A 230,686-nucleotide genomic window follows, 5' to 3' on the forward strand; every position below is an offset into this window, starting at 1 on the left:
GTCCTGGGGAGACGCTGATTGAATCGCACGTCCGCGTTGGTGCCCCCTGTTTTCCGAGACAAGGCGCGTCGTGCAGCGGGTAGTGGTTCTACCCGCAAGCGGCGCAACGCAGGATCGGGGAACCTGGGGTGCCAACCCCACAACCTATTGAGAGCAGGGGCTCGGCCGCTTTTGCGCGCGCACGGCGTTGCGGCTCCCTTGTGCAGAATGACTGCACGGCAGTCACCGCGCCTTGTTCGCACGCAAAAGCGACTCGAGCGCGGACGTGCGATTCAATCAGCGTCTCCCTGGCGCCAGCGGGCCACCTCGGCCGGTTCCAGATGCGGCAGACTCTGTTCCAGATCACCAATACGTTTCTCGAAAAGACTCACGGACACACTCCGAATCGTGGGTAGGCCACCAATCCTATCGCGCGGGCTCAAAGGGACGGACGCACCAGCAGCGGCACCACCCGAACCATAAACAGCGTCAGGCCGATCAGCGCCGCCAGCGCACCCGCCGCCGTCAGCATCGCAACCCCCAGGATCCAGCCCAGGCCCATCCCCACCACAGCCAGATGCACCAGGATCTGTGGTGCCCAGGCCCACAGCCAGCCACCGGCGATCGGGTGCCCGGTAAAGCGCGGCAGCATGTGCTCGCCCAGCCCCATGATCAGCAGCAGCAGAAAGCCCAGGGTAAAGCCGTGCAGCGCCGCCGGCCGGGCCGCGCCCTCCAGGAAAAAGCCCCCCAGCGGCAGCGCCGCCCCCGCGATCAGCAGCCAGGCCATCGCCCCCAGCACCGAGGCCCGGCTGGAGGGCGACAGGCCCAGCCCTACATGCCGGGCCGCCTTCTGCGTACGCTCCGGGGCGGCGCCGACCAGTTCGGTGGCGGCCGTGCGATCCAGCAGACCGATGTGCTTGAGCTCGCCATCGACCACCACGGCCGGAATGGACCGGATACGCAGCCGGGTGGCCAGCTCGCGGCCTTCCGGCTGGCCCATGTCGACCACCGCGAAGTCGATCTGTCTGGCCTCGGCCACCTGACGCCAGATGCGCTCGGCATCGTGGCAGGAGGCGCACCATTCGGACACCAGCAGTTCCACCTTCATGAGTCCGTCTCCCCTCAATCCGCGCAGCGCATGCAGTGGATGTCGTAACGGTCGATCCATTGCTTCAGACCGGTGATCGCCTCGGGCCCGGTGTGCAGCCGCTCCAGTGCCTTCTGCGGGTCGTCCGGGCGCATCACCACTACCCAGGCGTCGGTATAGGGCGCAACGTTCACCAACCCCGGGTCGGCCTCCACCGCGGGGTTAATCCGCTCGATGGTGCCGTCGAACGGGGTTGGAATCCCGCCCGCCCACTTGCCGGACTCCAGCCGCGCCACCGGCTTGCCCGCCGCGCGGTGCGAACCCGGCTTGCGAAAACGGAAGTACTGCACACGGCCCGCCATGGTCTGCGCCGGATCGGTGATCCCGAGGGTGAAGGTGCCGTCGTCCTCCGGCCGCACCCAGACGTAGTCCAGGTCGTAGAACAGGTCGTCCGGCAGCTCGCAGCCGTTGTATTCCTCGCGTGCCATGGTTATGCCCCCTTCGGTCCATAGTGGCGCACGGTCAGTGCGATGTTCACGGCGAACAGGATCATCGCCCCCCAGGCCAGCGCGCCTCCCACCGCGACCGTCGCGTTATGGAAGACCAGCCAGCCGGCGACCATCACCCACAGCCCGATGTTGGCCAGCAGGAACTGCGCATGCCCCAGGCGTTCGGAGAACAGGGAGCGCCCGGAGAAGCGCGGCAGCACATGCAGCCCCACGCCATAGATCATCATGGTCACGAAGCCCAGCAGCATCAGGTGGCCGTGGATGCGCGGCACATTGCCCGGGATCAGGCCAGGATGCACCAGCCAGAGGATGCCGAGCAGCCCGCCCAGCAGGGCATAGACCAGGGCCGCGAGGATGAACATTCGGTTTCGAGGGTGCATGCAGGGCTCCTTGGCGGCTTTCACTCAGCATACTTTAAGATATATTTCCTATGCATTGATTGAGATCAACACCCGGCCCCGTCCGTTCGGTAACAGTCTCCTTAAGGAATAACCACCAAGGCCGCAACCGCGATGCACCTACAACTCCATGAGACCGTCCCCGGATTCCAGCAGCCTGTCGAGCTGCTGCGCGCCTGTCACCGGCGCATCCTCAACTCTCTGGACATCCTCGATCGTCTGCCCGCGCACCTCGCCGAAAAGGGCGCCGACGAAGAGGCACGCACCGCGGCAGCCCGGGTCCTGAAATACTTTCACGAGGCCGCCCCCAATCATCACGCCGACGAAGACGAGGACCTGTTCCCCCTCCTCCGTCGGCATTGCGGCCATCCCGACAGCCACCCCCAACTGTGCGACTGGCTGGAGCGCCTGACCGCGGAACATGCCGATATCGAGGCCGGCTGGGACCGGCTGGAACCGACCCTGCAACGGATTGCCGACGGCACCATCGCCGAACTGACCGACGCGGAGGACTGGATCCGGCAATACCGCGTGCATCTCGATCTGGAAGAGCGGGCCGTGCTGCCATTCGCAGAGCACCTTCTGAGCCCGGAGGAGCGCCACACCATCGGTGCCCGCATGGCCGCGCGACGCGGGATCGGGAGCGACAATGGCTGACTTCCGGCTCGATCTGCGCGGCCTGGGCGACCATGCCCATACACGCGCCTATTACACCCTCCGCGAACTGCGACCGGGGCAGATCTTCGAGGTATGGCTGGACCAGGAGCCGAAGCTCCTGATGGACGCGGTCAGCCTGCAGTTGCGTCACGCCATCCACTGGCAGGGTCTCGAAAACGGGCCACCGCTGTGGAAGCTCGCGGTGCAGCGCCGCGAGGACGTCGCCCCGGTGGATCTGGTCGACCTGCTGGAGCGCGACCACCTGCGCATCGACCGCCTGTTCGCCAGCGCTCTGCACAAGGTGAACGCCGGCGATCTCGAGGGGGCCGCACCGGATTTCCACGCCTACGTGGATGGCCTGCGCCGCCACGTGGAGGTGGAAAACGAACTGATCGTGCCACTGCTGGACCTGCCGCGCAGCCCGAACGGCCAGGACCCGACGTCGATCATGCTGCGCGAGCACGACGAGATCCTGGAACAGACCGCGATGCTGGAGCATGAATTCAGCGAAGGGGTCGACGAGGCCTGGACTGTGGCCCCGTTCTTCGCCCTGATCTCCGGCGCGCTGGCCAAGCACGAGGGCCGCGAGGAGCAGAATCTGTTCCCGCACTGGAGCCGCGCCCTGCGCGAACAACCGGACGCCGCTGCCGAACTCCTGGAGCGTGCGCAGACCCGACTCGCAGCCTCCTGATCGCTTCTGCGTCGCAGGCGGCGCGACGCGACCGCTTCAGCGAGCCGTAACGGGGCGAAGCGGCGGCGACAGGCGGGCCAGCGCCCAGAGACCCGGCAACGGGCCGGGCAGCAAGAGCCACAGGACCCACAACCGGCTGGTCAGCCTGACCCCCGGCGCGGATGCCGGCGGATTCACGGCGAGATCACCGGGCGCAACCGCAAAACGGCAGCGCAGTCGCCTTCATCGTCAGCGGCTGGCGCCGCGGATCCAGCGCTTCAACAGCGCAACCAGCGCACCCCCGGAGACAAGCCCCAGCAGATAGATCCCGACGATCAGTAGCGCGAGCGGGAGCGTCACGTGCAGGGTGAGAAAGTTGACCGTCACCAACCGCAGATTCTGAATCGCAAAGATCGCGACCACCGCGACGAACACGATGATCAGAAGGGAGTAGACATAACGCATGCGACCTCCTGTGTCAGTCGGATCGAGGGAAACACATGATTCATGTACACCCTCGCGTTCAAGTTCGGATGCTCCTGAGTCAGCGTCAACCGGCACGACCTCGCGGGTTCGCCGCGGCGTCGGGATGACTGCAGTGCCCGCGCACCGGGCAGCCTTCGCATCGCGGTCGCGGGCGGCAGCGCTCCTTGCCATGCTCCACGATCAGCGCATGCAGGTCGTTCAGGGCGGCCACATCCGGGCCCAGCTCGGCCTCGACGTGGCCACGTAGCTGATCATAGGGGGCCTGCGCCTGCGGGACCTCCAGGCGCTCGAACAGACGCCGGGTGTAGGCATCCACCACGAAGACCGGGCGGTCGAAGGCATACAACACGATATCGTCGGCCGTCTCCGGGCCCACGCCCTTGACGCCCAGCAACGCCGAGCGCAACTCGGCCGTTTCCAGCGCGGTCAGCCCTTCGACACCGCCGGATGCCTCGAGGAAGCGCAGCAGATGCCGCAGCCGGTCGGCCTTCACGTTGAAGTAGCCACTGGGACGGATCCGCTCGGCCAGTTCTTCCGGATCAAGCGCCATCAGTCCTTCGGGCGAGAGGGCATCGATGGCGCGCAGGTTATCCAGGGCCTTCTCGACGTTGGTCCAGCTGGTGTTCTGGGTCAGCACGGCACCGACCATCACCTCGAAGGCGGTATCCGCCGGCCACCATTGCAGGTCGCCGTACTCCGCGCGCAGGGCCTCCAGAAGGTCGGGAATCCGCACGTGGCGTTACCGCTGGCGACGCCCGCCCGATTTGCCACCGCCCGCCGGGCGCCCGCCGGAACGACCGCCCGAGGGCTTCGCGCCCCGGCTACCACTGCGACCACCAGGGGATGTCGGCTTGCCCGACTTCTTCGGCGGCGACGAACTCCAGCCGTCCTCGCGCGCCGCCCGACTGTTGCGCGACTTGCCGGCCGCCGCCGGCTTGCCGGACCGCTGCTTGCTCCGGGGATCGCGGCGCGGTCCGCCCCGCCCGCGCGGACGTGCCGACTCGGGGATCGGCAGGTCCACCGCCGCGTACAGCGCGGCCACCTCGCGGCTCTCCAGGTCGCGCACCGCGCCGGTCTTCAGGCCCCGACCGAGGACCACCGGTCCGTAGCGCACCCGGATCAGGCGGCTGACCGTGACCCCGACGGCATCCCACAACCGACGCACCAGGCGGTTACGGCCCTCGCTGACGATCACGTGATACCAGTGATTGGCGCCGTCCCCGCCCTGCTCCTCCAGGCTATCAAAACGCGCCGGGCCGTCCTCCAGCTCCACGCCCTCGCGCAGCATGTCCAGCGTAGCCGGCGGCACCTCGCCGAGTACGCGCACGGCATACTCGCGTTCCAGCGCCATGCTCGGGTGCATCAGGCGGTTGGCCAGCTCGCCGTCGGTGGTAAACAGCAGCAGGCCGGAGGTGTTCAGGTCCAGCCGGCCCACCGCCACCCAGCGCTGGCCCTTCAGGCGCGGCAGGCTGGCAAACACCGGCCGTCGCCCCTCCGGATCGGAGCGGCTGCAAATCTCGCCGACCGGCTTGTGATACACGATCCAGCGGTGCGGGTGCTCCGGACGCCGCACGATGCGCCCGCGCACGCGAATCACGTCGTGCTCGTCGACCTGATCCCCCAGCCGCGCGGTACGGTTGTTCACCTGTACCTCGCCGCGCTCGATCCAGCCCTCGATCTCGCGCCGCGAACCCAACCCGCGCGCGGCCAGGACCTTCTGTACCCGCTCCGACATTCCCGGAACTCCAGCAACTCATTAAGATGGGCGCCACGATACACCAACAGGACGTTGCCATGACCGATTCCACGCCGGAAACCACCGCCGTCAGGACGCCGCTGAACATTGCCGTGCTCACCGTCTCCGACAGCCGCGAACTGGCGGAGGACCGCTCCGGCGACGCCCTCGTGGAACGCCTCGAAGGCGCCGGCCACCGACTGGCCGATCGCGGGATCGTGAAGGACGACATCTACGCCATCCGCGCGGAACTCTCGCGCTGGATCGCCGATCCCGAGATCGACGCGGTGATCACCACCGGCGGCACCGGCATCACCGGCCGCGACGGCACCCCGGAGGCCGCTTCGGTGCTGCTGGACAAGACCATCGAGGGCTTCGGCGAGCTGTTCCGCATGCTGTCCTATGAAGAGATCGGCACCTCCAGCCTGCAGTCCCGCGCCCTTTCAGGGGTCGCGAACGGCACCTACCTCTTCGTGCTGCCCGGCTCCACCGGCGCCTGCCGCACCGCCTGGGACCGCATCATCCAGGCCCAGCTCGACGACCGCACCATGCCCTGCAACCTCACCATGCTGATGCCGCGCCTGAAGGAGTCCTGAGGGAAATGCGGATTCCACCACGAAGCCCACGAAGGGGCGAAGAAGGTCAAGGGCGGATCAACCACAGAGGACACGGAGATCACGGAGAAAGTCGTTGGTTGGCTAACGGCACAAGGATGCGACGAGCGTAGCGGGCTGCATTGGGGTACCCCCTACCAATGGGCGATTCCCGGGCCTTACAGTCCCTGGTAGCGCACAGCCGCATCCCTCCCGGCCATGACGCTCGGGCCCTTCACCCGAACTGCCTTGGGTCGCCTCCGTGCACTCCGTGTCCTCTGTGGTTAATCCGCTTTTGACCTTGCCCTTCTTCGTGCCTTTGCGGGCTCCGTGGTCACAGCCCCTCTTTAATCACGCATCCACGTGGGTCTGCAGCCAGTATTCGAGCAGGGCCGCGTGCCAGAGCTTGGAGCCCTGGATGCGGGTGAAGTACTGGTCCGGGGCGTCCAGCAGCTTGTCGATGTAGGCCGGCTGGTACAGCCCGCGATCACGCGAGGCGCGTGAAGTGAGAATGTCGCGCATGAACTCGAGGAAGTCGCCGCGCACGTATTTCAGCGCCGGCACCGGGAAGTAACCCTTGGGCCGGTCCAGCACGGCGTCCGGCAGGCGCCCGCGGGCGATGCGACGCAGCACGTCCTTGCCGCCGTCGCCGAGCTTCAGGTGCGGCGGCATCGCGGCGGCCGTCTCCACCAGTTCGTGATCCAGGAACGGGACCCGCGCCTCCAGGCCGAAGGCCATGGTCATGTTGTCCACGCGCTTGACCGGGTCGTCCACGATCAGCGTGGTCACATCCAGCGCCAGCACCGCGTCGATAAAGGAGTCGGCACGGTCGGTCTCGAGTTCGGCGAACTGCTCACGCAGCCAGTCGCCGGTGACATCGTTCGCCGGCGGGTGGCGCAGCATCTCGGCCATCTCGGGGTGGTCGCGGTCAAAGTAGTGGCGGCGGAAACGCTCCACCCAGTCGCCGTGGCGGTCCTCGGCCATCTGCGGATACCAGAAATAGCCGCCGAAGACCTCGTCCGCGCCCTGGCCGGACTGCACCACCTTCACATGCTGTGAGACCTGCTCGGACAGCAGGTAGAAGGCGACCGCGTCCTGGCCGAACATCGGCTCGGCCATCGCCCCGACCGCCTCCGGCAGCCGGGCCAGCACCTGGTCGTTGGGGATCAGCGTGGCCTGGTGGTCGGTGGCGTAACGCTCGGCGACCGGATCGGAGTACTCGAACTCCGAGCCCTTCTCCTCCGGCTGGTCCTCGAAGCCGACGGTGAAGGTACGCAGGTCCTGCGCCCCCTCCTCCATCGCCAGCGCGACCAGCAGGGAGGAATCCAGCCCCCCGGAGAGCAACACGCCCACCGGCACGTCGGCCACCTCCAGGCGCCTGCGCACGGCGCTGCGCAGGCTGTGCTCGACACGCTCCTGCCATTCGGCATCAGACACGGCTGCGTCCGGGCGATGGGCATGCAGCGTCCAGTAACGCTGCAGCCGTTCCTGCCCGCGCGCATCGATGCTCAGGTAATGCCCCGGCTCCAGCTTGCGGATGCCACGCAGCACGGTGCGCGGCGCGGGCACCACCGCGTGCAGCGAGAACAGCATGTGCAGGGCCTCGGCATCCAGCTCGGTGTCCACGTCGCCCGCGGCCAGCAAGGCCTGGGTGTTGGAGGCGAAGCGGATGCCGTCGCCGGTGCGCGCCAGGTACAGCGGCTTGATGCCCATGCGGTCGCGCGCCAGCAGCAGACGCTGGGCGTGACCGTCATACAGGGCGAAGGCGAACATGCCGTGCAACCGGGCGACGATGCCCTCGCCCCACTCCGCGTAGCCGCGCAGGATGACCTCGGTATCGCCGGTGGAGAAGAAGCGATGGCCGCGGCCCTCCAGCTCGCTGCGCAGGGCACGGAAGTTGTAGATCGCGCCGTTGAACACCAGCGCGAGCCCGGTCTCCGGGTCGAACATCGGCTGGTGCGCGCGCTGCGACAGGTCGAGGATCGACAGGCGTCGGTGGCCCAGCGCGACCCGCCCCGAGGCCCACAGCCCGTCGGCATCCGGCCCGCGCCGTTCCAGGCAGGGCAGCATGCGCGCCACGGCCTCGCCGCTGGCGCGCCGTTCACCCCAGACGAATTCTCCCGCGATCCCGCACATTGGTTCTTTCCTTGCTGGTTGGGTGGCCTGGATTTGGACCCGGCCGGTCCCTGCCCGACGCGGGCAGGGGCTTCGCCTGCAAGCAGGCTCCTACTGATCGAGGACCTCTGTCGAGGCTGCGCCGAAGGCGGCCTCCAGGGCCTCCATCAGGGCCCGCGCCGCCGCGCCCGCACGGTCACGATCGGCATGAGCGATGTAGAACGGTACGTTGTGCCGCCCGCCGGCCTCGAGTTGCAGTTCGACCAGGTGCCCGGCCGCAACATCCGCTGCAATGCGGTCTTCCGGCATCCAGGCAAAGCCGATGCCCGAACGCAGGATCTCGCAGGCGGTGCCCATATGGGAGACCGTCCAGCGCTGATCCGCCTCGACCCAGCCGCCCTCCCCGGCCGGCTGCTCGCCCGAGTCACGCACCACGATCTGGCGCTGTGCCTGCAGGTCGCGGCGCGTGAGAGGCTTGGCCGACTGCGCCAGCGGATGCCGCGGATGGGCCACACAGACCATGGGCAACTCGCCGAGACAGGTCCCCAGATAGCCCGAAGGCAGCTCCGGCGCCAGCAGGATGTCCGCCGCCGCGCTGCGCAGCATATCCGGTCCGCCGCTCAGCACGACCTCGTACAGCTGGATGCGGGTCCCGGGGTAGGCATGCGAAAAGTCCTCCAGCGCCGCGATCACGGGGGCCCGCGGCAGCAGCTGATCCAGCGCCAGCCGGATCTCGGACTCCACGCCCGCCGCCAGCGCCCCGGCCAGGGTCTCGATCTCCGCGGCCTCCTCCAGCAGGTGCCCGGCGCGGCGCAGCAGCGCCTCGCCAGCCGCGGTGAGCACTGCACGCCGCCCCTGCACCTCGAAGACCTCCACGCCGAGGCGTTCTTCCAGTTTCTGCACCGCGTGGTTGATGCTCGAGGGGCTCTTGTGCACGCGCTCCGCGGCCCGCGCGAAACCTCCCGCCTCCACCACAGCCTGCAGCATGCGCCACTGCTCGAGGGTTACTCGGGGCATCCGCAGCCCGGGTTGTGGGTGCGCGCATGCCACTCCTCGCGCATGCGGGCATAGGCGGTCGTGGTCAGCAGGACCAGGTGCACGGTCGAGGGATAGATGCGGCCGTCCAGACGCAGGGTCTCGGTCAGTTCCGGGTCGCGCCCCTCCGGGATGTAGAAAAAGTCCACGCCTTCGCGCAGCTGGTCCTTGCGGGCCTTGAACAGGCGAAAGGCCGTGCCCTTGGGCACAGCGTTCCATTCGTCGATCTGACGCAGACTGAGGGTCGCGTAACCGGCGTGAACAACGGGCTCGGGAACGGGCCCGGCGGCGTCCTCGCGCCCGTGAAACCGACCCGCGCTTCGAGGGTCTTCAACTGTATCGGTATCCATGCTGGCATTATGCACGCACGGACCACCGGGCTCATCAGGCCCCGAGTGCAGACGCGGGCAATCGGACACGCGCCTGCGCCCGGGTCGGCGACTCCCGGGCTGTCTTTCACCTCTTCAATGGGTTGCCCACGGGACAAGAGCAATGGAATTTATCCAGGAATACGGACTCTTCCTCGCCAAGGCGGCCACCGCCGCGATCGCCGCACTGCTCGTGCTCAGCGTCGCGGCCGGCATGCTCGCGAGGTCGCGCGAGCGGCGCCCGGACCGGCTCCAGGTCAAGCGGCTGAACGATCGCTACGAACGCATGGAGAAGACGGTGCGCCGCGTGGTGGAACGCCGGCGCGGCCGCCTTGAACGTCTGCGCGACTGGGCCACGCGCCGGGCCGCGCGCGGCTCCCGCGCCGACAGCACCGAAGCCGATGCGAACCGGCCGGCCCGCCAGGAGCCCGCGACAAGCGACACCGAGACGGAAGGTCCAACGGCCGGCAAGGACAAGGGCGAACGCCCGCGGGTCTATGTGCTGCGCTTCGTGGGCGACATCCGCGCCTCCAGCGTCGAGAGCCTGCGCGAGGAGATCACCGCCATCCTCACCCTGGCCCGGCCACAGCAGGACCGCGCCGTGGTCTGCCTGGAGAGCCCCGGGGGCCTGGTGCCCTCCTACGGCCTGGCCGCCGCCCAGCTGGCACGCCTGCGCGAGGCCGGGATGGACCTGACCATCGCCGTCGACCGCGTCGCCGCCAGTGGTGGCTACATGATGGCGGCGGTGGGCCATCGCATCGTGGCCGCGCCGTTTGCGGTGCTCGGCTCCATCGGTGTGGTCGCGCAGATCCCCAACTTCCACCGCTGGCTTTCGCGCAACGATATCGACGTCGAGCTGCTGACCGCCGGCGAGTACAAGCGGACCCTGACCATGCTCGGCGAAAATACCGACGAAGGCCGCCGGAAATTCCGCGAACAGCTGGAAGAGGCCCACGAGCTGTTCAAGACCTTCCTGGCCCGCTACCGCCCGCATCTGGACCTGGACCAGGTCGCCACCGGCGAGCACTGGTATGGCGAGCAGGCCCGTGCGCTGGGGCTGGCCGATGAACTGCGCACCAGCGACGACCTGCTGCTGGAACTGACCCGGGACGCGGACGTTTTCGAGCTGACCTATCATCGCCCGCAGACCCTGGGCCGCAGGATCACCTTCGCGATGGAGTCCATGCTGGAACGCGTCCTGCGCAGCCAGTCCCCGGAGACCCGCGTTTAGCAAAACGAGGCCGTCAGGGAAGAGCCCGCCGGCCTCGTGCGTCACACCCGCAAGTCACCCCTGCAACCAGGAGTTTCCCGATGAATCGGACAAACCACCCCCTGACCCGCATTCTGCTGATCCTGCTGGCCAGCGTTGCCCTGCTGGGCGCCCCGGTCGTATCCAGCGCCGACGATCACATGCCCTGGGGCTCGGCGGAGAAGATGGATCGCCAGTACGAACCGCGCAAGGTGGTGTATGACGTGTACACCAGCAACGCCCGCGAGCTGGAGATGGTTCTGGACCGCGTCAGCATGCTGAATAACGTCTACGACGCCGACCCCTTCGAATCGCACATCGTGATGGTGCTGCACGGCGCCGAGGTCCCGCTGTTCACGCGCGAGAAGTTCGAGGAGCACGAGGAACTGATGCGCCGGGCCCGCTCCCTGACGCAGGCGGGCAACATCGAATTCCGCATGTGCGAAGCCTCCGCGCGCCTGCGCGGCATCGAGCTGGCGGATATCCACGGTTTTGTGAACGTGGTGCCAATGGCCGATGCCGAAATCATCGAGCTGCAGCACGAGGGATACCTGCTGATGCAGTAATCGGCCTGCTCCGGGCGCGCCGGCGGCGGTTCCCGAGACGGGAACCATGCCCTGCAAATTCTGCATGATTCGTCTACCTTCCCTCGGCGTGGCCGCCACTCAGCGACCACCCGTCCCGGAACGGCCCCGCCGCGAGGCCCCTCCCGTTCCAGCGGACGTCCACCCACGACACGACACGACAAGGATTCGTCATGAGAAAGACCCTGCTGACTGCCCTGATCCCGCTGGCGCTGGGCAGCACACCCGCGCTCGCTTCCGAAGTCCCCGGCCTGATTACCAAGGCCAGCCCGCACACGGCCGCCGAGACCCTCGACCGGCTGGAAGCGGCGTTGCAGGCCAATGGGGTCGGCATCGCGCTGCGCTGGGACCATGCCGAAAAGGCGGCGGGGGTCGATATCGACCTGGAGCCGACCGAACTGCTCCTGTTCGGTAACCCCGCGCTTGGCAGTCACCTCTTCACCAGCGAACAGACGGCCGGCATTGATCTGCCAATGAAGGCGATTGCCTGGACCGATGCGGAAGGCCAGACCTGGCTTGGCTACAACGATCCACAGTATCTCGTCGAGCGCCACGGCATCGAGGATCGCGAGGATATCGTGCGCAAGATGGGCAATGCCCTGGACAACCTGTCGGCCGCCGCGGTCTCCGAGTAGCCCGCCTTCTGGCCAACGCGCCTCCGGGCGCGGCGGGTCCCGCCCGCTGCGCCTTGCGCCCTTGTCACGGCGGGGGGCGGGTTCGGTATAGTGACAGCCCATCCTGCCGCCGGAGTCAATGTGAGCGCTTCGCCCCCCTCCAGCCCTGCTGCCCTGGCCGCGCCCCGATCCACGACCCTGGGCTGGCGCGAATGGGTGGGACTGCCCGATCTCGGTATCGACGCCGTGAAATGCAAGGTCGACACCGGTGCCCGCAGTTCGGCCCTGCATGCGTTTCATGTCGAGGACTTCACCCGCGAAGGAACCGCCTGGGTGCGTTTCGGGATCCACCCGCACCAGCATGACAGCCAGACCGAGGTCTGGTGCGAGGCCCCGGTGCTCGATGTCCGCAACGTAACCGACTCCGGCGGCCACACCTCGGAACGCTACTTCATCGCCACCCAGGCCCGCATCGGCGACTGGATACTGCCGCTGGAACTGTCCCTGACCAGTCGCGATACCATGCTGTTTCGCATGCTGCTCGGACGGGAGGCCATGCGGGGCCGCTTTCTGGTAGACCCGCAAAAATCGTTTGTGCTCGGCCGTCCGGCCGGCATCCCCGCAACCCCGGAACAGGACCCGGAATGAAACTCGGCATCCTCTCGCGCAACAGCAAGCTCTACTCCACCCGCCGCCTGATCGAGGCCGCCGAACAGCGCGGCCACGAGGTACGGGTGGTGGACCCGCTGCGCTGCTACATGAACATCACCGCGCACAAGCCGCAGATCCACTACAAGGGCGACATCCTCGACCAGTTCAACGCGGTCATCCCGCGCATTGGCGCCTCCATCACCTTCTACGGCACGGCCGTACTGCGCCAGTTCGAGATGATGAATGTCTATCCGCTGAACGAATCGGTGGCGATCTCGCGCTCGCGTGACAAGCTGCGCAGCCTGCAGCTGCTGTCGCGCCGCGGCATCGGGCTGCCGGTCACCGGTTTTGCCCATTCGCCGGACGACATCGACGACCTGCTGGCAACCGTCGGTGGCGCCCCCTGCGTGATCAAGCTGCTGGAAGGCACCCAGGGGCTGGGGGTCGTGCTGGCGGAGACCAAGCAGGCCGCCGAGAGCGTAATCCAGGCCTTCATGGGCCTGAAGCAGCACATCCTGGTGCAGGAATACATCAAGGAGGCCAAGGGCTCCGACATCCGCTGCCTGGTCATCGGCGACAAGGTCGTCGCCTCGATGAAGCGCCAGGCCAAGGAGGGCGAATTCCGCTCCAACCTCCACCGCGGCGGCAGCGCGACGCTGTGCCGCATCACTCCGGAGGAGCGCGCCACTGCGGTGCGCGCGGCCAAGGTGATGGGGCTGAACGTCTGCGGCGTCGACCTGCTGCGCTCCAACCATGGTGCGGTGGTGATGGAGGTGAACTCCTCACCGGGGCTTGAGGGCATCGAGAACGCCTCCGGGAAGGACGTGGCCGGCATGATCATCGAATTCATCGAGAAGAACGCCAAACCGAACCGGACCAAGACCAAGGGTCGCGGCTGACATGGCCACACCCCGCGCCCTGCGCAACGATCCGATCACCATTGGCGACACTACGGTTCAGCCGGGAGAACGGCGCACTGTGGAGCTGCAGCTCAGCGCGCTGTACACCCACACCCCGACCCACATGCCAGTGCAGGTCCTGTGTGGCCGGCGCAAGGGACCGGTCCTGTTCGTCAGTGCCGCCATCCACGGGGACGAGATCAACGGGGTGGAGATCATCCGCCGCCTGCTGAAGATCCCGGCCCTGCGGCGCATGAAGGGCACCCTGCTGGCGGTCCCGGTGGTCAACATGCACGGCTTCATCAACCAGAGCCGCTACCTGCCCGACCGCCGTGACCTGAATCGCTGCTTCCCAGGTTCGCAGAAGGGCTCGCTGGGGGCGCGCGTCGCGCGGCTGTTTATGCGCGAGATTGTGCAGCGCAGCACCCATGGCATCGATCTGCATACCGGGGCCATTCACCGCTCCAACCTGCCGCAGATCCGGGCGAACCTGGACCATCAAAAGACCCGCGAGATGGCACGGGCCTTCGGTGCTCCGGTGGTGCTCAACTCCGCGCTGCGCGACGGCTCCCTGCGCGAAGCCGCGGCGGAACGCGAAATCCCGATCCTGCTCTACGAGGCCGGCGAGGCCCTGCGCTTCGACGAACTCTCCATCCGCGGCGGCGTGCACGGCATTATCGAGGTCATGCGGCACCTGGAGATGCTTCCGGCCGTGCGCCGGCGCCCGCGCAAGGAGCCCATCATGGCCCGCACCAGCGGCTGGGTCCGGGCGCCACAAAGCGGCATCCTGCGCACCTTCGTGCGCCAGGGCGATCGCGTCGTCCGCGACCAGACCCGGCTGGCCATCGTCTCCGACCCCTTCGGCGAGACCGAGACCGAGATCCTGGCGCCGGCCTCCGGCATCATCATTGGCGAGCTCAACCTGCCGCTGATCAACGAAGGCGATGCCCTGTTCCATATCGCCCAGTTCAACCGCACAGACCTGGCCGTGGAGCGCCTGGAGACTTTCCAGGAGAACCTCGAAGCCAGCGATTACCCCTACGCCGACGGGCCCTCGCGGGAGGCGCCACAGGCGTGATCGCACTCGCGCCTGTCCTCGCAACGAAACCAAGGGGGCCAGGCGCTCAGCCTCGGACCACTCGGGAACCAGCGTCGGCATCCCCCACCCGTGACCGGCACGCGAGTGCCCCGCCGCCGGGAGCGTAGTCGTCAGACGTGCGCGCTGAACTGGCCCCGCCGCGGCTGCCCCAGCAGATAGCGGAAATCGGGCTCGCGCAGCCGCACCAGGCATTCATGGTCGCCCGCCTCGAGATAGACGTGGTGCTGCTCGAGCAGGCTCTCGTCCACCAGGGTATCCAGCCCGAAAGCAGGGCCAAGGGCCGGGATGGCACCGCGTTCGCAGTCGGCAAACACACCGGCCACCTCGTCCTCGGTCGCCAGCCCCACGTGCTCGCCGAGCAGGCGGTGCAACCGCCCCAGCTTTACCCGCCGCGTCGCAGGAACAATCGCAAGCCGGTACTGCCCGTCCTCCTCGACCAGCAGCACCGCCTTGGCCACCTCGTCACCGGGGATATGGGCGGCCTCGGCGGAACGACTGGCCGAATCGGAGTGCGGGTGATGCACCAGCTGATACGCCACCGCATGCTCGTCGAGAAAGGTTTCAAGGGTTCTGGAAATGCTCATGGCGGACCTCCCGCACCATCCCGGCCGGGATGGCGTGAATCGCCCGTCCGACCCCTCTTTTGACTATAGACCCCGCACGCATTGCCGGCGCCTGCATCCGGTCCGCACACCCTTACAATGGCCGCGATGACGATCTTCTCCGTTCTTGATCTCGCGCCCATCACCCAGGGTGGGGATGCCTCCTGCGCCTTGCAGCAAAGCTGCGACCTTGCGCGCCATGCCGAGGCCCTTGGCTTCCACCGCTACTGGCTGGCGGAACACCACAACATGCCGGGCATCGCCAGCGCCGCCACTGCCGTGGTCATCGGTCAGGTAGCGGCCGCCACGCGCCAGATCCGGGTCGGTGCCGGGGGCATCATGCTGCCCAACCACGCCCCGCTGGTGGTGGCCGAGCAGTTCGGCACACTGAACGCGCTGTACCCGGGCCGTATCGATCTGGGTCTCGGGCGCGCACCCGGTGCGGACCCGGCCACCGCGCGCGCCCTGCGGCGTGCCCCGGACGTGGATCCCGAGCAGTTCCCGCGGGACCTCGAGGAGGTGCTTGGCTTCCTCGACGAGCCGGGGCCGGATCAGGTGATTCGCGCCATCCCCGGCGCCGGCCAGCGGGTCCCGGTATGGGTGCTCGGCTCCAGCCTGTTCGGGGCCCAGCTGGCGGCACGCATGGGCCTGCCCTACGCATTCGCCTCGCACTTCGCCCCCGGGCACCTGATGGAGGCACTGGCGCTGTACCGCGACCGCTTCCAGCCCTCGCGCTGGCTGGAGCGCCCCTACGCGATGCTCGGCTACAACGTGTATGCCGCCGACAGCGATCAGGAGGCCCGGACCCTGGCCAGCTCCATGGAACAGGCCTTCATCAGCCTGCGCCGCGGGCGCCCGGAACCGATCCAGCCCCCTGTCGAGGGCTACCGCGACCGCCTCGACCGGGCGGAACGCGCGATCGTCGAGAGGACCATGGCCTGCTCCGCCATCGGCGCGGCGGACACGGTGGAACGCGAGATTCACGCGTTTCTCGCGCAAACCGGGGCGGACGAACTAATCATCACCACCACGACATTCGACCATGACGCACGCCGGCGGTCGCTGGAACTTACCGCCATGGTCCGCGACCGCCTCGCCTGAAACCCCGTTTTCGCGGCCACCCTGCGTACCCTATGCTTGGGGACATCATCATCACGGGGGGAGGCGCATGCGTATCAAGGTCCACGGGATCACCATCGAGTGCATCACCGGCGATATCGCGGCCCAGCGCGACATGGATGCGGTGGTCAATGCCGCCAATGCCTGGTTGCGCCCGGGCGGCGGGGTGGCCGGCGCCATCCATCGGGCGGCCGGCCCGGGGCTCGAACGCGAGTGCCAGCCACTGGCCCCGATCGAACCGGGACAGGCCGTCCTGACCGAGGGCCACAACCTGCCCAACCGCTTCGTGATCCACTGCCTGGGCCCGGTCTACGGCCGCGACGAGCCCGCCAGCCGCCTGCTGTCCGCCTGCTACCGCAACGCGCTGACCCGCGCCGAGGAAGCCGGGGTCTACAGCGTCGCCTTCCCCGCGCTATCCACCGGGGCCTTCGGCTACCCGATCGAGGAGGCCGCCCGCATCGCCCTGCAGACCGTGATCGACGCCACCCCGCGGCTGGACGCGGTCAGGCATGTGCGCTTCGTGCTGCACAGCGAGGATGATCGCGAGCTCCACGAGCGCATCCTCACGGAGCTGACCGCGTGAGTGCCGAGCACGGGCCCGACGCCCCGCGCAGGATGCCGGTGCAGCTGATTACGGTAGATGAGGTCGTGCACGCAGCCGACGACCTCGCGCGCCGGATCCTGGCGCATGGCCCGCCACCGGATACGATCGTGGCCATCGCCCGCGGCGGTTTCATGCCGGCGCGCTTTCTGTGCGATTTCCTCGGGGTGCACAGGCTGCTCAGCCTCAAGGTCGAGCACTACACGGCGGGCGCGCGCGCCCGGCAGCGCGCGGCGGTCACCATCCCGCTGGCTGGCGAGATCCGCGATGAACGCGTCCTGCTGGTCGACGACGTCAATGACAGCGGCGACACCCTGAACGCCGCGCGCCCGCATCTGGAGGCCCTGGGCCCGGCCACGCTCCACACCGCGGTGCTGCATGAAAAGGACCGCACCACCTGCCGCGCCGATTTTTGCAGCCAGGCGGTGCATGAATGGCGCTGGATCCTGTATCCCTGGGCCGTGGTCGAGGATGTCGGCCAGTTCATCCGCGAGATGGATCCGCCCCCGGCCAGTCGCGCTGCACTCCACGCCCGCCTGCAGGGGGACTACGGCCTGCGCCTGGCGCCCGAACAGCTCGAACGCGTAATCCGCTACAACGGGCTGGACATCCCGCTCTGACCGGGTTGGCAAGCGCCGCCGGGGACAGGATCATAGGGCCGCGGCCCGCCCGGGCGGGCCGCCCCAACCGCAATGGAACGAGACTGCCCATGTCATATCTCAAGGACTTCCCCAGCCCCGAGGGCTATTTCGGAGAATTCGGTGGCGCCTTCCTGCCCCCGGAACTGGAGCCCCACTTCGAGGAGATCAACCATGCCTACCGCACGCTGGCGCGTTCCGGTGATTTCCTGAACGAACTGCGCTACATCCGCAAGCACTATCAGGGACGCCCTACCCCCGTGTACTACGCGCACAACCTGAGCCGGGCCGTGGGCGCGCACATCTTCCTCAAGCGCGAGGACCTCAACCATTCCGGCGCGCACAAGCTGAACCACTGCATGGGCGAGGCCCTGCTGGCCAAGCACATGGGCAAGAAGAAGCTGATCGCCGAGACCGGTGCCGGTCAGCACGGCGTGGCCCTGGCCACCGCCGCCGCCTATTTCGGCATGGAATGCGAGATCCACATGGGCGAGATCGACATCGCCAAGGAGGCCCCTAACGTGACCCGCATGAAGCTGATGGGCGCACAGGTGGTGCCGGTCTCCTTCGGCGGGCGCTCGCTGAAGGAAGCGGTGGATTCGGCGTTCCAGTCCTACCTGTCACAGGCCGACGAGGCCCTGTTCGCAATCGGTTCGGTCGTGGGCCCGCACCCATTCCCGCAGATGGTGCGCAACTTCCAGTCCGTTGTCGGGATCGAGGCCCGCGAACAGTATCTCGAAATGAGCGGCGGCGAACTGCCCGATCACGTCGTCGCCTGCGTCGGCGGAGGTTCCAACGCGATGGGCATGTTTGCCGGCTTTATCGAGGACGAGGCGGTACAGCTGAACGGGGTCGAGCCGCTGGGGCGCGGCACGAAGCTCGGCGAGCACTCCGCCACCATGACCTACGGCAAACCCGGCATGATCCACGGCTTCAAGTGCATGCTGCTGGCCGACGAGGAAGGCAACCCGGCGCCCGTCCACTCGATTGCCTCGGGCCTGGACTACCCCGGCGTCGGCCCGGAACACTCCTACCTGAAGACCACCGGCCGCGTGGCCTATCACGCCATCAACGACGACGAGACCCTGGATGCGTTCTACCGGCTCTCGCGCACCGAGGGGATCATCCCCGCACTGGAAAGCGCCCATGCCGTGGCCTGGGCCATGAAGCACGGCCGCGAGAACCCGGGCACCACCATCCTGGCCAACCTTTCCGGGCGCGGCGACAAGGACATCGACTACGTCGCCCGCGAGTTCGGGCACGGCTGAGGGAACCTGGCCCCGGGCCTGACCGGTCTCAGGATATCCCGAGGACAGACCCGCAAGCGCCCGGAGGCAGACGCAATGGCAGGTGGATGGGCAAAGGATGGCGCCGAGCAGGAGCAGATCGACCACACGGTCGAGGATGCCCTGCAACGGGTGCGCAGTCAGATCCCGGCTGGCGAAAGCCTGACCGAGTGCGAGGAGTGCGACGCGCCGATCCCCGAGGGTCGGCGCCGGGCCCTGCCGGGGGTTCGCCTGTGCGTGACCTGCCAGGAGGCGCGGGATGCCCGCCAGCAGGCCTCCGGCCCCTACAACCGCCGCGCCTCCAAGGACAGCCAGCTACGCTGACCCACTCGGCGGGCGCCTGCCAGCTGAGTCATCACAGATACTTCAGGCGTGCCCGCAGGGAATCGGGGTCGGAAACCACATCCTGCAGCCGGGCACCGTCGTCCGTGCTGCCAACGACCACCCCCTTTCCCGAGACCGGGATCACGCTGTCGATCTGGAATCGCCCGCTCGTGCCACGCAGGAAGCACTCCTCGTCGAAGTACAGGCAGTCCCCATCCGGTCCGATCACGTCGGACTCGAGCGTGTCAAAGCCGATCAGGTGCGCGATATCCTCGCGCCCTTCCACCTCTACCGATTCGATCGTCTGCTGTTCCGGGTCAATCAACAGGGCCTTCATCCGGGTCTCCTTCAGGCGGTTTATGCACGCGCCATCACAGTAGCGATCCGGACCCGGTCTGGCCACTGTCCCCGCCACGGGTGCCTATACTCGCCAGAGGCGATCGCGCGCGGAGGCTTGCCCGTGACCCATACGGCCTACATCTCGCACCCCGACTGCCTGCTGCATGACCCCGGGCCACACCACCCGGAATGTCCCGAACGCCTGCACGCCATTCGCAGCGCCCTGCTCGATGCGGACCTCCTCGAGAGCCTGCACCTGCTGGAGGCCCCGCTGGCCGATGACAGTCAGCTCCGGCGCGTCCACTCCGCCAGCCACATCGCCCGGGTTCGCGACCATGTCCCGGCGCCCGACCAGTACACCCATCTGGACCCGGACACCCCCATGGGAGAACACTCGCTCCAGGCCGCCCTGCGCGCGGCGGGTGCCGGCATCGAGGGCGTGCGCGCGGTGATGGAGGGAGACGCGGACAACGCCTTCTGCGCCGTGCGCCCGCCCGGACACCACGCGGAGCCCGACCGCGCCATGGGCTTTTGCCTGTTCAACAACATCGCCGTGGCGGCCGCGCACGCGATCGCCCGGTACGGACTGGCGCGCGTGGCTATCGTTGATTTCGACGTCCACCATGGCAACGGCATCGAGGCCGCCTTCGGCGACGATCCTCGGGTGCTGTACTGCTCCTCGTTCCAGTCTCCGTACTACCCGGATACGCCACTGGCCCGGCGCGAGCACCTGGTGCACACACCGCTGCCCGCGGGCACCGACGGCGCCACCTTCCGCGCCGCCATTACGCGCGACTGGCTGCCCGCGCTGGAGGGCTTCCGACCGGAACTGGTGCTGGTCGCCGCCGGATTCGATGCGCACCGGGAAGACCCGCTGGCCGGCCTCAACCTGGTGGAAGACGACTTCGCCTGGGTGACACGCACCCTGGTCGAGATCGCCGCGCGGCACGCCAGCGGGTGTCTGGTCTCGATGCTGGAGGGGGGCTATGCCCTCCCTGCCCTGGGGCGCAGCGTTTGCGCCCACCTGCGCGCCCTGAACCCGGCCCCACCCCGCTGACCCGCCGCATCCCGTCCCCACGACGCCCGCCGTCCACCCACCTCCACGGCCGACGTCGGACGCCGCCTGGCCGCTTTCACCACCCCGCGCCCGCTCCGGCGGCGCCGGGCGGTTCCTCCGACGCGACAGCGGTGACCGCAATCGGGCATCCTGCGACCAATGAAACCGACTGCCGCTCCGTCCCCCGCCGCGCACGCACCGCGATGAACCTGCGCCACGCCATCGCAGGGCATCCTTTGCTGGCCGGGATCGCGTTTCAGGCCGCACTGATTCCATTGGCCCTGGTGCTCGCCGGAGTCGCCGGCATCACCCTGAGCGACCACTTCCACTGGTCCCTCGAGGCGACGGCCATCGGGGCCCTGGCGGTACTGCCGATGCTGGCACTGCTGGCGGCGCTCGCGGCCAGCCAGTGGGAGCCCTACCGCCGACTGGCTCGGCAGGTCCGCGACTTCGTTCACCAGCTGTTCCAGGGCGCCCTGCCCGGTGCGGTACTGCTGCTCTCCATTCTCGCCGGGGTGGGCGAGGAACTGCTGGTGCGCGGCGTGCTGCAGGGCTGGCTCAGCGAGCGCTGGGGCCCGGAGTGGGCGATCCTGGTCGCGGCCCTGGTGTTCGGTCTGGCCCATTCCATCAGCCGCTTCTATTTCGTCTTCGCGACCCTGATCGGCCTGTATCTGGGCGTGCTCTACCACGTGACCGGAAACCTGCTGGTGGTGATCGTCACCCACGCCCTCTATGACTGGATCGTGATCCACCTGTATCTGCGCTCGCGGGGTGCCACCCGCACCCGCGGCGGCCCGGGCGAACCGACCTGATTGCCCGCCGCCGCGCCATCGCCGCATACTCGCCCCATGCAGGCCTTACTCCGACCCCGCCCCGTCCATGCGTGCCGCCCGCGTCGGTGAACTTGGCCTCGCATTACTGATCCTGCTGCCGCTGGCCGCGAGCGGCTACCTGTTGCCCCAGGCCGGCAACACGGCCGCCATCCTCGACTGGCTGACCCGCGCCACCGGCGTACTCGCCCTGACCCTGATCCTGCTGGCCGCAGTCCGGCAGCGGCCAGCGCTGTGGGTAGGTGCCGGCATCGGCATTGCCCCCTTTGTCAGCGCGGTGCGCAGCCTGGCCGCGCGCGGCGAGCCGGCGGCACCCCCTGTCCAGCTGATCTACGCCGTCAATACCCGCGATCAGGCGCCCTACGCCATCGGGATACTGGACGCGGGCGCGGACGCCGACACCGTTGAATGACCACCGCGTTCAGCCCCCGATCGCGGTGCCACCCTGGCACGCCTGCTCCATGAACCGGTCCAGACGGGCCGGGCGACCGAGGTAAAACCCCTGCACCAGATCGCAGCCCAGCGCACGCAGATGCTCCAGGGTGGCGGCATCCTCCACGCCTTCGGCCACCACGGTCAGTCCCAGCTGGTGGCCCAGCCCGATCATCGACTCGACGATGCGCTGGTGCGCAGGACTGGAGACCAGCTCGTGCACGAAGGTCATGTCGATCTTGAGTTCGTCCAGGGGCATGTGCAGCAGGCGTTCCATGGAGGAATACCCGATGCCGAAATCATCCATGGACACGCGCAGCCCAAGGGCCTTCATCTGCTGCAGCGCCGACCGCGCCTCGGCATCATCGCTCTCCATCACCGCGGTCTCGGTCAGCTCGATGGTGACCCGCTCCGGCGGCACACGCCAGACCTCCAGTGACTGCGCGACCAGCTCCACCAGTTCGCGCTCCTGCAGGTCATCGGCCGAGAAGTTCACCGACACCCCCGCATCCAGGCCCGCCAGCCGATATTCGCCGCACTGGCGCAGTGCCGTGTTGAAGACCCAGTGGGTCAGCCGCGGCATCAGGTCCGTCCCCTCGGCGGCGCGCACCATGGTGTCCGGCCGGATTGGTCCGTACTGGGGGTGATCCCAGCGCAGCAGGGCCTCCACCGATTCCACCCGCCCGGACCGCAGCCCGATCTGAGGCTGATACTCGAGATGCAGGGCCCCTTCCTCGATCGCCTCTCCGAGCTGGGACCACAGGTCGATCCCTTCCAGCATCTCCGCGGCCACCTCCGGGGTGTACTGGCGCAGACTCGCGCGCGCCCGACGCGCCTGACGCACCGCCGCGTAGGCCCGGGCCAGCAGCGTCTGCGGCGCCACCGAGAGCTCGGCCAGCGCAAGCCCCGCGCGCGGCCACAGCAGCACCTGACGTTCGCCGCAAGCAAACGGCTCGGTCAGTACCCTGAGCATCTTGTGTGCAGCCAGCTCGGCGAACCCGCCGCCGGCTACTCCAGGCAGCGCACATGCGAGCTGGTGCCGCCCGGTGATCCCGGCGAGGCCATCCGGTATCGCCGCGGCCAGTGCCCGCCCGGCGTGCCGGATCAGCTCATCCGTGGCCGGATAGCCCAAAGCCGCATCGACGTCGCCCAGTCCCTCAAGCTCGAGCACGACCACCGCCATCCGTGTACCGGCATCCAACGGTCGCCGGCCCAGGTCGTCCACGGCCGCGAGAAAATCCGGATATTCCAGCCAGTCAGGCATAGGCAGTCCTGCGGGTATGCGCCCCTGCGACGCTTTACAGATAATAGCGGGCGGGATCAACGCCGTACGCGCCCGGCGGCAAGCTGCGCCGGATCTGGCGGCGGGCACCCTCCGAGGCCGGGTCGCGATCCGCCAGATCCAGCTCTCGCGGATCCGGATACGGACGATGCGAAGGATCGAGGATGCGCATCACCCGGGGCATAAAACGCTGCGCGCGGCGGTGGCTGAGCACAATCGCGACCTCGCCACTGTCCAGCTCCACCAGGCTCCCGACCGGGAACAACCCGACACAGTGACTGAACTGATCCACCAGCGCCGAATTCAGGCCCCAGCGCCCGCCCTCGCGCAGTTCCACCAGGGCCTCGTACGGGGTCTCGACCAGACTGCTCCCGGTCAGGAGCTCCTCGTAGGAATCCACGATCGCGGCCATGCGGGCATAGGCGCTGATCTGATTGGCCACCAGGCCGCGCGGGTAGCCCCGTCCGTCCTCGCGTTCGTGATGCTGGGCCACGATCTCGCGCACCTCCTCGGGAATCGCATGGGACCGCTGCAGGATGACCTCGCCGTACTCGACATGCCGCTGCAGTTCGCGGCGCTGTTCAGGGGACAGACGGGCACCGCGCACCAACAGCGCCGGCGGCAGCTGCATCTTGCCGATATCCATCAGCAGCCCCCCCAGGCCCAGAAGCGACAGCTCCGCGCGGTTGAGACCCAGGTGACGCCCCAGCGCCAGCAGATGAACGGCCACGTTCAGACAACGGCCATACAGGGCATCCCCCGAGTCCTGCAGACGTGCCAGCAGCAACAGGGCATCCGGGTTGCGCTCGACGCTCTCGCGCAACGCCTCGGAGGCCTCGCGCGCCGCCTCGATCCGCACCCCGGGGCTGCGCTCCATCCCGGCACGGATCTGCTCCAGCACCCGCGCTGCAACCGCCCGGGCCTCGCGCGCCGCCGGCAACTCCGCCTCCATCACACACTGATCGCGATACACCGCCATGCCACGAAACTGGGCGGCCTCCCCGGCCACCACCGGGTTCCCGGTCTCGGGACCGCCCCCGGTCTGACGCGGCAGCCGCGCCAAGGCCTCGGGCGCGCTCTTTTCGCGGTCCACCCAGACCCGGCTGCAGTGACGCGCCAGCTCCTCGATATCCGCCTGCGAACGCACCAGTACACCCTCGACCAGATACGGGGTCTCCAGCCAGGGGCGGTCCAGCCGACTGACATACATCCCTACCTGCAGGTCGGAGACCGCAATCTCCTGCTGAATCAGTCCCAAGGGCATCCCCATCGCATCCGGCCGTCGCACCCGGTGGCCACAACAACCGCCACATCCCGTCAATCCCTAACTTAGCGCCCGCGTCGGGATGCGGCCAGCGCATCAGTAGACCCGACGTTAATACACGCGCATTTCCCAGGGCGTCTCCCTGGCGTTAGCGCGCGGTTTTCGCATCACGTGCAAAACCGGGCGTGGTGAGGGACCATAAGTCTTGCCAGATAGATGGTAACGCACCACCCCAGCCCGGAGGTTACGTATGCCACTCGACAGGGCCCCGTCCCTCGGTTCCGCCAGTTCCGGCCTCGTGACCTCCAGCCAGTGGAGCGGCATGGCCGGGTTGTCGATCGTGCAGCGCGAACAGCTGGCGGAGATGGTCGTGCCCCGGGTGCTGGAACACCTCGAGCGCTGCCTGGCCACCACGCGCACGGAATGGGAGGCCGGTCGGTCCTGGGGCACCTCGAGCGAGAACACCCTGCTGTGGTCCAACGACTTCCGCATGTTCGAACAACGCGTGCTGCGGGATTTCCAGGACAACCTGACGGAGGACTTCCGCAGCAGCGAGTACCCGCCGCAGTACGAGTTCTCCGGCGTCGCCTTTGCCGACCAGGATGACGGCCTGGCCATTCTCGATGACTACCAGTCCACCCGGCGCTCGCTGCGGCACAAACTGGAAGCCACGATGCGCGAGAACAATCGCTATTCGCATTTCGTGTTCACCCAGGCCGCCGAGGAAAGGAACCGCTTCGAACACCCCAACTGGGCGCCATGGTCACCGCTGCACTGGTACGAACGGCTGATCGAGATTGGCGAGCTCTATTTCGGCAAGACCGAGATGACGCTGGACCTGATGCGCTCCTACCTAGACTGCATGCAGAAGACTGCGGCCCCCACCCTCGCCTTCGTGGTCGAGGCGATCGAGCACTGCGGGCTGATCACCGGCCCGCGCGCCGATCCCGAATCCGCCGGGGCGCTGCGCCGCAACGCCTCGTGGAAACGCCTGGCCGGCACCCGCGAACAGGACCCGCAGGACGACACGGCCACCGAATCGGAAGACGCGGTCGCGGGCAGACCGGAATGGCAGCCCTCCACCCGCACGGTCGCGGCGCAGGAACCGGCGCGCATGCCGGATATCGGGGCCGACCCGGCGCAGTGGGCTGCCTGGGCCTCGAACATGCGTCAGGCGCCCGTGTTTCGCGCCGGCGGATCCAGTGGCACAGAGGCGGCGGGCAGCGCGCCGATGACCGCCTTTGTGGTCGCGGACGACCAGCCGGACCCGCGCGCCGCACTGATGCCCTTCATCCACGACCTGCTCCAGGGGCTTTTTGACCACATCTTCCGCGAGGTGGGGTTCAATCCCGCCGTGCGCGCCCTAATCGGGGAAATGCAATATCCGCTGGCCACCGCCGTGATCCGCGACCTCGGCTTTTTTCGTGACCGCTCGCATCCATTGCGGCTGTGGATCGGCAGCCTGATCAACGTGGCCATCCGTATCAATCCGGAGACCGGCGCCGACCACGAGGCCGTGGAGCGCTATCTGGGCTGTATCCGGCGCTCGATCGAACACCTGCGCAACCAGGCGGACCGGCTCGACCGCGACGCCGCGGAGGTCCTGATGCACCAGTTCCTCGAAGATGTGGAAACCGAGGACGCGCTCTGGCACGAACGTCAGGTCACCCAGATCGATCTCCCGAATGCCGAGGAATGGGCCGAACAGGCCCGCCGCAACCTGGCGCTGGCGGCGCTGGAAACCGGGGCGGACCTGCCGGAAGCGGCGGCCGAGGAGATCTTTCAGTCCTGGGAGGCGGTCCTGGCGGTGGAGCACGACACGGGCGAGGTCGGCGAGGCCCTGCATCGGTCTCTGCGTCAGGTCGTACGCCACATCTGCAATATGGCCAGCGCCGCCGAGGTGAACCCGCTGGTCGCGGAGACACGGGAACAGGCCCGGGCCGCGGGCCTCCCCGAGGACCGCATCCGCGATCTGGTACAGCACCTGGGCAAGGCCCACCTGTTCCGACTGCGTGCCGCAGACGACGCCCCGCGCTTTGACCCGCGCGCGCGCCTGCAGACGCGGGAATCGGTGCGCTACGAGGACGACGACCCGGCCCTGGAACAGGACCGCGACGATGACCACGTATTCGTGGCCATCGGTCTCGATGTCGGGGACTGGTTCGAATTCACCGACGACGACGGCGAGAACCCGCTGCGCATGGCGCTGCTTTGGCGCGGGGACACCACCCGGCGATTCTTCTTCCTGTCGCTGGATGGCGTCCACGCCCGTCGCCACAGCCTGCAGGGCGTGGCGCAGGAACTGCGCCAGGGCCGCATGCGCGCACTGCCGGAAGACAACCCCCTGGATGCCATTATCGAGGCCCCGGCAGACTGAACCCGAGCGGGTTCAGTCGCGCGTCTGGCGGATCGCCAGCGCCAGCTGGTTGCGCACCGCCTTCAGGGCCCGCAGGACCGGTGCCTCCAGCTTCGTCACACCCGCGCCCAGTTCCAGATACAGCAGCCCGACACAGTGCTGGCGCACGGCAAGCGGCAACAGCAGAAAGCTGCGGGCATCCAGGGCCTGACGGAAGCTGTCCGGGATATACCGGCTGATCGAGGCCTCGTGGCTGTCGGAAATAACCAGGTCCTTCTGCTGGTCCATCGCCAGCGAGAGGATGTCCCCTTTGCCGGACAGCTCCAGGCGCAGGCGTCCGGACAGGGTCTCGGCATCACGCCCGAACGCGGTGTGCGCCACCAGTACCCGGTGTTCGCGATCGGCCAGCATCAGCATCACCCGCTCGAGCTTCAGCGTACGGTAGAGGTTCTCCAGCGTGCCCTGGACCAGGGTGTGCAGGTCGAAGTCGCCGACCATGGTGTCCAGCATGTCGGTCAGGGCATCCATCAGGTCCGCCGCCTGGGCGGCCGGGTTCAGCCCCGGGGTCTCCCCCATGGGACCGGCTGCGGCATCCTCGGTCTCCAGCAGGGCCGCGTCCCGTACGTCTCCGTCGCCTTCCGGCCGCACCCCGAGATTGGCCTTCAGCCGCTGCAGCGGCTCGCGCCCCTCGGGCGGCAGCTTGACCACCGCGAGGAACTGGTCCATTGCCTCGCGGCCGGACTGGATCGCATGCTGCAGGCCGCGGGCATCGACGCCCAGGGCCTGCTGGTAACGCCGGCGCAGTTCCCCCAGCAGGGGCCCCTGCTGCTCGCGCGCCGCATGCGCGAGACACTGCCCCATCTCCGTGGCGAGGGTGACGATGCGATGCAGACGCTGGTCGGCATCGCGTGCCGCCGGCAGCACACCGGCGGGTGCCGGCTCCACCGAAGCCACGATTTCGCGCGGGAAATTCCAGTCCTGCAGCACCGCACGCGCCAGCGCCTCGTAGGAGACCCCCAGCACCTGGCGCGCCGCGCTCCCCTCGGCGGTTCCCTGAGCCACGCGAATGCGAATCTCGTCGGCCTCCTCGGGCAGGTAGTACAGCACCAGCATGCGCCCGATGTCGTGGAACAACGCGCAGACAAACGCCTGTTCGGTCTCCACGCCCCCGACCTGGTCGGCCAGGTCCCGCGCCAGCATCGCGCTGAACAGGGTGGTCACCAGCGCCTCCATCAGACGCCCGGAATGACGCCCGCCCTTGAGATTCTCGAACAGCACCAGCCCCAGCGCGGCCGTGCGCACCTGCTCGAACCCGAGCAGCACGATGGCCCGCGAAACCGTGCGAATGTTGCCGCCAAAGTTACTGTAAAACGGGGAGTTGGCCAGACGCAGGAGCTTCTGGGTCGTCGCGTAGTCCTTCAGCACGGCGTTCGACAGCTCGGCCACCGAACGCTTCATCGTGTCGTCGGAACACTGGGTAATCTCGCGGATGTGGCTGGAGATACCGGGGAAGTCCGGCTTGCGCCGGATCCGCCGCAGGATGAAATCGGACGAGGCGTCACCGGGCTCGCCACCGCCTTCCACCACGGCCAGCAGCGCCTCCCGGAATTCGCGCGCCGAGGCGAAGCGATCCTGCGGGTCCGGACGCGTCGCCCGCAGCACCAGCGCGTCGAAGCGCTCGTCCCCATTGCCCGCACGGCGCGATGGCGGCTCCAGCCCACCCGCGAGCATCGCCCGCCGCAGCGCCCCGGGGCCGGCGCCCGCAAACGCCCGCTCTCCGGTCAGCAACTCGTAAAACAGAACGCCCAGCGAGAACACATCGGCGCGTTCGCTCGCCGGCCCACCCGCAAGCTGCTCCGGTGCCAGGTAGTACGGGGTATCGGGCAGGTGGCTCTCGCCGCTACTGGCGGCATCCGGCAGCGCCATGCCAAGGCCGGTGATCCGCGCGTGGCCGTCCGCGTTCACGGTCACATTGGCCGGCTGCAGGGCACCGTGCAGCACGCCCTGCTCATGGGCGGCCGCCGCGGCATCGAGCAGCTCGCGCATCAGGGCCAGGGCGCGATCGATCACCAGGGGCCCGCGCGCCAGGATACGGTCCAGGGTCTCGCCCTCGACATACTCGAACACGAGATAGACGCCGCCGGCGTAGTCCCCGGCCTCGAAGATCGGCGCAATGTTCGGGTGGCGAAAGCGGCTGAGCCGTCGCGCATCGTCCAGCAGCGCCCGCCGCGTCTCGGCATCCGCCCCGGCATCGGTCAGCGTCCGGATCGCCACCTGGCGGTCCAGCACCGGATCATGCGCCAGGTAGAGCCCGTCACGGGCACTGGTGCCGAGTACACGGGTAATCCGGAAGCGCTCGATTGCGGGCTGCGCATCGCGTTCAGCCATCAGACAGCACCCCCCGGCACGCGCCCGGAGCACCGACGGGGCCTGTTACTCGCCCCGACCTGTTCGGATCCATCCGTCTTCTCCCTGTGATCTCGTCAATCCCGCAGCGGGATCGTCTTGCAGCCCGTTCCGAAGCCCATCGGATCTGGAACTGAATACGCGCTAGCCGGCCGGGTCGCGGGCGTGCTCCTTGAGGATCTCCAGCGGGATCACCGCCAGGGTCTCTTCATGGGTGGCGCGCAGGAAGACCCCCGGCGCCACCCCGGCCTGATAGGCCTCCAGCCAGCGCGCCGCACACAGACACCAGCGATCCCCCGCCGCCAGCCCGGGGAAGCCGAACGCCGGCACCGGGGTCATCAGGTCATTCCCGCGCGCCAGGGAGAAGTCCAGGAACTCGCGCGTAAGCTCCGCGCAGACCGTATGCATGCCCTGGTCATCGTAGCCGGTGGCGCAGTGGCCATCGCGGTAGAACCCGGTCACCGGGTCCCGCCCGCAGGCCTCCAGCGGACCGCCCAGTACATTCACCGATGGAAATGGCTGCATTGCTCCCTCCCGCTGTACGTTGCCTACAGGATAACGGAGCCGCGCGCCGATGCGGCGAGCGTTCACTCCGCCCGCGGGAATTCAGTCGGCGTCGGGCCAGCCCCATTCCTTCAGGTGGCTGCGCAGGTTCTCCGGCCGGTAGTCGTCATCCTGACCGTAGCGCTCGAGCACGCTCGGGTGCAGCTCGGTGGGGAACTCGGGCTGATACAGCGGACGCCGGTAGCGCCGCCGCACCCGGTAGATATGCCGCCGCGACCGGTGCAGCGGCGCCAGGGCATCGGGGCGCAGCGACTCGGGCAGATGCGATTCGATGGCCAGCCCGGCCGCTCGCGCCTGCTCGATCATCCAGGCCAGCGGGAACTCCGAGGCCAGGCGGCCCTGGTCATCCGGAGCATACCCCCCGCCAATGTCGGCATGCACACCACTGAACCATACCTGCTTCAAATCCAGGTTCCGGCGCGGCTCCCACAGCGTGGGCTCGAAATCGGCGCGCGTCTCGTCGATGGCCAGCGCGTGCCGCGCAATCCGCACATTGGGGCCCAGCTTGGTGTCGTAGAACTCGTCGGTGCGGTCCAGCAACCCCAGCAGCGAGAACGGGATGCCGAGCGCGCCGACCGTGTCCCAGGCACCGACAAAGCGGATCTCGCGATCCGGGTGGGCATGCTCCGCGCGAAACGCCCGCGAGGCCTCTCCATCCGGGGCGTGTGCGGCATCGGTCTTCTTGTAGTGGCGAAACGCCTGTTCGATCAGGCGCGCGTCCGGACGCCTGAGGATCCCGCAGTTGTTGATCAGGCCGCACAGGCTGCGCACGGTGTAGGCGCCCCGACTGAACCCGAACAGGAAGATCTCCGCACCCGGCGAGTAATTCTGCACAATGTAGCGGTAGGCATCCTGGATATTCTTGTGGATGCCGCGCCCGGTCACGCCCCCGGTCAGCCGGGCGTAGTAGGCACCCACCCCCCAGTCGTAGAAAACCTGCTGCGCGTCGCCGGCGGCATCCACCGGCGCGATCGCCCGCGCCATCCTCAGGACATTGGTCGGCACATCCGACTCCAGGTCCTCTTCCGGACGGTTCCAGGTACCGTCCGCACAGATCACGATCCTGCGCGTCATGCGCCCTCCAGGTTCATGTTTACCGCCATCGCGTCAGGCTCCGATGGGGATCCGGCGCACTTGTGCGCCGTCCGCCTGCTTGCGTCGAGGGGTATCGATCTTCAGCACCCCGTTGCGAAACCGGGCCTGGATCGCGGCGCTGTCGGCGTCTCCCGGCAGACTGAGGATGCGGCGGAATTGCCCGTAGCGGCGTTCCACTCGGTGGTAGCCGGCGTCCTCGTCTTCGGTCTCCTGACCCTTTTCACCGGAAATGATCAGCTCGTCACCATCGAGCGTCAGGTCGATCGCGCTTTCCTCGATCCCCGGGACCTCGACCGTGATGCGATAGTCCGTGCCGGTCTCGGCGATGTCTACACGCGGCCGCAGCAGCAGCGGCCCGGAATCGGGGCCCCCCGGGCCGGAACCGGTGCCAAAGAAATCCTCGAACATCCGGTCCATCTCGCGGTGCAGGCGCAGTAACGGATCGCTCCCCTCGCGGCGAGCCGGCACCACCTCGGGGCGCTCGTGTTCCTCGCGCTTGAACCAGTTCCAGGGCTTGAGCTTTTGCAGATCCATGATCGTCACCTCCGCAGGCTAAGGAACCTCGCGGGAAACCCGGATCCATCGCGTCCCCCTGATGCCTAGTAGGCAGGGAAACGGCCTTTTTCAAGGGAGCCGAACCACGTGCGATTCAATCAGCGTCTCCCTAGCCCCCGAAGGTCCGCGGGCGCGCCGGCAGCCGGCCCTTCTCCACCAGGCGCTCGATCCGGGAGAACACCTCGCCACGGCCGAACGGCTTCTTCATGAAGTCGTCCGAGCCAATACGATCGAGAAAAAACTGCTCCACCGCGTCCTCATTGCCGCTGATCATGATCACCGGCACATTCTCGGTGACCGGGTCGCGGCGCAGCTGGCGCAGCATGGCGAACCCGGTCATCCCGGGCAGGATGATGTCGAGGAAGATCAGGTCCGGCCGCTCCTCCCGTACCCGTTCCAGCCCCTCCTCGGCGTTCGCGGCACCGAACGCGTCCATCTCGTTCTGCCGCAGCATGTTCACCAGCAGCGCGACCACGGTGCGGGAATCGTCCACCACCAGCACGCGCAGGCCGCGCGCAGCCTCCTGCCGCGACTTCTTGCGCCGCTCGCCGCCCTTGCCGAAGCGCAGCAGGCTCCCCACACGCTGCATGTAACTCATGGCTGCATCCCCCTCCCTGGTGGCATTTCCGGGCGCCGGCGATGCCGCGCCATAGCGATCCGGACAATTCGTCTACAGCGCCATTGTTCCCGCCCCTCCCGGCTGCTGTCCAGCGCACGCGGGCGCGCGTTGCGGCCGGGCGCCCATGCGCGCATCATGCCGGTCTGCGGAGCACTGAAAGGAGTCAGCGGCGCGCCATGGTCCAGCCCACAGCCCACCCGAGCGGCAGCCGCCATCGGGGAACCCGCACATGAAGATCCTGGTCGTCGACCGCTCGCGCGTGTTCCGCGCGCTGTGGAGCCGTATGGTCCTGGCCGCGGGGCACAAGCCGATCATGGCCAGCAGTGGCGCCGAAGGGCTGGCGCGCATCGCGGAAAACGACCTCGAGCTGGTATGCGCCTCCATCACCCTGCCCGACATGAGCGGGACGGAATTCTGCCGCCAGGTCCGCGCTCAGGCCTCCGGCCATGACCTGCCACTGATCCTGCTCACCACGCAGCAGGATCACGAGATCCGGCGCGAGGCCTTCGAGGCCGGGGCCACCGATGTCCACGACAAGACCAATATCCGCGACCTGTTCCACCAGGCCGCACGCTACGGGCGGCCAGTGGAACACGCACACGAGGGGCATGTACTCTATGTGGAGGACAGCCCCACCGTCGCCCGCGTGATGACGCGCATCCTCGAGGGCATGGGGCTGGAGGTCGCACACTTCCGTAGCGCCGCCGATGCCCTTGACGCATTCGATCAAGGCAACTGGGACCTGGTCCTGAGCGATATCCTGGTCGAGGGCGAGATCAGCGGCATGGGGCTGGTCAGCCGCCTGCGCCAGCAATTCCCCGACAAGACGAGCCTGCCGATCGTGGCGATGTCCGGCATGGACGACCAGAACCGTCGCGCCGAGCTGTTCCGCCTGGGCGTGAACGACTTCGTGACCAAGCCGGTCCTGGAAGACGAGGTGCGCGCCCGCATCGGCAACCTGCTCGCCAACAAGCGCCTGTTCGAGGAGGTTCAGAGTCAGCGCAAGAAGCTCTACGACATGGCGATGATCGACCCGCTGACCGGGCTGCGCAATCGCAATGTCCTGGCCGAGTGTGCTGCGCGCTTCTTTACCGAGGCCAACCGGGCGGACATGCCGCTAAGCCTGATCCTGCTCGACATCGACCACTTCAAGAAGATCAACGACACGCATGGCCACCTGCTGGGTGACGAGGTTCTGGTCGGCGTGGGCGAACTGCTGCGCACCACCGGCCGCGAGTCCGATGTGGCCCTGCGCTTCGGCGGCGAGGAGTTCCTGCTGGTGCTGCCGGAGTGCGATCTCTTCGACGCTCATACCCGGGCAGAGGAACTGCGCCAGCAGCTGCGCGAGCTGCGCCCGGCGGGGCTCACGATCACCGCCAGCTTCGGCGTGACCAGCCGCCCGTCCGGCCGTGACGTCAGCATGAACGACCTGTTCCGGGTGGCCGACCAGGCCGTCTATCAGGCGAAAAACGAGGGCCGCGACCGCGTCGTATCCCGCGCCCTCGATGACGCCACCGCCCCGACACCCGCGCAAGACGACACCCCCGCGGAAAACCCGGGCACCAGCGTGCAGCCGGCCGGCTGAGCAGCCGTCCCGGCGCCGCGACCGCGTCAGTTCTGGATGCGCCAGCTGCCGTCCGGCTGCCGGCACGCCGTCCCGTAGACCTGCTCGGTCTGCCCGCCAATCACTGCGTCGATGGTGTATTCCCGACAGGGGCCAGCGGTGCTCTCGTAGGTCCGCGTCGGCACCACCGTGTACTGGTTGCCGGAATCCGGGTTGACCCATTGCGAGGGCACCCCGGTCCGCACGCTCTCCAGGGTCTGGGCCGTCTTCAACCGGTCCACCTCGTCCATCGACTGTCCGACTGACCCGCCGATGGCCGCACCGACAAGGGTCCCGGCGATGATGGCCGCGGTTCTCCCGCGCCCGGACCCCACCTGCGAGCCCAGCGCCCCGCCCAGCACGCCACCAATCACCATGCCGGCCTGTTCCTGCGTACCCTGATGCGTGGCGCAGCCGCTCACGCCCAGAGCCGCAGCCAGAGCTGTCGCCAGAATGACCTTTCGCCACATACCGCCCTCCAGGACCCGCGGGAGTTACCCTCGATAAAACTATAGACCACGGATATCCAGCAGCAGGGAGCGGTACGTCTCACTCCGGCGCCGGTGGCGCCCCTGCCTCGCCCTTTCCAGAGGCCTCCGGCTGCGAGGCATTGATCGCGCGCTGGAACACCCAGCTCTTGATTTCGCGAATCTGCTCCACCATGGTCCGGGACAACGGTACGGTGTTGATCACATTGCGGATCACATCGCGCTGATTGAAGACCCGGTCCTCGCGGTAGGCGTCGATGCGTGCCGATTTCACCGCCTGCTCGATTTCCGCCCCGCTCCAGCCCTCGGTGCTCGCAGCCATGTAGTTCAGGTTGAAGTCCTCGATGCTGCCGCCATGGCGCAGCACATGAATGCGCAGGATCTCCTTGCGCTCGTCCACATTGGGCAGATCGAGGAAGAACAGCTGATCGAAGCGACCCTTGCGCATCAGCTCGGCCGGCAACTGCTGGATACGGTTCGCCGTGGCTGCCACGAACACCCGCGGCGACTTCTCCTGTAGCCAGGTCAGGAAGCTGGAGAAGATGTTGACGTTGCCCGCGCTGCCAGCGGCATGGCTGTCGAAGCCGAATGCATTCTCCAGTTCGTCCACCCACAGCACCATCGGGGCGATCTCTTCGGCGATGCGCGTCGCCCGCGCGAAGGCGTATTCCGGCGTGCCGAAGCTGCCCGACAACACCAGGCTCATGTCCAGCCGTACCAGCGGCAGATTCCAGGCGGTGGCGATGGCCTTGGCCGCCATGCTCTTGCCGCAGCCACTCACGCCCATGAACAGCACCCCGGCCGGCAACGGCACGTTGTCGCGCCAGGCCTTCTCGCTGAACAGGTCGGCCCGGGTGCGCACCCACTCCTTCAGGTTCTCCAGCCCGCCGATCTGATCCAGCGACGGCTGCGGCGGATAGAACTCCAGACAGCTTTCCTTGCGCAGGATCTGGCCCTTCTCCTCCTGGATCTCGGCCAGCATCTCGGCCTCGGGCATCGGCTTGCCCCGGAACAGGCGGGCACTCAGATGCCCGACCTCGTTCAGGGACAGCCCGCGCATCCCCGCCGCGACGCGGAACAACTGCTCGCGCGGCACCGCCTCGGTGCCATGGGTGTGCTCGAGTTGCTCCAGCACCTCGGCCTCCGAGGGCAGATCCACCTCGACCAGGAAGACCTCCTTTTTCAGGATCTCGGGCAGCTTCAGCAGCGGACAGCTGAGGAACACCACGTTGCGACCCTTCTTCAGCTGGTAGTAGAGGTCGCGGACTCCGCGCACCAGCGCCGGGTTGTCATCGAACCAGGTAGGCAGGTCCTTCAGCAGGACCATGCGTGGCGCATCCGTCTCCCCTGCGGCCACCCGGGCCACCGCCGCGACCGGATCGGTGGTCGGCGCGTCCGGGTCATCGTGTTCGCCGAACCCATGGCTCGCGGACCAGACGTCCAGGTGGCCATCCTCGCCGTAGAACGAGCGCGCGACCGAGCGCAGCAGCCGCTCCAGGCGATCCTCGTCCCAACCCAGCAAGTAGAACACCGGATAACGCGACTTGAGTCCGCGCAGGATCTTGTGTGCCGTCCGATTCTCCAGCTTCTTGCCCAATCCGTTGCTCCTTCGAGGTACCCCGCCGGAGTGTACCCATCCCTCGCCGATCATCCACGCCACCCGTGCGCATCGTCTACCCTGAGACCATTGGCCCGCCCCAGCCACGGAGAACCCATGCCGCCAGTCCACCGCCGGATCACACGCGCAAGCCTGGGGCGTGGCGTGCTGGTCCTGCTGATTGCGCTGGGTATCGGTATCGCCCTGTGGTTGGGGGACCCGGCCCGCCTGCTGGCCTGGGGCGAGACCTTCGCGGGCGGCCCCTGGGCCACCGCCGGGCTGGTGCTCCTCATGGCACTGATGCTCGTCTTCGCCCTGCCGGGGACGCTGGTCATATGGCTGATCGCCCCGTTCCATCCGCCGCTGGTCGCGGTCGGCCTGTTGCTGATCGGCAGCACGAGTGGTGCCTGGGGGGCCTACCGGGTCGCCGCCCGCCTGGCGCGCACCGAACACCCGCGCAGCGAGGATAACTGGCTGACGGATTTCCTGCGGCGCCACGGCCATGTCGCCACGCAGATGGCGCTGCGGGTGTTCCCCGGTTTCCCGCATTCAATGGTCAACTACGCCGGCGGGGCCCTCGGCCTGCCGCTGGGCGGCTTCCTGCTGGCGGCCGTGCTCGGCCTGGCCGTCAAGTGGAGCGTCTACGCCACTGCCATCCACGAGGCCACGGAGGCCATCGCCACCGGCGAGGTCCTGCAACCCCGGACCCTCCTGCCGCTGGTCGTGCTGGCGATTTTCCTGTTGCTCGGATCGGTGCTGCGCTACTGGATTCAGCGCCAGCACTCGCGCCGGCGGGCGGGCCGGCCATGACGGCGTACCCATGCGGTCGCCCCCCTCAAACCGAGAACGGTTTCCCGCTACACGCCCGCAACCCTGTCACCGTCCGGCAGGTTCGTTAGACTGTCCTCCCGCATTCCAGCGCACCCTCTACGTGACTCGAGAGCCCTCCCCACAACCCTGTTCGGACATCGGCGACGTCAATCAGCGTTTCTACGATGGCCTGTGGGCAGATACCCGCCTGGTAGCCCCGGAGCGCTTCAATACCTGGGCCCTGGTCTCCCGTCTGGCAGCGTCCCATAAGCGCCGCCTTGAAGTGGGGCCAGGTATGCGCCCGCGCCTGCCCATCGAGGACACCCACTTCGTCGACATCAGCCAGCCGGCCCTGGCCGCACTGGACCATCGGGGCGGTGTCACCCAGACCGCGCCGATCTCCGCCCTGCCCTATGCAGCAGACCGCTTCGATCTGGTGTGTGCACTGGACATCATCGAGCACGTGGAGGACGACGAAGCGGCCCTTGGCGAGCTCTCGCGGGTGGCCGCGCCCGGGGCCCGGGTACTGCTGTCGACCCCGCTGCACCCGGAATACTGGACCCCGTTCGACGACATCGTCGGCCACTACCGGCGCTACGAGCCGGCGCATCTGATCCAGCTACTCGAACGCCACGGGCTGACGATCGAACAAAGCGCGATCTTCGGGATGAAACCGAAATCCTCGCGCCTCACCGATCTCGGGATGTGGTTCCTGCAGCGCCACCGCCCGGTCGCCATGAAGGTCTACAATCGTTTCCTGATGCCCCTGGGCCTGCGCCTGCAGAAGCCACTCGCACTGAGCCCTGGCATGGTGCCTACCGAGGGAGTGCAGGAGGTCTTCCTGGTCTGCCGCCGCAGACCCTGAGATCCTCCGGCCGCGCGGGCGTCCTGCACCGGACGCGCCCCGGGCCCGCTGAAAAACCGGCCTTTCCTCATGCCCGCTTGAAGGAACCACCCGCCCCGGCGTAATGTCTTCCCAAGCAAGACTCCCGAGAGACCATCCGATGCTCGATCTGCTGCGTTCACGTTCCACCTATCGCGATCAGCGCTTCCAGCTGTCCCTGCTGGTGCTGGCCACGGGCTTCGTGCTGACCGTGCAGAACCCCGAGGCACAGGAATCCGCCGCCGAACTGTTCTCCAAGATCGAGTTCCCGAATCTGGCCCAGGTCCAGGACATGCGGCCGCAATTGCCACCACCGTGGATGGAAGGCGACCAGTTCGTCAGCGAGGACAGCGAGTCCACGCCCGTCGTACCCCTGCTGGAACGCACCGACGCGCGCTCGCCCGACGCGCGCGAGCGCCCGACCCGCGCAGCCGGCGACTAGCGACTCTGGCGGGGCGGCTCACAGCTCCGCCGCGCAGACCCGGTTGGCTCGCCTCGCGCTTGGCGCAGCAGAACCGCCGGTCCGCCTCTCCTAGCAGATCCTCCGGGGCGTCAAACGCGCCCCGCTCACCGTGCTTACGCCGAGGCTGACCGTCAACGTGTCGGTCACGTTGTTCGACTGTGCCAATCGCAGCGTCTCCACCTCTCGGCGCACCCGCGCCTTTGTTAGGCTCTCGGTCCCAACCGTACAACAAGCCAGACCGCATGACCGACACCTTCAAGGCTCTGATCCTCGAACACACGCCCGATGGACCGCGGGCGGCAATCCGCCCACTCAAGCTCGATGACCTGCCCGCCGGCGAGGTCCTGCTGCGCGTGCACTACTCCGGGCTGAACTACAAGGACGGCATGATCCTGCAGGGGCAAGGGAACCTGGTCCGTGACTACCCGCACGTCCCGGGCATCGACCTGGCCGGGACAGTCCTCGAGTCCGCGGACCCACGCTACCGCGCGGGCGACCCCGTTGTGCTGACTGGCTACCGGGTGGGCGAAACCCACTGGGGCGGCTACGCCGAGCGCGCCCGGGTGCAAGCGGACTGGCTCGTCCCGCTGCCTGCCGGCTACAACGCACGCCAGGCCATGGCCGCGGGCACCGCCGGATTCACTGCCATGCTGGCGATCCAGGCCCTGGAGGACCACGGCCTGCAGCCAGACGCCGGCGCGATCCTGGTCACGGGTGCCTCCGGCGGCGTGGGCAGCATCGCCGTACGTCTGCTGGCCCACCTGGGCTACACGGTCACCGCCGTCACCGGCCGCGCGGAGAACGCCGACTACCTGCACCGGCTGGGCGCCTCGACAATCCTGCCCCGCGCCGACCTGGCCGAGGTCCCGAACAAGCCCTTGCTGCGCGAGCGCTGGGCCGGCTGCGTGGACACGGTGGGGGGCGACATGCTGACCCATGTACTCGCCGGCATGGGCTATGGAGGCTCGGTGGCGGCCTGCGGCCTGGCCGGGGGGGCACAGCTCAAAACCACGGTCCTGCCGTTCCTGTTGCGCGGCATCAACCTGCTGGGGATCGACTCGGTGATGTGCCCCACCGAACGACGGCTGGCGACCTGGAAACGCCTGGCCGCGCTGCTCCCCGGCCACGATCTGGAGGCCATGACCACCGAGATCGGACTGGATGACCTGCCGCATTACGGCAAGCAGATCCTCGCCGGACGAATCCGCGGGCGCACGGTGGTTTGCGTAGGAAAACAAGTTTCCCCAGAGCCTGGCGACAACGGCACCAACTGACGCCCCCAAACCGGCTATTCTGCGGGCACACCCCTCCGGAGATCCCCATGACCGAACTCGCGTCCCGACTGAAGTCCATCCGCGACCGCCTCGCCGAACTGGAAGCCATGGCCCGGGAGGACCGAGCGGAGGCCGCCCACCGACTCGCCGCCGAACTGACGCGGGAGCTCAATCAGGCGCTGGAGGAAGCCCCCGGCTCCACGGACGGCGGGCCCGCGCCGACATCCGGCGAACCCCGTCCGCCGCGCGACCCGGTAGAGAAATGCCCGCGCTGCACCCTGCGCAGTTTCACCTTTCAGGACGGCACCATCCGCGAGCGCCCGGACGAACCGGGACATTTCGAGGCCCAGTACCAGTGCATGAGCTGCGGCCACGAGGCCTGGCGCCGACTGGGCTAACACGGGACGCCGGCCCGGACCCACGTCTACAGCTGGCCGCGCGTCCAGCGCACGATATCCGCCGCGCCCATGGCCCCCGCCTGGCGGGCCAGCTCGCGACCGCCGCGGAACAGCGCCAGCGTCGGGATGCTGCGAATCCCGAACTGCTGTCCCAGGTCGGGTGCTGCCTCGGTGTTCACCTTGGCCAGCCGCACGGTGGGCTCCAGCTCCCCAGCCGCCTGCCGGAACTGAGGCGCCATCATCTTGCAGGGGCCACACCAGGGCGCCCAGAAATCGACCAGCAGCGGGATATCGTTGCGCTCGACGTGCCGCCGGAAATTCGTGCTCGTCAGTTCCAGCGGTTCGCCAGCGAACAACGGCTGGTGGCACTGACCGCACTTCGGGCCCGCGCCAAGGCGCGGGGCGGGGATTCGATTAACCGCATCGCAATGCGGACACACCACATGCAGGGACTCACTCACAGCAGCACCTCGCCATTACCACCCGACAGACCGCCTCATTCTACTCCGCGCCGCGGCAGCAACCAGCCGAACAGAAGATGGGTCAACCACCAGACCCCGGCACAAAAAGCCATCACCACGCCCAGCCACGCAACCGGATGCATCCACTCCTGGACCTGACCGCCCGGGCCCAGCACCCAGTTCACGTTGTTCTCGGGGTCCGCCAGCGCAAACGTCAGCAGCAGGATGGCCCAGCCCAGCACCAGCATGTAGCGCCAGGCGCGGGGGTCGTAGCCCAGGCGCCAGACCAGCCAGATCAGTACAAACGGAAGCGGCAGGTGGTACAGCGACAGCAGCCGCACGAATAGCGGGATCTCGGGGTTGAACATGTAGTGCACGATCCCCAGCGGCGCCCAGCCCCACACCACCATGCTCAGCAGGAAGTCCAGCACCCAGCCCAGTTCCAGCAGCACCACCGCCACCAGCATCATGCTGGCGATGCGCCGGCTCTCCAGCCAGGTTGCGAGCAGCCCGCCCAGCAGCGCCACATTGGAAAACCACAGGAAATTGAACCAGCCGTGCACCGTCGCATACACCGGCACCAGAGCCAGCACGAACGCCAGATATCCCCACTTGAAGCCCTGCGGGAGCGTGCCCGCGCCTGCCCCTGTACCCTGTTGCTTCAAACGACTTGCTCCTGGCTGTACCCCGTCTCAGGGTAGCAGCATGCCTCCTGCATTCCAGAGAAACACTGATCCATGAGAAACCTGTTCGTCCTTGCCCTGCTCCTGACCCTCGGCGCTGCACCGGCCACCCTGGCGGCGGAGGCGCGCGACCGCGATCCACCCACCATCGGACTGGCACTGGGCTCGGGCGGCGCCGCCGGCCTTGCGCACATCGCCGTGCTGCAGGTCTTCGACGAGCTGGGCACACAGCCTGACCGCATTACCGGCACCAGTATCGGCGCGGTCATCGGCGCCCTGTACGCCGCCGGGCTGAATGCCGACGAGATCCTGGATCTCTTCGACGACTTCGCCGGCTCGGAGCTGGACGCCCTGACCGGTCTGGCGCAATCTAACCTGCGACTGCGCGACCTGATCCCGCTGCGGCTGGGGCACGACGCCCTGCTGGATTCCGGCGAATTCCTGCGCTTTCTGAGCGAACACACCGAGGCCCGCGAGTTCGACGACCTGCGCATCCCTCTTGCCGTGGTGGCCACCGACTTCCGCACCGGCGAGAACGTGGTGATTGACGAAGGCGACCTGTTCGCGGCCGTCGAGGCCAGTATGGCGGTACCCGGGCTGTTCGCCCCCGTGCAGCGCGACGACCAGTACCTGATTGACGGTGGCGCCTCCAACCCGCTGCCCTACGATCTGTTGCAGGGCCAGTACGACTACGTGATCGCAGTCGACGTGTCCGGCACCGGCGAACGCAACGACACCGACGATCTGGGCATCACCGACCTCCTGTTCAAGAGCTTCAGCATCATGCAGGGGTCCATCATTCGCCAGATGAAGCGCTACGATCCACCCGATCTGTACCTGGTACCCGATACCGACGGGATTCGCCTGCTGCATTTCAACCGCATCGGCGAGATCATGGAAAAGGCGCAGCCGGTCGCCGACGAGCTGCGCGAGCAGCTCGCCGCGTGGGGGATCGAGGCCGAGCAGGACAAGCCGTAAACGCCCCGCGACCGCCGCGTCCACTCGCGGCAAACCCGGGGACAACGCGCGCCGACTCATGAATCCGCGTGCCCCTGGCCTATACTCCGGGCATCCGCCGCAACGGACGCGGCGCCACCCCCGGATGCGAGAGCCGTGAACCGCGACGCGCCCCAGCCCCCAGACGCTCCCCCAGCCGCCCCCGAGGACCGCCCGCCGGATACCCCCGGCACGGGCCACACATTGTGGTTCACCCGGCGCGAAGACCGGGTCTGCGGTCCCTATCCCGAAGCGGCGATCGGCCGTTTCCTGATCCTTGGCCGGCTGCGCCCGGATGACTCGGTCAGCCGCGACCAGGAGACTTGGTGGCGGATCGCCCAGTGCCCTCAATTGATCCCGGAGGAACTGCACAACGCGCATAGCCCGGAGGGGCGCGAACGCCTGGATCAGGCCCGGCTGCGCGAGGACGAGCGCCTGCGCGAGCGTCGCCACGGCAACCCGCCGGCAGAGATCCTGGAACGCCGCAAGGGCGACCGCCGCTGCCCCGAATCGCCGGAAGCCCTCAGCCACCGCCAGCAGTGGCGCGAGATCCTGGAACGTCCGCCCGCGCCCTGGAGCGCCTGGCTGCGCGGCCCGCGGCCGTGGCTGGCCGGCGGCATCCTCGTGACCGTGGCGGCCGTACTGCTGATCAGCTTTGCCCTGCGCTTCGAACGCGAACCGGCGCCCGACTGCACCCAGCCCGCGGCCCCGGGAGTCAACTGGAACTACTGCGATCAGGCTGGTGCCGACCTGCGCGGCATCGATCTGAGCGGGGCCTCGCTGCACAGCACCCGCCTGGCCGGCGCACGCCTACGGGGCGCGCGGCTGTCCGGAGCAGACCTGCGCTTTGCCGACCTTACGCTGGCCGGGCTGGAACGGGCCGAACTCGACGGCGCCAACCTGACCGGCGCCGACCTGATCCGGGCAAACCTCGCCGGCGCCCGTCTGGAAGACGCCGATCTCTCCCATGCCAACCTGAGCGGTGCCAACCTGACCGATGCGCGGCTGGACGGCGCCCGGCTGCGCCACAGCATCTGGGTCGATGGTCGGCGCTGCGCACGCGACTCGGTGGGCACCTGCGACTGAACCCCGCATGCCGTGCGCGAATCAGTCACCGCCGCGGTCTTCCGGCTCCAGTTCGATACCCAGCGCCGCGGCCTGCTCGGCCCAGTAAGGCTCCGCCGCGCAGGAACAGCAGTCGCACCAGACCGCGACCCCTGCATGCATGCTGAGGCGGCTGAACGGCGTTGCCACAGGGCCCGCATTCACTGGGCCCGCCTCCACGGATGGCGGGGTCGATGCGCGCCGAACCGCTTCGGACTTCCTGCTCAATCGAAAGCTCATGTGCCTCTCCCCTCCCGTGCCGCGGGCGCCCGGCGCAGATCCCTGACAGGCCCCCATTTTTAAGAATAGACCGAGCCTGCGTCTGTGCAGGCCGACCACGGGCCCCTACAATCCCAGTCTCGCCTCTAGCCCCGGCCACCATGCTCACCCGACGCGACAAGGTCCTGCTATCGGTCTCCGCCGCCGTGCTGATGGGCATCCTCCTGCCCCTGGCCGCCCTCGCGTGGTTCCTGTGGCAGGAATCGGTCGCCGCCGAGGAAGAACGCCTGGCGGAACTGGCGCAGCGCCTGGGCGAACAGACCGAGGGTGCGCTGGTCGACGCCCGCGAACTGCTGGACCGGCTGAACCGACTGGAGCTCGAACCCTGCTCGCCGGAACACCTGGAACACCTGCAGGATGCCGCGATGGCCCGCCCTTATGTGCGCGCCATTGGCTACTGGCGCGCGGCCGAGCGCGAGTGCGGGGCCGGCTTCGTGCAGGGGGAGGCGTTGACCCCACCGCGCGCCAGCCGTATCTACGACACCGGCGTGGTCGCCTGGTGGCCCGGGCCCGACACCGCGGTGGGCGGCGTGGAGCTGTTCCTGATGCGCTTTGGCCAGCACGACGTCGCGATCGACCCGCGCCTGCTGATGTCCCCGGGTATGCTGGAGGATCAGCAAGTAGGCCTTTGGGTGGAGGGGCTGGCCATGAACCGCCACCCGCACGACTCCGAGCTGCCCGACCCCGAGGCCACTCCCCCCGGCCTCAGTGTGGACCGGGCGCAAGCCCGTATTGTTAGCCGATTCTCGCTCGGCACCCTGTTCCCGATCGATGTGATCGCGGTACAGCCCCTGGCCGCCTTCTGGGATCGCTACCTGCCCACCCTGATCCTGGCCGGAGTCTTCGGGCTGCTGCTGGTGGCCCTCTGGCTAGTGCTGGTGCTGCGCTATCTGCGACGCCACCTGAGCCTGACCAGCGAACTCCGCGAAGCCATCGCCCGCGACCGCCTGAGCGTCGAATACCAGCCGATCGTGGACCTTGCCGACGGCCGCTGCCGCGGCGCGGAGGCGCTGGCGCGCTGGCACCGCGAGGACCACGAAACTATTGGCCCGGATGTGTTTGTCCCGCTGGCGGAGGATACTCACCAGGCCACCGATCTCACGCTCGCCATCCTGCGTACCATTTTGCGCGAACAGGGCGCCACCCTGCGCGCACGCCCGGACCTCGCGATCAACCTCAACATCACCGGTCAGGATCTGGTCTCGGACCGTTTCGGCGATGCCCTGCGCACCGCCCTGCGCGAAGCGGGCGTGGACCCGCGATCGATCAGGCTGGAACTGACCGAACGCTCCCTGCTCGACAGCGACGCCGTCCACCGCCGACTGCGGGAATTGCGGCGCCGCGGCCACCGCATCGCGGTCGACGATTTCGGGACCGGGTACTCCAGTCTGTCCTACCTCGAGCGCCTCGAACTGGATACACTGAAACTCGACAAATCCTTCTGCGATGCCATCGCCCACGAGACCACCACCAGTCCGGTCATTGGCCACGTGATCGAGATGGGCCGTGCCCTGGGCCTGCACATCGTCGCTGAGGGCATCGAATCGGAGCACCAGGTCGAATGGCTGCGCCGCCAGGGCGTGGACGGCGGGCAGGGCTATCTCTTCAGCCACCCGCTGACCGCCGCAGCCTTCCGTTCCTGGTGCGAGCACCACTGAGGCAAACATGCAAGCACCCACAACCTGCCGGCGCCGAACCCGCCATCCCGCAGCGGCCCTACTGCTGACCACGATACTTGGCGGTTGCGCCCTGCTGCCCGTGGAGGGCGAGCGTCCGAGCACGGACCCGGCCCCCGAGTCCACGGCCACACAGGCCGATGGTGCGGCGGCGGAAGCAGACGACGCCCAGGCCGGCGATGCGCGTACGCAGGAGCTGCAGATTGCCCACTCGGAAACGGCCGAGCAGGAGCGCATCACCGCGTTGCTTGCGCACGGCCACGAGCCCCTTGAAGCCGACCGCCTCGGCTACTACATGGACGTTCTCGGCGCGCGCCTTCGCCAGGAACTGGCGGGCCTCCCGGTCGCGATCGAGCACCGCGACCGCGGCATCCGCCTCGCCCTGTCCGCGGCCGCCAGCGCGGACGACCAGGGGCAGGCCCTGACCGTGATCGGCCGCCTGCTGGATGAATTCCGCGCCAGTCTCGTCACCGTAACCGCCCTGGGACCGGCTGCCAGCACCACGGCCAGCTCTCAGGCGGACCCGAAGGCGCGCGCCCTGGCCGCCGGCCACGCGCTGGCACAGACCGGCATCGGCGCGGAGCGCCTGGTACTGCGCAGCCGTCCACAACCCGCTGCCGCGGGCACGAGTTCGTCCGAGGCGGCCTCGCAGCTCGAACTCCTGATCCAGCCCCTCGCCACGAGTTGAACCACCACCCGCCGCAACCAGAGGCGCACCCGCTGGCTCACAGCCCGGAACCGGAAGAACCCGACCATGACCCACCCCACAACCCTGCCGCCCACCACCGGCATATCGGACCAGCACACTGGCAACCCCGGCGGGGACGAACCCGACAGCGCGTTCTACCGCACCCTGCTCGAATCGACCCGCGCTATCCCCTGGAAGATCGACTGGGCCACCATGCGCTTTGCCTACATCGGCCCCCAGATCGAGGCCCTGCTGGGCTGGACCCCCGAGAGCTGGGTCAGTATCGACGACTGGGTGGAACGCATGCACCCGGAAGACCGCGAAACGGTGGTCAATTTCTGCGTGAAACAGTCACAGTCGGGCATCGACCACGAAGCCGACTATCGCGCACTGACCCGCGATGGCCACTACGTATGGATCCGCGACGTTGTCCACGTGCTGCGCAAGGACGGCGAAGTCGAGGCCCTGATTGGGTTCATGTTCGACATCAGCGAACGCAAGCTTCAGGAAGAAGAGCTACTGCGCCTGCAACGCGAGCTGGAAGCGCTTTCCTACCATGACGCCCTGACCGGAATTGCCAATCGACGCCAGTTCGACCTGGCGCTGGAACGCGAGTGGGCACATTCCCGCCGTGACCAGCGTTCGCTCGCCCTGATCATGCTCGATATCGACCACTTCAAGGAATACAACGACCGCTACGGCCATCCGGCCGGCGATGCCTGTCTGCAGCAGATCGCGGCCTGTCTGGGAGAGGTCACCCAGCGCGAGCAGGACCTGCTGGCGCGACTGGGGGGCGAGGAATTCGTCCTCCTCCTGCCGGATACCGACCTCGATGCCGCCCATGATCTGGCTGCGGACTGCCTGCGACGCATCCGTGACGCCGCAATCCCGCACGCCAGTTCGCCGCTGGCCACCCATCTCACCGCCAGCGCCGGCGTGGCCAGCGTCGTGCCCGCAATGGACGATGCCCCCGTCCGGCTCATGGAGGTGGCCGACCGCGCGCTGTACCAGGCCAAGCGCAGCGGCCGCGACCGCACGGCCATCGCCCCCACACCACCACCCGCGTAGCCGTACGCCGCTCGCCCACTAAAGCCCCGCCGCAGGGAGAATCCCGCCAGGCAGCCGCGCATGCCGGCGGCCCGCGTTTGCGCCACCCCAGGCACGGTGCGCGACTCGAGGAGCGGGGAACGGACGCCCACAGCAGAACGCTGCTTTGCGAGCGATCTCGATACCAGCGCCGCCGCGATCGCCCGCACCATCCTCAACCTGGCCGACAACCTGGGGCTCAAGTCCGTGGCCAAAGGGGTGGAAACGGAGGCCCAGAAGGCCTTCCTGCAGGACAACGGCTGTCACACCCTGCAGGGGTTCCTGTTTGCCCAACCGCAACCCGCCGACCAGTGCGAGGCCCTGCTGGAACAGGGCATGGACATCCCGTGGGCGCGGCCTGCCGAGCATGCCTGAACCGCACAGGTTCGGAAAATGGTCCGCACACCCGCGCTCCGGCAACACACGCACCGACTGCGCGGACGTCCGGCACGCCCCGACCGCAGGCACTACCATCGGTCTCATGCACCCGGAAAACGCCACTGACTGCACGCCCGCGCGCTCGACTCGCTTCTGCGTGCCGACCCAACCCGACGCCCGCGCGGCCATGATGCCGCGCTCGCGCCCTGCCAGGACGGGCGCGCGTGTGCGCACAGGCATCATCATACTGTCCGGGGCCCTGCTGGCGGCCGGCTGCAGTGCGTTCCCCCTCACGGTCGATGCGCCACGCGAAGTGCCCTACATCTGCGCCTACGGCCCCGAGCTGATCGCGAGCTTCGAGGACGACCGGGTGGAACTCGCCTTCAACGGGGCGCGGGCACGACTGCAGGCCACCGAGGTGGCCTATGGCGAACGCTACGCCAGTCCCGGCGGGGACGTCGCCTTCTGGACCCGCGGCGATGCCGCCATGCTCGAGATGGCCGGCGTGTTCTGGAGCTGCCGCGCCCTGCCCCCGCGCCGATGAGCACCCGCACCACGGACTTTGTCCGGCGGGCCACCGGTGCCCGCCAGGCGGAACCCGAGCAGGTGATCCAGACCCTGTGGAGCAGCTACGGGGAGATCGTCCGCTACCGGCTGCAAGGGGCCGACCGGCCGACAGTCATCCTCAAGCACGTGGTCTTTCCCGACGCGATGGATCATCCGCGGGGCTGGAGCAACGACCGCTCGCATCAGCGCAAGGTTCGCTCCTACCAGGTGGAGATGGCCTGGTATCGCGACTGGGCCAGCCTCTGCAACCCCGTTAGTCGTGTGCCCCACTGCCTGGCCACCAGGACCATCGGCGACGAGCACCTGCTCCTGCTGGAAGACCTCGACGCCGCCGGCTTTGCGCGGCGCAAGGAACACCTGACCCGCGCCGAGGCGCAGCACTGCCTGCACTGGCTGGCCCGCTTCCACGCGCGCTTTTTGGGACAGGCCCCGAAGGGGTTGTGGCCCGAGGGCAGTTACTGGCACCTGGCCACGCGCCCGGACGAATGGGCCGCCATCGAGGACCCGGCGATTCGCGCCGCGGCCCCCGCGCTGGACGCCGCCCTGACCAGTGCCCACCACCGCACCCTCGTCCATGGCGACGCCAAAGTCGCGAACTTCTGCTTCACGCCCGGGGCCGACGCGGTCGCCGCCGTCGATTTCCAGTACGCAGGCGGTGGCTGCGGGATGCGCGACGTGGCCTATTTCCTCGGGAGCTGCCTGGACGAACGGGAACAGGAGGCCTGGGAGGCCGAACTGCTGGATGTCTATTTCGCCGCGCTGGGCGAGGCCCTGCACGCGGAAGGCAAGAGAGACGCGGCCGGGGCCGTCGAGCGCGAGTGGCGCGCGCTATTCCCGGTGGCCCAGGCCGACTTCTACCGCTTCCTGGTCGGCTGGATGCCGGGCCACTGGAAGATCCACGACTACAGCCGGCGCACGGCGCTCGGGGTGATTCACCGCATTCAGGAAGAAGGCGGGTCCGGCACGGGCCCAGAATCCATCCCGGGGTCCATCCCCAGCTCCTCCGCCACTTCCAGCCAGTAGGGTTCCGCCGAGCAGCTTCCCCAGGCCGCGGTCGTGCCTGCCGGTTCCGCGTCCGGGGCGGGCGCTTCACTCGCCGATTCGGTGTTGTTCCGGCTCGTTTTGGTCGTCATCGGTGAGTTATGGCACGCCCGGGCGCCTATCACGGAGCGGGGGAGTCGGCCGCGGCCGCGCCCGCCGCGCCGGAAAATCCGGGACCGCGCACATCGTCGGTTGACCAGCCGCGGTTGCTGTCACGCCCGGTAACCCACCACTCGTGCACGAACAGACGCAGCGGGCCCCGCACCCGCTCCTCGAAGCGGGTCGGCAGGATGAAGCCCTCGACCTTGGCATACTCCAGGAAGGTCGTGTCCACATGGGCGCCCTGGGTCGGACCAAAGCCGTTCAGCGTGATGTGCACGCGATAGATCAGATCCGTCTCCGGATGCATCCACATCACGACCTGGTCCCGGTCGGCCTCGCCAAACCCCGGCTCGAGGGTGGCCAGGACGCGCCGATAGCGCACCCCGCCCTCGCGCCGATCCTCCAGGCGCTCGAACCCCGTTGCCCGATGCTTCACGAAGCTGGGTCCGTAATGAAACAGCTCGCCGGCATCCGTGGTCATCGCGCTGGCACGAATCCGCTCGGGATCCGTGCTGCGCTCGCCGTCGTAGTACACCCGAAATACGTCGCCATGGCGGTACACGCTCTTGGTGCCCTCCGGCCCGGTGTAGTGGAGGGCGTACAGATCATCGGCGGGGCGGAAGCGCTCCTCCCCCACCCCGCGGTAGCCCGCGTCGGCCACCAGTGGCTGGATGCGCTGGATCATGCGCCCCCATTCGCCATCGGTCGCCTGGTTCAGGTCACCGTCGAACGCGCGCAGATCCCCACCGTGCGCCGCGAGCGCGCGCTGGAACAGAACGTCCGCCGTCAGTCCATCCTCGAACGTCGCGCCGGGACCGGGCTGGGGAAAGGTCCCGCCACAGCCGGCCAGCAGCACCGCCAGCCCAAGCCACAGAACCGCCCACGAGCCTCCCAAACGTGTTGAGTGCCCCATGCCATCGCTCCTTGCCATAAATAGCTGTACTTTTCTTGTACACTCCCTGTACAGTATTTTCAATGACGCAGGTCGTTCCCTCACCGTCCGGAGTCCACCATGACATCCATCTTCCCGTCCCGAGCCGCTGCCGCTGCCGACGCGCCCGCCAACCCCGTCGTCGATGCGATTCGCGAGGCGGTCGCCTACATCGAATTCACCCCGCGCGGCCAGGTCCTCGACGCCAACGAGCGTTTCCTCCAGGCCGTGGGCCACAGCCGCGAGGACGTGATCGGGCAGCACCACCGGATGTTCTGCAGCCCGGAGTACGCCCGTTCGCTGGAGTACCGCGACTTCTGGCGCCGCCTGGGGGACGGGGAATCGCGCGCCGGCACCTTCCCCCGGGTGACACGCTCGGGCGATACCCTCTGGCTCGAGGCCACCTATTTTCCCGTGCGCGACGCCCATGGGCGGGTGGAGAAGGTGGCAAAACTGGCCTACGACGTGACCGAACGGCAGGCTCAACTGCGCGACCAGGCTGCGGTGTTTACCGCGCTGGACCGGTCCATGGCCGTAATCGAATTCACCCCGGACGGGGTGATCCTCAAGGCGAACGACAACTTCCTCAGGGCCGTGGGCTATGATCTGGACGCGATCCGCGGCCAGCACCACCGCATGTTCTGTGACGAGGCCTTCTACCGCGATCATCCGGACTTCTGGGAGCGCCTGGCGCACGGGCAGTTGATGAGCGGCAAGTTCCGCCGGCTCACGGCGTCCGGTCAGGAGCTGTGGCTGGAGGCCACCTACAACCCGATCTTTGATGAACACGGACGGGTCGAGAAGGTGATCAAGTTCGCCACGGACATCACCGCCAGCGTGCATACCGCCGAGCGGACCCGCGAAGCGACGGCCGTCGCCCACGAGATGGCGCAGAAGACTGCGGAACATGCCCGCCGCGGCGCGGATTCGCTGCAACAGAACGCCCGCCATACCGAACAGATCCGCAGCGAGGTCAGCGGCACCCAGGAGGCCGTGGAACGCCTGAACGCCGAGGCCCGCAACATCGAATCCATCATCGAGACCATCCGCACGGTGGCCGAAACCACCCGGATGCTGTCGCTGAACGCCGCGATCGAGGCCGCCCGTGCCGGCGAACAGGGGCGCGGCTTTGCCGTGGTCGCCCAGGAGGTGCGCAAGCTTGCCGCCAACACCAGTGAGGCCACCACCCGCATCGCCGAGGTGATCAACGGCAACCTGGAACGCACCCGCGAGATCGGCGAACGCATCGAGACCGTGCGCGAGATCGCCGAACAGGCCGACGCCCAGGTCCAGACCATGCAGGGCATCGTCGACGAGATCCACGACGGCGCCAATCTCGTGGTCGAATCCGTCGCCTCTATCCCCCGCGACGGGCAGTAACGCCCTTCCGGTTGCGCGGGTCGTCTACGCCTGGCGGCTGTCGCGTGCCTACCGCTCTTGCGGCAGACCCGACCAGAGTTCATCGAGATCGGGGAACGGCCATGCCGCGGGGTCTTCGCGCGCAGCAATGGCCTCCTTCTGATGCGGCGCGGCGAGATCCACGATCTTCGGGGGAATCCGGCACCCCGAGCTGGTGGAGTAGAAGATCTTCACGACCGGCTTGAGCAAGGAGCCAGAGGACTGATCGACGACCACTCCGATGCGGCCGGATTCCATGCGTACGAGCGAACCCACGGGGTAGATCCCCAGGCTCTTCACGAAGGCCTGGAACACCCGGGGATCGAAGTGGCCGTCCGCCCACTCGGCCATCTTGCGAATGGATTCGCCCGGATCCCAACCCGCCTTGTACGGTCGGTTCGACGTGATCGCGTCGTAGACATCGCAGACCGCGCCCATCTTCGCGTACAGGGTGATCTGCTCGCCGGTCAGCCCCTCGGGGTATCCCGACCCGTCCATCTTCTCGTGGTGGTGCAGGCAGACATCCAGGGTCACCGGATGGAGCGCTTCCGCGGCCGCCTGAAGGATTCGGTGGCCCTCCGCCGGATGGCGTTTCATCACGGCAAACTCTTCCGCGGTCAGCTTGCCCGGCTTGTTCAGCACCTCCAGCGGCATCGCGGCCTTGCCGATGTCGTGCATCAACCCCGCCTCTCCCGCCGCCAGCAGTTCCGTGTCTTCCAGCCCCAGTTCTCGCCCCAGCGCCACCATCAACGCGCACACCGCGACCGAATGCATGTAGGTGTAGTCGTCCGCGTTCTTCAACCGCGCAAGGCTGACCAGCGCCCGGGAATTGCGGGTTACGGAGTCGGTGATCTCCTCGACCACCTTGCGCGCCAGTTCGGTATCCACTGCGCGGCCCATCCGCGCCTCGCCAAAAATCGACGTCATGGCCTGGCGCGACTTCCGGCAAATGATCGCGGCCCTCTCCAGTTCCTCCTGCGTGGAAACGGGCCCCCTGTCACGCCCGGGATCCGATACCGCCTGCAACGACGCCTGCACCTCAGCATCCCGTTCCGCCGAGGTCATGACAGAATTCGCGACCTCTACATCACAACCCTTGTCGGTATCGATCCAGACCTCGCGGATACTGCTTTCGCGCAGGGCGGTGAGGTCTTTCGGGTTATCCAACAGAAAACGCGTTCGCCAGAACGGATGCTCCATCCACGACCCACACAGTTCACGGATAAACATCCCGCACACGACGTGATCAACCTGGATCTTCTTCAGCATCGGGAGCCCGGGGTCGTAAAGGGTCGCAGAGGAACGCCGGGACGCAACGCCGACGCGCTGATTATTGCGCGGGTCGAACCCTCGTAACAAATCCGCTAGGGAGACGCGGGAGCAACTGGAGATCGGCCGCCAATTGCGATTCGACTGCGTCCAGGGCCACTACTTCGCCCGCCCGCTACTGGCCGGGGAAATCCCGGCGTTGGTGCTCTGCGACGTGCCTCGCACCGGCAGGCTCCACGCGGTTTACTACTGCCCGAAGTATTCCCGCAGCAACTGTGTGGTGCGTGCCGCCGGGTCCTCACGGATACGGCGCTCCTCATCGGCCAGGATGGTGAACAACCCGTCCAGGGCCTGATCCGTGACATGGCGATCCAGGTCCACATCCAGTGCCGACAGGCCCGGAATGCGCGCCGCCGCCTCGCGCAATGGCTGGTACACGCGATCGATCTCGGCGCGCTCCATCTGTTCGCGCACGATCGGCGCATAGCGCTCGCGCAGGGTTGCCTCCGAGGCCCCACGCAGGTACCGCGTGGCGGCATCGTCCGGGCCCCGCAACACCCCGTACACATCATCCGGCCGCATGCCGCGGATCGCGCTGACGAAGACCGGCACCGCCTCGCGCGCGGCCTGTTCGGCGGCCCGGTTCATCCGCCGTTCGAGGTCCTCCACCTGGCGCGCAAAGCCGACCCGCCGCAGGGTATTCCCGACCGACTCCACCTCCTGCGGCAGGCCGATACGGATCAGGGCATTGCCCCAGTAGCCGTCCTCGCGTCCGGTTCGCTCCACCGTGCGCTCGACCCCGATCCGCAAGGCCTCGCGGATCGCCTCCTCCGCGCGATCCTCCTCCCCGCTGCCGCCCAGACCAAGGTCGCGCACGTCGAGCCCGGCACAGGCACTCAGCAGGGCCAGCATCAGCAACAGGGGAACCACCGCCAGACGACGCATCGCAATGCTCCTTGATTGGGCGTACCCGGAACGGGTGTGCGGGCATCATACTCCGGCCACCCGGGGTTCATCGCAAGCCACGCTCGGTCCCCTTGCCGTCGGCATTCACATCACCGAAGGTAATCGCATGAACCACGGCCGATCGTCCCCGCCGCGCCGCCGACGCTGGATGCGCGCGGTACTGCTCCTGGGCCTGCCCCTGCTGGCACTGATCGCCTGGGTGAGCTGGACGGAACAAAGCCCCGAGCAGGAGCGCGAACTGCGCCTTGAGGTGCAGGATCTGCTGCACGAGTGGTTTCCCGAGGGTATGCAGCTCCCGGACGAGCTGCAGGGCTTCGTGCCCCGTTCGGAGGTCTTCCCCGAGAGCGCGCCACCCGAGGTCCTGCTGCTGCACGGCCTGGACGAACCGGGCGACATCTGGGACACGCTGGCGCCGGCGCTGGATGCTGCCGGGATCAACGCCTGGGAGTTTCGCTACCCCAACGACCAGGCCATCGACCACAGCGCCGACCTGCTCGCGAAATACTGGGACAAGCTGCCGGGCGACCAGCCGGTGATCCTGATCGGCCACAGCATGGGCGGGCTGGTGATCCGTGATTTCGTCACCCGCCACCGTCACCCGGTGGATGCCCAGGCCCGGGTTCACGGTCGCGCCGTGGACGGCGTGATCCTGGTCGCCACCCCCAACCAGGGCTCCGACTGGGCCCGCCTGCGGGTCTGGCTGGAGGTGCGCGAATGGCTGGCCGACATCCAGGAACAGCGCTTCTCGCTGTTCGCCGGCCTGCGCGACGGCACCGGCGCGGCCAAGATCGACCTGCGTCCGGACAGTGCCTTCCTCGCCGATCTCAACGCCCGCCCCTGGCCGGAGGGCATCCCGGTCCGCATCCTCGGCGGCCAGCTGCCCGAACCGACCCCGGCGATGCGCGACAGCCTGGCCTTCCTGGACGAACAGATCGACCTTGAGGCCGTCGCCGGACGCATCCGCGAGTGGTGGGACCAGACCGACGACGTGCTGGGCGATGGCGTCGTGCCCGTGGACTCGCTGACGCTGGACGCCCACCCCGAGCCGCTGCTGCTGGAAGCCTCGCACCGCGGCCTGCTGGTACCCGGCCCGCTGACCGACACGCCCCCGGCGATCGAGCCGATCCTCGACATCCTCGACCAGTGGCGCGCCCGCCCCGCCATCGACTGACCCGCCCCAGCCGCCACGCAGCGATCGTCACCGGTTCAAGTTTCCGGCCCGCCCGCCGATAGCGGAACTGACGATTTAAAACCCTCCAGTTCGAAGGTGTAATCTATACCGCGGACTCACCCGCAAGGACTCGCTCCATGAAGACCCAGTTCAGCGTTCGCACCAAACTCCTGATCACCATCGTCCTGCCCCTGTTGGCGCTGATGGTCATCTCCGTCCTGTCGGTACGTTTCATGTCCGAGATCGGCGCCGGGGTGGACCGGATCTACGCCGACCGCGTGGTCCCCCTACGCCAGTTGAAGACCATCGCCGACGACTATGCCGTGGAGGTCATCGACGCGGTCAACAAGGCCCACAACGGGCTGATGTCGGCCGAGCAGGCCCTGGCGGGCGTGCGCGAGGCGCGCGCCGACATCGACGCGCACTGGTCCAGCTATCTGGCGACCGATCTGACCCCGCGCGAGGAACAACTGGCGGACGAGGCGCGCGGCCTGTTTCGCGCGGCCAATGCCGATCTGGATCGCCTGGAAACCGCCCTGGCCGCCCTTTCCGGCAACGTGGAGGGCCAGCTCTCGGACTTCAACGGCCCGCTGTACGACACCATCGACCCGATCAGCGACAAGATCACCGAACTGGTGGATCTGCAGATCGAGGTCGCCGGCCAGGAGGCCGGCGACATTCGCGCCCTGTACGACCGCTCGCTGGTGATCTTTGCCGTGGTCGTGCTGCTCGCCCTCGGGCTGGTTCTGAGTGCCGGCTGGTGGACCTACGCCTCGGTGGCCGTGCCCATCCAGCGCATGCGCGAAACGATGGCCGCGATCGCCGAACACCGCGACCTCTCGAAGCGCGTCGCCACCGCCAACGACGACGAGATCGGCAAGACCGCGGTCGCGCTGAACGCGATGCTGGACCAGTTCGAGACCTCCATCAGCGAACTGCGCGGCATGACCGACCAGATGGCCTCCGCGGCCGAGGAACTCTCCGCGGTCAGCACCCAGACCAACGCCAACCTGGACAGCCAGCGCTCCCAGACCGAGCAGGTCTCCACCGCGATGAACGAGATGACCGCGACCGTGCAGGAGGTGGCCCGCAATGCGAGCGATGTCGCCTCGTCCAGCCAGGAGGCCGATCACGAATCACGCGAGGGCAGCAAGGTCGTCCAGTCCGTGGTCGAGGACATTGGCAAGCTGTCGGGCGAGGTCGGCCAGATTGCCGACACCATTCACACGCTGGACGAACAGGGTCAGCAGATCGGCAGTGTGCTGGACGTGATCCGAGGCATCGCCGAGCAGACCAACCTGCTCGCGCTGAACGCGGCCATCGAGGCCGCCCGCGCCGGCGAACAGGGGCGCGGGTTTGCCGTGGTCGCCGACGAGGTGCGCACCCTGGCCTCGCGCACCCAGGACTCCACCTCCGACATCCAGGCGATGATCGAGGCCCTGCAGGCAGGCACCAAGCAGGCCGTGAGCGCGATGTCCCGCGGTCGCGAGATGGCGGAAAGCACCGCCACCGATGCCGAGCGTGCGGGCCAGGCGCTGGAAACCATCGTCAGTGCGGTCACCCAGATCCGCGACATGACCAGCCAGATCGCCAGCTCGGCCGAAGAACAGAACGCCGTGGCCGAAGAGATCAACCGCAACATCACCACCATCAACGAGATCACCAGCGAGACGGTGTCGGGGGCCAACCAGACCGCCACCGCAAGCCACGAGCTCGCCGACATCTCGAGCCGGGTGCGCGAACTCGCCTCGCGCTACCGCGTGTCCTGACCGAAAGGGAAGGGCGGGCGCATCAGCCCGCCCTTCCCTGCCGCTGCAGATCCATGTGGATCTCGATGGTGCGCAGCAGTTGCTGGCGGTCGATCCAGCCAATCGCACGCCCGGAGGCCTCCATCACCGGGATCTGGTTGAGGTTGCGCTCGCCCATGATGCGCAGGATGTCTTCCGCCTTCGTATCCGGCGCCACCCGGCGCAGCGACTCCACCGGGGTCATGATCTCGTCGACCCGGCGCGCGGCCCACTGCTCGCGCGGCAGCTTGCGGCTGTCGCTCAGGCTCACCAGCCCCTGAACCCGCTCCGGCGTGCCCACCAGAAAGGCCCGGCGCCCGCCCGGCAGCACATCGCGGTGAATCCAGTCGTCGATGGTGGTCTCCGGGCGCACGCAGGGCGGATCCGGGCTGGCCAGGTCCCGTGCGCGCACATCCGCCAGGCGTTCCCGCATGTCGAACATCCGGCCCTGGCCCTCCGCCATGGTCAGCAGGAACCAGGCGATCAGCATCATCCACAACCCGCCGATCAGGTTGCCAATCACCAGGAGGTTCCAGAAGGCGAAGGCGAACAGCAGGAACGCCACCACACGTCCGCCCCAGACGGCCGCCTCGGTGGCGCGGCGCGCATCGCCCGTGAGCTTCCAGATCACCGCGCGGAACACCCGCCCGCCATCCAGCGGAAACCCGGGGATCAGGTTGAAGATCGCCACGATCAGGTTGATCAGCGCGAGCCAGCCCAGCGCCACCGGGATCGGTTCGTACCCGCCCGCGGTGGCCTGCGCGAGCGCGGCGAAACCGAGCGCCAGCGCCACGCTTACCGCCGGCCCGGCGATAGCGATCCAGAATTCGTCCTCGGCCCGCTCCGGGTCCCGCTCCATCTGCGCCACGCCGCCGAAGATGAACAGCGTGATGGACTCCACCGGCACCCCGCGCCGCAGCGCCACGATGCTGTGCCCCAGTTCATGCGCCAGGATGGACGCAAAGAACAGCAGGGCCGTCACCAGCGCTGTGCCGGCCGCCATGGCCAGGCTCCACTCCGGATACCGGTGGTGAAAGCCCGTGCTCATGCTGGCCACCAGCAGGATCAGGATGAACACCCAGCTGATGTGGAGCTGGATACGAATCCCGCGGATATGACCGAGAATCAGGACGGTCTTGAACATGCAGCAACTCCTTGCGGGCCCGTGTGTCCGGCTACCACCAACGGGGCCGGCGTGGACCGTTTTATGGCGCGGCGTCCGGCGCGGTCCGGGCGCACAGGGCTTGCGGAACATCCGCCGCCGGGATCGTTCTCAAGGGCATGGATATCCCCCTGCTTGTCATCGGCACCCTGCTCGTCGCCAGCCTGACCGCATTCTTCTCCGGCATCCTGCCCTATCCGATCGGCTGGATCATCCTGGGGATCGCCTTCATCGCGCGGCTCCTCTATCTGCACGGGCGCTGAGCGAGACGGCGCCACGCGGGCGCGGACCTGTTGTATCGTCGAGGCTCCGCGCACGCCCGGGACTGCACCCGTATGACCACCAACCGACTTATCGGCCTCTACATCGGTCACGTGACCGCGGGCTTCGCCCGGGGCCGCGCCAGCGCCATCAACAAGCAGCCGGTGGCCGGCCCGGTCGCGGCCGGGCCACTGGGCCTGGCCGGTGACGAGCAGGCGGACCCGGAAAACCACGGCGGCCCGGAACGCGCCCTGCTCCACTACAGCCTGGACCGCTACCCGGGCTGGCGCGCGCAGTATCCCGAACACGCCGCCCGCTTCGCGCCGGCCGGCTTCGGCGAGAACCTGGCCAGCCACGGCATGGACGAGCACAACGTCCACATCGGCGATATCTACCGCGTCGGTACCGCCCGGGTGCAGGTCAGCCAGCCCCGTACCCCGTGCTGGAAGCTCGATGCGCGCTTCGACCTTGCGGGGCTCGCGCGCGAGGTCCAGACGTCCGGCCGCTGCGGCTGGTTCTATCGCGTACTGGAGCCCGGCCACCTGGCCGCGGGCGACCCCATCGAGCACCTCGAGCGCCCGCCCGACAGCCCCAGCATCGCGGATGCGATGGCGGCCATCTATCGCCAGCCCCACCGGGGTCATCTGCAGCGGCTCGCCGACTGCGCGACCCTCGCCGAAAACTGGCGGGAAAAGGCCCGGCGCCGCCTGCGCGGCGCGCCCGATGCCGGCGGCGAACAACGCCTGACCGGCGCGCCCCCGACTTAGCCCCAATCTTTCCTCTATTGCACCCGCCCGCTGCGCCCCGCGTGAATCCGGACGCCCCCGCGCGGTAGCATGGGGCCTCGCCGTCTGCCGGAGAGATGCCCGTGCTGTTCTGGCTCACGCTGGTCCCGTTCCTGCTGCTCTTCGCGTGGCTGGTGCCCCTGCGGCGCCCGGCCTACGAGGCCGCTCCCATCGCCTATCTCGCCACGCTGGTGCTGGCCGTGCTGGTCTGGGAGATGTCGGGCGGTGTACTGGTCGCCAGCCTGCTCGATGCCGGCGTGGTGTTCGTGGAGGTGCTGCTGATCATCCTGATGGCACTGCTGGTGCTGAACGTGATGATCGCCACCGGTCACATGAACGCGATCCAGTCGGTGATCGCCAGCGTCTCGCGCGATCACCGCGTGCTGGCAATGCTGCTGGGCTGGGGGCTGGTGGGGTTCGTCGAGGGCATCGCCGGCTTCGGCACCCCCGCCGTGCTGGCCGCGCCGCTGCTGGTGTATTTCGGCATGCGCCCCCTGAAGGCGGTGGCCATCGCCCTGATCGGCAACAGCACCGCCGTCCCCTTCGGCGCCGCCGGCACCCCGGTGATCATCGGCTTCGCCGGTCTTGGGCTGGATGCGGAGACCACCCGCTCGGCGGTCCTGCAGACCGCAGTGATCCACACCCTCCTGGCGCCCTTCATTACCGTGTTCATGGTCTGGGTGGCCACCCTGGGCGAGGCGCCGGGACGCTTCCGTGCGTTCCTGCCGTTCGCCGTCCTGTCCGCGCTGGCCTTCGGCATCCCCTACCTGCTGGTGGCCTGGCTGGTGGGGCCGGAGCTGCCGTCCATTATCGGCGGCGCGGTCGCCATGGCCATCATCGCCCTGGCGGCCCACCGGGGCTTCCTGCTGCCCGGGCATGAGCGCCGCGCGGAGGTCGAACAGGCCCCGCTCGGGCGCGTGCTGCTGGCCTTCGTGCCATTCGCGGTCATGGCCGTAGCACTGATCGCCTCGCGCACCATCATGCCGCTGCGCGAGGCCCTGCAGTCCGTGCGTCTGGCACCGGGCGAGGTCCTCGGCATCGAACTGGGCCAGAGCCTGGCCCCGCTGTACACGCCGTATTTCTACTTCGGGCTGGCCCTGCTGACCGCGCTGGTGCTGTTCCGTGTGAGCCGTGCGGCCCTGGGCCAGGCGATCACCGCCACCTGGAGCAAACTGCGGGTCGCGGCCATCGTGCTGGCCTTCATCATTGCCCTGACCCAGCTGCTGCTCGCCTCCGGCAACAACGCCGCCGGGCTGCCCTCGATGCCGCAGGTGCTGGGTCAGGGCCTGGCGGAGACCCTGGGCGGCAGCTTTGTGATGTTCAGCGCCTTCATCGGCGCGCTGGGTTCGTTCATGACCGGCAGCGCCACCGTCTCCAACCTGCTGTTCGCACAGCTCCAGGCGGATACCGCCGACTTGCTGGGCATGGCCCTGCCGAGCGTGCTGGCCCTGCAGCTGATCGGCGCCGGCGTCGGCAACATGATCTCGCTGCACAACATCGCCATGGCCGCTGCGGCTGCCGGCCTGCAGGCACGGGAGGGGCAGGTGATCCGCGAGACCATCGTCCCGGTCATCGTGGTGTGCGTCGGCGCCGGCCTGCTTGCCCTCGCCTCGTAGGCACCCGCTCGTGCCACACTCCGCCTGTCTGCTTCACCCGCAGCCGACACGATGACGCCGTAACCACGACAGCCCAGGCTTGCCCCCGGCGGTCGTTCTGGCATTCTGGGAACACAGGTGATGGCCAGGAGGTCATGGATGGCGTTCGCAGATCAGAACCAGTTCAACGCGCTGATCGTCGACAACGCCGCGGTCTGGATCAATTCGCTGGATGTGGATGGGCGCGTCACCTTCTGGAACCGCGCCGCCGAGCGCATCAGCGGTTATACCCGCGAAGAAGTCCTGGGGCACACCCGGATCTGGGAATGGCTGTACCCCGACCCCTACTACCGCGAGGCCGTGTTCACCCGTGCCCGCCAGATCATTCAGCAGGGCGACGCACTGCTGGGCTTCGAGACCACCATCCGCACCCGCGCCGGAGACGAGCGCACCATGTCCTGGTACTCCGAGCAGCTGTTCGACCCACTGGGGGAACTGCTCGGTTCCAGCGCCGTCGCCTACGACATCACCGACCGCCGGCGGCTGGAGGATTCCCACGACCGGCAGTATCGCCTGCAAGGCCTGATCGCGGAGATCTCCGCCGCGCTGATCAACATCGCCGCTGAGGATGTCGACCGCGTCGTCGAGGAAAACCTGGAGCGCCTGGGCGTGTTCTTCGGGCTCGGGCGCGCCTACGTATTCCGCTTCGATCTCCCGGCCGATCGGATGAGCCTGGTCGACGAGTGGTGCGCGGACGGCGTGCAGGCCTACCGCGACCACCTCCAGCAGATTCCGCTCAAGACCCATGACTGGGTCACCTCACAGGTCCTGGCGCGGCAGGTGGTGCACGTGCCGGATGTCGACGACCTGCCGCCCGAGGCCCGCGCGGAGCAGGAAGAATTCCGCCGCGAACAGATCCGCTCCCTGCTGCTGATCCCCCTGGTCAGCGACCAGAAGGCCTTCGGCTTCCTGGGATTCGATGCAGTCGAGGCGCCCTACTGCTGGACCCAAGACCAGATCACCGTGCTGCGACTCGTGGCCGACATGATCGCCGGCACCCTGGCGCGCAAGCAGGTCGAACTGGAGCTGGCGCGCCAGGCCCGCGTGGACGGCCTCACCGGCCTGGCCAACCGGCGCGAATTCGACAGCCAGCTGGAGCGCGAGTGCGCCGCCCGACGCGAGCGCTCCCTGTCGCTCCTGATGATCGACCTCGATCATTTCAAGCCCTACAACGACGCCTTCGGCCACCAGGCCGGGGATGACTGCCTGCGCGCGGTGGCCGACGTCATGCGCTCCATCCTTAACCGGCCATCGGACCTGGGCGCGCGCTACGGCGGCGAGGAGTTTGCCTGCATCCTGGCCGATACCGACGCCGAAGGCGGGCTGCAGGTCGCCGAGCACATCCGCGAGGCGGTATACGCCCTCAACCTGGGGCACCCGGAACGCGCCGAGGGTCGCGTGACCATCAGTATCGGCGTGTGCAGCGTGCACACCCGCTGGCCGGTGGAGCCGCGGGCGCTGCTACGCCGCGCGGACGAGGCGCTCTACCGCGCCAAGCGCGCGGGCCGCAACCGGGTGGAATCCCTCACCATGCGCTAGCGCCAACGCCACCCGGGGAACGTCGCGCGCAAGCGCGCCCACTCCCCGTGCGAGCGCTAACGCTGGCAAAAACCCGCATAGGTCGAAAGACCCGGCGGCACCCGCCGCTCCACATCCACTTCCTGGGTGCCGTCGCCCAGATCCCGCCGCTCGGCAATCTGGATCTCCAGCACCCGCAGCTGCAGCGGCTGGCCATCACCCGGATTCCAGAGGCGGACGTCATAGACGGCCCCCTCGACCACCTCGGGGATGTGGATGCGGATCGAGCGCCATTCGCTCCCTAGCGAACGCCGAATGTCGAAACTCAGATCCCGTTCCGCCGCGACCGCCACCTGCTCCGCCGTCTCCCCGCGTCCGGCCGTGGCCATGATGCGCTGGTTTTCGCAGCCGTTTATGGAGCCGATGTGGACCAACATCAGCTCGGAATAGCTCCCTGGGTTCGTCAGGCGCAGGTGAGCCACCGGGCCATCGGAAGGCTCGACGTACGCCGGAATAAACACCCGCGCCAAGCCGGAGGTTGCAAGGCAGCCCTGCAGCCCCGCCGCCAGTAACACTGCAATCAAGACCAAACCCAGCTTCTTGTACATGTTCCTGTCCCCAATGATCCCTGTTGGATAAAGCCGAACCCGAAGCGCTCGAACTGCCCCCCGGTCTTGTGTTTCTGCCGTGCCCGCAGAGCCGCCCGTCCGGGCGAAAAACGCCAGGCAGACAACAACACCTGCGGATACAACCTGTCGCCGGGCGGGCAGAAACTTGCGCGAGCCCATGCGCACCTTTGTGGTCGGCCAGGGTCGGTACCAGCCGCCACCACGGGAATTATTGAAGTATTTTGCCCACCAATGCCACTACAGGCGTGAAGGCTTCGCGACCGCCCCCGAAAGCCCGGGCGGGGAACGCGGCCCCGCGCCCCGATCCGCCCGGTAGACGCGCGCCCGATCTGGGGTATGCTGCAGGCATGCCCCGGCTATCGCCCGCCATCGGCAGCGGCCGGGATTACGGCACCCGCGCGGGCGTCGGGGAGCACCGCGAACCACGCGGCGCCGCAGCCCGATGCCGCGCGCGTTAACCAGGAGCCACACCGTCATGGGCATGGCCTGTTGTGCACCGCACGGCGCGAGTGTCGCCATCAACCCCTGCCACTGTGGCGCGGCCCATACCCAGGCGGCCCTCCGGCGCATCGAGGCCGACCTGAACCGGCGCCAGTTCCTCGGCGGTGCCGCCGCCGTGCTGGGGATGTTCGCGGGCTTCGGCCTCGCCCCGCGCGAGGTCAAGGCCGGTGAACCCGGGCAACCGCTGCTGCTCACCCACCTGCGACTGTTCGACGGCGAAACCCTCGAGCTGCGCGAAGACGTGGACATCCTGATCGAGGACGGCCGCATCGCCGCACTACCCCGACGCGGCGAGGGCCCGACCGCCGCACGCACAATCGACTGCGGCGGGCGCGCGGTCATCCCCGGCCTGATCGACGCCCACTGGCACAGCACGCTGGTCGGCGTTAGCCAGATGACCGCCATGACCGCGGACATCGGCTTCCTGCACCTGATGGCCGGGCGCGAGGCCGGCGCGACCCTGATGCGCGGCTTCACCACCGTGCGCGATCTCGGCGGCCCGGCCTTCGGCCTGAAGATGGCCATTGACCGCGGCGCGGTGGCCGGCCCGCGCATCTTCCCCTGCGGCGCGATGATCTCCCAGACCTCCGGGCACGGCGATTTTCGCCAGCGCCACGAATTGCCACGCATGCCGAGCACCCCGCCGAGTTACATCGAGAGCAGCGGTGTCGCTGCAATCGCCGATGGCGTGGACGAGGTGCTGCGCCGCACCCGGGAACAGTTGATGCAAGGCGCCAGCCAGATCAAGATCATGGCCGGGGGCGGCGTCTCCAGCCTGTACGACCCGCTGGACACCGCCCAGTACCTGGAAGAGGAGATGCGTGCCGCCGTGCGCGCCGCCGCCGACTGGGGCACCTACGTATGCGCCCATGTCTACACGCCGCAGGGCATCCAGCGCGCGATCCGTGCCGGGGTGCGTTCCATCGAGCACGGCCAGCTCGCCGACGAGGAGACGGTGCGCATGATGGCGGATGCCAACGTGTGGTGGAGCATCCAGCCCTTCCTGGACGACGAAGACGCCAACCCCAAGACGGACCCCGTCTCCCGGGCCAAGCAGCTCCAGGTGAGCGCGGGCACCGAGCGCGCCTTCGAACTGGGCCGCCAGTATGGCGTGCCCATGGCCTTCGGGACCGACATCCTGTTCAGCCCCGAGGGCGCCGCCAGCCAGGGCCGCCAGCTGGCCAAGCTGACCCGCTTCATGCCCCCGCTGGAGGCCCTGCACATGGCCACCGGCGCGGCCGGCCAACTGCTCGCCCTGTCCGGCGACCGCGCCCCCTACCCCGGCCGCCTCGGCGTCATCGCCGAAGGAGCCCTGGCCGACCTGCTCGTGGTCGATGCCGACCCGGCGGCCGGCCTGGACTGGCTGGATGCACCCGACGACCACCTGCACCTGATCATGAAGGGCGGCAGCATCGTCCGGAACGAACTGGACCGCACCTGATCCGCATAGGCGTAGATCAGGACACCCACCTTGCTCGGGAGACAGGACGCAACGCTTCGCTCGATTCGCGTTTACTCGGCGCCCCCCTTCAGATGTCCCCGAACACTTCCGACGCGGGCACCGGGTGGCTCAGGTGGTAGCCCTGTCCAAAGGCAACCCGGTAGTCCTGCAGGATGGGAATAATCGCCTCCTGATCAACGAATTCAGCGATCGCCTCCTTGCCAAGGCCAACAGCAAGATCTGCGATCGCCCGGACAATGACCCGACTGTCATGGTCATCCACCAGTTTACGAGTAAAGCTTCCGTCGATCTTGATGTAGTCCACTGGCAGCTGGCCCAGGTAGTGGAAACTGCTGAACCCCACACCAAAGTCATCCAGCGCCGTGCGGCAGCCAAGCTCGCGCATGCCGGTCAACACACCCCGAGCCGTAGAAAAGTCGCTGACGGCCGCGGTCTCGGTCACTTCCAGGATGAGTTGCCGTGGGTTGGCACCACTGGCGCGTAACTCCTCGGCCAGGTAATCAGTAAGGTAATCGTCACGTAATGACTGTCCGGAAAGGTTCACGGCCAGACTGATCTCTTCGTCCTGAATCCTTCCCAACAACTGCAGCGCCGCGCGCAGCACCCAACGATCCAGCTGCACGATCTGACCACTGCGCTCGGCAAAGGGGATAAAACGTCCCGGCATCAGTAACTCGCCTTCATCACCGTGCATGCGCAGCAGCACCTCATAGTGACGCACGCTGCGGTCACTCAGGCGCACAATGGGCTGAACCATCAGCTCAAAGGTGTTGGTCTTCAGGGCCTTGTGCAACTGATCCACCCAGAAGACCCGCTGCTCCAGTTCATCCCTGACGTCTTCCACCGCGTGCAGCAAGTGCCAGCGTTGAGGCCCTCCCTCTTTCGCCTGGTACATCGCCACATCGGCGCTTGCCATCAGCTCGGCAGGCGTAGCGCCGTGCTCCGGGAAACGGGCAATACCGATGCTGGCCGACACTCGATGGCGCTGCTCACCGATAGCGAGGTCCACATCCTCCAGCAGCTTCACCACGTATTGCGCCACGTACATGGCCTGATCGTCGCTCGCGCCCTCCAGCAACAGGGCGAACTCGTCACCGCCCAGGCGCGCGATTACGCCGCGGTACCCCAGATACTCGTACAGGGTATGGCCCACTCGGCGCAGCAACTCGTCCCCGGCGTGGTAGCCCCGTAGCTCGTTCACATCCCGGAACTGATCCAGGTCCATCAACAGGACGGCGCCATGGGCACCCTTGGCAAGGGCCTGATCCAGCGCCTCATGGAAGTAGCGGCGATTGTAGAGTTCGGTGAGCGGATCGCGCTGGGCCAGCCAGGTCAGTCGAGCCTCGGCGGCCTTGCGTTCGCTGATGTCCAGCCCCACGGAGATCCGGCCCGGCTCATCCCCGGGAAGCGGCGCGTGGTACCAAACGACCACCCGTTCCTCACCACCGGGCGTGCGCAACGAACGTTCTTCCTCCCCCTTCTGGGCATCTCCATCCAGGATGGCAGATCCGATGGGCAGGACCTCATCAAACGTCCGGCCGATCAAGTCCTCCTCGGAATGCTCCAGAACGCTCGTCGTGTATTCATTGACCAGGGTGATCCGCCCGTCCGAATCCTGGCTGATGATAAACACCCGTGCCGTATCCAGAAGGCTACCGATGAAATCGCGCTCGCGCGCCAGAGCCTGAATCTGCGCCGCCAGCTGCTGATCCCGGTTCTGCACCGTCCCCTCCAGGGTCTCCAGCTGATCGGCCAGATCCAGGGTCGTGGTCTCCAGTTCATCAATCTCGTCCTGAAACCGCCGGCGCGGTTCCGGAATCACCTCCCGGGTTCGTTCGAAGCCACCGCTGGCCAGCCCGGGCAGCACCTCAGCCAGTCGATGCAGGCGCCGCATCGGTGGCCATACGATCAGCAACACGATCACCTCCGCGATCACCCAACCGGTCATCCCGGCGAGGAACAGGTTACGGGTGTGCTCCCGGATGGCAGCGACCTGAAAGGTGATATCCGAGAGCGACAGCAAGTACCCCTCGACATCGGTATCCGTACCGTCCTCGCCCGCAAGCGGGAGCGCCTGGATCTCCAGAACCCGCGATCCATCCTTAAACGTCACTGGGTCCCGAGACAGCGAGGACCACGCCACCTCCTCGGCCATGGCGCGCAGGGTCGGCAACGTCTGTTCGATCCGGGTGATCGCCAGGAGATGGCCGCCCCATTCCGGCACCTGACGGAGCGGATCCCCTGTCTCGGGCTGCCCTGCGCTGCGCAATAACAGGGCAACCTCACTGCCGGATACGTTACGGACCTGTTGGGTGAGATCGGCCAGGGACCGGGAAACCAGCACAGTCCCCGCCATTTCTCCATCCACCAGCACCGGTACCAGACTGTGAATAAGACAGTCGGCGGCGCAGCGCAGATCGCTGTGAGGCTGCTCCGTGTCGCGGAGCCGATCCAGCCATTCTTCGACGAGCCCAGGCGTCAGGCTCTCGTCGTCACCTCGGCTGGAGAGCAAACGCCCCGATTCGAGATAGATCCGGACCTGCGCCACCCCGGCGTCCAGTTCCAACGTGGGCCATTGGGTCGCCAGCACCTGACCGGCCAGCATCCTGTCTCGCTGCTCGAGCGCCCGCGACAAGCCCGGCGCCGCCGCCACCACGGCTGCCAATTGCTGCAGGCTGTCCTCGGCGCGTTCCAGCGCCAGCCGCATCTCGCGCTGCTCGCGGGCTTGGCTGTCCTCGCGCTCCTGCTGGAACTGGCTTTCCAGGATGTCATGGCCCAGCGTGGTAATCAGCGCTACCAGCCCAACCAGCACCAGACTGGTCAGCACAATAAGGCGCCCCGTGAGTCCCACCCGGATGCGCGAATGCGGCGTGCGTTGCTTCGTCATCACCAGGTGCCCGTTCTATTGCATTCCCGCCGGTTTCAAAAACGCAGGGAGAGCTGCAACATCAGCATATTCCAGCGCTTCCGGGTCTCGGATGGGTCGGGATTGTCACCGGATGGCAACCAGCCCGTGCCTTCGACGTGGTGATACTCCGCCCCCAGCATGACCTGCGGGTGCGGATACCAGCGCAAGCCAACGGTCCAGTCTTCGGCGTAGCGTGCATGTGCCGGCAGGCCAGTGGCGGCCGCAAAACCGCGTCCGGAACGGTCACTGCGATCCGCCACCAGGCTGTCGTAACGAATCAACCACTCCCAGTCGTCATTGAAACGACGCGTGTACTGCAGATACCAACTCTCCCCGGTGATATCGAAATCGGCCCCGAGCTCGCTTAGTCCCTCCATGCTGGAATGACGCAACGCATATTCACCGGTCAGGCTCCACAATGGCTGGTTGTACTGGAGGGAAAGAATCCAGGGCTCGAATTCAAACTGCCCGTCGCCCCCGCCATCGCGCTCAAAGCGTGCCTTGACCTGAGCGGCACTCAGTCCAGCGACCACACGGCCACCGTCATGCTCGTAGAGCAGCTGCGCGATCGTCGAGTTACGCGGCTCGATGGAACCCGGGACGTTATCCAGTCGCAGCGCCCCCTGTAGGTCGTCATCGACCTGAGGCCGTCCGAACCCGACCTCGCCGCGCAGGAGCCCGGCATCGCCTATCCGCTCCTCGAAATAGGCCTTGCCACCGTCCGAGGCCAGCGCCAACGAGCGGGCACGATCGAAATAAATGGATTGAGGCAGGAGGATGCCCGGCCGGGTAAAGGGCATATCGCGGGTTTGGTTGTAGAGGCCGAAAGGATTCTTCACTCGCCCTAGCTGCACACCCACCGTTCGCTCGGGCCCGGATAGCGCCTGGTAGTCGAGCAAACCATGATCCAGTTTCGGCCGGCCACCATCCCCGATCTCCCCGGCACGCCGGCTGAGCACTTGCGCCGATAGCAGCACGTCTTCGCGGGGCCGCAGGGAGGCGTTAGCCCCAAGCTCCGTGAAGTCGAAGCTGCCGCCGCCGTCGCTGCTGGATCCGAAAAAGTTGTTGTAGTCCGTCGTCACCCAGCCCTGACTGAGAAACCCGTGCAGCTGCAAGCTCCCCAGCGCACCCTCGTCGGCCATCGCCGGGCCAGCCGCCGATGACGCAATCAGTAGCAGGGTCCCGCCCAGGGCAGGCCGCACCTTATTCCATCTCGATGACTTGGATACGCTCATCCAGGTACTCCTTTGTGAGGTAGCCAACCGCGCCGGGCGTGGAGCCCACACGCTCATGCATCTCCGACAGAGATCCCACTCGACGGGGTGCCTGGCCGGTGCCGGAAAATACCGCTCGGTCCCACGCGAGGCGTAATTGATGGGGGAACACCCCGAGCTCTTCCTTCGCAAAGCGCACATGCACGGGGTCGTTGTCCCCCAGCACAAACACGCGCGCGATCTCGCCGTCCGGCCAGCTGCGCTGGCGCATACCAAACAAGGCCCGGGTCGTGTCGCGGGTCAGGGTCTGCGTCGCCACGCTTGGATGGGCGACCACGAATACCGCTTCATCATCCGCCTTGGACAGACCTGTGATGCCGAAAGCGGCACCCACCCAGAGCGCGATGAACAGCCGAAGCACGCCGCGTCGAGCAGGGACGCACGCACCAGCGGATCCCGCAGAGGGAAGACTACGGTTAGCAGGACAGATGATGGGCGCTCCCTTTCCTGTCAGGCATCCGGAGGAACCGGACCCATGGCGTGAATCAGCCGCATCTCGCCGGTCCTGACATTCCCGGATACGAAACATCGGTCTCCTTCGCGGGCTTGTCAGGACTACAACACTCAAACTCAGGATTGTACTTGGCTGCTCACCGAAATCTACTCGCCTGCGCGCCGGGTTCCACCTTCGAGCTTCGTATTATCAAGAATTCAAGAACGGGGTCGGACCTCGCTACCTGACTGTTTCAAATTGAATTTTCAGTCAAGAAGCCGTCTATGCATGCCTTATAGGCCATTTTCATGGTCAAAACTGCCCGTCCATAGCATAGCTCGCGGCATCCTCACGAACGCACGCCGTATCCCCCAACTCTTCCACCTCGCGGCCCGGCGAGCGTATCCCCAACGCCTTCTGCACTTCGTCCACATACGGCCGACTACCCACGGCCACGGACGTCGTCCAGCGACCGTCCCGGCTGGCACAATCCGACGCAAGCGCATCGTCTACCCACATTCGATGACATTCCCTCAGCTCAAGGAATGAACCGATCTCCAGCGACTCCAGCAGTGCTTGCTGGTCTGTTACGCGATATCGATCCCGAGGGTCCTGGATCTCTCGATAACCGCTCGCTTCCCACTCACGCGGATGCTGCACCACCCCTGCCCGGACCATGTTCAGGTCGATGTACACCACACAACGCGCCAGATGGGGGCCAGTCTCTACCGCCGTGGCATGGTAGCGGTCCTCCCAGAACGCGCCCTTCCGGCCCTTGCGCCGGTTGTAAGCCTGACCGACTCGCCCCGCGATCAACTGCATGGCCCGCGGGATCTCGCCGCGGCCCTCATCCCGCACCAGCAGGTGCACGTGGTTGGACGTGACGATGTAATTCAACACGCACAGCCCATACCGTCGCCGCGCTTGATACAACCAGTACCGCCACAACCGGCGATCGCACGCGAACTTCAGTAGAAACTCCTGCTTATGGCACCGGTGCGTGATATGCCAGACATGGCCCGGCAAGTGATGGCGATTCGCACGTGGCATGGCTTCCCTCCCTGGAAGGCCGATTTCCCGGCCAAAATGGTCGCGATAAGCTCCAATTACACCCTTTCTAGACCATTTTCCTTCTATCTTTCCGTGGGTTACCGTGGTCCGACCCCGCTATTTCAACCCGCCTCAGACCGTCAAGAAATCATGGGTGTCCTCTTCTTCGGCGTGTGGAAAAGATGGGTGTCCTCTTCTTCTCGCCAGATGGGTGCCGGTCTCTACCGCCGTGGCGTGATAGCGGTCCTCCCAGAACGCCCCCTTCCGGCCCTTTCGTCGGTTGTAAGCCTGGCCGACCCGCCCCGCGATCAACTGCATGGCCCGCGGGATCTCGCTACGGCCCTCATCCCGCACCAGCAGATGCACGTGGTTAGACGTCACGATGTAGTTCAGCACACACAGCCCGTAGCGCCGCCGCGCCTGATACAGCCAGTACCGCCATAACCGGCGGTCGCGCGCAAACTTCAGCAGAAACTCCTGCTTATGGCACCGGTGTGTGATATGCCAGACATGGCCCGGCAAATGATGGCGATTCGCCCGTGGCATGACTTCCCTCCCTGGAAGGCCCATTTCCTAGCCAAAATCGCCGCGATAAGCTCGAATTATACCCTTTCTAGACCATTTTCCTTCGATCTTTCTGAGGCTTACCGTGGTCCGACCCACTGCTGTCCGCGCAGGCGCTCCAGCACCCAGCCGCGCCGGTCCTCGTAGCTCTTGCCCGAATAGGAATCCTCGCCACACAGGAACGCGCGGCGAACACAGCGACAAATACAGTGGTAATACGGCGTCGTCTCGACCGAGACGAGCTCCTTCCTGGCTCGCGTCATCTCCGGACCCTCCCTGGTCCATGCACTCCCCCTGAAACCTAGACAGCCCGCCTCAGACCGTCAAGAAATCATGGGTATCCTCTTCTTTCGCTATTAGTCCGTTACGCATCATGGGTAACCTCCCCTTCGTGATCATGACTCTCGACCTTCTGCCAGTCCTCTACGTGCCTCTTCAACCGATCCAAGTTCCATATCGTAAATGGCACATCTGCCCACGCCTGCATTTCAGCACATAGACTCGGATGTGGGGTACCATTGGTGCTCCAGTCGGACTTCCCATCGTCGGTAACAAGAACACAATGGCTGAAACCCATTTGAAACTCTCTAGCCATATCCAACCCGACGAGAAACTCACTCCAAACAAAAAAATCGCCAAATTCACTATCCTTAAATCCAGGTGGCGTCCGTGTCGTACGTCGTGCCTGCGCAACTTCCATCAAACTTGGCCGGTCCACCTGCGGAAATAATGCACTTGAACACAGCGTCCTAAAAAGCGTCCTCAGTTCCTCAGCAACACGCCCTTGCAGCACATGCCCGTAGCGTTCTTCGAAGTCACGCACAAGGACCTCAGCTCGCTGAGAAAAATCAGAATAGGAGGGGTCAAGCTCTTTAAGCGTATCGCCGAGCGCACTGAAATGTTTCTTAAGCTTACCTCCCAATCCCTCCACCCCACCCATATAGTTATTCCAAAACTCTATAAGAACTTGACTTGGAACGATAACGGGCCCTTGGTGTCTCGAACCTAAGTAGTCAACAATATCCGCACCCGCCCTGCCTTTCCCCATATTGAGGAGAACATTTGCGTCAATTCCGATAGCAAAAGGTTCGTCGACGGTATCCACCTTACCGTCGTCCAGTGCGCAGACGAGATGGGTCGCCAGATCAAGACGCTGACTACCACCAAGAAGGTCCTTCAACCGGGCAAGCCTTTCTATTTCGGATGATTCCATTTAATGCCTCTCCGGAAACCAGATCTTCGCCGCGACCTCGGCCAACGCCATCCCTCGTTCCTCGACCTCCGCCGTACTCCATACGTCGCGGTGCTCAAGGTCCTCAAGGTCGCCACACGTGAGGGCGTATGGAAGCAGATTGTTCTTAAATCCATCCCAAGACGAGGCGCCTGGTGGTCGTCGCTCAACACTCGCCAGAAATGTATTACCCATCGTGGACCCCCAGAACGCGAACTCATCGTCTGGGAAGCCATGCCAGTCCGTTGCCTGCCTGGGTCGAATCAAGTGCGTTGTGCCTTCTGAAGTTGGCGTTATAGTATTCTGTTGGTTGCAACGATGAAGGAAGCCAAGGGTGGCCTTGTTAAATGATCGTTTCCGCAGTTGCTCAACAAATTCCCCAGGTTCGTGATTAAGATCGTCGAGGTCCTCGAGTGGCTTCACCCAATCCCCGGTGCCCGCAACCTCATACGCAGCTTCACTCAATCGGCGCTCGACGTTCCCCGTTCCAAGATTGCCGACGACTATACGGCGCACGACCAGGCGCAAGACGCTCTCCATGCCCTCCTTTGCGTTGATCGATTGTGACAGCGCCATTAGGAGCGGCCTTACCGTGATGACACCAAGGTCTCTGAGCGCTGAGAAGATGGCTAGCCACTCAGGATCGGCAGGCCCTTCAACAGTTGGATCAACCATCTGGAGATACAAGGGAAGCTGGCCTTCCAGAGCATCCATAAGCTCTGGGACACTGGGCGGCTTCCGTTTTGAGCGTAGCTGCTTAGCCCTTCCCCTTGCGAGATAGGAGTACAGATCCTTAGGGGCGACGTGCCCCGCGCGTAGTGTCGCAACGTGCCGTATGAACTGAACGAGGTTTACCGGTCCGTCCTGAGGGGATAAGGGTCTGGCGACACTTTGCCACCGGTTGTAGGCTGAAGTACGTTCACGCGCCGGAGTCTGGCTCAAAATATAATTCTTCAGAAGCTCCGCGGTGGTAAGATCTTTCCCCCTCGTGTTGATAACTTCGAAAACCCGGTAAGCGGACGCCGGGTCTGGGTGGACGAAGGACGCGACGTACACTTGATTTGTGAGGTAGTCTGCCCAAGCCCCCAATCGCCTAAAAGGATCCTGATCAAGATCGGTCGCCAGTTTCTGTCTTATGACCTCAGAAGCAGCGACCAGCCGCGCAGAAACATCTTCGTCTCCAGACTCCCTTTCAACAATTTCGGACGACTCTAGTAATTCTTCGAGCGTACTATTATCGCGTTCATTACTTAGCCTAACTCGCGCGAATTGCTCATCGGTTTCGTAATTGATTGACTTCAAAAAGTCGGCTTGTATCCTATCAGCGAGAGCATTTCGTCCATGCCGCACCGCTTCATGGTAGAGAGCTGCGGCAAGAAGCGTCAGAGTTAGGATCCGCTGCTGACCATCAACGACGTGCTTCCGGCCTTCGTCGTCCGTTAAGACGAATAGGCCTAGAAAGTAAGCTCCTTCATCCATCCCCTGCGAAAGGTCTTCCCAGAACTCTCTGACTTCGTCTACCTCCCATGCGTATTCTCGTTGGAATGGAGGCACACTGAATGTATTACCTGAGAAAAATGCGCCGACGGAAGTAGCACTAGCACTCAAGGGAGTTTCTATCACACTAAGAGCCTCAGATTTTCTGCCATATAGACGGGGGAAGAACGACAGTCTTGTGCGCGACTCTGAGCAAACTGTTCGCAATCACAAGAAAGGCGCCTTATGGCGCCTTTCTTATTGAAAACACAAGCATCCTCTGCTTCCTTCCTGATCGGTGACGTTTCGTCCGCCTCAATCCCAGCTCAACGCCCCGCCCGTCTGATACTCGGTAACCCGCGTCTCAAAGAAGTTCTTCTCCTTCTTCAGATCGAGCACCTCGCTCATCCACGGGAACGGGTTATCAGCCCCCGGGTACAGCTCGGCCAGGCCGATCTGGGCGCAGCGGCGGTTGGCGATGAAGTGCAGGTATTCCTCGAACATCCCGGCATTCATGCCGAGCACGCCGCGGGGCATGGTGTCGCGCGCGTACTGCGCCTCGAGCTCGACCGCGTCGCGGATCAGGGTGCGCATCTCGTTCTTGAAGTCTTCGGTCCACAGGTGCGGGTTTTCGAGCTTGATCTGGTTGATCACGTCGATGCCGAAGTTCATGTGCATGGACTCGTCGCGCAGGATGTACTGGAACTGCTCGGCGACGCCGGTCATCTTGTTGCGCCGGCCCATGGAGAGGATCTGCACAAAGCCGACGTAGAAGAAGATCCCTTCGAACACGACGTAGAAGGCGATCAGCTCGCGCAGCAGCTTCTGGTCCGCCTCCGGGGTGCCGGTGCGGAAGTTCGGGTCCGCCAGGTGCTTGGTGAACGGCAGGGCCCACTCCGCCTTGGTGGCCACGGAGGGCACCTCGCGGTACATGTTGAAGATCTCGCCTTCGTCCAGGCCCAGGCTTTCCACGCAGTACTGGTAGGCGTGGGTGTGCAGCGCCTCCTCGAAGGCCTGGCGCAGCAGGTACTGGCGGCACTCGGGGTTGGTGATATGGCGGTACACGGCCAGCACCAGGTTGTTCGCCACCAGCGAGTCGGCGGTGGAAAAGAAGCCCAGGTTGCGCTTGACGATGGTGCGCTCGTCCTCGGTCAGCCCGTTCGGGTCCTTCCACAGGGCGATGTCCGCGTTCATGTTGATTTCCTGCGGCATCCAGTGGTTGGCGCAGCCGTCCAGGTACTTCTGCCAGGCCCACTTGTACTTGAAGGGCACGAGCTGGTTGAGGTCCGCGTGGCAGTTGATGATCTTCTTGTCATCCACACGGATGCGCTCGGCCCCCATCTCCAGGTCTTCCAGACCGGTGCCGGTCAGGGCGTCTTCGTTGGGCTCGGCCAGCGGCTGGCCGGCGTTTTCCGGCTCCGGCGAGACGCTGGGCGCGGCGCCGGCGGTGCTCATCAGGGCTTCGTTCTCCTGAAAGCCCATGCCGGGGCGGACGGCGGGTTCCTTCTGGCCTTCGCCTTTGATGGCTGCGATCGGATCGTCCCAGGAAAGCATAGTGTCCCCTCTTCTTTCGGTGGCGGCCCGGCGCGGTAGCCGGGCCTTTTGTTCAGTACGTTGTGATCGGTGCTTGGTGCGTATTCGGTGCCCGTGGGCGGGGCCGCCTTACTGGCAGGCCTCGCAGTCCGGGTCGAGGATGGAGCAGGCTTTCGGGGCCTCGGGCTCGGCCGCCTGCTGGCCACCGGAGACGGCGTTCAGCTTGTTGGCGCGCGAGGAGTCGGCCACGGTGCTCTTTTCCACGTGGGTCGCGCCCATGGAGCGCAGGTAGTAGGTCGTCTTCAGCCCGCGCACCCAGGCCAGCTTGTACAGGGCGTCCAGCTTGGGCCCGGAGGGCTCGGCCATGTAGAGGTTCAGGCTCTGCGCCTGGTCGATCCACTTCTGCCGGCGCGAGGCGGCCTCGACCAGCCAGCGGGTGTCCAGCTCGAATGCGGTGGCGTACAGGGCCTTGATGTCCTCCGGCACGCGGTCCAGCGGCTGCACGGAGCCGTCGTAGTACTTGAGGTCGTTGACCATCACCTCGTCCCACAGCTCGCGGTCTTTCAGGTCGCGCACCAGGTACGGGTTGATCACGGTGAACTCGCCGGACAGGTTCGATTTGACGAACAGGTTCTGGTAGGTCGGCTCGATCGACTGGCTGACCCCGCAGATGTTGGAGATGGTCGCGGTCGGCGCGATCGCCATGGTGTTGGAGTTGCGCATGCCGACCTTCTTCACCCGCTTGCGCAGCTTGTCCCACTCCAGGCGCTGGGTGGTGTCCATCTGCAGGTAGTCGCCGCGGGTCTCGGCCAGCCTGTCGATCGAGTCGATCGGCAGGATGCCCTGGCTCCACAGGCTGCCGGGGAAGCTCTCGTAGCGCCCGCGTTCCTCGGCCAGGTCGGTCGAGGCTTTGATGGCGTAGTAGGAGACCGCCTCCATGGAGGTGTCGGCAAACTCCACCGCCGCCTCGGAGGCATACGGCACGCGCAGCTTGTACAGCGCGTCCTGGAAGCCCATGACCCCCAGCCCCACCGGACGGTGGCGCAGGTTGGAGCGCCGCGCCTGCGGCACGGAGTAGTAGTTGTAGTCGATTACGTTGTCGAGCATGCGCATGGCGGTGTTCACGGTCTGCTCGAGCTTGGGCAGGTCCAGCTCGCCGGCAGCGCTGATGTGCTGGGCCAGGTTGATCGAGCCCAGGTTGCACACCGCGATCTCGTCATCCGAGGTGTTCAGGGTGATCTCGGTGCACAGGTTCGAGCTGTGGACCACGCCGGTGTGCTGCTGCGGGCTGCGCAGGTTGCACGGGTCCTTGAAGGTCATCCACGGATGGCCGGTCTCGAACAGCATGCCGAGCATCTTCCGCCACAGGTCCACGGCCTTCATGGTCTTGTGCACGCGCAGCTCGCCGCGCGCGGCCTTCTCTTCGTATTCGCAGTAGCGCTTCTCGAACTCGGCGCCGACCAGGTCGTGCAGATCCGGGGTCTCGTTCGGGGAGAACAGGGTCCAGTCGCCGTCCTCGGCCACGCGCTTCATGAACAGGTCCGGGATCCAGTTGGCGCTGTTCATGTCGTGGGTGCGGCGGCGGTCGTCGCCGGTGTTCTTGCGCAGCTCGATGAACTCCTCGACATCGATATGCCAGGTCTCGAGGTAGGCGCACACGGCACCCTTGCGCTTGCCGCCCTGGTTCACGGCCACGGCGGTGTCGTTGGCGACCTTCAGGAACGGGACGACACCCTGCGACTTGCCGTTGGTGCCCTTGATGTGGGCACCCATGCCGCGCACGCGGGTCCAGTCGTTGCCCAGGCCGCCGGCAAACTTGGACAGCAGCGCGTTGTCGCGGATGGCGCTGTAGATGCCGTCCAGGTCGTCCGGGACGCTGGTCAGGTAGCAGCTCGAGAGCTGCGGGCGCAGGGTGCCGGAGTTGAACAGCGTCGGCGTGGAGCTCATGAAGTCGAACGAGCTCAGCAGGTTGTAGAACTCGATCGCGCGCGCCTCGCGGTCGATCTCGTTGATCGCCAGGCCCATCGCCACGCGCATGAAGAACGCCTGCGGCAGCTCGAAGCGCGTGCCATCCGAGTGGATGAAGTAGCGGTCGTACAGGGTCTGCAGGCCCAGGTAGGTGAACTGCAGGTCGCGCTCGGGCTTGATCGCCGCGCCCAGCTTGTCGAGGTTGTAGCGGGTCAGCTCGCTATCGACCAGCTCCAGGTCCGCGGCGCGCTTGATGTAGGCGCCGAAGTACTCGGCGTAGCGCTCGGCCAGCTGGGCCTGGGTGGCCTCTTCCGGGCGGCCGTGCACGAAGCTCAGGGCCTCGCGGCGCAGGGCATCCATCAGCAGGCGCGCAGTGACCTGCGAGTAGTTCGGCTCCTGCTCGATCATCACGCGGGCGGCCATCACCAGCGCGGTGGAGACATCCTTCTCGGCCACGCCGTCGAACAGGTTGCGGCGTGCCTCGGTCAGAATCTTCTCGCCGTCCACCTGCTCGATACCAGCGCAGGCCTCGGCGACGACCGCCTGCAGGCGCTCTTCGTCCAGCGGGGCCTGGGTGCCGTCGGCGCGGGTCACGTTCAGGGCCGGGGCAATCTCCTGCTCGTCCAGGCCCTGTTCCGCGGCCTCGGCGGCGCGCTTCTGCGCCTGCTGTTCGCGGTAGATCACGTAGGCCCGCGCGACCTTGTGGTGGCCGCCACGCATCAGGGCCAGTTCCACCTGGTCCTGGATGTCCTCGATGTGCACCGTCATGCCCTGGGTGCCGGCGCGGCGGAACAGGCTGTCCACCACCTGGCCGGCGACCTCCTTGGAGATGTCGTGAATGCGACGGCTGGCCGCGGCGCTGCCACCCTCCACCGCGAGGAAGGCCTTGGTAACCGCCACCTCGATCTTCGAGGCGTCGAAGCCGGTGACCTTGCCGTTGCGGCGGATCACCTGGTGCTGCCCCGGGCTGGTGGCCAGGACCTCGGCCGACGGTTCGGCTTGCGGCGGGTACTGGATGCCCTCGTGGGCTTCGGCGGTCTGGGTTTCGCTGTGCATGACGGGCCTCGCGCTGGTGTAGGATCGAACGGCAAGTACTATAGATCGGGGATCAAGGCCTGCATAGCCACTACATATTGTGTATCGTTCGCGAACAACGCCTGTACAAGCGGTGAGCAAGCTGTGGATAAAAATGCCCATTCGCCGTCCTGTCGCCGTTCCCGGCGAGGCCGGCGGGTTATCCACCAAATGACGATGTAGTGACTGCGCGGTGACCCTCCGCGACCCGCGCGATCATGAAAATGTTTTATGGTCCGTCATTACCGAACCTGACTGCGGACACCCGGTCGGCGCGGTTCCCGCAGCATGCGTGACCCGGTTGGACAAAGGCGCCCGGCGTACCAATAATCCGGCCCTTACCGCGCGCCTCCGGCACGGCCCGCCGCCGCGCGGGGCCACCACCCGCAAGCCCGGCCCACCGCAGGCGCCGAATACCGAATACACCGACTGGATCAGGAGCCCCCATGAGCAAGAAGAAGGACAAAAGCAAGCCGGACACCACCCCCGGGGCCAGCCAGGCCACGGCGGCTCCGAGCATGGTTCAGGCCGCCACCGGCGCGGTCCAGCTGGGTGGCGAATCGGCGGCCAAGGAGCAGGGCAAGCCCGGAGCCAAGGATGCCCGCCACTGCCCGCTGCTGATCCTGGGCTCCGGCCCCGCCGGCTGGACCGCGGCCGTCTACGCCGCGCGCGCCAACCTGAACCCGGTCGTGATCACCGGCCTGGAACAGGGCGGCCAGCTGATGACCACCACCGACGTGGACAACTGGCCGGGCGACAACGAGGGTGTGCAGGGCCCCGAACTGATGCAGCGCATGCAGAAGCATGCCGAGCGCTTCGACACCGAGGTGATCTTCGACCACATCCACACGGTGCAGCTGAAGGACAAGCCCTACCGCCTGACCGGGGACTCCGGGGAATACACCTGTGATGCCCTGATCATCTGCACCGGGGCCTCCGCGCAGTATCTGGGGCTGGACTCCGAACAGGCGTTCATGGGCAAGGGTGTGTCCGCCTGCGCGACCTGCGACGGCTTCTTCTACCGCAACCAGAAGGTCGCGGTGATCGGTGGCGGCAACACTGCGGTGGAGGAGGCCCTGTACCTGTCCAACATCGCCGAGCACGTGACCCTGGTGCACCGGCGCGACGCCCTGCGGGCGGAGAAGATCCTGCAGGACAAGCTGTTCGAGAAGGAAAAGAACGGCAACGTCACCATCGAGTGGAACCACACCCTGGACGAGATTCTCGGCGACGCGACCGGCGTGACCGGTGCCCGCCTGAAGCACGCCCAGAGCGGCGAGACGAAGGACATCGACGTGATGGGCGTGTTCATCGCGATCGGCCACAAGCCGAACACCGACATCTTCCAGGGCCAGCTGGACATGGAAGGCGGTTACATCAAGGTGCAAAGCGGCCTGGAAGGCAACGCCACCGCGACCTCCGTACCGGGCGTGTTCGCCGCCGGCGACGTGATGGATCATGTCTACCGCCAGGCGGTCACCTCCGCCGGCACCGGCTGCATGGCCGCACTGGACGCGGAGAAGTACCTCGAAGAGAACGGCTGAGTCGTGAACGCCGAGGGCGACACCCAGGCACCGGACCCATCGGAGCACGAGGTGGGCGAGTCGGCCGAGCGCGTCGAACTGCGCGACGGCCTGGCCGACGTGGACCCGGCCGCCTGGGATGCCCTGACCGGCGGCACCGAGCCGTTCCTGCGCCACGCATTCCTGGAGGGCCTGGAACGCCACGGCTGCCTGGGGCGCCAGTTCGGCTGGTTCCCGCAGCATGTGCTGATCTTCCGCGAGGATCAGCTCGTCGCGGCGGCACCGGCATACGCCAAGACCAACAACTACGGCGAGTTCGTGTTCGACTTCGCCTGGGAAGGCGCGTGGAACCGCCACGGGCTCAACTACTACCCCAAGCTGGTCGTCTCCGTGCCCTACACCCCGGCCACCGGGCCGCGCCTGCTGGTGCACCCGGAGGCCCCGGACTTCGATCACCTGCGCACCCTGCTGGTGCGCGCCCTGGTCACCCGCGGGCGCGAACTGAACGCCTCGGGCGTGAACATCCTGTTCCCCAACGAGGATGATCTGGACGTGACCCGCGAGATGGGGCTGGCCGAGCGCATGGGCTGCCAGTACCACTGGACCAACGCCGGCTACGCAGACTTTGACGACTTCCTGGCCGCGCTCAGCTCGAAAAAGCGCAAGAACATCAAGCGCGAACGTCGCCGCGTCAACGAGGCCGGCATCGAGTTCCGTACGCTGACCGGGTCCACCGGATCGCCCGAGGACTGGGCGCGCTTCCACCGCTTCTACGTCGACACCTTCGAGAAGCACATGGGCATCCCGACGCTGTCGGAGGCCTTTTTTGTGGAGACGGCTGCCGCGCTAGGCGACCAGGTGGTGCTGTTCGAGGCGCAACGAAACCGCGAAACCATCGCCGCGGCCCTGTGCTATCGCAGCCACGACACCCTGTACGGGCGCTTCTGGGGCTGCACCGAGGAACTGGCCGACCTGCACTTCGAGACCTGCTACTACCAGGGCATCGCGTTCTGCATCCGCGAAGGGCTTGCCCGCTTCGAGCCCGGCGCCCAGGGTGAGCACAAGATCCCGCGCGGCTTCCTGCCCACGCCCACCTACTCCGCCCACATGATCCTGACCGAAGGCTTCGACCAGCCCGTGCGCGACTTCTGCGAGCGCGAGGCCCAGATGATGCAGGCCCAGTGCGAACGCCTGCACGAACACTCGCCCTATCGGCAAGCCCAGCCCGACGATGCACCCCGCACCTGACCAACACCCCTCCCCACCCGCCGGCGCCTGCGCGCGGACGAAGACCCATCCGCGCCGCACGCTACCCACCGGCGCACCCCGCCCCCCTGTGGGAGCGGGCTTGCCCGCGAAGCCCCTGCCCGCGCGGGACACCGGCACCGCCCCTTCGCCTGCAAGCAGGCTCCCACAAGGCTTTGCATACCACCTGGGCCCGAGTATTCGTCTTCCATGCCACTGCGCCCCAACCTGTCACCCCGGCCGCAGCGCAGCGACGAGCCGGGATCTCCGGGCCTCGACGACACCCCTGACCTTCACACCGTGGGCACCCGCAAGGCCCCCCGACCACCCCGTGGGAGCGGGCTCGCCCGCGAAGCCCCTGCCCACGCGGGGCTCCGCCACAGGCCATTTGCCTGCAAGCAGACTCCTACAGAACTCGGGCCTCCAACCCCGGGTCTTGCGCGGAAGCGCCCCATGACCTCCGGCCCGCAGATCACCCTGCCCTGGCTGGACCCGGAACACCCGGAGGCCCCCTTCCCGGATCCGGAGCGGGCCCTGCCCGACCCGAACGGCCTGCTCGCGGCCGGGGGCGATCTCTCGGTGCCGCGACTGCTGAACGCCTATCGTTCCGGCGTGTTCCCCTGGTTCGAGGCCGGGCAGCCGATCCTGTGGTGGAGCCCGGACCCGCGCGCGGTGCTGGAACCGGCCCAATTCCGGATGCACCGCAGCCTGAAAAAGGCGATCCGCAATCGCGGCTACACGGTCAGCTTCGATCGCGCCTTCGAGGCCGTCATCCAGGCCTGCGCCGGACCGCGCGACTACGCCGACGGCACCTGGATCACCTCCAGCATGCAGCAGGCCTACATCGCGATGCACCGCACCGGGCACGCGCACTCGGTGGAGGTCTGGGACGGGCCACGTCTGATCGGCGGGCTCTATGGCGTGGCCGTGGGCCGGCTGTTCTGCGGCGAGTCGATGTTCTCGCGCGAGCGCGACGCCTCCAAGATCGCGCTCGCCTGGCTCAGCCGCCACCTGGTCGCCTGGGGCTGGCCTCTGGTGGACGTGCAGATGGAGACCGGGCACCTGTGCAGCCTCGGCGCCATCACCCTGCCCCGGCGCGAGTTCATCGCCCGCATCCGCGAGATCGCGCACGCGCCCGAAGTACCCGAGCCCTGGCGGGTCGATCCTGCCCTGAGCCCACTCGACCCAGACTGGAACACCGCCCCGTAGCACAAGCGGTGGGAGTGCTCCTTGTGGCAGGTGCTTGCTTGTGGGAGCGGGCTTGCCCGCGAATGGAACTTGTCAAAGTCCGACGCGGGCAAGGGCTTCGCGGGCAAGGGCTTCGCGGGCAAGCCCGCTCCCACAGACATCTCCCACAAGCAAGTCCACTCCCACAGACCCTGCCACAGAGCCCCCTCGCCACCCGCCCTTTGCGCCGACCGAGGGTGCTATATACTCCCGGCCACTGGGGAACCGGACGGGAGATTCGGGTGGGCAAGGCAGATCAGGGGGAATGGCGGGCCATGGCGCTCAACGGGCTGCGCACGGGCCTGCTGCTGGCACTGGCCGCGATCACTGCGGGCTGTGCCACGCTGGCGCCATCGCCGCCGTCGGATCAGAGCAATATCTGCGAGATCTTCCGCGAGCAGCCGCGCTGGTACGACTACGCGCGCGACTCCGAACGCGAATGGGGTACGCCGATCGCCACCCAGATGTCGTTCATCCAGCAGGAGTCCTCCTTCCGCAGCCACGTGCGCCCGGACCGCGAGCGGCTGCTGGGCTTCATCCCCTGGAGCCGGCCGTCCTCCGCCTATGGCTACGCCCAGGCGCAGGACCCGGTCTGGGGCGAATACCGCGAGGATGCCGGCAGCCGCTTCGCGCGGCGCACCCACATGAAGCACGCGACCGACTTCATCGGCTGGTACAACGACCGCACCCGGCGCATGACTGGCGTACCGCTGCACAACGCGGAGCACCTCTACCTCGCCTACCACGAGGGCCAGGGCGGCTACAGCCGCGGCAGCTACCAGAACAAGCCGCAGGTACGGGCCGCGGCGCGCCAGGTCGCCCAGCGGGCCGACCGCTACGAATCCCAGTTGGCGAGCTGCGAATCCGAGTTCCGCTGCCGCCGCTTCTATCAGGTCTGGCCCTTCTGCCGACAGTAAACGGAGCCGCGAATGCCCTGCCCGCCCCGGGAGATCCCGGATAACCGCTACGCGGTTTCCGGGATGACATCCCTGTTCGGCACGCTCGGCGCACCCCAACCCCTCTAGGGGCCTTCCCAACCCCCGGTCATCCCAGCCGTAGCGCAGCGAAGAGCCGGGATCTCCTGCCCCTGCCCCGGCCTCCTCGGGGCCACCTCGCCGGCCAGCCGCATCGGCTTCGCCATCGCTCGATGCGAAGGGCGTGCACGACGTGACGACGACACTTGAGGGAACCCGGCCGGACGTGTTCCAGTCTCCGAACTACCCTCTTACGGAATACAAGGACGCACCATGAGTGACAACCCGACCGCTGGCTTTCGCTTCAACCACACCATGCTGCGCGTGAAGGACCCGCAGAAGGCGCTGAACTTCTACCAGCGCGTGTTCGGCATGCAGCTGGTGAAGACGCTGGACTTCCCGGAGTTCGAGTTCACGCTGTACTTCCTGGCCCAGCTCGGCGAGGACGAACCGCAGCCGCCGAAGGACGCCGGCGAAGCCACGCGCTGGATGTTCAGCCAGCGCGGCATCCTCGAGCTGACCTACAACTACGGCACGGAGAAGGACGCCGACTTCCATTACCACGACGGCAACGCGGAGCCGCAGGGCTTCGGCCACATCTGCTTCTCGGTCCCGGACCTGGACGCGGCCGTGCGCTGGTTCGACCAGAACGACGTGGAGTTCGTGAAGCGCCCGGACGAGGGCGGCCTGAAGGACATCGCCTTCGTGAAGGACATGGACGGCTACTGGATCGAAATCCTCGAGCCCAACCGCCTGACCGGGCTGGGGCACTGACACGCAAACCCGGTTGCTGCTGACCACTGGCAGGCGCGTATTGCCGAAACCTGACGCGGGCCGGGGCTTCGCCGGCAAGCCGGCTCCTACCGGTCGGCTGTCATCCCTCGGGCGCACGCCAGCGGCCGAGGCCGCGTGGTTCATGATCGAGGCTTCAGATGCCGGAAATGCCGGGGCCAGACATGCGAAAGGGGCCACTCGGGCCCCTTTGCAGGATTTGGCGGAGAGTACGGATTACGCCCGGCTGCGCCGGGCGCCCTTCGGGCCGCCTTCGCTGCGCTGCGGCGTTCCGGTGTCGCTGCGCGCCACCGGTCGAACCATCATTCTTATATCTCGGGTTCGAATCCCGGAAATGCCGGGGCCAGACGTGCGAAAGGGGCCACTCGGGCCCCTTTGCAGGATTTGGCGGAGAGTGAGTCTGCCGATCACCGACCGGACACTACCCATATCGACGCTGTAAGCCCCTAATACTTCGACCTTTCTGCTTTACCCTTGTAGTCGATAGTAGCGCAGCGTAGGCTATAGTTACAAGCACTATTTGGGGATAGGTAAAGGGAATGCCTCGTAAGGCGGAGGAAATGGGGGCGCTGGCGATCAAGCGCCTTGAGCATCCAGGAGAGTACACCGTTGGGGGCGTGGCGGGCCTGCGCGTCCGCGTCTACGACAACGGGCACAAGTACTGGCTTCTGCGCGCGACGATCGCCGGCCGCGTCCGAGAGATAGGCATTGGGCCCTATCCCGAGGTGACGCTCGCCAAGGCCCGCGAGGCCGCGTCCGACATGCGTATGCAGATCCGCGAAGGTATCGACCCGCTCGCGGAGCGCAGAGCCGCGAAGGACGCTCTGGCTGCTGCGACCGCAAAGGCCCTGACATTCAGCGATTGCACCGACCGCTACCTCGCGAACAAGAGTGCCGGTTTCCGGAACGAAAAGCATCGGCGGCAATGGCGATCCTCGCTGGAGCAATATGCAGACCCGATCATAGGGCGGCTGCCGGTCGACAGGATCGAGCTGGCACACGTCCTGGAGGTGTTGCAGCCCGTATGGCGCACCCGCACAGAAACGGCCAGTCGCGTCAGGGGCCGAATGGAGAAGGTGCTCGACTACGCGACCGTGAGCGGCTATCGCGACGGCTCGAACCCTGCGAGATGGCGCGGCAACCTGGACGCGATTCTGCCGGCCCCTTCCAAGCTCAAGAAGGTTCGGCACCACCGCGCCCTACCCTGGGCTGAGGTGCCGCCATTCATGGCGGCATTGCGCGAGCGCAGCGGGACCGCCGCTCAAGCCCTGCAGTTCCTCGTCCTGACCGCGACCCGATCCGGTGAAGTCCGCGGCGCGACATGGGACGAGATCGACCTCGAATCCAGCACGTGGTCCATACCCGCCGAACGCATGAAAGCGGGCAGAACTCACGTGGTCCCATTGTCGGACGCGGCGCTCGAGATTCTGGAGGCCCGCCCCGATCGAGACGGCCTTGTCTTCCCTGGGCAGCGAGGCGGGATGCTGAGCGATATGTCACTGAGCTCCGTGCTGAAACGCATGCAGGTCGACGCCACGGTCCACGGCTTCCGATCCTCGTTCCGGGACTGGGTGTCTGAAACCACCCGCTACCCGCACGAGGTCGCCGAGATGGCCCTCGCGCACACGATCCCGAACGCCACAGAGCGGGCCTATCGGCGCGGCGACCTACTGGAGAAACGACGCGCCCTGATGGACGAATGGGCCGCGTACATCGTGGAGGCAGAGAAATGACCGGCACTCGACCGACCGACAACTGGGAGGCGGCCGTCGAACGCGTGAAGGCCACCGGGAAGGGCTGGGAAGCGCTGCTGTATCACGCGGCCCGGCTACTGCGGGAAGGCCGCGCCCTGCCGCCGCCGCTGGCGGACTTCATTGCCGGGGGGCTCGACGAGATCCGCGAGACCGAACACAAGGGGGCCGCCAAGCTGTTCGGTTGCCATCATGCGCGGGGCCGCCGGGGGAACGCGTCCAGGGGGCTGAAACGCGCTATCGACGTTGAAATTCTGATGCGGATGACCGGCGTTTCCCAGATCCAGGCGGCTGCTGCGCTGACCCAGGATGACACCCTCAACAACAAGGAGCAGCTCGCACCGTCTACCTGGGTTCGGGCGCACGACGATCACAAGGAGGACGCCTGCGCGATCATCGCATCGGGCAAACCAGAAGGCCCCGAGCCCCGCCCGATTGATTGGCTAACGGAGTCCGAAGAAAAAGCCGCCAGGATCGCAAAGCGTATGAAGAATAGGGGCCCTAATCCCGCATAGATCGCCCCTCCCGCACTCGCCAATCTGTACCCGTCACCACCAAAAACGACGAGGTACGGTAATGGCTGACACGACGAACGAATCGGTGTACTTGTCGGAGCGCGACATTGCCCGCAGGTACAGCATCCACCCCAAGACCGTTTGGCCCTGGATTCATAACCAGGGGTTCCCGCAGCCGATCCGGCTGAGCCCGCGATGCACCCGTTGGCGTCTGGAGGACCTGTTGGCCTGGGAAGCCCGCCGCGCAGGCGGTGCGGCATGAGGCCCGCCAACAGAAAAGCGCTGGCCGAGGGGGCGGCACAGCGCTTTGGGGGCGAGCTACACGGTCACAAGCTCACGTCTGAGCATAGCACAGAAGATCTGTTTCGCATCGCCAATCGGCGGGCTCACGTAATCGGCTGCTACCGAAGGGGCCCCGATCGCACGCGGGCCATACTGCGATGCCTGCGGGCCCTCAAGGCCGCACTGGCCAAGGGGGCGCGGCCATGACTCGGAAAGTGCCGCCGTATGCGAAGCGCCATGCCGAAGCCCTACGCCACCCGCCGCACACCGTCTGGATCGCGGCCGGGCCGAATGCCTGGAAGTGGGCCCGGCAGCGACCGAGCCACGTAGTCCTGGTCGCCCCACCCGAGGAAGATCCCGCCGCTCTGGACTGGCGCATGTGCCGAGGCCATGACCCGGTGCTGGTCGTTCGCACGGGACCAGCCGAAGGCGCGCAGGTACGCGGGCTGATCGCGGCCCTGTTGCGGGATGGTGTCGAGCGCGTGCTGGACGAAGCCGGAACGCTATTCGTGCCGGAGGTGCGCCATGCCTGAAACCGTGGTTATCCCTGTCGAGCGGACGGAGCCGCGGTTCAAGCTGTTACACGTTGCCGAGCTCGAGTTCCGGCCACCGCGTTTTTTAGTGCGGGACTACCTCGAGGCCGAATCTCTGGCGTTGGTATTCGGCGATCCCGGGTGCGGCAAGTCGTTTCTGGCCGTCGATCTGGCCTGCTGTATTGCAACCGGTGCGGACTTCCACGGCAACCCCACCACGCAGGGCCCCGTTGTGTACGTCGCGGGAGAGGGCCACAACGGCCTGAAGCGGCGTTTCGTGGCATGGGAGACCCACACCGGCCAGAGCGCCGCAGACGCGCCCCTGTACGTGTCGAGCGCGGCCGCAGCCCTATGCGATCCCGATTCCGCGCAGGCAGTCGTGACCGCCGTGGATGCGGTGCCGACCGATGGGCCGCCCGCCCTGGTCGTGATCGACACCGTGGCCCGCAACTTCGGCCCGGGAGACGAGAACAGCACCAGCGATATGGGCGTGTTCATCCAGGCGGCCGACCGTATCCGCACCCGGTACGGCTGCACGGTGCTACTCGTCCATCACAGCGGCCACGCGGACAAAGGGCGTGCCCGAGGGGCTACCGCCCTGCGGGGTGCCCTGGACGCTGAATATCGAGCGGACAAGGACGAAGCCGGCACCGTCCGCGTGGAGGCGTCCAAAATGAAGGACGCACCCTTTCCCCAGCCCTTGGCGTTCGAGCTGCGCAGCGTGCCCCTCGGTATCGAGGACCACGACGGTCGCGAGGTCACGTCCGCCGCGCTGGTATCCACGACCTATGAGCCGCCCGCCAAGCCGTCCGGGCGCCAGGGCAAGTGGAAGCAACTCGCCCTGGACGAGCTGGCCCGTTTGTATGAGTCCAGGCGGGCGAACCTTGAGCGCGGTGGGTTCGACCCTGACACCGCCCGGGTTGAGGTCTCCGAGTGGCAACAGCAATGCCGGGATGCCGGGATGCCGAAGCAACGATGGTCCGATGTTCGCCGGGCCTGTCTCGACTCCGAGCTGGTTTCCATTGAGCACGGGTTTGCCTATCCGAGGGTCCGGAAGTCCGGTCCGTCCGGTTCCTGAAGGAAACCGGACCGGACCGGACGCCCTTAACCGGACAAGCGGACCCTAACCGGACCAAAACCGGACCCGTAACCGGACCGAAAATCACGCAGAATCAATAGTCTGCACCTTGACACACCAACCAATCCGATAGACAATACCTATCATGTAGGGGGCTCCAATGGACCAAGACGAATTCGAGCAACGGCTCCGCGAAGACTCCAGCCGGATGTTCTCCAGCGAGGACGCCGGACGGCGGTACTTCATCCGCAAGCCGCCCACCTTCCCCAAGATCGAATCCTTCTCCGAATTCCAGAAGGCGCACGACGCCATCGTCGCGGCTGCCTCCGAGCGCCTGAACGAGATTGTCGGGGCCGGCCTGTCCACCCGGGACGTCGCGCTGGCCAGCCAGATCGAGGGCATCAACATGAACTTGTCCCTGCGCGCGCTAGAGGCCGCCGGTGATCCTCGGTGGACGGTCCTGGATTCGCGGGTCGAGAGCCTGCGCCAAGGGGTCGCGATTGCTATGGAAATCTGGAAGCAAAAGCGAGGGGGTGACGCATGAACATCCCGCTGATACACGCGCAGATGAGTTTCCTCGCCACCTATATGGCCGCGCGCCAATACCGAGCACCGGAGCCCACGCGATGAACCGACCCAAGCCCCGATCGTTCACGCCCGAGCGCGACCCCATGATCCCGTCCGGGCCGGCCAGCCAGTACCTGACGAAGAACCGCGGCCGCCCGAGCGACCAGCCCAAGGCGCAGAACCCCCAGCGCGTGAAGATCCCACGGGCCGCTCGCAAGGTGGCGCGGGCGTCGATTCTGGCCAAGCTCTCGACCGCTCCCCTGGCCTTCACCGGGGAGAGCGGGGAGCAATGGCTGGGGCTGGCAGAGATCGGCCTTGTCCTGGGCCTCGACGTGGCCGAAGTGGCAGACCAGCACGCACGCGGCGAAGGGCCGCCGCTCGAGATGCGCAAGAACGAACAGGGCCACCACGAGCTGATGGGCTCGGTAACGAACCTGACCCTGTACCTGATTACCGAAGCGACGAGGTAGACCCATGGCAGCGAAACCCGATTTCAAGAGCAAGCTGGGTTCTCTGGCCGAAAGCCAGAAAGCCATCCAGGACGAGATGAAGGGCGCGCACGATGGCCTGATGGCAAAGATCCAGGCCAAGCGCGATGAGCTGAAGGAGATCACCAGCGCCGCCCCGAACGTTGGCGAGATCCTTCACCGCGCCCAACTGTCGATCGACGAGATGGCCGGGCGGTATGAGAAGCGCCTTAAGGGCGCGTTTGTGGAGTCGCGGACAGCCGAGGCGATGCTCCAGACGGGGGCAGCGATCCCGGACAACAAGAACTTGTTGGGGCCGCACGGTGCGGTGCTGCGCAGTCGCATGCAAGAAAACTGGCGCAAGCAACTGGTGCTCGACCTGTTTGCGCCCGGACCAGGACCTGCCAACCAGGAGCACCGGGACCACCAGATCGATGGAACGGATACGGCCATGCTGATCGCCTGGCTGTTCCGCGACGAACTGGTCGAGCGCATGCGCACCTTCGCGGAGACCCACGCCCCCGCCGGCGAATCCCGCGCAGCCGATATCGAACGGCTGAAGGCGGAGATCGCAGACCTCGAAGAACAGGCCGCGCAGATCCGCCGGGAAGCCTCCGAGGCCGGTTTGCACCTGGAGGCCGCATGAACACGCGCGTTATCGAGGAAATCGCCGAACTGATCGGGTTCCGCGGCGCGTATGAGCTGAGTCTCCAGCGCGCCGGGACGAGCTTCTACGTTCCTGTCGACCCAGCCCCTCAACACTGGCTGAACGACATCCTAACCCCCGATGAGATTCAGGCTCTGGCCGCTCGGTTCGGCGGGGAAACGATCACCCTCCCCCCCCTTCGCGACAACACCCGGCACCGTATTGAGGTTGCGCTGAAGAACAAGCTCGAGGTTCGGATGGTGGCGATGCTCGCGAATCGCAGTGAGCGGTACGTGGCGCGCGTGAAGGAAGAACTGGCGCAGGCGGGCCGGCTGCCGAGCGATGCGGCGTAGGGGACCCTGTGAGGCCCTAGCAGGCGGGCACGCAGAACACCTCGGATGTCGGCAGTTTTTGAGACGCATTCGCATTTGTTTATTCCCACCAGGAACACGCCATGGCTGACAAGCGCAGCACCGTTGAATTAATCTTTCAGGGGATCGACCGAACGGGCGAAGCCACCCAGGCCGCGCTACGCAACGCACAGTCGTTCAGCGATTCCATCGGCAACGTCACCGCACCGATCGCGGACTTCACCAAGAAGGCCGTGGCGTTCGAGGCCGCCTTGCTCGGGGCCGGCGCTGCCATCACCGCATTCTCGATCAAGGCCGCCGGGGACTTCGATTCGGCGTTCCGTGAAATCTCGACCCTTATCGACCAGCCGGTCGAGGATCTCGGGGAATTCCGCGATGCCATCCTCGAATACTCGCAGACGAGTACGCAGCCCCTGGAGTCGATCACGTCCGCGATCTACAGCGCGATCTCCGCGGGCGTCGATTATGCCGATAGTGTGGAAGCGGTGGCGCAGGCGGAACAGCTCGCTGTAGCGGGCAAAGCCGACCTCAATGACTCCCTGACGGTCCTGGTCTCCAGTCTCAACGCCTACGGCCTTGAGATGGAAGAAGCGGCCCGGTTCAGCGATGCGCTGTTTACGGCGGTCCAGGAGGGCCAGACGACCCTGCCGGAGCTTGGCAACAGCCTCTCGCGTGTCACTGGCCTGGCCGCGACCGGTGGGGTCGAGTTCGAGGAATTGCTGGCGGCGATCTCTGCGCTGACCGCGACCGGCACGCCCACGAACGAGGCCATCACCCGGATTCAACAGGCGCTGTCGAACATCATCAACCCGACGCAGCAAGCGCGGACGATGGCCGCAGAACTCGGGATCGAGTTCAACGCGACCACGCTACGGTCCGAGGGCCTGGCCGGGATGCTGGACATGGTGGCGCAGGCTACCGGGGGCAGCGAGGAACAGATGGGCAAGCTGTTCGGTAGCACGAACGGCTTGCTGGCGGTCCTGGACCTGACGGGCAACGCGGCGGAAGGCTTCGCGGGCTCGCTGGACAGCATGGCGGACAACGCGGGCGCGACTGATCGCGCGTTCGCGGACATGGCCGGGAGCGTCGAACAGCAGAATCAGCGCGTGGCCAACAGCCTGCGCGGGCTCGCGATCGAGATTGGCGGGCCGTTGCTCGAGCAATACGGCGGCGTCACAGACGCGCTGACGGCCGTTTTCCAGGCGGTCGGGGCGAATGTGCGCGATGGCCAGTTGGGCGGCCTGGTGGGCGTCGTGGAGGGCATTCTGGCGGATACCGAGTCAGTGTTCCGCAGCATGGCCGAAAACATGGGCGAGGCGCTGGAAGATGCCGACCTTTCGGGGTTCGAGCGTGGCATTGATGCGCTGCGGGAAGCCGTACAGAACCTGTTCCAGAATCAGGACTTGAGCACCGCCGAAGGGCTCGCCAGTGCCATGACCACCCTGGCCGATGCGTTCGCGGGTCTGTCGCAGTTTACCGCGGGCGTGATCGAGTCGTTCCAGTTCCTGTTCGACCTGATGGTCCGGGCCGGTTCCGCGACGGCAGAGCTGGACGATAGCCTGTTCCGCCTGGCCGGCCGGTTCGGGGGTATCGCCACGCAGATCGACCTGGTGTTGCCGCTGCTGAACGGCCTGCTGGGGCTGATGATCCTCAACCAGGGCAAGAATCTGGTATTCGGGGCCAATGCGTCCGCGGCGGCCCTGGCGAATCTGGCGAAGTGGCTGGGGCCTGCGGGGCTTGCGGGCGCGGCCGGCTGGGGCATCGGATCGTTCCTGAACGACAACATCATCGATCCTCTGGTCAACGCGGTCACGGAGAACGAGAACACGCTCGGGACGTGGATCTACGAGGTGATCCACGGCACCGAGGAATGGGAAAGCGCCACGCGCGATATGAGCACTGCGCAGCGCGATCTTGCAAAGGACCTGGGCAGCACCAACGAAGCCCTGGAGAAGCAAGGCCGGGACTACGACCGCATCGTCAACGAAATGACCGAGGCCGACGATATCGCCCGGGAATCGAAGCGCCGCCTGGCTGCGGAGTTCGAGGCTCAGGGCCTCCAGTGGGACGCCACCACCGGGAAGATTGGCGAGACCAAGACGATCATCGACGGCACCGAGGAAAGCAACCGGCGCTGGGTCGAGACCATGGAAGGCGGCGTCACCACGTTCACGCAGGTGGGCAAGGTGTTCCGTGGCGAGATGGAAGGTGCCAAGACCGCCACGCAGGAAGTGGCCGAACAGTCCGACGAACTCAAGATCGCGCTGGAAGAGCTCGCGAGTAACGAGCGCATCAAGTACATGGAGTTCGAGGCGCAGATGAACGTGGCCGAAGTCCAGGCGCAGGCGCAGGAAGTCGAGGCGGTGTTCGGGTCGATCAACAACACGATGGACAGCACGGCGGATCTTCTCGGCGGCCTGTTCGGGCAGTTGGAAGGCGCGTCACGCTGGGACCAGTTGGATATCCGCAGCCAGATCGAGCGCGAGAACCGAATCCGCGAGGAAGCCCACGAACGGCAGATGCGGATGGCGGATGCCCATATCGACGCGCTCAAGGAGCGCACCAAGGCCATGCGCCGCGGCGACAGCATGATTAAGGTGGACGGCGCCGGCCTCCAGCCGCACCTCGAAGCGTTCATGTGGGAGATCCTGCGCACGATCCAGGTGCGCGTGAACGAGGATGGATTGGACATGCTTCTCGGGACGTCTTAGCCAGCGCCCCCAAGCGGTCCGCCGGGAACCGTGCTCCTGCAATCCCGGTGAACCCCGCAGACGAGACCGCCAGTCCTCTGTCCGCGGGGTTTTTTTGTGCCTACCGCAGGCTGCGGCGTTCCTCAATCGAGAGCGGTTCCCGTTCATCCGTCCAGCGGGCGAGGCGAGCGCCGGACTCGCGGCGATCCTTCAACGCGGCCTGGGCTTGGTCACGGGTGTCGAACGGCCCGGCGACGATATCCCCTAGCAGGCGGCGCCCATCGGGTAGATCGCGGTCCTGGACCACGTAGAAGCGGTCGAACTCGGGCTGGCGGCGGGTGATGCCCTGGGCAAGAGCCAGCCTGTCGAGATAGCGCTGGTAGTCGCTGCGGGCTGCGGGGGTGTCGCTGTAGCCGTAGTGATCGGCCCATTCGTGGAAGCTGTACATGGTCTTTCTCCTGTCGTTGGGTAAACAGGGAAAGCAGCCAGGTAGATCGTTAGGGGATACAGCGGGGGACGGTCGTTGCGACCGTCCATAACCCACTGATTTTATTGAATAGGTGGCGGAGAGTGAGGGATTCGAACCCTCGATGGGCTTTTGACCCATACTCCCTTAGCAGGGGAGCGCCTTCGACCACTCGGCCAACTCTCCGAAACGCGGCACAGGATACGATCTTGAGCCGGCAATTGAAAGGCCCGGAAGGCGGGATGCGCGCCTCCGGGCCTTTCCGTACCGAGCGGAAGGTTCAGTCGTCTCGCGCAGAGGCCGCCGCGCCACCGGCGCCGGCACCCCCACCGGAGTTGCCGCCCCCTTCGCCGCTGCCCGCAACGTTGGATTCCCGCTGAATACGCTGGAAAATCTCCTCGCGGTGGACAGCAACGTCCTGAGGGGCGTTGATCCCGATACGAACCTGATTGCCCTTGACCCCCAAGACGGTGACGGACACGTCCTCGCCGATCATGAGGGTCTCGCCCACACGCCGAGTCAAAATGAGCATGCTCTTCTCCGCAGTGCCTGTGTCGGACGCAGTCGGTCGTCCGGTAACCGTTTTACGGTCTGTCATCCCTAGCCGTCCCCTTGTTGACCGACAGGTTCCTGTTCGAGTTCAAAGGCATCGTGCAATGCACGCACGGCCAGTTCGAGATACTTCTCATCGACGACCACGGAGATCTTGATTTCCGAAGTGGAAATCATCCGGATGTTGATGGTTTCCCGCGACAGGGCCTCGAACATCTTGCTCGCAATTCCCGCGTGCGAGCGCATGCCGACACCCACCACCGAGATCTTCACGATGTGGGTATCCCCGGAAACCTCGCGCGCGCCCAGCTCGCGAGCCGCCGCCTGCAGGATCTCCAGCGCCTTGTCGTAGTCGTTGCGATGGACGGTGAACGTGAAGTCGGTGGAGTTATCCCCGCCGACGTTCTGCACGATCATGTCCACCTCGATATTGGCGTCCGCGATCGGGCCGAGGATGCGATGCGCGACCCCCGGTTGATCGGGGACGCCCTGAACCGTGAGTTGGGCCTCGTTCTGATTGAACGCGATGCCCGCAACCAGCGCCTGTTCCACCTGCGCATCCTCCTCCGTGGTAATCAGGGTTCCCGGGCCTTCCTCGAACGAGGACAGCACCCGCAACGGGACGTTGTACTTTCCGGCAAATTCCACCGCGCGGATCTGCAGCACCTTGGAGCCCAGGCTGGCCATCTCCAGCATCTCCTCGAAGGTGATGCTGTCAAGGCGCCGGGCACTGGGGACCAGCCGCGGATCGGTGGTGTATACACCGTCCACGTCCGTGTAGATCCGGCACTCGTCCGCCTTCAGCGCCGCGGCCAGTGCGACCGCCGTGGTATCCGAACCGCCGCGGCCCAGCGTGGTGATCGCGCCGTGCTCATCCACACCCTGGAACCCGGCCACCACCACGACACGGCCGGCCTCCAGATCGGCGCGCACGCGCACATCGTCGATGCTGCGAATGCGGGCCTTGTTATGCGCGCTGTCGGTCAGGATCGTGACCTGCGCGCCAGTGTAGGACCGGGCCGGGCAGCCATGCGCCGCCAGTGCCATCGACAGCAGGGCGATGGTCACCTGCTCGCCGGTGGACAGCAGCACGTCCAGCTCGCGGCCGTCCGCACGCGGGTTCAGCGCATGGGCAAGCCCCATCAGGCGATCGGTCTCGCCGCTCATTGCGGACACCACGATCACCAGCTGATGGCCTTCCTCGCGCAGCCGCAGCGCGCGTTCCGCCACCGCCTGGATGCGCTCGGGCGACCCGACCGAGGTCCCGCCAAATTTGAGTACCAGCAACGCCATTTGAAGATTCCGTTCTGCGCCCGGCCCTTGCGGCCGTTCGGACGAGGGAGTGCCCTGTCCATTAGCGTTTACTTAAAAGGTGACATTAGACAACAAATAATGCGCCGTTGCGAGGCCCGGCGCGGCCGCAGCGGCCGCTAACCAAAGCCTCAGCGTCCATCAGGCCCCGAGCACCAGGGCTGGGGCCCGGAGACCGGGCCGGCACGTCGCGCCTCGCGTTAACGAGCGGCCCGGTCCCGGGCGCGGTCAGGCGCGCTCGCGCACCCAGTCCGCGACCGAGGCCAGCGCGGCCTCCAGCTTGTCCGGGCTCTGGCCACCGGCCATCGCCATGTCCGGGCGGCCGCCGCCCTTGCCGTCGACCTGCGCGGCGACGTGACCGACCAGATCGCCGGCCTTGAACTGGCCGGTCTCGGCCTTGGTGACGCCGGCCACCAGGCTGACCTTGCCCTCGCCGGTCGCGGTTCCCAGGACCACGACCGCCTTGCCAAGTTTCTGCTTGAGCTGATCGACCATGTCGCGCAGGGCCTTGGGCTCCACGCCCTCGACCTTCGCGGCCAGCACCTGCACGCCGCCGACCTCCTGCGCCTGCGAGGCCAGATCGCTGCCGGCCTGGCTGGCCAGCTTGCCCTTGAGCTGGCTGACCTGCTTCTCCAGTTCGCGGTTGCGTTCCTGCAACTGGCCGACCTTGTCGGCAGCCTCGCCACGCCCGGCACGCAGACGATCGGCGATCGCGTCGAGATGGCTGATCTGCTGGTCGACCCAGTGCAGGGCGACCTCGCCGGCCACCGCCTCTATACGACGAATGCCAGCGGCGACACCGCCCTCGGAGGTGATACGGAACAAGCCGATGTCGCCGGTGCGGTGCACATGCGTGCCGCCGCACAGCTCCACGGAGGTGCCGATCTTCAGCACCCGCACCTGATCGCCGTACTTCTCGCCGAACAGCGCGACCGCACCGGACTCCATCGCCGACTCGATGTCCATTACGCGGGTGTCGGTGGCCTCGTTGGCCAGGATCTCGGCGTTCACCTGGGCCTCGATGGCACGCAGCTGCTCGTCGGTCAGTGGCTCCATGTGGGTGAAGTCGAAACGCAGGCGATCGGGGTCCACCAACGAGCCCTTCTGCTGCACGTGATCGCCCAACTGATCGCGCAGGGCCTTGTGCAGCAGGTGCGTCGCGGAATGGTGACGGCGGATATTCTCGCGGCGCGGGCCTTCGACCGCGGCCTGCAGACTCTGGCCGACCTCCAGCGTGCCGGCACGGACCTGGCCGACATGGATATGCGCCGCGCCCTGCTTGCGGGTGTCGGCGACCTGAAAGCGCACGCCGGAACCACTCAGCGTGCCGACATCGCCCACCTGGCCACCGGACTCACCGTAGAACGGCGTACGATCCAGCACTACCAGGCCCTCGGCGCCGACCTCGAGTCGCTCGACCGGCTCGCCGTTCTGGTACAGCGCGACCACGCGACCCTCGTCGTCGACGGTCTCGTAGCCGGAGAATTCGGTTTCCTGATCGACCTGCGGCAGGCCGCCGTCGTCCATGGAGAAGTGACTCGCGGCGCGGGCACGGGCACGCTGATCCCCCATCGCGGACTCGAAGCCCGCCATGTCCAGTTCCAGGCCGCGCTCGCGGGCGATGTCGCCGGTCAGGTCCACCGGGAAGCCGTAGGTGTCATACAGCAGGAAGATAGTCTCGCCCGGGATCACCTGGCCTTCGAGATCACGCAGGTCGTCCTCGAGGATCTTCATGCCCTTGTCGAGCGTCTCCAGGAACTTGCGCTCTTCCTTCTCCAGCACCTTCTCGACCTGCGCCTGCGCCTCGGCCAGCTCAGGGAAGGCCTCGCCCATCGCGTGCACCAGGTCGCCGACCATCTGATAGAGGAAGGCGTCCTGCGCGCCCACCTTGAAGCCATGGCGCGCGGCGCGACGGATGATGCGGCGCAGCACGTAGCCGCGGCCCTCGTTCGAGGGCAGCACGCCGTCGGTAATCAGGAAGGCGATGGAGCGGATGTGGTCGGCGATCACGCGCAGCGAGGCGGAGTCCTGTTCCTTCGCCCCGGTCACGCGCGCGGCGGCCGCGATCAGGTCCTGGAACAGGTCGATCTCGTAGTTGGAGTGCACACCCTGCAACACCGCGGCCAGGCGCTCCAGGCCCATGCCGGTATCCACCGAGGGGCGCGGCAGCGGGTTCAGCGTGCCGTCCGCGTCGCGGTCGTACTGCATGAACACGAGATTCCAGATCTCGATGTAGCGATCGCCGTCCTCGTCCGGGGAACCGGGCGGGCCGCCCTCGACCTCCGGGCCGTGGTCATAGAAGACCTCGGTGCAGGGACCGCAGGGGCCGGTGTCGCCCATCTGCCAGAAGTTGTCGGAACCGCCATCGGGGTCGTCGCCAATGCGGATGATACGCTCGGCCGGCACCCGGATCTCGTTCGCCCAGACGTTGTAGGCGTCGTCGTCGGTCTCGTAGACCGTGACCCACAGCTTCTCCGGCGGCAGGCCGATGGTCTCGGTCAGGAACTGCCAGGCGTAGTGGATCGCGTCGCGCTTGAAGTAGTCGCCGAAGCTGAAGTTGCCCAGCATCTCGAAGAACGTGTGGTGGCGCGCGGTATAGCCGACGTTCTCGAGGTCGTTGTGCTTGCCGCCCGCGCGCACGCAGCGCTGCGTGGACACCGCTCGGGTGTACGGACGCTTCTCGCGCCCGAGGAACACATCCTTGAACTGCACCATGCCCGCGTTGGTAAACAGCAACGTGGGATCATTGCCCGGTACCAGCGGGCTGGACGGCACGATCGTGTGCCCGTGGCCTTCAAAGAATTCGAGGAAACTCCGGCGAATGTCGGCGCTTTTCATGCGGTTCCGGTGAGCGTTGGGGTCAAACCCGGAATGCTATCACGCAAGCGCCCCAGCCGCGTATTGCCGGGCCCGCCTTCGGGCCATGTTGCCGGTGCTCGGGAAGTGCATTGTGGGAGCTGGCTTGCCCGCGAAAAACGCCAGCATAACCATCGGCGGGAGCATTCGCGGGCAAGCCCGCTCCCACATCAGTCCCTGGATGATACGTCTTTCCAGGCGGCAAGGGCCTGGTGGGCGACACCACCGGGAAAGCCCCTGCCGGCCAGGTGGCGGAGCATGCGGGCCTCGTCCTCGCGGGTCTCGGGGGGGTGGCGGAAGTGGCGTTCGAGCTGGCCGCGGGCCTGGTCGGTCCAGTTGGCCTCCAGGGCGTCGATGGCGGCATTGACGGTGTCGCTGCCGATGCCGTTGTGGGCGAGCTCGGCGCGGATGCGCTGCTCGCCGTAGCCCTGCTCGGTGCGGTGGCGGGCGATGAAGTCCGCGTAGCGGCTGTCGCTCAGGTAGTCGAGCTCGCGCGCACGCTCGAGCGCGGTATCGACCGCATCCCGCTCGAAGCCGCGCTCGGCCAGCTTGCGGGCCAGTTCCAGCGCGGAGTGTTCGCGCCGGACCAGCAACCGCAGGCCCGCCTCCAGCGCGGCCTCGGGATCGGCCGGGTCAGCCTTGCTCCTCGACCGGGGCATCGACCGGCTCGTCCTCCACCGCAGCCTTGTTGCGCTTCGGCAGCAAGCGTTCGCGCAGGGTCTTTTCGACTTCCTCGGCGATGTGCGGGTTGTCCTTCAGGTACTGGCGGGCGTTTTCCTTGCCCTGACCAATCCGCTCGCCGTTGTAGCTGTACCAGGCGCCGGCCTTGTCGATCAGGCCTTCCTTCACGCCCATCTCGATGATCTCGCCCACGCGCGAGATGCCCTCGCCGTAGAGGATCTCGAAGTAGGCCTCGCGGAACGGAGGCGCCATCTTGTTCTTGACGACCTTCACGCGGGTCTCGTTGCCGATCACCTCGTCGCCCTTCTTGATCGCGCCGATACGGCGGATGTCCATGCGCACGGAGGAGTAGAACTTGAGCGCGTTGCCACCGGTGGTGGTCTCGGGGCTGCCGAACATCACGCCGATCTTCATGCGGATCTGGTTGATGAAGATGACCAGGGTGTTGGAGCGCTTGATGTTGGCGGTCAGCTTGCGCAGCGCCTGCGACATCAGGCGCGCCTGCAGGCCAACGTGGGAGTCGCCCATCTCGCCCTCGATCTCCGCCTTGGGCGTCAGCGCGGCCACGGAGTCGACGATCACCACGTCCACCGCGCCGGAGCGCACCAGCATGTCGGCAATCTCCAGCGCCTGCTCGCCAGTATCCGGCTGCGAGACCAGCAGGTCATCGACGTTCACGCCCAGCTTCTCGGCGTAGGTCGGGTCCAGCGCGTGCTCGGCGTCGACGAACGCGGCGGTGCCGCCCAGCTTCTGTGCCTCGGCCACCACCTGCAGGGTCAGGGTCGTCTTGCCCGAGGACTCCGGCCCGTAGATCTCGACCACACGCCCGCGCGGCACGCCGCCAATCCCGAGCGCGATGTCCAGCGCCAGGGAGCCCGTGGACACGGCCGGCACATCCACCGCCTGCTGATCGCCCATGCGCATCACCGCGCCCTTGCCGAATTGGCGTTCGATCTGCCCCAGTGCGGCGGTCAGGGCCTTCTTGCGATTCTCGTCCACGGTATGTCTCCCGATACTTGCAGCGATGGTTTCCGATCCGTTGCGGGGCGGATACGGGGCCGCAGTATCCCACAGGGCGGGAAGCGACCCAACCCGGGTGCACGGCTCGAAGGGGATCACCGGGGTGCCATGCCCCGGGGCATGACTGACGCGTCAGGCCGCCTCGTGCGCTAGCAGTTCACTCAGGGCATGGAGCATCGCCTGCAGCCGCACATCGTGGCGTTCGCCCTCGAAATGGCGGGTCTCGATGCGCGCATCCTGCCCGCGCTCCTGCCAGCCGAAGCAGACCGTGCCGACCGGCTTGTCCGCGCTGCCACCACCGGGCCCGGCGATGCCGGTCACCGAGAGCGCCAGGTCGGCATCGCAGTGGGCAAGCCCGCCCTCGACCATTGCCCGCGCCACGGCCTCGCTGACCGCGCCATGCTGCTCGATCAGCTCGGCGGGGACCCCGACCATCCGCGTCTTGGCCGCATTGGAGTACGCGACCCAGCCGCACTCGAACCACTGCGAACTGCCGGGAACGTCCGTCATGGCCTGAGCGATGCCGCCGCCGGTACAGGACTCGACCGTGCACAGGCGCTCGCCGCGCCCCAGCAGCCGTTCGCCGAGGTCATAGACCAGGGCCGACAGGCCGGTCGTGTCCGCTGCGCGCCGGGCGGGCGCCAGGCTGTTTTCGGGTTCTGTCTTCATGCTGCGCTCACTCCTTCAGTCCCCTGCCTCGAACGCAACGGCGACCCTCCAGCGGCCCCCGCCGTCCGGCCCGAGCGCCTCACAGCGCACCACCCGCCCCTGACGCTCCAGCCCGTCGAGACGACCGTCCGGGCTGGGCACCGAGACATTCACATCCACGCCTTCGTCACACCCGCGCGATGCCACAAAGGCACAGCCCGTGGCCGACAGGTCCTCCAGCTGCACCGAAATGGATTCGCCACTCGAACGCCAGGTCACCCGGGCCTTGCCCGTCACCTGCATGCGCCGGTGGTTGCGCCGGTCCTCTTCCCCGATCATTGCCATCGCCTCCCTGATGCCCGCCGGTTGCGCAGCCCCGAGTGTGGCACAAGTTGCCGGCTCGCCCACACCTGCCGTCGCCGGCCCGGCATCCGTATACTGTGGCGCCCGCCCGGACCCCGAACAGCCCGCGAGCGTAATGCATGAGTACAGTCGAGCCCCTGTCCGCGCACACCCCGATGATGCAGCAGTACCTCGGCATCAAGGCCGAGCACCCGAAAACCCTGCTGCTCTACCGCATGGGGGACTTCTACGAGCTGTTCTACGAAGACGCCGAGCGTGCGGCCGGGCTGCTCGACATCACCCTGACCCGGCGCGGCGAATCGGCCGGCCAGCCGATCCCGATGGCCGGGATTCCCGTGCACACGCTGGAGAGCTACCTGGCCCGCCTGCTGAAGATGGGCGAGAGCGTGGCGATCTGCGAGCAGACCGGCGCGGTGGGTGCGCAGAAGGGCCCGGTCAAGCGCGAGGTCGTGCGCATCGTGACCCCGGGCACGGTTACCGAGGAGGCCCTGCTGGATGCCCGCCAGGTGAACCGCCTGGTCGCGGTCTGCCCGGCCGCCTCCGCCGCCGTAAAGGGCCGCAAGACCGGCTACGGCATCGCCAGCCTGGAGTTCGCCAGCGGCCAGTTCCGCGTGCTGGAGGTCGGCGACGAAACCGAACTCGCCGCGGAACTGGCACGGCTCGACCCGGTGGAGCTGCTGATGCCGGACCAGGCGGGCGCGATCGCGGGCACCGAACCCTTCGACCCCCAGCGCCACGCCGACTGGCATTTCGACGCCGTATCCGCCCATCGCCTGCTGATCACCCATTTCGGCACCCGCGACCTGTCCGGCTTTGGCTGCGAGGGACTGGACCTGGGCATCGCCGCCGCCGGCGCCCTGCTCGCCTACGTGCAGAACCGCCATCGCGGTGACCTCGCCCACATCACCAGCCTGGCGCACGAACAGCGCAGCCAAATGCTGATACTGGACCCGGCCACCCGCCGCAATCTGGAACTCACGCGCACCCTGACGGGCGAACGCCGCGGCTCCCTGCTCGCCCTGCTGGACACGACCCAGTCCGCGATGGGCGCCCGCCGCCTGATGCAGTGGCTGCACCAGCCACTGCGCGAGCGCGCGATCATCCGCGAGCGCCAGACCGCCATCACCGCCCTGCTGGAACGGGAGGCCGTCACCCCGATCCGCGACGCCCTGGCCGGCAGCGCCGACAGCGAGCGCATCCTCTCGCGCATCGTGCTGGGCAGCGCGCGACCGCGCGACCTGACCGCCCTGCTCGCCAGCCTGGAACGCCTGCCGGCCCTGCACGCGGCCCTGGCGCCGCTGGCCGATGCCGCCGAGCGCCTGTCCGCGCTGCATGCCGCGCTGGCGCCGGAGGATGAGCTGACCGCCCGCCTCGGCGCAGCGCTGGTGGAGGAGCCCCCGCTGCGCGTGACCGACGGTGGCATGATCCGCGCCGGCTACGACCCCGAGCTGGATCGCCTGCGCGCGCTGGAAAGCGACGCCGACACCTTCCTGCGCGAGATCGAGGCGCGCGAGCGCGAGGCCACCGGCATCCCCACGCTGAAGGTCGCCTACAACCGCGTGCATGGCTACTACATCGAGGTCTCGCGCAGCCGCTCGGGCGAGCTCCCCGGCCGCTTCATGCGCCGGCAGACGCTGAAGAACGCCGAGCGCTACACCACCGAGGAACTCAAGCGCTTCGAGGACGAGATCCTCTCCGCCCGCGAGCAGGCCATGCTCCGCGAGCGCGCGCTGTTCGACGCCCTGATCGCCGACCTCCAGGCCTGCGCCCCGCGCCTGCGCACGATCGCGGACGCCGTGGCCGAACTGGACGTGCTCGCCTGCCTGGCCGAGCGCGCGGCCCGCCTCGACTGGCACTGCCCAGAACTGGTCGCCGAACCCGGCATCCAGATCGAGCAGGGCCGGCACCCCGTCGTGGAGGCCGGCCTGGACGCGCCCTTCGTCGCCAACGACACCGAACTGGACCCGGAGGCACGCCGCCTGCTGGTGATCACCGGCCCCAATATGGGCGGCAAGTCCACCTACATGCGCCAGACAGCGCTGATCGTGCTGCTCGCCTGCATGGGCAGCTTCGTACCGGCCGCGCGTGCGCAGATCGGCCCCGTGGACCGCATCTTTACCCGCATCGGCGCCTCCGATGACCTGACCTCCGGACGCTCGACCTTCATGGTGGAGATGACCGAGGCCGCGAACATCCTGCACAACGCCGGCCCGGAGAGCCTGGTGCTGATGGACGAGATCGGCCGCGGGACCAGCACCTTCGACGGGCTGGCGCTCGCCCTGGCCTGCGCCGAGCGCCTGACGCGCCACAACCGCGCGCTGACCCTGTTCGCCACGCATTACTTCGAGCTGACCGCGCTGGCCGAGCGCGAAGCAGCCGTGGCCAACGTGCACACGGACGCCATGGAGTACGAACACAGCATCGTATTCCTGCACCAGGTCCGCGAAGGCCCGGCGAACCAGAGTTACGGGTTGCAGGTGGCGCAACTGGCCGGCGTGCCAGCCGACGTGCTGAAGCTCGCCCGCACCCACTTGCGCGAGCTGGAGGACCGCGCCGCCGCGACGGATTCGCCGCAGCTGGGGCTGTTCTCCCCCGCGCCCGCTCCGGCGGTCGCCGCCGCGGCGGAGGCGGAACCGGAACCCGCCCCGGAGGGGCATGCGCTGAAGGCCCTGTTCGACACCCTCGACCCGGACGAGATGTCCCCGCGCGAGGCGCTGGACGCGCTCTACCGCATGAAGGCGGCATTGCGCGGCACGGATTCCTGATCACGGGACTGCGAACGCCGCAAGGACGCCCCTTCGCCAGAGATCCGGCAGACGCCAGCGGCCGCCGGCAAACCAGCGAATGTGGCCAGCGTTCGCCCGGGATTCCCGACCCTAGGCGACGAGGCGTTACAATGCCGCAGGATCGAATGGACGGGCCCGGAGACCGGCCCCGCCAGGCCCGCGACCGGCCGCAGGAAAAAGCGGCTTACCGACTGAATTCAAAGGGAGAAAAGCATGGCTTTCATCGTTCTCGAGAACTGCATCAAGTGCAAGTACACCGATTGCGTCGAGGTCTGCCCGGTCGACTGCTTCCATGAGGGCCCGAACTTCCTGGTGATCGATCCCGACGAGTGCATCGACTGCACCCTGTGCGAGCCGGAATGCCCGGCCGAGGCCATCGTCCCGGAAGACGACGTCCCCGAAGATCAGCTCCAGTTTATCGAGCTCAACGCCGAGCTCTCCCGCACCTGGCCGGTCATCACCGCGCGCAAGGACCCGCTGGCCGATGCGGAAGAATGGGACGGTGTGGAAGGCAAGCTCCAGCACCTGGAACGCTGACCCGGAAATCGTCGGCTGCACGCCCTCGCGCGTGCGGCCGTCCTGGCCACCCGCAACCGCCCACCCGGGCTCAGGCCCGCTCGTCGTCGATCCGGAAGCGCTCCATCCCCGCGCCCAGCTCCTGGCTCAGGCGCTGCAGCTGATCCGCCACCTCGCGGCTGGCGGCCGCATCCTCGGCCACCGCACGGGCCACCTCCGACACGTGCTCCACATTCTCCGCGGTTTCGCCCGTCACACGGGTCTGTTCCTCGGCGGCCAGGGCAATCTGGTCGTTCATCTGCCGGATATGGGTCACGGCGTCAGCGATGGTCTGCAGGGCATGCGTGGCCTGGCGTACTTGATCCACCCCGGCCGCCGCCTGCTCGCCGGCCTCGCGGCTCGCCACCTCCGCGCGCCTCGCGCCTTCCTGCAGGCGTTCGACGATGCCCCGGATCTCCTCGGTGGACTCACCGGTCTGCGAGGCCAGCCGGCGCACCTCGTCGGCCACCACCGCAAAGCCACGACCCTGCTCGCCGGCCCGTGCGGCCTCGATCGCGGCATTCAGGGCCAGCAGGTTGGTCTTCTCGGCGACCGACTGGATAACCTCGAGCACGCCGCCCACCGTCTCCGCCTGGGCCACCAGGTCGCGCACGCCCGCGCCTGAGGTTTCCACCTGCTGCGCCAGGGACTCGATCATGGCGACCGTATCCTTCAGTTCCGCCTGTGCACTACGCCCCTGTTCGTCCGCGCTGCCGGTGGCCGCCGCGGCATCGCGGGCATGGCCCGAGACCTCGCGCGCGCTGGCCTCCATCTCGGTGACCGCCGAGGCGATCTGATCGGTATCCGACTGCTGGCCACGCGCCGCCTGTTCACTGCGGTTGACCGTCGCCCCCAGCCGCGCCGACATCTCATCCAGCGCCGAGGCGGTCGCACGGGTCTCCTGCACCGCACGCCGCACCGCGCCGAGGTAATCGCCCAGTTGCCGGGCGATGGCGCTACGCCCCTGCGCCGCATCCAGGCTCAGGTTCACGACACCATCCCGGACCTGGAGCTGACCGGTGATGGCATGCAGTTCCTCGGCTTCTTGGCCCTCGCGATGCAGCAGCCGGGCCATGTACACCAGCAAGCCGGTCTGGAACACCACGAACGCCGCGTGCAGCATCACCAGCCCCAGCCCGTGTGCGTGGCCCGCGTGCGGCGGGAAGACGTAAACCCCCACCCCGGCCTCCTGCAGGTAATGAAACGACAGGTGATGGACCGCGATCACGGCCGCGGCAAATACCAATACGCGCCAGTCGCGGTAGTAGAGCAGGAAGGCCAGCAGGACGAAGATCGCAAAGTGCATCTCGATCATGCCCTGCCCCTGATGGATCAGCAGCGCCGAGAAGCCCATCAGCAGCCCGCCAATCACCAGACGCGTCAGCAGGCAGCCGGGACAGAACCCGACCAAGAGCGCGGCCGCCAGAAACCCGGGCACCCCAAAGGCCAGTGCGAAAACCAGCGTCCCGTGCCAGCCAGAAATCCCCAGGGAAAGGAGCAGCAGAAAGCCGAGCACGGCCACCATGATGCGGTCCCCCTGACGGTACAGGCGGTCAAGGGTGAATCCTTCAGAGGCCATGCCATTCTCCGGTTGACGGGCTTATGTGACAGAACAGATCCCCAATCCACCGCCCGGGTTCCCCGTTTTCGGGGCAGGCGGCGAACGCACCCATATCGGGCAGTGCGTATATGTCCGTTAACGGCCGGCTGGAGACAGATTCAAGCGCCTTTTTCCGGAAACAGGTGGCGCGGCACCCACCACAGGAACAGGACCATGCCGATCAGCTCCACCAGCGACTGAAACACCACGACCACCACCGCCAGCTCGAAACCCGCCGGCAGGGCCAGCGCCAGCGGGAGCACCACAAAAGAGTTGCGTGAGCCCAGACTGAACGCCAGCACACGCCCCTCCGACGAGTCCAGCCGGAAGAACCGAGCCAGGCCTCGGGCCAGCACCCCGGCTGCGAGCAGGAAGCCCGCGAACACAACCAGCAACACCGGCAGTAGGCCTGCCCCTTCCAGCACGGTGCTTGCCTGCGACAGCGCGACCAGCCACACCACCACCGCCAGCAGCGGCACCGGCAGCCAGGCCAGCCCGTCGATCACGCGCCCCCGGCCACCATCGCCCTCCGCCCAGCGCTGGGTTGCGTAGGCCGCGAGTAACGGGAGCACGATCACCCCGGAAAAGGCCAGCAGCAGGTCACCGCTGCCCAGTGCTCGGGTGAACTCGCCACCGAAGATCAGCCACAGATAGGCCGGCAGCAACAGCATCTGCAGCAGCAGCGACACCGGCGCAAAGGCGATCGCCTTGCGGGTATCGCCACCACCGAGATGGGTAAAGGTGATGAACCAGTCGGTACAGGGGACCAGCAGGACCAGGGCAATCCCGAGCAGCACCACCGGCGGCAGCGGGAGCAGCCAGACCAGCAGCGCCACCAGCAGCGGGATCAGCACGAAATTGCCAACCACGGCCGCCAGCAGCAGCCGCGGCTCGCGCAGCGCCGCACCAAGCTGGTTCAGCGGTGTCTGCGTGAACGTGGCATACAGCAGCACCGCCAGCAGTGGCCACAGGGCCGGCTCCAGTGCCGTCCCGATCTCCGGTGCCGCCCGGCCCACCCAGAGCCCCAGGCCGATCGCCCCCAGGTAAATCAGGACCTGGTGCTGCTCCAGGCGCTCCCGCCTCATGGACCCGATTCCGGCCGCGACGCGGCGCCGAACCCCTGCGGCCGGTCTACCAGAGCCAGGTTTCGGGCTGCTCGATGGCGCGGTCGTCGTTGTTGGCCAGCAGGCCCTTGATGCAGCGCACCAGCAGCCAGACGACCAGGAACAGCAGGATCAGGAAGCCGATCATGATCGGGGCGGTCAGCATCCCGACCACCGCGAACAGCAGCCCGATCCAGAACGTCCGAATCTGGTAGGTGAAGTGGGAATCGCTGACGGCATCGCCCTCGCCCCGCTTGATGTAGGCAATGATCAGGCCGGCGATGGCCGTGATGGCGGTCAGGAAGCTGACCAGATAGAGCACGTACACCACGGTGACCATGGTGCTTTCCTTGCGTGGGCCCGGGCGCGGCTCGCTGACCTCGCTGGGGATGACTTCCGGTCGGGACTGTTCGGACACCTTGCACCTCCTGATTGCGCGGATCGTACCGTCCGATCGAGACTACCAGACTGACTCCCGATCGGCTCGTGCCGCCAGGGTAAACACCGAACCGTACTACCCAAGCACGATCATCACGATACCGGCCAGCGCGAACCCGAAACCCGCGATCTGCACCCGCGACATGCGCTCGGCCTGGAAGATGCGCGCCATGATGGCGGTCGGCGCCGGTGACAGCGCCCCGGCGACCGCGATGATGGACAGCAGCCCCATCCGCACCGCCACCACGAAGGCCAGCGTGGCCGCCGCCTGAAACAGGCCGGCCAGCGCCAGCAGCACAAAGGTGGAACGGTGCATGCCGGTCGCCGGCCGCAGCACCAGCATCACCAGAGCCAGGGTGAGCGCGCCGACGGCGGAGGTCGCCACCACGGGCCAGATCGGGGGGCCTTCGCTGGCCTGATCGAGGAACACGAACACCAGCCCGAAACAGACCCCGGCGATGACCGCATCCAGCAGCCCCTTGACCGGGTGTGCACCGCGCGCCAGCGCGACCAGACCGCGCACCGGCTGATCCAGACGCCGCGGGCTGGCCTTGCGCGCCCCGCCCGAGATCATCCCGATCGCGACCACAATTGCGGCCACGCCGGCCAGGGCCAGCAGGCCCGGGCGCTCGCCCAGGGCAAGCCCCGCGATCAGCGGCACCAGGGCGGAGATCACGCCGGTAATCGCTGCGACCAGGCCCATGGAGCCCTCGGCCAGGCCGCGGTAGTAGGCAAGCAGGCCGAGTGCCAGGCCGAGACCCGAGGCCCCGCCCCAGATCAGGGCCTGCGGGCCCGGCAGACCCGCGAGCGGCAGGGCGATCAGCAGCAGGACGAAGGTGGCCAGGATCTGCGAATAGCAGGCCACCACCAGTGCCGGGATGCGCCGCGAGGCCAGCCCGCCGAGGAAGTCCCCGGCCCCGAAGCCCAGGGCCGTCAGCAGGCCGAGGAAGAAGGCCATGTCAGGCCCCCGCGCGAGTCGCGGGCCGTATCAAGCGCGGCCCCTACTCGGCGGCGTCCGCGAGCAGGTCCTTCAGGGCCTCTTCGCTGCCGGCGTGGCCGACACCCGTCACTACGCCGTTTTCATCCAGCAGCACCACGGTCACCTGTTCGCGCTGGTGCGGCAGGAAGCCGGCATCGGCCTCGCTGGAGGTGATGACGATGGAATAGTCCCGGGCCTGCATGCGCGGCAGGACCACGTTCTGCATCGGCTGCGCCGGCATCTCGTGGATATCGGCAATGTAAATGATGCCCAGCGCGTCACGCTCCTCGGCACTCATCGCGCCGAGCACCGCGTTGGCGACGCCGGACGGTGCGGCCTCGACGGTCTTCAGTATCACGCGCGCGTTGCCCGGCAGCTCCACGGGGTTGCCGTGCTGGTCGTTCAGCGTGCGCTCGGGAAACGGCTGGCCCTCGGCGAATTCGGGCTCGGGACCGCCCCCGGACATGCAGCCGGCGACAAGTCCGGCCGCAAGCAGCATCAGGGCGGGCAGAAAGGATCGGGCGACGAGCGGCATGGCGGTTCTCCTGCAGATCGGGATCGGGAAACGGGCATGCGCATCCATGCGGAGAGCCGGCCTCCCGGGGATGCGCTCGATAGCGGCGCCGATGGTAACGCATCGAAGGCGTCAGTAGACTGCAGCTCCCTTCATCGATAACCGCGTACATGCTGCAATCGCTGATCAAACTGCTGCGACCGCACCAGTACATCAAGAACGGGTTCGTGTTCCTGGGCGTGGTGTTCGCGCACGAATGGGGCGAGGCGGACACGGTGCTGGCCGCAAGCCTCACCTTTCTTGCGTTCAGTGCGATGGCCAGCGCGGTCTACGTACTCAACGACATCGTCGACGTGGAGGCCGACCGCCGCCACCCGACCAAGTGTCGGCGCCCCATCGCCAGTGGCGCGATCGCGGTCCCCACCGCCTGGGTGATCTTCGCGGTCGCGGTGGTGTTGGCACTGGCCCTGGCGGCGCTGGTCAGCACCTGGGTGATCGCGCTGATCACGATCTACCTGGTCCTGAACGTGGCCTACTCCTGGTCGCTCAAGCACATCGTGATCCTCGATGTCTTCAGCATTGCGGCCGGATTCATGCTGCGCATCCTGGCCGGCACCCTGGGGCTCGGCATCGAGCCCTCGCAGTGGCTGCTGCTGTGCGGCCTGATGCTGACCCTGTTCCTCGGGTTCGCCAAGCGCCGCGCGGAACTGGCCGACGTCCGCATCGAGCGCGGCGAGACCGGCGAAGGCGCGCGCCGCGTGCTCGACGACTACAGCGTCAGCCTGCTGGATCAGTTCATCGCCATCAGCGCCGCCTGCACTGTGCTCGCCTACGGCCTGTACACCGTCAGCGCCGAGACCATCGCGCTGCACGGCACGGATGGGCTGATCTACACCCTGCCGTTCGTGATCTACGGCATCTTCCGCTACCTGTTCCTGCTGCACGCCCGCGGCGGCGGCAACGACACCTCGCGCGACCTGGTGACCGACCCTCACCTGCTGGCCACGGTAGCGGTGTGGCTGGGGGTCACCATCGCCGTGCTCGCATGAGCGGCGTCCTGCTGTCGGGCTGGCGCCTGCGCGCGGTCATGGCCTCGGTCGTGGTCGCGGTGGCGCTGTATCTGGGTATCACCCTGTGGGCCGGCGCCGACGAGGTCTGGCGCGCCCTGCAGCTGGTCGGTATCGGCGGGTTGCTGCTCGCCCTGTCACTCTCGCTGGTGAACTACACGCTGCGCTTTACCCGCTGGCAGCTGTACCTGCGCACGCTGCAGCACCGTGTGCCGGCAATGGCCAGTCTGCACATCTACCTGGCCGGCTTCGCCCTGACCACGACACCGGGAAAGGCCGGCGAGGCCCTGCGCGGGGTCCTGCTCAAGCGCCGCGGCCTCCCCTACCCGGACAGCTTCGCCGCGTTCGTCTCTGAGCGCCTGTCCGACCTGATCGCCGTCGTGCTGCTGTCGATGCTGGGGCTGACCCTGGTCACCCAGGGCACCTGGCTGATCGCGGCCGGTGCCGCCAGCGTACTGGCGGCACTGATGGTGCTCTCCTGGCGCCGCCCGCTGGCCTGGCTGCAGGGCATCAGCGACCGTCCGGGGCGACGGCTGTGGCGCAGCCTGCATCACCTGGCCACGGTCCTGCTGCAGGCCCGGCGCTGCCATCGGCCGGGCCTGCTGGCGGGCGCCACCGGCCTCAGCGTGGTGGCCTGGAGTGCCGAGGCCCTGGCCTTCTGGTGGATTCTCAATGCCATGGGATTCGAGGTTGGCTTTGCCTTCGCCGCCTTCGTGTTCGCCCTGGCCATGCTGGCCGGCGCGCTGAGCTTCCTGCCGGGCGGGCTGGGCGGAACCGAGGCGGTAATGGTCGGGCTGCTGCTCCTGCACGACATGCCGGCCGCCGATGCCGTCGCGGCGACCATGCTGATCCGCTTCACCACCCTCTGGTTCGCGGTGATCCTGGGGCTGATCGCCCTATCCACCAACCCCGAGGCGCGCGGCCGCGAACACCCGGAAAAGCGCCATGCCTAGAAGCGCGAAACCAGTACCGTCAGGGCGAGGCCCGGCATGACCGTCAGCTGGAACCGCATCCCGCAGGTGGAGCACGCCGCCGAGACCACGCTGGAGCGGCGCGGCCGGGCCCTGCCCGAGGTTCCGCGGCCGCTGCTCGCCCACGGCCTCGGGCGCAGCTATGGCGATGTCTGCCTGAACCCGGGGGCCTCGCTGCTGCACACCCCGGGGCTGGATCGCTTCGTCGCCTTCGATCCGGCGACCGGCATCCTCCGCGCCGAGGCCGGGCTTTCGCTGGATGCCCTGCTGCGCTTCGCGGTGCCGCGCGGCTGGTTCCCGCCGGTGGTGCCCGGCACCCGCTTCGTCACGCTGGGCGGGGCCGTGGCCAACGACGTGCACGGCAAGAATCATCACCAGGCGGGAAGCTTCGGCGATCACGTGCTCGCGCTGACCCTGCGCCGTTCCGATGGCCAGCTGCTGGAAATCACCCCGCAGGGGCACCCCGAGTGGTTCGCGGCCACCGTCGGCGGCCTGGGCCTGACCGGCCTGATCGAGACCGTGACCCTGCAGCTGGCGCCGGTCCGCAGCGCCTGGATGCGCGCCTGGTCAGAGCGCTTCGACAGTCTCGACGAGTTCTGGGAACTGAACGCCCGCGGCGAGCGCGAGTGGCCGTACACGGTGGCCTGGATCGACTGCCTGAATCCGGGCCGCGACGGCCGCGTGGGGCGCGGCATCTACAGCGCCGCCCGCCACGCCACCACGGCCCCGCGCAAGGCAGCCTGGCGCGAGCCACGCCGCAGCATCCCGCTGGACCCGCCGGTATCTCTGGTCAACCGGTTCACCCTGCGCGCCTTCAACCACCTCTATTACCGCCAGCCGGTGCATGCAACCCCGCGCGCGGTCCATCACCAGCCGTGGCTGTTTCCGCTGGACGCGATTCGGCACTGGAACCGCATCTACGGGCACCAGGGCTTCTACCAGTACCAGTGCGTCCTGCCCCCCCATGCCGCACAGGACGGCGTGCAGGCCCTGCTGGATACGATCGCCGCCAGCGGCCAGGGCTCGTTTCTCGCGGTCCTGAAGACCTTCGGGGCGCGCGCCGCCCCGGGCATGCTGTCGTTTCCCCGCCCCGGGGCCACGCTCGCACTGGACTTCCCGAAGAAGGGCCAGGCCACCGAGCGCCTGTTTGCGCGCCTGGACGCGATCGTGCAGGAGGCCGGTGGCGCCCTGTACCCGGCCAAGGACGCGCGCATGCCCGCCACGATGTTTCGCACGGGGTTTCCCTGCTGGGAGGCGTTCGCCGATTATGTCGACCCCGAATTCTCCTCCGGCTTCTGGCGCAGGGTGACCGCATGACCCCATCAAAAAACCCGATGCAGCGCATCGTCCTCTTTGGTGCCACTTCGGCAATCGCAAGCGCCGTAGCCCGCGAGCTGGCCACGCCCGAGGCACGGCTGTTCTGCGTGGCCCGCGACGGCGACGCCCTGGAGGCCCTGCTGGCCGATCTCCGGGTGCGCGCCGACGACACCGACAGTACCCGCATCCAGGGCACCACCGCCGACCTCGCCGATATCGACGCCCAGGCGGCCGTATGGCAGCAGGCACAACAGGCCCTGGGCCAGGTGGATGGCGTGCTGCTCGCCTGGGGTACCCTGCCGGACCAGGCCGCCTGCGAGGCCTCGGTCGAGGCCACGCTGGACGCCATCCACGTCAACGGCACCAGCGCGATCGCCCTGCTCGCGCGGATCGCCCCGGACTTCGAGCGCCAGGGCCGCGGCGTGATCGCCGCGATCGGCTCGGTTGCGGGGGACCGCGGGCGCCAGAGCAACTACGCCTACGGCACCGCCAAGGGCATGCTCGCGACCTATCTCCAGGGGCTGCGCAACCGCCTGTTCTTCCACGGTGTGGACGTGGTGACCATCAAGCCCGGCTTCGTGCGCACCCCGATGACCGCGGGCTTCAACCGCGCCGGTGCGTTGTGGGCTGAACCCGAAGCCGTGGCCTCCGGCATCGTGAAGGCCATGCGGCGCGGGCGCGAGGTCGCGTACCTGCCATGGATCTGGCGAGTGATCATGACTGTGATCCGGCTGCTCCCCGAATACCTGTTCAAGCGCCTGAAACTCTGATGCACCACTCCGCACCACTGCCTGTCGCGCTGTTCGACTTCGACGGCACCCTGAGCCGTCGCGACAGCCTGTTTCCGTTCCTGCGCTTTGTTCTGGGTACGCCCGCGTTCGCCGCGCGGCTGCCTGGCTGCCTGCCGCCGTTGCTGGGCATGGCGGCCGGGCGACTGTCCCGCCAGGCCGCCAAGGAACAGGTGCTGACCCGCATGCTCGGCCGGCATGCCCTGGCCGACCTGGAGGCGCAGGCGCAGGCCTACGCGGCCGGGCCGCTGGACCGCCTGCTGCGCCCGGCCGGCATGCAGCAGCTGCACTGGCACCAGGCGCGCGGCGACACCTGCGTGCTGGTCTCCGCCTCGCCGGAGCTGTACCTGCGGCCCTGGGCGCGCCGCCACGGCATCGACCACGTGATCGGCTCGCGCCTGGCGGTGGATGCCGAGAGCCTCGTGACGGGTCGGCTCGTCGGCGCGAACTGCCAGGGTGCGGCCAAGCCGCCGGCCATCGCCGCCTGGTGCGAGCAGCTGAGCCCGCAAGTCCGCGTGGAGTACGTCGCCGCCTACGGCGACACCGCCGGCGACCGCCCCATGCTGGCCCTGGCGCGCGAGGGCTACCTGTGGCGCTCCGGCGCCTTCCAGCGGGTGTTCCCCGCCGCGGAGTCCGACGCATGAACAACCATCCCCCATCGCAGCAGGCCCCATCGCAGCAAGCCGCATGGCAGGACGCGCCCTGGCTGGCGCGTCATTACGGCGCGGTGCTGCTGGCCGTCGTGCTGGTCAAGCTGGCAATGGCCTGGACGCTCCCGATCACCGGCGACGAGGCCTATTTCCTGATCTGGGGGCAGCACCCGGATCTGGGCTACTACGACCACCCGCCGATGGTGGGCTGGTGGCTGAGCCTGATCCTGCCGCTGTCCGAACACCCGCTGGCGATCCGCGCGCCGGGCATCCTCGTGTCCATGGCGCCGGCCCTGGCGATCCTGCTGCTGTGGCGGCGCGAAGACCCGGTACGGGCGCGGCTGGCATCACTGATCGCCCTGTTCATGCCGCTGTTCTTCATCGCGGTACTGACCGCCACCGACACCCCGCTGATCCTGTTCAGCCTGCTCGCCACCGGACTGCTCTGGCAGGCCCTGCGTACCGGGGCCGCGCACTGGTTCCTGCTCGGCGGCCTGGCCCTGGGGCTGGCATTCCTGTCCAAGTACTTCGCGGTCCTCCTGGGGATCGCGTTCGGGCTGCATATCCTGCTGTTCGCGCGCCAGCACTGGCGCGGGTTGCTCCTGGTCATCCTCGGCGTACTGCCGGCCGTGGCCGTCAACCTGTACTGGAACTGGGGCAACTGCTGGTACAACGTGATGTTCAACATCGTGAACCGGCATGGCGACGGCGGCTTCGACCCCGGCAACTGGCTGACCTACGCGCTACTGCTGATCTACCTGTTCACACCCTGGCTGCTGTGGTTCTACGCCCGCCAGTGGCGCGCGCTGGGCGCGGGCATCCGCCGCCACCGCCTCGCGGTGTTCCTCTCTGCCGGCCTGATCCCGCTGCTGGTGTTCGCCCTGCTGGCCCCGTTCAAGAGCATCGGGCTGCACTGGCTGGCCGCCTTCGCCCCGTTCCTGCTGCTGCCGGCACTGTTCCTGGGCGTGCGCGCGCTGGCCATCAGCGCCTGGCTCTCCGGCGGGCTGGCGCTCGTGCACGCCACCGTCCTGCTGACCATCGCGCTGATGCCGGTGGAATGGCTGGAGCGCCACGACCGCTACCCGGACGCAGTGTTCTACCTGGCCCCCCAGGCGCTGGCCGAGGTAGTGAACGCGTACGACCCCGACTGGCCGGTCTTCACCCGCAGCTATTCGCGCTCGGCGGTGCTCGCCTACTACGCCGGGCGCGAGGTCGGGGTGTTCGGGCCCGGCTCGCATTACGGCCGCCAGGACGACCTGCTGACCGACTTCCGCGCGCTGGACGGCGCCAACCTGCTGTACGTCCCGGTCCGCGGCGAACTGGATCCGGCCCACGTGGAGCCCTTCTTCGAGGAGGTCCGGGTGCGCACAGTGGAGGTGCGCGGGATCGAGTGGTCGCTCGCGGAGGGCCACGGCTTCGACTACGCCGCCTATCACGAGCAGGTGCTGCAGCCAGTACTTGCACGCTACTACGACTTCCCGGCCTGGCTGCCGGAGGGGCGCTGCGCCTTCACCGACCGCTACGCGAACAGAGAATAAAGCCCTGCATTGACCGGGGAATACACCCCCCGGATACTGTTGGCCGTGAGCCATCGACTTCATCCAGGGAGGGGCGGGCGATGATCGCTGCCGGAGCGGCGATCCCTGCCCGCCAGCGTCCACCGCGCGCATGGGCCCGGTGGCCCAGCGTGCTCGCTATGGCCGTTCTGCTGCTGCCGCTGTTGCTGGCCGGCTGCGGTGGTTCCCAGGAACCCCCGCTGCGGGTCGCCACCATCGAGTGGATCGGCTACCAGCCCCTCCACCTGGCCGCCTCCGAGGGCAGGCTTCCCAGCGACGAGATTCGCCTCGCCCGCTTCGGCTCGAACGTGGAGTCGCTGCGCGCCTTTCGCAACGGCAATGTCGACGCCGCCGCCCTGACCCTCGACGAGGCGCTGCTACTGCGCGCCGACGGCCACGATATCCGCATCATCCTGCTGCTGGACTACTCGCATGGTGGCGACACCATCCTGGCGCAGCCCGGCATCACCCGCATGGCGGATCTCGAGGGCCGCCGCATCGGGGTCGAGAATGACGCCGCCACCGCCTACCTGCTCGCCCGCGGCCTGGAGCACGGCGGCCTCGACCGCGAGAGCGTGGATATTGTTCGCGTGGATGCCGGGCGCCACGAGGAGGCCTTCCGCGGCGGGGAAGTCGACGCCCTGGCGACCTTCGAACCGACCCGCACCCGGCTGCTGAATGCCGGTGCCGAGGAGCTGTTCGACAGCACCCGGATCCCGGGCGAGATTATCGATGTCCTGGTGGTCCAGCGCCAAGCGCTCGACGACCACCCGAGACACCTCCGGCAGCTTGTGGATGCCTGGTTCGGCGCACTCGAGTATCTGGATGCCGAGCCGGAACCCGCCAAGGCCACCATGGCCCGGTACAGCGACCTCAGCGTGGCGGAACTGGAAGGTGCGCTGGCCGGGGTCCGCTTCCCGTCGCGGGCGGAAAACTGCGCAGCCCTGGCCGACGACGGCGCATCCCTGCGCGCCAGCAGCGAGCGCCTGGCCACCCTGATGCAGCAGCAGGGACTGCTGCAACGCGAGGTGGCGCTGGAACGACTCTTCGATGACCGCATCCTGCAGGCGGCGGGCTGCCCGCCATCGGAAGACGGCTGATGTGGCAGGGTCTGTTCCGCTATCCGATCAACACCACGCTGCCGCTTTTCCTGCTGGTGGTAGCGCTCATTCTCGGCACCCTGTATGCCCTGACACTGGTCCATAACCAGCAGCGCAGCATCCTCGAGAACGCCGAACGCGAACTGGCGACCGAGATCAGCCGCATGCAGCGCATCGTCCAGAACCATCTGGAGGACAACGGTACGCAGGCCATCCAGGACGAGATCGCGGCGCTCAATGTCGATATCCGGGTTCGCCTGGCCGGGGTCGTCGATGAACGCGAGCGCTACCTCGCCGCCCTGAACCGCGGCAAGCGCGAACGCCCGCTCGCGGAGACCCTGGACGCCGAACCCATGGCCGCGCTCGCCGACCCGCTGCGCACACTGCTGGCCGACACCCACGACCGCCGCGCCGCCAAGGTACGCCATGTCACGGCCGAGAACACCCTGATCGCAGCAGCACCGCTGCAGTTCACCGGCCCCGTGGTCGACCTGGGGCGCAGCCCCTCGGGCGCAGTCATCCTCGCCTGGGACCTGTCATTACCCTTTCGGCAGGCACGCACTGCGGCTCTGAATTCGGCGCTGCTGCTCGCGCCGGTCCTGATCGCGGCGCTCGCGGCGCTATGGTGGCTGATCTACCAGGCACTGGGGCGGCGCCTGAGCCGCCTGAGCCGGACCGCGGAGCAGATTGCCAGCGGCGAACACCACCAGCGTGCCGGGATCACCGGGCGCGACGAGATTGGCCGCCTGGCACACGCCTTCGACCGCATGGCAGATGGCCTGGTGCGGGAACAGGCGCGCCTACGCGAGAGCGAGCAGCGGCTGTATCTGGCCCAGGCGTTCTCCGGGGTCGGCACCTGGGAATGGGATATCGCCAGCGGCGACGTGGTCTGGACCCGTCCGACCTACCAGCTCTTCGACCTGCCGGAGGACACCACCGAGGTCACCTTCGAGCATTACCTGGAGCGGGTCCATCCCGGCGACCGCGCAAGGGTCCAGGCCGCGGTGGAACAGTCCCTCGAGCAGGGTACCGCCTACAGCATCGAGCACCGCGTGGTCACGCGGGACGGCGACGAACGCTGGCTGCTCGGCAGTGGCGACGTGCTGCGCGACGCGGACGGCCAACCCCGGCGCATGTACGGCATCGTGCAGGACATCACCGCCACCAAGCGCGCCGAGGCGGCCCTGTTCCGCGAGAAGGAATACGCCCAGGTAACCCTGGCCTCCATCGGCGACGGCGTGATCACCACCGATACCCAGGGCCGGGTCACGTTCCTGAACCCGATCGCGGAATACCTGACCGGCTGGACCACCGACAACGCCGCCGGCGAACCACTGACCCGGGTGTTCAACATCCTCAACGAGATTACCCGCAAGCCGGCGGTCAACCCGGTCGAGCGCTGCCTCAAGGAAGGCCGCATCGTCGGGCTGGCCAACCACACCATGCTGCTGCGCCGGGACGGGCAGGAGTTCGCGATCGAGGACTCGGCCGCACCGATCCGCGATCGTGACGGCGAGATCGTGGGTGTGGTGCTGGTGTTCCATGACGTGACCCGGGCGCGCGAGCTGGCCAACCAGCTCAGCTGGCAGGCCACCCACGATGCCCTGACCGGGCTGCCCAACCGCCACGCCTTCGAGCAGCGCCTGGAACAGCTGGCGCGCTACCCCGAAAGCCAGAAGGGGCACGAAAACCATACCCTGCTGTACATCGACCTCGACCAGTTCAAGGTGGTGAACGATGTCGCCGGCCACGTCGCCGGGGATCAGATGATCCGCCAGGTCGGTGAACTGATGCTGGACCAGGTGCGCGAGACCGACCTGCTGGCCCGCCTTGGCGGAGACGAGTTCGGCATCATCCTCACGCACTGCGATATCGCCCACGCCGAACGCATCGCCAACGCCATTCATACGGTCCTCGACGAACTGCGCTTCGCCTGGGAAGACCGCGTGTTCCGCATCAGCGCATCCATCGGCATCCTCGAGTTTCAGCCCGGCGAGCGCAACATGAACCAGCTGCTGGCCGATGCCGACATCGCGGTCTACGCGGCGAAGAACGCCGGCCGCCGGCGCTCGCATATCTTCCGCCCGGAAGATCAGGACCTGCAGCAGCACCGACGCGAGATGGACTGGGCCACGCAGATCTCCGACGCCGTCGAACAGGGCCGTCTGGTGCTGTTTGCCCAGAAAATCCATCCGCTGGCCGAGCCCGACTCCGACGCCCCGCCCGCGGGACTCTCCTTCGAGGTGCTCGTACGCTTGCGCAGCCAGGATGACGAGCTGATCCCCCCCGGGGTCTTCCTGCCGGCCGCCGAACGCTTCGACCTGATTACCATCGTCGACCGCTGGATCATCACCCGGGCCTTCTCCATGGTGGCTGACCATATCCGCGTGCATGGCCCGGCGAGCATCGAGCACTGCGCGGTCAACCTCTCCGGCGCGACCCTGAGTGACGAGACCCTGCTGCCATTTATCCGCAACCAGCTGAGCCTGCACCAGCTACCGGGCGAGATCTTCTGCTTCGAGGTCACCGAGACCGCGGCGATCTCCAACCTGCAGGCGGCAATGCGCTTTATCCGCGAGCTGCGCGGCATGGGCTGCCGTTTCGCGCTGGACGACTTTGGCTCCGGGCTGTCGTCGTTCGCCTATCTGAAGACCCTGCCGGTGGACTACCTGAAGATCGACGGCAGCTTCGTGCGCAACATCGCCACCGACCCGGTCAATGACGCCCTGGTCGGCAACATCAACGATATCGGCCACCTGCTCGACAAGAAGACGATCGCCGAGTTTGCGGAGGACGAATCGACCATCGCCCGCCTGCGCGAGCTGAAGGTGGACTTTGCCCAGGGCTACGGGCTGCACCGCCCGCAGCCCCTGGAGGAGCTGTTCGCATTGCACAACCCACCGCGCTGACATCGAGGGCTGCGAGACGCTTCTTGAGCCCCTGCACGGGGAACATGCATCAGCCAGCACGGTCTCTATTGTCCCCGGCCACGGTTGCCACCGAGGGCCGCCATTGGCCATTCTGTACGGCTGAATACAAGTTCCGGAGCACACCGAATGACGATCCGTCCCCTGCGCGCAGGCCTGATCCCGGCCCTGTTTCTTCTCCTGCCCGGCCTGGCGCCGGCGCAGCAGGCCGACCCGCAGATGCAGCAACAAATGCAGCAGCAGGAGCCGGAGACCACGGTCTACCAGGACTGGGAGGTGGCGTGCATCGCCACGCCACAAGGCGAGCGCTGCCGGATGCAGCAGACGCTGGAGATCCAGGACGAACAGGCACAGGGCCTGTTCCTGCAGGCGACCGTGCGCCGCGAGGGCGACCAGCACATCATCGAGATCCTGGTGCCGCTGGGCGTAGACCTGCGCCCCGGAATCCGCATGCAGGTGGACGATGCGGGCGAAGAGATGGACGCGGGCTATGTGACCTGCGTGCAGCAGGGCTGCGTCGCCGGGCGCGAACTGAACAGCCAGCAGATGAGCGCGCTGCGCGGCGGGCGCGCCCTGACAGTGGCCTTCCGCGCCCTGCACCAGGAACAACCCTTCGTCTTTGACGTGTCCCTGATGGGCTTCACCAACGCCAGCAACCAGCTGCAATAACCGACGACGCCATCAAGAACCCACACGACGATCACGCGATGGCGCGCGCCTCGGTCCCGTCCAATGCCGGCCGCAGATTTGCGGGCCGCGGTCGGTCGCGGGCACGACGGGCACTGGCAACCGCCGCGGCCGCCACACTGCTCTGGTGGATCCTGGCCGGCAGCGCCGCCCTGCTGGAACCCCTGGCCCTGCTTGCAATCGTCCTGGCCGCTGTCGCGAGCCTGCTGCTGCCGGCCGGACGGCCGCTGCCGCTGCGACCCGTCGCGCTTCCGGGCCTGCTGGGGTTCTTCCTGCGCAGCTCGTTCCTCGGTGGGCTGGACGTCGCGCGCCGCGCCCTGGACCCGCACCTGCCGATCCGGCCGGACTTCCTGACCTACCGCACGGAACTGGCCCACGGCCCGCCCCTGACCCTGTTCATGGCGGTCGTCAGTCTGCTGCCCGGCACACTCAGCGTACGCCTGGAGGGGCGCCTGCTGACCCTGCATGTGCTGGACCGGGACGCCGATACACGGGCGGCACTGATCGCCCTGGAACAACGAATCCGCAAGGCATTCCACGACCCGCGTGACCGCCAAGCCAGTGACGACGGAGCCGCTCCATGAGCCTCTTCTACATGGCCGCCGCCCTGTTCCTGCTCGGCACCATACTGCTCGGGCTGGTCCGTGTGCTGCGCGGCCCGGGTTCCGGCGACCGCATGCTGGCCGCACAACTGTTCGGCACCACCGGGGTCACGATCCTCCTGCTGCTGTCGCTGGCACTGGAGGAATCCGCCCTGGTAGACGTGGCACTGGTCTTCGCCCTGCTGGCCGTCGTGGCCGCGGTGGCCTTCGTCCGCCAGCACGGCCTGCCGGAACCACCGGATACCCCGATCCACCGCCAGCCGCCGGACACCCCCGGCCCCGAGAGGCCCCACGATGATCGCTAATGCACTGACCGTGATCCTGATCTTCGCCGGACTGGTGTTCTTCGCGGCCGGCACCGCCGGGCTGCTGCGTTTTCCCGATGTCTATTCGCGCCTGCACGCCCTGACCAAGGCCGACAACGTCGGGCTCGGGCTGGTGATACTCGGACTGATGTTCCAGGCCGGCGGCCCGGCGGATATCCTGAAGCTGCTGCTGATCTGGGTGCTGGTACTGGCGGCGGGGACCACGGCCGCGCACATGGTCGCGCAGCGCACCTGGACCCACGGGGAGTTCGAGTCGGACCGATGAACGTCCTGCTGGTCCTCTTCGATCTGGTCCTGCTGGCCGGCATCGTCGGGGTGGCCTGGCGCTGCCTGGCGAGCACCGACCTGTTCCGGGCCGTGGTGCTGTTCATCACCTTCGGGCTGCTGCTTGCGCTGGCCTGGGTGCGGCTGGAGGCGCCGGACATCGCGCTGGCCGAGGCGGCCATCGGCGCAGGCATCACCGGCGCTCTGCTGCTGGTGACGCTGGAGCGCCTGCGCAGCATCATGGCAGAGCGCCGCAGCGGGCGGCGGCACACGCCACCGCCCGACCCCACCGGGCCCCATGCCCTGCTGCGCGCCCTGCATGACCCGCCGCCCGAACGCCGGACCTTCCTGCCCGCGCTGACCTTTGCCCTGGTGGTCGGCGGCCTGCTGGTAACCGCGCTGTGGCACCAGCCGCAGTCCGTCGGGCTGGAGCCGGTGGTAGACGCGCACATGGACATCTCCGGGGTCGATCATCCGATCACCGCGGTGCTGCTGAACTTCCGCGCGTACGACACTTTCCTGGAGTTGGCGATCGTGCTGATCGCGCTGCTGGGCGCGTGGTCTCTGGGGCGGCACGACCTGATCCCGGCCCGCCCGGCCCCGGGCCCGATCCTGCCCGGTACCCTGCGGCTTCTGGTACCGGTCGCGGTCGTCACCGGGGTGTACGTGCTGTGGGCCGGAAGCCACGCCCCCGGCGGGGCCTTCCAGGCCGGGGCGATCCTCGGGGCGGCCGGCATCCTGCTGGTGCTGGCCCGACCGCGGCAGCTACCCATGGCCCCGGGGACACCGCTGCGCCTGGGGATCACTGCGGGTGTTGTGCTGTTCCTGCTGGTGGGGACCTATGGGCTTGTCGCCGGGCACGGCTTTCTCGGCTACGCCGACGCGTGGGCCTATCCGCTCATCATCCTGATCGAGGTGGCGGCGACGCTGTCCATTGCCCTGACGCTGGTGGCCCTGTTCGTGGCCGGTCGTCCGGCCGGAGACGACACATGAACGGGCTGGCGGAGACGGTCGCGCACACCCTGGCCCCGGGCCTGCTGTATCCCACCGGAGGTGCGATCCTGTTCGCCCTGGGCCTGTACGGGCTGATCCGCCGCCACCACCTGGTACTGCGCATCCTGGCCCTGAACATCATGGGCTCGGGCGTATTCATGGTGCTGCTGGGCGTCGCCGCCCGCGGCGAGGGAGCGCCGGACCCGGTGGCGCAGGCCCTGACGCTGACGGGTATCGTGGTGGCAGTCAGCGCGACCGCCTTCGCCCTGGCCCTGGTGGTGCACCTGACCCGCCTGACCGGCCACGCGGTAATGCTGCCCGGCCCGCCGGACGATGACGCCCCGGTGGAAGATATCTCGCGCGAGGCGCATCACGCCGACGGCGGTCCGGCCGAATCGTCCGCTGGCGAGGACCGGTCGGCGTGATCCCGGCGAATGCCGAATGGCTCCCGGCGGGGAGCGCCGGACTGGTCGCGCTGTCATTGGGGGTGGCCGTACTGGCAACGGCGTGGCCGCGCCAGGCCCACCGGATCGGCCTGCTGGGAGCACTCGCCGTGACGGCCTGGGTGCTCGGACTGAGTGCGCTGTTCCTGCACGCCGGGCCGGACCCGAACACCGCCGCGACGCGCATCGCACTGGGTGGCTGGGAAGCCCCGCTGGGGCTCATGCTGCAGCTGGACGGGCTGTCCATGACCCTGCTGGTGCTCACCGCGGTGGTGGCCCTGGCCACCAGCCTCTACAGCCTCGGCTACGTGCACGACCGCATCGAGCGCCGCCAGTTCTGGCCCCTGTGGCTGTGGCTGTGGGCCGGGCTTAACATGCTGTTTCTCTCCGGCGATGCCTTCAACCTGTACATCACCCTGGAGGTGGTGTCGCTCGCGGCGGTCGCCCTGGTGGCCTTCACCGGTACGGCCGCCGCGGTCTCCGGCGCGGTGCGCTACCTGCTGGTCAACATCCTCGGCTCGCTCAGCTTCCTGATGGGCGTGGTCCTGCTTTTCGGGGAACATGGGGTACTCGACCTGGTGCTGCTGGAGGCCCGTACCGAAGCGGGCCCGACGGAGCGTATGGCGGCGGTGCTGATGACCGCGGGCCTGATGCTCAAGGCCGCCCTGTTCCCGCTGCATGTCTGGCTGGCCCCGGCCCATGGCTCGGCCCCGGCACCGGTCAGCGCGGTCCTCTCCGGGCTGGTGGTCACGGGGTCGTTCTACCTGATCCTGCGGCTGTGGATGGGGGTGTTTGCCCCGCTGACGACCCCGGCCTTCGGCATCCTGGTCGGCCTGCTCGGGGTGGGGGCGCTGATCTGGGGCTCGCTGCAGGCGCTGCGCGCGGGGCGGCTCAAATCCATCGTGGCCTATTCCACGGTGGCCCAGTTCGGCTATCTGCTGGTCGCCTTCCCCTTGATGCTGGTGGACCCGGGCGCCTGGCGGGTCGTGGTGTTCTTCGCGGTGGTCCATGCCCTGGCCAAGGCCTCGGTGTTCCTGGCCGCGGGCACGCTGCAGCACGCTGCCGGGCATGACCGCCTGGCCGAGCTGGGCGCGGTACTGCGGGCCCGGCCACGCACGGTATTCGCCCTGGGCCTGGCCGGGGTCAGCTTGATGGGACTGCCGTTCAGCGGTGGCTTCATCGCCAAGTACCTGCTGCTGGAGGCCGGCCTGGGCACGGTCCTGGCCGGCAGCCTGATCGGCGTGCTGTGGGTGCTCGCGATCGCCGGCGGCGGGCTGCTGGCGGCGGCCTACGTGCTGCGCATGGTGGCCTCGGCGTTTCACCGCGGCCGCCGCGACGTGGGCGAGGCGGTGTCGCCGTGGATGGACTGGGTTCCGCTGGGCCTGGCCACGGTCGCGGCGCTGGCCGGGCTGGCCGGCACCCTCACCCTGAACACGCTGGCCCTGACCCCGGGGGCCCCGTGATGGACGGTGGCTGGCTGCTGCTCGCGATCCTGTTCAGCTCGCTGGGACCGGGCATCGCGATCTTCTTCCTGCCCGAGCATCGCCAGGGACTGCGTACGGCGCTGAACCTGGGCGGCGCCGGCACCAAGCTGGCGCTGGTCGGGGTGCTGCTGGCGGGCGTACTGCGAGGCGACGAATACCGCTTCAGCCTGCCGCTGATGCCCGGCATCGACCTGGTGCTCGCGGCCGATGCGCTGTCGCTCCTGTTCGCCAGCCTTTCGGCCGTGCTGTGGTTCGTGACCACGGTCTACGCCATCGGCTACCTCGAGGGTTCGCCGCGGCGCAGCCGCTTCTTCGGCTTCTTCTCGCTGTGCGTCAGCGCAACGGTGGGGATTGCCCTGTCCGGCAACCTGATCACCTTCCTGATCTTCTACGAGATCCTGACCCTGGCGACCTGGCCCCTGGTGGTCCACCGCGGCACGCCGGCGGCGCTGCGGGCCGGACGCCTCTATCTCGGCTATACCCTGACCAGCGGGCTGGTGCTGTTCACGGCCATCGTCTGGCTCACGCTGCTGGCCGGGGCCGAGGGCTTTACCCCGGGCGGCTACCTTGAAGGCCTCGCGGAGACCCACGCGGTCACGCTGCAAGTCCTGTTCGTGCTGCTGATGGTCGGCTTCGGGGTCAAGGCCGCGCTGGTGCCGCTGCACTCCTGGCTGCCCATCGCCATGGTCGCGCCGGCTCCAGTCAGCGCGCTGCTGCACGCGGTGGCGGTGGTCAAGGCCGGGGCCTTCGGCATCATCCGCGTGGTCAACGATGTCTATGGCGCGGAACTGGCGATCGAGCTGGGCCTGACGGCCGGGCTGCTGGTGATCGCCGCGGTCACTATCATCTATGGCTCCATTCAGGCCCTGCGCACCGACGACCTGAAGCAACGCCTGGCATTCTCCACCGTGAGCCAGGTCTCCTACATCATCCTGGGCGTCGCGCTGGCCGGACCCCTGGGGGTCATCGGCGGGCTGGTGCATCTGGTACACCAGGGCATTACCAAGATCACGCTGTTCTTCTGCGCCGGCAATTTCGCCGAGACCCTGGGCATCCATCGCATCAGCGAGCTCGACGGCGTGGGCCGGCGCATGCCGCTGACCATGCTGGCGTTTACCGCGGGCGCGCTGGGCATGATCGGCCTGCCACCCCTGGCGGGTTTCGTAACCAAGTGGCACCTGGGGCTGGGGGCGCTGGAGGCCGGCATGCCCTGGATACTCGGGGTGCTGGTCCTGTCGAGCCTGCTGAACGCGGCCTACTTCCTGCCCCCGGTGATCCGGGGCTGGCTGGGCGAGCGCCGCGAGCCGTGGCATGAACCCCTGCAGGGCCATGCCGGCCCGACCCGCTTCGAGACCCACTGGATGCTGCTGTTCCCGGTGGTCTTCACCGCCGCGCTGGGGCTGCTGGTCGGGCTGTTTGCCGGGCTGGGGCTGAGCCCGCTGGGCTGGGTCAGCCTGATCGTCCAGCGTGACTATTCGCTGCCGGGGTTCGGGCTGTGAGCGGGGTCCTGTTGCTGGCCGTCCCGCTCGTGCCGCTGATGCTGGCGGTGTTCATCGGCCTGCGTCCGGGGCGGGCGCGACTGAACCGTCTGGTGCCCTGGGCGGCGCTCCCCGGCCTGGCGCTGGCCGCCCTCGCCCCGCCCGGGCTGGAGGCGACCTTCTCCAGCCTGCTGATGGGTACCCACCTGGCAGTCGACCCGACCGGCCGGGCCTTCCTGGGCCTGACCGCGGGCCTGTGGCTGGCCGCCGGGCTGTTCGCACTCTCCGATCGGCGCGACGATCCGCGGCGGCATCGCTTCTATGTGTTCTGGTTGCTGGCCCTGGCCGGCAACCTGGGCCTGATCCTGGCGCAGGACGCGATCGCCTTCTACCTGTTCTTTTCCCTGATGAGCCTTTCGGCCTACGGACTGGTGATCCATTCCGGTAAGCCGGAGGCCTGGCGGGCCGGCCGGATCTACCTGATCCTCGCGGTGATAGGTGAGGTCTTCCTGTTCGCGGGTCTGGTGCTGGCCGCCCATGCGGCGGGGCAGTCCAGCCTGGCGGCGGTGGCCGCGGCGCGCCCCGAGGGCTGGGCACAAGTCCTTCTGGTCCTGGGCCTCGGCATCAAGGCCGGCATGCTGCCACTGCATTTCTGGTTGCCGCTGGCCCACCCGGCCGCGCCGGTACCCGCGAGCGCCGTGCTGTCCGGGGCGATGATCAAGGCCGGCCTGCTCGGCTGGATGCGCCTGCTGCCAATCGACGCCGCCGGTCATGCCGCGCTGGGCGAGGCGCTGGTCCTGCTGGGCCTGGCAGCGGCCTTCCTCGGCGTCGCGGTCGGGGTCCTTCAGGTGCGGCCGAAGACGATCCTTGCCTACTCCAGCATCTCGCAGATGGGGCTGATGACCACGGGTATCGGCCTGGCCCTGCTCCTGCCCGAGGCGCGCGGCTGGCTGCTGGCAGCGGTCACGCTGTACGCCGTTCATCATGGCCTGGCCAAGGGGGCGTTGTTCCTGACCGCCGGCATGCAGCGTCAGTGGCCGGTTGCCCGCCCGGCGCGGGCCGCCTTTGCGCTGTTCACGCTGTTGCCGGCGCTGGCCCTGGCGGGCCTGCCCTTCACCAGTGGCGCGCTGGCCAAGAACGCGCTGAAGGAGCCGCTGGCGGCGGAGGCCCTGTCGGGCTGGCTGGCCCATACCGAGTGGCTGCTGACCCTCGCGGCGGCCGGCACCACGGTGCTGCTACTGCGCTTCCTGTGGCGCTGGCGGGCGGATCTCGAGACCGCGACCGACGGCCTCGACCGACCGCGCTGGTGGGCCTGGGGCGGCCTTTCGCTGATGGCACTCCTGCTCCCGCTCGCAACCTTGCTGGCCGGCCCCACGGCCCTGCCCCTGAGCGTCCATGACCTGTACGGCTCGTCCCTGCTGTGGCCGGTCATGCTGGGGCTGGGCCTCGCCCTTCTGGCCTGGCGCGGGGTCCGCGACCGCGAGACCCCGCGCGTGCCGGAGGGGGATCTGGCCGTACTGGCCGAGGCCGCCTGGGACAGCGTCCGCCGCACTCGACGCCGCCTGGCATTGCCGGGGCCCTGGCCACCCCGGATACCGGCCCGCATGCGTGCGCTGCGCCTGGGCGCGCGCCGTCGCCTGGAGGCCGCCGAGCGCATGTTGACCCGCTGGGAGACCATCGGGCTGCTGTTTTCCGCAGCGATGCTCGGGCTCTACCTGACGCTGCTCGCCGGATAAGGCCGCCCTCGAGCGAGGCACGAAAAAGGCCGGCCCGGGACTGCCCCGGGCCGGCCTTCAGGCGCCGTTCCTATTGCGGGCTGGAGCTCAGTTCTGATCGATGAAGTCCGCGGTGAAGTCGGCCACGTCGTCCGCGAAGAAGTCACGGAAGAAGTGCCCCGCGCCGTCCACGGTCATCAGGGTGATGTCACCGCTGTCCTTCACCGCCTCGACCTTCTCCGGCAGGTCCGGCACCACGTCGTCCTCGGAACCCGTGATCACCAGCGTCGGGATCTGCATCCCGCGGATCACCGTCGGGGTGTCGTTCCGGCGGGTCGGCTCGTAGTAGCCGAGGAAGGCACGCGGGGTCACGTCCAATTCCTGGCAGTGGAGGAAACGCACGTCCTCCATCAGGGTCTCTTCCTGGCCCATGCGCTGGAGTTCGCGGGCGCGATCCAGGAGCACCTGGAGCGGCACACCACTTTGTTCCTCGTACGCGCTTGCAGTCTCGTCCTCGTCAAAGGTGGACGCGGCCACCAGCACCAGGGCGCGGATGCCGTCCGGGTCATGCTCGGTCAGGTAGCGGGCCACCTGGTTGCCACCGCGCGAGTGGCCAAACAGGGTGACCGGACCATAGCCCTCGTCCTGCAGCCATTGATGCCACAGGCTCAACTCCTGCAGATGGTCATCGACGCCGTGACGCACCGGGGCATCGCATTCGAACATCCCCTCGCGCGCGTCGATGCCGTAGCTCAGATTGACGGACAGCGTATTCAGGCCATGGTCCGCCAGCAGATCCTGCACCGCGGCCATCACCTCCATGCGCCCGTGCGCCAGGGTGCCGTGCAGCATCAGGACCACCCCGTCGGAGGGACTCGCCCCCATGCCTTCCTTCATGTGGCCGATCAGGGTTCGGTCATCGTGTTCCAGCGTAACCTTCTCCGTCGCCATCACGTTCGAGGCCGCGACCAATCCGGCCACTGTCAGGGCAGCCGTGGCAATCCAGCGAGACATGGGAACCTCCTGTTGTCGAGTCGTCTGGAAATAGACTCGTTCGTGCTGGGAAAATTCCACTCCGGGTACGGGCCATGGCCTGACAGCGCGGGCGCGCCGGCGCATGATAAGCAGGTCCGGATCCACTGGGTGATAGATCTCCGGGAGACCCATGAGCGATCGCGACCCGTCACGCGACTGGCACGCCCTGAAGACCGATGAAGTGCTGCGGCGTCTGGAGACGGACGAGCACGGGCTTGCCTCGTCCGCAGCGGAACAGCGGCTTCAGGATGTCGGCCCCAACCGCCTGCCGGAGGCCGCACGCACCGGCCCGGTCCGGCGCTTCCTGCTGCAATTCCACAATGTGCTGATCTACGTGCTGATCGCGGCAGCCATCGCTACCGCGTTCCTCGGTCACTGGCTGGATACCGGCGTGATCCTCGGGGTGGTGTTGATCAACGCCATCATTGGCCACATCCAGGAGGGCAAGGCGGAGAAGGCCCTGGACGCGATCCGCCAGATGCTCTCGCCCCGCGCCCAGGCCCTGCGCGATGGCCAGCGGCGCAGCCTGCCGGCGGAGGCACTGGTACCGGGGGATATCGTCTACCTGCAGGCGGGCGACCGGGTACCGGCCGACCTGCGGCTGCTGGCCGCGCACAACATGCGCATCGACGAGGCCGCGCTGACCGGTGAATCGGTCGCCAGCGACAAACAGACCGAGCCGGTTGAGGGCGACTCCGACCTCGGCGATCGCCGCTCGATGGCCTATTCCGGCACGCTGGTGGCCTTTGGCCAGGGCCACGGGGTGGTAGTCGGCACCGGGGCCGATACCGAAATTGGCCGCATCTCCACCCTGATCAGCGAGATCGAGACCCTGACCACGCCGCTGCTGCGCCAGATCGCCCAGTTCGGCCGCTGGCTGTCGGTGGCCATCGGCATCCTGGCGGCGGCGACCTTCGCCTTCGGCTACTGGGTGCGCGACTACGATCTGGTGGAGACCTTCCTCGCCGCGGCCAGCCTGGCGGTGGCAGCGATCCCCGAGGGCCTGCCGGCGATCATGACCATAACCCTGGCGATCGGGGTGCAGCGCATGGCCGCGCGCCACGCGATTATCCGCCGCCTGCCGGCGGTCGAGACCCTGGGCGCGGTCACCACCATCTGTTCGGACAAGACCGGCACCCTCACCCGCAACGAGATGACGGTGAAGAGCATCATCACCCCCGAGGCGGAATACGAACTCAGCGGAGTTGGCTACGAACCGGACGGCGACATTACCCGCGACAACCAGGTGGCAGACCCGGACAACGACCCCCACCTGGCCGAGATCCTGCGCGGCCTCCTGCTGTGCAACGACGCCGAGGTCTATCGCAAGGACGACCAGTGGACCATGGAGGGCGACCCGACCGAGGGCGCCCTGATCGTCGCGGCCATGAAGGGCGGGCTGGAACCGAAGGTGATCCGCGAGCGCTTTGTACGCGCCGACGTGATCCCCTTCGAGTCGTCCTACAAGTTCATGGCCACCCTGCACCACACCCCTGAAGGGCATGCCACCCTCTTCCTGAAGGGCGCACCGGAGCGCGTGCTGGCCCTTTGCAGCCACCAGCGCACCCGGGACGGGGAAGAACCGCTCGACACCGAGCACTGGCAAGAGTGGATGGATGGCGTCGCCGGGCGGGGACAGCGCCTGCTAGCGCTCGCCACCCGGCGCCTGGAGGGTCAGCGCAAAGAACTGCAGTTCTCCGATATCGAGGACGGCGGCCTCACCCTGGTCGCGGTGTGCGGGATCATCGACCCGCCGCGCGAAGAGGCTATCGAAGCAGTAGCCCACTGCCAGGAGGCCGGCATCCGGGTGAAGATGATCACCGGCGATCACGGCATCACCGCAAGGGCCATCGCCGACGAACTGGGCATCAACACCGCAGGCGGTGTCGTGGTCGGCCACGAACTGGACGACACCTCCGACGAAGACCTCAAGAAGCTCGTCCAGCGTGTTGACGTATTCGCCCGCACCACGCCGGAGCACAAGCTGCGGCTGGTGCGGGCGATTCAGAGCCACGGCGACGTGGTCGCGATGACCGGCGACGGTGTCAACGACACCCCCGCACTCAAACGCGCCGATGTCGGCGTGGCCATGGGAATGAAGGGCACCGAGGCCGCGCGCGAGGCCTCCGCAATGATCCTGGCGGACGACAACTTCGTGTCCATCGCCAATGCGGTAGAAGAGGGCCGAACGGTCTATGACAACCTGAAGAAGGCGATCATGTTCCTCCTGCCCAACAACGGAGGACTGGCCTTCACGATCGTCGCCGCGATTCTGCTGGGCCTGACCCTGCCGCTTACACCGGTTCAGGTGCTGTGGGTCAATATGGTCAGTGCCGTCACCCTCGGCCTGGCGCTGGCCTTCGAACCCACCGAACCCGGCACCATGCAACGTCCGCCACGCCCGCCCAACACCCCGATCCTGTCCGGTTTCCTGCTATGGCGGATCGGTTTCGTGTCCACCCTGCTGGTCGCGGGCGCCTTTGGCCATTTCCTGTGGCTGCAGCAGCAGGGGGTCGAGCTCGAATTCGCCCGCACCGTGGCCATCAACACCCTGGTCATGGGGCAGCTGTTCTTCATGCTGGCCAGCCGTTCCCTGCTGGCGCCTGCCCTCAGCCGTGCCAGCCTGGCCGCAAGCCGACCGGCCATAATCGCAATCGGGATCCTGATCGTGCTGCAGGGCCTGTTCACCTACGCCCCACCGCTGCAACTGCTGTTCGGCACCACCGCCATCGGGCCGGAGGAATGGCTGCGCATCCTCGCCTTCGGCCTGATCCTGTTCACACTGGTCGAACTCGAAAAGACACTACTGCGCCAGAGCGGTTTCAACCCCCACCAGTAGGGAGTCCCGGGACTCAGCCTCGTGCCGCGGCGGCGTTCCAGCGCCGCCCCATGCGGCTGCCCAGCCACACCCCCGCGATCCACAGCATCAGAGAGACAGCCACATAAAACCCGGCGCGCCCCGCGGCACCCGACTGCAACAGCAACAGGCTCTCGAGACTGAAGACCGAGAAGGTCGTGAAACCACCGCAGACACCGGCCAGCATGAAATGACGAAACACCGGATCGGCCGGGCGGCAGCCGCCCGGCGCGCTGATCACCGCATACAGCCCGATCAGCCACGATCCGGCCACGTTCACGGCCAGCGTATCCCAGGGAAAGCCGGTGCCGGCCAGGTGCAACCCAGTCCAGGAAATGGCATAGCGCGCCATGCTGCCGAGCGCGGCCCCCAGCGCGACGAACAGCGAGAGACGCAGCGAATACCCGGTCACGCCGCGCCCCCCGCCAGGCGGCCCAGTGCGTGCCCGATGGCCACCAGCGACAGCCCTCCGCCCAGCGTCAGCAGGACATAGACCAGCGCCGGGCGCAGCCCGTCCTGTTCGGCGACCCCGACCACCTGCAGGCTGAACGAGGAGACCGTGGTGAAGCTGCCGAGCACGCCCACCACCAGCAGCAGCCAGAGCCAGGAGGTCCACGCCGGCCCCGAGGCCCAGCCCAGCGCCAGCCCGATCAGCAGCGCACCGGAGGCATTCACCGCCAGCGTCCCCCACGGGAAGCGGCCGCCCCCGGTGCGGTTGTCGATCCACTGCGACAGCCAGAAGCGCGCCAGCCCCCCCAGCGCACCCCCGGCTCCCACCAGCAACAGGCCCTCCCACCACGCGATCATGGCCCCATTGTCAGCGCGCCCGGCGAGCCTTGTCGAGCGCACCGGCCGGCCAGCACGCACGGGCAGCCGCCCAAATCCCGCGCCATTCGGGCCTCCCCCTCGTCGGAATGGTAAAGTGCGGGCGCAGTGCGGGCCGTCAGCGGCCCGCCCCTCATTCAAACCGCTTAGGTCGCAGGAGCATCATGGCGCAGTACATCTTCACGATGAACGGTGTGGGCAAGATCGTCCCGCCGAAGAAGTACATCCTCAAGGACATCAACCTGAACTTCTTCCCGGGCGCCAAGATCGGCGTGCTGGGCTACAACGGTGCGGGTAAATCCACCCTGCTGCGCATCATGGCGGGCGTGGACACCGAGATTGTCGGCGAGGCGCGGCCGCAGCCGGGCATCAACATCGGCTACCTGCCGCAGGAACCGCAGCTCGACGAGAGCAAGGACGTGCGCGGCAATGTCGAGGAGGCCGTGGCCCCGATCAAGGAGGCGCTGGCCGAACTGGATCAGGTGTATGCCGCCTATGCCGAAGCGGATGCGGACTTCGATGCCCTGGCCGCCAAGCAGGGCGAGCTGGAGGCGAAGATCGAGGCGGCCGACGGCCACAACCTCGAGCGCAAGCTGGAGGTCGCCGCGGACGCCCTGCGCCTGCCGCCGTGGGATGCCGACGTGAAGACCCTGTCCGGGGGCGAACGCCGCCGCGTGGCCCTGTGCCGCCTGCTGCTGTCCAGCCCCGACATGCTGATCCTCGACGAGCCGACCAACCACCTGGACGCCGAATCCGTGGCCTGGCTGGAGCGCTTCCTGCAGGAGTTCCAGGGCACCGTCGTCGCGGTCACCCATGACCGCTACTTCCTCGACAACGTGGCCGGCTGGATCCTCGAGCTGGACCGCGGCCAGGGCATCCCGTTCCAGGGCAACTACTCGCAGTGGCTGGAACAGAAGGAAAAACGCCTGAAGCAGGAAGAAAAGGCCGAGGCCGCCCGCGTGAAGGCGATGGAATCCGAGCTCGAGTGGGTGCGCTCCAACCCGAAGGGCCGCGGCGCCAAGAGCAAGGCCCGCCTGAAGCGCTTCGAGGAGATCGCCTCCAGCGACTACCAGAAGCGCTCCGAGACCAAGGAGATCTACATCCCGCCGGGCCCGCGCCTGGGCGACAAGGTGCTGGACGTGGAGAACCTGTCCAAGCACTTTGGCGACCGTGTGCTCTACCAGGGCCTGTCGTTCTCCGTGCCGCGCGGCGCGCTGATCGGCGTGATTGGTCCGAACGGCGTCGGCAAGACCACCCTGTTCCGCATGATCGCCGAACAGGAACAGCCGGACGAGGGTTCGATCGAGCTGGGCGAGACCGTGCAGCTGGCCTACGTGGACCAGAGCCGTGACGCGCTACAGGACGAGAAGACCGTCTGGGAAGAGATCTCCAACGGCCAGGACATCATCCAGGTCGGCAACTACCAGATGCCGTCACGCGCCTACGTCGGCCGCTTCAACTTCAAGGGCACCGACCAGCAGAAACGCATGAAGGAACTGTCCGGCGGGGAACGCAACCGCGTGCACCTCGCCAAGCTGCTGCAAAGCGGCGGCAACTTCCTGCTGCTGGACGAACCGACCAACGATCTGGACGTAGAGACCCTGCGTGCGCTGGAAGAGGCCCTGCTGGACTTCCCCGGCTCCGCGATCGTGATCTCGCATGACCGCTGGTTCCTCGACCGCATCGCCACGCACATCCTCGCGTTCGAGGAGGATGGCAACGTGGTGTTCTTCGACGGCAACTACCAGGAGTACGAAGAAGACCGCCACAAACGCCTGGGTTCGGAGGCCGACCAGCCCCACCGGGTCAAGTACAAGCGACTCGCCTCCTGATCCACCCCTGAAGGCCCGGCTCCCGCCGGGCCTTCGACTTTCTGCGCCCCGAACGAAAAAGGGCCGGGCGGAATCCCGCCCGGCCCTTCCGGGGTTCTCGCTATGCCCCAGCCGGCCTATGCCGTCGGCATCATCGACGAGTGGTGGTGGACGATCTTCCACGCGCCGTCACGGTTTTCGTAGACGAAGGTATAGCGGGCGGGGACCTCCTTGGTCTCGCCGCCGTCGGTCACGCGGAAGGTATAGGTGCCGGCGTCGGTCAGCTTGTTGCAGCCGAGCTTCACGTTGCGGGAGTTGATGGTGCCGAAAGGCTTCTTCTCGAGGAAGTGCTCGAAGTAGTCCTGGATCTCGGCGGGACTGGTGCGCGGCACATTCGAGACCGTCGGCAGCAGTACGGCGTCGTCCGCGTAGAGTGCGGTTACACGGCGCGCATCACCGGTCTGCAGTGCAACATTCCAGGCATCGAACAGTTCCTCGGCCAGGCGCCGGGTAGCCGGGGCACAGACCACGCAGCTCTCGTTGGCCGGGGTGTCGATGGCGCCCAGATGCGGGTCGCCGCCGGTACCGGTGACGGGGTGATGCTGGTCCCGGTGGGAGGCACTCAGGCTCAGGCGCGAACGCGGGGCCTCGTCGGCGTTGATGAACTGGGTGCCACTGATGCGCGGGCGGGTCTGCGTGCTCACTGCGTGTCTCCGACGACGGCCCTTCGGGGCCGGATAGATGCTGAATTGTACGGCCCCGTCCGGGGCCTGTCATGCGGCGCGCGGGCGGGCTCAGGCAGCCTGTGCCTTGAACGCGGCCAGCATGTCCTCGACCTGGGCACGCAGGCGCGCCTCGTCCTGGATTGCGAAATCGAGGAAGGTCTGGGCCACCACCGACAGGACCTTCTTTTTCGGGTAGACGATGTGCCATTGCCGGTGGATCGGAAAGTGCTCGACATCGAGCAGCGTCACCGGGCCGCCGGCACCCTCCGCGCTGAGGGTGTGCAGCGACAGTACGGCAATGCCCAACCCCCCGATCACCGCGTGCTTGATCGCCTCGTTGGAGCCGAGCTCCATGCGCACCGGCGGGTTGATGCCCTGTTCCTCGAACAGCCGCAGGGTGGCCTCGCGGATGCCGGAGCCCGGTTCGCGCATCAGGAAGGTCTCCCCTTCCAGCTCCTTGAGCGGGATGTTCCGGCGCCCGGCCAGGGGGTGGTCGCGATTGGCCATCACCACCAGCGGGTTCGGCGCGAACGGGTGTACTTCGACATCGGTCAGGCGTTCCGGCACGTGACCAATGATGTAGAGATCGTCGTCATTATTGGCCAGGCGCTCCAGCACCCGGTCAAAGTTGCTGACCTCCAGTGACAGCTCGACATCCGGGTAGCGCCGCGCGAACTGGCCCAGGATGCTGGGTGCGAAATACTGTGCCGTGGTGATGACCGCCAGGCGCAACCGACCACGCTTGAGGCCGTGCATCTCCGCCAGCTTCATCTCCAGGTTGGTCAGCGCGCCCAGCATCTCGCGGCAGGTGTCATACAGCAGCAGGCCCACCTCGGTCGGGAAGGCCTTGCGGCCGACGTACTCGAACAGCGGCAGGCCCAGCGCGGTGGTCAGTTTCTTGATCTGGATCGAGACGGTGGGCTGGGTCAGGTGCAGCTCTTCCGCCGCACGGGTAAAGCTGCCCAGACGCACGATCGCCTCGAACACCTGCAGCTGGCGCAGCGTCGCGTGCCGGATCAGATGCGCCGGGAGCTCCGACTTCAGCATCACCTGTGGAAGGCTGCCGTCCTTGCCCGCGCCCTGGCTGCTCACGTTCCGCTCCTGCGCCGGTTACCGGGTCAGTCCGGCATACAGCATCGGCAGCTTTTCCGGTAGCCGCTCGATCTGGTCCAGCACCATGAAGTGCTGTGCGCCGAAGATCCGCTCGACGTACTCGTCCGCATTCGGATCCAGGCTGATACAGAAGGTGTAGACCCCATTGCGCCCCACCTCCTCCACGGCCCGCTTGGCATCCTGGCGCAGGTACTGGGGGTCGCGTACGTCGGTATCCGCCGGTTCGCCATCGGTGATGATCAGCAGCAGCTTCTTCTGCGTGCCCTGCTGCTGCAGCAGGTGACCGGCGTGGCGTACCGCCGTGCCCATGCGCGTGGACAGCTGGCCCTGCATACCGGCCAGGCGCGCCTTGGCATGATCGTCGTACGGGGCATCGAAGTCCTTGAAGCGGTAGTACTCCACGTCATGGCGACCGTCGGAGGCAAAGCCGTGGATCGCGAACGGGTCCCCGATGCGCGAAATCGCACCCCCCAGCAAAGCGGTGGCCTCGCGTGCCAGCTGCACCACGCTGGTCTCGGTTCCACGCACCATCTCGTTGGTGGATTCCGACAGATCGAGCAGCACCAGGACCGAGAGATCGCGCACCTGACGCACGTTGCGTACGTAAATCCGTTCGTCCGGCTGGCGACGCATGCGCAGGTCGATCTGGGCATCGACCAGGGCGTTCACGTCCAGTTCGTCACCTTCGGCCTGCTTGCGCAGGCGCTGCACGCCCTGCGGCTGCATTGCCTCGATCAGGAACTTCAGCCGCGAGATCAGCGGCTTGTGTTTCTCGTTGATCGCCTCGATCTCGGCCACGTCGCCCTTTTTGGGGCGCCGCTCCAGGAGCGTCGTCCAGTGCGGCCGTTCCAGCTGCATCTGGTAGTCCCACTCGTGGTAGTGGTAGGGCAGCGAGAGCGGTTCCTTGCCCTCCTGCTGGTTGATGCTCTCATCCTCGCCGTCGCGGAACCACTCCGTCGCCAGCACCATGATCTGCTGGGCATCGTCACCGGCGAACTCCACGTCCAGCGTATTGATCATCTGCATCGGCGTGACGTAGAAGCGCTCCTGGTTGCTGCCATGCGCCGCCAGTACCTCGAAGTCCTCTTCCTCGCGACCAAATGCCCAGAGGTAACGGTTGTCGTCCCGATACAGGATCTCCGGCGCCACCTGGCGCGGGTTCATGTAGCCCTGCTCCGGAAACTCCGGCCCCAGCCGCGCCGCCAGCTCGCCCGCCAGCCCCGGTGCCTCGAGGTCCTCGACCGCCTCGAATGCCGCCCGGGCACTGCGCACGAAGGCATGGTCGTCGCGATAGTCCGGGTCCAGAAGGGCCCGCGCGGTGCGCGCCAGGACGGCCTGCGGGCCGTCGCCATCGCTCGCACTGGCGGTATGCATCGGGGTCCAGATCTGACGCAGCCCCGGGAACGCGCGCGCCGCGAGGGCCTCCACGCGGGCATCCTCGAACAGCTCCGTCAGGATACCGGTCACCCCGCGCGGCGCCTCCTCCGGCTGCATTTCGCGGGTGTGGACCACATGCGCCGCCGCATGGGCCGCGGCCGCCCGGTACAGGTCCAGCCCGGTCAGGCCCTCCCAGTCGTCGAAGGCATCCGGCAGGAACATCGTGAACCCTTCGATGTAGGGCCGGTATCCCTCGCGCGACTCGAAGTCGCCGCTGGTCGGGCGCATGAAGAAGTCGCGCGCCCACAGGGATCGCAGATAGAGGTTGATGCGCCGCTGCACATCCACGAACAGCGTGCCGCGCCGCTCCTTCTGGAATACCGACTGCGATTCCGGCGACTGCAGCCCGAAGTAGGCGACCTGCGCCTCCAGGTCGGTCCGGTGCGCCTGCGCCCCCCAGGATGCCCAGCGCCGCAGGCCGCCAAGGGTCAGCTGAGAAAGCAGTTCGTCCAGGTGTTCCAGCATCGGCCGCACGCCGCGCGGGGCCTGACCCAGCAGATTGTCGACCAGGCGCAGGTAGCCGCCGAACAGCGTGGCATCCCCCAGTCGCCGCGCCGCGACCGGACTGGTCGAGATCAGCAGGGTGATCACCGCCGCGGAGGTCTTGGAATACATCTTGACCGCGGAGCTCACCAGGTCGGCGACCGCGTCCTCGCCCAGTTCATGGGCGAGGTCCGGCGTCTCCTGAATGAACGCGACCACCATCTCCGTCCCGCGGCCGAGGGCATGCAGACTGCGGGCCCCTTCGAGGTAGTAGCGCTTCAGGCCGGCGGCGCTGAAGGCGCGCGAGGCCTCCTGCCACGACGCCTCAAGCACCTCGGCGGCGTGGTCTCCCAGATCCGCGAGGAGGTCCTGATAGTCCTCCAGATGAACGCTCATGGGTGCGCCGGCGGTACGGTCTAGAAGAAGGTGGTGACGGCGGAATCGAGCGCGTCGCGCATGTCCGGGTCGTCAGTGATCGGGCGCACCAGCGCCATACGGCACGCCGCCAGCGGCGCGACCTGTTTCGCGATCAGCGACGCGGCATACACCAGCATGCGGGTGGAGATGCCCTCGTCCAGGCCATGCCCCTTGAGGTTGCGCGCGCGCTCGGCGACGCTCACCAGCTTGCCCGCCATCTCCTCGGTCACACCGCCCTCGTGGGCCACGATGCGCGCTTCCGTCTCGTGGTCCGGGTAGTTGAAGTCCAGCGCGCCGAAGCGCTGCTTGGTGGATTCCTTCAGGTCCTTCATCAGGCTCTGATAGCCGGGGTTGTAGGAGATCACCACCTGGAAATCCGGATGGGCCTCGACCATCTCCCCCTTCTTTTCCAGCGGCAGCACGCGCCGGTTGTCGGTCAGCGGGTGGATCACCACCGTGGTGTCCTGGCGCGCCTCGACGATCTCGTCCAGATAGCAGATCGCGCCGTGCCGCGCGGCCAGCGTCAGCGGACCGTCCTGCCAGCGGGTGCCATTGGCGTCGAGCAGGTAGCGACCGACCAGGTCGGATGCCGTCATGTCCTCGTTACAGGCCACCGTGATCAGCGGCTTGCCCAGCTTCCATGCCATGTGCTCGACGAAACGCGTCTTGCCGCACCCGGTCGGCCCCTTGAGCATCATCGGCATGCGCACCGAATAGGCCGCCTCGTACAGCTCGACCTCGTCCGCGGTCGGCTGGTAGTACGGCTCCTCGGTGATCATGTGATCGCGCAGTTCGTCCTGCATGATTCGACTCCTCAATCAGAAAGGCCGGGGCAAGCCCCGGCCGTTGGCGCGGACCTCAGTCCGGCCAGACCCGTTCCGGATGCAGGTCGGCCGCCTTGCTCTTGGGCTTGGCCGCCTGCGTCTTGGCCGGCTTTGCCCGCGTGGTGGCGCTAGCGGTCGTCTTCGTAGTGGCCGTCTTCCTGCGTGTAGCCGGGGTGCGCTTGCGCGCCGGCGCCTTTTTCGGGGCCGCGGCCTTCTTGGTTGCAGCCGCCTTGGTTGCAGCCGCCTTGGTGCTGGGGGCCGCACGGCTGGTGCTGCTGGCCGGCTCTTGGCTGCTGTCCTTCTGCGCCTGTGGCGCCGCGGCCGCAGCCGGCTTGTCCTGCGGCTTGTCCTGCTCTTCGCGGGCGCTGCGCACGCCAGCCGCCAGCTTGTCTTGCAGATTGCTCATTGCGACACCTCCTCGATGATGGCTTCGATCTCGGCCGCCGCCGCCTCGCCCGGTTTGCCCAGGTCGTAGACGGAGCAGCCTTCCAGCGCGGAACGCCGATAGATGGCCCGGCGGCGCAGGGACTGCTCCAGTGCCGGGATGTCGATCTCCATCAGTGCGTGCTTCATCGCGCGCGACAGCGCACTGCGGACCTCGAGCTGATTGACCACGATAAACGGCCGCAGATCCGGGTTGCGCATGCGCGCCTCTTCCAGACCGCGCCCCATGCGTACGCTGCCCCACAGGTCCACCGGTGACGGCAGCACCGGGATCAGGACCTCGTCGGAGGCGGCCAGGGCCCCGTTGACCGCGCCGCCCTCCAGGGTGGGGGGGCAATCGACCACGATGTGTTCGTAGTCCTTGCGCAGCGCCTTGAGTTCGCGATCCAGCGGGCCCGCCACCGCGAACACCGAGGCCGCGAACGGGCGATCTTCCGGCGCCATCCGCGCCCACTGCCCGGCCGAACCCTGGGGATCGGCATCCACCACCAGCGTGCGCCCGCGTCGCGCCAGGCCGGCCGCGAGGTTCATCGTCAGGGTGGTCTTGCCGGTACCCCCTTTCTGGTTCACGACCGAGATTACCCTAGAAGCCACGCCACTCCCTCCTGCGGATGGGCGCCCGCATGGCCGCCCTCGGAATCAACAACCCTGCGTCAACCTTGGGTCAACCCGTGGTCGTCTCGGCCAGGCGGTCGACCTCCAGCGCAAAGGCCTTGTCGGCCTCGCCGATCTGCGCGCCGTCGCGGGCATCGATGGTGATATTCACGTAGGTGGTCCCGAAGCTGATGTTCGGGTGATAGCCGTCCTGCTCCGACAGCTCGGCCACACGATCCAGGAACTGTCGCGTAATCCCGTAGCGTTCGAAGGTGAACTGCTTGCTCATGGATGCCGAAGTCCCCTTGCCAGGCTCCCACCCGGACGGGACTACGAGGTCGGTATCCGCCATTGCCTACTCCGTTCGTCTTGCTACGCCGGGCCGTCAGGCCGGCTGACCCTGGGCATCGATCTCGCGCACGTGCTCCAGTTCATCCGCGAGGATGTTCTCGAACAGCGCGGCGTCATCGAGCGCACCGACCCGCCGGCAATAGACCGCAGCCTCGTCGTACAGACGGACCGCCTCCATCTCCAGTTCGCGGTTACGCGCCATCAGCTCGGCCATGGAACGCCCCAGGCGCACCGGTGCCAGCTGCGACCCGTTGGGTGCCACTCCGTAGTGGAACATCCGGGTCATGAAGCGATCCGCATGATCCAGTTCCTCCTGGGCGTCGCGCCGCAGGCAGTCGCTGACATCGGTCATGCCCCACAGCGCGGTCAGCCGCGCCTGGGCCAGGTACTGCTGCACCGCCGACAGCTCATGCGCCACCGCGCGGTTCAGGTACCCCACGATCCGTGGATCGGACATGGATGTCGCCTCAGCTGGCCGAACCGGTCGCGCTCGGGGAGGTCGGCAGAATGCCTTCCACCTCGGAGTGCACGCGCGCAATGATGTGCGCAGCCACCAGGCCGTCACCCACACGCTCGCAGGAATCCGCACCGGCACGCACAGCGGCGTTCACGGCACCGGTTTCGCCACGGACCAGCACGGTCACGTAACCACCACCGACGAACTGACGACCAATCAGGCGCACTTCGGAGGCCTTGGTCATCGCATCGGCGGCTTCAATCGCCGGCACCAGACCACGGGTCTCGATCATGCCAAGGGCCACACCAGAAATTTCGCTAGCCATCTTCTACCTCTTCTTCAAAAAAGCCACCGGGGCCGCAACCGGCCCGGTGGCGTTTCACTACCGCGAGTTACGGCTTTTCCGGGAGGATGTTTTCCACCTCGGAATGGACGCGAGCAATGATGTGCGCGGCCACCAGGCCGTCGCCCACGCGCTCGCAGGAATCCGCACCGGCACGCACAGCGGCGTTCACGGCACCGGTTTCGCCACGGACCAGCACGGTCACGTAACCACCGCCCACGAACTGACGACCAATCAGGCGCACCTCGGAAGCCTTGGTCATCGCGTCGGCGGCTTCAATCGCCGGCACCAGACCACGGGTCTCGATCATGCCGAGGGCCACACCAAAGTTTTCGCTAGCCATTACTCAACTCCTATCAAGCGTTACTGATAAATTACTTTTCAACCTGCTCGGGCAGGATGCTTTCCACTTCGGAATGCACGCGCGCAATGATGTGCGCAGCCACCAGGCCGTCACCCACACGCTCGCAGGAATCCGCACCGGCACGCACAGCGGCGTTCACGGCACCGGTTTCGCCACGGACCAGCACGGTCACGTAACCCCCGCCCACGAACTGACGACCAATCAGGCGCACTTCGGAGGCCTTGGTCATCGCATCGGCGGCTTCAATCGCCGGCACCAGACCACGGGTCTCGATCATGCCCAGCGCCACACCAAAACGTTCAGTTGCCATTGTCTTCTCTCCTGGATTTACAGTTTTTCAAAAAATGACGCTCACGCCGCCTTGCGGGAACCAGCAGAGCGCTGTGCATCGGTCTGGTCTCGTCCTGCCTCGTCCTTCGACCCTTCCGTCTTCTTTCCACCATCGTCCCAGTGGTCGATGATGCCGCCGATCGTGAGATCGGTCTGAATACTGTTGTCGTCGAGCGCGTAGCGCGCGGCCGACCCGCTGATCGTGAACACCCAGTTGCCCGGGTGCGCGCCTACGGTGTCGACCGCGACGTTGAGCGCACCTTTCTGGTCCACCAGCACGCGCAGTGACATGCTCTTCAGCCCGTCTACACGACGGGTGACGACCAGTTCGTCCTGCACCTGCATGATCTCCATGGAGCTACTGCTCCTCCCAGTAGTCGATGATCCCGACGATCGTCGCATCACTGGGGTAGGACTTGTCGCCGGCGGCCTCGCGCGCGGCCGAGCTGCCCACCACGATGACCCAGTCCCCGGGCACGCAGCCGACCGCGTCCACCGCCACCGTGCGCGGCCCGCCGGCCTTCTCCTGAACCACCAGCAACGGCCGGTGCCCCAGATCGCGGATGCGGTTGGTCGAAACCAGCGTCTTTTCAACCCTGCAGATCTTCATTCCCGTTCCCGTGTACTTACGCGGCCAGCGGCTCGAGCCGGCTGCCGCTGCGTTTGTCGCGGATCACCATGTGACAGCCAATCAGGCCTTTCTCCGCGAGGTCGCGATAGCGATCCATGATCGTGTTCCGGATCCGGCGGCAGCGTGCCTCCACCCGCTCCCGCGATCCCGGCACCTTGCGGTCGTAGCGGTAGTGGATCACCACCGGGACCGGCAGGCCGCGTTCGACGTTCAGCTTCCGGAAAATCTTGTTCACGCCGACATCCATGCCTTTGGCGCCTTCTTCCATCGTCTCCAAGTGCGCGAAGTAGGCAAAGTTGCGTACCTGCATCTCCTCGATCTCCTGGCCGACGATGATCACGCGCTCGCGGTGGCCAACATCGGCATAATGCCCACCGTGGTACCGCGCCACGTAGTCCAGCTGCGAAATATTGTTCAGCAGCAGCCGCGAGATCAGTCGCAGCATGCCCTCGTGCGGCGCCCCGTTACCGCGACCCCAACCCTGCTGGTGAATCGCGTCCTGGATCGCCTGGTACACCCGCAGCGAGGCCGCCTGCTCGTCCATCCCCTGGGTTTCGCGATACACCTGCGCACTGTCCACGAAGCGGTACAGGCTCATGCGCGTATCCGCGTCCGGGATGTGGATCTTGACCGAATCCGTATCCGTATCCACGCCAATCAGCAGCGTGTCCACCGAGGCCCCACAACAGTAGGTATTCTCGATCGCCTGGCGGAACGCGCGCAGCTGGTGCAGAGCCCCGTCGGCCGCGTCCCGCTCATTGTTTCCGTGCGCCGCGCAGCCCTGATGCATCGGATCGGCGCCACTGTAGTGGTAGGCCGCGATCTTCAGGTAGCGGCTGGGCACATCCGCCGTGGTCGGCCGACCCTCTCGGAAACGCAGCAACTCACGCTTGGTCCAGTGGCGCACGTCCTCCTCGATATCGAACTGCGCACCGGCATAGCTGCGCACCCGCACCGCGAGGTCAGGCAGGCGCAGGATAAACCGGCGCAGTCCCAGCAGGCGCCCGTCGGAACAGGGCGAGATATCCACCTCGTGGAAATCGCAGTCCAGAAAATACGCAATCGCGCTCTCCGCCTCCGCCACCAGGTCATCCCGGCCCGCCCAGTATTCGTTGACCACCTGGTCGAAGAGCTCGAAGGTCCCGTGCAAGTACAGTTCACGGGTATCGAGGTCGTTTATCCAGGCGTCTTCCAGAGCCTTCTCGGGCAGGCGGTAGCCGAGGCGCTGTTCCACGATCGCCTGCGCCCGCCGCTCGAAGTCCATCTCGTGCTGAAGGGCATGCACCTCCTTCAGCACCGGCACCAGCTCCGCAAAGCGGTCGCGGAACCCTTGCTCGAAGGCGTGCAGCCGCTCGTTCATGGCCACATCCGCCAGCGGATGCCCCGGCAGCAGCTCGCGCGGGTCCCCCGCACTCGTCGTGTCACCTGCGGGAACCGGGCTCACCAAGGCCGTCGGTGCCGTGGAAACCGCGGCCGAATTGCGGGCAGCCACCGCCCGGGTCTTCGCGAACCGCGAACCCAGGGCACTGCTCTTGCGACGACCGCGCACCATGGCGTCCAGGACCCTCTCCCGACCTTAGCCGCGCGCCCCGCCGGACAGCGTCACCAGCGAACCGGCGTCACTGTTCCCGGAGGAACCGGTGATCTTGCTCGGGGGCACATCCTTGCGCTCCAGTTCCCGATTGAGATACGCGCTCCGACCTTCACCGCGCGGATTCCCCTTCTGCGTGGCGTTGCGACGGGTCGAGAAACCCTCGGTCCCGGTCACGCGGTCACCGCGCTGCCAGTCGTCCCCGGTGATGGACACGCCGTTGCTGCTGCCATTCACGGTCACCCGTTCGGCACCCACCTTCGGCTGGTCTTCCACCGGTGCGGCGGCGACCGCCGGCTCCTGGCGGCTGTAGCGGAACTCTTCCGTGCCCGACACCAGGCCCATGGCCTTGTTGATCGAGCCGGTCACGCTGCCGCTGCTGCCGTAGGCGGTACCGGTCACACGCTCGCGGCGTTCGGCCGCGGCCCGTGCCGGGGTGTTCACGCTGAAACCGCCATTCGGCATCGGACGTTCCGCGGCTCGCGGGGCGGACGGAGCCGCCACCTGCATCCCCTCGGGACGCAGCCGCGGATGCAGGCTGCCCGCCGCGCTGGAGCAGGTACGGGCGAACTCGTTGGCACCCACGTACGGGGCACCCGAGACGTCCTGACAGGCGCCACGTTCGGTACCAGTTACGCGCTCGTCATAGCCTGGCTGGCTGCCGGACACCGGGTGGGCCGGGGTCGAGTGGCGATCCGCCACGCGGGTACCCGCCACTTCGGAATCACGCGGCTCGCAGAACTGGTCGTACTGGTCCGGGCCGATGTAGGCGGTGCCGCTGACCGGCTTGCAGGCGCCGTATTCGTCGCCGGTCACGCGGGCCGAACGACCCACTGCGGTGCCAGACACGAGCTGCTGATTCCAGGTGCGGCCGACCGTCACCTTCTCCGGCGCGGCCTGCGGACGGCTGCCGCCACAAAATGCGTCATAGTGCTCGGAGCCGGCGTATTCGGTACCGGTGATCGGCTTGCAACCGCCGTACTCGTCGCCGGTCACGCGGATGGAGCTGTCCACCTGGGTACCGGAAACCTCACGGCCACGCAGGGTGTGCATCACCCCGACCTTGGGCACGCCACCGGCACCGGGGCGCTCGCACAGGTCGCCGAAATCCGACTTGTTGTAATACGGCGTGCCCGTCAGCGTGGCGCAGGAGCCGGGTTCGTCACCCGTAACCTTGGCGCTGCGGCCGACAGCAATGCCGGTCACACTCTGGTCGTCCTGGGTGTGCGACTCCTGCACCTTGGCCGGGGCCGGTTCCGGGCGCGTTCCACAGAAGCCCTGGAACTGTTCCTGCCCGAGGTATTCGGTGCCGGTCACGGGCTTGCAGCTCCCGTATTCGTCACCGGTCACGTGCACGGAGCGCCCGACTTCGGTGCCGGTCAGTTCACGACCGCGAAGGGTGTGCATGACGCCGACCTTGACCGGCGCTCCGCTGGGCTTTCCCGTGCTGCAGGGAACCTCGCTCGCCGCGGTGTTCAGATACTCGGTGCCGGTGATGTCGCGGCAGGAGCCGGATTCATCGCCGGTGACCTTGGGGCTGCGCCCCACGGAGGTGCCCGAGACGCCCTCGCCCTGACGGGTGACCATCACACTGGTGCGCGCCGGGGCGCCCTGCGGACGCGTGCCGCAGAACCCCTCGTATTGCTCGCTACTGAGGTATTCGGTCCCGGTAATAGTCTCGCAGGAGCCACGCTCGTCGCCGGTCACCCGAGTGGAGCGGCCAACTTCGGTGCCGCTCACGGCCTGACCGCGAGTGGTGTGAGAGGTACCGACCTTGGGCGGATTGCCCGCCGGGCGCACCCCGCAGTAGCGCTCGTAGTGCTCGAGACCCAGATATTCGGTACCGGTGATGGCCGAGCAGCTGCCCGCCTCCGTGCCGGTCACGTTCTGGCTGCGCTCGACCTGGGTGCCGCTGACGTGGCTGCCGGCCAGCGTGGTGCCTTCCTCGACCTTGGGCGGGGCGTCGGCATCACCAGGGCGCGGGCGCCCGCACGGACGACCGGGCTCGGACGAGCCACGCCCCAGCTTGCAGAGTTCTTCGCGGCGTTGACGCGCGACTTCGCGGGTCGACATGCCCTTGCGCTTGGCCGCCTTCCAGGCGCCCTCCTGGGGCAGGGCACCGCGGGCCTGGCCACCCTTGAAGCGGCGGCGCAGGGCCTGCTTGCCGTTCTGGGCCATCGCGTCGCGCCGGGCCATGCAGATCGCACGGACCTCGGAGATCATCGGATGCGGGCCGGCGGCTTCGCCCCCGGACTCGACCTTGTCGCACAGCTGGTCAAGACCGGTGTCGACCACCGCCTGTTCAGGAGTCGCCGCGTGGACAGGCTCCTGGCCAGCTTTCTCGCCCTTGCAGCCACAGCCGCAATCCTTGCTCGCTTCAGTGGGCGCGGACTGCACCGGCTCGCGCCCCTTCAGACGGTCTTCCCGGCGCGGCTCCGGCGCCATGGCCTTCTTGCCATCGGTGGCAAGGGCCTGGCGACGCAGACGGCAGATCTCGCGGCCACTCATATGCGAGCAGTCGACTTCCACGTTCTGCGACTGGGCCAGGGCCTCGAGCTGGCGGGAGCGGTCCGCCCCCGCGCGGGCCATGCCGCCGGAGACCCGCGCCCGGGTGTTGGTACGGCCCACGGCCTTCTTGCCCTGGCGCGCCATCTTCTGGCGGCGCTCGAGGGCGGCCTGCCGGCCGTTGGAGGCACCCGCATGCGCGCCCGGCTCGGGGCGGCGCTCGGGAGTGGTGTCGCGGGTCTCGAAGGAGACCGGCGACGACGATTCGCTGATGTGCTGCTCCGGCTCCCGCGCCTGGGGTGCCGGGGCGGGTGCCGCTTTCGCCTGGCGCGCCTGTTGCGCAGCCGCGGCGGAACGGTTGTTCCCCTTGGTTTGGCCGGTCGACTTCACGGCAGCCTTGCCATTACGAGACATGGCCTTGCGCCGTTCCAGGGCACGTTCACGCCCCGAGAGACCTTCAGACGCAGATGTCGGATTACTCATGGCACTTCCTTACAGTTGGCGGCAGCAACGGTAAATAACGCTGTACTGAACTGCCGGACCCGCAGCGCGGGTCCGGCAGGCACCGGGGTCGTCTTAGCGGCCGCGGTCGACCACGAAGGCCATGCCCTGGCTCTGGGCGTAGTTATCGTACGCAATAAAACGAACCATCATGCCCGGGTTGGCACGGCGGCACTGCTCGATCTCGGACAGCACGGCCTCTACGGACTGCTCACCGAAGAACGGCAGCTTCCACATGTACCAGTAGTGGGCCATGGCGTTTTCCTTCTCGCTGTACTCGATCGCCGGGTTCCAGCCCTGGGCGAGGCAGTATTCGATCTGCTTGCGCACCTGGTCGGCGTTCATCTCCGGCAGGTAGGAGAAGGTCTCGTACTTCTGCGACTGCTTGAAGTTCTGGATATCAGACATGTCGGTAATCCTGTGCTCTTGTTCTTTCAGGGCGCGGGTGACCCGTCAGGCCACCCGCACTCGGGCGATCACTTGTGCTGGGTGTCCAGCTTGTCGACGGTGTCGAACTCGAACTTGATCTCTTTCCACGTTTCCATGGCGATCTTCAGCTCGGGGCTGTGCTGAGCGGCCTGGGTCAGGATCTCCTTGCCTTCGCGCTCGAGATCGCGACCTTCGTTGCGCGCCTGGACACAGGCTTCCAGCGCGACACGGTTGGCCGCCGCACCCGGGGCGTTGCCCCACGGATGGCCCAGCGTACCGCCGCCGAACTGCAGCACGGAGTCGTCGCCGAAGATGGTGACCAGGGCCGGCATGTGCCAGACGTGGATACCACCGGAGGCCACGGCGAACACGCCCGGCATGGAACCCCAGTCCTGATCGAAGAAGATGCCGCGCGAGCGGTCTTCCGGCACGAAGGATTCACGCAGCAGGTCGATCCAGCCCAGGGTCGCGGCACGGTCGCCTTCCAGCTTGCCGACCACGGTACCGGTATGCAGGTGGTCACCACCGGACAGACGCAGGATCTTGGCCAGCACACGGAAGTGGATACCGTGCTTCGGATGGCGGTCGAGCACCGCGTGCATGGCACGGTGGATGTGCAGCAGCACGCCGTTGTCACGGCACCAGTTGGCCAGGCCCGTGTTGGCGCAGAAACCGCCGGTGATGTAGTCGTGCATGATGATCGGCGCGCCAATTTCCTTGGCGAACTCGGCACGCTTGTACATCTCTTCCGGGGTCGGCGCGGTGACGTTCAGGTAGTGACCCTTGCGCTCGCCGGTTTCGGCTTCGGCCTTTTCGGTCGCTTCCTGCACGAACTCGAAGCGGTCACGCCAGCGCATGAACGGCTGCGAGTTGATGTTCTCGTCATCCTTGGTGAAGTCGAGGCCGCCACGCAGGCACTCGTACACGGCACGGCCGTAGTTCTTCGCGGACAGACCCAGCTTCGGCTTGATGGTGCAGCCCAGCATCGGACGGCCGTACTTGTTCAGCTTGTCGCGCTCGACCTGGATACCGGACGGCGGACCACCGCAGGTCTTCACGTAGGCGATCGGGAAGCGCACGTCTTCCAGACGCAGGGCACGGATGGCCTTGAAGCCGAACACGTTGCCGACCAGGGAGGTGAACACGTTCACCATCGAACCTTCTTCGAACAGGTCGATCGGGTAGGCGATGAACGCGTAGAAGGACTCGTCGTCACCCGGCACGTCCTCAATGGAGTACGCACGGCCCTTGTAGTAGTCCATGTCGGTCAGGAGGTCGGTCCACACCGTGGTCCAGGTACCGGTGGACGACTCGGCCGCCACAGCGGCTGCCGCTTCTTCGCGGTCAATGCCCGGCTGCGGGGTGATCTTGAAACAGGCCAGGATATCGGTATCCAGCGGCATGTATTCCGGCATCCAGTAGGTTTCGCGGTAATCCTTGACACCCGCGGAGTACTTCTTGGCGGCCATGTGGCTTTCTCCTACGCGTTGGTTAATCGTGACGGTCGCCTAGATTAGGGAGGGCAATCACTAATAACAAATAAATAATCTAGATACGACCAATAGACTATCGTTTATACAAAAGCCGGGCAGCGGGAGGGCCGCTGACCGGCAGGGGTTCGGGTTCGCATGGGCGCCACCGGACAGCAAACGACCTGCCGCGCCAGAATGCGGATGACGATTGTAGTCCAAGACCGTAGCGCTTGCATGCCTTTTCCGTGATCGGCCCGACACGCGGGGCAGCCCGCAGCGCAGACACGGCCCCGTACGCGGTGTCAGGCCGTGCCGGCAGCGGCGTCGGCGCGCGCCGTGGCGCCGTGCTCGCGGGCCAGATACAGGTAGATCGCCGGAACCACGAACAAGGTGAACAGGGTACCAATGGCCATGCCACTGGCGATCACCAGACCCATGGCGAAACGCGAGCCAGCACCGGCGCCGGTCGCCATCAGCAGCGGCACCATGGCCACCACGGTGGCGGTGGTGGTCATCAGGATCGGGCGCAGGCGCAGGCTCGCGGCCTCCTCGATGGCCTCGCGCAGGCCGCGGCCCTGACGCTGCAGCTGGTTGGCGAACTCCACGATCAGGATGCCGTGCTTCGCAATCAGCCCGATCAGGGTCAGCAGGCCCACCTGGGTGTAGATGTTCAGTGACGTCACGCCGAGACTGATGAAGATCAGGGCGCCCGCGATCGACATCGGCACGGTGGTGAGGATGATCAGCGGGTCACGGAAGGATTCGAACTGTGCCGCCAGCACCAGGAAGATCACGATCAGCGCGAAGAAGAAGGTGATCACCAGCTCTCCGCCCTCCGCCTTCAGCTGGCGCGACTGGCCGGCATAGTCGATGGTAACGTCGGGCGGCAGCACCTCGGCCGCGATGCCGTCGATGATGTCCAGCGCCTCGCCGAGGGTCACCCCGGGGCGCGGGACCGCAGACAGCGTCACCGCATTGAGCTGCTGGAACCGCTTCAGTGACCGCGGGGTGACCGTCTCCCCGAGGGTCACGATGCTGGACAGCGGTACCGGCTCGCCGTCGCGGGTGCGGGTGAACAGCTCTTCCAGCTGCTCGGGATTCAGGCGCTCGGTGCGCTGGATCTGGGGGATCACCCGATAGCTGCGGTTCTCCATCGCGAAACGCCCGGCAAAACCGCCGGACAGCAGCGTCGCCAGGTCGGCGTTCAGGGTGGCCATGTCGATGCCCAGCTGCGCGGCGCGCTCGCGGTCGATGTTCAGATCCACCTGCGGCTGGTCGAAGTCGAGATCGCTGTCGATGAAGATGAAGCGCCCGGTCGCGCGCGCCCGCTCCAGGATCTCGTCGGCAAACTGGCCCAGCTCCTCGAACGGCCCGGTGGAGCCCAGCACCACGCTGACCGGCGTGCCGTCACCCGGCGTCGGGAGTTGCGGCGGCTGCACCGCAAAGACCTCCAGCGCCGGGATGCGCTCCAGGCGCGGCTGCAGATCCTGCTCCAGGATCGTCTCGGTATCGCGATCGCGCTGGTCCCAGGGGGCCAGCACGAAACCGCCCAGGGCCTGGTTGCTGGCGCCGGCAAGCCCCGGCCCGCCGCCGAAGCCGTTGACGATGAAGATGTTCTGCAGCTCCGGGATCGCGTCCAGGAAATCGTCGGTCAGCGCGGTGTTGCGTTCCAGCCAGTCCAGCCCCATGTAGGCATCGCCCTCCATGATGGAGAACGCGAACCCCTGGTCTTCCGGCGGCTCCAGCTCGGTCTGCGAGGTCACGAACAGGAAGTAGCAGGACACCAGCACGATGGCACCGAACACCGCAATGGTGAAGCGATCGTTCAGGGCCCCGTGCAGGCGCCGGCGATAGCGCCGCTGCAGGCCATCGAAGCGCGCATCCAGCCAGCTCTCGATGCGTCCGCGACGCTCGCTGGCCCCGTCGCGCAGGATCTTCGAGCACATCATCGGGGACAGGGTGATGGCGACGATCCCGGAGATCACCACGGTCGCCGCCAGGGTGAAGGCAAACTCGACGAACAGGGTCCCGGTCAGCCCGCCGATGAAGCCCAGCGGCAGGAACACCGCGACCAGCGTGGTCGACATCGCCACGATCGGCCAGGCCAGCTCGCGCGCGCCCTGGATCGCTGCATCCATGCGCGACATCCCCTCCTCGATATGGCGCGAGATGTTCTCCAGCATGATGATGGCGTCATCCACCACGATACCGATCGCGAGCACCATCGCCAGCAGGGTCAGCAGGTTCAGCGAAAAGCCCATCAGCAGCATCAGCATGAAGGTGCCGACCAGCGACAACGGGACCGCCACCGCCGGGATGATCACGCTGCGCAGGGAACCGAGGAACAGGTAGATCACCACCAGCACGATGGCCAGGGCCAGGCCGATGGTGATCAGCACCTCGTCGATCGCGCTCTGGATGTAGTCGGTGGAGTCGTAGACGATCTCGCCCTCCAGCCCCGAGGGCAGGCGCGGGAGGATGCGCGTGTCGAACACGTCGCGCACCTCGGCGATCACGTCGAGGGCGTTCGCATCCGGCGCCAGCTCGATCCCGACGAAGGTCGCCGCCTCGCCGTTGAAGCGCACCGAGGTGTCGTAGCTCTCGGAACCCAGCTCGACCTCGGCGACGTCTTCCAGACGCACCAGGTCCCCATCGGCCTCGAACAGGATCAGCTGCTCGAATTCCTCCGGGCGCTGCAGATCGGTATCCGCGGTCAGGTCCAGCCCGACCATCGAGCCACGTGTCTGGCCCACGGCCGAGAGGACGTTGTTGCGTTCCAGGGCCTCGCGGACGTCACGCCCGGTCACGCCATAGGCGGCCATGCGGCTGGCATCCAGCCAGGCGCGCATGGCAAAGCTCTGCGCCCCGAGGATCTCCGCGCGCTGCACGCCGTTGATGGTCGCCAGTTCCGGCTGCACCTCGCGGATCAGATAGTCGGTGGTCTGGTTGTTGGTCAGGCGCTCGGAATAGAAGGACATGTACATCGCGGCCACGTCCTGACCGACCGACAGGTCCACCACCGGGTCCTCGGCCTCGGCTGGCAGATCACTGCGGATCTTGTCCACCTGCGCCGAGATCTGGGTCAGCGCCTGGTTGGGGTCGTAGTCGAGCTCCAGATGGGCCTCGACGATACTGATGCCCGCGCGGCTGGTGGAGACCAGGTAATCGATCCCCTCGGCCTCGGCCACCTCGCGCTCCATCGGGGTGGTGATGAAGCCCTGCACCAGGTCGGCATCCGCCCCGACATACGCAGTGCTGACGGTCACCACCGCGTTCTGCACCTCGGGGAACTGACGCACGTTCAGGTCGAACACCGCGCGCACCCCGAACAACAGGATGAACAGGCTCACCACCGTGGCCAGCACCGGCTTCTGGATAAAAATGTCGGTAAAGCGCATGGTCGCGGGCCTGTTCAGCGGTTGGCCGGGCGCGGATCACGCTCGGCATCCGGCTGCGCATCCTCGGTGATCTCCACCGGGGTATCGTTCTGCAGCTTCAGCAGGCCGCTGGCGGCCACCTGCTCGCCCGGCTCCAGGCCGTCGGTCACCCGCACCAGGTCGCCGCGGCGCTCGCCGGTCTCGATCAGGCGCTGTTCGACCCGCTTCTGGCCCTCGTCGTCCTCGTGGATCACGAACACCGACTGTCCCCACGGCGCGAAGCGCACCGCGGTCTGCGGGATCACGACCGTCTCCTCCGCGGCGCCACGATCCAGCGTCACACGGGCGAACTGACCCGGGCGCAGGCGCCCGTCCTCGTTGTCCAGCCGCGCCTGCACCCGAAACATGCGCGAGGCCGCGCGCACCCGCGGCTCGATCGCCGTGACCTCGCCAATGAACGGCTCGTCGAAGGCGGCGACCTCGACACTGACTTCCTGCCCCAGGGCTACATCGCCCAGACGCCGTTCCGGCAGGGTGAAGTTCACGTACAGCGGCTGCAGCGCCTCGAGCACCACGATCGGCTCGCCCGGGCCGACAAACTGCCCCACGTTCACCTGGCGAATGCCGAGCTCGCCAGCAAAGGGCGCGCGCAGGCTCTTCTGCCGGATTCGGGCCTCTTGGGCCTTGACCGCGGCGACCGCCTGCTCCGCCTCGGCGACCCGCCGCTGGAATTCCGAATCGGAGATGTCGTTGCGTTCGATCAGACCGCGCGCACGTTCCAGCTCGCGCCGCGCCAGCCGCTCGCCGGCGCGCAGGCTCTCCAGCTCGGCTTCGTCCAGCGTGGTATCGAGATCCACCAGCGAGTCGCCGGCCTCGACGCGCGCACCGTTCTCGAAATGGATCTGCCGGACCAGCCCCTGCGCCTCGAAGCTGAGGGTCGCCCCCTGCACCGCCTCGAGATCACCGATGGCGCGCAGTTGCGGGGTCCAGGCATCGGTGCCGACCTCGACTGCGTTGATGGTGGCCACCGGCTCCGGCATCTCGTCAAAGAACTCCGCGATCTGCTGGTCCACGAAGGCCTTGAAACCAAAGATGCCGCCGAGCACGACGGCCACCGCCACCAGCATCAGGATGAAACGCTTCATCAAAATCTCCCGGGCCGGCGGGGCCATCCCCGCCAGCGTAATCAGTGAACAAGGGAAACACCGATCGATGTTTCCCCGGAACGATTCAGTCCGCCGCGGCGCCCTCGCGCTCAACGGGTCGGGTGTCGATCCCGGCCGCCGCGAGAGCGGCCCGCACCCGGGCGGTCTCCGCGCGCACCACCGCGGGCTCGTCCGGATCCAGACGCGGCTCCCAGCGCCAGCCCGTCAGCAGCGCGTGGAAATGGCGAATCAGGTGGTCATAGGGGCGATGGATGTCGTAGGCATCGAGCAGGCCCCGGGCATTGGCGAGGCTCTGCATCCCCACGTTCAGCGCCCACGGCCCCAGCCCCATCTCCTCCTCGCCCATCTCGCGGGCCGGCGGCAGATCGCCATTCGCGCGGGCCTCGGCCACCACCGCCCGCACCGCCTCGCTGATCGGTCGCGCTGCCTCCAGCAGCGCCGTGCGCCGCGCGGCGGAGACGTTCGCCCACACCACTTCGGTCACCAGGTACTGCATCAGCCGGTAGTAGTCCGGGTTGCCGGCCGCGAAATCGATATCCGTCAGCACGATCGCCAGCATGCGCGCCCGCGTACCCAGCTCCAGCCCCGGGATCGCGTGAAAGCGGGCGGCGCGCGCGCGCGTGGAACGCGCCGCCACGGCCGCCAGCAGGTCCTCGCGAGACTCGAAGTGCTGATACAGGGTGCCGGTGGCGTACTCGCAGTCGGCCGCCAGCTTCGACATCTGCAGCCCCAGCAGACCGTCCTCGCGGATGCGCGCATGCGCCCGTTCGATAAACAGCGTCTCGCGCGCCTCGCGCTCGCGCCTCCTGCGATCCTCGGTACTCATGCGACGGAGCATATCGAATCCAAGACAGTTTTTGAACTCGATTCAAAACTGTCCCGAAAAAAGGCCGGGGATACCCCCGGCCGTTCGCCCTCACGCGCTCTCGCGCAGCAGGCGCACGATCGCGTCGGCAACGCTCCGGCTGGACTGCGGGTTTTGCCCCGTCACCAGCTTGCCATCGACCACCACGTGATCGGCCCAGTCCTCCGCGGCATCCACCGTGCCGCCCAGTTCCTGCAGCTTGTCCTGCAGCAGGAACGGCATGGCGCGGTCCAGCTGCACGGCCTTCTCCTCGCTATTGGTGAAGGCCGCGACCTTGCGCCCCTTCACCGCGGAGCTGCCGTCCGCCAGCATCGCCCCGACCAGGCAGGCAGGGCCGTGGCAGACCGCGCCCACCACCTTGTCGTGCTCGAGAAATTCGGCCACCAGGCGCTGCACATGCGGGTTCTCCGGCAGATCGAACATCGTGCCATGCCCGCCGGGGAAGAAGATCGCCGCGTAGGCGTCGTGATGCATGCCGCCATCCAGCGCGATGGTGTCATCTAGGGCCTCCTGGGCCGCGACCGCCGCTGCACCCGGGTGGCTCGCCTCTAGGCTCTTGGGATCCAGCGGCACCGGACCACCCCGGGGGCTCGCAACCTTGATCTCGAAGCCGGCCCTGCGGAAGCGGTCGTAGGGCTCCGCGAATTCGTCGAACCACACCCCGGTGGCCTGTCCCGGGGCGATCTCGCCGTGACTGGTCACGACCATCAGAATCGTCTGGCTCATCCCGATACCTCCTCTGCATCCATGTGTTGCATGGACTCGCAAAGCGCCATCAGGTTCCTCTGGCCGCGATCCCGGCCCACACCCGAAAACACTCGCCCCCGCTCGAAGCGGGGGCGAAAGGACACGCGAAAAGGACGCACTGCCGGGGCCGGACGGCCCGTTGCGGTTAAACGCGGTAGTAGTCGCGGTACCACTCGACGAAGCGGGCGATACCGTCCTCCACCGCCGTGGCCGGGGCATAGCCCACGTCGTCGCGCAGGGCATCGACATCGGCGTAGGTGTCGGGCACGTCGCCCGGCTGCAGCGGCAGCAGGTTCTTCTCGGCCTTGCGCCCGAGACAGTCTTCCAGCACCTCGATGTAGCGCATCAGCTCGACCGGCTCGTGGTTGCCGATGTTGTACAGCCGATAGGGGGCAGCACTGGTTGCGGAGTCGGGCGCGGCACCGTCCCAGTCCGGGTTGCGCGGGGCGACATGGTCCAGGGTACGGATCACGCCCTCAACGATGTCGTCGATATAGGTGAAGTCGCGCCGGTGATGGCCGTAGTTGAAGACGTCGATCGGTTCGCCCGCCAGGATCTTCCGGGTAAACATGAACAGCGCCATATCCGGCCGGCCCCAGGGGCCGTACACGGTGAAGAAGCGCAGCCCGGTGACCGGCAGGTCATAGAGATGGCTGTAGGTATGCGCCATCAGTTCGTTGGCCTTCTTGCTGGCGGCATACAGCGACAACGGGTGGTCCACGTTGTCATGCACCGAGAAGGGCATGCTGGTATTGGCCCCGTACACCGAGCTGGAGCTCGCGTAGACCAGGTGCTCGACCCCGTTGTGGCGACAGCCCTCGAGGATATTGCCAAAGCCGACCAGGTTGGTGTCCACGTAGGCCGCCGGGTTCTCCAGCGAATAGCGCACCCCGGCCTGAGCCGCCAGATTCACCACCCGCTGCGGGCGATGCTCGCGGAACACCCGCTCCATCGCGGCGCGGTCGGCGATATCCTCGCGCAGGTCGGTGTAGTTCGGGTGATCCTGGGTGCGCGCCAGGCGCGCCCGCTTCAGCGAGACGTCGTAGTAGTCGTTCAGATTATCGACGCCGATGACCTCGTCGCCGCGCTCCAGCAGGCGCAGGCTCAACGCACTGCCGATAAAACCGGCCGCGCCGGTCACGAGCACTTTCATCGCGCTATTCCTTGTCGTCCGGCAGGGTGATGTTCAGCTCGAGGACCTCGCAGTCCCCCTCGCGGTCCACGTTCATCTGCACCGCGTCGTCGTCGACCTGCACATACTTGCGGATCACCTGGAGCAGTTCCTGCTGCATCGCCGGGAGGTAGTCGGGCCCGGAACGCGCCGCGCGCTCGCGCGCCACGATGATCTGCAGGCGTTCCTTGGCGACACTCGCGCTCTTCTGCCGCGGCTGGCGGAAGTAATCGAAGATCCCCATGATCACCCCTTGAACAGGCGCCCGAAGAAGCCCTTCTTCGGTACATCGACAAAGCGCAGCGGGCGTTCCTCGCCGAGGAAGCGCGCCACCGCATCCTGGTAGGCCTGTCCGGCATCGGACTCCTCGTCCAGCACCACCGGCTGACCGGCGTTCGAGGCATTCAGCACGGCCTGCGACTCGGGGATCACGCCCAGGAGATCGATGGCCAGGATCTCGCCCACATCCTCGATGCTGAGCATCTCGCCACGCTCCACGCGTTCCGGGGCGTAGCGGGTCAGCAGCAGCCGGCCGGGGATCGGATCACCGCCCTGCTCCACCTTGCGCGTCTTGCTCGCCAGGATGCCGAGGATGCGGTCGGAATCGCGCACCGAGGAGACCTCGGGGTTGGTCACCACGATCGCCTCGTCAGCGAAATAGGCCGCCATCAGCGCGCCGCGTTCGATCCCGGCCGGGCTGTCGCAGACGATGAAGTCAAAGTCCTCGGAGAGTTCGTTCAGCACCCGCTCCACGCCTTCCTGGCTGAGGGCGTCCTTGTCGCGGGTCTGCGAGGCCGGGAGGATGAACAGGTTGTCCACGCGCTTGTCGCGGATCAGGGCCTGCTTCAGGTTCGCATCGCCGTTGATCACATTGACAAAGTCGTACACCACGCGGCGTTCGCAGCCCATGATCAGGTCGAGGTTGCGCAGACCCACGTCAAAATCGATCACGGCGGTCTTGTGGCCGCGCAGGGCCAGCCCGGTGGCAATCGCGGCCGAGGTGGTGGTCTTGCCCACCCCGCCCTTGCCCGAGGTAATCACTACAATTCGTGCCATGTTGGCTGCAGCTCCTTGTCGTCTTGCAGGCGCCCGGCGATCTCGTCGTGGCGTGCGACGGGTTCCAGTCCGTTCGTGACCGCGTGGCGGCCGGTCAGATCTCCGCGATCTTGAGGCTTTCGCCGTCCAGTGTCACCAGCCGGTTCTCGCCGCGCTCGGCTTCCGTGATGTCTTCCGCGATCCGGTAATGCCCGGCGATGGACAGCAACTCGGCATCCAGTCGCCGACAGAAGATACGCGCCGTCACCAGACCGCGCACCCCGGCCAGCGCACGCCCTCTTAACGGGCCCAGCACATGGATGTGGCCATCCGCCAGCAGTTCGGCCCCGGGCGAAACCGCACCGGTCACGATCAGGTCGCCACCGCGGGCATAGATCTGCTGCCCGGAGCGCACCGGCTGATCCACGATCCGGGTGGCCGTGTGGACCGCGGCCACCGCAGTTTCCGGTGGCGCCTCGGGGGCCTTCTCCGGTGCGGGCGATTCGTCCTCCAGCGGGACCTCGCCCACCGGCGCGCCGCTGCGCCCGCCCAGTTGCAGCACCGGCAGGGCATCGGACCGACCGGACGCGTCTTGCAGGCGCTCGGAGGCGGCGCCGGCCTGCAGGCCCACCAGCTTGAAACCCTCGGCGCGCACGCACTCGATGGCCGCCCGCAGCTCCGCCTCCGGGACTGCGGCCACCGCCTCCAGATCGAGCACGATGGGCATCTCGCGCATCAGCTCCGGGGCCTGTTCGCGCCGCGCCGCCAGCGCCGCAGCCAGCGCCTCAGGATCGGTCTGGTACACGCGCAGCACCGACACCAGCATCATGCGCCCTTTCAGTTCAATGGTCTGGACGGAACTCGGGGTCGCGCTCATCGGATCGGCTGGCTCGCTGGCGGTTGGTCGCATCAGAAAAAGGGCCGCGCCCGGTGGCAGGGCCACCCGGCGCGACGTGCGCTTTATAGCGCGGAGCGGGAAAGCGCAGCAAGGGAGCCAGCGGCAGTCGCCACGCCGGAACGGGCGCCTCAGCCGCGGGGCGGTCCCGGGATCAGGGTGTTGGTGCGGCGCACGTAGTCGGCATAACCGGGGCGGGATTCGTGCAGACGCCTTTCCAGCAGCGTGACACCGGACACACGCAACAGCAGGACGATCATCAGGATAGCCGACGGCACGGCCCACCACCCGCCGGCGGCCAGCGCCAGCAGGCCGAAGCCGACCCACACCACGATCTCGCCGAAGTAGTTCGGGTGGCGGCTGTAGCGCCACAGGCCACGATCCATCACCTGGCCGCGGTTCGCGGGGTCGGCCCGGAACCGCGCCATCTGCGCATCCGCCAGCGTCTCGAAACCGAGCCCGACCAGCCACACCAGCACGGCCACCAGCGCCAGCGGCCACCACAGCCCGTCGGACAGCACGACCGCCAGCATCGGCAGGCCGATCACCGCGACCAGCACGCCCTGAAGCCAGAAGATCGTGATCAGGCTGCGCGCGGCAAAGCCCCGCTCCGAGCGCCCGGCGCGCATCTCGGTGTAACGACCGTCCTCGCCATGCCCCCAGTTGCGCCAGGCAATGAAAATGGACAGCCGCAGCCCCCAGAACAGCACCGGCAGTACGATCCACAGCCCGTGCAGGGGCCAGCCGGACAGCCCCCATACCACCGCGGTGAACAGTACGAATCCCAGCCCCCAGTAGCGATCCACCAGGCTGGCATCACGGCGCTGCACGCTGGCCAGCCAGACCGCGGTCATCAGCACCAGGACCGCCGCCAGGCCGATGGCAAAGATCAACCCGCCGGACACCGGCTAGGCCTCCGGACGCCGGAACAGCACGTGCGACACGAACCACTCGTTGCCGCCGCGGTAATCGAACAGCTCCGCGCAGGCCATGTAGAACATGCGCCAGCGCTGGAACCACAGCGCGGCCTCACGCGGGCCATAGGTCTGCTCGAACAGCGGCATCAGTTCGTCGCGTGCGGCATCCTGGCGCGCCAGCCAGGCATTCAGCGTACGTGCGTAATGGCGGCCGTTGACGCGCCACTGACGCTGTACCCGCAGGTCGTCCTGAAAATGTCGGGCCAGGTCATCCGCCGGCATCAGACCGTCGCGGAAGAAGTACTGCCCCATCCAGTCGTGGGCGCCCTCGCTCTCGAAGAAATAGGCGAACTCGCGGTGGGCAAACACGTGCATGAAGAATTGCCCACCGGGGCGCAACCAGCTCGCCACGCGGCGCAGGAGTTCGGGCCAGTTGCGCATGTGCTCGAACATCTCCACGGACATCACCCGGTCGAAGCCCGCCTCGTCGGGGGCAAACGTGTTCATGTCCGCGGTCATGATCGTCAGGTTGTCGAGTCCGCGCGCATCCCGGCGGGCCTCGATCGAGGCCCGCTGAGTGGCCGAATTCGATACCGACACGATGCGCGAGGCGGGATACTGCTCAGCCATCCACAGCGACAGCGATCCCCAGCCGCAGCCCAGTTCCAGTACCCGCTGCCCGTTCTCCAGACCCGCCCGCTCGCAGCTCAGGCGGAGCATGGCCTCCTCCGCCCCGCGCAGGTCTTCCACGCCCTCCGGCCACCAGGCACAGGAATACTTCAGCCAGGGCCCGAGGCAGCGCTCGAAATACTCGGTGGGTACCTCGTAGTGCTGTTCGTTCGCGACATCCGTGGACAGGGCCACCGGCGCCGCCCGCATGGCCTCGATCAACGCGTAGCGCCGCTCCATGGCCTCCTCGGCCGGCGCGCCGCTCTGACGCAGACGCTCCGCCAGCAGGCGGCGTATGCCCGCGCGCACCAGACGGTCCGGAAGCCGTCCCTGTTCCGCCCATTCGATCATCCGTTGCATGGTGCGCGATCCCTTGTTGTCGATGAGTTCCTTGACCCCGGTCCGGCGGCACGGTTCCGCCAGGCGGTCCGGAAACCTTACCGACCGGTGTCATGCAGGGCCTTATGGGTGCTAGATTGATGCATTGGGACTACTCCATCATGGCCATGGCAAAACATCATCGAATCCCAGCCCGGACGCTCCACCGCGTATGGGCGCCCTTCTCCAAAGGCGTGCAGGCTCGGCTGGAAGACTTCCTGAACGAGCTGGACGACCGCCTGATGGAGGCCTCCGAGCGCGCCATCGACTCGCAGCGCGCCGGCCGGCTTCTGACCCTGTCCCGCCAGATTCGCATGGCCAGCGACATGATTCTGCGCCACTTCCGTGACCGCCTGAACCAAGCCATCGCCCCGGAAGACCCCGATGCCGAATCCGCGTTCCTGGACGAGCTGAGTCTTATGGACGACGCCGACACCGAGCGCGAAGTGGCCCTGCGCAAGCTGGTCAAAGGGGCCCATGGCGCGATGGCTGCCGAGATCGACGCGCTGGAGACGGTCACCCGCGACTACCAGCTCGCCCTGACACCGGAGGAGGCCCCCTGGCATCCACACGCCCTCGGCGAGGCCTTCCTGGAGGCCCTGGAGGCGGAACAACTGTCACCGGAAGACAGCCTGATGCTGCTGCACTGGTTCGACCGCGACGTGGTGCGAACCCTGCAGCCAGAGATGCAGGCGCTGCTGCAGGCATTCCGCGACGCCGGCTTCGTGGTGCCCGACACCCCGGCCCCGACCGCGCCTGTCCGCGGCCGGCAGAGCGCCGATACCGCGGCGCCACCGGTCGCGGTCGCCTCCCCCGCCACGCCCCCCGAGTCTGCGGGGCCTGCCGGGGCGGCCGGCAACTGGACCCAGTTCGGGTACCAGGTGCCCGTGGCCGGGCAGGTCGTTGCCACCGCAGGGGCCGGCCACGGCTCGCCGGTGGAGGCGGTCACGACCATACTCAACAGCGCATCACCGAGCACGCTCGAGCCCTTCATCATGGACCTGCTCCAGGGGCTCTTCGACATGATCCTGAAGCGGGACGACCTCAACCCCGCGCTGCGCGAACCGCTCTCCGATCTTCAGCTGCCGCTGGTGCGGATCGCGATGCGCGAAACCGACTTCTTCCGCGACCGTGGCCATCCGGCCCGACAGATGACCGGCCTGCTGCTCAACATCGCGCTGCGGGTCGACCCCGACCTGCCGCTGAACGAGGCCCGGGAACTGCCCCTCAGCCAGCTGGTATTCGAGAATGTCGAGCGGGTGCGCAACGGCGGCCTGGAGGACCGTGGCGCCTTTGACGAGGCGCTGACCCGGCTGCAGGACGACCTGGCCGCGGCCGAAGAACGCATCATCTACCAGGCCGCCGACGTGCAGGCCGAGGCCCAGCAGGAAGAGCGCGCCCTGGAGATCACCTACAGCGTGGAATCCACGGTGGAGCGCACCGTGATCTCCATGGGGCAGGACCTGCCCGACGAGGCGCGCGAGCAGCTGATGGACGCCTGGGTGCCGCTGATGACCGCCCAGAAGACCGCCGAGGCTGAAGCGGAGACCGATGCCGAGTCCGGGAGCGCCACGCCCCCTGACGCCGGTGCCGATGCACCCGCCGACACCGACGGCATGGCCCTGCTGCACGAACTCCTCGAGCTGATGCAGGAGGAACCCGACTTCCAGAAATCCGCCCCGCTGCTGGCCCGCATCCGCGCCTTCCTCGACCGTGCCCCGCTGTCGAAGGAGGAGCGCACCCGGATCAAGCAGGACCTGGTGTCCGCCCACCTGGTCGCGGCGGGCAGGCGGCGCTCCACCCCCGCCGACAGCGGTGCCGAGGCAACGAAGGCCGCGTCCGAAACCCGCACCGAGTCCGCCACAGCGCGCATGGACAAGGCCCGCGAACGGGCCAGCAGCCGTCCGCGCTCCCTGTTTGGCGATTCACCCCGGCATGCCGACGACGACCCGTCGCTGATGCGCGATCATGACGACGAGCATGTCGAGCACGCCGACAATCTGATCTCCGGGACCTGGGTCCAGTTCACCTCGCCGGCCGGCACCAAGGTCACCCGCATGAAGCTGGTTTGGCGTGGCACCCATGCCGGTCGCCTGCTGTTCACGGATGCGGCCGGGCGCGCCCGGCGACAGCACAGCATTCAGGGCCTGGCGCATGAATTCCGCAGCGGCCGCGCTCAGATCATCCCGGACGAATCCCTGTTCGATCACCTGATGGACCAGCGCCTCGGCCAGTCAGCCTGACGTTCCCGCAGACGTTTCCACCTGAATGGCGGCCCGCCACCCCCCGGCGCCCGGCATCTCGCCGGGCGTGCGGACCTTTTCCGCTCCGCCGGGGTCCATCTTGCGTTGCCAACCCAATCCTGGACACACCGATGACACGCACACTGGCGGGCCTCTTTGCAGGCCTGGTACTGGGGGGACTCGTGACCGGATGCAGCGCGCCACAGAAGATGCCGACGGTCGAGCAGGTCGACCTCGAACGCTACATGGGCGACTGGTACGTGATCGCGAATATCCCGACCTTTCTCGAACGCGATGCCTACAACGCCCTGGAGCAGTACGCGCTGAATGACGACGGCACCATCGCCACCACGTTCTCCTTCAACAAGGGGGGCTTCGATGGCCCGCGCCGCGAATACAACCCCACCGGTTTCGTCCGCAGCGAGAGCAATGCCGAATGGGGCATGCGTTTCCTGTGGCCGTTCAAGGCCGAGTTCCTGATCGTCTATCTGGACGAGGACTACAGCCAGACGGTCATTGGCCGCAGCAAGCGCGACTATGTCTGGATCATGGCGCGAGAGCCGCAGATGCCCGAAGACGACTATCAGGCCATCGTCGCCTACCTGGACGAACTCGGCTACGACATCGACGCCATCCAGCGCGTGCCCCAGCGCTGGGACTGACCGCCGCGGCCGGAACCCCGCGCAGCGGACGCGCAGGGATCGCGGGCCGCCTTCACGCCCGGCCGTAGCCGCCGCCACCCGGCGTGTGGATCTCCACCGCATCGCCGGGGGCCACCGGGCGGCGGTCGCAGCCCGCCAGCGCCTCGCGGCGGCCGTCGGCGCGCAGGATGGCATCCTCGCCGGTCGCACCCGGCTCGCCCCCGTCGAGGCCGAACGGCGGCACCCGGCGGCGGTTGGCCAGCAGCACCACCTCCATCGCCTGGTCGAACCCCAGACGCCGGATCACCCCGTCGCCACCGCGCTGCTGCCCGGCCCCGCCGGAGCCCCGGCGGATGCCGAAGTGCTCCACGCGCACCGGGAACCGGCTCTCCAGCACCTCCGGGTCAGTCAGGCGCGAGTTGGTCATGTGGGTCTGCACGGCGCCGGCGCCGACGTAGTCCGGGCCGGCCCCGGCACCCCCGGCGATGGTCTCGTAATACTGGTACTCGGCGTTGCCGAAGGTCAGGTTGTTCATCGTCCCCTGGGCCGCAGCCTGCACCCCCAGCGCCCCGAACAGGGCATCGGTGACCACCTGCGAGGTCTCGACATTGCCGGCCACCACCGCCGCCGGCGGGCGCGGGTTCAGCAGGCAGCCCTCGGGGATCGCCAGCTCCACCGCCTCGAGACAGCCATCGTTCAGCGGGATCGCGTCCTCCAGCAGGGTGCGCAGCACATACAGCACCGCGGCGCGCACGATCGAGGCCGGCGCGTTGAAGTTGTCCGCGCGCACCGGCGAGGTCCCGTCGAAGTCGATATGCAGGCGCGCCCCGACCCGCGTCACCGCGACCCGCACCTCGGCACCATTGTCCAGCGCATAGGCAAACCGCCCGGTCTGCAGTCGCGGGATCAGGCGCTCCACCGCCTCGCGGGCATTGTCCAGCACGTGGCGCATGTAGGCCGTGACCACCGGCTGTCCGTACTCGTCCAGCAGGCGCCCGAGCTCCTCCAGCCCCTTGCGGTTGGCGGCGACCTGCGCCTGCAGATCGGCCAGGTTCTGTTCCGGGTTGCGCGCCGGCCACGCGCCCGCAGCCAGCAGCCCGCGCAGGGCCTCGGCCGCGAACTGCCCGTCACGCAGCAGCCGGGTCGGCGGTATCAGCACGCCCTCCTCGGCCAGGGTCGCGGAGAACGCCGGCATCGAGCCCGGGGTGATGCCGCCGACATCGGCGTGATGCCCGCGCGAGGCGACAAAGAACTCCAGTGCAGCCCCCTGATCAACCGGGTCCTCCGTGACCTGCCCGGCCGCGTCCACGAAGACCGGGGTCACCACGGTGATGTCCGGCAGGTGGGTACCGCCGTTGTAGGGGTCGTTCAGGACATACGCATCGCCCGGGCGCAGGTCGCCGGCGAAGGCCGCCACCACCGCACGCACACTGGCCCCCATCGAACCCAGATGCACCGGCATGTGCGGCGCATTCGCGACCAGCCGGCCGTCGGCGTCGAACAGCGCGCAGGAAAAATCCAGACGTTCCTTGATGTTCACCGAGTGCGCGGTGTTGCGCAGGGTGTACCCCATCTGATCGGCGATCGCCATGAAGCGGTTGTTGAACACCTCCAGCAATACCGGATCACGCGCCGCGCTCGCGGTCCGCCGCTCGGAGGTCGGCGCGGCGGCCTCACGCGCCCGCTCCAGGCGCAACGTGCCGTCGGCCTCGATCTGCCCGCGCCACCCGGGCTCCAGTACCAGGGTCGCGGTGGACTCGATCACCAGCGCGGGGCCGGCCAGCTGCATGCCGGGGCGCAGCTGTTCTCGCCGATACAGGGGGCAATCGCGCAGGGTACCGGCGATGGTCATGGCGACCGTCGCGGCCTCCGGGGCCGGGCCTGCAGGGGCCGGGGCCGTCAGGGTCTGCGGGGTCGCCCCGGTCCCGGCGATCGCCTCGGCCGCGACGATCGCGACCATCAGCTCCCGGTCCGGCGGGGCAAAGCCGTACCGGTCGCGGTACGCCGCGGCAAAGGCCTGCATCACCGTATCCACGGGTCCCGCCGGCACCTCCAGCGCGGTATCCGAGCCGGCCAGACGCAGGTGCAGCCGGCGTTCCAGCCGGATCGCCTCTGGCGCGACCCCCTGCGCCTCCAGCGCCTGCCGGGCCGCCTCGGCCTCTTCTTCCAGAACCCGGTCCAGATCCTGCTCGAGCGCCGCCAGCCGTTCGCTGGCCAGCGGCCACTCCAGGCTGCACTCGCGCAGCGCACGCAGCTCGCCCAGGCCCATGCCGTAGGCCGAGAGCACCCCGCCCAGCGGGTGGAACAGGATGTGCCGCATGCCCAGCCGCTCGGCCACCCGGCAGGCGTGCTGCCCCCCGGCCCCGCCGAAACAGACCAGGGCATAGCGCGAGACATCATGGCCGCGCTGCACCGAGATGGTCTTGATCGCCTGGGCCATGTGCTCCACCGCGATCTGCAACAGGCCCTCGGCCAGCGCCGCGGGCGTCGGGCGGTCGTCCCCGGCCGCGGCCACCGCCTGCGCCAGCTCGGCGAACTGGCGCTGCACCGGCGCCGGGTCCAGCGGACGATCGCGGTTCGGCCCGAACACGGCGGGGAAGTATTCCGGCCGCAGGCGCCCCAGCAGCAGGTTGCAGTCGGTCACCGTCAGCGGCCCGCCCTGGCCGTAGCAGGCCGGCCCCGGCCGCGCCCCGGCGGACTCCGGGCCCACCCGCAGGCGCATCCCGTCGAAGCGGCAGATCGAGCCGCCACCGGCCGCGACGGTGTGGATATCCAGCATCGGCACGCGCAGTCGCGCGCCGGCGACCTCGCTCTCCTGGCTGCGCTCCAGCGCGCCGGCGAGGTGCGCGACATCGGTAGAGGTGCCGCCCATGTCGAAGGTAATCAGGCGCTCGAAACCCAGCGGCCGCGCCGTCTCCAGCGCACCGACGATGCCGCCGGCCGGGCCCGACAGGATCGCATCGCGGCCGCGGAAACGGGCCGCATCCACCAGCCCGCCATGCGACTGCATGAAGCGCAGCGGCACCGCGCCGAGCGCCCCGGCGACCTGCCGCACGTACCGGCCGAGCACCGGCGAGAGGTAGGCATCGACAACGGTGGTCTCGCCGCGTGGCACCAGCTTGATCAGCGGGCTGGCCTCGTGGCTGGCCACCACCTCTTCGAAGCCGAGCTCGCGCGCCAGCGCGGCAACCGCCTGCTCGTGGGCCGGGTAGCGATAGCCATGCAGACAGGCCACCGCCACCGCGCGCAGCCCGTCCGCGCGCGCCGCCGCCAGCCGCGGACGCAGGTCGTCCAGGTCCGGCGGCTGCAGCACCTGGCCGGCGGCATTCACGCGTTCGCGCACCGGCTCCACGCGGGCATAGACCGGAGCGGGGAGCCGGATCGCCCGGGCGAACAGCTCCGGGCGCGCCTGATGGCCGATCCGCAGCGCATCCTCCAGGCCTGCGGTGATCACCAGCAGGGTCGGCTCACCCTTGCGCTCCAGCAGGGCATTGGTGGCGACCGTGGTGCCCATGCGCACCTCGTGGATCGCGCCCGGCGGGATGGCCGCGTCCGGCCCGAGCCCGAGCAGGTCGCGGATGCCCTGGACCGCGGCATCGGCATAGGCCTCGGGATTCTCGGACAGCAGCTTGCGGGTATGCAGCCGGCCCTGCGGGTCGCGTCCGACCAGGTCGGTGAAGGTCCCGCCGCGGTCGACCCAGAAATCCCATCCTGTCAGGCTGTCGCTCCCCATGCGTCTCCACACACGTTACGTCGAACGAACCTGACCGCCTGGCGCCGGTCACAGGCTGGAACGCTCGACATTGAAAAGAAAGGAATTCGGTCCCGTATGGATCCTGTTACCCACGCCAGTCTGGGCGCGGTCGTCGGCGGGCTGGTGCTTGGCTCCCGCCTGGGCCGCAAGGCCGTGGTGCTGGGCGCCGCCGTCGCGCTGCTGCCCGACCTCGATATCCTCATAGCTTACGGTGACGACCTCTCGGATTTCATCTACCACCGCGGCTTCACGCACTCGCTGCTGGTGCATCTGCTGGTTGCCACCGGGGTCGCGGGGCTGCTGGCCCGGCTGCCGCGCACGGCGGAGATCGGCTTCGCCCGCTGGTGGTGGTTCTTCTTCCTGGTGCTGGCCACGCATGCGCTGAACGACCTGCTGACCACCTACGGCACGCAGATCCTCTGGCCCCTGCCGGTGGGCGCGTTGTCCACGGCCTCGATGTTCGTGATCGACCCGTTTTACACCCTGCCCCTGCTGATCGCCGCGATCGGCGCCCTGTTCTGGCGCTTTGCCCCGCGGCTGCTGGTGGCGGGGCTGGTGATCTCCACGGTCTACGCCGGTTCCGGCCTGGTCCTGAAGGCCTGGATCGACCACCGCATCCAGCCCGCCCTGACGGCCATGGAGCTGGACACCCAGCCCCGGCTGGTGCAGCCAACCCCGTTCAATTTGTTCCTGTGGCGGGTGACCGTGGTCCAGGACGACACCTTCCTGGAGGCCTGGGTCGGAATCTTCGATCACCCGATCCGCCCCGACTTCGAGCGCTTCGCGCGTGGCGACCGCGAGCTGCGCCGCGCGGCCCTGGCGCTGGAGGATGGCCAGCGCCTGCAGGGCTTCTCCGGGGATTTCCTGCGTTTTCACCGCACCGCGCGCGACGACGGCCCGGATCGCCTGGTCGTCACCGACATCCGGCTGGGCGCCCCGGGATATTTTCCGTTCGGCTTCGAGCTGGCCGAAAAGGCCAACGGCGAATGGCAGCCGATCCCGCCCCGCCGCATCGCCGAATCCACCCGTGGCGAACGGCTGGGAGCGGTACCGGCGATCCTGCGCCGCATCGTCGACCCGGGCGGCGCGCCCTGCCTGATGGACCTGGCCGAGCCCGATTACGCCATCCAGGATCCACCGCCGCGCTGCCGCATGCCGCCGCTGCCGGAGCACTCGGAACACCCGGGGCCCGCGGTGCCGTGAGTGACCAGGCTCGCGAGACCGGGGCACCACCGTCCGCCTGCGAGCTGTGCGCCCGCCCGATGGAGGCACTGACCCGCCACCACCTGATCCCGCGCAAACAGCATCGGCGCAAGCGGATCCGACGGCGATTCAGCCGCGCCGAGCGCGAGGGGCGCATCCTGCACGTCTGCCCGCCCTGCCACCGGCACATCCACCGCCACTTCGACGAACAGACCCTGGCCGAGCGCCTGAATACCCGCGAGGCCCTGCTGGCCGAGCCGGTGATCCGCGATTTCGTCGCGTGGATCTCGCGCCATCCACCCGGCTTCAAGCCCCGCTACTAAAGAGACGCTATCGGGTTCGCCCCCGAACCTCCGGGACCAGACATGCGAAAGGGGCCACTCGGGCCCCTTTGCTTGAATCTGGCGGAGAGGGAGGGATGACTCGGCGCGCTGCGCCTCGCCCTGCGGGTCGTCGCCTGCAGCGACGTTCGGGTGCCGCTGCGCGTCACCCGTCGAACCCGGCTTTCTCATGTATCGAGGGTTCGAATCCCGACACCTCTGGGGCCAGACATGCGAAAGGGGCCACTCGGGCCCCTTTGCTTGAATCTGGCGGAGAGGGAGGGATTCGAACCCTCGATACGGGGTTACCGTATACACACTTTCCAGGCGTGCGCCTTCGACCGCTCGGCCACCTCTCCTTTGGCTTCGCAACCGACAAGCCGTTGCGAAGCGCGCAAGGGTAAACCAGCCGCCGACCATTCGCAACGCAAGGCACCCGGTCCGGGCAAACACGGATACATGTGTACGGGACCGGATCAGTCCCCGGAGGGCTTGGTCGGACCCCGCCCGGGCAGCACGGGAAAGGCGTGCACGTTACCGGCATCGCCACCGCCGTCCCGGATGCGCGGGGTGCCGACGGCGGCCACCTCGTCGATGCGGATCAGGGCATGCATCGGCACGTGGAACCGCTCCACCCCTTCGAACTCGGTGCGCAGGCGTTCTTCGGAGGGGTCGACCACCACCTGCGAGCGCTCGCCGAACAACAGGCCCTCGACGGTCACGAAACCATAGAGGTCGTCCTGGTAGACCTCGCGAGCGTAGATCTCGTAGACCTTGCCATGATTGAGAAAACTGACGCGATAGCGGGTATTGGACGTGTTCATACCCTTCATCATGGGGCAGCAACCGCAGATTGCAACGGGTTGGCGTTGGTCCCGAGCGACAGAGCCGGTATGATTCCCGCGGTCATCCGCATGGGTTCGGCACGCCAACGATGAATTCCTCCCAGGAGCTGCTCGATCATCTGAGCCGCAACAGCTCGCCGTACCAGGATCCGCTGACGCGGATTCGCTGGGACGCGCTGTCGTGGGAGGATTTCTGGATTCCGGAGGAGGCGATCTCGCTGTTCGGCACGCCGGAGTACACGGCGCTGAACCCCGAACAGAAACGCCGTCTGTCGCAGTACGAGTTTCTCTATTTCATCAGTGGCGCGCTGTGGCTGGAAGGTCTGTTCATGGAGCGTATCTCGCGCATATCCATGCACTCGACCGGGCGCCTGGACCGGCTGAACTATCGCCTGCACGAGCTGCGCGAGGAGGCGGGTCACAGCCTGATGTTCATCGAGTTCATGCGCCGCAGCCAGCTGCCGTTGCCGGAACGCCGCTTCCCGAAGCCGCGTCTGGCCACCCTGGTCGGCCGCTTTGCCCCGTTCGACTCCTCCATCTTCTGGATCGCGGTGATGATCGGCGAGGAAGTCCCGGACCGCATGAACCGCCTGATCCACCAGCGGCGTGACGAGATCAGCCCGACCGTGCACGACATCGTCACCACGCACATGATCGACGAGGCGCGCCACATGGCCCATGCCCGCGACACGCTGGAGGGCTGCCTGGACAGTCTGCCGACCTGGCAGAAGCTGACCTATCGCCCGCTGATGCGGCGGGTGTTCCGCCAGTTCGTGCGCGCCTTCTACTATCCCACCGCGGACATCTACCAGCTGGCCGGGCTGCCCGCGGGACCGGACTACCGGCGCCTGGCGCATGACAATCCGCGCCGAGCGGCGTTCGTGGATACCTGCGTGGACCCGGCGCTGCAGATCCTCCGTGCCCAGGGACTGGTGCTGAACTGGCGCTGACGCAAAGGGCTGTCCGCCCGGCCAGTTGAGTATGATCGGGCCATGACCCCGTTGCCCCGCCTTCGCCCCCCCAGCTCGACCTGGCGCCAGATTGAACTGGGCGTGTTCATCGTACTGCTGACAATGATCGGACTGCGGGTCTGGTTCCAGCCGCCCTCGGCCCTGCAGCAGCTCACCTTCCGCGAGGAACTGCAGGTGGTGCTGGTGGAGAATCCCCTGGGGCGCTCGGAACTGTCCGCGACCAATGGTCACGACCAGCTGGAGCTGGACCTCCTGCACGGCTTCGCCCGGGAACTGGGCACGCGCATCCAGGTGCAACGCGTGGAGACCGCCGCCGAGGCCCACCGGCGTCTGCGCGAACAGCGCGCGGACCTCGCGGCCGGCCTGCTGGTAGACCCGGGTGACCCCGCCATCGAACGCGGGCCGGACATCCTCGGCATCCAGCAGGTGCTGGTCTTCTGGCGCGGCAACGAAGCCAACGCCGCACTGCGCAACCTGACCGACCTGCCCGCCGGCACCCGGCTCGGCTTTACCGCCCAGTCGCCGTTGCCCGAACCGCTGCGCCAGCAGCTGGCCGCCGAGCCGGACGCGACGGGCAGTGTCGGACCGGTCGCACTTCCGGATGCGGTCACGGAGGGCGACGCCGCCCCCGCCGTGGAACTGGTCCCCATGGGGACGGCCGAATCGCTGCACCAGGCACTGGCCTCCGACGCCATCGACTACGCCCTGATGAATTCTCTGGAATTCGGGCGCCTGCGCCGCCTGTACCCCGAGCTGAGCACGGCCTACGAGTTCGAGCGCGAGGCCGCGGTATCCTGGCTGTTTCCCGCCGGCTTTGACCGCAGCCTGATCGATGCCGCGGCCGCTTATCTGCAGCGCCTGCGCGACAACCGCGACCTGGAGCTGATGGTCGACCGCTACATGGGGCACCTCGAGATCCACGATCTGGTGGATGCCCTGACCTTCAATCGGCGCGTGGAGAACCGCCTCGACCGCTTCCGCGAACTGTTCGAGCGCATGGGCGCGCAGTACGGCCTGGACTGGCGATTCATCGCCGCAGTGGCCTACCAGGAATCGCACTGGGACCCGGATGCCATCTCGCCAACCGGCGTGCGCGGCCTGATGATGCTGACCCAGAACACCGCGGCCGGCCTCGGCATCCAGGACCGTACCGACCCCGAGGCCAGTGTGGACGGCGGCACCCGCTACCTGCTGGAACTGCACGAGCGCCTGCCCGAGCGCATTCCGGAACCGGATCGCACCTGGATGACCCTCGCCGCCTACAACGTCGGCCTGGGTCACCTGCACGATGCCCGACGGCTGGCCGCAGCCAATGGCGACGACCCCGACCGCTGGCTCGACGTGATGCAGTGGCTGCCGCGTCTGGCCGAGGCGGAATGGTACGAGCAGACCCGTTTTGGCTATGCCCGCGGCTGGGAGCCGGTGATCTACGTACAGAACATCCGCAGCTATTACGACAAGCTGATCCAGCGGTTCCCCGACAGCAGCGACCATCCGCCGCCGTCGCCTCGCATCTACCATCGCGTGCCGCTGTCGCTCTGAAGCGGACGAACGGCGGCCTGGCCGTGGCGCCGGAATCCCCTATAATCGCTAGCGGATTGCAACCCCCGGATCACGCCCATGACCGCCGCCTCCCGAGCCTCCCTGCGCGCCGCCATCGGCCCCGGACTCCTGATGGCAGGGGCGGCGGTAGGGGTCTCCCATCTGGTGCAGGCCACGCGCGGGGGGGCCGAATACGGGCTGCTGCTGATCCCGATCGTGCTGCTGGCCTGCCTGTTCAAGTACCCGTTCCTGGAATTCGGGCCGCGCTACGCGGCCGCCACCGGGCACAACCTGCTCACCGGCTATCACCGTCTGGGCAACTGGGCGCTGGGGCTCTACATCGCGGTGACCCTCGGCACCCTGTTCATCATCCAGGCCGTAGTCACACTGACCACGGCCGGGCTGCTGGCCCTGGTGTTCGGGCTCGACCTGTCCATGGTCGTGCTTTCGGCAGCGATCCTCGCGGTCTGTATCGCGTTCCTGATGATCGAGGCCTACCGGGGCCTGGATCTGGGCATGAAGATCATCATGGCCGCGCTCAGCGTCTCCACGGTGATCGCGGTCGCCCTCGCCTTTCAGGAGGCGCCGGACTGGCAGGCCCTGTCAGGCGCGCCGGAATGGTCGAACCTCTGGACCCTCGCCGGACTCGCCTTCGTGCTGGCCCTGCTGGGCTGGATGCCCATCCCGCTGGACGTCGCCGCCTGGCATTCGATCTGGACCCAGGAACGCGCGCGCCTGACCGGGCACCACCCCAGTGTGCGCGAGGCCGTGTTCGACTTCCGCCTGGGCTATCTCGGGGCCACGGCGCTGGCGTTGGTCTTCATGCTGCTGGGGGCACTGCTGATGTACGGAACCGGGGTTGGCTTCGCGCCCGGCGCGGCCGCCTTTTCGGCGCAGCTGGTGGACCTCTATGCCCAGAGCCTGGGGGAGTGGAGCCGCTCGCTGATTGCCATCGCCGCGCTGACCACCATGTTCTCGACCACCCTGGCCGTGACCGATGCCTACCCCCGCGTGATCGTCGCGACCATCCGCACCCTGCGTGAAAACCGCCACCGCGCCCGCGACATGGAACCCGACCCGGAGAGCGAGCGCGGCCTGGAGTGGTGGGGCTACCGGATCGCCCTGGTGGTGGTCACCCTGGGCGCGCTGCTGCTGATCTGGATGGCCGGAGAGGGCTTCACCCGTTTCGTCGACATCGCGACCACCCTGTCCTTCCTCTCCGCCCCGATCCTCGCCTGGATCACCTTTCGCGTGGTCACAAGCGCACAGATGCCGGTCGCGGCACGCCCCGGACCGGCACTGCGGGGACTGGCCTGGGCGGGCGTGGTGTTCCTGTCGAGTTTTTCCCTGATCTGGCTCGTCTGGCGCTTCGGGTTCTGAATCGCGTCCCGGCGCTGCGGGGATGCTCAGCGGCCCCCCATGGAGCCGGTATGGGGTAACTTACTCCTTGTCGCCAGCATCACGGGCTCGGACACAGAAGCGGGCGAGAATAGCAACATCGTGACGCGCCTGCCCCGCCTCCAGGGCAGCGTCGACCGCGGCCCGAACTGGCCTTAACCCATCGGTCTCCAGACCCAGATCCCGGCTGAGCCCCCCGAGGATGCCAAGATCCTTGTGATAGAGCCCGACCTGAAAGCCGGGCTCGAAGTCTCCGTCCAGCAGGCGCTGACCGTGGACCTCCAGGATACGGGAGCCGGCAAAGCCACCCAGCAGGGCCTCCCGCACCCGGGCTGGATCCACGCCCGACTGCTCAGCCAGGGCAAAGGCCTCGCCCACCGCCACCAGGGTCTCCCCGACCACCAGTTGGTTGCAGGCCTTGGCGATCTGCCCAGCCCCGCTGGACCCGACATGAGTGAGCGTCGAACCCACGATGTTGAAGATCGGGCGCAGCCGATCCACCGCATCCTCCGGACCACCGACCATCAGGCTGAGCGTCCCACTGCGGGCACCCGGCTCGCCGCCGGAGACCGGCGCATCCACGAACACCACCTCGCGCTCGGCCGCGGCCTGCGCGATCGCGCGCGTGCGGATAGGGTCAATGGTACTGTGATCGACCACTACCAGACCGGGCTGCGCATGGGCCAGGATGCCCCCGTCGCCCAGCATCAGTGCCTCCACGTCCGGCGTATCGGAGACATTCAGCACCAGCACGCGCACCTGGCGCACCAGCTCCTCCAGGCTCGCACAGACCCGTGCGCCGTCGCCCTCGAGGGCGCGGGCCGCGTCCCGGTTGCGCGCCCAGACCCGTAGATCGGCCCCGGCCGCGAGGAGGTTGCGGTTCATCGGGGCCCCCATGATGCCGAGGCCGATGGCGCCGATCGGCTGCAGTTCGGGGGGAATCATCGCTGTCGACATTGGGTGCTCCTGTAGCGGGGACGGGTCGGCAGGCACCTGGCAAGACCCGGCTGGACGGCGACCGGGAAGCAAAAACGCCCATCAATGTACACGATCGAGCCTGGTGTGTAGCGAAACCCCGGCGGCGTGGCCGCGATGACCGCCCATCCCGGGAAGCGCTTCCGAGGCATCAAAAAGCCCATCGTAATATTCTACTTTTATACTTTATTTCAAATACTTATCTTGCATCTGATCGGAATAATCGGGCCGGGTTCCCGTCCTCTTGATAACCGGGGCTACCAGGCAAGGATGCAACCGCCCTGTCCCGGACCGCCCCTCTCCAGGAGCACGACATGCACCCCCGGGGTGCCACCGAAAATCCACGGGAATACCGCGAGGACCCGATCATGAAGAAGAGCTTCATCCTGCCGCTGGCCCTGACCTCCGCTGCCCTGTTCGCCATGCCGGGCGCCGCCCTGGCCGACGACTACTATTCCGAGCAGAAGGTCGTCTACCACGTGAACCATAATGACGAACAGCGTCAGATGGGCGCGATGCGCAACATCCAGAACCACATCAATGCCGTGGGCGCCGACCGCATGAGCATCAAGGTCGTGATGCACGGCCCCGGGCTGAGCCTGCTGCGTCACGCCAACGACAACCAGGATCTGGCGGCCTTCATCGACCAGCTGAAGATGCAGGACGTCGCGTTCCAGATCTGCAACAACACCGTGGTCAACCAGAACATCGACCTCGCCAACGACCTCTACGACGCGGCCGAGGGCGACATCATCCCGAGCGGTGTCGCCCACCTGTCGCACCTGCAGCATCAGGGCTACACCTACGTGCGTCCGTAGCCGACTTTCGCAGTATCCCGGCGGCCGTCATCTCCCGGTCGTCGCTTCGGGCCCGGGCCTTCCCGGGCCCTTTTCTTTTCCGGCGTTCGCCACCCATTCCGGGCCTCATCGAGGACGGAATAGGCGGAAGCCCGCAGCGTCTATTGAATACCTGCCGGCCGCTTCTCCCCGGAGCCCTGGCCGCAGGATGCCAACCCCCTTGGCCCCCCGTGGCGTATCCAACCCGCCCGGGATATCGATTGTTTCAGGAGAACCTGTGCAATGAATGTAACGAAATGGATCCTTACCGGCCTGTTCGCAGCGGTCCTGGCCTTCCCCGGCCTGACCGCCGCAAATGACTTTGACTATGGCACCCACAAGGTCGTCTACCACGTGAACTACAGCGATACCGGCCGCTACATGGCCGCGATGGGCAATATCCAAAACCACATCAACGCCGTGGGCGTCGACAACATGGACGTAAAGGTCGTCATGCACGGCGACGGACTCGGCCTACTGCAAACCGCCATGACCAACGAAAACCTGCGCGGACGCATCGAGAATCTCAAGATGCAGAACGTGGAATTCCAGGTCTGCGCGAACACCCTGCGGGGCCGCAACATCGCACTGGAGGATCTGTACGACGCCAGCGAGGACGACATCATCCCCAGCGGCGTGGCGCATATCTCCTGGCTGCAGCATCAGGGGTACACCTACAGCCGTCCGTAGTCCCTGCAAGGCACTAGCCACATCCGGCCCGGGTCACACGATCCGGGCCTTTTTCATGAGGCGGCGCCCGGCCATTGGGACGGTGGGCGCGAACCGGTATGGTATGCGCAGCCTTCCCGACCCGAGTCCCGCCGTGTCCGCGATCCGCATCCAGCAGCTGCGCAAGACCTACGACGGCGTCCACGTCGTCGATGGCGTGGACCTGGAGATTGCCGCCGGCGAGTTCTTCGGGCTGCTCGGGCCCAACGGCGCAGGCAAGACGACGACCCTGCGCATGCTGCTGGGGATGACCCCGATCGACGGCGGGCAGGTGGAGGTACTGGGCCTGCCGATGCCGGAGGGCGAGCGCGAGGTGCGCAAGCGCCTGGGCATTGTGCCGCAGTTCGACACCCTGGATCCGGACTTCACCGTGATCGAGAACATGCGGACCTATGCCGCGTATTTTGGTCTCTCCGGCGCAACGGTCCAGGCGCGCATTGATCTCCTGCTGGAGCAGGTCAACCTGAACGACAAGCGCGGCGCGCGCATCAATGCCCTGTCCGGCGGCATGAAGCGCCGGCTGACCCTCGCACGCGCCCTGATCAACGAACCCGAGGTCGTCGTCCTGGACGAACCGACCACCGGACTGGACCCGCAGGCGCGCCACCACCTCTGGCGCCAGCTCCGTCAGCTGCGCGCGTCCGGCGTCACGCTGGTGCTGACCACGCATTACATGGAAGAGGCCCAGGAGCTGTGCGATCGCATTGCGATCATCGACCACGGCCGCATCATCGCCTGTGATCGACCCAGCCGCCTGATTGCCGAGCACATCGAACCCTGGGTGGTCACGGTCGGCGGGCCCGAAGCCGGCACCGCGATCGAGCAGGAGATTGGCCCGCGGGATCGCGCCCACCAGGTAGCGGATACCTGGCTGGTCTATACGGCCGAACCGGACCGGCTGCGCGAACGCCTGCGCGCCCGGGGCCTCGAACCGACCCTGCGCGAGGCGGACCTGGAAGACGTGTTCCTGAAACTCACCGGCCACGAGCTGCGCGACTGATGTCCGACCCAACCTCGACCTGGCTCCCCCGGCCCAGCCTGCGCTTCGTCGCGGTCTGGCGCCGCAACCTGCTGGTCTGGCGCAAGCTGCTGCTGCCGTCGATGCTCGGCAACTTCGGCGAACCGATCCTCTACCTGCTGGCCTTCGGCTACGGCTTCGGCCGCCTGGTAGGTGACCTCGACGGCATGAGCTACATGGTGTTCATCGCCTCCGGGATCATCTGCTCCTCGGCGATGTTCACCGCCAGCTTCGAGGGCATGTATTCCGCCTACACGCGCATGGCGGAGCAGAACACCTGGCTCGGGATGCTGGCGACACCGCTGACGCTGGACGACATCGTGTTCGCCGAGGCAATCTGGGCCGCGAGCAAGGGCCTGATCAGCGCCACCACCATCCTCGTCGTCGCCGCCGTCCTGGGACTGGTGAGCGACGCCCGCGCCCTGCTCGCCCTACCGGTGATCTTCCTCGCCGCATTCACCTTCGGCGCGCTCGCCCTGGTCATCACCGCGCTGGCGCGCAGCTACGACTTCTTCCTGTACTACTTCACGCTGGCGGTGACCCCGATGCTCCTGCTCTCCGGGGTGTTCTTCCCGCTGCAGGAGCTGCCCGACTGGGTGCAGACCCTGGCGCTGGCCCTGCCGCTGGCGCACGTGGTCGAGATCGTGCGCCCGCTGATGACCGGCAGCTGGCCGGGCAGCATCTGGCCGCACCTGGCGGTGATCGCGGGCTACGGCGCGGCCGCCATCATCCTGGCGACCGCGCTGATTCGACGCCGCCTGCTGCGCTGACCGCAACGGCGGCTGTGGCAAGATAGGCCCCCGCCCGAGGAAGACACCGCATGGCCACGCCTAACAACGATCCCCGCACCCCGCAGGAATACCGCGCCACCGTCGCCCGCGGGCTCGGCCCCCTGCTGGCCGAGGAACTGGTTACCCTCGGCGCCGCCGACGTGCGCGAGGAGGGCGGCGCGGTGCACTTCTCGGCCGATCTCGAAACGCTGTACCGCGTACTGCTGGGCAGCCGCATCGCCAGCCGTATCCTGCTGCCACTGGCGCGCTTCGAGCAGCCGGACGGGGATGGCTGCTACACCGCCGCCCGCGCGATCGACTGGCCCGCGCTGCTGGACCCCGGTGCGACCTTCGCGGTCGAGGTCGGCGGCAAGAGCCGCCACATCCGCCATACCCACTTCGCCGGGGTACGCATCAAGGACGCGGTGGCCGACGCCTTCCGCGAGGCAACCGGCGCCCGCCCGGACGTGGACCCGAAGCACCCGGACGTCCGCATCCTGCTGCAGCTGCAGGGTGATCACGCCCGTCTCTCCGTGGATATCGGCAACGGCGGCCTGCACCGGCGCGGCTACCGCGGAGCTGGCGGGGCCGCCCCGCTGCGCGAGAACCTCGCCGCGGCCCTGCTCGCCCGTGCCGGCTGGCCCGCACGCGTCGAGGACGACCCGGAACAGGCGCAGCTGCTGGACCCGTTCTGCGGCAGCGGCACCCTGGTGATCGAGGCCACCCTGATCGCCACGCACACCGCTCCCGGGCTGCTGCGCCAGGACTTCCGCCCGCAGGGCTGGGCCGGGCACGACGCCGCCCTGTGGCAGCGCTGTGTGGATACGGCCCAGGCGGCGGTCCGCCCCTGGCAGGGCCCGACGCTGCTGGGGTCGGATCGCGACCCGCGCGCGGTGCAGGCCGCGCGCCAGGCGGCCCGCACAGCCGGGGTCGCCGCCTGCACCCGCTTCGAGGTCGCCGACGTGCTGACCCTCACGCCCCCCGCACCGAACGGGCTGCTGATCAGCAACCCGCCCTACGGCGAACGCATCGGCGACCAGCCCGAACTGATCAAGCTCTACAGCCTGCTGGGCGAGCACCTCAAACAGGCCTTTGGCGGCTGGCAGGTGGCCCTGCTGGTCGCGGACACCACCGACTCCCGCCGCCTCGGGCTGCGCGCCACGCGCAAGTACCGCGTACACAACGGCCCGATCGACTGCCAGCTGCTGGAGTTCGACATCCATGCCCGCGAGGGACAGGCCGAGGCGGCACCCCCGGCACCCGAGTTCGCCAACCGCCTGCGCAAGAACCTGAAGCACCTGGATCGCTGGGCGCGGCGCCAGGGCGTGACCTGCTACCGCATCTACAGCGCGGACCTCGACGAATACCCGCTGCTGATTGACCGCTACCAGGCCACCGACGGCTCCGTGCGCCTGCACCTGCAGGAGTTCGCCGCCCCGGCATCGGTCGAACCCGCGCGCGCCGAGGCGCGCCTGCGCGGGGCGCTGGCCGCGACCCTGGAGGTCACCGGCGTCGAGCCCGCTCATCTACACTACAAGCAGCGGCGCGCCCAGAAAGGCCGCTCGCAGTACCAGCGTGCCGAGACCGCACAACCCGCCCCCTTCTGGGTCGAGGAACACGGCTGCCGGCTGAAGGTGGAGCTGGATGCCTATCTGGACAGCGGGCTGTTCCTGGACCACCGCCCGATGCGCCGCCGCCTGCAGGAAGAATGCCGCGGACTGCGGTTGCTGAACCTGTTCTGCTACACCGCCGCGGTCAGTGCCCATGCCGCCGTGGGGGGCGCCCGCCAGACCGTCTCGGTGGACCTGTCCAATACCTACCTCGACTGGGCCGCCGACAACCTCGCGGCCAACGGCTTCGAGGCCAGCGTGCGCGACGGGCGCAGTCGGCGCCGACCGGATACCCATGCCCTGCTGCGGGCCGACTGCATCACCTGGGTACGGGAGGCCGCGGACGACCCGGCGCTGCGCTTCGAGCGGATCTTCCTCGATCCTCCGACCTTCTCGAACTCGAAACGCACCGAGGCGGACTTCGAGGTCCAACGCGACCATGTCGAACTGATCCGGGATGCCGCGCGCCTGCTGACCGAGGACGGCATCCTGTACTTCTCGACCAACCGCCGCCGCTTCGAACTCGACAGCCAGGCCCTCGCGGGGCTGGAAGCCCGCGAGATCACACGCGAGACGCTGGACGAGGATTTTCGCCGCCCACCCCCGCCACACCGCTGCTGGGCCATCGCCAGGACCGCGTCCTGACCCGCAAACGGCAACGCCTGCGCACGCGCGGGCAGGGCTGCCGAATCCCGGAAAACGCCCGGCAGGCAAGCCATTTTCAGGTCCAAAAAAAGGCGCCCGAATGGGCGCCTGACTGGCAGTCTGCCAATACAACGATGCCGGCTACTCGCCGTACCCGTGGTTGGCTACCAGGTAGTCCACGATCTGTTCGCGCTGCTCGTCCGTAAGCCATGTCAGACCGTAGTCTTCCATGTCGTCCAGGACCCAGTTCCAGTCCGCTCGATTGAGGTTCTGGTTGGTCGCCACGGTCAGAGAATGGCAGGCCGCGCAGTTCTGCTCGAACAGCTGTTTCTTGGCCTGAATCTCGTCGTCGGTATCAGCAAATGCCGGGGCCGCGAACACCCCGAGAGTCATTGCCACAAGAGGCAGAAAAAAAACACGCTTCATGCGCTCACCATCATTTTTGTAAAAACCCGGGGCGCAATGATGCCCCGGGTGTGCACATTTGTCACGCAGCAACGGTGACCGGGATGCGATGCACGACGTTGCCGTCGTACCCACGCGGGTTCCACGGCTGCACCATCGGCTGGGTGTTGCCCTTGTCGTCCACGGCACGCGCCCAGATCTCGTAGTAGCCGCGATTCGGGAAGGACAGTTCCTTCTCGAAGTGCACCCACGCGTACTTGTTGACCGGCGGGCCCTTGAGATCGGCCTTCTCCCAGTTCAGGCCAAAGTCGGTGGAGATCCAGACTTCCGCGACCTCGTCCTCGCCCGCCCAGGCGTGGCCGGTGACCTTGACGGTCTCGCCACGCTCCAGACCAGTGTCCTTCTTCGGACCGGTAATCACGGACTTGATCAGCCACGGACCGCCGACCTTCATGTCCTCTTCCGGCGGACGCTCGCCCGGGGCCACCGGGTACTTCGGCATGCGGTAGGAGTAGCCGGTCATGCCGCGACCGTCGTGTTCCTGATCGCGCAGGGTGATCTTGTTCAGCCACTTGTGCGAGCAGGAGCCATACCAGCCCGGCACGACCAGACGCACCGGGAAGCCGTGGGTTGCCGGGATATCCTCGCCGTTCATGGCGAAGGCCACGATGGTGTGTTCTTCCATCGCCTTTTCCATCGGCACGCCACGCGAGAACGGGGCGCGATCGCCGAGGATCGGCTCGTAGCCGTAGTGTGCGGTGTACACCGCGCTGTCCTTCACACCGGCCCGTTCCAGGATGTCCTTCAGCGGAACGCCGGTCCATTTGGCATTGCCGATGGCACCACGGTCCCAGGGGTTGCCGCGCGGCTGCGGGTCGAAGTTCGCCCGGCCGTTACCGCCACACTCGATCGACAGCACCAGATCCTTGCTGTCCATGCTCTTCAGTTCGTCCAGGGTGATCTCGATCTCGTTGTGCACTTCACCGTCGATGGTCAGGGACCAGCCACTCGGATCCTGGTCGATCGCCTTCTGCGGGATCAGGTCGTTGTTGCGCACGAAGTGCTTGCTGTTCGGGGTGATCTCGTCGGCCATAGCATGCGCATGGGTCTCGGCGTTCAGCGGCCGCGCATTGTGGACGAGGAGGGCATCGGAGTCCTTGCCGGCCTGCTGCCAGGCGGCTCGGGACTGGGCGTCCTCGGCGAGGGCATCGGATTCGTCAGCCCAGGCGGCCGGGATCAGCCCGCGCCCGAACAGACCCCGCATGGCGGCATCGGTACCCGCACCAAAGCCGAACAGGGTCAGCGCCGCACCGCCCACGCCCATGTTGCCCATGAAACGACGCCGGGACACGGCCTCGTCAAAGATCTGCAGTGTTTCCGGGGTGGCCCCGGCATCTTCCGTAACGCCACGCAGCCGGTCAAAGAACTGGCCTTCTTTCTTGGATGTCATACATGCTCCTCCGTTGCACGGGTCCTGCGAATGCGATCCCCTCGACTGCCTCGCGGTCGTAAGGAATCCCAAGGCTTGTTAGACGAAGTTCAGATCCAATTCAACGGATTCTTCAGAGTCAAAACATAAAAAACTGTGCCCTGCAGGAACCCTGTGTCCGAACTCCAATTTACCGTTTATAAGAATGTACTGACGAACCAATAGCGCGCCCAGTACCCTTTCCACCTGTTGCCCTGTCAGGCATCCTGCACAGCCGCTCAAGACGCGCTCGCGCCGGCAGCAGATGGCGCTGGCTGGTTTCAGCCACGAGCATTTCTAGCAGGCGGGGGTAAATCCTGCAACAAAAGATTGGGTTTTTTTACAGGATCCAAAAAACATTACTCGAGGCCCATATTCGGCCTACGACATGTGGCGTAAAATGGTCCCGCGTTGCGCCGCGCAACCTACTGAAAGTCAAGGTTCGTTAACTTTCATTAATATTTTGGGAATCTACATAATGCAAAACCGCATTTCTCTTTTCGTATATACAAAAGCACTTATGCTGACCGTCGTACTCATGGCTATCGGCCTCAGCGCAACGATGACCAGCGCGGCATCGGAGCCTGTCATCGAGATCCGCGACATCGAGGCCGGTGACGGCCCGGAAATCGTGCGCCATGACACGGCGATCCTGCATTACACCGGCTCCCTGGACGCGGACGGATCAGTGTTCGATTCCAGCCGTGAATCCGGGGCCCCGTTCGCGCTGACCATCGGCACCGGCCAGGTCATCCCGGGCTTTGAACAGGGAGTGAAAGGCATGCGCGAGGGTGGCAAGCGCGAGATCATCATCCCGCCGGAACTGGCCTACGGCGAGCGCGGCGCCGGGAACATCATTCCCTCCAACGCCACCCTGCGCTTCGAGGTCGAGATCCTGGAAGTGGAGCGCGCACCCTTCAGCGCCCTGGACAACGAGGGCCTGGCTGAAAAGGTGCGCGAAGGGGCCACCATCGTCGACATCCGCCGCCCGGACGAGTGGGCCGAGACCGGCGTGATCGAGGGCAGCCACCGCATCACGGCCTTCGACGAGAACGGCGACCTGAACCCGGAGTTCGGCCAGAAATTCACCGATCTGGTCCAGCCCGGTGACGAGGTCATCCTGATCTGCCGCGTCGGCAACCGCACCGCGGCCCTGGCCCGGGCGCTGACCGACGGGCTGGGATACGAGAACGTCTACAACGTCACCGACGGGATCATGGCGTGGCTGGACGACGAGCGCGTGGTGCAGCACGACTGCCCGGAGACCGCCGAAACCGCGCAGTGCTAGCACCGACGGTCTGATTCGCGCCCGGGCCGGCCCGGGCACTCGTCGCGAGCGCGGGGGGAAGATCGAGGCGCCTGTTGCGGTCGCCCCCGCGCCGCGCGGGGATAATCAAACGCTCAAGCGCGGGAGCGGAAAAGCGCGCGGCCTGACTCGCAGCCGGCCCGCTGTCAGGCCGTCAGGCCGGCAGGCCCGGCTGGGCCCGCCGACCCATTCGGCTACCGGGAAGGCCGGCTCAGTCCCGTGCGTCCGGTTCGCGGTCGAAGTCGAGGCGATGACTGGTCCCCGGAGCCGGCGCTTCATCGTCAGCGGACGGACCCAGACTGAGCCCGGCATCGGAGGCGACGTCCGCGAGATCGCGGATCTGTTCCAGCGGCGGCAACTCGTCCAGCCGCGCCAGCCCCAGATCATCGAGAAAACCGCGGGTGGTCGCGTACAACGCGGGCCGCCCCGGGACTTCCTTGTGCCCCACCACGCGCACCCACTCGCGCTCCTGCAGGGTGCGCATAATCCCGGAACTCACTGCCACCCCGCGCACTGCCTCGATCTCGGCACGCGTGACGGGCTGGCGATAGGCGATGATGGCAAGCGTCTCCAGCAGGGCCCGCGACAACCGCGCCGGACGCTCCGGCTGGGCCGCCTGTACGGTCGCGGAGAAACGCGCGCGCACACGGAAGCGGTAGCCACCGGCGGAACGCACCAGCTCGATGGCGCGATCGCGGTAGCGCGCTTCCAGCCGGTCCAGCGCCCGCTCCAGCAGGGCCTGATCGACCTCGCCCAGGTCGGCACAGGCCGCCTTCAGGTCGCGTGCGGGTACCGGCTCGGCGGCCGCAAACAGCACCGCTTCCAGCGCCAGTTCGATGGCACCCAGCTGCTCCACACCCGCCTCCACCGTGCGGCCCTCGCTCACGCCGGTGCCTCCCGCTCCGTGGTGTCGGCGCCGCGCCGACGCAGCTGGATGGGGCTGTACGGTTCGCTTTGCCCCCACTCGATCAGCCCCGCCTTGGTCAGCTCCAGGATCGCGAGGAACGAAACGACCACACCCTGACGCCCTTCCGCGCTCAGCAGCAGGGCCACGAAATCGACGAATTGTTCCGGGTGCAGGCGTTCGAGGATGTCCGACATGCGGCTGCGTACCGACAGCTGCTCGGTGGAGACATGATGATGAGCGGTCAGACTGGCCCGATGCATGACCGCCGCCAGCGCCTCCATCAATTCATCCAGGGTCGGTGCCGGAGGCGGCGGCCCCTCCAGGGCCTCCACACTGGCGCCGGCGGCATATACGTCGCGATCCATGCGCGGCAGTGCATCGATGCGCTCGGCGGCAGTCTTGAACTGCTCGTACTCCTGCAGCTGGCGGATCAGCGCCATGCGCGGGTCGGCGTCGTCATCCGACTCCGCCTCACGCGGGCGCGGCAGCAGCATGCGCGACTTGATCTCCGCCAGCAGCGCGGCCATCACCAGATACTCGCCCGCAAGCTCGAGGCGCAGGGCGCGCATCACCTCGATGTAAGCCATGTACTGGCGAGTGATCTCCGCAATCGGGATCGCGAGGATGTCCAGGTTCTGGCGCCGAATCAGGTACAGCAGCAGGTCCAGCGGCCCCTCGAAGGAATCCAGAAAGACCTCCAGGGCATCCGGCGGGATGTAGAGATCAGCCGGGAGCTCCACCACCGGCTCCCCGTGCACGCGGTACAGCACGTCCCCGTCCGCACCGGTCTCCGCGGTCGTGGGCAGCGCCAGATCGCCTTCCGACTCAGCGCGCGGATCCATACCACTGGCTCATCGCAGGTAGTCCAGCCCCATCGCCCGGCGCACTTCCTCAAGCGTCTCGCGCGCCTCTTCGCGAGCCGCTTCGGAACCCTCGACGATGATGGAGCGCACCAGGTTCGGGTCCTCGGCGTATTCCTTCGCGCGCTGCTGGATCGGCTCCAGTTCCGCCTGCACCGCCTCGATCAGCGGGCGCTTGCAGTCGATACAGCCAATCCCGGCCGTGGTGCAGCCGGCATGCAGCTCCGCGCGCTGGCTTTCGCCGGTGTAGACCTTGTGCAAGTCCCACACCGGGCACTTGGCCGGATCGCCGGGGTCGGTGCGCCGCACCCGGGCCGGATCGGTGGGCATGGTGCGGATCAGCTGTTCCACCTCGGCCGGCTCGGTGCGCAGGCTGATGGTGTTGCCATAGCTCTTGGACATCTTGCGCCCGTCCAGGCCGGGCATCTTCGAGGCCGGGGTCAGGCGAGCCTGCGGTTCCGGCAGGATGATCTTGCCGCCCCCCTCGAGGTAGCCGAACAGGCGCTCGCGGTCCCCCAGCGAGATGTTCTGCTGCGACTCGAGCATCGCCCGCGCCACCTCCAGAGCCTCGTCCTCGCCCTGCTCCTGGTAGCGCTTGCGCAGGTCGCGGTAGCGCTTGGCGGCCTTCTTGCCCATCTTGTCAGCAGCCGCCTCGGCCTTCTCGGCAAAGCCCGGCTCGCGCCCGTAGAGGTGGTTGAAGCGCCGCGCGATCTCGCGCGTGACTTCGAGATGCGACACCTGATCCTCGCCCACCGGGACCATGCCGGCGCGATAGGCCAGCACGTCCGCGCTCTGCAGTACCGGATAGCCGAGGAAGCCGTAGGTCGCCAGGTCCTTTTCGCGCAGCTGCTCCTGCTGGTCCTTGTAGGTCGGTACACGCTCCAGCCAGCCCAGCGGGGTAATCATCGACAGCAGCAGGTGCAGCTCGGCATGCTCCGGTACACGCGACTGTACGAACAGCGTCGCCGAGCCCGGGCTCACCCCTGCCGCCAGCCAGTCGATCACCATCTCGGTCACATGCTGCTGCAGGTCACCCGGGTTCTCGTAATGGGTGGTCAACGCGTGCCAGTCGGCCACGAAGAAGAAGCACTCGTAGTTGTGCTGCAGCTCGATCCAGTTTTTCAGCACACCGTGGTAGTGGCCCAGATGCAGGCGCCCGGTGGGGCGCATGCCGGAAATCACGCGCTGGTTGGTACCCTGGTTACTGCTCACGGAATCAATCCCTTCCTGTCAGGAAACGGGCGCAGGCGCGCCCGGTCAGTGATCTCAGAACATACCGCCGGAGAATGCGAACAGCATTGCCAGCAGCATGGCGGTGCGGTCCACGCCGTTGATGTTCACGCGGCCATCCTTCATCTCCACCGCGGCGTGCCAGAAACCGGCCTCGCCATCGCGCCGGACCCAGCCGTCCACGGCCAGCGCATGCAACTGGGCATCGAGGTCGATATCCGGATAGGCCGCGTCGAATTCCTCCACCCATTCCAGCCCGAGCCGCAGCTCGCTGTCCAGCAACAGCGCCTCCAGCGGTCGGGTCGCAAACGCCTGCGCTGTGCCCCGCAGGCCCAACTCGGCCTCCAGTGCCAGCTGACGCACCGGCGTTTCGTTCAGCGAGGCCTTCAGCTCGATCGCCGGATGGTGCTCGATCATGCCCGCCAGTGCGTCGATCATGGCCGCGCCGATCAGGGCATTGCGCTGCTCGCCCTCGATGCCGCGCGTATCGACCGATTCCAGTTCCGCCAGCAGGGCCAGCAGGCTGGGCCGGTCCCAGCGCAGGACGCCCAGCTGCAGGTCCAGTGCCTCAAGGGTCAGGGCATCGCCTTCGCCATCGTCCAGGCGGGCATGATCCACCTGCAGGCGCAGGCGCGAGTCCAGACGGTCATTGCTCGTCTGCTGGAACGCATCCACACGCGGGCGTTCGATCCGCAGGCGGGTGGCCGCGTCCTCCCGCAACTCCACCGCGGAGGCGGCGAGGCCCGCCTCGTAGTCCGGCAAACGCCCGAAGACGCCGTCGGCATCGGCCTCGAACACGGTGGCGTAACGGGCATCGTGGGCCTCCCAGTCAAAGCGACCGTCCGACACCCGCAGTTGCGGCAGGTCGGCACTGACCAGGATCTGCTCGGACGACCAGGCGAAGCGTCCCTGCCCGGCCGCCAGTTCAAGCCACAGCGCCCCACCGACCGTGGCCGCATGATCGGCGACCTCGGGCACGGTCATCAGGTCCATGCGCAGGTCGTCGAACGCAATGCGCGTGGTCACGCCGCCCCCGAGTCCGGACCGCGAATGGGCCCGGAGATCCAGCGAGCGCAGCAGGTGATCCACCAGCGCATCACTCGGCGTGGCCAGCCCGTCCAGGTCCACGCGCGAATCGGCGCGCGCCCCGAGTACCCCGTGGCGCAGTTCGTGTACCAGCGGGATCTCGATGCGCTCGCCGTCCTCCTCCAGCACCAGGCGGCTCCGCCCGCTCGCGCCCAGGTAGCCACGTTCGTACTCGAGCATCTCGTGGCGCAGGAGCAACTCGCCCAGCCGCGCCTCATGGGTCTCGGCCAGCGTCCCCTGCACTTGGGTTCCGATCACCAGCGGCCAGACCGCGGCCAGGGCCAGCAGCACCACCGCAAGAATTATCCATTTACGCACTGCGTCTCCCTGCGGCCCTGCCGCTCTCCAGTACCGGTCGCCTGCGCCCGCGCCGCGACCTATTCATCCAGGAATTCCACGTTGCCCAGACCGTGGCGGACCACCTCCGGCGCCGCGCCGGTCAGATCCAGCACACTGGTCGCCTCCAACGTCCCCGCCCCGCCATCGACCACCAGGTCCACGGCATGGCCCAGACGATCGTCGATCTCCCAGGGCTCGGTCAGCGGGTGCTCGTCCTCCGGCAGCTGCAGGGTCGCGGACATCAGCGGCGAACCCAGCTCCCGCAGCAGGGCCGAGACGATCGGGCTTGCTGGCACGCGCAGGCCGATCGTGCGCCGTTTCGGATGCTGCAGGCGCCGCGGTACCTCGCGCGTGGCCGGCAGGATGAAGGTATAGGGCCCGGGCGTCAGGGTCTTCATCAGACGAAACGCGGTGTTGTCCACCTTCGCGTAGACCCCCAGTTCCGAGAGGTCACGGCACAGCAGGGTCAGGTGGTGGGTATCGTCGACCTGGCGGATGCGCCGGATACGATCCGCCCCGGTCTTGTCCCCCGGGAGGCAGGCCAGCGCATAGCAGGCATCCGTCGGCAGCGCGATCACCGCCCCTTCCTGGAGTCGGTCCAGGACCTGACGGATCAGCCTCGGCTGGGGGTTGTCGGGGTGGATCGAAAGCATGGGCGCGGCGCAAACGGAAACGGGCCGCGCAGTGTAGCGCATCCGCCTGCCGGCCCATAAGAACACGCGGTGACGGTGGCCGCCCCGCTGCGCCGCGCGCATGTAAATTCATCAGTGTTTCCCTACACTGCGCGAAACTCGAGGAGAACGCCGATGCTGTACATGATCCAGGGCCAGGATGTACCGGAATCGCTGGACGCGCGCCTGGCCGCGCGCCCGGAACACCTCGCCCGCCTGCAGAACCTGCGCGACGACGGGCGCCTGATCCTGGCCGGCCCGTGCCCTGCCATCGACAGCGACGACCCCGGACCGGCCGGGTTCACCGGCAGCCTGATCGTTGCCGAATTCCCGTCGCTGGAGGCGGCACGCGCATGGGCGGATGCCGACCCCTACGTGGCTGCCGGGGTCTACGCCCGCGTGGATGTGCGGCCGTTCAAGCAGGTGTTTTGATGCGCGCCGCCATCCACCACCGGGGCCGGCACTGGGGCCTGGCCGCCGTTACCGCCGTGATCCTCCTGAGCGGCTGCGGCAACGGCCTTGATGCACCCGACACCGAGGACAGCATCAGCGCCGACACCCGCGACGTGGACACCGTCGCCACGGTCAACAACGAGCCCATCACCCGGGCCGACCTGTTTACCTACTCCGGCATGGACGAGGATGCCGGCGCTGCCTCCGCAGACGGCACGCTCGAGGAACTCATCAGCCTCGAACTGCTGCGCCAGGAGGCCGAGGCCCGCGGGCTGGATCGCGACGCCGAGACCCGGCGCATCCTGCGCATGGTGGAAACCAACCTGCTGGCCTCGCGGCTGATGGAGGACATCACCGCCGAGCTGGAGATCACCGAGGCCGACCTCGAGGCAGAATACGAACGCCAGATCGAGGCCATGCGCGGCACCGAATACCGCGCCCGCCACATCCTCGTCGACGACGCCGAGCGGGCCCGGGAGCTGCTCGCGGAGCTGGAAGCGGGCGCGGACTTCGCGGAGCTGGCCGCGGCGCATTCCACCGATCCCGGGTCCGCGGCCCGCGGCGGCGACCTCGGCTGGTTCAGCCCGGAACAGATGGTCCCGTCATTCAGCGAGGCCGCCACGCGCCTGGAGGCCGGCGAGACCACCCGCGAACCGGTGGAAAGCCCGTTTGGCTGGCATCTGATCCGCCTGGAAGAGACCCGCGAGATCGAAATGCCCGAGCTGGACGACGTGCGGGTCGAACTGATCGAGATCCTCGAAAGCCGCGCCATTCAGGACTACCTGGAGGCACTGCGCGAGGACGCCGACATCCAGATCCCGACCCGGCCCACCAACCAGTAGACGCCCGACCGGGCACACGGGCCTCAATGCACGTGGTGCCCGCCGGCGCCATCTCGCATGTGATCGCCCGTCGAATCGCCGTGGTGGTCACCATGGCGGTCATGGCCATGGTGACCGTCGGTGGCCCCTTCCCCGCGCTGAACCCGCGCGTGAATCACCATGCTCTCGCCATCATCGAACTCGAGCACCACGGGCACCCACTCGCCCGCGGTCAGCGGTTCCACCAGCCCGATGAACATCAGGTGCAGCCCGCCCGGCTCGAGCACCAGCGTCTCCCCGGCCGGCAGGTCCAGCCCGTCGACCTGGCGCATGCGCATCACGCCATCCACATGCGCATGCTCGTGCAGCTCCACCACCCGCGAAATCGGGGCCTCGGCAGCCACGATGCGGTAGTCCTGTTCGCCCGTGTTGCGGAGCACGAAATAGCCACCGGTCATGTCGCCGGGCATCAGCCGCACCCACGGAACGCCCTCCATCTCCAGGCCGGGACGGCATTCGCAGATCTCCGGGTCGGCCGCCAGTACCGATCCCGAGGTCGTCCCCAGGAGGAGGGCACCGCCCAGCAGGCCGTGCAGAAAGCGCTTGGCTTGTTTCATGTCGTTCGCCTCATTGCTCAGGGAATTGCTACGCCGAATTGCCCCGCCGCCTCGGGCCGCAGCACAGGGCCCGCGGGTGTGTGCACATTAACCAGCATTTGCTTATATTGCCACCAGCACCGGCATGCCGGCCGATACCGTGTACGGGCCGCGGCGAGCGCCACCGGTGATACCATGGGCGGGCTGTGGAACCTCCTCCCGCGGCTTCGCTCCAAGCCCCCGTCCGGCCACCCGGCAGGCCCTGCCCTGACCGGACCGCATGAACCACAATCGAGACATCCATGCCGAGCGCCCTTCGTCGAACCCTGGTCCCTGTCCTCGTGATCGCCGTGGCGGTGGCGGGGTTCGTGCTGCTGCGCGCGACCGGTCCCGAGGCGCCGCCGCCCGATGCCGCCGAGCGCAGCTGGCCGGTGCAGGGCCTGACCGCCGAACCCGGCGCCCATCGCCCCGCCGTAGTGCTGAACGGCCGTGTACAGTCCGCTCGCAGTGCCCGTCTGCGCGCGGCGGTCGAGGGCGAGATCGAGGCGGTGCCGGCCCGCGCCGGGCAGCGGGTCGCCCAGGGGGACGCGCTGGTCCGGATCGACCCCCGCGAGGCCCGGCTGCAACTGGACCAGCGCGAGGCCGAGCGCCGCGAACTCGAGGGCGCGGTCGAAAGCGAGGCGCTGCGCGCCCGCTTCGACCGCGAGGCCCTGCAACGCGAGCGCGACCTGCTGGCCATCGCCGAACGTGGCCTGGAACGCGCCCGTGACCTGCGCGAACGCAACCTGGGTTCCGAATCGGACGTGGATGCCGCCCGCGAGCGCCTGCAACAGGCCAGCATTACCGTGGACAACCGCGAGCAGGCCGTCGCCGACTCCCCGATGCGCCGAGCCCAGGCCGAGGCGCGGCTGGCGCGTGCCCGCGCCGCCGAGGAACAGGCACGCATCGACCTCGAACGCACCACCGTCCGGGCACCCTTCGATGCCCGCATCGTCGCGGTGGAGGTGGCCAGCGGCGAACGCGCCCGCCCCGGCGACCTGCTGCTGAACCTGTTTGCCATCGACGACCTCGAGATCCGCGCCAGCCTACCGGAACAGCGACTGGCGCAGGTCGAGGCCCTGCTGCACGAGGAGGTCCGGCTCCCGGCCACGGCCAAGGTCGGCGGCCAGCGTATCGAGACCGAGCTGGCCCGACTGGAGGGCGAGACCCGGACCGGCGAGGCCGGGGTGCGCGGGGTATTCGAGGTACGCGACGGGGGCCATAGCCTGCCCCTGAACCGTTTTGTCGAACTGCGCCTGCTGCTGCCTGAGGAACCGGACAGCCTGGTCGTGCCGTTTGAATCACTGTTCGGCCGCGACCGGGTGTTCCGCATCGTCGACGGCCGCCTGGAATCCCTGCAGGTCGAGCGCCTGGGCGAGGTCGTGGATGCCGACGGCGACACCCGCGCCCTGATCCGCAGCCGCGACATCGCCGCCGGCGACACCCTGCTCGCGACCCGCCTGCCGAACGCCGTCGACGGCCTGCGCGTCGAGGTCGAAAACCGGGATTCCGGCGAATGAGCGAGACCGGCCCCGCGAACGCGCCCGAGCGCCCGCTGCCCGGGGGCGGCGCGCAGGACAGCGACCGGCCGCCCCGAGGCCCGATCCAGCTGTTCCTGGAACATCGCCTCGCGGCCAACCTGCTGATCGCCCTGATGCTGCTGGCCGGGGCCTTTGCCCTGACCAAGCTGAACACCCAGTTCTTCCCCAGCTTCGAGCTCGACTTCATCACCGTAGAAGTGCCCTGGACCGGGGCCAGCGCGGAGGATGTCGAACGCGCCATCGTCGACCCGCTGGAGCAGGACCTGCGCACGGTGGACGGCCTGCGCAACATGACCTCCACCTCGGCGCTGGGCATCGGCGTGGTGACCATGGAGTTCGAGGCCGGGACCGACATGACCCTGGCGCTGGAACAGGTCAACGACCGCGTGAACCAGCAGCGCAATCTGCCGGAGGCGGCCGAGACCCCGGTGGTCACCCGGGTGATTCGCTATGAACCCGTCGCGCGCCTGCTGCTGACCGGGCCCGACGACCCGCAGCAGCTGCGCGTCCTCGCCCGCCAGTTCGAGCGCGAGCTGCTGGATGCCGGCATTGCGCGCATCGAATTCACCGGCCTGACCGACGACGAGATGGCCATCCAGGTCCCCTCCGCCACACTCTATCGCCTGGACATGACGCTGGCCGACATCGGCGAAGAGATCCGGACCATGGCCCAGGATCTGCCGGCCGGCTCGGTCGGGCGCGACGATACCGCACGCCAGATCCGCAGCCTGGAACAGGCCCGCGACATCGTCAGCTTCGAGCGGCTGGTCCTGCGCGGCGACGGCGAACTGGGGCGCCTGACCCTGGGCGATATCGCCACCCTCGACCTGCGCCACCGCGACGGCCAGGTGCGCGCCCGCGCCAACGGCCAGCGCGCGATCGAGATGCAGCTGCTGCGCTCGGAGACCGGCGACTCGCTGGCGGCCGCCCAGGTCCTGGAGGACTGGCTGGCGCAGACCCGCCCGGCCCTGCCCCCGGGTGTCGAGCTGCAGGTGACCGACGCCTTCTGGGAGCTGCTGTCCGAGCGCATCACCCTGCTGCTGAAGAACGGCTTGGGCGGCCTGCTGCTGGTGCTCGGGATCCTGTTCCTCTTCCTCAATCGTCATATCGCCCTGCGCGTGGCACTGGGCATCCCGATCGCGTTCACCGCCGCGTTCGTGGTGCTGTGGGTGGTGGGTGGCTCCATCAACATGATCTCGCTGTTTGGCTTCATCATGTCGCTGGGGATCATCGTCGACAATGCGATCGTGGTGTCCGAGCACGCCTACAGCCTGCACCAGCGCGGGCTCTCGGCCAGCCGCGCCGCGCGCGACGGCGCCCGCCGCATGGTCGGGCCGGTGATCGCCGCCTCTCTGACCACGGTGGCCGCCTTCCTGCCGCTGATGCTGATCGGCGGCATCATCGGCAACATCCTGTTCGACATCCCGCTGGTGGTGATCTGCGTGATTGTCGCCACGCTCCTGATCGCCTTCCTGATCCTGCCGGCGCACCTGAAGGGTGTGATGCACCGGCTCCAGCCACCCCGCGCCGGCAGCCTGCGCGAGCGCTTCGACAACGGCTTCGAGACCTTCCGCAATGGCGCCTTCCGCCGCGCGGTCACCGTGTCGGTCAACCACTCGGGCACCACCCTGGCGCTGGCGGTCGGCGCGCTGATCCTCGCCATCGGTCTGGCCGCCAGCGGACGCATCGGCTTCACCTTCTTCCCGTCGCCCGAGGGCACCATCGTCAACGCCGGGGTCAACTTTGTCGCCGGCACACCGCCGGAGCGGGTCGAGGCCTTCCTGATCCACGTCGAGGAGGCCCTGGCCGAGACCGAGGAGGCCCTGGGCGGCGACCTGGTGCGCGCCTCCGTCACCCGGCTCGGCCGCGGCATCGATCCCGGCGACGGCAACGCCCCGCGCGGCGACCAGTTCGGCAACATCCAGGTGGAGCTGGTCTCGCCCGAACAGCGCGAAGTGCGTAACCGCGAGTTCATCCAGGCCTGGGAGGACCGCGTGCGCCAGGCCCCGGGCATCGAGAACTTCAGCATCGACGAGCGCCAGACCGGGCCGCCCGGACGCGACCTGGAGGTGCGCCTGACCGGCGATGACCCGCACGCATTGAAGAACGCCGCCCTCGACCTGGCGGAGCTCTTTGATGACTTTGCGGGCACCTTCGCCACCAATGACGACACGCCGTTCGGTCGCGAGCAACTGGTGTTCCAGGTCAAACCGGAGGGCCGCGCCCTGGGCCTGACCACCGAATCGGTCGGCGCCCAGCTGCGCGATGCCTACGATGGCCACCTGGCCCAGCTCTACCAGGACGGGCTGGAAGAGGTCGAGGTGCGCGTGCGCCTGCCGGATGCCGAGCGCCATTCCAGCGAGAGCCTGGAGCGCCTGAACCTGCGCCTGCCCAGCGGCGAATTCGTGCCGCTGGGCAGCGTGGTGGACCTGCGCTCGCGCCAGGGCTTCGAGACCCTGCGCCATGCCGACACCCGTCTGGCGATCCAGGTCTCCACCGAGGTCGACCGCAGCGTGAACAACGCCGCGCGCATCCGTGCGGCACTGGAAGACGGCCCGCTGGACGACCTCGCGGCGCGCCACGGCATCGAATACTCGTTCGAGGGGCGCGCGGCCGACCAGGCCGAGACCTTCGCCGACATGCGCACCGGCCTGGTCCTGGCGCTTGGGCTGATGTACATCACCCTGGCCTGGGTGTTCGGGTCCTGGGGCTGGCCGCTGATCGTGATGGCGATCATCCCGTTCGGCATCCTCGGCGCCCTGCTGGGCCACTGGATCCTCAACGTGGAGCTGACCATCCTGTCGCTGTTCGGGCTGTTCGGCCTGACCGGGATCGTGGTCAACAACTCGATCATCCTGGTCAGCTTCTACCAGGGCCTGCGCGAGGCCGGCCTGGCCCTGCAGGAGGCGATCGTCGAGGCCGCCTGCCAGCGCCTGCGCGCGGTGATCCTGACTTCGGTGACTACCATCGCCGGCCTGACCCCGCTGCTGTTCGAGCGCTCGGTCCAGGCCCAGTTCCTGATCCCGATGGCCATCTCCATCGTGTTCGGCCTGGCCATCGCCACCGTGCTGGTACTATTCGTGATCCCCGCCCTGCTGCGCCTGTACGAAGGCCGCTTCGACCGCGGCGCCACCCTCACCCACCACGCCTCTGACTAACATTTGCATGTGGCCCACCGCTAAGGGGGCCAGATCAAGAGCGATTTACAGGAAAGTTCGAAGATGGGAAGGATGATTTGGGTGTGGACAGCGGGATCTCGCTAGCACCCTGACAGTCCCACACCCCAGCCACACCATCTACGGCCAAACCCAATCCCTCTTCCTGTCTTCACATCTTCCTGTAGACCGCTTTGACCTTCACCCTCAGCGGTGGGAGCGGTCGGCGAGGTGGATGGGGATGGAGGCGAGCAGCGCGGCCAGGAACAGGAACAGGCAGAACAGGATGGCATTGGCCAGCCCCAGCCAGACCTGCAGCAGCCCGATCCCGGCCAGTCCGAAGATCGCGGCCGCGCGCGCCGACAGGGCCCAGAACCCGAACCAGCGCCCGGCCTCGCGCACCGGCACCATCATCCCGACCAGCGCGCGGCCAGCCGACTGTGCCGAACCCAGGCACAGCCCGGCGACGATCCCCACGCCGAGGAACACCATCTGCGCCTCCACCGGCCGACCCAGCAGTGCGCTCAGCCACTGCGCGATGGTCGTGGTGCCGAAGATCGCCACGACCGCCAGCGCCCACAGCGCCAGGGTCAGCCGATAGATCCGCACCGGCCCGGCACGGTCCTGCAGGAAGCCGAAACCGATGGCCCCGATGATCGCGGTGACCTGGGTGATCACGAACATCGCGATGCGCACCGGCTCGTCCCACTGGATCACCTGCGAGCCGTAGATAAAGGTGAAGGAGATGATGATGTAGATCCCGGCCATCATGAAGAAGATGGACACATACAGCGCACGCAACTCGCGGCGCTGCCCCAGCGTGACCAGCGCCGCGCGCACCCGCCGCCAGCCCAGGCCCAGCTGCAGCCGCCGACGCATGCGTCGGCGCGTGCCGCGCTCCTTCAGGAACAGGAAGGTCGGGATTGCCGAGATCAGGAAGAACACCGCGGCGAACGGCCCCACCCAGCGGATACGCTCGAAGTTCTCGGCGCTGACCTCGCCCAGCAGGCCCAGGGCAAAGGCGGTGGCGATCAGCCCGCCGATATAGCCCATACCCCAGCCCAGCCCCGAGATCCAGCCGAGCTTCTCCGGCGGCCCGAGGCTCGGCAGGAAGCTGGCGATGAAGGATTCGCCGATCGCGTAGCCGAAGTTGGAGGCGATGATCAGCGCCATGCCGAACAGCACCAGCCCCGGCTCGACGAAATACAAAAGCCCCGTCGTCACCACCGTCAGGATCCACGAGGCCATAAGGAAGCGCTTGCGCGAGGCCGTTGCATCCATCACCGCCCCGGCGAACGGGGCCGCGATCACCACCATGGCATAGCTGATTGCCAGCGCCAGGCTCCACAGCAGATTGCCCAGGCGATAGTCCGGTGCATCCCCGACGATGATGCGGGTGAACAGATCGCCGAAGATCACCGTGATGATCAGCAGCGTGTAGGCCTGGTTGGCGAAGTCGAACATCGCCCAGCCAAAGATCTCGCGGCGCGCGGCGGGGGCGTCCTCGGGGTGGCGCCGAATCAGCGGCATGCAGGGGTTCCCGGATCCATGACGGCCCACATGCTAACGCACTGGGAGCCTGTCGGGTTTGGCAGGGACCGGCTGCGCGCGGTGGGAACGCAGCGCCTTCGAGCGCTCTCCCGCGTCGAGCGCCCGGACCCGGCAGCGAGCCGGACCGCCGTGGCGTTACCGCTCGCGGATCACGAGTGCATCGCCATCCGCCACGACCTCGAAATGTTCCAGAAAGCTGCGCCCCAGACGCGAGCGCGGCAACGCCGCGTCGGGCAAAACGATCGCAGTCACCCCGGTCTGGCGCAGGCCGCCGACCTGCAGGCGCTCGATGCGCACGCGCTGGCCATGCACATACCCGTGCTCGCGCTGGATACGCACCGACCGCCCCGCACCCGGGTCGATCCCGGCGCGCTCGGCATCGGCCGCGCGCAGCAGTACCGAATCCGCATCCCGGTCCACCACCAGCGTAATGGCCGTGCCATTCACGCCCGCGGTGACCGCATGGTCGCCGCGCGAATCACGGTGCACCCGCAACTCGGCCCCACCCGCGGACGGCGCCGCCGCCCCGGCCGTCGCCGGGCGCACGCGCAGTTCGTGACGCTCGCCGCGGTATTCCACCAGGGCCGCCCCCGGGCTAGTGCGCAGTACCCTCACCCCGCCCGGACCGGTCTCGCCGGGCGCGACCACGCCACGCTCGCCATCCACCGACAGCACCGCCCGATCGCCAAATACCGCGTGCAGGCGCAGGTCCGCCTCCGCCAGCGCCGCCGGCGGCAGCCACAACAGGGCCATAAGCAGCGCTGGCCCGAGGCGGCGCCGCGACCGGACATTGATGTGGCAGGAATAGGATGTGCAGGCCATAGATTCGTTATAGCGGTTCCCGCTGAACAGAACCGGAACACCGCCATAAAACCCGGGTTGGCCCCGGCGCCTGCTACCATCGGGACGTACCCAGTGCCCCGGAGCCAACGTGTCCTCGTCGTCGCCCACCTCTCCGTCCGGTTCGACCCCCACCCGCCATGTCGCACTGCGGCATGCCTTCACCGTAACCCTGCTGGTGATCGGGCTGTGGCTGATGCACATGTACCTGCGCATCCTGCCGGAGGCGGCCGTGATCCTGCTGTGGGTCGGCGTGACCCTGACCATCGCGCTCGGGGGCTTCCGGCGCCATCGCATTCGCCGCGCCGCCTTCCTGCGCGGCTATCTGGAGCCCACCAGCCTCTGGCCCCGGCGCCTGCGCGGCGGACCGCTGATGGCCCTGCGCCACCTGCTTGCCGGCATGCTGCTGGGCGGGCTGATGCTGATCGCGCTGGCCCGGGTCCCGACACCGGAGGCCTGGGCCGCACTGCTCGTCGCCGGCTTCGTGCTGGTGGCCGGCGATGCCCTGTTCATGCGCTGGCTGCGCGGACACGCCCACCCCGACTTCGCCCCGGAGCTGGCCCGCCGCGCAGCCCTGTGGGTCGCCGGGGCACTGCTGATCGTCGCCCTGATGCTACTGGCCCTGCAGGCGCGCTATCCCGACCTGACCGGTGCCAGCCTGGAACAGGCGGTCTGGTTCCTGGTCCAGCACGAAGGCGCGCGCAGCCTCCTGCTGGAGACCGGGCTGCAACTCGCCGCCGCCCAGGATGCCGTGCGCCTGTGGCTGGGCCAGCAGTGGTTCCCGCAGGGTGTGCAGTCACTGCCGGCCCTACTCGGCTGGCTGCTGGTACTGGCCGAACAGGCCTTCCTGGCTGTCGGCTTCCTGCTGCTGGCCAACGGTCTGCTGCCACTGCGCGCGGCGGACGATGCCCTGGGCGACCCGCGCCACGCGCCGGTCATCGAATAGCCCGGGGCGAAGGTACCGGCGACCGTGGCGTTGTCCGCAGCCCCCGCTCCCGCGACCGGCACACTCCGCGCCGGTGTCTGGCTGCTGCTGACCCTGCTGGCCAGCCTGGCGCTGCTGTGGCTCGCCAGCCATTACCCGCCGCACAGCTGGCAGCCCGAACCGCCCCTGACCCTGCAGCTGGGCGAACAGCGCTACCAGCTCGACCGCGAACGCCTCAGCACTCTCGAACGCTACACCCTGGAGTGGCTGCAGGCCGGTGACCGCGCGGCACAGGAACACTGGCAGGCGCAGGTGGATGCGGAACTCGAGAGCCGCTTTGCGGCCCTGCACGCGCGGGTCCCCGCGGTGGCGGAGGCGCACTTCTCCCTGCGCGCGGAATATGCCCGCCTGTGGCTGCGCGGCACGCAGTGGCTGAGCGAGCCCGATCCGGATGCCGAACCCGATCCTCAGGCCCGCATGCTGCGCGAGCATCTGCTGCCCGAGGCACTGTGGGAATCCCCGCTGCAGGAGCTGGCCACCCGCGTGGAATGGGGACTGGACGAGCAGCAGCGTCAGGTCCGGGATCAGTGGCGCCTCGAGCTGGCCGCCCACCTGACGGATGCCCGCATCCCGAACCCGCCCCCCGCAGCGGCGGCGACCACGACCCGGGAGATCGACCTCGGGCACCGCCTGCATGCGGCGCTGGACATAGACATGGAACGCTTCGACCAGCGCACCAGCCTGGCCGCGACGGCCGCCGCCGGCACCGGACTCGCGACCCCGCTGATTGCCCGCGCGCTGCAGGCCCGGCTGGCGGCGCGCGCCACGCAGGCCGGCGTGGCCCGCAGTCTGGGCCGCGCGGGACGCGCCGGGGCCCTGGGCGCCAGCCTGTGTACCTGGAGCGGACCGTTCTCGCTGGGCTGCGGGGTCGCCGCCGCCGGGGTTGCCATCGTGGGGACCGACTGGCTGCTACTGCGCCTGGACGCGGCACGCCATCGCGACGACCTCGAACAGGCCCTGCACGAGGCCCTGGACGCACTGGAGGCCGAGACCCGCGAGGCACTACACCAGGCCATCGCCGCGCGCGTGGAGGCCCGCCACGCGGCCAGCCGCGCCAGCCTGGAACGCACCTTCCAGCCCTGGACCTCGAACCCGGAGCGCTGAGCGCAACGCCCCGCATCGACACCCCGAGGCACGTCCACCACGCCCCCCCGGCCGAAGCCCCCGCTCGTCATCCCGGCCGCAGCGCAGCGAAGAGCCGGGATCTCCACCGCCAGCTCCACCCCGACGCCGGCCCCAACGCCCGGGACACCCGCTCACCAGGGCACGGACCAACCCCGGCACGAAAGCGGCGTCTCGGCAGTCGCGCCGGGCTGCGTTACACTCCGCGCACCGTTTTCCCGCCCCGCGTAGCTCAACATGAACACGACCCCCACCCGCCGCAAGACCGTCCCCGTTCGCATCGGCCACGTCACCGTCGGTGGCGATCACCCGGTGATGGTGCAGTCAATGACCAACACCGACACCGCCGATGCCCTGCGCACCGCCGTGCAGGTGGCGGAACTGGCGCGCGCCGGCTCCGAGGTCGTGCGCATTACGGTGAACTCCGAGGATGCGGCAAAGGCGGTGCCGGAGATCCGCGAGCGGCTGGAGGCCATGGGGCTGGAGGTCCCGCTGGTCGGGGACTTCCACTTCAACGGGCACAAGCTGCTGACCAAGTACCCGGAGTGCGCCGAGGCGCTGGCCAAGCTGCGCATCAATCCCGGGAATGTCGGCCGCGGCTCGAAGCGCGACGCCCAGTACGCCGCGATGATCGAGACCGCGATCCGTTTTGAGAAGCCGGTGCGCATCGGCGTGAACTGGGGCAGCCTGGACCAGGCCCTGCTCGCGCGGATGATGGACGAGAACAGCCAGCGCGCCGAGCCGGCCGCGCCCGAGGCGGTGATGCAGGAGGCGCTGATCACCTCGGCGCTGGAGAGCGCCGCCGAGGCCGAGCGCATCGGTCTGGCCCACGACCGCATCATCCTCTCGGCCAAGGTCAGCGGCGTGCAGCCGCTGATCAGCGTCTACCAGGACCTGGCCGCTCGCTGCGACTACCCGCTGCACCTCGGGCTGACCGAGGCCGGCATGGGCGCGAAGGGCATCGTCGCCTCCACCGCCGCGCTGGCCGTGCTGCTGCAGCAGGGCATCGGCGACACCATCCGCATCTCGCTGACCCCGGAGCCCGGCGGCGACCGTACCAAGGAAGTACTGGTCGCCCAGGAGATCCTGCAGAGCATGGGGCTGCGCAGCTTCCTGCCGTCAGTCGTGGCCTGCCCCGGCTGCGGGCGCACCTCCAGCGAGTACTTTCAGCACCTGGCACAGGACATCCAGTCCTACATCCGCCAGCAGATGCCGAGTTGGAAGCGGCAGTACCCGGGCGTGGAGGAGATGACCGTCGCGGTAATGGGCTGCGTGGTGAACGGGCCCGGCGAGAGCAAGCACGCCAACATCGGCATCTCCCTTCCCGGCACCGGCGAGCAGCCGGTGGCCCCGGTCTACGAGGACGGCGAGAAGACCGTGACGCTCAAGGGCGAACGCATCGCCGAGGAATTCCAGGCCCGCGTCGAGGCCTACATCGAACGCCGCTACGGCCAGACCGCCTGACGCCTGCTCCACGCCTTCGTCACTTTGAGTGGCACCCGAATATTTTCAGCGCCCACGGCGCTGCTTCGACGGCGCCGTATGGCGTTGGCACCCCAGGTGTCCCGCATCCGCATTGCGGCGCGCGTCAGTCAAACGGGTTGACCCGCCCCAACGGGCTGTACCACCCGTCTGGTCTCGGAACACCTGGGGTACCAACACAGCCGTATCTCGTGACCGCATGGCCCCGGGGGCAATTGCCCCTCAGCGATTGCATCGGTGCGCGAGGATCATTTCCACGCCCTGCCGCTTGAACGGCGGGATGGCCTCAAGGATCTCCCGCACACCCGACTGCGGCAGGCGTTCGCAGATCCGCGCCAGCGCGTAGTTACTCAGCCCCCGCGCCAGGCGGCCGACGTCCTCTGCCGGCAGCTGCCGCACTACATGGGCCTGGGCATCCTCCGTGAGCCGCATCAGGCGCAGCCGCGCAGTGCCGGGCTCGCCCCCCTGCAGCGCACGGCTTACGACCTCCAGCGCCGCATCCGGACGCTCATCACGCCAGAGGATGGGGGCCACCGCGCCCGCATCCATCCCGGGAAAATGGTTGTTGTTCAGGTGTTCTGCGTAGATCGGGTTCATCGCGTTTCTCCTCGCCAATGAGCTGGCGTCAAACATGACGCGCAGCAACAACACGGCCGCACTCAACATGCGGAACAGAAACGTGAAGGACGGTGGCGGGAATGAAACGGTTGAACGGTGGCGAGGAATACAGGTACGTACCCACTTGCGTGCCATCGGGGATGTCGCGGCGCGCAAGAGGCAGTGAAGGGCGGGCGGCTAGATGACCCGAGTCCCCGGTGCTTCCTGACGCGACAGGCGACAAAACCGCTTCAGGCCATCACCGGCCTTCACGTGTTTAGATCGACTACTGTCACTTTCCATTGATGCAATGGCCTCTGATGCTTCGGAAGTGCCCCCGGCGCAAACCGAGAACACGCAAAACTATATCTGCGGCTGCCTTTACCTGAAACCCCTCCTGCGTCGGAATTTCAGAAAAACCACACATGCCCGGCGTGCCACGGGAAAACACGGACCAACATTTGCCTGGCAGCCATGCGTCGGCTATACCGAACGATGGCCCGACCAGACGGCTTTACGCCTCTTCCTGGTGCTACAGAAAAGCCGTTTCGTTGAAGGAACGCAGCTTGCGGCTGTGGATCTCCTCGATGGGCATCTCGCGCAGCAACTCCATCGCGCGAATCCCGATCTCCAGGTGGCGGGACACCTGTGTTCGGTAAAAGCTCGACGCCATGCCCGGCAGTTTCAGTTCACCATGGAGCGGCTTGTCGGAGACGCACAGCAGCGTTCCGTAGGGCACACGAAACCTAAAGCCGTTGGCCGCGATGGTGGCGCTTTCCATATCCAGAGCGATGGCGCGGGACTGGCTGAGTCGCCTCACCGGGCCGGACTGCTCCCGCAACTCCCAGTTCCGGTTGTCGATGCTGGCGACCGTGCCGGTGCGCATGATCCGCTTGAGGTCATAGCCTTCGAGTTGCGTGATCTCCGCCACGGCATCCTGCAGCGCAATCTGAATCTCGGCCAGCGCCGGGATCGGGACCCATACGGGCAGATCAGCATCCAGCACGTGGTCCTCGCGCACATAGGCATGGGCGAGTACGAAATCCCCCAGTGCCTGGGAGCTGCGCAGCCCGGCGCAATGGCCGACCATCAGCCAGGCACGCGGACGCAGGACGGCGATGTGGTCGGTGGCGGTCTTCGCATTCGATGGCCCCACGCCGATATTGACCAGCGTGACTCCCGCGCAACCCGGTCGCTGCAGATGGAAGGCCGGCATCTGCGGCGAACGGGTCCGAGCGGGGATCGGCGCGTCGGGGTCGGTGATTACGACGTCCCCCGGCGCCACCAGCGCACTGTAGCCGTTGTCGGGATCGCGCAGCTGTGCGCGGGCGAAGGCCTCGAACTCGTCCATGTAGAACTGGTAATTGGTGAACAGGACGTGGTTCTGGAAATGCTCGGGCGCAGTGCCCGTGTAATGCGCAATCCGCGCCAGCGAGTAATCCACCCGCTGCGCGCTGAACAGGGCCAGCGGCAGGGAGCCATCCTCGCGCGCCACGGCATCGCCGTTGGCCGCTTCGTCATTCATGGTAGTCAGATCCGGCACATCGAAATTGTCGCGCAGCGAGCGCTCCTGCCCGTCATGCTCCGGCGGCTTCACCTCACCCCTCCCGGCCATGGCAAATTGCAGGGGTATCGGCGTGGTGGAGGGACCCACGCTGACCGGGACACCATGGTTCTGCATCAGCAACGTGATCTGCTGATACAGGTAATCTCTGAAAAGATCCGGGCGGGTCACCGTGGTTGTGTAAGTACCCGGTTCCGTCACGTGACCGAAGCTCAGGCGCGCATCGATTAGATCAAAGCGCGCGGTGGAAAAACGGATTTCCGGATAGCAAGCCCTGAAACGGGCAGCCGGCGGCTCACCTCTGGAAACACCTTGAAATGCTTCGACAAGAAATTGTGTTGCGTCCGTGTAGAGCTCTTCGAGACAGGCGACCGCCTGGTCGGCATCCGTAAAAGAGCGAAACTCGGGCACCGCAGGGGTCCGAATTGGAGGCAATCTGTTCGGCGTCATCCGGATTCTCCTTTCTGTTTGGCCAGTGCCTCGGTGCCTGAATCGCATCAGCTCGGTAACAAGCATGCTTACGTGTCCAGCGCCTCGACCTCCGGTTCGTTACGGCAGTAGACATATGCCACGCCGCTCAGACGGCGATTGAGTTGCTGGAAATCGTCGAGGATCTCCCAGACCGGGTACGGCAGACCGATCTGCGTGCGCTTCGCATGGATCAGCCAGCTACTGTTCTCCTGCTTGCGTTCCAGGATCTTTCGCCCCAACTCGGGGCGTTCGCGCATCAGCATCCGGGCGACTGTATTCATCTGCTGCGAGAGTCGCGTCGCGGCCTCGGACAACACCGGGCGTGCGGCCGCTAGCGCATCGGGATGCGCCTGCAACAGCCGCTCGACATCCTCGTGCAGGTTCGTTCCCAGCGTGCGCACGATGACCGGCAGTTCGCGCATAAAGTCGTCTAGGGTCTCCTTCAGGATCTGATCGTTTGTGTCCAGCGCGTCGTCCGGAATCCCGTCCAGAAACTCCACCAGTTCGTCACGAACCTCCAGGATCTGCCAGCGCCGGTGATCCATCTCCGTCTTCAGCCCGGCAGGGAACTGCCCCTCGGCAAGGGCGAGCATGGCCCGTTCGCGAATCAGGTGCAGTTGGTCAAACATCTTCAATGTCTCCCGCAGCACGGCGTTGAGCGCCAGCACCGGATTCTGCAGGAGCAGCGGATCGAGGCTTGTGGGTCCGGAAGGCTCGGTCATCGCCGGCTCGGGGACCAGGATACGAACCCAGCGCCCCAGAACGGCGGCGAACAGGATCGCCGCGCAGGCAACCAGGTTGAACAGCGTATGCCCCCAGGCCGCCTGCTGCGGCAGTGTACCGGGCAGCATTTCCAGCGATGTCAGTGGCACGTGCAGCAACACGGCGGTCAGGACCACCGCCAGCGGGCCCTTAACCAGCAAACCCGCCAGACCGAGCCTGCGTCCCTGACGATCGTTCCAGCCGGCGACCAGCACCGTCAGCACCAGGCCGATATTCGCGCCCAGCACCCACAACAACAGCATGGTCAGATCCACCTGGCCGCTGGCAACCAGGGCGAGCGCGAGCGCGATCGACGCCGTGGCACTCTGCATCATCAGTGTCAGCAGCGCGGCGCCAATCAGAAACAGCAGCGGCAGCTGCCCCAGCGCGGCAAACAGATTCACAACGGCAGGATCACTGCCGAGCGCGCGCGCGGCATCCCCCAGCAGCCCCATCCCCAGCAGCATGAAACCGAAGGCCAGCAGCGCCTGCCCGACACCTCGCGGCCGCGGCGCCTCGACATACAGGAACAGGACCGCACCCAGGGCAATGAACAGCCCGGAAAACGCCTGCAGATCGAAGGACAGCACCTGAATCAGGGCCGTCGTGCCCAGTTGCGCCCCCAGCAGGACCGCCAGGACATTCTCCCAGGCGACATTTCCGCGGCGGGTCATCTGCACCGAGAGCAGCGCTGCAGCTGTGGACGACGGCATCACCACCCCACCAGCGACACCACCGACCCATGCGCGGGGACGGGTGCGGGTAAAGCCCTGCAGCCAGTCGATCAGGTCGCCCCCCATCACCCTTGCAAAGCCTTTTCGCAGAAAGCGCAGGCCAAACAGGATCAGCAGGACGCCTGCCACCAGATTGATCATTTCCATCACGGCACCTGCTCAACGGTTGAGACTCGGTTCGTGCCCTTTCAAGCATCGAAAGTGGTTGCCCGGCGCACCCGACAACAGGCCGATCACCCACGCAAACGGCTGGCGCCCAACCGACCCATGATCGGGCAGCCGGGAACCTGATGCGACCTGACTGCAGGTTATGGAATCGGCGTTGGCGAGCACAGGGCCTGTTCAGATTCAGGCCCGGAAAAAGAAACGGGCCGTGCCCCGGCGCTGAGTTCCGGGAGACGGCCCGCAGGTCAAGGAAACCCGGTTTCCTTGCCGTCCGGTTGGACGACGTCTCAGAAGTTCAGCGTATATCCGGCAACCAGGAGGTCCTGCGCATCACTCTCATCGCGCGATGCGTAGGTCAGGGAGAGCGTACCGAAATCAAACGCATACGCTGCACCCAGTTCCCAGAAGGTCGCGCTGTCGTCGTCGGCCGGATCGTCATAGCCCACTCCGCCAAAGAGCTCGGTACGCGGGGCAACTTCATACTCGGCGCCCAGGAACCACACGCGGCTGCCTTCGGCATCGCGATCGTCGGCGTGCAGCACATAGCTGACTTCGGCGAAGACCGGACCCCACTCGGCCCCGATGAAGATCTCGCCCTCGTCTGCATCATCCAGGCGGGAGAAGTGGAAGTACTCGTACCCGAATTCCATCCCGACCGGCCCGGCGTCGAAGGCATAGCCGATGAACGGGACCACCTCGATGCCGTTTCCGCTCCCCAGCGTGGAGGCCTCCACACCGGTAAACACGCCACTCTCAAGGTCGAACTCGAAGCCGCCCTGCAACACCGGGTCGTTGTCGGACTTGGATTCCCCATTGTCGATGTAATCGGTGAACAAACCGATGTGGAAATCGGCCTCGGCCGCCTGAGCCGCCGGGAAGCCAAGGGCGAACACACCCGCCACGGCGGTGGCCAGGAGGCTGCGCGGGAATTTGCGATCAGTCATGTCAGTTCCTTTTCTATCAAGATTGGTTTACAGCGGTGTTGCCGGGGCCGCCCCCGACAACACGATCAAGATTTTCCGTTCAACCCGCCGTCGGCATGTGCGCGCTCAGCAGCCAGGCGGCCATCCCGAAGTACACGGCCAGGCCGGTGAAATCCTTGATGGTGGTGATGAACGGGTCGGCACCGGGCGCGTGATCCACGCCGATCTTCAGCAACAACCACGGCAGCAGGAAACCAAGGAGGGAGGCCGTGAAGACGGAGAAGAACAGCGCAACACCGACCACGACGCCCAGCTGCGGGATGTCATTCGGCGCACCCTGCCAGAAGTAGGCAATCGTCCCGGCCAGCACGGCCATGATAACCCCCATGGCCAGACCCACACCGGCCTCGCGCACCATGTGGCCGCGGAAGAAGCGGCTCAGGTTGATATGTCCCAGGGCAAGCCCGCGGGCAAAGATCGTGGTCGACTGCGTGCCGACGTTGCCGCCCATGTCCATCACCAGCGGGATGAAGATGGCCAGCGCGACCACCGCCGCCAGGGTGTCCTCGAAGAAGTCGATCACACCACCTACGGCCAAGCCGCCGGCCAGCGTCACCATCAGGAAGGCCATGCGCACCTTGACCGCATAGCCAATCCCGCCGGAGGTCAGCTTTTCGGAGCGAACGACATCCTTGTGATGCAGCAGATCGCCGATCCCCGCCTTCTTGTAGAAATCCTCCGAGGTGTCTTCTTCGAGAACATCCATTGCATCGTCAATGCGCAGCACACCCACCAGCACGCCATCGGCATCCACCACCGGCAGGTACGGCAGGTCCGTGCGCTGCAGCAGCCGGGCCGCCTCCACCTTGTCACCGTCGGGCGTGGTGCAGAAGTCCTCCAGCTCGATCAGCTCGCCGACCGCCTGGTCGGGCTCCGCGCGGAACATGCGGCCCAGGCGCACCAGTCCCTTGTAGTGATGGTCGCGATCGGTAATCAGCAGCGCCGCCCCGACATCATCCGGCATGTTGCGATCCCCGCGCAGGCGAGCGGTGACCTCGCCAACGGTCTCTTCCGGGGTCACCCAGAACACCGGTCGGCGCATCACCCGGGCCACGGTGTCCTCGTCCTGTCGCCACAGCGCACGCACCTTGTCGCGCTTGGCGCCCGGCAGAGCACTCAGCAGATCGGCCGCGAGCGGCTTGCCCACCAGGGTCAGAGCGCGCGCCAGGGTGTAGGCCGGCAGGCCCTGGACCAGCTCGCGTGCCTCCGGCTCGGGCATGTGCTCGAACAGGATCGCCTGCTCTTCGTCATCCATCGCCAGGAAGATAGCGCGACGCTCGTTGCGATCCACGCCCTCGAGGATCACCCAGCGCGAACGCGGGTCCAGCTCGGACAGGCGGTTGGCGGTGATGGCCGGCACCGGGTGGATCATCTCGTCGCGGGCAGCACCCACGTCGCCGGCATGAATCATTTCCAGGATCTTGTCGTTCATTGCAATGCTCCTTGTGCTCAAAAAATAAAAAACGCACGCGGGGCATTACAAAAGACAAAAGAATCCCGTGACCGCTGGTGGCGGTCTTTTACAAAACCCCCATCAGCGAGACGAACACACTTTTACTTTTCTCACTGCCCCGCAGTGAATTTCCGGGCTAGACCCGGGGTCGTCGTCTTCAGGCGCTGGCATGGCGGCCTCCTGCTGGTTATTCATGGGTACAGTCCAATCCGTTACGCGCACGACAACGCGCGCATCGGCCCGGAATCCGGGCAGAGGCGGACATCGTCGAACGGCATGGGGCAGCGCGCTACGCACAAGGGCGGGCACAGTGCGGGATGAGGGGCTGGGGAGGCGCCCGTGAGGGGCGCAGGGGGAAGCGCTCTGTCACCCCCCGGAGTCACGCATATCGCTGACACCGGGGGGCACCACCGCTTTACCGGGTGGCGGGACCCCGCTGGCAACGATATGCACGCTCGTACCGGCCGCCGGCCCGACGTTCATGCATCCATCGACAACAGTCCATTGACAGACCTCTGCTACTAAAGATAGGCGCGATTGTAGTTGCGCATATTCAATAGCGCAACCCTGAAAAGTAAAATTCTAGCCAGCCTTTTGTTCAAACCGCTGAATCAGCGCTTTCAGCTCGGCGGCCTCGGCCTGCATCCGTGCGCTGGCGTCGCGCGCATGGGCCGAAACCGATCCGGTCTCGCTGGCCACATCGCGGATGGAGGTCACATTGCGGTTGATCTCCTCGGAGACCGCGCTTTGTTCCTCGACCGCCGTGGCGATCTGGGTGTTCATCTCGGTGATCTGGGCGACCGCCTCGCGGATGGTACTGAGGGAATCCCCGGCGGCACGCGCCTTTTCCACGCCGTCCGCGGCCTGTTCCTGGCTGCTGCGCATGGCCGTCATCGCCTCGCGGGCACCGCTTTGCAGGCTTTCGATCATGCTGCGGATGGTCACGGTGGATTCGTCGGTGCGTTGCGAAAGCGAGCGCACCTCGTCCGCCACCACTGCGAATCCGCGACCATGCTCGCCCGCACGGGCGGCCTCGATCGCGGCGTTCAGCGCCAGCAGGTTGGTCTGCTCGGCGATCTCGCGGATCACGCTCAGGATCTTGTCGATCTCTTCGGTGCTGGCCTCGAGCTTGCCCAGCTTCTCGGCCGTCGCCTCCACCTCGGCCGCCATGCGGTTGATCACGGCCACGGTGCCATTGACCACCTCGTGGCCGGCGCCGGTCTCCTGCACGGCATGATTGGCGGCCTCGGCCGCATGCGCGGAATTGCTCGCCATCTCCTGGATGGTCGAGGTCATCTCGTTCATGGCCGTGGCGACCTGGTCGATCTCGTTTTGCTGACGCTCGACGCCTGCCGCGGTCTGCTCGACGCTGCTGGCCATCGCCTCGGCATCGGCACTGACCACCTCGGCCTTGTCCTCGATCCGCCCGAGCACCGTGCGCAGGGTCGCCTCGTTGAAGCGCTGGATCAGCTCCAGCGAGGCACTGTCATCGCGGCGCCCGGTGTAGATCGCCTCCATCACCGGGTTGTCGAATACCGCGCGGGCTCGATCCACGGCCTGCCGGATACCCGATGTGAATACCAGAGATGCCGCCCCCCCGGCGGCAAAGATCAGCACCAGCAGCCCCGCCAGGACCAGCGGTGAAGCCACCAGGTTCACCGCCGCCAGCGCGAGCAGCAGGCCCACGATCCAGGTGCCGGCAAGGCGGCAGGTCAGGCCGTGGTACCAGCGCCGGGCAAAAGTCCGGCCCTTCTGGATCGCGGCGTAGACCTTCTCGGCACGCGCCACATGCTCGCGCTCCGGTATCGCCCGGACCGACTCGTAACCGGTCTTGCGGCCTTCGTCGTAGGCGGGGGTGACAAAGGCATCCACCCAGTAGTGGTCGCCGTTCTTGCGCCGGTTCTTGACGATCCCCATCCACGGCTGGTCGGCCTTCAGGGTCTCCCACATGTTGGCGTAGGCGGCCGCCGGCATGTCCGGGTGGCGCACGATGTTGTGGGCGGAACCCTTCAGTTCGCCCCAGTCGAAGCCGCTGACCTCCACGAAATCCGCATTGGCATGCAGGATTCGGCCCTTTTCGTCGGTGGACGAGATCAGGTCGCCATGCCGGTCGATCGAATACTCCGTCTGGGTGACGGGAAGGTTCTTGCGCATGTGGTACTTCCTTTTGCTGGTGTCGCGGGAGCCGACCCCGACGAATCGTCGCGTCTTCGCCCTGGCACTTACGGCAATCGCGCGGACTGCCGTGCCTTATATACGAACTTGTACATGTATCGGCCGCCCCGCCGGAGACTTGAGATCCGTATCGAACCCGCGCGCGAGTCAGCCGACCTTCGGTCGCGAGGCCGCCTCCAGCACCTGACAGAAACCCTCGAAGGCGGCCGGAGTCAGCTCGAGGTCGCGCGTGCGGCGATCTGCATAGACCATGCCCAGCACCTGCTCGCCGTCGCACAGACGGCCCACAAAGCCGGACACGCCGCCGGTGAGCTGGCGCACGTCGGCGGGCAGATCCGCGAGCGGGACATCGCGGCCCCACCACTGCGGCCGGCCATTCTCCAGCGCACCGGCCAGCCTGCCCAGGGCGGCTACCGGGATCACGAAGTGGCTGAACTCGGGTTCGTGCAGCGTTCCGACCAGGTGCTCCGCCCGCAGCGACTCGCCATCGCGCGCAAGCCGCGCAAACACCACGCGGTTGAGCCCGAGTCCGAACTGCATGACCCGCAGCATACGCCGGATCCGGCGCACCCGGTCACCCTCGGCACGCAGTGCGGTCAGCCCTTCATCCAGGATATCCCGCCGCGGCAGCAATCCCAGCGGTGTCTGATGCCGCGGCGCCCCAACCCAGACCCGGCCCGGGATCCCCGGGTCCAGCGGCGAGCGCCGATACACCGTCGCGTCCTGGTTGAAGCGCTCGATCACGGCGCCCAGCCGGTCCACGAGCACCTTCTCGTTCTGCCCGGCCAGGCGCGCGAGCAGCTGCAGGTCCCGATCCCCCCGCACCGTGTCCATACCGCACAGGATCTGCCAGGCCAGCGCACTGGACGCCATCACCTCCAGGGCCCGCGGATGCATCGCATTGACCGCCCGCTGGGTGCCGATCAGAAGCTCCGGGAGCTCCATCTGCTCGGTCATTGCCCGCGAGAGATCATCCGTCGCATACCCCAGCGCCACATAGCTGGCCTCGTCAGGCAGCGCGTTCAGTTCCAGCATCGCCAGCAGGCGGTCGGCCCGCGGTTCGTCCCCGATCAGCAGCGCCAGAAACCCCAACTGATTCAGGAGTGCTGCCAGGGCGACCTCGCCCGGCTCGCTGTCATGCCGCAGGCCGGCGACCTCGGCCGCGATCAGGGCTGCCAGCCGCGACTGCGCCGCCAGGTCGCGATACGCCTGGGCCTTGCGGACGACATCCGCCACCCGTGGCGCCTCCTGCACGATGCGCCGCACACCCTGCAGACCCAGCATGCCGATGGCATCCGCGAGCGCATGCACCTCCTGCCGCAGCCCGCGGCGCGAGCGGTTCGCCTGCTGAATCAGACGCAGGGCCAGCCCGGGGTCCCGTTCGGCGTACTGTGCCAGTTCGCGCAGGGGGCGCGTCGCCAGGGCATCGGGGTCCGCGAAGGTGGTGGCGCTGGCCTCGAGAATCGGCCAGTCCAGCCCACTCAGGATCCGTGCCTGCTCGCTGTAGGGTGCGTCCTCGTCCTGGGACATGCTGTACCTCATGCAGGGGAGCCGTTATCGTAAAGACGATCAACTATAGCAACGCATGCCGGGCGGATGGTCTGCCCGGCATGCCCGCTGCAGCCATGTGGGGTCGCGGTCCGTGAAGTACATACTTGGAATCGTCGTCGTCTTTTCGTCGGTCTTTGGTGGATACTACTTTCATGGCGGCGACCTCGGGGTCATGTGGCAGCCATACGAGTACTGGATCATCGGGGGCGCGGCAATCGGGGCGTTTCTGATCGCCAACCCGATAGGCGTGGTAATGGGCGTCTTCAAGTCCATCCCCAGCCTGCTCAAGGGCAGCAAGTACAAGTCGGAGGACTACCTTGACCTGCTGGCGCTGATGTACAAGCTGTTCACCAAGGCCCGCAAGGAAGGCCTGATGGCGGTCGAAAGTGACATCGACGAGCCGGAGAGCAGCGAGATCTTCCAGGCCCATCAGCGGGTCCTCAAGGATCATCACGCAATGGAGTTCATCACCGACTACATGCGCCTGATCATCTCCGGCAGCATGAACCCGCATGAGCTCGATGCCCTGATGGACCTGGACCTCGAGACCCACCACGAAGAGGCACACCAGCCCGCCCATGCCGTGCACCGCGTCGCCGAGGCCCTGCCCGGCTTCGGGATTATCGCAGCGGTGCTCGGGATCGTGATGACCATGGGTAGACTCGACGGTTCTGTCTCGGAGATCGGATCCAGCGTGGCAGCCGCCCTGGTTGGCTCACTGCTCGGGATTTTGATGGCCTACGGCTTCGCCGGCCCGACCTCGACCGCGCTTGAGTCCCGCGCCCAGGAAGAGGCCAAGTTCCTGCAGTGCATCAAGGCCTGCATCCTGGCCAACGTGCAGGGCTACAGCCCGCAGGTCGCGGTGGAGTTCGGCCGCAAGACCATGGAGGGAGCGCTGCGCCCGACCTTCGCCGAACTCGAGGAGCACGTGAAGGGGGCCTGACGGCACCCGGATCACCACCATGGGCGTCGAGGACAAGACCCAGCCGATCATCGTCAAAAAGAAGGTGGTCCAGGGCGGCCACCACGGGGGCGCGTGGAAGATCGCATTTGCGGACTTCACACTCGCGATGATGGGTTTCTTCCTGGTGATGTGGCTGCTCCTCGCCCTGGACGACGATGACCTTGCCGGCATCTCCCAGTACTTCCAGAACCCATCCGCTTTCGTGGGCGACGCGGTGGCGCCCGGACAGACCCCGGGCGACGGCACCGGCGTCGATCCCTCCATCCTTGATTTCGAGGGCATGCCCGAGATCCTGGTGGACCCGGAAGCGTTGATGGGAATTGATGCCGACACCCTGGACGACCTCGCCGATGCACGTGACCGCGAGGCCCTGGAGGCCCTCCAGGAGGCGCTGGAAGAGGCCCTGGACCAGAGCCAGGCGCTGGAGCCGTTCAAGGACCAGCTGCTGCTGGATATCATGCCCGAGGGCCTGCGCATCCAGATCATCGATCGCGAGAACCGCCCGATGTTCGCCAGTGCCAGCGCACAGCCACTGGATCACGCGGACGCGATCCTGCGCGAGCTGGCCGGCCTGATCAATCAGGTCCCCAACCGCGTCTCGATCACCGGCCACACCGACGCCCGCCCGCTGCTGCGGCCGGACTACACCAACTGGGAGCTCTCGGCCGATCGCGCCAACGCCGCCCGCCGCGCACTGGTCGCCGGCGGCACCGAGCCCGACCAGATCGCCCGCGTCGTGGGGCTGGCCGCCAGCGTACCCTTTAACCGCGAAGACCCGGAAGCCGCGATCAACCGGCGGATCACCCTGATCGTGCTGAATCAGGAGGCGGAAGAGGCGATGTACCGCAGCCTCGAAAGCGAAGGGACCGCCCCGGAAGCGCTCCAAGACGACCCGGAGGCCTCCGGCGACGGAGCCGGCTAGCGTGCAGCGGCACCAGGACATCCCGCTCAACCTGATCACCGGGTTTCTGGGCGTCGGCAAGACCACCGCCATCCGCCACCTGCTCGCGCAGCGCCCGGAGGGCGAGCACTGGGCGGTGCTGGTCAACGAGTTCGGCGAGGTCGGGGTGGACGGCGGCCTGCTGGAGGATACCGGCGTCGCGCTGGAGGAGATCCCCGGCGGCTGCCTGTGCTGCGTCTCCGCGCAGATGTTCACGGTCGGCCTGAACCGGCTGATCCGCAGCCAGCGTCCCGACCGCATCCTGATCGAGCCCACCGGGCTCGGCCACCCGGCCCAGATCATCCGCACCCTGACCGAGCCGCCCTACGCCGGCGTACTGGACCTGCGCGCCACCGTCACCCTGATGGACGCCCGCCACCTGGCCTCGCCCCGGCATCGCGAGCACCCGAACTGGCAGGACCAGATCGCCCTGGCCGACGTGCTGCTGGCCAACAAGGCTGATCTCTACAGCGAGGCCGACCGCGAGGCCCTGCAGGCCTTCGTCGCCGCAATGCCCGCGCCCAGCCCCCTGGTCGTGGAGACCACCCAGGGCCGCATCGAACGCGACTGGCTGGACCGCCCGCGACTGGATCGGGGCGGCGCCCTGTTCCCGGAGGCCCGCGCGTTCCTCGCGAACACGCAGGCAGACCCGGGCCACGACCACGACCACGACCACGACCACGACCACGACCAACGGCATGATGACACGGCCCATGCAGGCGACGAGTGGGTCACCATCGACACCCGCGGTGACGGCTACATCGGCCGCAGCTGGCTGCTGCCCGCGGGACAGCTCATCGACCATGCCGCCCTCGCGGGCCTGGTCGCGGATTTCACCGGCGATCGGCTGAAAGGCCTGGTCGAGACCGACCGCGGCTGGCACCGCCTCAACCGGGTGGACGGCCACGGCGCCCTGGAACCGATGGAGGCCCCGGCCACCCCGCTGCGCCCGCGCATCGAGGCCATCCTGCCGGAGTCCGCGACCACCACCCTGGACGCCCTCGCCCGCGGCCTCGAAACCGCCGTAGCCCCGAGTCGCTGACCGCGCCCCGCAGCAGCGCGCCCCCGGAAATCCCGAGATCCATCAGCGGGCAGTTGCCGACAGGGCGGCGCTCAGACCACCTTGCGGTCGCTGAACTCGGCGCGGTAGAACCACTCGTTGCCCGGCAGCGCGTTGGGGTTGGGAAACACGATGAACCCGGGTTCCGGTGCCCGCACCTCGGTCCCGTCGGCGCGCACGCCGATCAGGTCACCCGCCTCCAGCGGGTCGAAGCTCTTCCATTCGCGGGCAAACCGATCCTCCGGGTGATCCCGGTCGATCACCTCGACCAGGCGCAGTACCTCCGGGTTATCCTGCCCCGGCGTGGCCGACTCCGGCAGCATGCCCAGGTGCGCCAGGGTGTTGATGATCGCGTTGTAGGCGACCACCGGGGCCTGCGGGTCGTCGTGCTGCCCGCACTCCAGGGTCACGCCGTAGCCGCCCTGGCTGCGCATGTATTCGGTGGTTCCGATCCCGTAACTGGGATCGGTGCTCAGGATCTGCGCCCGGTGGCTGGCGTTCGGGTTCTTCATTCGCGCCGCCACGCCCCGGGCATAGGTATCCAGCCAGCCCTCGACCATGCGCCGTGGCCCCAGGCAGGCCGCCAGCGCCTCTTCCTCGCGGGCCTGCGCGAAGCCCTCCAGCGGGCCTGCGTTATTGCGCGGGCCGAGCATGATGAATGGCTGCCCGCCGGTATGGAATGAATGCAGGTCCAGCAGCACGTCGTGCGCCGCCAGCAGCGGGCAGAGCACGTTGGCGATGCGGTCCTCGAAATCCTGCGGATCCTCGGTCACCCGCAGGTTGCGGTTCAGGTTGCGCTCGCCCATGCGCTGGCCGAGCTCGTAGGCCAGCGGATTGGTGCGTGGCACCAGGGTCAGTGTGCCGCACAGCAGGCGGCGCGCGCCGCTCTCCAGCTCCTCGTGCAGGCGCTCGGCGGCCTGGGTACCGCAGGTCTCGTTCCCGTGCACCGCCCCCAGCACGATCAGGCGCGGGCCCGGCTCCAGGCCATGAAAGGTGACGGAACGCAGCGCGGTGGGGTGAGCCGGATCGGGCATCGGGCAACTCCAGGTGGTGAATGGCTGCGCAAAGGCTACCCGAGCGCCGGGGGCGACGCCATGGTCCCCGCGCTGGAGGCGCCAGGCGCGTCAGTCACGCGGGCGCAGCTGCCCGAGCACCCACTCCTCCAGCGCCGCGTATTCCAGCGGCTGGCTGAAATGATACCCCTGCGCCAGCACGCAGCCGCGTTCCAGCAGGAAGGTGGCCTGTTCCGCTGTCTCGACGCCTTCCGCGATGACCTGCATGTTGAGATTGCGCCCCATGGCGATGATGGTCGCCGCGATCTCCCGATCCGCGCTCTCGCTGGCCACCCCGTCGACAAAGCTGCGATCGATCTTGAGCACATCCAGCGGATAGGTCCGCAGGGCGGCGAGCGAGGAATAGCCGGTGCCGAAGTCGTCGATCGCCAACCGAACCCCAAGCGCCTTGAGGCCGGCCAGGCGTTCGATCGCCTGCTCGCCCTGCTGCATGATCGCAGTCTCGGTGATCTCCAGCTCCAGTTGCGCGGCGGGAAAGCCGGTCAGGTCGAGGATCTCCTCGACCCGGCTCACGAAGTCGCTACGCTGCAGCTGTACCGGAGACAGGTTGACCGCGAGGCTGAACGGCCCGGCCCCGTTTTTTTGCAGCCGCAGCGCGGCATCGCAGGCCTCGCGCAGCACCCACTCGCCCAGCGCCACGATCAGCCCCGTGTCCTCGGCGATCGGGATGAAACGATCCGGCGGGATCATCGGTCCGTCCTCCGGCTGCCAGCGCAGCAGCGCCTCCATGCCGAACGGTCTGCCATCCTCCAGGTGGACCTGGGGCTGGTAGTGCAGCCGCAGCTGACCGCTGCCGGTCTCCAGCGCGTGACGCAGCCGGTTCTCCAGCTCTAGTCGCTCGTCGGCGGCATGGGTCAGCGCCTGGGTATAGACACTCCAGGTCTGGCGCCCGGAGGCCTTGGCCTGATACATCGCGGCATCGGCATGCTGGATCAGGGCCGTCACGTTGTCGCCGTGTTCGGGATAGAGGCTGATGCCGATACTGGCGTTCACGTATACCGTGCGTCCGTCCTCCAGGGTCAGTGGCTGCTCCAGGCAGGCCAGCAGATCGCCGGCACAGGCGGCGACGGCGTCCTCGCCCGCCGGGTTCTCCACCACAATCAGGAACTCGTCGCCCCCCAGACGGCCCAGCACATGCGGGGACCCGACCGCGGCGCGCAGGCGTCGCGTCACCTCGACCAGCACCTGATCCCCCACCGGGTGGCCCATGGAGTCGTTCACGTTCTTGAAGCGGTCCAGGTCCAGGTTGAGTACCGCCACGCGATGCCCGTGGGCCCGGGCCCGCTCCAGCGTCTGCTCCAGGATCACCTGCAGCTGGCTGCGATTGGGCAGGCCCGTCAGCGCGTCGTACCGCGCCAGGTGCTGCAGTTCCTCCTCCGAACGCCGCAGCTCGGACATGTCGGTCAGTACACCAGCGTAATGCAGGGCATGACCCTGTTCGTCGTAGACCGTGTTCAGGCTGAGCCACTGCGGTGCCAGCTCGCCGTTGCGGCGGCGGTTCCAGACCTCCCCCTGCCAGTGCCCGTCATGCTGCAGCGCATCCCACATGTTCGCGAAAAACGCCGCATCGTGACGGCCGGACTGCAGAAAGCGCGGATTGCGTCCGATCGCCTCGCTTTCGGAATATCCTGTGATGTCGACGAATGCCGGGTTCACCGCGACGATCCGGGGGGTGAGGTCGGTAATCAGGATGCCGTCGCGCGTGCTTTCGAACACCGCGGCCATGCGCCGCAGCCCCAGCAGCGCCTGACGCCGCTCCAGTGCCGCGCCAAGGCTGGTGGCCACGATGCGCGACAGGCTCTGGTCGGCCTCGGTCCAGCGCTGCGCCCGCTGGACGCGATCCAGGGCAAGAAAGCCCCGGTATTCGCCATCCACATACAGGGGAACGGCCAGTACCGCCTGGCTCTGCGAGGCCTCCAGGACCTCGCGCTCTGACTCCGGCAGATCACGGACCAGCACATCCACCGTGCCACCATCGCGCAGGATCCCGTGCCAGCGCGGCAGCAGGCTCTCCAGACTCAGGTTGCGCAGCGGCGGTGGCCGAATCGCATGGTCCGCATCCGCGCGGACCCAGTAGTAGCGGTGGATGTCCAGGGCCTCGCGCTGGGCATGGTCCAGCTCCGCGACCAGCACGTAGGTCCGGTCGGCGTTCGCCTCCTGCCCCAGTTCGGCCAGCAGGCGGTGGATCACGCGTGCCGGGTTGTCCTCGCGCAGCAGTTCCACGGTCAGCTCGGCCGCGGTTCGCAGGGCGCGTTCGCGCTCGCCCAGGGCCTGCGAGGTGCGCAGCTTCTGCGCGGCCAGTCCGGCGATCTGGGTGAACTCGTCCAGCAGCACGCGCTCGCCGGCATTCGGCCCCCGCGCCTCCTTCAGGTGGACGCTCAGCGTACCCAGCACGCTGCCGTCGGCATCATGGAACGGGAACGACCAGCAGGCGCGGAAACCGGCGCGCGCGGACAGGTCCGCGAACCCCTTCCAGTTCGGGTGCGTGGCGCAGTTCTCCACGATCAGCGGACGGTCACTCCAGGCGGCCTCGCCGCAGCAGCCCATACCCTGCTCGACCCGCAGGCTGCGGGTGGCACTGCGCAGCGGGTCCGGGATGCGCGGCGCGGCCACGGCCTGCAGCTGCTGCCGGTCGGCATCCAGCAGCCGGATCGATCCATGCAGGTCCGGGGCCAGGGACTCGAGGCCGCGCACCACGTCCTCCAGCAGCCGCGGATCGCGCTCGCCGGTGGCCAGGCGCGCCAGCACATCGCCCCGCACCTCCTGCACGCGCTGATCCAGCACGCGTCGGGTCACGTCCACCAGACTGCCCGACATCCCCCCCGTTACACCCGCCAGATCCGGGTTCGCCTGGCCGCGCAGCTCCAGCCAGCACAGCGAACCGTCCGCCGCGCGCAGGCGGATCTCGCCAGCCAGCTGGCCATCGCTGGCCTCGCCGGCCGTCGCCAGCAGGCGCGAAACACGACCCCGATCCTCCAGCGGCACGAAGGACAGGATCTCCTCGCCAATTGCGGATTCCACCGCATAACCGGTAATCGCGGTCCAGGCCGGGTTGAGAAACCGCCAGCAGCCAGCGGCATCCAGTTCAAAGACGATGTCGCCGGCCCTGGCGATCGCCTCGCGGTAGCGGCGCTCGGAAATCGCCAGCGCCGCGCGCTCGCGGCGCAGCACGGCGCGGGCATGGATCTGGTCCAGCAGGATCGGCAGGGTCTTCAGATAGCCATCGCCCTTGGTGACGTAGTCCTCGACCCCCATGCGCAGGGCGCGGGCGGCCAGGTCCTCGGTGCCCTGGCCGGTAATCAGGATCGTGGGCAGGTCCAGCCCGCGCTCCTCGCGCAGCATGCGGGCCAGTTCCAGGCCGTCGATTCCGGGCAGGCGGTAGTCCACCAGCAGAAGATCGTGCGCGAGATCCGCATGATCGTCCGCAGGCAGGGCCGCCAGCGCTTCCTCGGCGGTGCGCACCACGTCGAGCTGCACATGCGGGGCCGCCCGCGCCAGCTCGCGCCGGGTCAGGCCGACATCGAACTCGTTGTGCTCGGCGTACAGCACCCGCAGTGGCTCGCGTGCCTCGCTAACCCCCAGGTCGCGCCGGGCACAGGCATCCACCACCCGCTGCGGCAAGCGCTCCAGATAGTCGTCCGACTTGGTCAGGTAATCGTCGGCGCCGGCCCGGAATGCGGCGACGACTGTCTCCTGTTCACCGTGACCGGTCAGCACCAGCACCGCCTCCTGCCCGCCGGCGGCACGCTGTTCGCCGATCAGCTCGAGGCCGCTCCCGTCCGGCAGACGCAGATCCACTACCAGGCAGTCAAAGGGTTCCGCCTGTGCCAACACCGCGCGGGCCGCGGCCAGCGTGGCACTGTGTTCGACGCGGGCATCCGGGACCCGACGCCCCAGGGCGCGGCGCTCCAGATCCGCGTCGGTCGGGTTGTCTTCTACGAGCAGGATGCGCATGGAGCCCCTACCGAGTCGTGTACGTGATCGCGGCCACGCCGCGCGGCCCTGCCGCTCACCATCGCCTGTATGCACATGGGTTCGGGTTGCATTGCACTTACGGGCAGCCGGGGGCTCAGGACGGTGCCTGGTTAAGCAGGCACCAGTACAACTCCACCTGCTCGGCAACATCCACGAACTTGGCGAAATCGACCGGCTTTACGATGTAGGAGTTGGCCCCGCAGTCGTACGCGGTGGCGATGTCGCGATCCTCGCTGGAGGAGGTCAGCATCACCACCGGGATACGCCGAAAGCGCTCGTGCGCGCGGATGCGGCGCAGGACCTCGAGGCCATCGATCTTGGGCAGCTTGATATCCAGCAGGATCACCGCCGGTGGCGCGCGTTCGCCGCGCTCCCAGCATTCGATCAGCTCCAGGGCCTCCAGGCCGTCGCGCGCCACCTCCAGCGGATTGGTCAGCTTGCGCCGCTCGAAGGCGCGCCGCATCAGGTCGATGTCGACCGGGTTGTCCTCCACCACCAGGATGGCGGGCTGGCGCGTGGCGGTACTCACCGTGGCAGCTCCACCCGGAACACCGCGCCCTCGCCCGGCTTGCCCTCGGCGCGGATGCGGCCACCGAGACGGTTGACCGCACGCCGCACCAGGGCCAGCCCGACGCCGGTCCCGGGATAGACCTCGGCTCGATTCAGACGCTGGAAGATGTCGAAGATCCGGTCCTGAAACGCCATGTCAAAGCCGATCCCGTTGTCACGTACCGTGATCGCGAGTGTAGCGCCGCCGGTTTCCGCCTGCACCGTTATATGCGGATGCTCCCGCTCCGCGCTGAACTTGAGGGCGTTTTCCAGAAGATTGCGCAGGATCAGCGCCACGCCGTCGGGGTCGCTGACCAGACGCAGGTCGGGGTCGATGTCCAGCACGACCTCGGCCCGGCCGAGCAGGTCCGGCGCCATCGATTCCAGCACCTCCTCCACCAGTGCGCGCAGCCGGATCTCGTGCTCCTCCAGCGCGCGCCGCTCCATGCGCGAGTAGGCCAGCAGATCCGAAATCAGCTCGTGCATCTGGGCCACGCCGGTGCGGATGTTGTGGATAAATACCTTGCCCTCGCCCTCCAGCTGCTCCCCATAGTCCGACTCCAGCAACTGGCTGTAGCCCTCGATCCCGCGCAGCGGGGCCTTCAGGTCGTGGGACACCGCGTACGAAAACGATTCCAGTTCCTGGTTCAGCGCCTGCAGTGCGGCCGTGCGTTCGTTCACCCGCTGCTCCAGGGTGGTGTTCAGCTCGCGCAGTGCCTGCTCGTTGCGCTTGAGCTCGCTGACCTCGAGGACCGTGCCCTGCACATAGTGCAGCCCGTCGGGCCGGGCCACCGGGGTCTCCATGGTGAAGCTGAACCAGGCCGCCTCTCGGACCTCCGAGCGGGCCTTCAGCAGCAGCCGTTGCGGCCCGGGGTTGCCCCCGGCGATCAGGGTCTCCATGGCGGCGGCGAAGCGCGGCCCATCCTCGGCCTCGAGGTCGAAGAAATCCCGGGCAAAACGCTCCAGGGTCGGCGTGCCGCGATGGGCATCCCACCCGAGCAGACCATAGAGACGGTCCGACCACCACATCTCGCGCGCCTCCAGCAGGTACTCCCAGCTGCCCAGCCCGGCATGGCGCTCGGCCTGGCTCAGACGGTCAAGCTGGCGCGCCAGTGCCGACTCCGCCTGCTTGCGCGCCTCGATGTTGCGCAGGGTGACCAGGAGCAGGCGCTCGCCGCTGATCTCGGTGGCCTGCAGATTGGCCTCCACCCAGAAGGCATGGCCGTCGCGGTGGCGCGCCCGCCACTCGAACACCAGCTGTTCACCGCGCCGCGCGCGCTCCATCAGGGCCTTCTGGCGCGCGGGGTCGAAACCCGGCTCGTTCGCGCTCAGCTCATCCACGCTGCAGCCGAGCAGCTCGGAACGGTCATAGCCGTACATCTGCTCGGCCGCCGCGTTCGCCCCGACCAGGTGTTCGCTGTCGAGATCCTGCAGCAGGATGGCCTCCTGCACGTTGTCGAAGATCGCGCGAAAACGCGCCTCGGAGTCGCGCAGGTCGCGTTCGGCGCGCAGGCGCTCGGTCACGTCCAGCAGCAGACCGTGGATGCGGGTGACCCGGCCGCCCTCGTCGCGGGTCAGCCAGGTGCGGTCCTCCAGCCAGATCCAGCCACCCTCGCCGCCACGCAGGCGATAGATCTGGGTGTAGCGGTCGGGGCCCTGATCAATGTGCGTGGCCACATCAGTCACGATGCGGTCGATGTCGTCGGGGTGGATCAGGTCGGCATAGCGCACCTCGCCCCCCAGCAGCGCGCGCCGATCCAGGCCCCAGCGCCCGATATTCGGCGACACGAAGGTTACCGGCCAGCCGGGGGTGGTGGCCCACTCGATCGCGACCACCGGAGAACGCTCCATGATGCCGGTCAGGCGGCGCGCCTCGTGGGAGGCCCGGGCGCGCGCGCGCAGGGGGTAGTACACCAGCAGGAACAGACCGGCGGCGGTCACCCCGACGTAGGCCCAGCCCTTGAAGGTCTGCAGCAGCGCCAGCATCGCCACGTCGTCGACCATCTGCAGCAGCGCCCAGTCGGACAGTCCGATCCACAGCAAACCGAATACCAGGTAGACCGCGGCAATGATCGCCGCCGTGCGTCCTGCGCCGGCCTGCCGGCCCGCCTTGTCGCCTCGCGCCATGCCTGTCCCCCAAGCTGCCGGATGCGCAAGCTGCTCCCTGCACCGCGCGCCTCCTCACTCGAGCATCGACCACCCGCGCCTGCGGCGCAAGGGAAACGCGGTTTCCGCTGCCCGCCCGGGCTTCGGGCGCCGGGGCGAAAATGCTATTCTTCGCCGCTCCCGCAAGCGGACCCAGCGATGTTCAAGCAACTCGAAGGCGAACCCCTTGGCGAGCGCCATCCAGCCCCCGAGGTCCTGGCGCGCCTGAAGCTCAATGCCGATGGCCTGATCCCCGCCATTGCCCAGCAGCACGACACGGGCGAGGTCCTGATGCTCGCGTGGATGAACCGCGAGGCCCTGGACGAGACCCTGGCCACCGGCCGCGTCTGCTACTTCTCGCGCTCGCGGCAGTCGCTCTGGCGCAAGGGCGAGCAGTCCGGGCAGGTGCAGCGGCTGCATTCCCTGCACATCGACTGCGACGGCGACACCCTTCTGCTCAAGGTCGACCAGACCGGCCCGGCCTGCCACACCGGACGCCGCAGCTGCTTCTACCTGCAGGTGGAGGGCACCACGGTCACGGTGACCAGCGCCCCGGAGATCGCGCCGGAAACGCTGTACGGCAAGGGAGACGACGCATGAGCGAAGGACGGACCCTGCGTCTGCACAACACCCTGGGCGGGCGCGACGAGCCCTTCGTCCCGCAGGACCCGCACCGGGTCACGCTCTATGTGTGCGGGCCTACGGTGTACAACCGCGTGCACATTGGCAACGGTCGACCAGTGGTGGTGTTCGATGTCCTGTTCCGCGTGCTGCGCGAGCTCTATGGACCGGAGCACGTGATCTACGCCCGCAACATCACCGACGTCGACGACAAGATCAACAAGGCCGCGGCGGAAAACCACGAGCCGATCGCGGACCTGACCGAGCGCTACACCCGCGCCTTCCACGAGGACATCGCCGCCCTGGGCACCCTCGAGCCCACCCTGGAGCCGCGCGCCACCGACCACATCCAGCCGATGATCGAGCTGATCGAGCGCCTGATCGCACGCGGTCACGCCTATGCCGCCGACGGCCACGTGCTGTTCGACGTGACCTCCTACCCCGATTACGGCGCACTCTCCGGGCGCTCGCTCGCGGACATGCAGGCCGGTGCCCGCGTGGAGGTCGCCGCCTACAAGCGCCACCCCGGCGATTTCGTGCTGTGGAAACCGGCCGCCGCCGACGAACCCGGCTGGGACAGCCCCTGGGGCTTCGGACGGCCGGGCTGGCACCTGGAATGCACCGCGATGATCCGCACCCACCTGGGGCCTGCGATCGACATCCACGGCGGCGGTCACGATCTGGTATTCCCGCACCACGAGAACGAGATCGCGCAGGGCTGCGCGGCCGAGGGCTGCACCGAACACGGCACGCACTACGCGCGCTACTGGATGCACAACGGGCACCTGACCATCGACGGCGAGAAGATGTCCAAGTCGCTAGGCAACTTCCGGCTGCTGCACGACCTGCTGCAGCACTATCCGGGGGAGGCCCTGCGCCTGGCCCTGCTGTCGCGCCACTACCGTGCCCCGCTGAACTTCTCGGAAGAGACCCTGAACCAGTCGCGCAACAGCCTGAACAGCCTGTATCGCGTGCTGCGCGATGCCGCCGAGGTCACCCCCGAGGCGGTGGCGGCCGCGGAGACCCCGGTGTTCGCGGCCCTGCTGGACGACCTCAACACCCCGGCGGCGATCACCGCGTTGCACCGCCTGGGGGATGCCCTGGCGACCGCCCCCGCCGACCGGCGCGCCCGCTGCAAGGGTGAACTGCTGGCCGGCGCGGCCCTGCTGGGCCTGCTGCAGCAGGACCCGGCCGCCTGGTTCCAGGGCAGCGAGGGTGACACCGACCTGGCCGCCTGGGTGGAAGACCGCATCGCCGCGCGCCAGGCTGCGCGTCAGGCACGCGATTTCGCCGCCGCCGATGCGATCCGCGACGAACTAACCGCGCGCGGGATCGAACTCGAGGACACCCCGGACGGCACGCGCTGGCAGCGCGCGACCTGACGCCGATGCGCCCCCGCCGCTGGATCGCCCGCCTGAGCCTGCTGGTCGGCCTGCTGCTGCCGGCCAGCCTGCTCGCCCACCCGCATGCCTGGATCGACCTGCGCGTAGGGCTGGTCTTCAACGATCACGGGCAGCTGCTGCGCATGGACCAGTCCTGGCGGATCGACCCGACCTACAGCCACATGCTGCTGGAGGACCTGACCCGCGAACTGGATGGCGACATCGATATCGACACCGCGCTGGAGCATGCCGCCGAACGCATGCTCGACAACCTGGCCGCCTATGACTACTTCACCGAGCTCGGCCTGGATGCGGACAAACTCGACGTCCCGCGCGCGCGCAATGCCCGCCTGACACTGGAAGACCGGCGCCTGCATCTGCGCTTCGAACTGCCGCTGGAGGGCCTCGACATCACCGCCGGGGCACCCTTCACCTACCGGGTGTTCGATCCGGAATACTGGATCGAGATCCTGCACGACCCGGACGACATCGTGTTCGTGGAGAACCAGCCCGGCTGCGCGGTCGAGGTCGCCGCTGCGCGACCGGACCCGCAGCTGATCCGCTATGCCGCCACCCTCGAACGCCAGGACCGCAGCCCGGTCTCCGATCTCGGGCGCCACTTCGCGGAAACGGCCTCGCTGGAATGTGACTGAGAGCCCGGTGAAGCCCGCAATGGCCCTGCAAAGTCGCTGACCGGACACCGCGCGCCACACTCAAGTTGTTATACAGTTTCACCATGCCAAACCGAATCCCACGCCCGCTTCGCTATGCCCTGCCAGGCCTGCTGCTGATGCTCGTGCTGACCACCAGCGGGCTGGCTCAGTCCGAGGGGGGGCATCCGCTGGGCGCACCCACCGCGCCCCCCGCCACAGCCGATGCCGCACCGCCCGCCGACACCCTCGGCGTGACCACCCCGCTGTCCGAGCCCCCCGGCACCCTGGAACGCCTGACCGCATGGATGCTGCAGACCCAGCGTCAGCTGCACCGCGACCTGACCGAGGGCCTGCATGCGCTGCGCGACGGCCCCACGGCGCAGACCGCCGGCGCACTGATCCTGGTCAGCCTGCTGTACGGGGTGTTCCATGCCGCCGGCCCCGGCCACGGCAAGGCCGTGATCAGTGCCTACCTGCTGACCCAGCCGCAGAACCTGCGCCGCGGCATCCTGCTGTCCACGGTGTCCGCACTGGCGCAGGGGGTCACCGCCATCGCCCTGGTCGGCGTGCTGATCGGCCTGTTCGGCTGGCTGGCGCGGGATACCCTGGGCCAGGTCCGCACCCTCGAGATCGCCAGCTTTGCCCTGGTGGCCCTGCTGGGTCTTTGGCTGATGCTGCGCGCGCTGCGCCACGCCTGGCGCCTGTACCACGCCCACCGCGCCGCCGCGCACGCGTCTGATCATCGGCACCCCCCTGGGCATGAGCACACGCATGAGCACGGACATCACGACCACGCCCATGCGCACCCGCAGGGCGCAGACTGCGGGTGCGGCACGCCGCATCACGTCGACCCCAACCACACCGGCACTTGGTGGGGCACGGTACTGGCCGTGGGCATCCGCCCCTGTTCCGGGGCTGTGCTGATCATGGCGGTGTCCACCGCCCTGGGCCTGGCCTGGGCGGGGGTCGCCGCGGTGCTGGCGATGTCGCTGGGCACCGCGGCGACGGTCTCGGTCCTGGCGACCCTGGCGGTCTCCGCCCGCGACTGGACCCGACGCTGGCTGGGCCCCACGCGAATGGGCCGCCTGACCTACATCGGCCCGGCCCTGGGGCTGACCGGTGGCGGCATAATCGCCCTGATCGGGTTCAGCCTGGTGCTGGGCGCGATCGCCTACCAGCCGGCGGCTCACCCCCTGGGCATCCGCTAGCCGGATTCGCACATCGTCCGGCAATACCGCCTTCACCACCCCGGGGCTTGCCCCCGGAGTGGGCGTCCTCTAACGTCCGGGGGAATCCCATTGCGCGCGCGAGGTTTCCATGTCATCGACTGCCATTGACCCCGACCAGGCTCCGACCCTGCCGGCGCTGTTCCGAACCCGCGTATCGCTGACGCCGGATGCCCCGGCGTACCGCCACTTCAGCAGCCAGGACGCGGCCTGGAAACAGACGACCTGGGCCGAGATGGCAAGCATGGTGGATCGCTGGCAGGCCGCGCTGGCGCACGAGGGCTTCAAACCGGGCGAACGGGTTGCACTGATGCTCGGCAACTCGCGCGAGTGGGTCGCCTTCGACCAGGCCGCCACCGAACTCGGCCTGATCACCGTCCCCCTGTACACCGATGACCGCCCGGACAACGTCGCCTACATCATCGGCCAGACCCAGGCCCGCCTGCTCCTGCTGGGCGAGAGCGCGCACAGTCGCCGTCTGTCCAAACACTTCGCGAACATGCCCTCGCTCAAGCGCATCGTCTGCCAGGGCCATACCGATGGCGAACCCGAAGACGAGCGGGTGATGGACCTCGACACCTGGCTGGAGCGCGGCGAACCGGAACATGTCCACCGCCCGGATCTCGACCCGCTGGCCCTGGCCACCATCGTGTTCACCTCCGGCACCACCGGCCGGCCCAAGGGCGTGATGCTGTCGCACCGCAACATCCTCGACAACGCACAAGCATCATCCACTGCCGGGCCGCTGTCGGATGCCGACCGCTTTCTGTCCTTTCTGCCGCTGTCGCACATGCTGGAGCGCACCGGCGGCTACTACATGCCGATGCTGATCGGTGCCGAGGTGGCGTTCGCCCGCTCCATCCAGGGGCTGGGCGAGGACCTGATGGCGGTCCAGCCGACCGTGCTGATCTCCGTCCCGCGCATCTACGAACGCGTGCACGGCCGCATCCAGGCCGGCCTGAAGCAGAAGTCCGCCCTGGGACGCGGACTGTTCAAGGCCACGGTGGCGATCGGCTGGCGCCGCTTCGAGTACCAGCAGGGGCGCGCATCCTGGTCGCCCGGCTTCCTGCTGTGGCCGCTGCTGGAACGCATCGTCGCGCGCAAGGTACTGGATCGCCTCGGCGGCAAGCTGCGCTTCGCCGTCTGCGGCGGGGCACCGCTGCCGCCGCCGATCGCCCGCTTCTTCATCGGCCTGGGCCTGCCGGTACTGCACGGCTACGGCATGACCGAATCCAGCCCGGTGGTCAGCGTGAACACCCCGGACGACAACCTGCCCGCCTCCATCGGCAAGCCGCTGCCCGGGATCGAGGTCAAGATCGGCGAGATGGACGAGCTGCTCACCCGCTCCAGCTGCGTGATGCTCGGCTACTGGAAGAACGCGGAGGCCACCGCCAGCACGATCGACGAGGATCACTGGCTGCACAGCGGCGATCAGGCACGGATCGACGACGATGGGCACATCTTCATCACCGGCCGCCTGAAGGATATCCTTGTGCTGACCAACGGCGAGAAGGTCCCGCCGGCGGATATGGAAATGGCCATCGCCCTGGACGCGCTGTTCGATCAGGTGATGGTCGTGGGGGACGGACACGCCTTCCTGAGCGCCCTGGTGGTGCCGGAACCGGAGGCCTGGGCCACCTTCGCCGAGGATCACGGCCTGTCCGCGGATAGCGGCGGACACCTGCCGCGCTCGGCCGAGCGGGCGCTGCTGCAGCGCATGCAGTACCAGCTGCGCGACTTTCCCGGCTACGCCAAGATTCGGCATGTGCACGTGGTGCACGAGCCATGGTCGGTGGACAACGGCATGCTGACCCCGACCATGAAGCTCAAACGCCCGGTCATCAGCCAGCACTACGCCGACGCCATCGCCAGCATGTACGCCGGCCACGACTAGCTCCCTCCTCCATTCACCACAAGCCGCATGAGGACGGGAAAGGTCAAGGACTTTTCACCACAGAGGACACAGAGTTCACGGAGAAAGGACAAACGTTTCAGGAGGGTCGGATGCGGTTGAGCGCAGTGAAACTGTCCCCTGCTCGCCGCAGCCATTGCCCCAGAAAGAGGCGATCCCAGCGACGTTATCAGCCCAGAATTGCCTTTCTCCGTGAACTCTGTGCCCTCTGTGGTAAACCCGCCCTTGATCTTCTTCGTGCGCTGCGCGGCGGGGAAGGCCCTGCAGAGCAGCGGACGGAACGACGGGCCCCGCCAACGAAAAGGCCCCGCGGCGCGATGCCGCGGGGCCCTGAAGGCGCGTCAGACGCGCGGCCGGTTCAGATGAACAGGCAGATGTCGGATTCGCCCGCGAACTCGAAGAACGCGGCCGCCCCGGCGTACTCCACGCCGTCGATGAATTCGCTGGTGTCCATGTCGAACAGGTCCACCGTCATCTGGCAGGCGATCATGCGCACCTCGGCCTCCTGGCACAGTTCGCGCAGGTCGCCCAGATCGGACACCCCCTTGGCCGCCATCTTCTTCTTCATCATTACGGTCATCATCTTCTGCATGCCCGGCAGGGCCTGCAGCAGGACCGGCATCGGCATCGGCATCGGCATGCCCGGGTTGCCCAGCGAGGTCACCTGCAGGTCCAGCTTCTTGCGCAGCAGCTGCAGACCGTAGAACGTGAAGAATACTTCGCAGTCATAACCCAGCGCGGCCGCCGTCGAGGCCAGAATGAACGGAGGATATCCCCAGTCCAGGCTGCCCTTGGTGGCGATGATGGCCATCTTCTTCTGATCACTCATTTGCTCTCTCCTCCAGTGGTAACAGGAATCGGACCCGCCAGAGCCCCCTCCGCGCGGTCCGTCCCCAGTTGGTTAACAAGGTCGTGCAGCCGGTCCATACCCTAGCCCGATGCCTGACGCCCCCTGCGCCAGTCGCGGATCAGTGCACATCCGGCACAAATACCCAGTGCCGCCATGCTGGCCCAGACCGAAATCGGGACCAGAATCATGGCCAGCGCAAACAAAAGCCACGCCAGTATGGTCATGGTTCTCCTCCTGCACAACGTCTGCGGCCGGAAACCGCACCCGGTTGTGGCGTTGCTGGTTGCTGCGAGCCGCTGCGGGAGGAGGTCTGCGACCTACTACCCCTGGCGCTTCTCCGGCGCCTCCGGCTCGGCGTAGTCACGGGGCGGCTCCATGCCCGGTGTCGTCGGTGCCGCGGTCGGGGTCTCCGACTGCGGCGGGTTGTAGGTGTCCGTGGCCGAGGCGCGGCCGCCCTGGCGCGAGACCGGACTTGCGTCCACGAACTGGTTGTTGAGGCGCTGGATGTAGGCCTCGGCGCGGTCACGCAGCTGGTGCAGACGGCCGATCATGCGCCGCCCCATGCCCAGCGGGGCACGCCCCATCATCGGCCGCCACGGGCGCGTGTTCTTCACGAAGGCGGCACGCCAGTTGCCGGCGGCGGTCTCGGCAGGCAGGGTCCGGGCGATGCGCCGTGCGATCCAGCGCCGGTTGAAGAAGTGGATACCCCCGAGCACGATCGCCAGCACCGCAAGCCCGAAACCGGTCAGCAGCGGTCGTTCGCCCATGGCCTGCCAGACACTGCCGTCCGCCCAGGGCGCGATGCCTCCGGCCGACTGGTAGCCCACCAGCCCCAGGATTACCGCGACCAGCGCGAACATCCCGGCATCGAACTGCACCACCCGCCGCCGCCACTTTTCCAGCGCCTTCTGCAGCGCCGGCAGGGCATCCATCTCGATCGACTCGGCGATGGCCTGCAGCGAACCGAGGATGCGGTAGGAACGCGAGGAGCTGATCTCCTGAATCTTGGCGTGGATCTCCTCGCGATCGCGGCGGGACTTTTCCTCGTAGCGCTCGCGCACCTGCGGATCACCGATCTCCACCGCGGCGCTCTCGTTGTACAGGCAGTAGAAGCGGCCGGTCGCGTTGCCCTGACGCACCACGGCACGCTGCCAGGCGGAGACGACCTCTTCCAGGTTGTCCTCGCGCCAGGTGGTGTCGATCTGGTTGAGTATAAAGACCAGCTTGGTGAAGTCGTTGCGTTCGGCGACACGGTTGACGAGGTGTTCCAGGGTGTCGCGCATCGCGCCCGGCTCCGGGTGGCGGGCATCGAAGAACACCAGCACCAGGTCGGAGAGGTCGATGATGTGATCAGTCAGCTGCAGGATGGTCGCGCGCTGCTCGTCGGCGTCGAATCCCGGCGAGTCGATGATGATGCGTCCGCGCAGGCGCTCGGAATGCGCGGTCTTCATCGCCAGGAAGTGATCCACCGTGCGCCCGCCGCCATCGGTCAGCCGCTCGATCTCGTCGGACACGCGGTAGAACGGGAAGCGCGGATCGCCGTCCAGCGCCAGCCCCGGCAGCTCCTGCACGCGCTCGCTGCCGCCATAGCTGATCACGGTGAACTTGTCGTCCACCGCCTGCGATCCGCTGCGCTGCACGGTCACGCCCACGTACTCGTTGATGAAGGTGGACTTGCCGGCCGAGAAGGTCCCCAGCGTGGCGATCATCGGCCACCACGAAATGGTGAAGGCGTAGGAATCCTCGGTGGGGTCCAGCAGGCCCGCGGCATACCCGACCCGGTCCAGGTCGCGGAAGGGGTCCACCACGCCCTTGAGGACCGGATTCTCTTCGGCTAGACGGTCGCTCAGCAGCTTGAGCTGCTTGCGTACCCGGGGACCAGGTCGATTGAACATGCAGACTCCGTCAGACAGGTCGCGCGATCAGCGCGGGTAGTACGGACCCGGCGAACCCCGGACCGGACCGCCCTGATCGGTAAATGGGTTGAACATGTTCATCATACCCATTGGGCCGCCCACATTGCGATTCAGGCTCCACATGTCCTGCTGCATACCGATAATGGAACCCGCCATTACGCTGGTATCGCGCGTCATCGAGCTGATATTGGCATCCATCGAACGGGTATTGGAGGCGATCACCCCGACTTCGTCGTTCATCTTGCGCATCGTGGCATTGATCTCCGTCATCTGGTGATCCATGGAACTCATATGCGCGGCGATGGTGGACATGTCGCGGTCCACGACCCGGGTCATCTGCGAGATCTCCTCGGTCAGCTGACTGACATCCCGGGTCAGGCTGGTAATCAGCCAGAAGCCGTAGATCGCCAGCACCACGAAGGCCACCAGTGCGGCATAGACGATCAGTTCCAGTCGCCGCGAGCGGGCATCGGCCTCGTCGGCCTCCTTGCGCACGGCGCTGAACTCGTTGCTGTTCGGGTCACTCATCGGACGCCCCCGTAAAATGGTGAAAACGCAGCCGCCCCATCAGAACGCACCCACGGCGGCGCGGTCGATGATCGCCTCCAGCGACTCCTTCACGAACATCGCCTGCTCGCGCAGCTCCTCGGGCAGCGGGCGCCCCCCGTGGATCATCGGGTCCAGGTCCAGTGTCATCAGCCACAGGTTGCCGTTCTCATCCTCCTGCAGCACGATCCGGCAGGGCAGATATGCGGCCATGGCCGGGCTGTGCCGCACCATCTGTGCGGCGATGGTGACATCGCAGAACATGTAGATCTTCAGAAACGGGAAATCCTCACCGGTGACGCTGCGCACCTCCTCGCCCATCGGCAGCTCACCGACATTGCGAATGTTCAGCTCGTTGGCGACCAGGCGCAGGACGTCCTCCACCTCCTCGACGCCCAGCCCGGCCTCCACCTGGCGCTTGTACACCATGGCCTCCGCGGCATCGCCGGTCTCCAGCACCGTGCGCGCCATCTGCGAATAGACCTTGGGCGCCTGGGAATCCAGCGAGCGGGCCGGCCCCAGGTAGGGCTCGAGGGCAAAGATGGCGTAGCCGACCCCCACCAGCGCCAGTAGACCGATCACAGCCAGTGTATTGCGTATGAAGCGCATGGCCTCTCCTCCTTGTCACCCGCATCCCGGTCTGCCCGGCGCGCGGCGTTATTGTTTTTTGCGCCGGCGCCCGAACACGGCGACCGCGAGCGCATCCAGCTCGGCTGCGGCCT

Annotated in this window: 211 protein-coding genes, 2 tRNA genes, 1 other RNA gene and 6 pseudogenes (1 of these 220 cut by a window edge); 105 read left to right on the top strand and 115 right to left on the bottom strand. The window is 67.4% G+C overall.

The features are described from left to right. Positions 1-293: 293 nt before the first annotated feature. From D000_RS14265 to D000_RS0102050, 4 genes and pseudogenes are all read right to left on the bottom strand, one after another. A pseudogene (locus tag D000_RS14265) lies at positions 294-371 on the bottom strand (rhodanese-like domain-containing protein); the annotation flags it as partial. A gap of 47 nt (positions 372-418) precedes the next feature. Continuing rightward, entirely contained in the window at positions 419-1,087 is a 669-nt protein-coding gene (locus tag D000_RS0102040) for a thioredoxin family protein (protein ID WP_018871889.1), read from the bottom strand. A gap of 14 nt (positions 1,088-1,101) precedes the next feature. After that, the gene (locus D000_RS0102045; protein ID WP_018866157.1) at positions 1,102-1,554 is read right to left on the bottom strand and encodes a glycine cleavage system protein H; all 453 of its coding nucleotides are present in this window, start codon (positions 1,552-1,554) and stop codon (positions 1,102-1,104) included. 2 nt (positions 1,555-1,556) lie between these two features. After that, positions 1,557-1,955 (bottom strand): hypothetical protein, encoded by a 399-nt coding sequence (locus D000_RS0102050; RefSeq protein ID WP_026279693.1) that lies wholly within the window; start codon positions 1,953-1,955, stop codon positions 1,557-1,559. Positions 1,956-2,087: 132 nt separating this feature from the next. Between D000_RS0102050 and D000_RS0102055 the strand changes: the two genes are divergently transcribed. Both D000_RS0102055 and D000_RS0102060 read left to right on the top strand, forming a co-directional pair. Beyond that, on the top strand, positions 2,088-2,630 hold the full coding sequence (locus D000_RS0102055) for a hemerythrin domain-containing protein (protein ID WP_018871890.1): 543 nt from the start codon (positions 2,088-2,090) through the stop codon (positions 2,628-2,630). Continuing rightward, entirely contained in the window at positions 2,623-3,321 is a 699-nt protein-coding gene (locus tag D000_RS0102060) for a hemerythrin domain-containing protein (protein ID WP_018871891.1), read from the top strand. Before D000_RS0102055 ends, D000_RS0102060 begins: the two co-directional genes overlap by 8 nt. Positions 3,322-3,357: 36 nt before the next feature. Here the strand turns inward: D000_RS0102060 and D000_RS14455 are convergent. The 4 genes and pseudogenes from D000_RS14455 to rluB form a co-directional block, all read right to left on the bottom strand. Continuing rightward, positions 3,358-3,501 (bottom strand): annotated as a pseudogene (locus D000_RS14455) (MFS transporter); the annotation flags it as partial. A gap of 48 nt (positions 3,502-3,549) precedes the next feature. Then, the gene (locus D000_RS0102065) at positions 3,550-3,765 is read right to left on the bottom strand and encodes a lipopolysaccharide assembly protein LapA domain-containing protein (protein WP_018871892.1); all 216 of its coding nucleotides are present in this window, start codon (positions 3,763-3,765) and stop codon (positions 3,550-3,552) included. A gap of 85 nt (positions 3,766-3,850) precedes the next feature. Beyond that, a complete protein-coding gene (locus tag D000_RS0102070) occupies positions 3,851-4,519 on the bottom strand; it encodes an endonuclease III domain-containing protein (RefSeq protein WP_018871893.1) in 669 nt (222 codons plus the stop codon). Between the two features lie 6 nt (positions 4,520-4,525). Next, positions 4,526-5,521, bottom strand: coding sequence for a 23S rRNA pseudouridine(2605) synthase RluB (gene rluB / locus D000_RS0102075; RefSeq protein WP_018871894.1), 996 nt, complete (start codon positions 5,519-5,521; stop codon positions 4,526-4,528). 59 nt (positions 5,522-5,580) lie between these two features. Here rluB and moaB point away from each other — a divergent pair, with 59 nt between their 5' ends. Next, positions 5,581-6,117, top strand: a complete 537-nt coding sequence (gene moaB / locus D000_RS0102080) for a molybdenum cofactor biosynthesis protein B (RefSeq protein WP_018871895.1) — start codon at positions 5,581-5,583, stop codon at positions 6,115-6,117. 348 nt (positions 6,118-6,465) lie between these two features. On the opposite strand, the gene D000_RS0102085 is transcribed toward moaB, so the two are convergent. The 3 genes from D000_RS0102085 to D000_RS0102095 all read right to left on the bottom strand — a co-directional run bounded on the left by D000_RS0102085 (position 6,466) and on the right by D000_RS0102095 (position 9,614). Beyond that, the gene (locus D000_RS0102085) at positions 6,466-8,250 is read right to left on the bottom strand and encodes an N-acetylglutaminylglutamine amidotransferase (RefSeq protein WP_018871896.1); all 1,785 of its coding nucleotides are present in this window, start codon (positions 8,248-8,250) and stop codon (positions 6,466-6,468) included. A 90-nt stretch (positions 8,251-8,340) separates the two neighbouring features. Then, positions 8,341-9,246, bottom strand: coding sequence for a LysR family transcriptional regulator (locus tag D000_RS0102090; protein WP_255349461.1), 906 nt, complete (start codon positions 9,244-9,246; stop codon positions 8,341-8,343). Next, positions 9,234-9,614 carry a hypothetical protein gene (locus D000_RS0102095; protein WP_026279694.1) on the bottom strand — a complete coding sequence of 127 codons (381 nt, stop codon included), beginning with the start codon at positions 9,612-9,614 and terminating at the stop codon, positions 9,234-9,236. The genes D000_RS0102090 and D000_RS0102095 overlap by 13 nt, the downstream gene beginning before the upstream one ends. Positions 9,615-9,756: 142 nt before the next feature. Between D000_RS0102095 and sohB the strand changes: the two genes are divergently transcribed. The 6 genes from sohB (at position 9,757) to D000_RS0102125 (ending at position 14,707) form a co-directional block, all read left to right on the top strand. Next, complete coding sequence (gene sohB, locus D000_RS0102100; RefSeq protein ID WP_018871899.1) at positions 9,757-10,863, top strand: protease SohB; 1,107 nt, start codon at positions 9,757-9,759, stop codon at positions 10,861-10,863. 80 nt (positions 10,864-10,943) lie between these two features. Then, complete coding sequence (locus D000_RS0102105) at positions 10,944-11,447, top strand: DsrE family protein (protein ID WP_018871900.1); 504 nt, start codon at positions 10,944-10,946, stop codon at positions 11,445-11,447. Positions 11,448-11,638: 191 nt separating this feature from the next. Beyond that, entirely contained in the window at positions 11,639-12,100 is a 462-nt protein-coding gene (locus tag D000_RS0102110) for a DUF302 domain-containing protein (RefSeq protein WP_018871901.1), read from the top strand. Positions 12,101-12,220: 120 nt separating this feature from the next. Continuing rightward, positions 12,221-12,727 carry an ATP-dependent zinc protease gene (locus D000_RS0102115; RefSeq protein ID WP_051074930.1) on the top strand — a complete coding sequence of 169 codons (507 nt, stop codon included), beginning with the start codon at positions 12,221-12,223 and terminating at the stop codon, positions 12,725-12,727. After that, on the top strand, positions 12,724-13,629 hold the full coding sequence (gene rimK, locus D000_RS0102120) for a 30S ribosomal protein S6--L-glutamate ligase (protein ID WP_018871903.1): 906 nt from the start codon (positions 12,724-12,726) through the stop codon (positions 13,627-13,629). The genes D000_RS0102115 and rimK overlap by 4 nt, the downstream gene beginning before the upstream one ends. A 1-nt stretch (position 13,630) precedes the next feature. Continuing rightward, positions 13,631-14,707 (top strand): succinylglutamate desuccinylase/aspartoacylase family protein, encoded by a 1,077-nt coding sequence (locus D000_RS0102125; protein WP_018871904.1) that lies wholly within the window; start codon positions 13,631-13,633, stop codon positions 14,705-14,707. 131 nt (positions 14,708-14,838) lie between these two features. On the opposite strand, the gene D000_RS0102130 is transcribed toward D000_RS0102125, so the two are convergent. Further along, complete coding sequence (locus D000_RS0102130; RefSeq protein WP_018871905.1) at positions 14,839-15,312, bottom strand: aminoacyl-tRNA deacylase; 474 nt, start codon at positions 15,310-15,312, stop codon at positions 14,839-14,841. 126 nt (positions 15,313-15,438) lie between these two features. On the opposite strand from D000_RS0102130, the gene D000_RS0102135 reads away from it, so the two are divergent. The 5 genes from D000_RS0102135 to D000_RS0102155 all read left to right on the top strand — a co-directional run bounded on the left by D000_RS0102135 (position 15,439) and on the right by D000_RS0102155 (position 19,298). Next, entirely contained in the window at positions 15,439-16,431 is a 993-nt protein-coding gene (locus D000_RS0102135) for an LLM class flavin-dependent oxidoreductase (protein ID WP_026279696.1), read from the top strand. 67 nt (positions 16,432-16,498) lie between these two features. Then, the gene (locus tag D000_RS0102140; protein ID WP_018871907.1) at positions 16,499-17,032 is read left to right on the top strand and encodes a macro domain-containing protein; all 534 of its coding nucleotides are present in this window, start codon (positions 16,499-16,501) and stop codon (positions 17,030-17,032) included. A gap of 32 nt (positions 17,033-17,064) precedes the next feature. Further along, positions 17,065-17,670, top strand: coding sequence for a phosphoribosyltransferase (locus tag D000_RS0102145; protein WP_026279697.1), 606 nt, complete (start codon positions 17,065-17,067; stop codon positions 17,668-17,670). A gap of 89 nt (positions 17,671-17,759) precedes the next feature. After that, the gene (gene trpB / locus D000_RS0102150) at positions 17,760-18,956 is read left to right on the top strand and encodes a tryptophan synthase subunit beta (RefSeq protein ID WP_018871909.1); all 1,197 of its coding nucleotides are present in this window, start codon (positions 17,760-17,762) and stop codon (positions 18,954-18,956) included. Positions 18,957-19,031: 75 nt separating this feature from the next. Next, positions 19,032-19,298 carry a DksA/TraR family C4-type zinc finger protein gene (locus D000_RS0102155; RefSeq protein ID WP_018871910.1) on the top strand — a complete coding sequence of 89 codons (267 nt, stop codon included), beginning with the start codon at positions 19,032-19,034 and terminating at the stop codon, positions 19,296-19,298. A 31-nt stretch (positions 19,299-19,329) separates the two neighbouring features. Here the strand turns inward: D000_RS0102155 and D000_RS0102160 are convergent, their stop codons facing one another. Further along, the gene (locus D000_RS0102160; protein WP_018871911.1) at positions 19,330-19,635 is read right to left on the bottom strand and encodes a hypothetical protein; all 306 of its coding nucleotides are present in this window, start codon (positions 19,633-19,635) and stop codon (positions 19,330-19,332) included. Between the two features lie 123 nt (positions 19,636-19,758). Here D000_RS0102160 and D000_RS0102165 point away from each other — a divergent pair, with 123 nt between their 5' ends. The 3 genes from D000_RS0102165 to D000_RS14335 all read left to right on the top strand — a co-directional run bounded on the left by D000_RS0102165 (position 19,759) and on the right by D000_RS14335 (position 21,936). Beyond that, complete coding sequence (locus tag D000_RS0102165) at positions 19,759-20,694, top strand: histone deacetylase family protein (RefSeq protein ID WP_018871912.1); 936 nt, start codon at positions 19,759-19,761, stop codon at positions 20,692-20,694. 203 nt (positions 20,695-20,897) lie between these two features. Continuing rightward, positions 20,898-21,506, top strand: a complete 609-nt coding sequence (locus tag D000_RS0102170; protein WP_018871913.1) for a CPBP family intramembrane glutamic endopeptidase — start codon at positions 20,898-20,900, stop codon at positions 21,504-21,506. A 67-nt stretch (positions 21,507-21,573) separates the two neighbouring features. Beyond that, entirely contained in the window at positions 21,574-21,936 is a 363-nt protein-coding gene (locus tag D000_RS14335) for a hypothetical protein (RefSeq protein WP_018871914.1), read from the top strand. Positions 21,937-21,945: 9 nt separating this feature from the next. Here D000_RS14335 and D000_RS0102180 read toward each other — a convergent pair whose 3' ends face one another. After that, positions 21,946-23,220 (bottom strand): EAL domain-containing protein, encoded by a 1,275-nt coding sequence (locus tag D000_RS0102180; RefSeq protein WP_018871915.1) that lies wholly within the window; start codon positions 23,218-23,220, stop codon positions 21,946-21,948. 34 nt (positions 23,221-23,254) lie between these two features. Beyond that, positions 23,255-24,502: an HD-GYP domain-containing protein gene (locus D000_RS0102185; protein WP_018871916.1), complete on the bottom strand. Its 1,248-nt coding sequence runs from the start codon at positions 24,500-24,502 to the stop codon at positions 23,255-23,257. Positions 24,503-24,752: 250 nt separating this feature from the next. Here D000_RS0102185 and D000_RS0102190 point away from each other — a divergent pair, with 250 nt between their 5' ends. Then, positions 24,753-26,879, top strand: coding sequence for a DUF1631 family protein (locus D000_RS0102190; RefSeq protein WP_018871917.1), 2,127 nt, complete (start codon positions 24,753-24,755; stop codon positions 26,877-26,879). 12 nt (positions 26,880-26,891) lie between these two features. On the opposite strand, the gene D000_RS0102195 is transcribed toward D000_RS0102190, so the two are convergent. The 5 genes from D000_RS0102195 to D000_RS0102215 form a co-directional block, all read right to left on the bottom strand. Further along, entirely contained in the window at positions 26,892-29,246 is a 2,355-nt protein-coding gene (locus D000_RS0102195) for an HDOD domain-containing protein (RefSeq protein WP_018871918.1), read from the bottom strand. A gap of 162 nt (positions 29,247-29,408) precedes the next feature. Next, the gene (locus D000_RS0102200; protein WP_018871919.1) at positions 29,409-29,789 is read right to left on the bottom strand and encodes a DUF2237 family protein; all 381 of its coding nucleotides are present in this window, start codon (positions 29,787-29,789) and stop codon (positions 29,409-29,411) included. Positions 29,790-29,870: 81 nt separating this feature from the next. Then, complete coding sequence (locus D000_RS0102205) at positions 29,871-30,902, bottom strand: DUF2235 domain-containing protein (protein ID WP_018871920.1); 1,032 nt, start codon at positions 30,900-30,902, stop codon at positions 29,871-29,873. 33 nt (positions 30,903-30,935) lie between these two features. Next, positions 30,936-31,457: an Hsp20/alpha crystallin family protein gene (locus D000_RS0102210; protein WP_018871921.1), complete on the bottom strand. Its 522-nt coding sequence runs from the start codon at positions 31,455-31,457 to the stop codon at positions 30,936-30,938. Between the two features lie 130 nt (positions 31,458-31,587). Then, the gene (locus tag D000_RS0102215) at positions 31,588-32,076 is read right to left on the bottom strand and encodes a PleD family two-component system response regulator (RefSeq protein ID WP_018871922.1); all 489 of its coding nucleotides are present in this window, start codon (positions 32,074-32,076) and stop codon (positions 31,588-31,590) included. Positions 32,077-32,326: 250 nt separating this feature from the next. Here D000_RS0102215 and D000_RS0102220 point away from each other — a divergent pair, with 250 nt between their 5' ends. Continuing rightward, positions 32,327-33,682, top strand: coding sequence for a diguanylate cyclase (locus D000_RS0102220; RefSeq protein ID WP_018871923.1), 1,356 nt, complete (start codon positions 32,327-32,329; stop codon positions 33,680-33,682). A 26-nt stretch (positions 33,683-33,708) separates the two neighbouring features. Here the strand turns inward: D000_RS0102220 and D000_RS0102225 are convergent, their stop codons facing one another. Together D000_RS0102225 and D000_RS0102230 are read right to left on the bottom strand one after the other, a co-directional pair. Then, on the bottom strand, positions 33,709-34,170 hold the full coding sequence (locus D000_RS0102225) for an RT0821/Lpp0805 family surface protein (protein ID WP_018871924.1): 462 nt from the start codon (positions 34,168-34,170) through the stop codon (positions 33,709-33,711). Positions 34,171-34,249: 79 nt separating this feature from the next. Then, positions 34,250-35,785 (bottom strand): AAA family ATPase, encoded by a 1,536-nt coding sequence (locus tag D000_RS0102230; RefSeq protein WP_018871925.1) that lies wholly within the window; start codon positions 35,783-35,785, stop codon positions 34,250-34,252. Between the two features lie 117 nt (positions 35,786-35,902). Between D000_RS0102230 and D000_RS0102235 the strand changes: the two genes are divergently transcribed. The 5 genes from D000_RS0102235 (at position 35,903) to D000_RS0102255 (ending at position 39,613) form a co-directional block, all read left to right on the top strand. Next, positions 35,903-36,595: a VTT domain-containing protein gene (locus tag D000_RS0102235; RefSeq protein ID WP_018871926.1), complete on the top strand. Its 693-nt coding sequence runs from the start codon at positions 35,903-35,905 to the stop codon at positions 36,593-36,595. Between the two features lie 121 nt (positions 36,596-36,716). Then, positions 36,717-37,460 carry a bifunctional 2-polyprenyl-6-hydroxyphenol methylase/3-demethylubiquinol 3-O-methyltransferase UbiG gene (locus D000_RS0102240; RefSeq protein WP_026279699.1) on the top strand — a complete coding sequence of 248 codons (744 nt, stop codon included), beginning with the start codon at positions 36,717-36,719 and terminating at the stop codon, positions 37,458-37,460. Positions 37,461-37,599: 139 nt separating this feature from the next. Then, the gene (locus tag D000_RS0102245) at positions 37,600-37,920 is read left to right on the top strand and encodes a hypothetical protein (protein ID WP_018871928.1); all 321 of its coding nucleotides are present in this window, start codon (positions 37,600-37,602) and stop codon (positions 37,918-37,920) included. 263 nt (positions 37,921-38,183) lie between these two features. Beyond that, positions 38,184-39,215 (top strand): MDR family oxidoreductase, encoded by a 1,032-nt coding sequence (locus tag D000_RS0102250; protein ID WP_018871929.1) that lies wholly within the window; start codon positions 38,184-38,186, stop codon positions 39,213-39,215. 47 nt (positions 39,216-39,262) lie between these two features. Further along, positions 39,263-39,613: a hypothetical protein gene (locus D000_RS0102255; protein ID WP_018871930.1), complete on the top strand. Its 351-nt coding sequence runs from the start codon at positions 39,263-39,265 to the stop codon at positions 39,611-39,613. A 26-nt stretch (positions 39,614-39,639) separates the two neighbouring features. Here D000_RS0102255 and trxC read toward each other — a convergent pair whose 3' ends face one another. After that, the gene (trxC, locus tag D000_RS0102260; RefSeq protein WP_026279700.1) at positions 39,640-40,074 is read right to left on the bottom strand and encodes a thioredoxin TrxC; all 435 of its coding nucleotides are present in this window, start codon (positions 40,072-40,074) and stop codon (positions 39,640-39,642) included. 35 nt (positions 40,075-40,109) lie between these two features. Then, positions 40,110-40,667 (bottom strand): hypothetical protein, encoded by a 558-nt coding sequence (locus D000_RS0102265; protein ID WP_026279701.1) that lies wholly within the window; start codon positions 40,665-40,667, stop codon positions 40,110-40,112. Between the two features lie 144 nt (positions 40,668-40,811). Here D000_RS0102265 and D000_RS0102270 point away from each other — a divergent pair, with 144 nt between their 5' ends. The 8 genes and pseudogenes from D000_RS0102270 (at position 40,812) to D000_RS0102310 (ending at position 48,554) form a co-directional block, all read left to right on the top strand. Continuing rightward, positions 40,812-41,735, top strand: coding sequence for a patatin-like phospholipase family protein (locus tag D000_RS0102270; RefSeq protein ID WP_018871933.1), 924 nt, complete (start codon positions 40,812-40,814; stop codon positions 41,733-41,735). A 135-nt stretch (positions 41,736-41,870) separates the two neighbouring features. Further along, positions 41,871-42,839, top strand: coding sequence for a pentapeptide repeat-containing protein (locus D000_RS0102275; protein WP_026279702.1), 969 nt, complete (start codon positions 41,871-41,873; stop codon positions 42,837-42,839). A 398-nt stretch (positions 42,840-43,237) separates the two neighbouring features. Continuing rightward, a complete protein-coding gene (locus D000_RS0102285; protein ID WP_018871936.1) occupies positions 43,238-44,794 on the top strand; it encodes an EAL domain-containing protein in 1,557 nt (518 codons plus the stop codon). A 7-nt stretch (positions 44,795-44,801) separates the two neighbouring features. Beyond that, entirely contained in the window at positions 44,802-45,500 is a 699-nt protein-coding gene (locus D000_RS0102290; RefSeq protein WP_026279703.1) for a hypothetical protein, read from the top strand. 66 nt (positions 45,501-45,566) lie between these two features. Then, complete coding sequence (locus D000_RS0102295; RefSeq protein ID WP_018871938.1) at positions 45,567-46,568, top strand: sensor domain-containing diguanylate cyclase; 1,002 nt, start codon at positions 45,567-45,569, stop codon at positions 46,566-46,568. 135 nt (positions 46,569-46,703) lie between these two features. Further along, positions 46,704-46,961: pseudogene (locus tag D000_RS0102300) on the top strand (EAL domain-containing protein); the annotation flags it as partial. Between the two features lie 262 nt (positions 46,962-47,223). Beyond that, complete coding sequence (locus D000_RS0102305; RefSeq protein WP_026279704.1) at positions 47,224-47,508, top strand: MliC family protein; 285 nt, start codon at positions 47,224-47,226, stop codon at positions 47,506-47,508. Beyond that, a complete protein-coding gene (locus tag D000_RS0102310; protein WP_018871941.1) occupies positions 47,505-48,554 on the top strand; it encodes a phosphotransferase in 1,050 nt (349 codons plus the stop codon). Before D000_RS0102305 ends, D000_RS0102310 begins: the two co-directional genes overlap by 4 nt. A 139-nt stretch (positions 48,555-48,693) precedes the next feature. Here D000_RS0102310 and D000_RS0102315 read toward each other — a convergent pair whose 3' ends face one another. Further along, positions 48,694-49,587 carry a hypothetical protein gene (locus D000_RS0102315; RefSeq protein WP_026279705.1) on the bottom strand — a complete coding sequence of 298 codons (894 nt, stop codon included), beginning with the start codon at positions 49,585-49,587 and terminating at the stop codon, positions 48,694-48,696. A 99-nt stretch (positions 49,588-49,686) separates the two neighbouring features. Here D000_RS0102315 and D000_RS0102320 point away from each other — a divergent pair, with 99 nt between their 5' ends. Beyond that, positions 49,687-50,985: a PAS domain S-box protein gene (locus D000_RS0102320; RefSeq protein WP_018871943.1), complete on the top strand. Its 1,299-nt coding sequence runs from the start codon at positions 49,687-49,689 to the stop codon at positions 50,983-50,985. A gap of 48 nt (positions 50,986-51,033) precedes the next feature. On the opposite strand, the gene D000_RS0102325 is transcribed toward D000_RS0102320, so the two are convergent. Next, the gene (locus D000_RS0102325) at positions 51,034-52,272 is read right to left on the bottom strand and encodes an HD-GYP domain-containing protein (RefSeq protein ID WP_018871944.1); all 1,239 of its coding nucleotides are present in this window, start codon (positions 52,270-52,272) and stop codon (positions 51,034-51,036) included. A gap of 100 nt (positions 52,273-52,372) precedes the next feature. On the opposite strand from D000_RS0102325, the pseudogene D000_RS14340 reads away from it, so the two are divergent. Continuing rightward, positions 52,373-52,522: pseudogene (locus D000_RS14340) on the top strand (EAL domain-containing protein); the annotation flags it as partial. Here the strand turns inward: D000_RS14340 and D000_RS0102330 are convergent. Beyond that, positions 52,519-53,217: a DUF4197 domain-containing protein gene (locus D000_RS0102330; RefSeq protein ID WP_018871945.1), complete on the bottom strand. Its 699-nt coding sequence runs from the start codon at positions 53,215-53,217 to the stop codon at positions 52,519-52,521. The pseudogene D000_RS14340 and the gene D000_RS0102330 sit on opposite strands and share 4 nt — an antisense overlap. 127 nt (positions 53,218-53,344) lie before the next feature. On the opposite strand from D000_RS0102330, the gene D000_RS0102335 reads away from it, so the two are divergent. Together D000_RS0102335 and D000_RS0102340 are read left to right on the top strand one after the other, a co-directional pair. Further along, entirely contained in the window at positions 53,345-54,409 is a 1,065-nt protein-coding gene (locus D000_RS0102335; RefSeq protein WP_018871946.1) for a triacylglycerol lipase, read from the top strand. Positions 54,410-54,546: 137 nt separating this feature from the next. Continuing rightward, a complete protein-coding gene (locus D000_RS0102340; RefSeq protein WP_018871947.1) occupies positions 54,547-56,178 on the top strand; it encodes a methyl-accepting chemotaxis protein in 1,632 nt (543 codons plus the stop codon). 22 nt (positions 56,179-56,200) lie between these two features. Here D000_RS0102340 and D000_RS0102345 read toward each other — a convergent pair whose 3' ends face one another. Next, positions 56,201-57,340: a site-2 protease family protein gene (locus D000_RS0102345; RefSeq protein ID WP_018871948.1), complete on the bottom strand. Its 1,140-nt coding sequence runs from the start codon at positions 57,338-57,340 to the stop codon at positions 56,201-56,203. Positions 57,341-57,477: 137 nt separating this feature from the next. On the opposite strand from D000_RS0102345, the gene D000_RS14270 reads away from it, so the two are divergent. From D000_RS14270 to D000_RS0102365, 4 genes are all read left to right on the top strand, one after another. After that, positions 57,478-57,621, top strand: a complete 144-nt coding sequence (locus D000_RS14270; protein ID WP_018871949.1) for a hypothetical protein — start codon at positions 57,478-57,480, stop codon at positions 57,619-57,621. Between the two features lie 72 nt (positions 57,622-57,693). Then, positions 57,694-58,386: an MOSC domain-containing protein gene (locus D000_RS0102355; protein ID WP_018871950.1), complete on the top strand. Its 693-nt coding sequence runs from the start codon at positions 57,694-57,696 to the stop codon at positions 58,384-58,386. A 95-nt stretch (positions 58,387-58,481) separates the two neighbouring features. Beyond that, positions 58,482-60,020 carry an L-lactate permease gene (locus D000_RS0102360; RefSeq protein WP_018871951.1) on the top strand — a complete coding sequence of 513 codons (1,539 nt, stop codon included), beginning with the start codon at positions 58,482-58,484 and terminating at the stop codon, positions 60,018-60,020. 138 nt (positions 60,021-60,158) lie between these two features. Beyond that, positions 60,159-61,598: a diguanylate cyclase gene (locus D000_RS0102365; RefSeq protein ID WP_018871952.1), complete on the top strand. Its 1,440-nt coding sequence runs from the start codon at positions 60,159-60,161 to the stop codon at positions 61,596-61,598. 56 nt (positions 61,599-61,654) lie between these two features. On the opposite strand, the gene D000_RS0102370 is transcribed toward D000_RS0102365, so the two are convergent. Then, the gene (locus D000_RS0102370; RefSeq protein ID WP_018871953.1) at positions 61,655-62,185 is read right to left on the bottom strand and encodes a hypothetical protein; all 531 of its coding nucleotides are present in this window, start codon (positions 62,183-62,185) and stop codon (positions 61,655-61,657) included. Between the two features lie 496 nt (positions 62,186-62,681). On the opposite strand from D000_RS0102370, the gene D000_RS0102375 reads away from it, so the two are divergent. Further along, positions 62,682-64,148: an amidohydrolase family protein gene (locus D000_RS0102375; RefSeq protein ID WP_018871954.1), complete on the top strand. Its 1,467-nt coding sequence runs from the start codon at positions 62,682-62,684 to the stop codon at positions 64,146-64,148. Positions 64,149-64,236: 88 nt separating this feature from the next. Here D000_RS0102375 and D000_RS0102380 read toward each other — a convergent pair whose 3' ends face one another. The 10 genes and pseudogenes from D000_RS0102380 to D000_RS0102415 all read right to left on the bottom strand — a co-directional run bounded on the left by D000_RS0102380 (position 64,237) and on the right by D000_RS0102415 (position 77,662). Beyond that, entirely contained in the window at positions 64,237-67,056 is a 2,820-nt protein-coding gene (locus D000_RS0102380) for an EAL domain-containing protein (RefSeq protein WP_018871955.1), read from the bottom strand. A gap of 35 nt (positions 67,057-67,091) precedes the next feature. After that, positions 67,092-68,219, bottom strand: coding sequence for a hypothetical protein (locus D000_RS0102385; RefSeq protein WP_018871956.1), 1,128 nt, complete (start codon positions 68,217-68,219; stop codon positions 67,092-67,094). A 61-nt stretch (positions 68,220-68,280) separates the two neighbouring features. Further along, a complete protein-coding gene (locus D000_RS0102390) occupies positions 68,281-68,685 on the bottom strand; it encodes a hypothetical protein (protein WP_026279707.1) in 405 nt (134 codons plus the stop codon). A gap of 411 nt (positions 68,686-69,096) precedes the next feature. Then, entirely contained in the window at positions 69,097-69,834 is a 738-nt protein-coding gene (locus D000_RS0102395; protein ID WP_018871958.1) for a transposase, read from the bottom strand. A 198-nt stretch (positions 69,835-70,032) separates the two neighbouring features. After that, positions 70,033-70,380, bottom strand: a pseudogene (locus D000_RS0102400) (transposase); the annotation flags it as partial. 110 nt (positions 70,381-70,490) lie between these two features. Next, positions 70,491-70,661: pseudogene (locus D000_RS13280) on the bottom strand (transposase); the annotation flags it as partial. Positions 70,662-70,762: 101 nt separating this feature from the next. Beyond that, positions 70,763-71,611, bottom strand: a complete 849-nt coding sequence (locus D000_RS14135) for a PIN-like domain-containing protein (RefSeq protein ID WP_155999209.1) — start codon at positions 71,609-71,611, stop codon at positions 70,763-70,765. After that, positions 71,612-73,237, bottom strand: coding sequence for a DUF262 domain-containing protein (locus D000_RS13685; protein WP_196800586.1), 1,626 nt, complete (start codon positions 73,235-73,237; stop codon positions 71,612-71,614). Positions 73,238-73,420: 183 nt separating this feature from the next. Next, positions 73,421-74,659, bottom strand: coding sequence for a ribonucleotide-diphosphate reductase subunit beta (locus tag D000_RS0102410; RefSeq protein WP_018871962.1), 1,239 nt, complete (start codon positions 74,657-74,659; stop codon positions 73,421-73,423). A gap of 108 nt (positions 74,660-74,767) precedes the next feature. Further along, complete coding sequence (locus D000_RS0102415; RefSeq protein WP_018871963.1) at positions 74,768-77,662, bottom strand: ribonucleoside-diphosphate reductase subunit alpha; 2,895 nt, start codon at positions 77,660-77,662, stop codon at positions 74,768-74,770. Between the two features lie 464 nt (positions 77,663-78,126). Here D000_RS0102415 and trxB point away from each other — a divergent pair, with 464 nt between their 5' ends. From trxB to D000_RS0102490, 15 genes are all read left to right on the top strand, one after another. Beyond that, positions 78,127-79,224 carry a thioredoxin-disulfide reductase gene (gene trxB, locus D000_RS0102420; RefSeq protein ID WP_018871964.1) on the top strand — a complete coding sequence of 366 codons (1,098 nt, stop codon included), beginning with the start codon at positions 78,127-78,129 and terminating at the stop codon, positions 79,222-79,224. Positions 79,225-79,227: 3 nt separating this feature from the next. Continuing rightward, positions 79,228-80,451 (top strand): GNAT family N-acetyltransferase, encoded by a 1,224-nt coding sequence (locus D000_RS0102425; protein WP_018871965.1) that lies wholly within the window; start codon positions 79,228-79,230, stop codon positions 80,449-80,451. Between the two features lie 450 nt (positions 80,452-80,901). Continuing rightward, complete coding sequence (gene aat, locus D000_RS0102430; RefSeq protein ID WP_018871966.1) at positions 80,902-81,657, top strand: leucyl/phenylalanyl-tRNA--protein transferase; 756 nt, start codon at positions 80,902-80,904, stop codon at positions 81,655-81,657. A 260-nt stretch (positions 81,658-81,917) separates the two neighbouring features. Further along, positions 81,918-82,592, top strand: a complete 675-nt coding sequence (locus D000_RS0102435) for a hypothetical protein (protein WP_018871967.1) — start codon at positions 81,918-81,920, stop codon at positions 82,590-82,592. A gap of 330 nt (positions 82,593-82,922) precedes the next feature. After that, positions 82,923-83,423, top strand: coding sequence for a lactoylglutathione lyase (gloA, locus tag D000_RS0102440; protein ID WP_018871968.1), 501 nt, complete (start codon positions 82,923-82,925; stop codon positions 83,421-83,423). 557 nt (positions 83,424-83,980) lie between these two features. After that, positions 83,981-85,174, top strand: coding sequence for a site-specific integrase (locus D000_RS0102445; RefSeq protein ID WP_196800587.1), 1,194 nt, complete (start codon positions 83,981-83,983; stop codon positions 85,172-85,174). Next, complete coding sequence (locus D000_RS0102450; RefSeq protein WP_018871970.1) at positions 85,171-85,707, top strand: hypothetical protein; 537 nt, start codon at positions 85,171-85,173, stop codon at positions 85,705-85,707. The genes D000_RS0102445 and D000_RS0102450 overlap by 4 nt, the downstream gene beginning before the upstream one ends. Before the next feature lie 61 nt (positions 85,708-85,768). Then, positions 85,769-85,969 (top strand): AlpA family transcriptional regulator, encoded by a 201-nt coding sequence (locus D000_RS0102455; protein WP_018871971.1) that lies wholly within the window; start codon positions 85,769-85,771, stop codon positions 85,967-85,969. A 223-nt stretch (positions 85,970-86,192) separates the two neighbouring features. Further along, positions 86,193-86,522 carry a hypothetical protein gene (locus tag D000_RS0102460; protein WP_026279708.1) on the top strand — a complete coding sequence of 110 codons (330 nt, stop codon included), beginning with the start codon at positions 86,193-86,195 and terminating at the stop codon, positions 86,520-86,522. Further along, positions 86,515-87,600, top strand: coding sequence for a helicase RepA family protein (locus D000_RS0102465; protein WP_018871973.1), 1,086 nt, complete (start codon positions 86,515-86,517; stop codon positions 87,598-87,600). Before D000_RS0102460 ends, D000_RS0102465 begins: the two co-directional genes overlap by 8 nt. Before the next feature lie 160 nt (positions 87,601-87,760). Then, positions 87,761-88,144: a hypothetical protein gene (locus tag D000_RS0102470; RefSeq protein WP_018871974.1), complete on the top strand. Its 384-nt coding sequence runs from the start codon at positions 87,761-87,763 to the stop codon at positions 88,142-88,144. Positions 88,145-88,226: 82 nt separating this feature from the next. Further along, a complete protein-coding gene (locus tag D000_RS0102475) occupies positions 88,227-88,637 on the top strand; it encodes a hypothetical protein (protein ID WP_026279709.1) in 411 nt (136 codons plus the stop codon). 4 nt (positions 88,638-88,641) lie between these two features. Continuing rightward, entirely contained in the window at positions 88,642-89,280 is a 639-nt protein-coding gene (locus D000_RS0102480; RefSeq protein WP_018871976.1) for a hypothetical protein, read from the top strand. Continuing rightward, on the top strand, positions 89,277-89,633 hold the full coding sequence (locus tag D000_RS0102485) for a hypothetical protein (RefSeq protein WP_018871977.1): 357 nt from the start codon (positions 89,277-89,279) through the stop codon (positions 89,631-89,633). Before D000_RS0102480 ends, D000_RS0102485 begins: the two co-directional genes overlap by 4 nt. Before the next feature lie 101 nt (positions 89,634-89,734). Further along, a complete protein-coding gene (locus tag D000_RS0102490) occupies positions 89,735-92,362 on the top strand; it encodes a phage tail tape measure protein (protein ID WP_018871978.1) in 2,628 nt (875 codons plus the stop codon). A gap of 100 nt (positions 92,363-92,462) precedes the next feature. On the opposite strand, the gene D000_RS0102495 is transcribed toward D000_RS0102490, so the two are convergent. The 9 genes from D000_RS0102495 to D000_RS0102540 form a co-directional block, all read right to left on the bottom strand. Further along, positions 92,463-92,789 carry a hypothetical protein gene (locus D000_RS0102495; protein ID WP_018871979.1) on the bottom strand — a complete coding sequence of 109 codons (327 nt, stop codon included), beginning with the start codon at positions 92,787-92,789 and terminating at the stop codon, positions 92,463-92,465. 113 nt (positions 92,790-92,902) lie between these two features. Beyond that, positions 92,903-92,993: transfer RNA gene (locus D000_RS0102500), tRNA-Ser, on the bottom strand. Positions 92,994-93,087: 94 nt separating this feature from the next. Continuing rightward, complete coding sequence (gene csrA / locus D000_RS0102505) at positions 93,088-93,339, bottom strand: carbon storage regulator CsrA (protein ID WP_018871980.1); 252 nt, start codon at positions 93,337-93,339, stop codon at positions 93,088-93,090. 68 nt (positions 93,340-93,407) lie between these two features. After that, positions 93,408-94,652: an aspartate kinase gene (locus D000_RS0102510; protein WP_018871981.1), complete on the bottom strand. Its 1,245-nt coding sequence runs from the start codon at positions 94,650-94,652 to the stop codon at positions 93,408-93,410. A 246-nt stretch (positions 94,653-94,898) separates the two neighbouring features. Beyond that, positions 94,899-97,508: an alanine--tRNA ligase gene (gene alaS / locus D000_RS0102515; protein WP_018871982.1), complete on the bottom strand. Its 2,610-nt coding sequence runs from the start codon at positions 97,506-97,508 to the stop codon at positions 94,899-94,901. Positions 97,509-97,696: 188 nt separating this feature from the next. Beyond that, positions 97,697-98,185, bottom strand: a complete 489-nt coding sequence (locus D000_RS0102525; protein ID WP_018871984.1) for a regulatory protein RecX — start codon at positions 98,183-98,185, stop codon at positions 97,697-97,699. Continuing rightward, the gene (gene recA, locus D000_RS0102530) at positions 98,160-99,206 is read right to left on the bottom strand and encodes a recombinase RecA (RefSeq protein ID WP_018138517.1); all 1,047 of its coding nucleotides are present in this window, start codon (positions 99,204-99,206) and stop codon (positions 98,160-98,162) included. The genes D000_RS0102525 and recA overlap by 26 nt, the downstream gene beginning before the upstream one ends. Before the next feature lie 153 nt (positions 99,207-99,359). Beyond that, positions 99,360-99,896: a CinA family protein gene (locus D000_RS0102535; protein ID WP_018871985.1), complete on the bottom strand. Its 537-nt coding sequence runs from the start codon at positions 99,894-99,896 to the stop codon at positions 99,360-99,362. Positions 99,897-99,911: 15 nt separating this feature from the next. Next, complete coding sequence (locus D000_RS0102540; RefSeq protein ID WP_018871986.1) at positions 99,912-100,214, bottom strand: PilZ domain-containing protein; 303 nt, start codon at positions 100,212-100,214, stop codon at positions 99,912-99,914. 143 nt (positions 100,215-100,357) lie between these two features. Between D000_RS0102540 and mutS the strand changes: the two genes are divergently transcribed. Beyond that, complete coding sequence (mutS, locus tag D000_RS0102545; RefSeq protein ID WP_026279711.1) at positions 100,358-103,003, top strand: DNA mismatch repair protein MutS; 2,646 nt, start codon at positions 100,358-100,360, stop codon at positions 103,001-103,003. Positions 103,004-103,237: 234 nt separating this feature from the next. Beyond that, a complete protein-coding gene (fdxA, locus tag D000_RS0102550; protein ID WP_018871988.1) occupies positions 103,238-103,561 on the top strand; it encodes a ferredoxin FdxA in 324 nt (107 codons plus the stop codon). A gap of 70 nt (positions 103,562-103,631) precedes the next feature. Here fdxA and D000_RS0102555 read toward each other — a convergent pair whose 3' ends face one another. From D000_RS0102555 to D000_RS0102575, 5 genes are all read right to left on the bottom strand, one after another. Then, positions 103,632-105,158: a methyl-accepting chemotaxis protein gene (locus D000_RS0102555; protein WP_018871989.1), complete on the bottom strand. Its 1,527-nt coding sequence runs from the start codon at positions 105,156-105,158 to the stop codon at positions 103,632-103,634. 140 nt (positions 105,159-105,298) lie between these two features. Further along, positions 105,299-106,264, bottom strand: a complete 966-nt coding sequence (locus D000_RS0102560) for an arsenic resistance protein (protein ID WP_018871990.1) — start codon at positions 106,262-106,264, stop codon at positions 105,299-105,301. A 46-nt stretch (positions 106,265-106,310) separates the two neighbouring features. After that, a complete protein-coding gene (locus D000_RS0102565) occupies positions 106,311-106,700 on the bottom strand; it encodes a membrane protein (RefSeq protein WP_018871991.1) in 390 nt (129 codons plus the stop codon). A gap of 96 nt (positions 106,701-106,796) precedes the next feature. Then, positions 106,797-107,678 carry a DMT family transporter gene (locus tag D000_RS0102570; RefSeq protein WP_018871992.1) on the bottom strand — a complete coding sequence of 294 codons (882 nt, stop codon included), beginning with the start codon at positions 107,676-107,678 and terminating at the stop codon, positions 106,797-106,799. A gap of 43 nt (positions 107,679-107,721) precedes the next feature. Continuing rightward, positions 107,722-108,234, bottom strand: coding sequence for a hypothetical protein (locus D000_RS0102575; protein ID WP_018871993.1), 513 nt, complete (start codon positions 108,232-108,234; stop codon positions 107,722-107,724). 149 nt (positions 108,235-108,383) lie between these two features. Between D000_RS0102575 and D000_RS0102580 the strand changes: the two genes are divergently transcribed. From D000_RS0102580 to D000_RS0102660, 17 genes are all read left to right on the top strand, one after another. Then, a complete protein-coding gene (locus D000_RS0102580; protein WP_018871994.1) occupies positions 108,384-109,262 on the top strand; it encodes a decaprenyl-phosphate phosphoribosyltransferase in 879 nt (292 codons plus the stop codon). Then, positions 109,259-110,233: a lysylphosphatidylglycerol synthase transmembrane domain-containing protein gene (locus tag D000_RS0102585; protein ID WP_018871995.1), complete on the top strand. Its 975-nt coding sequence runs from the start codon at positions 109,259-109,261 to the stop codon at positions 110,231-110,233. The genes D000_RS0102580 and D000_RS0102585 overlap by 4 nt, the downstream gene beginning before the upstream one ends. Before the next feature lie 36 nt (positions 110,234-110,269). Then, entirely contained in the window at positions 110,270-111,568 is a 1,299-nt protein-coding gene (locus D000_RS0102590) for an FAD-binding oxidoreductase (protein WP_018871996.1), read from the top strand. A 17-nt stretch (positions 111,569-111,585) separates the two neighbouring features. Then, positions 111,586-112,338, top strand: a complete 753-nt coding sequence (locus tag D000_RS0102595) for an SDR family oxidoreductase (protein ID WP_018871997.1) — start codon at positions 111,586-111,588, stop codon at positions 112,336-112,338. After that, positions 112,338-113,000 (top strand): HAD family hydrolase, encoded by a 663-nt coding sequence (locus tag D000_RS0102600; protein ID WP_018871998.1) that lies wholly within the window; start codon positions 112,338-112,340, stop codon positions 112,998-113,000. The genes D000_RS0102595 and D000_RS0102600 overlap by 1 nt, the downstream gene beginning before the upstream one ends. Further along, positions 112,997-114,544 carry a glycosyltransferase family 39 protein gene (locus D000_RS0102605; RefSeq protein WP_018871999.1) on the top strand — a complete coding sequence of 516 codons (1,548 nt, stop codon included), beginning with the start codon at positions 112,997-112,999 and terminating at the stop codon, positions 114,542-114,544. The genes D000_RS0102600 and D000_RS0102605 overlap by 4 nt, the downstream gene beginning before the upstream one ends. A 158-nt stretch (positions 114,545-114,702) precedes the next feature. Next, a complete protein-coding gene (locus D000_RS0102610; protein ID WP_018872000.1) occupies positions 114,703-115,662 on the top strand; it encodes an ABC transporter substrate-binding protein in 960 nt (319 codons plus the stop codon). Further along, on the top strand, positions 115,662-118,571 hold the full coding sequence (locus D000_RS0102615) for an EAL domain-containing protein (RefSeq protein ID WP_018872001.1): 2,910 nt from the start codon (positions 115,662-115,664) through the stop codon (positions 118,569-118,571). Before D000_RS0102610 ends, D000_RS0102615 begins: the two co-directional genes overlap by 1 nt. Positions 118,572-118,718: 147 nt before the next feature. Then, complete coding sequence (locus D000_RS0102620; protein WP_018872002.1) at positions 118,719-119,258, top strand: invasion associated locus B family protein; 540 nt, start codon at positions 118,719-118,721, stop codon at positions 119,256-119,258. Between the two features lie 38 nt (positions 119,259-119,296). Then, positions 119,297-119,860: a Na+/H+ antiporter subunit E gene (locus tag D000_RS0102625; protein WP_018872003.1), complete on the top strand. Its 564-nt coding sequence runs from the start codon at positions 119,297-119,299 to the stop codon at positions 119,858-119,860. Then, positions 119,857-120,183, top strand: a complete 327-nt coding sequence (locus D000_RS0102630) for a monovalent cation/H+ antiporter complex subunit F (protein WP_018872004.1) — start codon at positions 119,857-119,859, stop codon at positions 120,181-120,183. The genes D000_RS0102625 and D000_RS0102630 overlap by 4 nt, the downstream gene beginning before the upstream one ends. Continuing rightward, complete coding sequence (locus D000_RS0102635; RefSeq protein WP_018872005.1) at positions 120,173-120,469, top strand: monovalent cation/H(+) antiporter subunit G; 297 nt, start codon at positions 120,173-120,175, stop codon at positions 120,467-120,469. The genes D000_RS0102630 and D000_RS0102635 overlap by 11 nt, the downstream gene beginning before the upstream one ends. Continuing rightward, entirely contained in the window at positions 120,466-121,461 is a 996-nt protein-coding gene (locus D000_RS0102640) for a hydrogenase subunit MbhD domain-containing protein (protein WP_018872006.1), read from the top strand. The genes D000_RS0102635 and D000_RS0102640 overlap by 4 nt, the downstream gene beginning before the upstream one ends. Then, positions 121,458-121,886 (top strand): NADH-quinone oxidoreductase subunit K, encoded by a 429-nt coding sequence (locus D000_RS0102645; protein ID WP_018872007.1) that lies wholly within the window; start codon positions 121,458-121,460, stop codon positions 121,884-121,886. The genes D000_RS0102640 and D000_RS0102645 overlap by 4 nt, the downstream gene beginning before the upstream one ends. Further along, entirely contained in the window at positions 121,883-123,367 is a 1,485-nt protein-coding gene (locus D000_RS0102650; RefSeq protein WP_018872008.1) for a complex I subunit 5 family protein, read from the top strand. The genes D000_RS0102645 and D000_RS0102650 overlap by 4 nt, the downstream gene beginning before the upstream one ends. After that, entirely contained in the window at positions 123,367-124,887 is a 1,521-nt protein-coding gene (locus D000_RS0102655; RefSeq protein ID WP_018872009.1) for a complex I subunit 5 family protein, read from the top strand. The genes D000_RS0102650 and D000_RS0102655 overlap by 1 nt, the downstream gene beginning before the upstream one ends. Further along, entirely contained in the window at positions 124,884-126,602 is a 1,719-nt protein-coding gene (locus D000_RS0102660; RefSeq protein WP_018872010.1) for a complex I subunit 5 family protein, read from the top strand. The genes D000_RS0102655 and D000_RS0102660 overlap by 4 nt, the downstream gene beginning before the upstream one ends. Positions 126,603-126,689: 87 nt before the next feature. Here D000_RS0102660 and D000_RS0102665 read toward each other — a convergent pair whose 3' ends face one another. After that, a complete protein-coding gene (locus D000_RS0102665) occupies positions 126,690-127,595 on the bottom strand; it encodes an alpha/beta hydrolase (protein WP_018872011.1) in 906 nt (301 codons plus the stop codon). Between the two features lie 151 nt (positions 127,596-127,746). Between D000_RS0102665 and D000_RS0102670 the strand changes: the two genes are divergently transcribed. After that, positions 127,747-130,455: a cation-transporting P-type ATPase gene (locus D000_RS0102670; protein ID WP_018872012.1), complete on the top strand. Its 2,709-nt coding sequence runs from the start codon at positions 127,747-127,749 to the stop codon at positions 130,453-130,455. A 13-nt stretch (positions 130,456-130,468) separates the two neighbouring features. On the opposite strand, the gene D000_RS0102675 is transcribed toward D000_RS0102670, so the two are convergent. Further along, positions 130,469-130,885 (bottom strand): CrcB family protein, encoded by a 417-nt coding sequence (locus D000_RS0102675; RefSeq protein ID WP_018872013.1) that lies wholly within the window; start codon positions 130,883-130,885, stop codon positions 130,469-130,471. Continuing rightward, the gene (gene crcB / locus D000_RS0102680) at positions 130,882-131,280 is read right to left on the bottom strand and encodes a fluoride efflux transporter CrcB (protein ID WP_018872014.1); all 399 of its coding nucleotides are present in this window, start codon (positions 131,278-131,280) and stop codon (positions 130,882-130,884) included. The genes D000_RS0102675 and crcB overlap by 4 nt, the downstream gene beginning before the upstream one ends. Before the next feature lie 182 nt (positions 131,281-131,462). On the opposite strand from crcB, the gene ettA reads away from it, so the two are divergent. Continuing rightward, entirely contained in the window at positions 131,463-133,130 is a 1,668-nt protein-coding gene (ettA, locus tag D000_RS0102685; RefSeq protein ID WP_018872015.1) for an energy-dependent translational throttle protein EttA, read from the top strand. Positions 133,131-133,246: 116 nt separating this feature from the next. Here ettA and D000_RS0102690 read toward each other — a convergent pair whose 3' ends face one another. The 27 genes from D000_RS0102690 to D000_RS0102820 all read right to left on the bottom strand — a co-directional run bounded on the left by D000_RS0102690 (position 133,247) and on the right by D000_RS0102820 (position 159,322). Further along, a complete protein-coding gene (locus tag D000_RS0102690) occupies positions 133,247-133,813 on the bottom strand; it encodes an SgcJ/EcaC family oxidoreductase (RefSeq protein WP_018872016.1) in 567 nt (188 codons plus the stop codon). A gap of 90 nt (positions 133,814-133,903) precedes the next feature. Continuing rightward, positions 133,904-134,881: a LysR family transcriptional regulator gene (locus D000_RS0102695; RefSeq protein ID WP_026279714.1), complete on the bottom strand. Its 978-nt coding sequence runs from the start codon at positions 134,879-134,881 to the stop codon at positions 133,904-133,906. Positions 134,882-134,944: 63 nt separating this feature from the next. Further along, entirely contained in the window at positions 134,945-137,263 is a 2,319-nt protein-coding gene (locus D000_RS0102700) for a nitric oxide reductase activation protein NorD (RefSeq protein ID WP_018872018.1), read from the bottom strand. Positions 137,264-137,283: 20 nt separating this feature from the next. After that, positions 137,284-138,087, bottom strand: a complete 804-nt coding sequence (locus D000_RS0102705) for a CbbQ/NirQ/NorQ/GpvN family protein (protein WP_018872019.1) — start codon at positions 138,085-138,087, stop codon at positions 137,284-137,286. Positions 138,088-138,142: 55 nt separating this feature from the next. Further along, a complete protein-coding gene (locus tag D000_RS0102710) occupies positions 138,143-138,514 on the bottom strand; it encodes a hypothetical protein (protein WP_018872020.1) in 372 nt (123 codons plus the stop codon). After that, positions 138,511-139,146, bottom strand: a complete 636-nt coding sequence (gene parA / locus D000_RS0102715; RefSeq protein WP_018872021.1) for a ParA family partition ATPase — start codon at positions 139,144-139,146, stop codon at positions 138,511-138,513. Before parA ends, D000_RS0102710 begins: the two co-directional genes overlap by 4 nt. Before the next feature lie 70 nt (positions 139,147-139,216). Further along, complete coding sequence (locus tag D000_RS0102720) at positions 139,217-139,498, bottom strand: 4a-hydroxytetrahydrobiopterin dehydratase (RefSeq protein ID WP_026279715.1); 282 nt, start codon at positions 139,496-139,498, stop codon at positions 139,217-139,219. Positions 139,499-139,531: 33 nt separating this feature from the next. Beyond that, complete coding sequence (locus D000_RS0102725) at positions 139,532-139,954, bottom strand: bacterioferritin (RefSeq protein ID WP_018872023.1); 423 nt, start codon at positions 139,952-139,954, stop codon at positions 139,532-139,534. 10 nt (positions 139,955-139,964) lie between these two features. Beyond that, positions 139,965-140,279, bottom strand: a complete 315-nt coding sequence (locus D000_RS0102730) for a BMC domain-containing protein (RefSeq protein WP_026279716.1) — start codon at positions 140,277-140,279, stop codon at positions 139,965-139,967. Positions 140,280-140,346: 67 nt separating this feature from the next. Further along, positions 140,347-140,640, bottom strand: a complete 294-nt coding sequence (locus tag D000_RS0102735) for a BMC domain-containing protein (protein WP_012982276.1) — start codon at positions 140,638-140,640, stop codon at positions 140,347-140,349. Between the two features lie 31 nt (positions 140,641-140,671). Continuing rightward, positions 140,672-140,971: a BMC domain-containing protein gene (locus D000_RS0102740; protein WP_012982275.1), complete on the bottom strand. Its 300-nt coding sequence runs from the start codon at positions 140,969-140,971 to the stop codon at positions 140,672-140,674. 41 nt (positions 140,972-141,012) lie between these two features. Continuing rightward, entirely contained in the window at positions 141,013-141,345 is a 333-nt protein-coding gene (locus D000_RS0102745; protein ID WP_018872025.1) for a carboxysome peptide B, read from the bottom strand. Between the two features lie 4 nt (positions 141,346-141,349). Beyond that, complete coding sequence (locus tag D000_RS0102750) at positions 141,350-141,601, bottom strand: carboxysome peptide A (RefSeq protein ID WP_018872026.1); 252 nt, start codon at positions 141,599-141,601, stop codon at positions 141,350-141,352. Between the two features lie 16 nt (positions 141,602-141,617). Beyond that, entirely contained in the window at positions 141,618-143,174 is a 1,557-nt protein-coding gene (locus D000_RS0102755; protein ID WP_018872027.1) for a carboxysome shell carbonic anhydrase, read from the bottom strand. Between the two features lie 24 nt (positions 143,175-143,198). Beyond that, the gene (locus D000_RS0102760) at positions 143,199-146,132 is read right to left on the bottom strand and encodes a CsoS2 family carboxysome shell protein (RefSeq protein WP_018872028.1); all 2,934 of its coding nucleotides are present in this window, start codon (positions 146,130-146,132) and stop codon (positions 143,199-143,201) included. 162 nt (positions 146,133-146,294) lie between these two features. After that, positions 146,295-146,627, bottom strand: coding sequence for a ribulose bisphosphate carboxylase small subunit (locus tag D000_RS0102765; RefSeq protein WP_018872029.1), 333 nt, complete (start codon positions 146,625-146,627; stop codon positions 146,295-146,297). Between the two features lie 68 nt (positions 146,628-146,695). Then, the gene (locus D000_RS0102770) at positions 146,696-148,117 is read right to left on the bottom strand and encodes a form I ribulose bisphosphate carboxylase large subunit (RefSeq protein ID WP_018872030.1); all 1,422 of its coding nucleotides are present in this window, start codon (positions 148,115-148,117) and stop codon (positions 146,696-146,698) included. A 305-nt stretch (positions 148,118-148,422) separates the two neighbouring features. Continuing rightward, a complete protein-coding gene (locus tag D000_RS0102775; protein ID WP_018872031.1) occupies positions 148,423-151,518 on the bottom strand; it encodes an efflux RND transporter permease subunit in 3,096 nt (1,031 codons plus the stop codon). A 14-nt stretch (positions 151,519-151,532) separates the two neighbouring features. Continuing rightward, positions 151,533-152,642, bottom strand: a complete 1,110-nt coding sequence (locus D000_RS0102780) for an efflux RND transporter periplasmic adaptor subunit (protein ID WP_018872032.1) — start codon at positions 152,640-152,642, stop codon at positions 151,533-151,535. 85 nt (positions 152,643-152,727) lie between these two features. Continuing rightward, entirely contained in the window at positions 152,728-153,501 is a 774-nt protein-coding gene (locus tag D000_RS0102785) for a TetR/AcrR family transcriptional regulator (protein WP_018872033.1), read from the bottom strand. Between the two features lie 78 nt (positions 153,502-153,579). After that, positions 153,580-154,254: a type 1 glutamine amidotransferase domain-containing protein gene (locus D000_RS0102790; RefSeq protein WP_018872034.1), complete on the bottom strand. Its 675-nt coding sequence runs from the start codon at positions 154,252-154,254 to the stop codon at positions 153,580-153,582. A gap of 166 nt (positions 154,255-154,420) precedes the next feature. Next, positions 154,421-155,428: an NAD-dependent epimerase gene (locus D000_RS0102795; RefSeq protein WP_018872035.1), complete on the bottom strand. Its 1,008-nt coding sequence runs from the start codon at positions 155,426-155,428 to the stop codon at positions 154,421-154,423. Between the two features lie 4 nt (positions 155,429-155,432). Next, a complete protein-coding gene (minE, locus tag D000_RS0102800; RefSeq protein WP_026142882.1) occupies positions 155,433-155,690 on the bottom strand; it encodes a cell division topological specificity factor MinE in 258 nt (85 codons plus the stop codon). A gap of 2 nt (positions 155,691-155,692) precedes the next feature. After that, on the bottom strand, positions 155,693-156,502 hold the full coding sequence (gene minD, locus D000_RS0102805; RefSeq protein WP_026279718.1) for a septum site-determining protein MinD: 810 nt from the start codon (positions 156,500-156,502) through the stop codon (positions 155,693-155,695). A 94-nt stretch (positions 156,503-156,596) separates the two neighbouring features. After that, positions 156,597-157,358, bottom strand: a complete 762-nt coding sequence (gene minC / locus D000_RS0102810; protein WP_018872037.1) for a septum site-determining protein MinC — start codon at positions 157,356-157,358, stop codon at positions 156,597-156,599. A 149-nt stretch (positions 157,359-157,507) separates the two neighbouring features. Then, positions 157,508-158,230 carry a DUF1295 domain-containing protein gene (locus D000_RS0102815; protein ID WP_369772915.1) on the bottom strand — a complete coding sequence of 241 codons (723 nt, stop codon included), beginning with the start codon at positions 158,228-158,230 and terminating at the stop codon, positions 157,508-157,510. A gap of 54 nt (positions 158,231-158,284) precedes the next feature. Beyond that, positions 158,285-159,322: a cyclopropane-fatty-acyl-phospholipid synthase family protein gene (locus tag D000_RS0102820; protein ID WP_018872039.1), complete on the bottom strand. Its 1,038-nt coding sequence runs from the start codon at positions 159,320-159,322 to the stop codon at positions 158,285-158,287. 146 nt (positions 159,323-159,468) lie between these two features. Between D000_RS0102820 and D000_RS0102825 the strand changes: the two genes are divergently transcribed. Together D000_RS0102825 and D000_RS0102830 are read left to right on the top strand one after the other, a co-directional pair. After that, positions 159,469-161,583, top strand: a complete 2,115-nt coding sequence (locus tag D000_RS0102825) for a DUF1631 family protein (protein WP_026279720.1) — start codon at positions 159,469-159,471, stop codon at positions 161,581-161,583. A gap of 131 nt (positions 161,584-161,714) precedes the next feature. Beyond that, positions 161,715-162,245 (top strand): lipocalin family protein, encoded by a 531-nt coding sequence (locus D000_RS0102830; RefSeq protein WP_018872041.1) that lies wholly within the window; start codon positions 161,715-161,717, stop codon positions 162,243-162,245. A gap of 52 nt (positions 162,246-162,297) precedes the next feature. Here D000_RS0102830 and D000_RS0102835 read toward each other — a convergent pair whose 3' ends face one another. Continuing rightward, on the bottom strand, positions 162,298-165,957 hold the full coding sequence (locus D000_RS0102835; protein ID WP_018872042.1) for a hydantoinase B/oxoprolinase family protein: 3,660 nt from the start codon (positions 165,955-165,957) through the stop codon (positions 162,298-162,300). Between the two features lie 96 nt (positions 165,958-166,053). On the opposite strand from D000_RS0102835, the gene D000_RS0102840 reads away from it, so the two are divergent. Together D000_RS0102840 and D000_RS0102845 are read left to right on the top strand one after the other, a co-directional pair. Continuing rightward, entirely contained in the window at positions 166,054-167,181 is a 1,128-nt protein-coding gene (locus D000_RS0102840) for a metal-dependent hydrolase (RefSeq protein WP_018872043.1), read from the top strand. A 59-nt stretch (positions 167,182-167,240) separates the two neighbouring features. After that, positions 167,241-167,504, top strand: a complete 264-nt coding sequence (locus D000_RS0102845) for a hypothetical protein (protein ID WP_051074935.1) — start codon at positions 167,241-167,243, stop codon at positions 167,502-167,504. Between the two features lie 79 nt (positions 167,505-167,583). Here the strand turns inward: D000_RS0102845 and D000_RS13695 are convergent. The 3 genes from D000_RS13695 to D000_RS0102855 all read right to left on the bottom strand — a co-directional run bounded on the left by D000_RS13695 (position 167,584) and on the right by D000_RS0102855 (position 168,325). Next, a non-coding RNA gene (locus D000_RS13695) (RtT sRNA) lies at positions 167,584-167,732 on the bottom strand. A gap of 37 nt (positions 167,733-167,769) precedes the next feature. After that, positions 167,770-167,860, bottom strand: a tRNA-Ser gene (locus D000_RS0102850). Positions 167,861-167,977: 117 nt separating this feature from the next. Then, positions 167,978-168,325, bottom strand: a complete 348-nt coding sequence (locus tag D000_RS0102855) for a DUF1820 family protein (protein WP_018872045.1) — start codon at positions 168,323-168,325, stop codon at positions 167,978-167,980. Between the two features lie 110 nt (positions 168,326-168,435). On the opposite strand from D000_RS0102855, the gene D000_RS0102860 reads away from it, so the two are divergent. The 3 genes from D000_RS0102860 to D000_RS0102870 all read left to right on the top strand — a co-directional run bounded on the left by D000_RS0102860 (position 168,436) and on the right by D000_RS0102870 (position 172,239). Continuing rightward, a complete protein-coding gene (locus tag D000_RS0102860; RefSeq protein WP_018872046.1) occupies positions 168,436-169,296 on the top strand; it encodes a diiron oxygenase in 861 nt (286 codons plus the stop codon). 42 nt (positions 169,297-169,338) lie between these two features. Beyond that, positions 169,339-170,859, top strand: coding sequence for a membrane-bound lytic murein transglycosylase MltF (mltF, locus tag D000_RS0102865; RefSeq protein ID WP_018872047.1), 1,521 nt, complete (start codon positions 169,339-169,341; stop codon positions 170,857-170,859). Positions 170,860-170,937: 78 nt separating this feature from the next. Then, entirely contained in the window at positions 170,938-172,239 is a 1,302-nt protein-coding gene (locus D000_RS0102870; protein WP_018872048.1) for an NRAMP family divalent metal transporter, read from the top strand. A 60-nt stretch (positions 172,240-172,299) separates the two neighbouring features. On the opposite strand, the gene D000_RS0102875 is transcribed toward D000_RS0102870, so the two are convergent. Continuing rightward, positions 172,300-173,214: an NAD(P)-dependent oxidoreductase gene (locus D000_RS0102875; protein WP_026279721.1), complete on the bottom strand. Its 915-nt coding sequence runs from the start codon at positions 173,212-173,214 to the stop codon at positions 172,300-172,302. Positions 173,215-173,600: 386 nt separating this feature from the next. Here D000_RS0102875 and D000_RS0102880 point away from each other — a divergent pair, with 386 nt between their 5' ends. The 5 genes from D000_RS0102880 to rlmKL all read left to right on the top strand — a co-directional run bounded on the left by D000_RS0102880 (position 173,601) and on the right by rlmKL (position 178,840). Continuing rightward, complete coding sequence (locus D000_RS0102880; RefSeq protein WP_026279722.1) at positions 173,601-174,050, top strand: DsrE family protein; 450 nt, start codon at positions 173,601-173,603, stop codon at positions 174,048-174,050. 261 nt (positions 174,051-174,311) lie between these two features. Beyond that, positions 174,312-174,758 carry a DsrE family protein gene (locus D000_RS0102885; protein WP_018872051.1) on the top strand — a complete coding sequence of 149 codons (447 nt, stop codon included), beginning with the start codon at positions 174,312-174,314 and terminating at the stop codon, positions 174,756-174,758. A 133-nt stretch (positions 174,759-174,891) separates the two neighbouring features. After that, entirely contained in the window at positions 174,892-175,797 is a 906-nt protein-coding gene (locus D000_RS0102890) for an ABC transporter ATP-binding protein (protein ID WP_018872052.1), read from the top strand. Further along, a complete protein-coding gene (locus tag D000_RS0102895; protein ID WP_018872053.1) occupies positions 175,797-176,585 on the top strand; it encodes an ABC transporter permease in 789 nt (262 codons plus the stop codon). Before D000_RS0102890 ends, D000_RS0102895 begins: the two co-directional genes overlap by 1 nt. A 50-nt stretch (positions 176,586-176,635) precedes the next feature. Further along, the gene (rlmKL, locus tag D000_RS0102900) at positions 176,636-178,840 is read left to right on the top strand and encodes a bifunctional 23S rRNA (guanine(2069)-N(7))-methyltransferase RlmK/23S rRNA (guanine(2445)-N(2))-methyltransferase RlmL (protein WP_018872054.1); all 2,205 of its coding nucleotides are present in this window, start codon (positions 176,636-176,638) and stop codon (positions 178,838-178,840) included. Between the two features lie 141 nt (positions 178,841-178,981). Here the strand turns inward: rlmKL and D000_RS0102905 are convergent, their stop codons facing one another. Together D000_RS0102905 and D000_RS0102910 are read right to left on the bottom strand one after the other, a co-directional pair. Further along, a complete protein-coding gene (locus D000_RS0102905) occupies positions 178,982-179,266 on the bottom strand; it encodes a c-type cytochrome (RefSeq protein ID WP_026279723.1) in 285 nt (94 codons plus the stop codon). Between the two features lie 61 nt (positions 179,267-179,327). Next, entirely contained in the window at positions 179,328-180,695 is a 1,368-nt protein-coding gene (locus D000_RS0102910) for a sulfite oxidase (RefSeq protein WP_018872056.1), read from the bottom strand. A gap of 556 nt (positions 180,696-181,251) precedes the next feature. On the opposite strand from D000_RS0102910, the gene D000_RS0102915 reads away from it, so the two are divergent. Beyond that, positions 181,252-182,001: an FKBP-type peptidyl-prolyl cis-trans isomerase gene (locus D000_RS0102915; protein ID WP_155999212.1), complete on the top strand. Its 750-nt coding sequence runs from the start codon at positions 181,252-181,254 to the stop codon at positions 181,999-182,001. 229 nt (positions 182,002-182,230) lie between these two features. Here D000_RS0102915 and scpB read toward each other — a convergent pair whose 3' ends face one another. Genes scpB through D000_RS0102940 form a run of 5 tightly spaced genes read right to left on the bottom strand, consistent with a single transcriptional unit; the run spans position 182,231 to position 187,094 of the window. Beyond that, positions 182,231-182,905 (bottom strand): SMC-Scp complex subunit ScpB, encoded by a 675-nt coding sequence (scpB, locus tag D000_RS0102920; RefSeq protein WP_018872058.1) that lies wholly within the window; start codon positions 182,903-182,905, stop codon positions 182,231-182,233. Further along, the gene (locus D000_RS0102925) at positions 182,902-183,768 is read right to left on the bottom strand and encodes a ScpA family protein (RefSeq protein ID WP_018872059.1); all 867 of its coding nucleotides are present in this window, start codon (positions 183,766-183,768) and stop codon (positions 182,902-182,904) included. Before D000_RS0102925 ends, scpB begins: the two co-directional genes overlap by 4 nt. 9 nt (positions 183,769-183,777) lie before the next feature. Beyond that, positions 183,778-184,998 (bottom strand): tryptophan--tRNA ligase, encoded by a 1,221-nt coding sequence (locus tag D000_RS0102930; RefSeq protein WP_018872060.1) that lies wholly within the window; start codon positions 184,996-184,998, stop codon positions 183,778-183,780. Positions 184,999-185,052: 54 nt separating this feature from the next. Further along, positions 185,053-186,420, bottom strand: coding sequence for a DUF945 family protein (locus D000_RS0102935; protein ID WP_026279724.1), 1,368 nt, complete (start codon positions 186,418-186,420; stop codon positions 185,053-185,055). Positions 186,421-186,479: 59 nt separating this feature from the next. Further along, positions 186,480-187,094, bottom strand: a complete 615-nt coding sequence (locus D000_RS0102940; RefSeq protein WP_026279725.1) for an L-threonylcarbamoyladenylate synthase — start codon at positions 187,092-187,094, stop codon at positions 186,480-186,482. Positions 187,095-187,247: 153 nt separating this feature from the next. Here D000_RS0102940 and D000_RS0102945 point away from each other — a divergent pair, with 153 nt between their 5' ends. Continuing rightward, complete coding sequence (locus D000_RS0102945) at positions 187,248-187,544, top strand: YciI family protein (protein ID WP_018872063.1); 297 nt, start codon at positions 187,248-187,250, stop codon at positions 187,542-187,544. After that, positions 187,544-188,407, top strand: coding sequence for a peptidylprolyl isomerase (locus tag D000_RS0102950; protein WP_018872064.1), 864 nt, complete (start codon positions 187,544-187,546; stop codon positions 188,405-188,407). The genes D000_RS0102945 and D000_RS0102950 overlap by 1 nt, the downstream gene beginning before the upstream one ends. A 23-nt stretch (positions 188,408-188,430) precedes the next feature. On the opposite strand, the gene D000_RS0102955 is transcribed toward D000_RS0102950, so the two are convergent. Next, positions 188,431-189,003 carry a copper chaperone PCu(A)C gene (locus D000_RS0102955; protein ID WP_018872065.1) on the bottom strand — a complete coding sequence of 191 codons (573 nt, stop codon included), beginning with the start codon at positions 189,001-189,003 and terminating at the stop codon, positions 188,431-188,433. A gap of 281 nt (positions 189,004-189,284) precedes the next feature. Between D000_RS0102955 and D000_RS0102960 the strand changes: the two genes are divergently transcribed. Both D000_RS0102960 and D000_RS0102965 read left to right on the top strand, forming a co-directional pair. Next, positions 189,285-190,541, top strand: coding sequence for an efflux RND transporter periplasmic adaptor subunit (locus tag D000_RS0102960; RefSeq protein ID WP_018872066.1), 1,257 nt, complete (start codon positions 189,285-189,287; stop codon positions 190,539-190,541). Then, positions 190,538-193,720, top strand: coding sequence for an efflux RND transporter permease subunit (locus D000_RS0102965; RefSeq protein ID WP_018872067.1), 3,183 nt, complete (start codon positions 190,538-190,540; stop codon positions 193,718-193,720). The genes D000_RS0102960 and D000_RS0102965 overlap by 4 nt, the downstream gene beginning before the upstream one ends. 204 nt (positions 193,721-193,924) lie before the next feature. Here D000_RS0102965 and D000_RS0102970 read toward each other — a convergent pair whose 3' ends face one another. Continuing rightward, a complete protein-coding gene (locus tag D000_RS0102970; RefSeq protein ID WP_018872068.1) occupies positions 193,925-195,247 on the bottom strand; it encodes an MFS transporter in 1,323 nt (440 codons plus the stop codon). A gap of 156 nt (positions 195,248-195,403) precedes the next feature. Continuing rightward, the gene (locus D000_RS0102975; protein ID WP_196800588.1) at positions 195,404-196,021 is read right to left on the bottom strand and encodes a TIGR02281 family clan AA aspartic protease; all 618 of its coding nucleotides are present in this window, start codon (positions 196,019-196,021) and stop codon (positions 195,404-195,406) included. 235 nt (positions 196,022-196,256) lie between these two features. Here D000_RS0102975 and D000_RS0102980 point away from each other — a divergent pair, with 235 nt between their 5' ends. The 3 genes from D000_RS0102980 (at position 196,257) to ispG (ending at position 199,679) form a co-directional block, all read left to right on the top strand. Next, entirely contained in the window at positions 196,257-197,054 is a 798-nt protein-coding gene (locus D000_RS0102980; RefSeq protein WP_369772916.1) for a hypothetical protein, read from the top strand. Between the two features lie 30 nt (positions 197,055-197,084). Next, complete coding sequence (locus D000_RS0102985) at positions 197,085-198,197, top strand: hypothetical protein (protein ID WP_018872071.1); 1,113 nt, start codon at positions 197,085-197,087, stop codon at positions 198,195-198,197. 255 nt (positions 198,198-198,452) lie between these two features. Continuing rightward, the gene (ispG, locus tag D000_RS0102990; protein WP_018872072.1) at positions 198,453-199,679 is read left to right on the top strand and encodes a flavodoxin-dependent (E)-4-hydroxy-3-methylbut-2-enyl-diphosphate synthase; all 1,227 of its coding nucleotides are present in this window, start codon (positions 198,453-198,455) and stop codon (positions 199,677-199,679) included. Positions 199,680-199,919: 240 nt separating this feature from the next. Here the strand turns inward: ispG and D000_RS0102995 are convergent, their stop codons facing one another. The 7 genes from D000_RS0102995 to D000_RS0103025 form a co-directional block, all read right to left on the bottom strand. Continuing rightward, entirely contained in the window at positions 199,920-200,294 is a 375-nt protein-coding gene (locus tag D000_RS0102995) for a hypothetical protein (protein WP_018872073.1), read from the bottom strand. Positions 200,295-200,826: 532 nt separating this feature from the next. Continuing rightward, entirely contained in the window at positions 200,827-202,308 is a 1,482-nt protein-coding gene (locus D000_RS0103000) for an AMP nucleosidase (protein ID WP_026279728.1), read from the bottom strand. A gap of 68 nt (positions 202,309-202,376) precedes the next feature. Next, positions 202,377-203,972 carry a Na/Pi cotransporter family protein gene (locus D000_RS0103005; RefSeq protein ID WP_018872075.1) on the bottom strand — a complete coding sequence of 532 codons (1,596 nt, stop codon included), beginning with the start codon at positions 203,970-203,972 and terminating at the stop codon, positions 202,377-202,379. 305 nt (positions 203,973-204,277) lie between these two features. Next, positions 204,278-204,934, bottom strand: coding sequence for a TorF family putative porin (locus tag D000_RS0103010; protein WP_018872076.1), 657 nt, complete (start codon positions 204,932-204,934; stop codon positions 204,278-204,280). A gap of 79 nt (positions 204,935-205,013) precedes the next feature. Next, entirely contained in the window at positions 205,014-206,405 is a 1,392-nt protein-coding gene (mgtE, locus tag D000_RS0103015; protein WP_018872077.1) for a magnesium transporter, read from the bottom strand. A gap of 603 nt (positions 206,406-207,008) precedes the next feature. After that, positions 207,009-208,580, bottom strand: coding sequence for a PAS domain-containing methyl-accepting chemotaxis protein (locus D000_RS0103020; protein WP_018872078.1), 1,572 nt, complete (start codon positions 208,578-208,580; stop codon positions 207,009-207,011). Between the two features lie 168 nt (positions 208,581-208,748). Next, positions 208,749-210,131, bottom strand: a complete 1,383-nt coding sequence (locus tag D000_RS0103025; protein ID WP_018872079.1) for an HDOD domain-containing protein — start codon at positions 210,129-210,131, stop codon at positions 208,749-208,751. A gap of 112 nt (positions 210,132-210,243) precedes the next feature. On the opposite strand from D000_RS0103025, the gene motA reads away from it, so the two are divergent. Genes motA through D000_RS0103040 form a run of 3 tightly spaced genes read left to right on the top strand, consistent with a single transcriptional unit; the run spans position 210,244 to position 213,098 of the window. Then, the gene (motA, locus tag D000_RS0103030) at positions 210,244-211,095 is read left to right on the top strand and encodes a flagellar motor stator protein MotA (RefSeq protein WP_026279729.1); all 852 of its coding nucleotides are present in this window, start codon (positions 210,244-210,246) and stop codon (positions 211,093-211,095) included. 19 nt (positions 211,096-211,114) lie between these two features. Continuing rightward, on the top strand, positions 211,115-212,038 hold the full coding sequence (motB, locus tag D000_RS0103035; protein ID WP_018872081.1) for a flagellar motor protein MotB: 924 nt from the start codon (positions 211,115-211,117) through the stop codon (positions 212,036-212,038). 1 nt (position 212,039) lies between these two features. Continuing rightward, a complete protein-coding gene (locus D000_RS0103040; protein WP_018872082.1) occupies positions 212,040-213,098 on the top strand; it encodes a GTP-binding protein in 1,059 nt (352 codons plus the stop codon). 71 nt (positions 213,099-213,169) lie between these two features. On the opposite strand, the gene D000_RS0103045 is transcribed toward D000_RS0103040, so the two are convergent. From D000_RS0103045 to D000_RS0103060, 4 genes are all read right to left on the bottom strand, one after another. Continuing rightward, a complete protein-coding gene (locus D000_RS0103045; RefSeq protein WP_018872083.1) occupies positions 213,170-214,150 on the bottom strand; it encodes a M14 family metallopeptidase in 981 nt (326 codons plus the stop codon). Positions 214,151-214,240: 90 nt separating this feature from the next. Beyond that, on the bottom strand, positions 214,241-218,143 hold the full coding sequence (locus D000_RS0103050; protein WP_018872084.1) for an EAL domain-containing protein: 3,903 nt from the start codon (positions 218,141-218,143) through the stop codon (positions 214,241-214,243). A 115-nt stretch (positions 218,144-218,258) separates the two neighbouring features. Beyond that, complete coding sequence (locus D000_RS0103055; RefSeq protein ID WP_018872085.1) at positions 218,259-218,693, bottom strand: response regulator; 435 nt, start codon at positions 218,691-218,693, stop codon at positions 218,259-218,261. Further along, positions 218,690-220,717, bottom strand: a complete 2,028-nt coding sequence (locus D000_RS0103060; RefSeq protein WP_051074937.1) for a PAS domain S-box protein — start codon at positions 220,715-220,717, stop codon at positions 218,690-218,692. Before D000_RS0103060 ends, D000_RS0103055 begins: the two co-directional genes overlap by 4 nt. A 300-nt stretch (positions 220,718-221,017) precedes the next feature. On the opposite strand from D000_RS0103060, the gene hisI reads away from it, so the two are divergent. The 5 genes from hisI (at position 221,018) to D000_RS0103085 (ending at position 226,634) form a co-directional block, all read left to right on the top strand. Further along, positions 221,018-221,458 carry a phosphoribosyl-AMP cyclohydrolase gene (gene hisI, locus D000_RS0103065; protein WP_018872087.1) on the top strand — a complete coding sequence of 147 codons (441 nt, stop codon included), beginning with the start codon at positions 221,018-221,020 and terminating at the stop codon, positions 221,456-221,458. Further along, positions 221,455-222,861, top strand: coding sequence for a cysteine--tRNA ligase (gene cysS / locus D000_RS0103070; RefSeq protein ID WP_018872088.1), 1,407 nt, complete (start codon positions 221,455-221,457; stop codon positions 222,859-222,861). The genes hisI and cysS overlap by 4 nt, the downstream gene beginning before the upstream one ends. A gap of 5 nt (positions 222,862-222,866) precedes the next feature. Next, the gene (locus tag D000_RS0103075) at positions 222,867-223,514 is read left to right on the top strand and encodes a DUF1007 family protein (protein ID WP_018872089.1); all 648 of its coding nucleotides are present in this window, start codon (positions 222,867-222,869) and stop codon (positions 223,512-223,514) included. 83 nt (positions 223,515-223,597) lie between these two features. Continuing rightward, positions 223,598-224,722 (top strand): nickel/cobalt transporter, encoded by a 1,125-nt coding sequence (locus tag D000_RS0103080; RefSeq protein WP_018872090.1) that lies wholly within the window; start codon positions 223,598-223,600, stop codon positions 224,720-224,722. Between the two features lie 109 nt (positions 224,723-224,831). Beyond that, positions 224,832-226,634, top strand: a complete 1,803-nt coding sequence (locus D000_RS0103085; protein ID WP_018872091.1) for a long-chain fatty acid--CoA ligase — start codon at positions 224,832-224,834, stop codon at positions 226,632-226,634. Positions 226,635-227,010: 376 nt separating this feature from the next. Here the strand turns inward: D000_RS0103085 and D000_RS0103090 are convergent, their stop codons facing one another. The 6 genes from D000_RS0103090 to D000_RS0103115 all read right to left on the bottom strand — a co-directional run. Next, complete coding sequence (locus D000_RS0103090; RefSeq protein ID WP_018872092.1) at positions 227,011-227,481, bottom strand: DsrE/DsrF/DrsH-like family protein; 471 nt, start codon at positions 227,479-227,481, stop codon at positions 227,011-227,013. A gap of 101 nt (positions 227,482-227,582) precedes the next feature. Beyond that, positions 227,583-227,726 carry a hypothetical protein gene (locus D000_RS14275; RefSeq protein ID WP_018872093.1) on the bottom strand — a complete coding sequence of 48 codons (144 nt, stop codon included), beginning with the start codon at positions 227,724-227,726 and terminating at the stop codon, positions 227,583-227,585. Positions 227,727-227,822: 96 nt separating this feature from the next. Continuing rightward, positions 227,823-229,397, bottom strand: a complete 1,575-nt coding sequence (locus D000_RS0103100) for a dynamin family protein (RefSeq protein ID WP_018872094.1) — start codon at positions 229,395-229,397, stop codon at positions 227,823-227,825. A gap of 27 nt (positions 229,398-229,424) precedes the next feature. After that, positions 229,425-229,946: a hypothetical protein gene (locus D000_RS0103105; protein ID WP_018872095.1), complete on the bottom strand. Its 522-nt coding sequence runs from the start codon at positions 229,944-229,946 to the stop codon at positions 229,425-229,427. A gap of 39 nt (positions 229,947-229,985) precedes the next feature. Further along, entirely contained in the window at positions 229,986-230,573 is a 588-nt protein-coding gene (locus D000_RS0103110; protein ID WP_018872096.1) for a DUF302 domain-containing protein, read from the bottom strand. 48 nt (positions 230,574-230,621) lie between these two features. Continuing rightward, a protein-coding gene (locus D000_RS0103115) for an AAA family ATPase (protein ID WP_018872097.1) crosses the window boundary here: on the bottom strand, positions 230,622-230,686 show its end. Its footprint extends 577 nt past the window's final position; the window shows 65 of its 642 coding nt (coding positions 578-642); its start codon lies off the right edge, out of view; its stop codon occupies positions 230,622-230,624.

Source organism: Thioalkalivibrio sp. ALJ16 (genome assembly GCF_000377345.1).
Lineage (GTDB): Bacteria > Pseudomonadota > Gammaproteobacteria > Ectothiorhodospirales > Ectothiorhodospiraceae > Thioalkalivibrio.

Coding starts and splice junctions, on each gene's coding strand:
- D000_RS0102860 (WP_018872046.1), top strand. CDS start 168,436: ATGAATTCCTCCCAGGAGCTGCTCGATCATCTGAGCCGCAACAGCTCG.
- D000_RS0102965 (WP_018872067.1), top strand. CDS start 190,538: ATGAGCGAGACCGGCCCCGCGAACGCGCCCGAGCGCCCGCTGCCCGGG.
- D000_RS0102330 (WP_018871945.1), bottom strand. CDS start 53,217: ATGCGTCGTCTGGCGGTGGTTCCCCTGTTGCTGATGCTGGCCCTGCTG.
- minC (WP_018872037.1), bottom strand. CDS start 157,358: ATGAGCGCGACCCCGAGTTCCGTCCAGACCATTGAACTGAAAGGGCGC.
- D000_RS0102955 (WP_018872065.1), bottom strand. CDS start 189,003: ATGAAACAAGCCAAGCGCTTTCTGCACGGCCTGCTGGGCGGTGCCCTC.
- D000_RS0102555 (WP_018871989.1), bottom strand. CDS start 105,158: ATGGCCTCTGAAGGATTCACCCTTGACCGCCTGTACCGTCAGGGGGAC.
- D000_RS14270 (WP_018871949.1), top strand. CDS start 57,478: ATGGATATCCCCCTGCTTGTCATCGGCACCCTGCTCGTCGCCAGCCTG.
- D000_RS0102215 (WP_018871922.1), bottom strand. CDS start 32,076: ATGAGTTACATGCAGCGTGTGGGGAGCCTGCTGCGCTTCGGCAAGGGC.
- D000_RS0102770 (WP_018872030.1), bottom strand. CDS start 148,117: ATGGCCGCCAAGAAGTACTCCGCGGGTGTCAAGGATTACCGCGAAACC.
- D000_RS0102450 (WP_018871970.1), top strand. CDS start 85,171: ATGACCGGCACTCGACCGACCGACAACTGGGAGGCGGCCGTCGAACGC.
- D000_RS0102225 (WP_018871924.1), bottom strand. CDS start 34,170: ATGTGGCGAAAGGTCATTCTGGCGACAGCTCTGGCTGCGGCTCTGGGC.
- D000_RS0102340 (WP_018871947.1), top strand. CDS start 54,547: ATGAAGACCCAGTTCAGCGTTCGCACCAAACTCCTGATCACCATCGTC.
- D000_RS0102970 (WP_018872068.1), bottom strand. CDS start 195,247: ATGCCGCTGATTCGGCGCCACCCCGAGGACGCCCCCGCCGCGCGCCGC.
- D000_RS0103020 (WP_018872078.1), bottom strand. CDS start 208,580: ATGCGCAAGAACCTTCCCGTCACCCAGACGGAGTATTCGATCGACCGG.
- D000_RS0102380 (WP_018871955.1), bottom strand. CDS start 67,056: ATGACGAAGCAACGCACGCCGCATTCGCGCATCCGGGTGGGACTCACG.
- D000_RS0102940 (WP_026279725.1), bottom strand. CDS start 187,094: ATGCTTTCGATCCACCCCGACAACCCCCAGCCGAGGCTGATCCGTCAG.
- D000_RS0102870 (WP_018872048.1), top strand. CDS start 170,938: ATGACCGCCGCCTCCCGAGCCTCCCTGCGCGCCGCCATCGGCCCCGGA.
- D000_RS0102470 (WP_018871974.1), top strand. CDS start 87,761: ATGGACCAAGACGAATTCGAGCAACGGCTCCGCGAAGACTCCAGCCGG.
- D000_RS0102635 (WP_018872005.1), top strand. CDS start 120,173: ATGATCGCTAATGCACTGACCGTGATCCTGATCTTCGCCGGACTGGTG.
- D000_RS14335 (WP_018871914.1), top strand. CDS start 21,574: ATGCGTGCCGCCCGCGTCGGTGAACTTGGCCTCGCATTACTGATCCTG.
- D000_RS0102285 (WP_018871936.1), top strand. CDS start 43,238: ATGCTCACCCGACGCGACAAGGTCCTGCTATCGGTCTCCGCCGCCGTG.
- D000_RS0102200 (WP_018871919.1), bottom strand. CDS start 29,789: ATGCAGCCATTTCCATCGGTGAATGTACTGGGCGGTCCGCTGGAGGCC.
- D000_RS0102190 (WP_018871917.1), top strand. CDS start 24,753: ATGCCACTCGACAGGGCCCCGTCCCTCGGTTCCGCCAGTTCCGGCCTC.
- D000_RS0102795 (WP_018872035.1), bottom strand. CDS start 155,428: ATGAAAGTGCTCGTGACCGGCGCGGCCGGTTTTATCGGCAGTGCGTTG.
- D000_RS0102195 (WP_018871918.1), bottom strand. CDS start 29,246: ATGGCTGAACGCGATGCGCAGCCCGCAATCGAGCGCTTCCGGATTACC.
- sohB (WP_018871899.1), top strand. CDS start 9,757: ATGGAATTTATCCAGGAATACGGACTCTTCCTCGCCAAGGCGGCCACC.
- D000_RS0103005 (WP_018872075.1), bottom strand. CDS start 203,972: ATGGAAATGATCAATCTGGTGGCAGGCGTCCTGCTGATCCTGTTTGGC.
- minD (WP_026279718.1), bottom strand. CDS start 156,502: ATGGCACGAATTGTAGTGATTACCTCGGGCAAGGGCGGGGTGGGCAAG.
- D000_RS0102460 (WP_026279708.1), top strand. CDS start 86,193: ATGACTCGGAAAGTGCCGCCGTATGCGAAGCGCCATGCCGAAGCCCTA.
- D000_RS0102620 (WP_018872002.1), top strand. CDS start 118,719: ATGACGATCCGTCCCCTGCGCGCAGGCCTGATCCCGGCCCTGTTTCTT.
- aat (WP_018871966.1), top strand. CDS start 80,902: ATGACCTCCGGCCCGCAGATCACCCTGCCCTGGCTGGACCCGGAACAC.
- D000_RS0102975 (WP_196800588.1), bottom strand. CDS start 196,021: ATGGCCCTGTTGTGGCTGCCGCCGGCGGCGCTGGCGGAGGCGGACCTG.
- D000_RS0102875 (WP_026279721.1), bottom strand. CDS start 173,214: ATGTCGACAGCGATGATTCCCCCCGAACTGCAGCCGATCGGCGCCATC.
- D000_RS0102130 (WP_018871905.1), bottom strand. CDS start 15,312: ATGAGCATTTCCAGAACCCTTGAAACCTTTCTCGACGAGCATGCGGTG.
- D000_RS0102220 (WP_018871923.1), top strand. CDS start 32,327: ATGAAGATCCTGGTCGTCGACCGCTCGCGCGTGTTCCGCGCGCTGTGG.
- D000_RS0102910 (WP_018872056.1), bottom strand. CDS start 180,695: ATGACATCCAAGAAAGAAGGCCAGTTCTTTGACCGGCTGCGTGGCGTT.
- D000_RS0102370 (WP_018871953.1), bottom strand. CDS start 62,185: ATGTACAAGAAGCTGGGTTTGGTCTTGATTGCAGTGTTACTGGCGGCG.
- D000_RS0102415 (WP_018871963.1), bottom strand. CDS start 77,662: ATGCACAGCGAAACCCAGACCGCCGAAGCCCACGAGGGCATCCAGTAC.
- D000_RS0102205 (WP_018871920.1), bottom strand. CDS start 30,902: ATGACGCGCAGGATCGTGATCTGTGCGGACGGTACCTGGAACCGTCCG.
- D000_RS0102465 (WP_018871973.1), top strand. CDS start 86,515: ATGCCTGAAACCGTGGTTATCCCTGTCGAGCGGACGGAGCCGCGGTTC.
- D000_RS0102835 (WP_018872042.1), bottom strand. CDS start 165,957: ATGGGGAGCGACAGCCTGACAGGATGGGATTTCTGGGTCGACCGCGGC.
- D000_RS0103090 (WP_018872092.1), bottom strand. CDS start 227,481: ATGAGTGATCAGAAGAAGATGGCCATCATCGCCACCAAGGGCAGCCTG.
- D000_RS0103110 (WP_018872096.1), bottom strand. CDS start 230,573: ATGCGCTTCATACGCAATACACTGGCTGTGATCGGTCTACTGGCGCTG.
- alaS (WP_018871982.1), bottom strand. CDS start 97,508: ATGAAAAGCGCCGACATTCGCCGGAGTTTCCTCGAATTCTTTGAAGGC.
- D000_RS0102445 (WP_196800587.1), top strand. CDS start 83,981: ATGCCTCGTAAGGCGGAGGAAATGGGGGCGCTGGCGATCAAGCGCCTT.
- D000_RS0102135 (WP_026279696.1), top strand. CDS start 15,439: ATGACGATCTTCTCCGTTCTTGATCTCGCGCCCATCACCCAGGGTGGG.
- D000_RS0102140 (WP_018871907.1), top strand. CDS start 16,499: ATGCGTATCAAGGTCCACGGGATCACCATCGAGTGCATCACCGGCGAT.
- D000_RS0102730 (WP_026279716.1), bottom strand. CDS start 140,279: ATGGCTAGCGAAATTTCTGGTGTGGCCCTTGGCATGATCGAGACCCGT.
- D000_RS0102780 (WP_018872032.1), bottom strand. CDS start 152,642: ATGAAGCGTTTCATCCTGATGCTGGTGGCGGTGGCCGTCGTGCTCGGC.
- D000_RS0102480 (WP_018871976.1), top strand. CDS start 88,642: ATGGCAGCGAAACCCGATTTCAAGAGCAAGCTGGGTTCTCTGGCCGAA.
- D000_RS0102745 (WP_018872025.1), bottom strand. CDS start 141,345: ATGGAGATCATGCAGGTGCAGGACGAACTGGTCGTCACCCGTCGTGTA.
- D000_RS0102485 (WP_018871977.1), top strand. CDS start 89,277: ATGAACACGCGCGTTATCGAGGAAATCGCCGAACTGATCGGGTTCCGC.
- D000_RS0102295 (WP_018871938.1), top strand. CDS start 45,567: ATGACCCACCCCACAACCCTGCCGCCCACCACCGGCATATCGGACCAG.
- rluB (WP_018871894.1), bottom strand. CDS start 5,521: ATGTCGGAGCGGGTACAGAAGGTCCTGGCCGCGCGCGGGTTGGGTTCG.
- D000_RS0102960 (WP_018872066.1), top strand. CDS start 189,285: ATGCCGAGCGCCCTTCGTCGAACCCTGGTCCCTGTCCTCGTGATCGCC.
- D000_RS0102110 (WP_018871901.1), top strand. CDS start 11,639: ATGAGAAAGACCCTGCTGACTGCCCTGATCCCGCTGGCGCTGGGCAGC.
- D000_RS0102170 (WP_018871913.1), top strand. CDS start 20,898: ATGAACCTGCGCCACGCCATCGCAGGGCATCCTTTGCTGGCCGGGATC.
- D000_RS0102040 (WP_018871889.1), bottom strand. CDS start 1,087: ATGAAGGTGGAACTGCTGGTGTCCGAATGGTGCGCCTCCTGCCACGAT.
- D000_RS0102310 (WP_018871941.1), top strand. CDS start 47,505: ATGAGCACCCGCACCACGGACTTTGTCCGGCGGGCCACCGGTGCCCGC.
- mgtE (WP_018872077.1), bottom strand. CDS start 206,405: ATGAACGACAAGATCCTGGAAATGATTCATGCCGGCGACGTGGGTGCT.
- D000_RS0102540 (WP_018871986.1), bottom strand. CDS start 100,214: ATGATCGGGGAAGAGGACCGGCGCAACCACCGGCGCATGCAGGTGACG.
- D000_RS14275 (WP_018872093.1), bottom strand. CDS start 227,726: ATGACCATACTGGCGTGGCTTTTGTTTGCGCTGGCCATGATTCTGGTC.
- D000_RS0102245 (WP_018871928.1), top strand. CDS start 37,600: ATGCTCGATCTGCTGCGTTCACGTTCCACCTATCGCGATCAGCGCTTC.
- D000_RS0102475 (WP_026279709.1), top strand. CDS start 88,227: ATGAACCGACCCAAGCCCCGATCGTTCACGCCCGAGCGCGACCCCATG.
- D000_RS0102790 (WP_018872034.1), bottom strand. CDS start 154,254: ATGAGCCAGACGATTCTGATGGTCGTGACCAGTCACGGCGAGATCGCC.
- D000_RS0102455 (WP_018871971.1), top strand. CDS start 85,769: ATGGCTGACACGACGAACGAATCGGTGTACTTGTCGGAGCGCGACATT.
- D000_RS0103075 (WP_018872089.1), top strand. CDS start 222,867: ATGCGCCCCCGCCGCTGGATCGCCCGCCTGAGCCTGCTGGTCGGCCTG.
- D000_RS0102410 (WP_018871962.1), bottom strand. CDS start 74,659: ATGCTTTCCTGGGACGATCCGATCGCAGCCATCAAAGGCGAAGGCCAG.
- D000_RS0102525 (WP_018871984.1), bottom strand. CDS start 98,185: ATGCCCCGGTCGAGGAGCAAGGCTGACCCGGCCGATCCCGAGGCCGCG.
- D000_RS0102510 (WP_018871981.1), bottom strand. CDS start 94,652: ATGGCGTTGCTGGTACTCAAATTTGGCGGGACCTCGGTCGGGTCGCCC.
- D000_RS0102995 (WP_018872073.1), bottom strand. CDS start 200,294: ATGAACCCGATCTACGCAGAACACCTGAACAACAACCATTTTCCCGGG.
- D000_RS0102590 (WP_018871996.1), top strand. CDS start 110,270: ATGACCGTCAGCTGGAACCGCATCCCGCAGGTGGAGCACGCCGCCGAG.
- D000_RS0102725 (WP_018872023.1), bottom strand. CDS start 139,954: ATGTCCGATCCACGGATCGTGGGGTACCTGAACCGCGCGGTGGCGCAT.
- D000_RS0102060 (WP_018871891.1), top strand. CDS start 2,623: ATGGCTGACTTCCGGCTCGATCTGCGCGGCCTGGGCGACCATGCCCAT.
- D000_RS0102235 (WP_018871926.1), top strand. CDS start 35,903: ATGCCGCCAGTCCACCGCCGGATCACACGCGCAAGCCTGGGGCGTGGC.
- D000_RS0102905 (WP_026279723.1), bottom strand. CDS start 179,266: ATGAAGCGTGTTTTTTTTCTGCCTCTTGTGGCAATGACTCTCGGGGTG.
- D000_RS0102815 (WP_369772915.1), bottom strand. CDS start 158,230: ATGACCGCGGTCTGGCTGGCCAGCGTGCAGCGCCGTGATGCCAGCCTG.
- D000_RS0102325 (WP_018871944.1), bottom strand. CDS start 52,272: ATGCTGAAGAAGATCCAGGTTGATCACGTCGTGTGCGGGATGTTTATC.
- moaB (WP_018871895.1), top strand. CDS start 5,581: ATGACCGATTCCACGCCGGAAACCACCGCCGTCAGGACGCCGCTGAAC.
- D000_RS0102615 (WP_018872001.1), top strand. CDS start 115,662: ATGTGGCAGGGTCTGTTCCGCTATCCGATCAACACCACGCTGCCGCTT.
- D000_RS0102700 (WP_018872018.1), bottom strand. CDS start 137,263: ATGAGCGTTCATCTGGAGGACTATCAGGACCTCCTCGCGGATCTGGGA.
- D000_RS0102050 (WP_026279693.1), bottom strand. CDS start 1,955: ATGCACCCTCGAAACCGAATGTTCATCCTCGCGGCCCTGGTCTATGCC.
- D000_RS0102250 (WP_018871929.1), top strand. CDS start 38,184: ATGACCGACACCTTCAAGGCTCTGATCCTCGAACACACGCCCGATGGA.
- D000_RS0103025 (WP_018872079.1), bottom strand. CDS start 210,131: ATGTCCCAGGACGAGGACGCACCCTACAGCGAGCAGGCACGGATCCTG.
- D000_RS0102655 (WP_018872009.1), top strand. CDS start 123,367: ATGGACGGTGGCTGGCTGCTGCTCGCGATCCTGTTCAGCTCGCTGGGA.
- D000_RS0102145 (WP_026279697.1), top strand. CDS start 17,065: ATGCCGGTGCAGCTGATTACGGTAGATGAGGTCGTGCACGCAGCCGAC.
- csrA (WP_018871980.1), bottom strand. CDS start 93,339: ATGCTCATTTTGACTCGGCGTGTGGGCGAGACCCTCATGATCGGCGAG.
- D000_RS0102855 (WP_018872045.1), bottom strand. CDS start 168,325: ATGAACACGTCCAATACCCGCTATCGCGTCAGTTTTCTCAATCATGGC.
- D000_RS0102315 (WP_026279705.1), bottom strand. CDS start 49,587: ATGGGGCACTCAACACGTTTGGGAGGCTCGTGGGCGGTTCTGTGGCTT.
- D000_RS0102180 (WP_018871915.1), bottom strand. CDS start 23,220: ATGCCTGACTGGCTGGAATATCCGGATTTTCTCGCGGCCGTGGACGAC.
- D000_RS0103060 (WP_051074937.1), bottom strand. CDS start 220,717: ATGGTCGACGACGTGGCGATGCTGGCGCTGCTGCAGACCTTCAAGGGC.
- D000_RS0102915 (WP_155999212.1), top strand. CDS start 181,252: ATGGCTATCGGCCTCAGCGCAACGATGACCAGCGCGGCATCGGAGCCT.
- D000_RS0102710 (WP_018872020.1), bottom strand. CDS start 138,514: ATGAGCAATCTGCAAGACAAGCTGGCGGCTGGCGTGCGCAGCGCCCGC.
- D000_RS0102155 (WP_018871910.1), top strand. CDS start 19,032: ATGGCAGGTGGATGGGCAAAGGATGGCGCCGAGCAGGAGCAGATCGAC.
- D000_RS0102055 (WP_018871890.1), top strand. CDS start 2,088: ATGCACCTACAACTCCATGAGACCGTCCCCGGATTCCAGCAGCCTGTC.
- D000_RS0102365 (WP_018871952.1), top strand. CDS start 60,159: ATGGCGTTCGCAGATCAGAACCAGTTCAACGCGCTGATCGTCGACAAC.
- D000_RS0102625 (WP_018872003.1), top strand. CDS start 119,297: ATGGCGCGCGCCTCGGTCCCGTCCAATGCCGGCCGCAGATTTGCGGGC.
- D000_RS0102395 (WP_018871958.1), bottom strand. CDS start 69,834: ATGCCACGTGCGAATCGCCATCACTTGCCGGGCCATGTCTGGCATATC.
- D000_RS0102535 (WP_018871985.1), bottom strand. CDS start 99,896: ATGAAGACAGAACCCGAAAACAGCCTGGCGCCCGCCCGGCGCGCAGCG.
- ettA (WP_018872015.1), top strand. CDS start 131,463: ATGGCGCAGTACATCTTCACGATGAACGGTGTGGGCAAGATCGTCCCG.
- crcB (WP_018872014.1), bottom strand. CDS start 131,280: ATGATCGCGTGGTGGGAGGGCCTGTTGCTGGTGGGAGCCGGGGGTGCG.
- mltF (WP_018872047.1), top strand. CDS start 169,339: ATGACCCCGTTGCCCCGCCTTCGCCCCCCCAGCTCGACCTGGCGCCAG.
- D000_RS0102105 (WP_018871900.1), top strand. CDS start 10,944: ATGAATCGGACAAACCACCCCCTGACCCGCATTCTGCTGATCCTGCTG.
- D000_RS0102945 (WP_018872063.1), top strand. CDS start 187,248: ATGCTGTACATGATCCAGGGCCAGGATGTACCGGAATCGCTGGACGCG.
- D000_RS0102755 (WP_018872027.1), bottom strand. CDS start 143,174: ATGGTGCGCGGTCGTCGCAAGAGCAGTGCCCTGGGTTCGCGGTTCGCG.
- minE (WP_026142882.1), bottom strand. CDS start 155,690: ATGGGGATCTTCGATTACTTCCGCCAGCCGCGGCAGAAGAGCGCGAGT.
- D000_RS0102600 (WP_018871998.1), top strand. CDS start 112,338: ATGCACCACTCCGCACCACTGCCTGTCGCGCTGTTCGACTTCGACGGC.
- D000_RS0102270 (WP_018871933.1), top strand. CDS start 40,812: ATGAGAAACCTGTTCGTCCTTGCCCTGCTCCTGACCCTCGGCGCTGCA.
- D000_RS0102290 (WP_026279703.1), top strand. CDS start 44,802: ATGCAAGCACCCACAACCTGCCGGCGCCGAACCCGCCATCCCGCAGCG.
- D000_RS0102670 (WP_018872012.1), top strand. CDS start 127,747: ATGAGCGATCGCGACCCGTCACGCGACTGGCACGCCCTGAAGACCGAT.
- D000_RS0102575 (WP_018871993.1), bottom strand. CDS start 108,234: ATGCCGCTCGTCGCCCGATCCTTTCTGCCCGCCCTGATGCTGCTTGCG.
- D000_RS0102695 (WP_026279714.1), bottom strand. CDS start 134,881: ATGCTGAAGTCGGAGCTCCCGGCGCATCTGATCCGGCACGCGACGCTG.
- D000_RS0103085 (WP_018872091.1), top strand. CDS start 224,832: ATGTCATCGACTGCCATTGACCCCGACCAGGCTCCGACCCTGCCGGCG.
- D000_RS0103080 (WP_018872090.1), top strand. CDS start 223,598: ATGCCAAACCGAATCCCACGCCCGCTTCGCTATGCCCTGCCAGGCCTG.
- D000_RS0102705 (WP_018872019.1), bottom strand. CDS start 138,087: ATGCAGGACGAACTGCGCGATCACATGATCACCGAGGAGCCGTACTAC.
- hisI (WP_018872087.1), top strand. CDS start 221,018: ATGTTCAAGCAACTCGAAGGCGAACCCCTTGGCGAGCGCCATCCAGCC.
- D000_RS0102820 (WP_018872039.1), bottom strand. CDS start 159,322: ATGCAACGGATGATCGAATGGGCGGAACAGGGACGGCTTCCGGACCGT.
- D000_RS0102385 (WP_018871956.1), bottom strand. CDS start 68,219: ATGGCCGACGAGGGTGCGCTGGGGAGCTTGCAGCTGCACGGGTTTCTC.
- D000_RS0102765 (WP_018872029.1), bottom strand. CDS start 146,627: ATGTCTGATATCCAGAACTTCAAGCAGTCGCAGAAGTACGAGACCTTC.
- cysS (WP_018872088.1), top strand. CDS start 221,455: ATGAGCGAAGGACGGACCCTGCGTCTGCACAACACCCTGGGCGGGCGC.
- D000_RS0102825 (WP_026279720.1), top strand. CDS start 159,469: ATGGCAAAACATCATCGAATCCCAGCCCGGACGCTCCACCGCGTATGG.
- D000_RS0102125 (WP_018871904.1), top strand. CDS start 13,631: ATGGCCACACCCCGCGCCCTGCGCAACGATCCGATCACCATTGGCGAC.
- D000_RS0102090 (WP_255349461.1), bottom strand. CDS start 9,246: ATGCCCCGAGTAACCCTCGAGCAGTGGCGCATGCTGCAGGCTGTGGTG.
- D000_RS0102490 (WP_018871978.1), top strand. CDS start 89,735: ATGGCTGACAAGCGCAGCACCGTTGAATTAATCTTTCAGGGGATCGAC.
- D000_RS0103010 (WP_018872076.1), bottom strand. CDS start 204,934: ATGACTGATCGCAAATTCCCGCGCAGCCTCCTGGCCACCGCCGTGGCG.
- D000_RS14135 (WP_155999209.1), bottom strand. CDS start 71,611: ATGGAATCATCCGAAATAGAAAGGCTTGCCCGGTTGAAGGACCTTCTT.
- D000_RS0102830 (WP_018872041.1), top strand. CDS start 161,715: ATGACACGCACACTGGCGGGCCTCTTTGCAGGCCTGGTACTGGGGGGA.
- D000_RS0102665 (WP_018872011.1), bottom strand. CDS start 127,595: ATGTCTCGCTGGATTGCCACGGCTGCCCTGACAGTGGCCGGATTGGTC.
- D000_RS0102585 (WP_018871995.1), top strand. CDS start 109,259: ATGAGCGGCGTCCTGCTGTCGGGCTGGCGCCTGCGCGCGGTCATGGCC.
- D000_RS0102065 (WP_018871892.1), bottom strand. CDS start 3,765: ATGCGTTATGTCTACTCCCTTCTGATCATCGTGTTCGTCGCGGTGGTC.
- D000_RS0102345 (WP_018871948.1), bottom strand. CDS start 57,340: ATGTTCAAGACCGTCCTGATTCTCGGTCATATCCGCGGGATTCGTATC.
- D000_RS0102785 (WP_018872033.1), bottom strand. CDS start 153,501: ATGCTCCGTCGCATGAGTACCGAGGATCGCAGGAGGCGCGAGCGCGAG.
- D000_RS0102095 (WP_026279694.1), bottom strand. CDS start 9,614: ATGGATACCGATACAGTTGAAGACCCTCGAAGCGCGGGTCGGTTTCAC.
- D000_RS0102735 (WP_012982276.1), bottom strand. CDS start 140,640: ATGGCTAGCGAAAACTTTGGTGTGGCCCTCGGCATGATCGAGACCCGT.
- D000_RS0102610 (WP_018872000.1), top strand. CDS start 114,703: ATGGCCGTTCTGCTGCTGCCGCTGTTGCTGGCCGGCTGCGGTGGTTCC.
- D000_RS0102320 (WP_018871943.1), top strand. CDS start 49,687: ATGACATCCATCTTCCCGTCCCGAGCCGCTGCCGCTGCCGACGCGCCC.
- D000_RS0102495 (WP_018871979.1), bottom strand. CDS start 92,789: ATGTACAGCTTCCACGAATGGGCCGATCACTACGGCTACAGCGACACC.
- D000_RS0102605 (WP_018871999.1), top strand. CDS start 112,997: ATGAACAACCATCCCCCATCGCAGCAGGCCCCATCGCAGCAAGCCGCA.
- D000_RS0102360 (WP_018871951.1), top strand. CDS start 58,482: ATGCCCGTGCTGTTCTGGCTCACGCTGGTCCCGTTCCTGCTGCTCTTC.
- D000_RS0102640 (WP_018872006.1), top strand. CDS start 120,466: ATGAACGTCCTGCTGGTCCTCTTCGATCTGGTCCTGCTGGCCGGCATC.
- D000_RS0102045 (WP_018866157.1), bottom strand. CDS start 1,554: ATGGCACGCGAGGAATACAACGGCTGCGAGCTGCCGGACGACCTGTTC.
- D000_RS0102645 (WP_018872007.1), top strand. CDS start 121,458: ATGAACGGGCTGGCGGAGACGGTCGCGCACACCCTGGCCCCGGGCCTG.
- D000_RS0103045 (WP_018872083.1), bottom strand. CDS start 214,150: ATGCCCGATCCGGCTCACCCCACCGCGCTGCGTTCCGTCACCTTTCAT.
- D000_RS0102880 (WP_026279722.1), top strand. CDS start 173,601: ATGAAGAAGAGCTTCATCCTGCCGCTGGCCCTGACCTCCGCTGCCCTG.
- D000_RS0102775 (WP_018872031.1), bottom strand. CDS start 151,518: ATGCGCTTTACCGACATTTTTATCCAGAAGCCGGTGCTGGCCACGGTG.
- D000_RS0102845 (WP_051074935.1), top strand. CDS start 167,241: ATGGAGGCACTGACCCGCCACCACCTGATCCCGCGCAAACAGCATCGG.
- D000_RS0102895 (WP_018872053.1), top strand. CDS start 175,797: ATGTCCGACCCAACCTCGACCTGGCTCCCCCGGCCCAGCCTGCGCTTC.
- D000_RS0102580 (WP_018871994.1), top strand. CDS start 108,384: ATGCTGCAATCGCTGATCAAACTGCTGCGACCGCACCAGTACATCAAG.
- D000_RS0102255 (WP_018871930.1), top strand. CDS start 39,263: ATGACCGAACTCGCGTCCCGACTGAAGTCCATCCGCGACCGCCTCGCC.
- D000_RS0103100 (WP_018872094.1), bottom strand. CDS start 229,397: ATGTTCAATCGACCTGGTCCCCGGGTACGCAAGCAGCTCAAGCTGCTG.
- D000_RS0103000 (WP_026279728.1), bottom strand. CDS start 202,308: ATGACGCCGAACAGATTGCCTCCAATTCGGACCCCTGCGGTGCCCGAG.
- D000_RS0102720 (WP_026279715.1), bottom strand. CDS start 139,498: ATGGCGGATACCGACCTCGTAGTCCCGTCCGGGTGGGAGCCTGGCAAG.
- rimK (WP_018871903.1), top strand. CDS start 12,724: ATGAAACTCGGCATCCTCTCGCGCAACAGCAAGCTCTACTCCACCCGC.
- trxB (WP_018871964.1), top strand. CDS start 78,127: ATGAGCAAGAAGAAGGACAAAAGCAAGCCGGACACCACCCCCGGGGCC.
- D000_RS0102185 (WP_018871916.1), bottom strand. CDS start 24,502: ATGCCCTTGGGACTGATTCAGCAGGAGATTGCGGTCTCCGACCTGCAG.
- D000_RS0102210 (WP_018871921.1), bottom strand. CDS start 31,457: ATGGATCTGCAAAAGCTCAAGCCCTGGAACTGGTTCAAGCGCGAGGAA.
- trpB (WP_018871909.1), top strand. CDS start 17,760: ATGTCATATCTCAAGGACTTCCCCAGCCCCGAGGGCTATTTCGGAGAA.
- D000_RS0102840 (WP_018872043.1), top strand. CDS start 166,054: ATGGATCCTGTTACCCACGCCAGTCTGGGCGCGGTCGTCGGCGGGCTG.
- mutS (WP_026279711.1), top strand. CDS start 100,358: ATGAGTACAGTCGAGCCCCTGTCCGCGCACACCCCGATGATGCAGCAG.
- D000_RS0102630 (WP_018872004.1), top strand. CDS start 119,857: ATGAGCCTCTTCTACATGGCCGCCGCCCTGTTCCTGCTCGGCACCATA.
- D000_RS0102375 (WP_018871954.1), top strand. CDS start 62,682: ATGGGCATGGCCTGTTGTGCACCGCACGGCGCGAGTGTCGCCATCAAC.
- rlmKL (WP_018872054.1), top strand. CDS start 176,636: ATGGCCACGCCTAACAACGATCCCCGCACCCCGCAGGAATACCGCGCC.
- fdxA (WP_018871988.1), top strand. CDS start 103,238: ATGGCTTTCATCGTTCTCGAGAACTGCATCAAGTGCAAGTACACCGAT.
- D000_RS0103050 (WP_018872084.1), bottom strand. CDS start 218,143: ATGCGCATCCTGCTCGTAGAAGACAACCCGACCGACGCGGATCTGGAG.
- D000_RS0102335 (WP_018871946.1), top strand. CDS start 53,345: ATGAACCACGGCCGATCGTCCCCGCCGCGCCGCCGACGCTGGATGCGC.
- D000_RS0102355 (WP_018871950.1), top strand. CDS start 57,694: ATGACCACCAACCGACTTATCGGCCTCTACATCGGTCACGTGACCGCG.
- motB (WP_018872081.1), top strand. CDS start 211,115: ATGGGCGTCGAGGACAAGACCCAGCCGATCATCGTCAAAAAGAAGGTG.
- D000_RS0102885 (WP_018872051.1), top strand. CDS start 174,312: ATGAATGTAACGAAATGGATCCTTACCGGCCTGTTCGCAGCGGTCCTG.
- D000_RS0102740 (WP_012982275.1), bottom strand. CDS start 140,971: ATGGCAACTGAACGTTTTGGTGTGGCGCTGGGCATGATCGAGACCCGT.
- ispG (WP_018872072.1), top strand. CDS start 198,453: ATGAACACGACCCCCACCCGCCGCAAGACCGTCCCCGTTCGCATCGGC.
- D000_RS0102760 (WP_018872028.1), bottom strand. CDS start 146,132: ATGTCTCGTAATGGCAAGGCTGCCGTGAAGTCGACCGGCCAAACCAAG.
- D000_RS0102560 (WP_018871990.1), bottom strand. CDS start 106,264: ATGAGGCGGGAGCGCCTGGAGCAGCACCAGGTCCTGATTTACCTGGGG.
- D000_RS0102595 (WP_018871997.1), top strand. CDS start 111,586: ATGCAGCGCATCGTCCTCTTTGGTGCCACTTCGGCAATCGCAAGCGCC.
- D000_RS0102750 (WP_018872026.1), bottom strand. CDS start 141,601: ATGAAGATCTGCAGGGTTGAAAAGACGCTGGTTTCGACCAACCGCATC.
- D000_RS0102085 (WP_018871896.1), bottom strand. CDS start 8,250: ATGTGCGGGATCGCGGGAGAATTCGTCTGGGGTGAACGGCGCGCCAGC.
- gloA (WP_018871968.1), top strand. CDS start 82,923: ATGAGTGACAACCCGACCGCTGGCTTTCGCTTCAACCACACCATGCTG.
- D000_RS0102950 (WP_018872064.1), top strand. CDS start 187,544: ATGCGCGCCGCCATCCACCACCGGGGCCGGCACTGGGGCCTGGCCGCC.
- D000_RS0103105 (WP_018872095.1), bottom strand. CDS start 229,946: ATGAGTGACCCGAACAGCAACGAGTTCAGCGCCGTGCGCAAGGAGGCC.
- D000_RS0102925 (WP_018872059.1), bottom strand. CDS start 183,768: ATGGATCCGCGCGCTGAGTCGGAAGGCGATCTGGCGCTGCCCACGACC.
- D000_RS0102570 (WP_018871992.1), bottom strand. CDS start 107,678: ATGGCCTTCTTCCTCGGCCTGCTGACGGCCCTGGGCTTCGGGGCCGGG.
- D000_RS0102160 (WP_018871911.1), bottom strand. CDS start 19,635: ATGAAGGCCCTGTTGATTGACCCGGAACAGCAGACGATCGAATCGGTA.